General features: G+C 52.8%; 190 protein-coding genes, 1 tRNA gene, 2 pseudogenes and 1 riboswitch (2 of these 194 only partly in view). Of the genes and pseudogenes, 43 read left to right on the top strand and 150 right to left on the bottom strand.

Going from position 1 to position 230686, the window contains the following annotated elements; genetic code table 11:
* The 15 genes from NYE24_RS29250 to NYE24_RS29180 all read right to left on the bottom strand — a co-directional run.
* Nucleotides 1–375 carry the start of an MFS transporter gene (locus NYE24_RS29250; RefSeq protein WP_256706995.1) on the bottom strand. 870 nt of this gene lie to the left of the window's left edge, so the window shows 375 of its 1245 coding nt (coding positions 1–375); the start codon lies at nucleotides 373–375; the stop codon falls past the left edge of the window.
* A gap of 201 nt (nucleotides 376–576) precedes the next feature.
* Nucleotides 577–2289 carry a phosphoenolpyruvate--protein phosphotransferase gene (ptsP, locus tag NYE24_RS29245; RefSeq protein ID WP_036696685.1) on the bottom strand — a complete coding sequence of 571 codons (1713 nt, stop codon included), beginning with the start codon at nucleotides 2287–2289 and terminating at the stop codon, nucleotides 577–579.
* The gene (locus NYE24_RS29240) at nucleotides 2282–2557 is read right to left on the bottom strand and encodes an HPr family phosphocarrier protein (RefSeq protein ID WP_036696683.1); all 276 of its coding nucleotides are present in this window, start codon (nucleotides 2555–2557) and stop codon (nucleotides 2282–2284) included. The genes ptsP and NYE24_RS29240 overlap by 8 nt, the downstream gene beginning before the upstream one ends.
* A gap of 101 nt (nucleotides 2558–2658) precedes the next feature.
* The gene (gene ptsG, locus NYE24_RS29235; RefSeq protein WP_036696680.1) at nucleotides 2659–4716 is read right to left on the bottom strand and encodes a glucose-specific PTS transporter subunit IIBC; all 2058 of its coding nucleotides are present in this window, start codon (nucleotides 4714–4716) and stop codon (nucleotides 2659–2661) included.
* Nucleotides 4717–4988: 272 nt separating this feature from the next.
* A complete protein-coding gene (locus tag NYE24_RS29230) occupies nucleotides 4989–5864 on the bottom strand; it encodes a PRD domain-containing protein (protein WP_036696835.1) in 876 nt (291 codons plus the stop codon).
* 144 nt (nucleotides 5865–6008) lie between these two features.
* The gene (locus NYE24_RS29225; protein ID WP_342477269.1) at nucleotides 6009–7628 is read right to left on the bottom strand and encodes a hypothetical protein; all 1620 of its coding nucleotides are present in this window, start codon (nucleotides 7626–7628) and stop codon (nucleotides 6009–6011) included.
* On the bottom strand, nucleotides 7621–8328 hold the full coding sequence (locus NYE24_RS29220; RefSeq protein WP_342477268.1) for an ABC transporter ATP-binding protein: 708 nt from the start codon (nucleotides 8326–8328) through the stop codon (nucleotides 7621–7623). The genes NYE24_RS29225 and NYE24_RS29220 overlap by 8 nt, the downstream gene beginning before the upstream one ends.
* Nucleotides 8329–8438: 110 nt before the next feature.
* Nucleotides 8439–10019, bottom strand: coding sequence for a flotillin family protein (locus tag NYE24_RS29215; protein WP_342477267.1), 1581 nt, complete (start codon nucleotides 10017–10019; stop codon nucleotides 8439–8441).
* Complete coding sequence (locus tag NYE24_RS29210; RefSeq protein ID WP_076158759.1) at nucleotides 10019–10552, bottom strand: protease; 534 nt, start codon at nucleotides 10550–10552, stop codon at nucleotides 10019–10021. Before NYE24_RS29210 ends, NYE24_RS29215 begins: the two co-directional genes overlap by 1 nt.
* Before the next feature lie 178 nt (nucleotides 10553–10730).
* The gene (locus tag NYE24_RS29205; protein ID WP_341029625.1) at nucleotides 10731–11894 is read right to left on the bottom strand and encodes an iron-containing alcohol dehydrogenase; all 1164 of its coding nucleotides are present in this window, start codon (nucleotides 11892–11894) and stop codon (nucleotides 10731–10733) included.
* A gap of 207 nt (nucleotides 11895–12101) precedes the next feature.
* Complete coding sequence (locus NYE24_RS29200) at nucleotides 12102–12962, bottom strand: IS3 family transposase (protein ID WP_342479201.1); 861 nt, start codon at nucleotides 12960–12962, stop codon at nucleotides 12102–12104.
* 11 nt (nucleotides 12963–12973) lie between these two features.
* Complete coding sequence (locus NYE24_RS29195) at nucleotides 12974–13291, bottom strand: transposase (protein ID WP_342477004.1); 318 nt, start codon at nucleotides 13289–13291, stop codon at nucleotides 12974–12976.
* 323 nt (nucleotides 13292–13614) lie between these two features.
* Nucleotides 13615–15198: a UDP-glucose--hexose-1-phosphate uridylyltransferase gene (locus NYE24_RS29190; RefSeq protein WP_036696665.1), complete on the bottom strand. Its 1584-nt coding sequence runs from the start codon at nucleotides 15196–15198 to the stop codon at nucleotides 13615–13617.
* Between the two features lie 81 nt (nucleotides 15199–15279).
* Entirely contained in the window at nucleotides 15280–16266 is a 987-nt protein-coding gene (galE, locus tag NYE24_RS29185) for a UDP-glucose 4-epimerase GalE (protein WP_036696662.1), read from the bottom strand.
* A gap of 1 nt (nucleotide 16267) precedes the next feature.
* A complete protein-coding gene (locus NYE24_RS29180) occupies nucleotides 16268–17446 on the bottom strand; it encodes a galactokinase (protein WP_036696660.1) in 1179 nt (392 codons plus the stop codon).
* A gap of 235 nt (nucleotides 17447–17681) precedes the next feature.
* Here NYE24_RS29180 and NYE24_RS29175 point away from each other — a divergent pair, with 235 nt between their 5' ends.
* The gene (locus NYE24_RS29175) at nucleotides 17682–18539 is read left to right on the top strand and encodes an AraC family transcriptional regulator (RefSeq protein ID WP_036696657.1); all 858 of its coding nucleotides are present in this window, start codon (nucleotides 17682–17684) and stop codon (nucleotides 18537–18539) included.
* 103 nt (nucleotides 18540–18642) lie between these two features.
* Here NYE24_RS29175 and mgrA read toward each other — a convergent pair whose 3' ends face one another.
* The 4 genes from mgrA to NYE24_RS29155 form a co-directional block, all read right to left on the bottom strand.
* Complete coding sequence (mgrA, locus tag NYE24_RS29170) at nucleotides 18643–19647, bottom strand: L-glyceraldehyde 3-phosphate reductase (protein ID WP_342477266.1); 1005 nt, start codon at nucleotides 19645–19647, stop codon at nucleotides 18643–18645.
* 62 nt (nucleotides 19648–19709) lie between these two features.
* Nucleotides 19710–20450 carry an NAD-dependent protein deacylase gene (locus NYE24_RS29165; RefSeq protein ID WP_036696652.1) on the bottom strand — a complete coding sequence of 247 codons (741 nt, stop codon included), beginning with the start codon at nucleotides 20448–20450 and terminating at the stop codon, nucleotides 19710–19712.
* A 39-nt stretch (nucleotides 20451–20489) separates the two neighbouring features.
* Nucleotides 20490–21260: an HAD-IA family hydrolase gene (locus NYE24_RS29160; protein WP_036696649.1), complete on the bottom strand. Its 771-nt coding sequence runs from the start codon at nucleotides 21258–21260 to the stop codon at nucleotides 20490–20492.
* 48 nt (nucleotides 21261–21308) lie between these two features.
* On the bottom strand, nucleotides 21309–22058 hold the full coding sequence (locus NYE24_RS29155) for an alpha/beta hydrolase (protein WP_342477265.1): 750 nt from the start codon (nucleotides 22056–22058) through the stop codon (nucleotides 21309–21311).
* Between the two features lie 210 nt (nucleotides 22059–22268).
* Between NYE24_RS29155 and NYE24_RS29150 the strand changes: the two genes are divergently transcribed.
* Entirely contained in the window at nucleotides 22269–23309 is a 1041-nt protein-coding gene (locus tag NYE24_RS29150; RefSeq protein WP_342477264.1) for a fucose 4-O-acetylase, read from the top strand.
* Nucleotides 23310–23569: 260 nt separating this feature from the next.
* Nucleotides 23570–25255 (top strand): dihydroxy-acid dehydratase, encoded by a 1686-nt coding sequence (gene ilvD, locus NYE24_RS29145; protein ID WP_036696641.1) that lies wholly within the window; start codon nucleotides 23570–23572, stop codon nucleotides 25253–25255.
* A 351-nt stretch (nucleotides 25256–25606) separates the two neighbouring features.
* On the opposite strand, the gene NYE24_RS29140 is transcribed toward ilvD, so the two are convergent.
* A complete protein-coding gene (locus NYE24_RS29140; protein WP_342477263.1) occupies nucleotides 25607–26977 on the bottom strand; it encodes a polysaccharide deacetylase family protein in 1371 nt (456 codons plus the stop codon).
* Between the two features lie 223 nt (nucleotides 26978–27200).
* Between NYE24_RS29140 and NYE24_RS29135 the strand changes: the two genes are divergently transcribed.
* A complete protein-coding gene (locus tag NYE24_RS29135; protein WP_076158738.1) occupies nucleotides 27201–28448 on the top strand; it encodes an AI-2E family transporter in 1248 nt (415 codons plus the stop codon).
* Here the strand turns inward: NYE24_RS29135 and NYE24_RS29130 are convergent.
* The 8 genes from NYE24_RS29130 to NYE24_RS29095 form a co-directional block, all read right to left on the bottom strand.
* Nucleotides 28397–30214 carry a penicillin-binding transpeptidase domain-containing protein gene (locus tag NYE24_RS29130; RefSeq protein WP_036696636.1) on the bottom strand — a complete coding sequence of 606 codons (1818 nt, stop codon included), beginning with the start codon at nucleotides 30212–30214 and terminating at the stop codon, nucleotides 28397–28399. The two genes, NYE24_RS29135 and NYE24_RS29130, sit on opposite strands and share 52 nt — an antisense overlap.
* A 324-nt stretch (nucleotides 30215–30538) precedes the next feature.
* A complete protein-coding gene (locus tag NYE24_RS29125; protein ID WP_084648975.1) occupies nucleotides 30539–32608 on the bottom strand; it encodes a methyl-accepting chemotaxis protein in 2070 nt (689 codons plus the stop codon).
* Between the two features lie 45 nt (nucleotides 32609–32653).
* Nucleotides 32654–33613, bottom strand: a complete 960-nt coding sequence (locus tag NYE24_RS29120) for an alpha/beta fold hydrolase (protein ID WP_036696635.1) — start codon at nucleotides 33611–33613, stop codon at nucleotides 32654–32656.
* 27 nt (nucleotides 33614–33640) lie between these two features.
* Nucleotides 33641–34666, bottom strand: coding sequence for a glycoside hydrolase family 130 protein (locus tag NYE24_RS29115; RefSeq protein ID WP_036696632.1), 1026 nt, complete (start codon nucleotides 34664–34666; stop codon nucleotides 33641–33643).
* 67 nt (nucleotides 34667–34733) lie between these two features.
* The gene (locus NYE24_RS29110) at nucleotides 34734–35567 is read right to left on the bottom strand and encodes a carbohydrate ABC transporter permease (protein ID WP_036696629.1); all 834 of its coding nucleotides are present in this window, start codon (nucleotides 35565–35567) and stop codon (nucleotides 34734–34736) included.
* A gap of 4 nt (nucleotides 35568–35571) precedes the next feature.
* Entirely contained in the window at nucleotides 35572–36453 is an 882-nt protein-coding gene (locus NYE24_RS29105) for a sugar ABC transporter permease (RefSeq protein ID WP_036696627.1), read from the bottom strand.
* Nucleotides 36454–36560: 107 nt separating this feature from the next.
* Nucleotides 36561–37937 carry an extracellular solute-binding protein gene (locus NYE24_RS29100; RefSeq protein ID WP_342479323.1) on the bottom strand — a complete coding sequence of 459 codons (1377 nt, stop codon included), beginning with the start codon at nucleotides 37935–37937 and terminating at the stop codon, nucleotides 36561–36563.
* A gap of 341 nt (nucleotides 37938–38278) precedes the next feature.
* A complete protein-coding gene (locus tag NYE24_RS29095) occupies nucleotides 38279–39043 on the bottom strand; it encodes a response regulator (protein WP_341029609.1) in 765 nt (254 codons plus the stop codon).
* A 257-nt stretch (nucleotides 39044–39300) separates the two neighbouring features.
* On the opposite strand from NYE24_RS29095, the gene NYE24_RS29090 reads away from it, so the two are divergent.
* The gene (locus NYE24_RS29090; RefSeq protein WP_341029607.1) at nucleotides 39301–40533 is read left to right on the top strand and encodes an AGE family epimerase/isomerase; all 1233 of its coding nucleotides are present in this window, start codon (nucleotides 39301–39303) and stop codon (nucleotides 40531–40533) included.
* Nucleotides 40530–41705 carry a glycosidase gene (locus tag NYE24_RS29085; RefSeq protein WP_341029605.1) on the top strand — a complete coding sequence of 392 codons (1176 nt, stop codon included), beginning with the start codon at nucleotides 40530–40532 and terminating at the stop codon, nucleotides 41703–41705. Before NYE24_RS29090 ends, NYE24_RS29085 begins: the two co-directional genes overlap by 4 nt.
* A gap of 137 nt (nucleotides 41706–41842) precedes the next feature.
* On the opposite strand, the gene NYE24_RS29080 is transcribed toward NYE24_RS29085, so the two are convergent.
* Genes NYE24_RS29080 through NYE24_RS29070 form a run of 3 tightly spaced genes read right to left on the bottom strand, consistent with a single transcriptional unit; the run spans nucleotide 41843 to nucleotide 46155 of the window.
* Nucleotides 41843–42904, bottom strand: coding sequence for a LacI family DNA-binding transcriptional regulator (locus tag NYE24_RS29080; RefSeq protein ID WP_341029603.1), 1062 nt, complete (start codon nucleotides 42902–42904; stop codon nucleotides 41843–41845).
* A gap of 48 nt (nucleotides 42905–42952) precedes the next feature.
* On the bottom strand, nucleotides 42953–44245 hold the full coding sequence (locus tag NYE24_RS29075) for an ABC transporter substrate-binding protein (protein WP_235218474.1): 1293 nt from the start codon (nucleotides 44243–44245) through the stop codon (nucleotides 42953–42955).
* A gap of 11 nt (nucleotides 44246–44256) precedes the next feature.
* Nucleotides 44257–46155: a sensor histidine kinase gene (locus NYE24_RS29070; RefSeq protein WP_076161430.1), complete on the bottom strand. Its 1899-nt coding sequence runs from the start codon at nucleotides 46153–46155 to the stop codon at nucleotides 44257–44259.
* 255 nt (nucleotides 46156–46410) lie between these two features.
* On the opposite strand from NYE24_RS29070, the gene NYE24_RS29065 reads away from it, so the two are divergent.
* Nucleotides 46411–46755: a hypothetical protein gene (locus tag NYE24_RS29065; protein ID WP_342477262.1), complete on the top strand. Its 345-nt coding sequence runs from the start codon at nucleotides 46411–46413 to the stop codon at nucleotides 46753–46755.
* Between the two features lie 577 nt (nucleotides 46756–47332).
* Here NYE24_RS29065 and NYE24_RS29060 read toward each other — a convergent pair.
* The 10 genes from NYE24_RS29060 to NYE24_RS29015 form a co-directional block, all read right to left on the bottom strand.
* Nucleotides 47333–49531, bottom strand: coding sequence for a methyl-accepting chemotaxis protein (locus NYE24_RS29060; RefSeq protein ID WP_235218469.1), 2199 nt, complete (start codon nucleotides 49529–49531; stop codon nucleotides 47333–47335).
* 261 nt (nucleotides 49532–49792) lie between these two features.
* A complete protein-coding gene (locus NYE24_RS29055; RefSeq protein ID WP_036696612.1) occupies nucleotides 49793–51115 on the bottom strand; it encodes a U32 family peptidase in 1323 nt (440 codons plus the stop codon).
* Between the two features lie 122 nt (nucleotides 51116–51237).
* Nucleotides 51238–52170, bottom strand: a complete 933-nt coding sequence (locus NYE24_RS29050; protein ID WP_342477261.1) for a peptidase U32 family protein — start codon at nucleotides 52168–52170, stop codon at nucleotides 51238–51240.
* Between the two features lie 47 nt (nucleotides 52171–52217).
* Entirely contained in the window at nucleotides 52218–53264 is a 1047-nt protein-coding gene (mltG, locus tag NYE24_RS29045) for an endolytic transglycosylase MltG (RefSeq protein WP_342477260.1), read from the bottom strand.
* Nucleotides 53265–53446: 182 nt separating this feature from the next.
* Nucleotides 53447–53752, bottom strand: a complete 306-nt coding sequence (locus tag NYE24_RS29040) for a DUF1292 domain-containing protein (protein ID WP_036696608.1) — start codon at nucleotides 53750–53752, stop codon at nucleotides 53447–53449.
* Nucleotides 53745–54053: a DUF1292 domain-containing protein gene (locus NYE24_RS29035; protein ID WP_036696606.1), complete on the bottom strand. Its 309-nt coding sequence runs from the start codon at nucleotides 54051–54053 to the stop codon at nucleotides 53745–53747. Before NYE24_RS29035 ends, NYE24_RS29040 begins: the two co-directional genes overlap by 8 nt.
* 13 nt (nucleotides 54054–54066) lie before the next feature.
* Nucleotides 54067–54483, bottom strand: a complete 417-nt coding sequence (gene ruvX / locus NYE24_RS29030; RefSeq protein WP_179090526.1) for a Holliday junction resolvase RuvX — start codon at nucleotides 54481–54483, stop codon at nucleotides 54067–54069.
* The gene (locus NYE24_RS29025; protein WP_036696603.1) at nucleotides 54483–54758 is read right to left on the bottom strand and encodes an IreB family regulatory phosphoprotein; all 276 of its coding nucleotides are present in this window, start codon (nucleotides 54756–54758) and stop codon (nucleotides 54483–54485) included. The genes ruvX and NYE24_RS29025 overlap by 1 nt, the downstream gene beginning before the upstream one ends.
* A gap of 337 nt (nucleotides 54759–55095) precedes the next feature.
* On the bottom strand, nucleotides 55096–57729 hold the full coding sequence (gene alaS / locus NYE24_RS29020; protein WP_342479322.1) for an alanine--tRNA ligase: 2634 nt from the start codon (nucleotides 57727–57729) through the stop codon (nucleotides 55096–55098).
* A 91-nt stretch (nucleotides 57730–57820) separates the two neighbouring features.
* Nucleotides 57821–58024, bottom strand: coding sequence for a hypothetical protein (locus NYE24_RS29015; protein ID WP_342477259.1), 204 nt, complete (start codon nucleotides 58022–58024; stop codon nucleotides 57821–57823).
* A gap of 160 nt (nucleotides 58025–58184) precedes the next feature.
* Between NYE24_RS29015 and NYE24_RS29010 the strand changes: the two genes are divergently transcribed.
* Nucleotides 58185–58261: transfer RNA gene (locus NYE24_RS29010), tRNA-Pro, on the top strand.
* 101 nt (nucleotides 58262–58362) lie between these two features.
* On the opposite strand, the gene NYE24_RS29005 is transcribed toward NYE24_RS29010, so the two are convergent.
* The 13 genes from NYE24_RS29005 to NYE24_RS28945 form a co-directional block, all read right to left on the bottom strand.
* On the bottom strand, nucleotides 58363–59862 hold the full coding sequence (locus NYE24_RS29005) for a PLP-dependent aminotransferase family protein (RefSeq protein WP_051493699.1): 1500 nt from the start codon (nucleotides 59860–59862) through the stop codon (nucleotides 58363–58365).
* Between the two features lie 96 nt (nucleotides 59863–59958).
* Nucleotides 59959–61173 carry a tryptophan synthase subunit beta gene (gene trpB / locus NYE24_RS29000; protein WP_036696595.1) on the bottom strand — a complete coding sequence of 405 codons (1215 nt, stop codon included), beginning with the start codon at nucleotides 61171–61173 and terminating at the stop codon, nucleotides 59959–59961.
* An 11-nt stretch (nucleotides 61174–61184) separates the two neighbouring features.
* Complete coding sequence (locus NYE24_RS28995; protein ID WP_341029591.1) at nucleotides 61185–62603, bottom strand: UbiD family decarboxylase; 1419 nt, start codon at nucleotides 62601–62603, stop codon at nucleotides 61185–61187.
* Nucleotides 62600–62905, bottom strand: a complete 306-nt coding sequence (locus tag NYE24_RS28990; RefSeq protein ID WP_051493698.1) for a chorismate mutase — start codon at nucleotides 62903–62905, stop codon at nucleotides 62600–62602. Before NYE24_RS28990 ends, NYE24_RS28995 begins: the two co-directional genes overlap by 4 nt.
* 12 nt (nucleotides 62906–62917) lie before the next feature.
* Entirely contained in the window at nucleotides 62918–63517 is a 600-nt protein-coding gene (locus tag NYE24_RS28985; RefSeq protein WP_342477258.1) for an aminodeoxychorismate/anthranilate synthase component II, read from the bottom strand.
* Nucleotides 63498–64970: an anthranilate synthase component I family protein gene (locus NYE24_RS28980; RefSeq protein ID WP_342479321.1), complete on the bottom strand. Its 1473-nt coding sequence runs from the start codon at nucleotides 64968–64970 to the stop codon at nucleotides 63498–63500. Before NYE24_RS28980 ends, NYE24_RS28985 begins: the two co-directional genes overlap by 20 nt.
* Nucleotides 64971–65021: 51 nt before the next feature.
* Entirely contained in the window at nucleotides 65022–65363 is a 342-nt protein-coding gene (locus tag NYE24_RS28975; RefSeq protein WP_036696816.1) for a cupin domain-containing protein, read from the bottom strand.
* A 58-nt stretch (nucleotides 65364–65421) separates the two neighbouring features.
* The gene (locus NYE24_RS28970; protein WP_036696586.1) at nucleotides 65422–66105 is read right to left on the bottom strand and encodes a flavodoxin family protein; all 684 of its coding nucleotides are present in this window, start codon (nucleotides 66103–66105) and stop codon (nucleotides 65422–65424) included.
* Nucleotides 66106–66134: 29 nt separating this feature from the next.
* Complete coding sequence (locus NYE24_RS28965) at nucleotides 66135–66434, bottom strand: AzlD domain-containing protein (RefSeq protein ID WP_051493694.1); 300 nt, start codon at nucleotides 66432–66434, stop codon at nucleotides 66135–66137.
* Nucleotides 66431–67132, bottom strand: coding sequence for an AzlC family ABC transporter permease (locus NYE24_RS28960; RefSeq protein ID WP_036696584.1), 702 nt, complete (start codon nucleotides 67130–67132; stop codon nucleotides 66431–66433). Before NYE24_RS28960 ends, NYE24_RS28965 begins: the two co-directional genes overlap by 4 nt.
* Complete coding sequence (locus NYE24_RS28955) at nucleotides 67113–67934, bottom strand: phenylalanine--tRNA ligase beta subunit-related protein (protein ID WP_051493691.1); 822 nt, start codon at nucleotides 67932–67934, stop codon at nucleotides 67113–67115. The genes NYE24_RS28960 and NYE24_RS28955 overlap by 20 nt, the downstream gene beginning before the upstream one ends.
* A gap of 264 nt (nucleotides 67935–68198) precedes the next feature.
* Complete coding sequence (locus tag NYE24_RS28950) at nucleotides 68199–68753, bottom strand: STM3941 family protein (RefSeq protein WP_342477257.1); 555 nt, start codon at nucleotides 68751–68753, stop codon at nucleotides 68199–68201.
* A 157-nt stretch (nucleotides 68754–68910) separates the two neighbouring features.
* A complete protein-coding gene (locus tag NYE24_RS28945; protein WP_342477256.1) occupies nucleotides 68911–70338 on the bottom strand; it encodes an MDR family MFS transporter in 1428 nt (475 codons plus the stop codon).
* A 107-nt stretch (nucleotides 70339–70445) separates the two neighbouring features.
* Between NYE24_RS28945 and NYE24_RS28940 the strand changes: the two genes are divergently transcribed.
* Nucleotides 70446–71039 (top strand): TetR/AcrR family transcriptional regulator, encoded by a 594-nt coding sequence (locus tag NYE24_RS28940; protein WP_036696578.1) that lies wholly within the window; start codon nucleotides 70446–70448, stop codon nucleotides 71037–71039.
* Nucleotides 71040–71312: 273 nt separating this feature from the next.
* Here NYE24_RS28940 and NYE24_RS28935 read toward each other — a convergent pair whose 3' ends face one another.
* On the bottom strand, nucleotides 71313–75332 hold the full coding sequence (locus NYE24_RS28935; protein ID WP_342477255.1) for an endo-1,4-beta-xylanase: 4020 nt from the start codon (nucleotides 75330–75332) through the stop codon (nucleotides 71313–71315).
* 212 nt (nucleotides 75333–75544) lie between these two features.
* Nucleotides 75545–76930 carry an MATE family efflux transporter gene (locus NYE24_RS28930; protein WP_036696574.1) on the bottom strand — a complete coding sequence of 462 codons (1386 nt, stop codon included), beginning with the start codon at nucleotides 76928–76930 and terminating at the stop codon, nucleotides 75545–75547.
* A 202-nt stretch (nucleotides 76931–77132) separates the two neighbouring features.
* Between NYE24_RS28930 and NYE24_RS28925 the strand changes: the two genes are divergently transcribed.
* Nucleotides 77133–77312 carry a hypothetical protein gene (locus NYE24_RS28925; protein WP_036696572.1) on the top strand — a complete coding sequence of 60 codons (180 nt, stop codon included), beginning with the start codon at nucleotides 77133–77135 and terminating at the stop codon, nucleotides 77310–77312.
* A 426-nt stretch (nucleotides 77313–77738) separates the two neighbouring features.
* On the opposite strand, the gene NYE24_RS28920 is transcribed toward NYE24_RS28925, so the two are convergent.
* The 9 genes from NYE24_RS28920 to NYE24_RS28880 all read right to left on the bottom strand — a co-directional run bounded on the left by NYE24_RS28920 (nucleotide 77739) and on the right by NYE24_RS28880 (nucleotide 92247).
* On the bottom strand, nucleotides 77739–80252 hold the full coding sequence (locus NYE24_RS28920) for a glycoside hydrolase family 88 protein (RefSeq protein WP_342477254.1): 2514 nt from the start codon (nucleotides 80250–80252) through the stop codon (nucleotides 77739–77741).
* A complete protein-coding gene (locus tag NYE24_RS28915) occupies nucleotides 80252–81517 on the bottom strand; it encodes a hypothetical protein (protein ID WP_342479320.1) in 1266 nt (421 codons plus the stop codon). The genes NYE24_RS28920 and NYE24_RS28915 overlap by 1 nt, the downstream gene beginning before the upstream one ends.
* 43 nt (nucleotides 81518–81560) lie before the next feature.
* Nucleotides 81561–82361, bottom strand: coding sequence for a polysaccharide deacetylase family protein (locus NYE24_RS28910; protein ID WP_342477253.1), 801 nt, complete (start codon nucleotides 82359–82361; stop codon nucleotides 81561–81563).
* Nucleotides 82362–82460: 99 nt separating this feature from the next.
* Nucleotides 82461–83156, bottom strand: coding sequence for a DUF1961 family protein (locus tag NYE24_RS28905; RefSeq protein ID WP_342477252.1), 696 nt, complete (start codon nucleotides 83154–83156; stop codon nucleotides 82461–82463).
* Entirely contained in the window at nucleotides 83153–86173 is a 3021-nt protein-coding gene (locus NYE24_RS28900; protein ID WP_342477251.1) for a hypothetical protein, read from the bottom strand. Before NYE24_RS28900 ends, NYE24_RS28905 begins: the two co-directional genes overlap by 4 nt.
* Nucleotides 86174–86291: 118 nt before the next feature.
* Nucleotides 86292–88658, bottom strand: coding sequence for an AraC family transcriptional regulator (locus tag NYE24_RS28895; RefSeq protein WP_342479319.1), 2367 nt, complete (start codon nucleotides 88656–88658; stop codon nucleotides 86292–86294).
* Nucleotides 88659–88748: 90 nt separating this feature from the next.
* Nucleotides 88749–90350, bottom strand: a complete 1602-nt coding sequence (locus NYE24_RS28890; protein WP_143804419.1) for an extracellular solute-binding protein — start codon at nucleotides 90348–90350, stop codon at nucleotides 88749–88751.
* A gap of 42 nt (nucleotides 90351–90392) precedes the next feature.
* Nucleotides 90393–91277, bottom strand: coding sequence for a carbohydrate ABC transporter permease (locus NYE24_RS28885; protein WP_036696562.1), 885 nt, complete (start codon nucleotides 91275–91277; stop codon nucleotides 90393–90395).
* A gap of 16 nt (nucleotides 91278–91293) precedes the next feature.
* Nucleotides 91294–92247 carry a sugar ABC transporter permease gene (locus NYE24_RS28880; protein ID WP_218639664.1) on the bottom strand — a complete coding sequence of 318 codons (954 nt, stop codon included), beginning with the start codon at nucleotides 92245–92247 and terminating at the stop codon, nucleotides 91294–91296.
* A 487-nt stretch (nucleotides 92248–92734) separates the two neighbouring features.
* On the opposite strand from NYE24_RS28880, the gene NYE24_RS28875 reads away from it, so the two are divergent.
* Nucleotides 92735–94723 carry a beta-galactosidase gene (locus NYE24_RS28875; protein WP_342479318.1) on the top strand — a complete coding sequence of 663 codons (1989 nt, stop codon included), beginning with the start codon at nucleotides 92735–92737 and terminating at the stop codon, nucleotides 94721–94723.
* A gap of 106 nt (nucleotides 94724–94829) precedes the next feature.
* On the opposite strand, the gene NYE24_RS28870 is transcribed toward NYE24_RS28875, so the two are convergent.
* Together NYE24_RS28870 and NYE24_RS28865 are read right to left on the bottom strand one after the other, a co-directional pair.
* A complete protein-coding gene (locus NYE24_RS28870) occupies nucleotides 94830–95990 on the bottom strand; it encodes a methyl-accepting chemotaxis protein (RefSeq protein WP_051493683.1) in 1161 nt (386 codons plus the stop codon).
* Between the two features lie 17 nt (nucleotides 95991–96007).
* Nucleotides 96008–97039 (bottom strand): FIST N-terminal domain-containing protein, encoded by a 1032-nt coding sequence (locus NYE24_RS28865; protein ID WP_036696555.1) that lies wholly within the window; start codon nucleotides 97037–97039, stop codon nucleotides 96008–96010.
* A gap of 221 nt (nucleotides 97040–97260) precedes the next feature.
* Between NYE24_RS28865 and NYE24_RS28860 the strand changes: the two genes are divergently transcribed.
* Together NYE24_RS28860 and NYE24_RS28855 are read left to right on the top strand one after the other, a co-directional pair.
* Nucleotides 97261–97446, top strand: coding sequence for a hypothetical protein (locus NYE24_RS28860; RefSeq protein ID WP_036696552.1), 186 nt, complete (start codon nucleotides 97261–97263; stop codon nucleotides 97444–97446).
* A 42-nt stretch (nucleotides 97447–97488) separates the two neighbouring features.
* On the top strand, nucleotides 97489–97977 hold the full coding sequence (locus tag NYE24_RS28855; RefSeq protein WP_076161454.1) for a YfbM family protein: 489 nt from the start codon (nucleotides 97489–97491) through the stop codon (nucleotides 97975–97977).
* 1374 nt (nucleotides 97978–99351) lie between these two features.
* Here the strand turns inward: NYE24_RS28855 and tyrS are convergent.
* A complete protein-coding gene (gene tyrS, locus NYE24_RS28850; protein ID WP_036696801.1) occupies nucleotides 99352–100611 on the bottom strand; it encodes a tyrosine--tRNA ligase in 1260 nt (419 codons plus the stop codon).
* Nucleotides 100612–101202: 591 nt separating this feature from the next.
* Here tyrS and NYE24_RS28845 point away from each other — a divergent pair.
* Nucleotides 101203–101784, top strand: a complete 582-nt coding sequence (locus NYE24_RS28845; protein ID WP_036696546.1) for a TIGR00730 family Rossman fold protein — start codon at nucleotides 101203–101205, stop codon at nucleotides 101782–101784.
* 104 nt (nucleotides 101785–101888) lie between these two features.
* Entirely contained in the window at nucleotides 101889–103394 is a 1506-nt protein-coding gene (locus NYE24_RS28840; RefSeq protein WP_342477250.1) for an amidase, read from the top strand.
* 391 nt (nucleotides 103395–103785) lie between these two features.
* On the opposite strand, the gene NYE24_RS28835 is transcribed toward NYE24_RS28840, so the two are convergent.
* Complete coding sequence (locus NYE24_RS28835) at nucleotides 103786–104220, bottom strand: MarR family transcriptional regulator (RefSeq protein WP_342477249.1); 435 nt, start codon at nucleotides 104218–104220, stop codon at nucleotides 103786–103788.
* 119 nt (nucleotides 104221–104339) lie between these two features.
* On the opposite strand from NYE24_RS28835, the gene NYE24_RS28830 reads away from it, so the two are divergent.
* From NYE24_RS28830 to NYE24_RS28820, 3 genes are all read left to right on the top strand, one after another.
* Nucleotides 104340–104795 carry a CBS domain-containing protein gene (locus tag NYE24_RS28830; protein ID WP_036696539.1) on the top strand — a complete coding sequence of 152 codons (456 nt, stop codon included), beginning with the start codon at nucleotides 104340–104342 and terminating at the stop codon, nucleotides 104793–104795.
* Nucleotides 104796–104973: 178 nt separating this feature from the next.
* On the top strand, nucleotides 104974–106179 hold the full coding sequence (locus NYE24_RS28825) for an ROK family protein (protein WP_051493682.1): 1206 nt from the start codon (nucleotides 104974–104976) through the stop codon (nucleotides 106177–106179).
* A 46-nt stretch (nucleotides 106180–106225) separates the two neighbouring features.
* The gene (locus NYE24_RS28820) at nucleotides 106226–107200 is read left to right on the top strand and encodes an aldo/keto reductase family protein (protein WP_076162441.1); all 975 of its coding nucleotides are present in this window, start codon (nucleotides 106226–106228) and stop codon (nucleotides 107198–107200) included.
* A gap of 311 nt (nucleotides 107201–107511) precedes the next feature.
* Here NYE24_RS28820 and NYE24_RS28815 read toward each other — a convergent pair whose 3' ends face one another.
* Nucleotides 107512–108912 carry a helix-turn-helix transcriptional regulator gene (locus NYE24_RS28815; RefSeq protein ID WP_342477248.1) on the bottom strand — a complete coding sequence of 467 codons (1401 nt, stop codon included), beginning with the start codon at nucleotides 108910–108912 and terminating at the stop codon, nucleotides 107512–107514.
* Nucleotides 108913–109190: 278 nt separating this feature from the next.
* Here NYE24_RS28815 and NYE24_RS28810 point away from each other — a divergent pair, with 278 nt between their 5' ends.
* From NYE24_RS28810 to NYE24_RS28790, 5 genes are all read left to right on the top strand, one after another.
* Complete coding sequence (locus NYE24_RS28810; RefSeq protein WP_036697974.1) at nucleotides 109191–109718, top strand: hypothetical protein; 528 nt, start codon at nucleotides 109191–109193, stop codon at nucleotides 109716–109718.
* A 224-nt stretch (nucleotides 109719–109942) separates the two neighbouring features.
* Complete coding sequence (locus NYE24_RS28805; RefSeq protein ID WP_051493846.1) at nucleotides 109943–112540, top strand: beta-L-arabinofuranosidase domain-containing protein; 2598 nt, start codon at nucleotides 109943–109945, stop codon at nucleotides 112538–112540.
* Nucleotides 112541–112668: 128 nt separating this feature from the next.
* Complete coding sequence (locus tag NYE24_RS28800) at nucleotides 112669–113523, top strand: AraC family transcriptional regulator (protein WP_036697973.1); 855 nt, start codon at nucleotides 112669–112671, stop codon at nucleotides 113521–113523.
* 157 nt (nucleotides 113524–113680) lie between these two features.
* On the top strand, nucleotides 113681–114277 hold the full coding sequence (locus NYE24_RS28795; protein WP_342477247.1) for a sigma-70 family RNA polymerase sigma factor: 597 nt from the start codon (nucleotides 113681–113683) through the stop codon (nucleotides 114275–114277).
* A complete protein-coding gene (locus NYE24_RS28790; protein WP_036697968.1) occupies nucleotides 114216–115520 on the top strand; it encodes a DUF4179 domain-containing protein in 1305 nt (434 codons plus the stop codon). Before NYE24_RS28795 ends, NYE24_RS28790 begins: the two co-directional genes overlap by 62 nt.
* A gap of 423 nt (nucleotides 115521–115943) precedes the next feature.
* On the opposite strand, the gene NYE24_RS28785 is transcribed toward NYE24_RS28790, so the two are convergent.
* The 4 genes from NYE24_RS28785 to NYE24_RS28770 form a co-directional block, all read right to left on the bottom strand.
* Nucleotides 115944–116906 (bottom strand): family 43 glycosylhydrolase, encoded by a 963-nt coding sequence (locus NYE24_RS28785; RefSeq protein WP_342477246.1) that lies wholly within the window; start codon nucleotides 116904–116906, stop codon nucleotides 115944–115946.
* 28 nt (nucleotides 116907–116934) lie between these two features.
* Nucleotides 116935–117777 (bottom strand): carbohydrate ABC transporter permease, encoded by an 843-nt coding sequence (locus tag NYE24_RS28780; RefSeq protein WP_036697963.1) that lies wholly within the window; start codon nucleotides 117775–117777, stop codon nucleotides 116935–116937.
* An 18-nt stretch (nucleotides 117778–117795) separates the two neighbouring features.
* A complete protein-coding gene (locus NYE24_RS28775) occupies nucleotides 117796–118686 on the bottom strand; it encodes a sugar ABC transporter permease (protein WP_036697960.1) in 891 nt (296 codons plus the stop codon).
* Between the two features lie 190 nt (nucleotides 118687–118876).
* The gene (locus tag NYE24_RS28770; protein WP_341029562.1) at nucleotides 118877–120274 is read right to left on the bottom strand and encodes a sugar ABC transporter substrate-binding protein; all 1398 of its coding nucleotides are present in this window, start codon (nucleotides 120272–120274) and stop codon (nucleotides 118877–118879) included.
* A 461-nt stretch (nucleotides 120275–120735) separates the two neighbouring features.
* Here NYE24_RS28770 and NYE24_RS28765 point away from each other — a divergent pair, with 461 nt between their 5' ends.
* Nucleotides 120736–121695, top strand: a complete 960-nt coding sequence (locus NYE24_RS28765; protein ID WP_036697955.1) for a winged helix-turn-helix transcriptional regulator — start codon at nucleotides 120736–120738, stop codon at nucleotides 121693–121695.
* Nucleotides 121696–121771: 76 nt separating this feature from the next.
* The gene (locus NYE24_RS28760) at nucleotides 121772–121930 is read left to right on the top strand and encodes a hypothetical protein (RefSeq protein ID WP_036697952.1); all 159 of its coding nucleotides are present in this window, start codon (nucleotides 121772–121774) and stop codon (nucleotides 121928–121930) included.
* A gap of 480 nt (nucleotides 121931–122410) precedes the next feature.
* Here the strand turns inward: NYE24_RS28760 and NYE24_RS28755 are convergent, their stop codons facing one another.
* The 16 genes from NYE24_RS28755 to NYE24_RS28680 form a co-directional block, all read right to left on the bottom strand.
* Nucleotides 122411–123181 (bottom strand): class I SAM-dependent methyltransferase, encoded by a 771-nt coding sequence (locus NYE24_RS28755; RefSeq protein WP_076155555.1) that lies wholly within the window; start codon nucleotides 123179–123181, stop codon nucleotides 122411–122413.
* Between the two features lie 22 nt (nucleotides 123182–123203).
* A complete protein-coding gene (locus NYE24_RS28750; RefSeq protein ID WP_036697947.1) occupies nucleotides 123204–124127 on the bottom strand; it encodes a S1-like domain-containing RNA-binding protein in 924 nt (307 codons plus the stop codon).
* Entirely contained in the window at nucleotides 124124–124471 is a 348-nt protein-coding gene (gene rsfS, locus NYE24_RS28745; protein ID WP_036697944.1) for a ribosome silencing factor, read from the bottom strand. Before rsfS ends, NYE24_RS28750 begins: the two co-directional genes overlap by 4 nt.
* Nucleotides 124468–125046 carry a bis(5'-nucleosyl)-tetraphosphatase (symmetrical) YqeK gene (yqeK, locus tag NYE24_RS28740; protein WP_342479317.1) on the bottom strand — a complete coding sequence of 193 codons (579 nt, stop codon included), beginning with the start codon at nucleotides 125044–125046 and terminating at the stop codon, nucleotides 124468–124470. The genes rsfS and yqeK overlap by 4 nt, the downstream gene beginning before the upstream one ends.
* Nucleotides 125030–125620, bottom strand: a complete 591-nt coding sequence (locus NYE24_RS28735; RefSeq protein WP_036697937.1) for a nicotinate-nucleotide adenylyltransferase — start codon at nucleotides 125618–125620, stop codon at nucleotides 125030–125032. Before NYE24_RS28735 ends, yqeK begins: the two co-directional genes overlap by 17 nt.
* A 12-nt stretch (nucleotides 125621–125632) precedes the next feature.
* A complete protein-coding gene (gene yhbY / locus NYE24_RS28730) occupies nucleotides 125633–125926 on the bottom strand; it encodes a ribosome assembly RNA-binding protein YhbY (RefSeq protein ID WP_036697934.1) in 294 nt (97 codons plus the stop codon).
* Nucleotides 125927–125977: 51 nt separating this feature from the next.
* On the bottom strand, nucleotides 125978–126856 hold the full coding sequence (aroE, locus tag NYE24_RS28725) for a shikimate dehydrogenase (RefSeq protein WP_342477245.1): 879 nt from the start codon (nucleotides 126854–126856) through the stop codon (nucleotides 125978–125980).
* 20 nt (nucleotides 126857–126876) lie between these two features.
* Nucleotides 126877–128007 (bottom strand): ribosome biogenesis GTPase YqeH, encoded by a 1131-nt coding sequence (gene yqeH, locus NYE24_RS28720; RefSeq protein ID WP_342477244.1) that lies wholly within the window; start codon nucleotides 128005–128007, stop codon nucleotides 126877–126879.
* On the bottom strand, nucleotides 128007–128531 hold the full coding sequence (locus NYE24_RS28715; RefSeq protein WP_036697929.1) for a YqeG family HAD IIIA-type phosphatase: 525 nt from the start codon (nucleotides 128529–128531) through the stop codon (nucleotides 128007–128009). The genes yqeH and NYE24_RS28715 overlap by 1 nt, the downstream gene beginning before the upstream one ends.
* A gap of 95 nt (nucleotides 128532–128626) precedes the next feature.
* The gene (locus NYE24_RS28710; protein WP_341029555.1) at nucleotides 128627–130870 is read right to left on the bottom strand and encodes a transglutaminase domain-containing protein; all 2244 of its coding nucleotides are present in this window, start codon (nucleotides 130868–130870) and stop codon (nucleotides 128627–128629) included.
* Nucleotides 130867–132117: a DUF58 domain-containing protein gene (locus tag NYE24_RS28705; RefSeq protein WP_341029553.1), complete on the bottom strand. Its 1251-nt coding sequence runs from the start codon at nucleotides 132115–132117 to the stop codon at nucleotides 130867–130869. Before NYE24_RS28705 ends, NYE24_RS28710 begins: the two co-directional genes overlap by 4 nt.
* A gap of 1 nt (nucleotide 132118) precedes the next feature.
* Nucleotides 132119–133075: a MoxR family ATPase gene (locus NYE24_RS28700; RefSeq protein ID WP_036697922.1), complete on the bottom strand. Its 957-nt coding sequence runs from the start codon at nucleotides 133073–133075 to the stop codon at nucleotides 132119–132121.
* Between the two features lie 221 nt (nucleotides 133076–133296).
* The gene (spoVAE, locus tag NYE24_RS28695) at nucleotides 133297–133647 is read right to left on the bottom strand and encodes a stage V sporulation protein AE (protein ID WP_036697920.1); all 351 of its coding nucleotides are present in this window, start codon (nucleotides 133645–133647) and stop codon (nucleotides 133297–133299) included.
* The gene (gene spoVAD, locus NYE24_RS28690) at nucleotides 133644–134678 is read right to left on the bottom strand and encodes a stage V sporulation protein AD (RefSeq protein ID WP_036697917.1); all 1035 of its coding nucleotides are present in this window, start codon (nucleotides 134676–134678) and stop codon (nucleotides 133644–133646) included. Before spoVAD ends, spoVAE begins: the two co-directional genes overlap by 4 nt.
* 3 nt (nucleotides 134679–134681) lie before the next feature.
* Nucleotides 134682–135179 (bottom strand): stage V sporulation protein AC, encoded by a 498-nt coding sequence (spoVAC, locus tag NYE24_RS28685; RefSeq protein WP_036697915.1) that lies wholly within the window; start codon nucleotides 135177–135179, stop codon nucleotides 134682–134684.
* A gap of 134 nt (nucleotides 135180–135313) precedes the next feature.
* On the bottom strand, nucleotides 135314–135490 hold the full coding sequence (locus NYE24_RS28680) for a hypothetical protein (protein ID WP_156949687.1): 177 nt from the start codon (nucleotides 135488–135490) through the stop codon (nucleotides 135314–135316).
* Between the two features lie 148 nt (nucleotides 135491–135638).
* Here NYE24_RS28680 and NYE24_RS28675 point away from each other — a divergent pair, with 148 nt between their 5' ends.
* Complete coding sequence (locus NYE24_RS28675) at nucleotides 135639–136712, top strand: M42 family metallopeptidase (protein WP_342477243.1); 1074 nt, start codon at nucleotides 135639–135641, stop codon at nucleotides 136710–136712.
* 148 nt (nucleotides 136713–136860) lie between these two features.
* On the opposite strand, the gene NYE24_RS28670 is transcribed toward NYE24_RS28675, so the two are convergent.
* The 14 genes from NYE24_RS28670 to NYE24_RS28605 all read right to left on the bottom strand — a co-directional run bounded on the left by NYE24_RS28670 (nucleotide 136861) and on the right by NYE24_RS28605 (nucleotide 154483).
* On the bottom strand, nucleotides 136861–138006 hold the full coding sequence (locus NYE24_RS28670) for a mannitol-1-phosphate 5-dehydrogenase (RefSeq protein ID WP_036697908.1): 1146 nt from the start codon (nucleotides 138004–138006) through the stop codon (nucleotides 136861–136863).
* Nucleotides 138006–138440: a PTS sugar transporter subunit IIA gene (locus NYE24_RS28665; RefSeq protein WP_036697905.1), complete on the bottom strand. Its 435-nt coding sequence runs from the start codon at nucleotides 138438–138440 to the stop codon at nucleotides 138006–138008. Before NYE24_RS28665 ends, NYE24_RS28670 begins: the two co-directional genes overlap by 1 nt.
* Nucleotides 138441–138456: 16 nt before the next feature.
* The gene (locus NYE24_RS28660) at nucleotides 138457–140523 is read right to left on the bottom strand and encodes a BglG family transcription antiterminator (RefSeq protein ID WP_036697902.1); all 2067 of its coding nucleotides are present in this window, start codon (nucleotides 140521–140523) and stop codon (nucleotides 138457–138459) included.
* 207 nt (nucleotides 140524–140730) lie between these two features.
* Nucleotides 140731–142170: a PTS mannitol transporter subunit IICBA gene (locus tag NYE24_RS28655; protein ID WP_036697899.1), complete on the bottom strand. Its 1440-nt coding sequence runs from the start codon at nucleotides 142168–142170 to the stop codon at nucleotides 140731–140733.
* A 414-nt stretch (nucleotides 142171–142584) separates the two neighbouring features.
* The gene (locus tag NYE24_RS28650; RefSeq protein ID WP_342477242.1) at nucleotides 142585–143448 is read right to left on the bottom strand and encodes an aldo/keto reductase; all 864 of its coding nucleotides are present in this window, start codon (nucleotides 143446–143448) and stop codon (nucleotides 142585–142587) included.
* A gap of 108 nt (nucleotides 143449–143556) precedes the next feature.
* The gene (locus tag NYE24_RS28645; RefSeq protein WP_036697894.1) at nucleotides 143557–143871 is read right to left on the bottom strand and encodes a multidrug efflux SMR transporter; all 315 of its coding nucleotides are present in this window, start codon (nucleotides 143869–143871) and stop codon (nucleotides 143557–143559) included.
* 1 nt (nucleotide 143872) lies between these two features.
* Nucleotides 143873–144232: a multidrug efflux SMR transporter gene (locus NYE24_RS28640; protein WP_342477241.1), complete on the bottom strand. Its 360-nt coding sequence runs from the start codon at nucleotides 144230–144232 to the stop codon at nucleotides 143873–143875.
* 59 nt (nucleotides 144233–144291) lie between these two features.
* A riboswitch (guanidine-I (ykkC/yxkD leader) is annotated at nucleotides 144292–144403 on the bottom strand.
* A gap of 82 nt (nucleotides 144404–144485) precedes the next feature.
* On the bottom strand, nucleotides 144486–145313 hold the full coding sequence (locus NYE24_RS28635; protein ID WP_036697892.1) for a carbohydrate ABC transporter permease: 828 nt from the start codon (nucleotides 145311–145313) through the stop codon (nucleotides 144486–144488).
* Entirely contained in the window at nucleotides 145310–146194 is an 885-nt protein-coding gene (locus NYE24_RS28630; protein WP_342477240.1) for a sugar ABC transporter permease, read from the bottom strand. Before NYE24_RS28630 ends, NYE24_RS28635 begins: the two co-directional genes overlap by 4 nt.
* A gap of 87 nt (nucleotides 146195–146281) precedes the next feature.
* On the bottom strand, nucleotides 146282–147589 hold the full coding sequence (locus NYE24_RS28625; protein WP_342477239.1) for an extracellular solute-binding protein: 1308 nt from the start codon (nucleotides 147587–147589) through the stop codon (nucleotides 146282–146284).
* Nucleotides 147590–147667: 78 nt separating this feature from the next.
* Nucleotides 147668–148753 (bottom strand): response regulator, encoded by a 1086-nt coding sequence (locus NYE24_RS28620; RefSeq protein WP_342477238.1) that lies wholly within the window; start codon nucleotides 148751–148753, stop codon nucleotides 147668–147670.
* Nucleotides 148728–150524 (bottom strand): histidine kinase, encoded by a 1797-nt coding sequence (locus tag NYE24_RS28615; protein ID WP_342477237.1) that lies wholly within the window; start codon nucleotides 150522–150524, stop codon nucleotides 148728–148730. Before NYE24_RS28615 ends, NYE24_RS28620 begins: the two co-directional genes overlap by 26 nt.
* A gap of 128 nt (nucleotides 150525–150652) precedes the next feature.
* Complete coding sequence (locus NYE24_RS28610; RefSeq protein WP_342477236.1) at nucleotides 150653–151999, bottom strand: glycoside hydrolase family 30 beta sandwich domain-containing protein; 1347 nt, start codon at nucleotides 151997–151999, stop codon at nucleotides 150653–150655.
* A 204-nt stretch (nucleotides 152000–152203) separates the two neighbouring features.
* A complete protein-coding gene (locus NYE24_RS28605) occupies nucleotides 152204–154483 on the bottom strand; it encodes a glycoside hydrolase family 3 C-terminal domain-containing protein (RefSeq protein WP_342477235.1) in 2280 nt (759 codons plus the stop codon).
* Between the two features lie 117 nt (nucleotides 154484–154600).
* Here NYE24_RS28605 and NYE24_RS28600 point away from each other — a divergent pair, with 117 nt between their 5' ends.
* Together NYE24_RS28600 and NYE24_RS28595 are read left to right on the top strand one after the other, a co-directional pair.
* On the top strand, nucleotides 154601–155914 hold the full coding sequence (locus NYE24_RS28600) for a helix-turn-helix domain-containing protein (RefSeq protein WP_342477234.1): 1314 nt from the start codon (nucleotides 154601–154603) through the stop codon (nucleotides 155912–155914).
* A 115-nt stretch (nucleotides 155915–156029) separates the two neighbouring features.
* The gene (locus tag NYE24_RS28595; RefSeq protein ID WP_342477233.1) at nucleotides 156030–156374 is read left to right on the top strand and encodes a hypothetical protein; all 345 of its coding nucleotides are present in this window, start codon (nucleotides 156030–156032) and stop codon (nucleotides 156372–156374) included.
* Between the two features lie 658 nt (nucleotides 156375–157032).
* On the opposite strand, the gene NYE24_RS28590 is transcribed toward NYE24_RS28595, so the two are convergent.
* From NYE24_RS28590 to iolG, 14 genes are all read right to left on the bottom strand, one after another.
* Nucleotides 157033–158772 carry a hypothetical protein gene (locus tag NYE24_RS28590; RefSeq protein ID WP_342477232.1) on the bottom strand — a complete coding sequence of 580 codons (1740 nt, stop codon included), beginning with the start codon at nucleotides 158770–158772 and terminating at the stop codon, nucleotides 157033–157035.
* A gap of 62 nt (nucleotides 158773–158834) precedes the next feature.
* Nucleotides 158835–159737, bottom strand: a complete 903-nt coding sequence (locus NYE24_RS28585) for a TIM barrel protein (protein ID WP_342477231.1) — start codon at nucleotides 159735–159737, stop codon at nucleotides 158835–158837.
* 79 nt (nucleotides 159738–159816) lie between these two features.
* Nucleotides 159817–160689, bottom strand: a complete 873-nt coding sequence (locus tag NYE24_RS28580) for a carbohydrate ABC transporter permease (protein ID WP_036697866.1) — start codon at nucleotides 160687–160689, stop codon at nucleotides 159817–159819.
* Between the two features lie 25 nt (nucleotides 160690–160714).
* Nucleotides 160715–161554 carry an ABC transporter permease subunit gene (locus tag NYE24_RS28575; RefSeq protein ID WP_235218502.1) on the bottom strand — a complete coding sequence of 280 codons (840 nt, stop codon included), beginning with the start codon at nucleotides 161552–161554 and terminating at the stop codon, nucleotides 160715–160717.
* Between the two features lie 138 nt (nucleotides 161555–161692).
* Nucleotides 161693–163306 (bottom strand): extracellular solute-binding protein, encoded by a 1614-nt coding sequence (locus tag NYE24_RS28570; protein WP_076155445.1) that lies wholly within the window; start codon nucleotides 163304–163306, stop codon nucleotides 161693–161695.
* 409 nt (nucleotides 163307–163715) lie between these two features.
* Nucleotides 163716–165983: a helix-turn-helix domain-containing protein gene (locus NYE24_RS28565; protein WP_076155442.1), complete on the bottom strand. Its 2268-nt coding sequence runs from the start codon at nucleotides 165981–165983 to the stop codon at nucleotides 163716–163718.
* 642 nt (nucleotides 165984–166625) lie between these two features.
* Nucleotides 166626–167522, bottom strand: a complete 897-nt coding sequence (iolE, locus tag NYE24_RS28560) for a myo-inosose-2 dehydratase (RefSeq protein WP_036697856.1) — start codon at nucleotides 167520–167522, stop codon at nucleotides 166626–166628.
* 94 nt (nucleotides 167523–167616) lie between these two features.
* The gene (gene iolD / locus NYE24_RS28555; RefSeq protein WP_341029529.1) at nucleotides 167617–169563 is read right to left on the bottom strand and encodes a 3D-(3,5/4)-trihydroxycyclohexane-1,2-dione acylhydrolase (decyclizing); all 1947 of its coding nucleotides are present in this window, start codon (nucleotides 169561–169563) and stop codon (nucleotides 167617–167619) included.
* A 23-nt stretch (nucleotides 169564–169586) separates the two neighbouring features.
* On the bottom strand, nucleotides 169587–171047 hold the full coding sequence (locus tag NYE24_RS28550) for a CoA-acylating methylmalonate-semialdehyde dehydrogenase (protein ID WP_342477230.1): 1461 nt from the start codon (nucleotides 171045–171047) through the stop codon (nucleotides 169587–169589).
* A gap of 47 nt (nucleotides 171048–171094) precedes the next feature.
* The gene (iolC, locus tag NYE24_RS28545) at nucleotides 171095–172105 is read right to left on the bottom strand and encodes a 5-dehydro-2-deoxygluconokinase (RefSeq protein ID WP_076155440.1); all 1011 of its coding nucleotides are present in this window, start codon (nucleotides 172103–172105) and stop codon (nucleotides 171095–171097) included.
* A gap of 765 nt (nucleotides 172106–172870) precedes the next feature.
* Complete coding sequence (locus NYE24_RS28540; protein ID WP_342476948.1) at nucleotides 172871–174103, bottom strand: IS110 family transposase; 1233 nt, start codon at nucleotides 174101–174103, stop codon at nucleotides 172871–172873.
* A gap of 382 nt (nucleotides 174104–174485) precedes the next feature.
* Nucleotides 174486–175496: a LacI family DNA-binding transcriptional regulator gene (locus tag NYE24_RS28535; protein ID WP_342477229.1), complete on the bottom strand. Its 1011-nt coding sequence runs from the start codon at nucleotides 175494–175496 to the stop codon at nucleotides 174486–174488.
* 284 nt (nucleotides 175497–175780) lie between these two features.
* Nucleotides 175781–176620 carry a 5-deoxy-glucuronate isomerase gene (iolB, locus tag NYE24_RS28530; protein ID WP_341029521.1) on the bottom strand — a complete coding sequence of 280 codons (840 nt, stop codon included), beginning with the start codon at nucleotides 176618–176620 and terminating at the stop codon, nucleotides 175781–175783.
* A gap of 39 nt (nucleotides 176621–176659) precedes the next feature.
* Nucleotides 176660–177709: an inositol 2-dehydrogenase gene (gene iolG / locus NYE24_RS28525; protein WP_342477228.1), complete on the bottom strand. Its 1050-nt coding sequence runs from the start codon at nucleotides 177707–177709 to the stop codon at nucleotides 176660–176662.
* Between the two features lie 207 nt (nucleotides 177710–177916).
* Here iolG and NYE24_RS28520 point away from each other — a divergent pair, with 207 nt between their 5' ends.
* The 6 genes and pseudogenes from NYE24_RS28520 to NYE24_RS28495 all read left to right on the top strand — a co-directional run bounded on the left by NYE24_RS28520 (nucleotide 177917) and on the right by NYE24_RS28495 (nucleotide 182483).
* Complete coding sequence (locus NYE24_RS28520; RefSeq protein WP_342477227.1) at nucleotides 177917–178903, top strand: alpha/beta hydrolase; 987 nt, start codon at nucleotides 177917–177919, stop codon at nucleotides 178901–178903.
* A gap of 119 nt (nucleotides 178904–179022) precedes the next feature.
* The gene (locus NYE24_RS28515) at nucleotides 179023–179952 is read left to right on the top strand and encodes an alpha/beta fold hydrolase (protein ID WP_342477226.1); all 930 of its coding nucleotides are present in this window, start codon (nucleotides 179023–179025) and stop codon (nucleotides 179950–179952) included.
* Nucleotides 179953–179998: 46 nt separating this feature from the next.
* A pseudogene (locus tag NYE24_RS28510) lies at nucleotides 179999–180499 on the top strand (GrpB family protein); the annotation flags it as partial.
* Nucleotides 180500–180532: 33 nt separating this feature from the next.
* Nucleotides 180533–180988 carry a DinB family protein gene (locus NYE24_RS28505; RefSeq protein WP_342479316.1) on the top strand — a complete coding sequence of 152 codons (456 nt, stop codon included), beginning with the start codon at nucleotides 180533–180535 and terminating at the stop codon, nucleotides 180986–180988.
* Nucleotides 180989–181026: 38 nt separating this feature from the next.
* A complete protein-coding gene (locus NYE24_RS28500; protein ID WP_342477225.1) occupies nucleotides 181027–181479 on the top strand; it encodes a GNAT family N-acetyltransferase in 453 nt (150 codons plus the stop codon).
* 74 nt (nucleotides 181480–181553) lie between these two features.
* A complete protein-coding gene (locus NYE24_RS28495; RefSeq protein WP_342477224.1) occupies nucleotides 181554–182483 on the top strand; it encodes a phosphotransferase in 930 nt (309 codons plus the stop codon).
* Nucleotides 182484–182601: 118 nt separating this feature from the next.
* Here the strand turns inward: NYE24_RS28495 and NYE24_RS28490 are convergent, their stop codons facing one another.
* Nucleotides 182602–183741, bottom strand: a complete 1140-nt coding sequence (locus NYE24_RS28490; RefSeq protein ID WP_076155424.1) for a glycoside hydrolase family 88 protein — start codon at nucleotides 183739–183741, stop codon at nucleotides 182602–182604.
* Between the two features lie 17 nt (nucleotides 183742–183758).
* Nucleotides 183759–186908 carry an alpha-mannosidase gene (locus tag NYE24_RS28485; RefSeq protein ID WP_342477223.1) on the bottom strand — a complete coding sequence of 1050 codons (3150 nt, stop codon included), beginning with the start codon at nucleotides 186906–186908 and terminating at the stop codon, nucleotides 183759–183761.
* 183 nt (nucleotides 186909–187091) lie between these two features.
* Between NYE24_RS28485 and NYE24_RS28480 the strand changes: the two genes are divergently transcribed.
* The 3 genes from NYE24_RS28480 (at nucleotide 187092) to NYE24_RS28470 (ending at nucleotide 188879) form a co-directional block, all read left to right on the top strand.
* Nucleotides 187092–188003, top strand: a complete 912-nt coding sequence (locus NYE24_RS28480; protein ID WP_036697826.1) for an AraC family transcriptional regulator — start codon at nucleotides 187092–187094, stop codon at nucleotides 188001–188003.
* 274 nt (nucleotides 188004–188277) lie between these two features.
* The gene (locus tag NYE24_RS28475) at nucleotides 188278–188649 is read left to right on the top strand and encodes an AAA family ATPase (RefSeq protein ID WP_327196391.1); all 372 of its coding nucleotides are present in this window, start codon (nucleotides 188278–188280) and stop codon (nucleotides 188647–188649) included.
* Nucleotides 188650–188663: 14 nt separating this feature from the next.
* Complete coding sequence (locus tag NYE24_RS28470; RefSeq protein WP_235218500.1) at nucleotides 188664–188879, top strand: ATP-binding protein; 216 nt, start codon at nucleotides 188664–188666, stop codon at nucleotides 188877–188879.
* A gap of 570 nt (nucleotides 188880–189449) precedes the next feature.
* Here NYE24_RS28470 and NYE24_RS28465 read toward each other — a convergent pair.
* From NYE24_RS28465 to NYE24_RS28425, 9 genes are all read right to left on the bottom strand, one after another.
* Nucleotides 189450–190826 (bottom strand): lanthionine synthetase C family protein, encoded by a 1377-nt coding sequence (locus NYE24_RS28465; RefSeq protein ID WP_342477222.1) that lies wholly within the window; start codon nucleotides 190824–190826, stop codon nucleotides 189450–189452.
* Nucleotides 190823–192682, bottom strand: a complete 1860-nt coding sequence (locus NYE24_RS28460; protein WP_036697819.1) for an ABC transporter ATP-binding protein — start codon at nucleotides 192680–192682, stop codon at nucleotides 190823–190825. Before NYE24_RS28460 ends, NYE24_RS28465 begins: the two co-directional genes overlap by 4 nt.
* Nucleotides 192672–195851, bottom strand: coding sequence for a lantibiotic dehydratase (locus NYE24_RS28455; protein WP_342477221.1), 3180 nt, complete (start codon nucleotides 195849–195851; stop codon nucleotides 192672–192674). Before NYE24_RS28455 ends, NYE24_RS28460 begins: the two co-directional genes overlap by 11 nt.
* Nucleotides 195852–195896: 45 nt before the next feature.
* Nucleotides 195897–196667, bottom strand: coding sequence for a hypothetical protein (locus tag NYE24_RS28450; protein ID WP_036697814.1), 771 nt, complete (start codon nucleotides 196665–196667; stop codon nucleotides 195897–195899).
* A 10-nt stretch (nucleotides 196668–196677) separates the two neighbouring features.
* Nucleotides 196678–197475: an ABC transporter permease gene (locus tag NYE24_RS28445; RefSeq protein WP_342477220.1), complete on the bottom strand. Its 798-nt coding sequence runs from the start codon at nucleotides 197473–197475 to the stop codon at nucleotides 196678–196680.
* Nucleotides 197472–198194, bottom strand: coding sequence for an ATP-binding cassette domain-containing protein (locus NYE24_RS28440; RefSeq protein WP_342477219.1), 723 nt, complete (start codon nucleotides 198192–198194; stop codon nucleotides 197472–197474). The genes NYE24_RS28445 and NYE24_RS28440 overlap by 4 nt, the downstream gene beginning before the upstream one ends.
* 95 nt (nucleotides 198195–198289) lie before the next feature.
* On the bottom strand, nucleotides 198290–198466 hold the full coding sequence (locus NYE24_RS28435) for a gallidermin/nisin family lantibiotic (RefSeq protein WP_341029497.1): 177 nt from the start codon (nucleotides 198464–198466) through the stop codon (nucleotides 198290–198292).
* Between the two features lie 70 nt (nucleotides 198467–198536).
* Nucleotides 198537–198713: a gallidermin/nisin family lantibiotic gene (locus tag NYE24_RS28430; RefSeq protein ID WP_342477218.1), complete on the bottom strand. Its 177-nt coding sequence runs from the start codon at nucleotides 198711–198713 to the stop codon at nucleotides 198537–198539.
* Nucleotides 198714–199301: 588 nt separating this feature from the next.
* On the bottom strand, nucleotides 199302–202124 hold the full coding sequence (locus tag NYE24_RS28425; protein ID WP_342477217.1) for a glycoside hydrolase family 3 C-terminal domain-containing protein: 2823 nt from the start codon (nucleotides 202122–202124) through the stop codon (nucleotides 199302–199304).
* A gap of 275 nt (nucleotides 202125–202399) precedes the next feature.
* On the opposite strand from NYE24_RS28425, the gene NYE24_RS28420 reads away from it, so the two are divergent.
* Entirely contained in the window at nucleotides 202400–203611 is a 1212-nt protein-coding gene (locus NYE24_RS28420) for a sugar efflux transporter (RefSeq protein WP_342477216.1), read from the top strand.
* Nucleotides 203612–203674: 63 nt separating this feature from the next.
* Here the strand turns inward: NYE24_RS28420 and NYE24_RS28415 are convergent, their stop codons facing one another.
* From NYE24_RS28415 to NYE24_RS28405, 3 genes are all read right to left on the bottom strand, one after another.
* Nucleotides 203675–204373, bottom strand: a complete 699-nt coding sequence (locus NYE24_RS28415; RefSeq protein ID WP_036690947.1) for an SDR family oxidoreductase — start codon at nucleotides 204371–204373, stop codon at nucleotides 203675–203677.
* A 177-nt stretch (nucleotides 204374–204550) separates the two neighbouring features.
* Nucleotides 204551–205378 (bottom strand): metallophosphoesterase, encoded by an 828-nt coding sequence (locus tag NYE24_RS28410; protein ID WP_342477215.1) that lies wholly within the window; start codon nucleotides 205376–205378, stop codon nucleotides 204551–204553.
* A 123-nt stretch (nucleotides 205379–205501) separates the two neighbouring features.
* Nucleotides 205502–206083 carry a TetR-like C-terminal domain-containing protein gene (locus tag NYE24_RS28405; protein ID WP_076155404.1) on the bottom strand — a complete coding sequence of 194 codons (582 nt, stop codon included), beginning with the start codon at nucleotides 206081–206083 and terminating at the stop codon, nucleotides 205502–205504.
* Nucleotides 206084–206381: 298 nt separating this feature from the next.
* Here NYE24_RS28405 and NYE24_RS28400 point away from each other — a divergent pair, with 298 nt between their 5' ends.
* A complete protein-coding gene (locus NYE24_RS28400) occupies nucleotides 206382–207812 on the top strand; it encodes a DHA2 family efflux MFS transporter permease subunit (protein WP_051493181.1) in 1431 nt (476 codons plus the stop codon).
* A gap of 160 nt (nucleotides 207813–207972) precedes the next feature.
* Nucleotides 207973–208263 (top strand): hypothetical protein, encoded by a 291-nt coding sequence (locus NYE24_RS28395; RefSeq protein ID WP_342477214.1) that lies wholly within the window; start codon nucleotides 207973–207975, stop codon nucleotides 208261–208263.
* Between the two features lie 44 nt (nucleotides 208264–208307).
* Here NYE24_RS28395 and NYE24_RS28390 read toward each other — a convergent pair whose 3' ends face one another.
* The 4 genes from NYE24_RS28390 to NYE24_RS28375 form a co-directional block, all read right to left on the bottom strand.
* A complete protein-coding gene (locus NYE24_RS28390; RefSeq protein WP_036690956.1) occupies nucleotides 208308–208649 on the bottom strand; it encodes a hypothetical protein in 342 nt (113 codons plus the stop codon).
* Nucleotides 208646–209800 (bottom strand): ABC transporter permease, encoded by a 1155-nt coding sequence (locus NYE24_RS28385; RefSeq protein ID WP_342477213.1) that lies wholly within the window; start codon nucleotides 209798–209800, stop codon nucleotides 208646–208648. Before NYE24_RS28385 ends, NYE24_RS28390 begins: the two co-directional genes overlap by 4 nt.
* Nucleotides 209797–210723: an ABC transporter ATP-binding protein gene (locus tag NYE24_RS28380; RefSeq protein WP_342477212.1), complete on the bottom strand. Its 927-nt coding sequence runs from the start codon at nucleotides 210721–210723 to the stop codon at nucleotides 209797–209799. The genes NYE24_RS28385 and NYE24_RS28380 overlap by 4 nt, the downstream gene beginning before the upstream one ends.
* A gap of 206 nt (nucleotides 210724–210929) precedes the next feature.
* The gene (locus tag NYE24_RS28375) at nucleotides 210930–213308 is read right to left on the bottom strand and encodes an ABC transporter ATP-binding protein/permease (protein ID WP_076155399.1); all 2379 of its coding nucleotides are present in this window, start codon (nucleotides 213306–213308) and stop codon (nucleotides 210930–210932) included.
* Between the two features lie 215 nt (nucleotides 213309–213523).
* Between NYE24_RS28375 and NYE24_RS28370 the strand changes: the two genes are divergently transcribed.
* Entirely contained in the window at nucleotides 213524–214198 is a 675-nt protein-coding gene (locus tag NYE24_RS28370) for a response regulator transcription factor (protein WP_076155397.1), read from the top strand.
* On the top strand, nucleotides 214195–215241 hold the full coding sequence (locus tag NYE24_RS28365) for a HAMP domain-containing sensor histidine kinase (protein WP_342477211.1): 1047 nt from the start codon (nucleotides 214195–214197) through the stop codon (nucleotides 215239–215241). Before NYE24_RS28370 ends, NYE24_RS28365 begins: the two co-directional genes overlap by 4 nt.
* A 195-nt stretch (nucleotides 215242–215436) precedes the next feature.
* Here NYE24_RS28365 and NYE24_RS28360 read toward each other — a convergent pair whose 3' ends face one another.
* From NYE24_RS28360 to mobB, 14 genes and pseudogenes are all read right to left on the bottom strand, one after another.
* Nucleotides 215437–216117, bottom strand: coding sequence for an RAP domain-containing protein (locus tag NYE24_RS28360; protein ID WP_342477210.1), 681 nt, complete (start codon nucleotides 216115–216117; stop codon nucleotides 215437–215439).
* Between the two features lie 467 nt (nucleotides 216118–216584).
* Nucleotides 216585–217667, bottom strand: a complete 1083-nt coding sequence (locus NYE24_RS28355) for a Gfo/Idh/MocA family oxidoreductase (protein ID WP_076155390.1) — start codon at nucleotides 217665–217667, stop codon at nucleotides 216585–216587.
* Between the two features lie 113 nt (nucleotides 217668–217780).
* Nucleotides 217781–219385 carry a response regulator transcription factor gene (locus tag NYE24_RS28350; protein ID WP_076155387.1) on the bottom strand — a complete coding sequence of 535 codons (1605 nt, stop codon included), beginning with the start codon at nucleotides 219383–219385 and terminating at the stop codon, nucleotides 217781–217783.
* Nucleotides 219386–219427: 42 nt separating this feature from the next.
* Nucleotides 219428–221191, bottom strand: coding sequence for a sensor histidine kinase (locus tag NYE24_RS28345; protein WP_076155385.1), 1764 nt, complete (start codon nucleotides 221189–221191; stop codon nucleotides 219428–219430).
* Between the two features lie 101 nt (nucleotides 221192–221292).
* Complete coding sequence (locus NYE24_RS28340) at nucleotides 221293–222138, bottom strand: carbohydrate ABC transporter permease (RefSeq protein ID WP_036690968.1); 846 nt, start codon at nucleotides 222136–222138, stop codon at nucleotides 221293–221295.
* Nucleotides 222135–223097 (bottom strand): sugar ABC transporter permease, encoded by a 963-nt coding sequence (locus tag NYE24_RS28335; RefSeq protein ID WP_036690971.1) that lies wholly within the window; start codon nucleotides 223095–223097, stop codon nucleotides 222135–222137. The genes NYE24_RS28340 and NYE24_RS28335 overlap by 4 nt, the downstream gene beginning before the upstream one ends.
* Before the next feature lie 280 nt (nucleotides 223098–223377).
* The gene (locus NYE24_RS28330) at nucleotides 223378–224727 is read right to left on the bottom strand and encodes an extracellular solute-binding protein (protein ID WP_036690974.1); all 1350 of its coding nucleotides are present in this window, start codon (nucleotides 224725–224727) and stop codon (nucleotides 223378–223380) included.
* Nucleotides 224728–224928: 201 nt separating this feature from the next.
* A complete protein-coding gene (locus tag NYE24_RS28325; RefSeq protein ID WP_342477209.1) occupies nucleotides 224929–226113 on the bottom strand; it encodes a DUF4367 domain-containing protein in 1185 nt (394 codons plus the stop codon).
* On the bottom strand, nucleotides 226095–226652 hold the full coding sequence (locus NYE24_RS28320) for an RNA polymerase sigma factor (protein ID WP_235218333.1): 558 nt from the start codon (nucleotides 226650–226652) through the stop codon (nucleotides 226095–226097). Before NYE24_RS28320 ends, NYE24_RS28325 begins: the two co-directional genes overlap by 19 nt.
* A 169-nt stretch (nucleotides 226653–226821) precedes the next feature.
* Entirely contained in the window at nucleotides 226822–227313 is a 492-nt protein-coding gene (locus NYE24_RS28315) for a pyridoxamine 5'-phosphate oxidase family protein (protein WP_036690979.1), read from the bottom strand.
* 107 nt (nucleotides 227314–227420) lie between these two features.
* Nucleotides 227421–228128: a DNA alkylation repair protein gene (locus NYE24_RS28310; protein WP_036690981.1), complete on the bottom strand. Its 708-nt coding sequence runs from the start codon at nucleotides 228126–228128 to the stop codon at nucleotides 227421–227423.
* A gap of 19 nt (nucleotides 228129–228147) precedes the next feature.
* Nucleotides 228148–228633, bottom strand: coding sequence for a molybdenum cofactor biosynthesis protein MoaE (locus tag NYE24_RS28305; RefSeq protein ID WP_036691149.1), 486 nt, complete (start codon nucleotides 228631–228633; stop codon nucleotides 228148–228150).
* A 168-nt stretch (nucleotides 228634–228801) separates the two neighbouring features.
* Nucleotides 228802–229245: pseudogene (locus tag NYE24_RS28300) on the bottom strand (molybdenum cofactor guanylyltransferase); the annotation flags it as partial.
* A 24-nt stretch (nucleotides 229246–229269) separates the two neighbouring features.
* On the bottom strand, nucleotides 229270–229842 hold the full coding sequence (gene mobB, locus NYE24_RS28295) for a molybdopterin-guanine dinucleotide biosynthesis protein B (RefSeq protein ID WP_342477208.1): 573 nt from the start codon (nucleotides 229840–229842) through the stop codon (nucleotides 229270–229272).
* 191 nt (nucleotides 229843–230033) lie between these two features.
* Between mobB and NYE24_RS28290 the strand changes: the two genes are divergently transcribed.
* A protein-coding gene (locus NYE24_RS28290; RefSeq protein WP_036690983.1) for a YwiC-like family protein crosses the window boundary here: on the top strand, nucleotides 230034–230686 show its 5' portion. The gene runs 61 nt beyond the window's last position; the window shows 653 of its 714 coding nt (coding positions 1–653); the start codon lies at nucleotides 230034–230036; its stop codon lies beyond the right edge, outside the window.

Genomic DNA, 230686 nt, shown 5'->3' with positions numbered 1-230686 from the left:
ATCCGCTCCGCTCAGGAAGGTCCAGCCGATCCCGTACAGCATCTGGGAGATCAGCAGCCAGCCGAAGGCAGGCAACAGGGAAGCCGGTTGCATGATCCAGACAATGCTTCCTTCAAGGACAAAAGCACTCCCCACAACGAACATAGCAATTATGACTGACAGCCTGCGGCTGTAGGTATCGGCGACCACCCCTGTTATTCCCTCGAACACAAGCACCGTTATCTCCAGCACCGTTCCAATCAGCACAAGCTGAAGCGGATTCAGCTTAAGGTCGACTACATAATAAATACTGTAGGTTGTAAATATCGTACTGGCCGCAAGCGACAACATAAACACATGGAACAAATAAATCTGTGAAGCACTGAATCTCTGCACAATGGTTCCACCCTCCGAAAGTAATGGACTCATTATATAAAATAACGCCCGAACGGGCGGTTCCAGATTTGCTGAAATTCAAATCACTTCACAAAAAAAAGCCCCCTGTAAAGGAGGCCGGAAAGTAGTTGGAGTTATAACCAATGCTCCTCTGACGGGGAGCAGCTAACTGCGGAATGCAGTTAACCAGAGTAGAACGAATTAATTCACGCGGGATTGCACCAGTGCGGCTACTTCCTCGGCCGTGCCGAGTTGCAGGGCCTGGGCAGCCATTTCCTTCATGTCGGCCGCAGACAGCTTGGAGATCTGACTGCGTGCTGGCAGAATAGAGGTAGCGCTCATGCTGAATTCATCGAGGCCAAGACCAAGCAGCAGAGGAATAGCCGTGGCATCCCCCGCCATTTCTCCACACATACCGGTCCATTTGCCTTCGGCGTGTGCAGCATCGATGACGATTTTGACCAGTCGCAGAATTGCCGGGTTGTATGGCTGATACAGGTAGGATACCTGTTCATTCATACGGTCCGCAGCCATTGTATATTGGATAAGGTCGTTGGTTCCGATACTGAAGAAATCCACTTCCTTGGCGAACTGATCCGCCAGTACAGCCGTTGAAGGAATCTCTACCATGATGCCCAGCTGGATGCTGCCCGATACTTCTTTGCCTTCTTCACGCAGCTTAGCCTTCTCATCCAGCAACAGATCACGGGCTGCACGGAATTCACCAAGGGTTGCAATCATCGGGAACATAATGCGCAGGTCGCCGTGGACGCTTGCTCTGAGCAAGGCACGCAGCTGGGTGCGGAAGATATCCTGACGGTCCAGACAGAGACGAATCGCACGATAGCCGAGGAACGGGTTCATTTCCTTCGGGAGCTCCAGATAAGGCAGCTCCTTATCTCCGCCGATATCCAGCGTACGTACTACTACCGGCTTGCCTTGCATATTCTCAAGCACGGTCTTGTAGGCGTTATACTGGATTTCTTCGGAAGGCAGTTTATCGCGGCCCATATAGAGGAACTCGGTGCGGTACAGACCTACACCTTCGCCGCCGTTCTCAATAACGCCAGTCACATCATTCGGAGTCCCGATGTTGGCTGCCAGCTCTACATGCTTGCCGTCGGCAGATACCGTTGGCTCGTCGCGGAGCTTTTTCCATTCAGCAATCTGAATATCGTAAGCTTCCTGCTTCGCAGTATACTCGGCAACCTCAGCTTCCGAAGGGTTGATCAGCACATCGCCGCTCAGACCATCCACGATGACCAGGTCGCCTGCTTTGACCAGGGACATCACGTTCTTCGTGCCTACAACCGCCGGAATTTCCAAGGAACGGGCCATAATGGCCGAATGAGAAGTCCGTCCGCCGATATTGGTGGTGAAGCCTTTGACGAAATTGCGGTTAAGCTGTGCTGTATCTGATGGGGTCAGATCCAGTGCAATAACGATAACCTCTTCACTGATCTCAGCCGGGCTCACATAGTGAATACCAAGCAGATGGTTCAGTACACGCTTGGTTACGTCACGCATATCTGCTGCACGTTCCTGCAGGTAAGCGCTCTTCATGTTCTGGAACATTTCCACGAATTGAGTAGCTACTTCATTCAGTGCGTAGTCCGCATTTACCGATTCCTCACGGATTTTGTCCATTACAGGGGTAATGAGCTCAGGGTCATCAAGGATCAGCAGATGCGATTCAAAAATCTCTGCCTTCTTCTCGCCAAGCTCAGCCAAGGTGCGCTCTTTGATGGTCTGAAGTTCGCCTCTGGATTTATCCAGGGCATCATTCAGCTTCGCAAGCTCAGCGTCCACATCAGTGACCGCTGTTTTGGTAATGGTATAGTCCGGGTGTTCCAGGATAAAGGCACGGGCTACTGCAATACCTGCGGAAGCCGCGATTCCTGAAATCTTATTCATGAACTTCTCCCAGCCCTTCTTTAACCATAACCTCCTGCAGCGCGTTCAGTGCTTCTGCTTCTTCACTGCCCTCAGTAATAAGGGTCAGGGTATCTCCTGCTTCAAGGCCCAGGGACAGAACGCCCAGGATGGATTTAAGGGTAACTTTTTTGCCTTTAGCTTCTGCAAAAGCTTCAGTGCCTTTAAATTTTGTAGCTGTATTTACCAGCGCTGTTGCCGGGCGTGCGTGAATTCCGTCTTCGTCAATAATTCTGAAAGTTGTTTGCATAATAGTATCCAACTCGCTTTCTGTTCATTTTGGGGTGGTGAATTATAGTGAAGGCTTGCGCTCCCCTTCATTATAATGGAAGCGCTTCGCCATTGCACATTTTACTGAATGGTGATGATATCCTTGTCGCCGATGCTGACTCTGCCCGGCTTCTTCAAGGTCACGGAGGAGCCTTCCGGCAGGTTGGAGAAGATGACCGGAGAGATGACAGAAGGTGCATTCGCCTTCACATACTCCAGATCTACTTCCATAATCGGCTGTCCGGCAGCTACCAGATCGCCTTCCTCCACCAGAACCGTGAAGCCCTGGCCCTTAAGCTTAACGGTGTTGACCCCGATATGCACAAGGACTTCCTTGCCGCCGTCCGACATGATGCCAATGGCATGCTTACTAGGGAACACGTTGAATACCTTGCCGTATACCGGCGAAGCAATCTTGCCGTCTTCGGACAGGAAGGCGAAGCCGTCACCGGTCATTTTCTGCGAGAAGACCGCATCGGGAACCTCTGTAATATCCATCAGCTGGCCGTTTACCGGAGATACGATATCCTCAGGTATAATAGCATCACCCTGCTCGCCCGCCTGTTGTTCAAGCTCCGGCTTCGGAGCAGCAGGGGCTGCAGCCGGTGTTCTGCCGTTCATGACATCCTGAATCTGTGACTTGATCGTGTCCGAACGTGTGCCGAAGATCGCTTGTACGTTGTTACCCACTTCAAGAACACCAGAAGCACCAAGCTTCTTCAGACGGTTCTTGTCTACGCCCGCTTTGTCCTTCACTTCGACCCGCAGACGCGTGATACAAGCATCCAGATGGGTGATGTTCTCTTTGCCGCCTAGGGCGGACAAAATGTTGCGCGGAAGATCGTCGCCTGTCTTGGACACACTCTCCAAGCTAACCTCATCCTCATCCTCGGAGGCATCCTCACGGCCAGGCGTCTTCAGGTTGAACTTACGGATAACGAAGCGGAATCCGAAGTAATAAATCACGGCCAATACCAGACCTACCGGGATAACCAGCCACCAGGCGGTACGGTTCGGAATGACGCCGAACAGCACATAGTCGATGAACCCGCCGGAGAAGGTCATGCCGATTTTGACATTCAAGAGGTGCATGGTCATGAAGGAGAGTCCTGCGAATACAGCATGGACTGCGAACAGCAGCGGAGCCACGAACAGGAAGGAGAATTCCAGCGGCTCGGTGATCCCCGTCAGGAACGAGGTCAGCGCTGCGGAAACCATCAAGCTTCCGACAACCCGTCTGTTCTCAGGCTTCGACTCATGGTAGATCGCAAGAGCCGCTGCCGGAAGACCGAACATCATGAACGGATATTTACCGGTAGTAAATGTACCCGCTGTGAACTCCACACCGTCACGAAGCTGCTGCATGAAGATGCGCTGGTCACCGCGGACCAGATCGCCCGCCTTGTCAATATAGCTTCCGAATTCATACCAGAACGGTGAATAGAAGATATGGTGCAAGCCGAACGGAATCAGAGAACGCTCGATGACCCCGAAGATAAAGGCAGACAGCGTCAGGTTGGTATTAATCATACTCTGTGACACATAGTTCAGACCGTGCTGGATCGGCGGCCACACAATCGTAAGCGCAAGACCGAGCATCAGGGAGGTCACTGCCGTCATAATCGGTACGAAACGTTTACCCGCGAAGAAGCCCAGGTACGACGGCAATTCTATACGGAAGAACCTTTTGTACATGGATGCAGCCAGGATCCCGACCAGGATACCACCGAATACCCCAGTCTGCAATGTGGGAATCCCCAGCACACTGGAATACGAGAAATCCTTCCAAGTCAGCACGTAAGCATTGACGCCAACTACCGTACCCATGGTTACATTCATCACCAGGAAGCCGATAATCGCTGCAAGCCCGGCTACGCCCTCTCCTCCGGCCAGCCCGATGGCTACGCCGACTGCAAAGAGCAGAGATAGGTTATCAAATACGATTTGCCCGGAGTTCATCAGTACTGTGGCTATCGCCTGAACAATATGATTCTCCAGTGCAGGCACATATTGCAGGAAGTCCGGGTTAACCAGCATATTCCCGATTCCAAGCAGCAGGCCCGCCGCAGGCAGAATGGCAACTGGCAGCATAAGCGCCTTACCGACTCTCTGCAGAACGCCAAATAATTTTTTAAACATTCGGGTCACTTCCTAATCGTTAATTTCTGTCAACAGAAGCCAAAAAAGGCATGAGCAATACAGTACGCAGTTTGCCCGGCTAACGCTAACGTTAGAGTACCCCGAGATGGGGCTGGACAACCATAATACTGTAAATCACTCATGCCTGATCGTATCAGTTACACGTTTGTATTCTGTTGTATTTCATAACAGGGATCATTGTAGCACCATTGATTTGAAGTTGCAACCCCTAAAATCGGCCATATAGCATGAAACATATATATTCTTATATCTTAAAGCTTCTCCGGCGGTTCCAGCTCCGTCTCATCTTCTTTCTTCTGGGCAATACGCTGCAGATGAATCGTCAGATAGCTGACCTCGGCCGGATATACCGGGATACGCACACGCTGCTCAATTACCTTCGTGAGCTTCCAGGCAAGCATGTACATCTCGGGGTACTCCCGCTTCATTAGTCCATCCAGGGATGAGGTCTCGCGCACAGTCTCTCCCCGGCGCAGACGTTCCAGAACGAACCGCAAATGGGTCACCAGCCTTGAATAGTCCAGCGAATCCCGCGGAATACGGTATTCCAGATTATCCTCCACCAGCCCCACCAGATCCCCAATTAGCTGGGAATGCTGCTTCACCTCGGAGATATGGCGATTGCTAAGCGCACTGACAATATGCAGAGCTACGAAGCCGATCTCATCCGGCGGCAGCGTCACCTTCATCGCCTCATTGATCCGCTCCACCGCATATTCCGCCAGACTGTATTCCTCCGGATAAATCTCCCGGGTCTCGTACAGAAACGGATTATGAATAGCCATATGCTGCTCGCTTCTGCGGATCGCGAAGGATATATGGTCGGTAAGGGCAATATGGATATGCTCATTCAGCGTCTGTCGGCTGCTCTGCATAATGTGCAGCACAATCTCCTGAACCACCTCAATCAGCTTCTCGTCTACCTGCGGCACCAGCTGCTTGTATTGCTCCTGCTCCTCCTGGCTGCGCAGGATGAACATCTTCTCTACAGAGGACAGATTGATCCGGTCCCGCGTTTTACGGTTGAAGCCGATCCCCTTGCCGATCACCACAACCTCGGCATACTGGGGATGCTCGGCAATGATCACGTTATTATTAAGCACCTTGCCCACGGTAATGCTGCTCACTGACGACACCTCTTTTAATTCCGAATCCTGATCCATTCCAGCAGCACGATACATGGTTCAACGTGTGATTCGTTACTTAAGCTCCTATCATAACATCAAGAATCTCAAATTAGAAGTGTGTTGCAAGCGGACTCAAGGCTCATTTCATTTCACCCGAAACGTCCGGCCTGAGAACCTGTACACCATAATCAGGGCAGCCAGCATATACACCACAGCAGAGAGTACTACAATCATAGCAAACATTCCAAGCTCACTCTTGAACTGCATCGCGATGAATCCTACCCCCAGCACCACACTGTTCACAATCGTGAAGAACGGATTCTTCACATTGAGCTCTGTGCTATAGGGCTGGAAGATATAGTACATGAACAAATGATGCACCGAGAAGAACAGTGACAGCGCCACAATCGTCACGCAAAAGAGTACAGCATCCCCCGCGCCCCAGCTCTCTGCTGACAGCAGCAGCAGCAAGTTCACCGCCAGGCAGATCGCAGCAGCCGGGATCAGATTAAGCATGCTGATACGCAGCAGCCTGATGCGGAAGTTGCTTAGAATCGCCGATTGTTCACGGTAGAATCCGTAGCGCAGCAGGCTGAGATCACAGTTATAGAACATCGCCTTGCAGAGGCGTTCGCCAATGGACGTATAGTTCATAATGATCAGGAAGGTCGGCAATGCGGTAATCAGATAATGAGTCAGTTTGGTAAAAGCGGTCTGGGACAACAGCATCGTCAGCAAAGCAGCTACAAAGAGCGAGCCAATGATAACCAGCCTGCGCTCTATCGGACTGGTGATCAGCCGGCGGTGACGCGAGAAAAAGATGGCATTCAGGTAAGCATACCCGCTTTTCCCCTCGAATTGGCCATGATTCAGTTGTTCCGCCGAGTAGTGCTGATCTTGGGTGGCCACATCCTTAACCCTTGCCTCTTTCATCATCCGGCCCATGTCGAGCAGCGGATCATCGATTTTGGTGACGGCATCGACGGCATTCGTATAGTCCTTATAACGGGCGATATAGACCGCGCTTAAGGTTCCCAGCACCAATACGCTTAGCACCACAGGCAAATTGAACAGCATTCCGCTCTCTACTACCGCAAATCCGGGGAGCAGCGGAAGATAGGCCAGCAGATATCCAGCGCCGATGGCGGTCCAGATCCAGCTTGTTTTTTTGACAATAACAATGCCGTAGCGGTCAAACACCCACAGATGCAGCGCCTCGCAAGCCGTACGCCAGAACGTCAGCAGCTGCGTAAGAACCGCCCCATGCCACAGCGGAGCACCGAGAAGACTCCCGAAGACCAGCATCGCCGGAATAAAAGTAACCAGAAAGCTGATCCCGCGTAAGGTCAGTGTGGTCCGCATATACCGCTCTGCCGGCAGCCTCATCAGCTTCACGAATATGTATTTATCCCGCTTCGGCTCCAGAATAACTGCGCTGGAAACTCCGGACGTGAAGAAGCTAATACACAGCAGCATCTGCAAATAAAGCTGGTATTGTACCGAAAGGGTTAAGGATATATCTTGTCCTATCAGCTTCACCGGAAGAAAGATCATTATGCCCAGATAAGTGAACTTCGTCACAAAGGCCATAAGGACCTTCAAGATATGCACGATAACAGATAAGGTCTGCTTCAGCTTGGTCTCCGAATAGACCGTGGCCGGGATCAGCTTGCCCAGCACTGGGAGCTTACGGATATAGAACATCAGCCGGTTGGCGCCGGACATCCCCCGTACTTCCAGAATCGCCTTCAGCGTCCTAATCATGATCCTCATCCTTCAACAGGGCAATAATCTGCTCTTCAAATTCCGGACTGTGCAGGGTCTCCGCCGGAATCTCGCGCAGCGTGCCATTATTCAGAATAACCAGCTCATCGCAGAGATCGGCTGCCAGCTGCAGAATATGAGTGGAGAAAATAATGATATGATCCCGCTTCATCTCCCGCAGCAGCTTCTTGATCTCCAGCGCCACTACCACATCGAAAGAGGTTAACGGCTCATCGAGCAGGATCAGCGGCGGGCGGGAAATGATAAAGCACAGCATCTGAATTTTGTTCTTCATCCCGTGGGAATAGCCTTTGATCAGACGGTGTCTGTCCGCCTCCTCGAAACGGATGATATCGAAATACTCCTCGATGGTCCGGTCCGCTTGTATCTTCCCCTTATTGATGTCCATGTAGAATTTCACAAACTCATAACCGGTCAGGAAGTCAGGCAGAATCGGCAAGGAGAATACGTAGCCGATCTCTTCCTCAAGCAGCGGAAGACTCACCTCATTTCTCCGCAGAAAAGCCCCGCCGCTATCCATTTGGATCTCCCCGCTAAGGCAGTTGAACAACGAGGTTTTTCCCGCGCCGTTGCGTCCGAGCAAGCCGTATATCTTGCCCTGCTCAAAGGTAAAATCAATCCCCTTCAGCACCTCCCTGCCGTCAAAGCTCTTGCGTATATTATCCAGTATAAGCTCCATACCTGCCTCCGTTTCAGCGCGAATGATAGGGAAATCTCTGTTGCGCGGCTCATATTAAAAAAGGTACGGCCGGCGGTTATTGCTGCCTGCCATACCTTGGTGATTTGCTCTTATCCTTCAGGATGTTCCGAAGGTTGTACCGGAGTGACCGGTGCAGCCGGTGCTGGTCTGGTGGCGACAGAGGTTATGGGTGCTGCTGTGTGTTTGACAACCTCATTCTTATCAGACTTGCCCTTGGTCAGCCCTTTGATCAGCGCCTCGACATCAATTCCGGACACGCTCTTCAGCATCTCAGGGGCTGAGGACATCAGTTGGGTCACATAATTACTGACACGTGCAGCTCCTTCACCGTTGCCGGTATCCACCACAGTCAGCTTGTCGATAGACGCCAGCGGCTCGGCAATCTTCCCGGCCAGCTCAGGCAGCATTTTGACGATAATATCGAGAACCGCCGCTTCCCCGAATTTCTGGAAGGCTTCTGCCAGCTTCTCCTTGGCTTCCGCTTCGGCCAGACCGCGCAGACGGATAACCTCGGACTCTGCTTTACCTTTGGCCAGCTCTGCATCCGCAATTGCCTGACCTTCCAGACGCTTCTGCTCGGAGGTTGCCTTAGCCTGAGTCTCAATACTGTACTGCACGGCATCGGCTTCACGCATGCGCTTGGCCTTGTCGGCTTCCGCCGCCTGCTCTACCGCATAACGGTCTGCTTCCGCTTTCTTCTTTACTTCAGCGTCATACTGCTTCTCGCGTACCTGGATTTCCTTGGCCTGGATATCGATTTCGCGTTCCTTGCGGACCAGCTCAACCTTCATCTGCTCTTCCACCACGGTCTGCTTGGCACGCGCCTCCTGAATGTGGTACGCCTGGTCGGCTTCCGCCTTGGCGGTATCCTGGTCACGCTTGAACGCGGCTACCTTGAGCTGATTCTCCTTCGAAGCTTCGGCAATATTGGTATCACGCAGCAGCTCCGCCTTCTGCCCCTGCTCCTCGGCATTGGCCTTCTGAATCCGCGCGTCACGGACAGCTTCCGCTTCGGCAATCTCCGCATCACGCTTCACTGCGGCAATCCGCGGTTTACCCAGCGCTTCCAGGTATCCGTGCTTATCACGTACATCCTTGATGGTAAAAGAGACAATCTGGAGCCCCATCTTCTTGAGGTCACGGGCGGCAACACCCTGAACCTCCTGGGCGAAACGGTCGCGGTTACGGTAGACCTCTTCTACGGTCATCGTACCGAGGATCGCCCGCAGATGTCCTTCCAGCACTTCCTGCGCTTCACTCTTCAGGGATTCAATCGGCTTGCCCATGAACTGCTCGGCTGCCGTTGCCACATCTTCCGTGGAGCTGCCTACCTTGATGATGGCGACCCCGTCGGCAATGACCGGCACGCCTTGCTCCGTATAGACCTCCGGGGTCGTCACATCGAGCTTGTGGGAGAGCAGAGACATGAACTCCGCCTTCTGGAAGACGGGCAAAATGAATGCACCGCCGCCGCGGACGATTTTGATTTTGCGGCCGGAGCCGTCATCTGATATATGATTGTTGCCCAGGAAGGAACCGGTGACAATCATGCCTTCATCCGGGCCAACCGTCTTGTAACGCGCCCAGAAGGCGAGTCCGAGAACAAGCAGTACAGCGATTACTATCGCAGGTATAAATAGGGATTCAGGAATATTTTCTAGATTCATCATCAATCCACTCCTTTTCTCTCTTCGAATTCAGACACAAGTGCTACACCTTCACGTACCTCAACTACTACAACCTTGATCCCGGCCGGCAGTGCATGCTGCTCGAAGCTGGCCGCCGTATGCAGGCTGTTGCCTGCACCGAACTTCACCATAATCTCACCGTAGCCCACGCCGGGGACCGGGACGGTAACCTCACCGATTCTCCCCGGCAGTTCACTCATGGAGAAGCCGTTCGACATTTCGCTGTTCCTCATTGGCTTCACCACCACCAAATGCATCAATACGCCCATGAATGCCGCAACCAGCAGGGACAAGGCAAGAATCACGCCATCTTCCAGTCCGCTGTAGCGGTTAAGCAGCATACCTGCTCCACCGAATACAGTTATCCCTCCTGCCAATAGGGTAGGATTCAGGAAATCAAAGGATACGATGTCAAAAATCCCGTCCAGAGCACTCCCAATCAGGTCGCCTACCACTACACTGACTACAGCAAAAAGAATGCCCAGCGCCAAACAGCCCAAATACAGCGTTTGCATGTTAGTCTCCTCCCGTCATTACTTCCGGACTGTCATACTAGGTTAAACGCAACTGCCATGCCCTTGGTTTCACAAAGTTGGGTATTGCTCTCATTAATGTATGCCGGGAGCGGGAAAATTAACAGACAAAAGAAGCCGCCCCCGTAGATGGGGAGCGGCTTTACTATCGATGGCTAGCTTACAAAGCCAGCTTATAAATTTCAACAACGTCCTGACGCTCCAGCTTGCGGAAGTTGCCGAACGGGCCGAAGCGGACCGCCTTGTCAGCCATACTGCCGATTTCGCTGTCGTCGATATCATAATCGCCGAGCGTCTTCGGAGCACCAATGGAATCCCAGAAGCTGCGGAGCGCTTCAATGCCTTCGAGGCCGGTCTGCTCATCGGTCTTGCCGGCAGGGTCAATACCGAACACGTTCACAGCCAGCTGGCGGAAGCGGGCAGGATTCGTGCTGAGGTTATATCTCATCCACTGCGGGAAGAGAATCGCCAGGCCGCCGCCGTGGGGAATATCATACACAGCGGATACGGCATGCTCAATGTTGTGCGTAGCCCAGTCACCGGCAAAGCCCATACTGACCATTCCGTTCAGCGCCATCGTCCCGCAATACATAATGGTCTCGCGCAGCTCGTAGTTGTTCAGATCCTCAATCAGCTTAGGAGCCGTCTCAATCACGGTGCGAAGCAGACTCTCCAGGAAGCCGTCCTGTAAAGGCGTATTGCTGTCAGTATGGAAATAATGCTCCAGCGTATGGGACATGATGTCCACCATACCGTACACTGTCTGGTCGCGCGGCAGAGAGAAGGTGTTCTCCGGGTCAAGGATCGAGAAGGCCGGATAGGCATGAATGCTGCCCCAGCCCATTTTCTCCTTGGTCACTTCATTGGTGATCACCGAGCCGTTGTTCATTTCCGAGCCGGTCGCTGCCATTGTCAGTACGGTTCCCAGCGGAAGTGCACCTTGAGGAGCGGCCTTGCGTTCTACAAAGTCCCACATATCCCCTTCATATTTTGCCCCGACAGCCACTGCCTTGGCACAATCCAGCACGCTGCCGCCGCCGACAGCAAGAATCAGGTCAATGTGATGCTCATGGCACAACGCTACACCTTTATGTACCGTCGAGAGACGCGGATTCGGCTCCACTCCGGCAAGCTCGGTAACTACGGCACCAACCGCAGCCAGCTCAGCAATGACGTTGTCGTACAGGCCGCTGCGCTTAATACTCCCGCCGCCGTACATCAGCAGTACATTCTTACCGTATTTCGGCACCTCGGTACGGAGTGACTGCAATGTTCCCTGTCCGAAAATAAGCTTGGTAGGGTTATAAAATTCAAACTTGCGCATATGGGTAAACCTCCATGAGTATGTGAATGTGAAGCACTTGTCTATTATAATCCTCCTGCTTGGCGCATTCAAATCGAGCCGGACCGAGACAGCAAACCTTACTCCTCTACCCGTAAGTTGGACTGAGATTCCGTTATGTTGGCAAATTTGATCAAATGACAGGATATACGGACTGAGTGCTCTTCTGTCAATAAAGTGGACGCCCAATTAAACGACTGTCTGGTAGTAAAGTTGCTCAAAACGCACTGGCGACATGTATCCCAGAGTACTGTTGGAACGCTTACGGTTGTAAAACAACTCCAAATACCAGTATAGCTTTTGGTATGCCTCTTCCATGGTTTTAAACTTTGGATGACTGTAAATCAACTCGCGCTTCAGAATGCTGTGGAACGCTTCTATACAAGCATTATCGTAGCAGTTGCCCCTGCGGCTCATACTCGCTTTCATACGATAGGTTTGGAGCTGTTTCCGGTAATCCTTGGAGGCATACTGAGATCCTCGGTCGGAGTGGTGTATCAGGTCCTTCCCAGGCTTTTTCGCCTTGTAGGCCTGCTTGAGGGCGTCTAGAACCAGATCTGTGGTCATCCGGTCACTGAGCTTCCACCCCACAATCTGTTTCGTATACAGGTCCAGAATACTCGCCAAATAGAGTTTGCCTTGGCGACATGGAATGTACGTAATATCGGCCACCCATTTTTCATTTGGCCTTGTGGCCGAAAAGTCTTGCTTCAGTTCATTGGGCGCGATCGGCAGATTGTGATTCGAATCCGTGGTCGTGACCCGATATTTACGGGCCATACACGAACGTATCCCTTGCTCGCGCATGAACAGGCCGACGGTACGCTCGGAGACCTTCCAGCCCTCCTTTTGGAGTTCCCGATGAATCCTTGGGCTGCCGTAGGTGCCCCCTGAATCCTGGTGATACCACCGAATACGCTGAATCAGCTTCTCTTTTCGCTCGAGGCGTACCGGCTGCTCTGCCGCACGCCATTTGTAGTACCCGCTTCGGGATACCTTTAGGACCTTGCACATCTTCTCCAATCGAAAATCCGAGCGGTGATCTTCGATAAACTGGAACCTTAGTTCTTTTCTTTGCTGAAGATGTGCAGCGCCTTTTTTAGAATGGCCAGTTCTTCTTTCAGGTCCTCGATTTCACGTTCTTTGCGGTGATTCTCCGCTTCGGCATCCTTAAGCGTCTGTTCAATCTGACGCATTTTCTCCGGATGGTGAATGGCCTCCTGCTCGAATTGGCGGTACTGAGAGATCCATTGGTGAATTGTACTCTTGGGGATATTCAGCTCCTCACAGATATCCCCTATACTCTTGGTCTGCTCCTGCACATATTTCACCGTCTGCTTCTTAAATTCTTCATTGTATCGTTGCCGTCGTTCCCCCACATTGGACACCTTCCTTCGTTAAGCCTATTATCCAGTGTCTCTTAACGTGGCGTCCACTTTTTATTCTAATTGCAGAGATTCCGTTAAGCGTCCTGATATCCGTCATTTTGCGCTCAAATGAACAAGATTAGCGCTTCTCACTCCGCTTCATCATTATTTATTAGTTTCTGAGGGATACAACGTCTTCTCAGTCCGTTTCACCCGCAGGCTTCAGTAATTAACCCACAATAGAGAGGAATATCCTCATTTCCCAATGATAAAAAATGCCCCCGCCAGATCCGGCAGGGACAGTACATTTTGCAAACATTAAGTTAAGTAAGGTCTCAGTTAAAACCGCTGCTGTTCAAGAACCGGCGGAAGGCCGCCTGCCCTTCCGGCGTGCGTTTGTAGACTCCGGCATGTTCCAGAATGTGAGTGAACTTCGTACCCACTTCATTCTGAATGGTCTTTACCGCTTCTTCGCGGTTCAGGGAGGTGCCGAAGCGGCTTACCAGTTCGGTAATCCAGGAAGTGTGCAGCGCCAGCGGATGCTCCTGGCCCTTGCTCTGGACATCTCCGAGAAGCGCGGTATCGCCTGCCAATATGCCAGCGATGGCGTCAAGCTCTTCCTTGAGCCGTCCCGGCAGAATCGCCAGACCCATCACCTCAATGAGGCCGATGTTCTCCTTCTTGATATGGTGCATCTCCCGGTGCGGGTGGAAGATCCCTTCGGGATATTCTTCGCTGGTCCGGTTGTTGCGCAGCACCAGATCCATCTCGTAGCCGCCGTCCTCTGCCCGGCGCACGATAGGGGTGACGGTATTATGCGGCACGCGCTCTCCATCCTCTTCACTGAATGCCAGCACTTCGGCGGAGGGATCGCTGTACGTCTTCCAGGATTCGTAGATATGGTTGCCTGCCTCCAGCAGCACCGCCGGATCTTCGGCATGCATCCGCAGCACGGACATCGGCCACTTCACAGTGCTTAAGCTGACACCGGGATATGAGGCATGTGTGAAGGTATCCTCTTTGGGTGCCTTCTGGATCGGGAACGTATGCCGTCCGCCCTGGAAGTGGTCATGCGTCAGAATGGAGCCGCCGACAATCGGCAGATCGGCATTCGAGCCAATGAAATAATGCGGGAAGGCTTCCACGAAGCTAAGCAGACGCTTCAGCGTATCCTTCGTCAGCTTCATCGGCACATGATCATGGTGGAACACGATGCAATGCTCGTTATAGTAGACATAAGGCGAGTACTGGAAGAACCACTTCTCGCTGTTCATCGTGAGCGGGATCACGCGCAGGTTCTGACGCGGCGGGTGATTGACCCGTCCGGCATAGCCGACGTTCTCGCGGCAGAGCTGGCACTTCGGATAGACCGGAGGAGGAAGCAGCCGGGCCATGGCGATTTCCTTCGGGCTTTTCTCCGGCTTGGAGAGGTTGATCGTCATCTCAATATCCCCGTACGGCGACTCCTGAAGCCAATACACATTCTTCGCTACACGGTCCATACGGATATAGTTAGAATCAATGCTCAGCTTATAAAAGCGGTCCGTTGCCGCCTGCACGCCCTGCTCCGCCCGGATCGCGGCGAACTCCGCATTCACCTCAGACGGGCGGGCCATGAGCAGGCCCATAATCTTGGCATCCAGCAGGTCGCGGTACGTATCCGTATTCTCCGGGATCAGCCCAAGACTGAACCCGTAATCAATCAGCTGGTCCAGCGGGGCCTGCGGGCTGTCCAGCGGACCTTCAGTGAACTCACCGGGATACGGCTCGCTGAAGCCGAACTGGTCCAGTAGTTCATTACGGCTGTAATCCACATCTGCGGGCTGGATAAGTCCCGTATGTCCGGCAAACAGAACCAGCTGTTCAATCGCATACAGCGCCTTCTCAGCGGCAGCAGCCGTACTATTATCGTTCTGCATTTCATTTCTCCTTCTATGGTGCCTTATGCGGCGCTTTACATTCTGTCTATTTCACCTTCGGGCAATAATTAGCCCTGCTGCTTACTCCCCGTACCCTTGCGGATTGGCGGAGTGCCAGCTCCAAGCGCTCTGAATAATGCCTTCCAGATCGGCATGCTGCGGGTCCCAGCCCAGAACCTTCCGGGCTTTGTCAGAGGAAGCGACGAGCACTGCCGGATCTCCGGCGCGGCGGTCCTGAACCACAACCGGAATATCCAGGCCGGTAACCTTCTTCGCAGTCTCAATGACCTGCTTCACAGAGAAGCCCAGGCCGTTGCCAAGGTTGAAGATATTGCTCGCACTGCCGCTGCGCAGATAAGTTACTGCACGGACATGCGCATCCGCCAGATCGCTGACATGGATGTAGTCGCGTACGCAGGTTCCGTCCTCTGTCGGATAGTCTTCCCCGAACACAGCGATATTCTCGCGCTGCTTCAGCGCAGCCTGGAGCACCAGCGGAATCAGGTGGCTCTCCGGACGGTGGTCTTCGCCGATCTTGCCGCTGGCGTGTGCGCCTGCAGCATTGAAGTAGCGCAGCGCTACGTATTTGATGCCGAGCACTTTGTCGAACCAGGCCATCATGCGTTCCATGGTCAGCTTGGTCTCGCCGTAGACATTCGCAGGCTCGGTACGGTCGGTCTCTTCGATAGGCACCTTTTCCGGTTCGCCGTAGGTGGCGGCAGTGGAGGAGAAGACGATTTTATCCACACCGGCATGCTGCATGGCTTCGAGAAGACACTGCGTTCCATAGACATTGTTATCGTAGTATTTAACCGGGTCCTTCATGCTCTCGCCCACCAGGGAGCTGGCTGCGAAGTGAATTACCGCTTCGATCTCATTCTCGGAGAACAGCTTCGCCAGCAGCGCCTTGTCGCGCAGGTCACCCTCGTACAGCTTGCCGCCCAGCAGCGCCTCCCGGTGCCCTGTCAGCAGATTGTCAATCACCACAACCTCTTCCCCGCGGTCCAGCAGCTCTGCTACTGTGTGTGAACCGATGTATCCTGCGCCGCCCGTTACCAGAATCGCCATCTTATTTCACTCCTTTCAATTCTTCCACGCCGTTGCCGATGCCGCATACATAGAATTCGCCGGTCAGGCCGGTTCTGTTCTTGTAGGCTTCCCCAACTTCCGTTATGAACCGCTGCACATCATCCTCATGTACCAGTGATACCGTACATCCCCCGAATCCTGCGCCGGTCATCCGTGAGCCCAGTGTGCCCGGAATGCGCTGTGCTTCTTCCACCATCACATCCAGCTCCTCGCAGCTGACTTCATAGAGGTCGCGGAGAGAGACATGGGAGTCATTCATGTACAGGCCGAACTGCTTCAGATCATTGTTCTTCAGCACCTCCACCGAGTCAAGCACACGCTGATTCTCCTCTACCACATGGCGGGCCCGGCGCTTAACAGTTTCATCCGTAATTTTGTCCTGCAAAAGCTCGAACTGCTCTGGCTTCACCTCGGCCAGATAGGACAGGGATGGAACCTCCTGCTTCAGAATAGCGAGCGCCTCTTCACATTGGCTGCGGCGCTCATTATACTTCGAGTCCACCAGGCCGCGCTTCTTGTTCGTGTTGCCGATGACCAGCTTATAGCTGCCCGTCACGAAAGGTACGAGGCTGTATTCCAGCGTATCGCACATCAGCAGGATGGCCTGGTCGCGCTTGCCGTTGGCCACAGCGAACTGGTCCATGATCCCGGAGTTCACGCCGACATACTGGTTCTCCGCGCGCTGGGACAGCAGAGCGATCTCCACCGTATCTGTGTCACCGCCAAGCAGCGTCAGGAAGGCGAAGCCGGTCACTACCTCAATCGAAGCGGAAGAGGACAAGCCCGAGCCGTTAGGAATCTCACCATGGAACAAAAGATCGTAGCCCCCGGATACCGGGTGACCCTTCTTAGCCAGCTCCACCATTACGCCGACCGGATAGTCCACCCATTCGCCGGTCTTGGCTGCACCGATGTCACTGAAATCGATGGAAGCTTCATAAGGGAAATTCGTGGATGCGAATTGAACCTTGCCGTCTGTACGCGGGCGCACGATCAGGGTGGTTCCGAAGTCCAGGGCTGCCGGGAAAACATAACCTCCGTTGTAATCCAGATGCTCTCCGATCAGATTCACGCGGCCCGGTGCGTAGAATACCCGCGCGGCTTCCCCGCTCTCCCCGTACTTCTTGATAAATGTACTGTTAAGTTCCTGTATGCTCATTATTGACACTCCATCCTTTCGCTGCTTGTGCTGGGACTTTGGATTATAGCTTGCGTCCTTCATGCTTACATTATAATAAAATCAGACTTGCCCTGATAATGCAATCATGTGTGCAATATATGGACAAATGTGACTTTCGTCTCTGAAGAGACTATACTCGGTAAGAAGAAAAGTGAACGGGCGCTCCCTATGCACTTAGCTATGGAAGCGTTCTGCTCAGGAAAGGCGGCTTGCAGTGCAACATACCTATTCAGTAGGATCAAATCCTGTATATTACGATAAGCAGCTGCTGCATGTACTTTTTGCGGGAGAGAGCCAGACCCTCCCGCTGCATCAGGCGGGTCCCAAGATCTACGATTACTATCTGCTCCATTATATTGAATCAGGCTCCGGGGTCTTCCGGACTGAGCAGCACACATACGAGCTGGGGGCCGGGGACTGCTTCCTGATCCACCCGGGCCAGCTGGTCAGCTATATTTCAGATCAGCTGGAGCCCTGGCGTTACCGCTGGGCCGCCTTCACCGGCGCTGATGCCGGGCAGCTTGCGCAGCAGGCGGGCTTCGCTCCGCTCGCCCCGGTGCTGTCTACCGCAGGCGGCAGTGTAATTCCCGGAGCGCTTGCCGGGATGATGTCCGCCTTCTATGCCAATAAGGAGAGCGCCGCCCTGACCTCTCTGGGTTACCTGTACCTCATCGCAGGAGAAGCGGCGGAGCTGCTGGTCTCCTCCTCCCGGCTGCCGGGTGCGGAATCACAGATCAAGCGGACAGTGAAGCAGATGATTCATTACATGGCTTCTCAGTATGCCCATCCGGTCTCAATTGAACAGATGTGCGGCAGTCTGGGCTATAACCGCGCTTATCTCTCCCGCATCTTCAAGCAGGAGACGGGGCTCTCTCCGGTCACTTACCTGCTGAAGCTGCGGGTGGAGAAGTCGCGCCAGCTGCTGCGTGAACGCCCCGAGCTGTCCGTAGAGCAGGTAGCGGCATCGGTCGGACTGACCGATGCCCTGTATTTCTCCCGGCAGTTCAAGCGCTTTTACCGCCAGTCCCCTACCGCTTACCGCCAGGCTACAGTGAACCCTGGAGAGAAATAGCCATATCGCCTAGAGCAACAGCCCGTCTCCTGAACAGGAAGCGGGCTGCTTGCGTTGTAATCTGCGGAAGCTGGACCTTAAGGCAACTCTTAGGCTGAGCGCCTTAGGCTTCACCCTCTGTCTTAAGGATCGTCTCGATCCGGTCCAGCTCCTCCTGCGTGAAGTCACTATGGGACAGCGCGGCGATATTCTCTTCGATCTGGCTGACCCGGCTGGCACCGATCAGCGCCGAGGTGATCCGGCCGCCGCGCAGCGTCCAGAGCAGGGCGAACTGGGCCAGACTCTGCCCGCGCGCTACCGCCATCTGATTCAGCGCGTGGATTCTGCGCAGCACCTCCGGCGTAATCCGGCTCTCATTCAGCGCAGCCGAAGGTCCGGCTGCCCGGGAATCTCCAGGGATGCCGTTCAGATATTTATTCGTCAGCAGACCCTGCGCCAGCGGAGTAAAGGCAATACTGCCCACCCCATGCTCCTCCAGCACATCCTGAAGCCCGCCTTCAATCCAGCGGTCCAGCATGGAATACCTTGGCTGATGAATCAGCAGCGGGGTGCCCAGCTCCTTCAGAATCGCAATAGCCTGCCGGGTCTGCTCCTCTGTGTAGTTGGACAAGCCGATGTACAGTGCCTTGCCTAAGCGTACGGCATGATCCAGCGCTCCCATCGTTTCTTCCATGGGCGTGTCCGGGTCCGGGCGGTGGGAGTAGAAGATATCCACATAGTCCAGCCCCAGCCGCTTCAGGCTCTGGTCCAGACTGGACAGGATATATTTACGTGACCCCCAGTCGCCGTAAGGGCCGGGCCACATCGTGTATCCTGCCTTAGTCGAGATCACCAGCTCGTCACGGTACGGCGCGAGATCCCGGGCCAGCACCTTGCCGAACAGCTCTTCCGCCGATCCGGCCGGAGGCCCGTAGTTATTCGCCAGGTCAAAGTGGGTAATCCCGAGATCAAAAGCGCGGGTAATCATCTCACGGCCGTTCTCATAAGCATCAATGCCGCCAAAATTATGCCATAGGCCGAGTGAGATGGCCGGAAGCTTGAGGCCGGACCTGCCGGTGCGGTTGTAACGCATCCCTTCATACCGTTCATCACTAGCCACATATACCATGTTATATCCCTGCCTCTCGTTTCTCTTTTGTGAATACCCTTCTTTTAAAAAAAGACTGGGCGTTAGCCCAGCAGTCCCTGCACTCTACCCAGCACCTCTCCGATCCGCTCTGTAATAATCAGATCTGCATGATCGTCATACGGGGTAGGCTCGCCGTTAAGCAGTACAGTATTCTGCCCCCTGAAGTAAGTGACCAGGCTTGCAGCAGGCTGAACGGTAAGCGAGGTACCGCCGATAATCAGCAGATCCGCCGCTGCAATGGCATCCACGGCTTCAACCAGCACTTCATGATCAAGCGCTTCCTCATAGAGCACCACATCCGGCTTGATGATGCCCCCGCAGTCCTCACAGCGCGGCACAGAGCCTTCCTGCCCCAGCCATTCCTCCAGACCGTAGTAGCGCTGGCAGCCCATGCAGTGATTGCGGTGGATAGAGCCGTGCAGCTCCAGAACCCGGCGGCTGCCCGCAATCTGATGAAGGCCGTCGATATTTTGCGTAATGACCGCCTTCAGCCTGCCGCTCTCCTCCAGCTCCGCAAGCAGACGGTGAGCCCCGTTCGGCTTCGCTCCGGGATGAATCATCTTGCTGCGGTAGAAATCAAAAAAAATGTCCGGCGAGGACATAAAAAAGCTGCGGCTGAGCATCACCTCAGGCGGATAGGGAGAGTTGTGCTGTGTCTGGTACAGGCCGGCTGCCGAACGGAAGTCCGGGATGCCGCTCTCCGTCGATGTTCCGGCACCGCCGAAAAAGACGATATTATTGCTTTTTTGAATCCAGGAAGCCAGTAGCTGTAATTGTTCCATGATCTACACCTGTCCTCTCTGTACCTATTCGTCATGCATTCAGATCGTTATGCGGAGCGCCGGATAGCCGGATACCACAATGTCCGCATCCAGCAGATGGTCTGCCCCTCCGTCCGGTGAGATTCCGACCGCAAGCCGCAGGCCCGCCCCCCGGCCCAGCTGCATATCCGCATTGCTGTCACCGATAATAACCGCCTCTTCGGGCAGCAGCCCGAGCTCCCGGCAGGCCTTCTCGGCCATTTCCGGTGCAGGCTTGCCGTATTTCACCTGGTCTCGGGTAACCAACACCCCGAAGTATTCTGAAATACCAAGCCATTCCAGATGCTCGCGGGTGGTGGACAGATTGTCTGAGGTCACAACGCCAAGCTTCAGGGAAGCAGCGGCACACTGCTCCAGGAATGGCAATAATTCCGGCATAGGTACAGCCGTACGGCGGCGGCGAAGCTCATTCATGGCCTCCTTGGAGATGGCATTCACGCGCGTCACCGCTTCATTCCAGGGTACACCCGCTGTATAGAGCTGCCAGGCCAGAATCCCGGTGGATTCCTCAGCCGTTGCCATGGACAGCGGACCGGCGGGATCATAACCGGTAATTCGTCCAGAAGCATCATGCGTCGTCCCCAGCACCGAAGCCAGATTGGCTCCCGTTACGGGCCTGCTGCCAATCAGAGTCAGCTGGCTGCCCAATCCCTCAAGCACCAGCTCAGCCCAGCTGCCCCAGGTAGCCAGGAGATCAAGCAGCGTGCCGTCCTTATCGAACAGGATGCCGCTTACGGGAACGGAGAGTTCATTGATGTGCAATACAGGCATTCCAGCGCTCCTTCCGCATACGTTATATTACTTCAGGTATTCGTTAGTTCATTTGCTCTGGCGCAGATTCCCCAGCCAGTCCAGCATCGCCCGGACGGTCCGGGTCTGCTGTTCTTCTTCGGTAATCGTAGCGGTTCCGTCACCCTTTTGCGCGCCATAGCTGCCGAATTGGGCATGGTTACCGCCTTCAACCGACACATATACGGTATTGCCCGGCAAATAGGAACGTCCTTTGTTATAGCTCTTCTGGTCGACGACTTCATCCTTCGTACCAAGCACAGACAAGACGGACAACGTAGTGTCCTTCAGACTGCCTTTCTCATCGGGATACGAGGCCAGAAAAAAAACGCCTTCCAGTTGGCCGGCATGATCCGCAGCGAAGCGTGAAGCCATTACGCCGCCAAGCGAATGTCCGCCCAGGACGAAGGACTGCTTCGGATGCACGCGGATAATATCTTCGGCGGCATCCCCTTTGATTACAGCCAGATTAAGCGGCATTCTGGCAATGTAGAACGGGTGACCGGCTGCGGCAACTTTACGGGCCAGCGGCGCATATGCTTCCGCCTTGACCAGTGCTCCCGGATAAAAGATCACGGCGGTGCCGAGCACCACTGAGGGGTCGAACGAGATCCAATTGTCATTCTGTTCAACAGTGACTCCCCCGGCAGAGATCAGGGCGGTTTCAGCCCGTGCCTCCGGCTTATACGGGGTCAGATACCTCCATATAAACACTCCCGCCACCAGTAGAACCAACACCACTCCAATAAGCACACGGCGTCTGATTATATTCTTTTTCATTAGTGTTCACTCCCGATTCCTGCATACTGAAAATTATACGGGAATCGGTGAATTCAAACAACCTTCAAGACTTCGCCACATCTGGCCCCAGACATTTCCAATGATAGGCTTGCTATTGTGATGTATTTCACAATTTATTGTCCGGAAATCATGTATTTTAAAATTAAAGTATCAACCCCCTGCAAACCTAATTTCATTGGAGGTTACGTCATGACCCGGGAAAGCCCGTTTGACACGCGCGGAGAGACTTTCTTTCTTAACCTGCGCTTCATGCTCATTGTAACTGTCTTTGTGGCCAATGCGATCGAACCCCTGATTCAAGAAATGAGCGGACTTCACACGCTTTACCAGTGGATCTTCAGTTTTCACATGCCGCTGTTTGTACTGGTGACCGGATACTTTGCCCGTTCAAGCTTACATGGAGCGCCTGGACGCAAGGTACTCCTGCAAATTGCCCTGCAATATGTTATTTTTCAGAGCCTCTACTCCCTACTTGACGCCTCCCTGTTTCATGTCAATAATATACAGCATTCGTTCTTCGCTCCTTATCTGCTGCTCTGGTTCCTGGCCAGCCACATCTGCTGGCGCCTGCTGATGCTGGGCATGAGCCGCTGGACCCGCAGCGCCCAACTGGCCTTCGCTGTTACCGCAGGGGTGGCCGTAGGTTATCTGCAACTGGACGGGATCTGGTTCAGTATCAGCCGTACCTTTGTCTATCTGCCCTTTTTTGTGATCGGGTATCATTTCTCCTTCGGGGCTTTCGTGAAGCTGTATCAGCGGTATGTCAAAAGCATTGCCGCCGCCGCTTCGCTCCTGCTGCTCCTTGCTATCGGCCTGCTTGGCGGCGATCTCCCTATGGGCTGGCTATACGGCAGTATGACCTATATGCAGCTTGGCGCCCATGAATGGTATGCAGGTCTGTTCCGGCTGGCGGTTTATGGCCTGCAATTCATCGCCTCCCTGGCATTTTTGGGCCTGGTGCCTTACGGGTTAAGCCGCATGACCGGTCTGGGACGCCGCACTCTCTATGTTTTTCTGCTACATGGCTTTGTGGTCCGCACGGCGGTGATTTCCGGCCTGTATGCCTATATCGGCAACCCCGCCGGAGCAGCTCTGCTGCTCGCCGGTGCAGTAGGATGTACGGTTCTGCTCGCCCAGCCTGCGGTCAGACGTCTGTTGAACCCGCTCGTGGAGCCGTCCGTAGACTGGATGATCTCCCTGCAACGTGCCGCCATCCGGCGCTCTCTATAAGAATGAAGCTGCTACGCTATATCAATTTGCCGAAGTCTATCCTATACGAAATAGGCTTCTTTCTGTATATTAGCCCAGACTTTACATGCGTGACCCGCCGACAAACTTCACATTGTCCGGTAGAAAAAAGAGCTTTTTTGTGATAGACTCTCTATTAACGTTCGTAACCAATCACCGCAGGCTACGTATATTTCGGGATTGCAATGCGTTAATGCGGCACTATATTCGCTTCACCAATACCGTTAGGGGGAAAAGTCATCATGGCAAACAAGAAAATGCGATCAGATATGATCAAAAAAGGCTTCGACCGCGCTCCTCACCGCAGCCTTCTGCGGGCAGCAGGCGTTAAAGAAGAGGATTTCGGCAAACCGTTCATCGCGGTCTGCAATTCCTATATCGATATTGTTCCGGGTCACGTGCATCTGCAGGAATTCGGCAAAATCGTGAAGGAAGCCATCCGTGAAGCCGGCGGGGTTCCGTTTGAATTCAATACAATCGGCGTAGATGACGGTATTGCCATGGGTCATATCGGTATGCGTTATTCGCTGCCAAGCCGCGAGATCATTGCCGACTCTCTGGAAACGGTAGTATCCGCGCACTGGTTCGACGGTATGGTGTGCATTCCCAACTGTGATAAAATCACCCCGGGCATGATGATGGGCGCGCTGCGCGTCAATATCCCGACGATCTTCGTCAGCGGCGGGCCGATGAAGGCCGGCGTAGACAGCAAAGGCAAGAAGCTCTCCCTCACTTCCGTATTTGAAGGCGTTGGCGCCCATCAGGTCGGCAAGATCAATGACGCTGAGCTGCTTGAACTGGAACAATTCGGCTGTCCTACCTGCGGATCATGCTCCGGTATGTTCACTGCCAACTCCATGAACTGTCTGGCCGAAGCTATGGGCCTTGCGCTTCCGGGCAACGGCACGATCCTGGCCGTAGCCGAAGAACGCAGAGACTTCGTCCGCAAATCAGCAACCCAGCTCATGGAGCTGATCAAGCTGGACCTGAAGCCGCGTGATATCGTAACCCAGGAATCGCTGGACAATGCCTTCGCACTCGATATGGCTATGGGCGGTTCGACCAATACAGTGCTGCATACCCTGGCACTGGCTCAGGAAGCCGAAATCGATTATCCGCTGGAACGCATCAACGAAGTAGCCAACCGGGTTCCTTACCTGGCCAAGCTGGCTCCGGCCTCCGATATCTTCATCGAAGATGTGGACCGGGCGGGCGGCGTAAGCGCCGTGCTGAACGAATTACTGAAGAAGCCGGGTGCAATCTTCGGTGATTGCATGACGGTTACCGGCAAGACATTGGCCGAGAATGTAACCGGTCATGAGATCCAGGATACCTCTGTTATTCATACCATCGACAACCCCTATTCCCAGGTAGGCGGACTGGCTGTACTCTATGGTAACCTGGCGCCGGAAGGCTCCATCATCAAAGTCGGTGCCGTGGATGCTTCTGTTGGCGGCTATCATAAAGGACCTGCCATCTGCTTCGACTCCCAGGAGCAGGCACTGGAAGGCATCGCGAACGGCAAGGTCAAAGAAGGCCATGTAGTCGTTATCCGTTATGAAGGTCCGAAGGGCGGACCGGGCATGCCGGAAATGCTGGCTCCGACTTCGCAGATCGTCGGCATGGGTCTTGGCGCCAAGGTCGGCCTGATCACGGACGGACGCTTCTCAGGTGCCTCCCGCGGAATCAGCATCGGCCATATCTCGCCGGAAGCGGCTGAGGGCGGCCCGATCGCTTTTGTAGAGGATGGCGACATCATCGAGCTGGACCTCAATAACCGCAAGATCGAGCTGCTGGTTGACGAGGAAGTGCTGGCGGTCCGCCGCCAGGGCTGGAAAGAATTCGAGCCGAAGGTGAAGACTGGTTATCTGGCCCGTTACTCCAAGCTGGTTACCAATGCAAGCAAAGGCGGCGTGCTGAAGATCTAATCGTTAGAGCCGCAGTTTCAGCCCGGGGCCTAAGCGGGAGAGATAAGTAATGAGGATAACAGCAGTTCCAATCGCGAATGCGGCCGGGACTGCTGTTTTTTGTTGCAGGAATTACAACCTTGGGCGCAAGTGGACCAGGTATCTGGAGGAATTGTTGTATGAACTACATCAATGATCACGCTAAGAAGTGAATTGGTAGAGGAATACTGTCTTTTGTGCAACAATTGCGCGTTGTTGCCCCTTTGAGGAGTAAATGTTGCATAATGTGCAGGAACTAAAAAACCGCCAGCCCATATAGGCCAGCGGAGATCTGTAATCAATATAAGTGCTGTATACTGCTTATGCTCGTCTTCAATGAACTGCCGTTGCTCCAGGCAGCTCAGCTTCAAGCGTCAGCTCCTCTTCGTGTACCCGCTCCACCGGCTTCTGCGGCCGCCGCTGGTTCATCTGGTTCAGCAGCTGCGACACCGGCATCAGCATCATCTTGGGCACCAGCACCTCACTGCGCACCTTGAGCCTTGCTCCGCCCGAGGGGTGGATGACGCTCAGCAGAACACTGAGATAGAATTTGGTTGAGCGGGCGAACAGGCCGCTGGGCAGGTCTACCACCATGAAGCCGAATTTCTCCGGCCCGCGGTTGATCATGCTCACGCCGTAGAGCGCCTTGGCCTCGGCCAGCTCGAGTTCACCGGCAATATGCCCTGCAAGCAGCGGCAGATCCTTCTCCATCCGGCGGATCATGCGGATCGCCAGCTGTGCCGGAGAACGGGAATGAACCCCCAGCTCGAACAGCTGTCTGTTGTCGATATGCAGCTCAATGACCTTGTCGCCTTTACTCAAGGTCTCGCCGTTGTCCATCAGCACCGTATTGCCCTGATACTTGCGCAGACGGTAATGCAGGAACGGATCTGCCGGCGTGATCGTCTTGAGCTGGAACATTAGCTGGAACAACTTCTCCCACGCCAGCCACAATCCGACAAGCAGCCGCTTGCCGAAGGACAAATGCGTGATCGGAGAGCGCTGCACCGCCTTGATCATCTCGTCAATCCGGACGCTGCTCAGTCCGCGCCGCTCGGCTTCGGCGAGCATCCGCTCCAGCGCAATCAGCATATGCTCCGGTGCATTCGGATCGGCGCCCATCGTCGTCCCGCAGTCATGCAGCAGCAGCACCTCACCCGGACCGAGCTTCGCAATGAGCTTCTCGGTCAGCTTTTCCGCTCCAAGCTTCTCCTTCCAGTCGCCGAACATCGCCGACCACAATACAATCTGCACCTGACGGCGCTTGGAGAAGTCGAACAGGTTCACGATCCCCCAAGGAGGACGGTAATAGGTGCTGCGCTCGCCGGTAATGGAGAAGATGATCTCGTCTGTCTGGTCAATCTGCTTCCTCACCGTGGCGGGACGCATGAGCCAGTTCGTCTTGTGCACATAATTATGAATTCCGATCAAATGCCCTTCGTCATGCATTCGCTTGATGATCTCGGGATGCTGCTCCGCGTGGGAGCCAACGACAAAGAATGTCGCCTTCGCATCGTAGCGTTTAAGCAGATCCAGCAGCAGAGGTGTGTAATGCGGGTCAGGCCCGTCATCAAAGGTTAGACCATAATCCGTACGCCCAATCCCTTTGCGGAAGACACGATATCCAAATAAACGGCTGATCATTCCGGGAATAAAAGCATAAAAAGTAGAGATATAAAATAGCCAGAGCAGCAAAGTCTGCATGTACAATCACCGCTTTTCCAGAGTTGACTTTGGCTCGCCCTACGTCTGATAGGAGATAGATGTGATACGGCCAAGTAGAGTAAGTAGAAGCGACAGCTTTAAAAAACATCACCTCCTAGTTTAACACAGCTGTCAAAGAAATAGACGTTTTTTATTAAAATCGTGTACAATGAGTTGAAGTGCCGGTTACAAATTTTTCTTCACAAAGGGGTCGTTTAAATCTATGCTGCCGCTGTACAAAAAATATTGGCGCACCTTTTTCGACATTGGACTGCTTGTTCTAACTGTATATTTAGTGATGCTCGGCTTCAGCAAATTGTACCAGCTGGCTGCGCCGGTGTTCCTGTCGTTTTTTGTGTTTCTGCTGATTGAACCGCTGGCCCGCTTCCTGAACCGCAAGGGTATGGCTAAGCCCTTCGCCTCCGCGATCTCTGTAGTCCTCTTCCTGGTCATCCTGCTGGGCGTACTATTCGGTGCCGGACTGCTGATTACGACCCAGGCGATTCACCTCCAGAATAATCTGCCCAAATATACATACGTGGTCCAGCAGCATTTCACAGAGACTACGACCTATCTTCAGCACAAAATCGATTCGCTTCCATCCGATGTGACGGATAAGCTGAACGGTTATTTCACAGATGCCACCAATATTCTCTCGAAGTGGATGGTCGCCTTCTTCAAATATATGGTCGGAGTGCTTGGCTCTTTCTCTTCCTTTATGGCTAATTTCGGGATTGCGATTATTCTCGCCTTTTTCCTCAGTATGGAGATCAAGGACTGGCGCAGAATTGCTCACGAGAAGCTGCCGAAGACGTTCAAGACAGCCTACGCCTTCCTGCAAGGGAATGTGTTCAAGGCGATCGGTTCTTATATCAAAGCACAGATGATCCTGATCAGCATCACCTTCGTCATCATTCTGGCTGGTCTGCTGATTCTCCAGACGGGCAATGTGCTCACCATAGCGCTGGTCTGCGCCGTGGTCGATCTGCTGCCGCTGCTCGGGGTACCTGCGGTGCTGATCCCTTGGATCATCTACCTGTTCATTGTCGGCAATACGTCACTGGCCATCGGGCTCATCGTTCTGCTCGCGGTGGTAATGGTAGTAAGACAGCTGCTGGAGCCCAAAATCACAGGGAATTCAATCGGTGTCTCCTCCGCCTTCCTGATGCTCTCGTTCGTGATTCTGTCCTCCTCCCTGTTCGGCATAGCAGGACTCATTCTGTCGCCGATTCTGCTGATTCTGCTCAAGGAGCTGCTCCAGCAGGGATATCTCCAGCAGTGGATCTATCTGCCGCAGGAGGAGTTCGTCGTCTCGCCCTTCGCGGCCTCGGGGACACCTACGGCAGGCGCTCCCGTAAGCAGCGGAGACGGTCCGGCCGGGAATGCCGGGTCTAATGCAGAGCCTGCCGGTCCAGGCCCTCAGGCGCCGGTTGATCTGCCTTCCAGACCCGACAACAGGTCGAACACCTGACCGAATAGACGGGTGGCAGCCTGCGGACTGTCTGGAGCCACATTCTCTATCGCCACAGACACCGCATATTTCGGCTGGTCCACCGGACCATAGCCGATGAACCATTGGTTATTGCGCGGTGTGCCATGTACCAGCGTCTGAGCCGTGCCTGATTTGCCGGCGAGCGGCCAAGCGGAAGGCTTCAGCATGCGGCCTGTGCCCTCTGTGACTACGCTGCGCATCATGCCCAGCAGCACTCGGGCAGTGGCCGGAGAGATCCGGCCCTCCGGCGCAGGCGCCAGATGTCCCGGAAGCTCCTTAAGCGTCTGTCCATTAGCAAATGCAACCCGCTCCAGAATTCGCGGCGCTCTCACCTCGCCGCCATGCAGCAGTGTGACGACCAGATTCGCCGCCTGCAGCGGAGTGATCCGTACATCGCGCTGGCCGATCGCCGTCTGGACTCTCGCCCCGCCGTCATCCGGCAGGAGCGTGGTGAAGATGGTTCCAGGCTGCTCCCCGGCCAGCGGCCGGAGCAATGGCAGACCGAGCGTATTCTCCGCCTGCCACCCGATGCTCCGGCCCAGTCCCAGGGCAAGCGCAGTAGCTTGGAGCTTCACACCGCTCAACCGCTCGGCCAGCGTAGCAAATACAGTATTACAGGACACGGCGAACCCTTGCTTAAGCGAGAGGGCGCCGTGTCCTTTGCCGTGCGGACAGGACAATCCGTATTTCGCATACGCTCCTGCACAGAAGAAGGGCTCCTCCGGTGTGGTCAGCCCGGCTTCAAGCGCCGCAGCGGCCGTAACTATTTTGAAGATGGAGCCTGGGGCTGCCGCTTGAAGAGCACGGTTGTTCCATTCTCCGCCGTGCGGTGAGACCTGCTGCGGATTGTAGAACGGCAAGGAGACCATCGCTGCGATATCACCGCTCCGGCTGTCCATGACCACAATCGCCCCTTCCTTCACCCCTGCTTCCGCCGCCAGCTTCTCAATACTCTCCTGAAGCTTCAGATCAATTGTGGTATATAAAGACAGCGGATAATAGGGGTTGCCCGGCGCTTTGACTGTGATCGGGCTGCCCGGAACCCGTTTGCCGCGTGCATCAACCTGGGCAACGGCCTCCGTGTGCCCCACCCCCTGAAGCAGCGGCTCCAGCGTCTTCTCCAGCCCGTCTGTACCGGTTCTTGGAATTCTCAGTCCTGTGGGGGATTGGGTGATAGCTTCCCCCGAAGCTTCAGACAGATAACCGAGCCACTGGCGGCCGGAGGCAGCCCCGTTATATCTGCGGGCAAAAGGCAGCGCCTTGACGCCTTCGATCGCAAGCGCCTCTACTTCTCTAGCCTGAGGCAGAGTCAGGGCCAGCGGACCGGTGCCTTGGCCGGAAGGCCAGAGCAGCGGCTCCTTCAGCCCTAGCCGTCTTGCTTGCAGCTGACTGTAGCTGACGCCGAGAATCTCCGCCAGCCGGTGAAGCTGCTGGTCATCGTTATATTCACCGGCACCATGATGCCGGTGAAGCTCCTCCTCCGGCGGGAACAGCGCAGCCGTCCAGACCGTCTCTCCGGCCAGCGCTTCCCCGTTCTTCGCATACAGCCGCCCTCTTCCGCTATCCAGCACGGTTTCCCGCTCACTTTGCAGCTCTGCCATCTGAGCTACTGTGTAGCGGGTGCCGCTTACTACGCTGTCCTTCAACAGCAGCTGTACCCAGGCCAGCCTGATCATCAGGCCCGCCAGCAGCATGCACAGGATCAGGCAACCCCAAAATATACGTTTATGAATCAGCTTGTGCAATTGCTATTCCTCCATCAAGTGGGCTGCAGAACCATGGCTAATATTATACCCACCTCATGAAGCAAAATAACCCTAGCGGGTGAACGATGCTGATGCCTCATACCACGTACTGGCAGCGCTTCACGTTTCTTCGTCTGCTTTCATCCTGGCGGGCGTCAGCGTTAACCAGGGGGAGCGTGGATATCACACGCCCCGCACCTGTCCAATGTGATCGATTTTTCGATTACATTGGGTCCGCGCACTCCCGACCCGCCCAATATGTTCGTTTTTTCGCATACAAAAAAACCGCCCTCCATGTAGAAAGGCGGTTTAAATAAGTTAGGCTCACACGTTGAACTTGGATAATCGCTCCCGCAGTCTGGAGGAAGCATTCTCCAGCTTACTGGAGAGGGTAACCAGATACTCGCTTACATTCTCCTGTTCACCGGTCAGGGAGGCTACCTCTTCAGAGGCGGCCGAGGATTCTTCGGCGAAGGAGCTGACATTGCCTATAGTCTCTGACAAGACTTGCTGCGAGTGGTTCAGGCCATCAATCGAAGAAGTTACCGAATCCAGCCTGGTGATCAGCTGATGCATCTGCCCCTGTACACTAATGAAGATCTCACTGGTGTTCTGAACATAGTCCATCTGCTCCCCGAACAGCGGCGCAACCCCGGATAAGGCGTCTACCGTCTCATGCATATCCCGCATGATCCGGTCCGTAATCTCGCCCACAACGGCAATGGAACGCTTGGACTGCTCCGCCAGCTGGCGGATTTCATCGGCGACCACCGTGAAGCCCTTGCCCGCTTCGCCTGCCCGCGCCGCTTCAATAGTAGCGTTCAGCGACAGAATATTGGTCTGCTGGGTGATGCTCTGCATGACCTCCAGCACCTGAATGACCGATGAGGCGGTATCCTTAAGTTCATTCACCTTAAGAACCAGCTTGCCTGTCCTGTCGCCAGTCTCTTGTGTTCTGCCCAGCAGCTCCTGCAGCTTGATTACCCCTTCTGCACTGGCTTGCTCCACGCTGTGCGCGGTTCCGCCAATCTCATGTGCCACTGCAATGACGGCTTCCATCTGCTCCGAGATCTGAGCAGTCATCTCATTCCCCCGGTCCGCTTCCAGCGAGAGACTGCCTGCACCTCCGGCAATCTCTTCCGTGGCTGCGGCAATATCCTTCGCTGCCACCGCTGTGTCCCGGGAGGCGTTGCCAAGGGCTTCCGCTGCTTCCGTAACTTCACGCGCGGTCTCATTGGTGTGGACGACCAGCTCTGTAATCTGCTCCATCATCAGGTTGAAGGAGCCGGACAGCTGGCCTATCTCATCACGGGTGACGACATCAGTGCGTACGCGCAGATCCCCGTCTGCCCCCTTGACCATCAGATCCCGCAGCCGTGACAGCGGACGCGAGACCATCCGTACCATCCAGAGTCCAATCAGCACGGCAACAGCGGCAGCGGCTGCCACTGCTATGTAGGTCGTGTTAAGAATACGTTCCGCATCCTTGGTCAGATTGCCGGAAGGCACCACACCAAGCAGTCTCCAGCCGGAGGTATGCAGCGTGCCGTAGACGGCAAGTATGGATTTGCCCTTCTCATCCTTGGTCGGCAGAGAGCCGGAGGTATCACTTAAGCCCTTGAACAGAGTGCCGCCCAGGCGCAGATAGGTGTCCGTCTCCTCTTGCTGGGAAGAGGCGATCAGCTCATCTGTGGCCGTCAGCAGCTGGATATAGGAACCCGGACCCAGATCAACCATTTTCAGCTGGCTGTCAAGCTCTGTAGTCTTAATATCGCAGACTGCCAGATAACCGGAGTGACCCGCTTCCGCCGCTACAGACTTAGCGAAACGCACCACTCCTGCGGCCTCTCCCTGCTTCAACGCTTCGGTAATCCACTGGCTCTGCGGCTTCTCCTGCAACTGCTTGTACCATGCTGCATCACGGATCGCCGCCAGGAAATCATTATCCACTTCACCAGCTCCGGCCGCGGGCAAGACTTCATTCAGCGGAACCAGATACACTGCCTGCACCCCGGGTACAGCCGTGAGCCATTGATTGAGCTCCCCGTTAATCGTCTTGGACAGCTCTGTGCGCTTCGCTGAATCTGAGGCAGCAAGACCTTCCAAGGCAATTGCCTGTTGAATATCATCATTGTAGAACAGCTGACCCAGATTATCTTCATAGCGCAGCAGGATCACATCCAGCTTCTCTGCCGCCTGCTCCACGGTCTGCTGATTAGCGGACAATGCATTGTTCTCAATCGTATGTCTGGCCACAGAGTAAGAAATATACCCCAGAGACAGCACAATTCCCATCGTCGCGATGAAAAACACCAGAAAGAGCCGCATCCCCAGCGACTTGGAGGGATGCAGCCGAGTAAGAATAGATGTACTGCGAACTGTTGACTTGCTCAAAAAATCACCGCCAGATTCTATGTATTCTTGAACGGAAGGAACCCGTTACAAGGTCATGAACATCTGAAGCGTCCGATCAGAAAGATAGGGAAGATATTCATGACCATACTCATGATATACTAACAGATCTTTTACGGCTGTGATTTTGTTGTATGCGGCGAATTGTGTAGATGGCGGACAGACCGTATCGATAAGACCGGTTACCCATAATACCCTGCCCTGTATACGTCCGGCTAAATTCTGGATGTCAATATAACCGAGCCGGTTAAAAATCTCTTCCTCCCGCAGATGATGCGGATCAAAGAAGCGGAAGTAATAGTTAATCTCCTCATAAGCAGAGGTTGTAATATCCAGCGCCCAGGCTCCTTTGTAATCAGAGAGGAACGGATAGACCGGAATGGCCAGCCTGATCCTTGGCTCCAGGGCAGCGCAGGCAACCGTGAGTGCACCGCCTTGGGAACAGCCGAACGCACCCACCCGCTCGGGGTCCACCTCCGGCATAGTCATCAGAATCCGCGCCGTCTGGACCGTATCCAGAAACACGTTGCGGTAATACAGCTTGTCGGGGTCCGGATCATCGATGCCCCGAATGATATGGCCGCGGACAGTCGTTCCCCGGACGGTCAGATTATCCTCGGACAAGCCGCCCTGCCCCCGGCAATCCATGGCCAGCACGCTGATTCCGTGAGCAGCGTAAGCCACCTTCTCCATCCAGTCCCCGCTGTCGCAGGAATAGCCGTGGAACATTACAACTCCGGCACCTTGGCCTGCTCCTGCCTTCTTCGGTCTTGCATATTTACAGTGCACTCTGGCACCGCCCACTCCGGTAAAATGCAAATGAAAACACTCAGCAAGCTCACTGGTAAATTCAGCAGGTACAAGTTCATAAGCCAGTGTCTGGTCATCCAGCTCTTGAAGTGCACGCTCCCAATAAGCATCAAAGTCACCGGGCTTCGGGCTGCTGCCCTGATAATCCAGCAATTGCGGTAGTGCTCTTTGGTTCATCTGAGCGTCTCCTCTCCGGTTGTCACCCTATATTCTGCCGGGACCGGCATCATCGCCAACCTCTTCATGAGTCTCAATGACGTAGTTAACGATATCCTGGACAGTGGTGTAGGCAACACCAACATAGGTGTCCGCAGCCCCGTAATAGATGGCAATCCGGCCGGTATCCGCATCGCTCAGCGCTGCACAAGGGAAGAGTACATTGTTGACGAAGCCTCTTTCTTCATACCATTCCTCCGGTGTCAGCACGAAGTTCCGGGAGCGGTATTTCACTCTCGAAGGCTCATCCGCATCCAGAATCACAGCGCCCATGCTGTAGACAAGGCCGTTACAGGTCCCTGTAACCCCATGGTAGAACATCAACCAGCCTTCCGAGGTCTCAATGGGCGCAGGACCGCCGCCGATCTTGGTGCTCTGCCACCAGCCTTGTCCGCCCTTGGTCATGACATGGCGGTGCTTGCCCCAGTACACGAAGTCAGGGCTCTCGCTGAGGAAGACATCACCGAACGGAGTATGTCCGCTGTCGCTTGGACGGGAGAGCATAACGAAATTGCCGCCTATTTTCTTCGGGAACAGCACGCCGTTGCGGTTGAACGGCAGGAACGGATTCTCCAGACTGACGAAGCTCTTGAAATCGTGTGTCTTGGCAACGCCGATCGCCGCACCGTAGAAATCCGTGCACCAGATGATGTAATAGGTATCCTCCACCTTCACCAGACGGGGATCATACGCGTAACGCGGCATGTACGGTTGGCCAGCTTCGTCTATGAATTGGATCGGCTGCTCATCAATGACCCAATCCAGGCCGTCCGTGCTGCGGCCCATCCGCAGATGGGGGCGGGTTGTGTGATCTTCCACGCGGAAGACTCCAAGGAAGCTGCCCTCGTAAGCGATTACCGCGCTGTTGAAGATACGGGCGACGCCTTTGGCCGGATTGCGCTTGATCACCGGGTTGTCGCTATGTCTCCAGACCGGATTGTCATTCCCGGCAGGTCTGTCCTGCCAAGGCATATTTGGCAGACTCTGGCTGCCAGTCAGCTTTACTTCTCTCATAATACAATCCCTCCAATAATAGTTGCAGCAGCCGCTGCGATAGTGTGTTGCTCCCCGGCTTGCCGCTTTATTTGACAGACCCTTGGGCGAAGCCGTTATAGATGTATTTCTGCAGTGCTACGAACGCGATCAGCGTCGGAATGATGGCGATCATAATTGCGGCGCAGATGACTTCCCACTGGGAGCCGTAAGGCCCTTTGAATTTGAACAGTGCGGTGGACACGACCTGCAGGCTGCTTTTGGGCATATACAGGAACGGGGTGTAGAAATCATTGTAGATATTAACGCCCTTCACGATGATCACCGTCACAATGGCCGGACTCAGAAGTGGAAGAATGATTCTCCAGTAGATCGTCCAGTAGGAGGCGCCATCCAGCATTGCCGATTCATCCAGCGATTCAGAGATCGAGTCCAGGAACTGCATGAAGATATAGACAGCGATAATATCCGTCCCCAGATACATCAGAATCGGCGCCCAGCGGGTATTGAACAAGTCCAGGGCATTGATGATCTGAAAAGTTGCCACTTGCGTCGTTACTCCGGGAATCAGCGTAGCCAGCAGAAAAGCCCCCATCAGCGCCTTGCTGCCTCTGAATTTAAAGCGGGCCAGAATGTAAGCCATCATCGAACCGGTAAGCGTAGCGCCCGCAATGGAAATAAGGACGATAATAAGCGTGTTCATGAAGCCGAGCAGCATGTTCCCATCTACGAAGGCTTTAGTATAGTTGGCGAAATTCAGCCAGTTCTCCGGCAGAGTTAGGGGACCGGTTGAGGCGTACTCCGCATTGGTTTTCAGGGAAGCGAAGAAGACCACCACAATCGGTATCAATGCCATCAGCGCGCCCAGCACCAGGGAGATATATTTCAACACAGCGGCCAGGTTGTATTTGAAGGTATGCATCGCTCTATTTCTCCTCCTTGATCAGAATGCGCTGCAGGATGGTGACCAGCACCACAATACCAAGCAGGATCACAGCCATTGCCGAAGCCAGCCCCAGCTTGCTGTATTTGAAGGCCACATCGACGGTCTGGATGACAAAAGTGCCGCTGCCGTTGGAGCCGCCGGTCATGACGTACGGAATCTCAAAAACACCGATCGCCCCGCTGACTGCGAGGATCAGATTGAGCTGGAGGATACGCTTGATGCTTGGAATGATAATATGCCGGAACTGATGCCAGCGGTTAGCCCCATCTATCTCAGAGGCTTCATAGATATCGCTGCCAATCGAGGAGATTGCGCCAAGGAAGATAATAAAGTTCATCCCCATGTAACGCCATACCGAGGCAAAAGCAAGCGAGATATTAATCAGCTGCGGATTCAGAAGCCATTTCTGCTGCAGCGCCCCGAGGCCGAGCAGATCAAGAATCGTATTAAGGGTGCCTTCCGGCTTGAAGAAGAACAGAAAGATGAACCCGATGGCCACACCGTTCAGCAAGGTCGGAAAGAACAGAATCCCCTTGAACCAGTTCTTCATCCGGACATTGAAGCTCAGAATCGTGGCAAAATAAAGGGCCAGGCCCATCTGGACAAAGGTGGCAAAAAAGTAGTACAAGCTGACCTTGAACACGGCGAAGTACTCCGGCTTGGTGAAGATCGTCTTGTAGTTGTCGAAGCCGATGTACTCCATATTTTTGCTTAGCCCGTTCCAGCTGGTGAAGCTGTACTGAAACATTTTAAAGACAGGTAAATAGGAGAACGTCAACAGCAGAACTACGGGTACTAGCGAAAATAAAAAGATGATTAGAATCCGTTGATTTTTATAGCTCATGTTAGACAATTTGGGCACTCTCCACACCTCCTGAAAACTTACTGCTCTTCATTCCGCTTCTATCCCTGCAAAAGTGAAGGGGATTATGCCGTTACCGGCATCTCCCCTTTCTTTTGATCTTTAATCTACTTGGCAGTCACAATTTTGGCTCTGGCTGTTTTCCATTTATCATTTAGTTCTTTCATAATGTCATCATAGGATTGCTTCCGGTTGCCAATTGCCGCTTCAATGATTACCTTCTTGAAGTCAGGCTGCCACAGACCGATCTCAGCCTCTTTATCAATGGCATCCACCCAGCCCTCTTCACCGGCTTTGGCTGGAGCAAGTGTGTCGAAGGTGATGTCTGTACCTGCAAATTGTTTGAGGATTTCAGGCAGCTCGGCTCCCTTTACCGGGCTCATGCCTCCGCCTTCAGTAGTCGGATAACCGGATTCATTAATGAACCAGTCCACCCATGCTCTGGCCGCTTCTTTATTTTTGCTGTGAATGCTAACCCCCAGATTATAGTCGTCAGACAGCGGAACCAGGATCTTGCCGGCATTGGTCGGGAATGGCATGAAGCCTACATCATCCGGGTTCGCTGCCAGTCCTTTGATCTGACCGATGGCCCAGGAGCCAAGCATCATCGTACCGATTTTGCCGTTCGCCAGATCTGCCTTGGAGGATTCCCAGTCGGTTGTAGTCGGGTCTTCTTCAATCAGACCGTTTTTGGCTGCATCGTACATCACTTTGTAGAGCTCATAGTGCGGCTGGCCTGGAACGAAGTTATCGTCGGAGGCCACCTGACCGATGTTGACATATTCCCGGTCTCCGGCAACGGTTGCCAGATCCGCTTCCCACTGGGTCAGCGTCCAGCCCGCAGCATAGTTCGTGTAGAGAGGAACGGCATCCGTCTTCTCCTTAATGCTCTTCAGTGCGGCGGAGAACTGGTCCAAGGTTCTTGGAACCTCGGTCACTCCGGCATCCTTGAAGACCTGCTTGTTATAGATCACGCCGGAGAAATTAACCGTAATCGGAATGCCGTAGGAAATCCCGTCTACCGTCCGCTCTTCGAGGCCTGTATATTGCTGCTCCAGGTCAGACTTTTTACCCAGCGGCTCGAAGAAATCCGGCAGGTCTTTGATCGCTACGCTGGTAGGCAGGAGCAGAACATCTCCGTAATCACTGGTGCTCATGCGGATTTTAATCTGATCCTCGTAGTTCGACAAGGCTTCAAAATTCACTTTGACATCCGGATATTTCTCATTGAACTTGGCGGCGTAGTCTTTGAACACGGTATCCACAATATCCGTCCGCTGTGTAATAACCGTAATATCACCCTTTATATCCTTGGCGGCATCTCCCTCTGGAGCGGCTGTTGCCTCCGCTGCGGTGCCTGTGTTCCCGCCTGCTTTGGTTGCTGCCGCATTAGTGGCATTATTGTTGTCAGATGCACAGCCGGAGAACAATCCGGCCATCAGTGTCAGCGCTGCCAACCCGGTAACTGCTTTGGTTTTTTTCATCATATTTCTGACCCCTCTCTTCATTTAGAACAGATAAGTAAAATAACAAAACAATAACAACAAATTTGATTTCCCTACTAAACAGAACCTAAATTGTCCTGAATTCATCTTGAATCCTTTGTTGTTATCGCTTTCATTGCAATTATAGACCTTACTTTCCCTTTAAACGATGGTTTCAATTGCTTTTTCTGGTCTTATATTTGTTATTTTTGTTATTTAAAATATAGTGACAGCAAAAACAAAACATCTGCACAACCGCGAAAAAACACTACCCTGACACTTCCTGAAGAAGTGAAATGGTAGTGCCAACGGGCTCTTTTCCTGTAAAGTGCGACGCAAGATTATGATCTGTAACGGCTTTTATACTCCTTAGGCGTCATGCCGCACATTTTCTTGAACAGCTTATTGAAGTACACCGGATCGCTGTAGCCGACTTTGTCAGCAATCTCATAATTCTTCAGGTCCGGATGATGGAGAAGCATCTTTTTGGCCTCCGCAATGCGGATGCCGATCAAGTAGTCGGTAATGGTCTGCCCTGTCTTATGCTTGAACAGCCTGCTGATATAACTCGCATTCATTCCCACGGCCTCAGCCAGCCGCTCAAGCTCGAAATTAAGACCGTAATCCTGCTCAAGAATGCTCTTCATCTGCTCTACTACATAATGCTCCCCGCCTTCGGAAGGCTGATTCGGCACTTCATCGGAGGGAGCAGCTGCAGGCGTCTGCCGGGTCGCTTCTACACTTTTGAGCAGATCATATAATTGTGCCTTATCAATGGGCTTCAGCAGATAATCAAGTACACCGAAGCGCATGGCCTTACGGGCGTAGTCGAATTCACTGAAGCCGCTCAGCACTGCTATAGGCAGCTGCTTAAGATGTCCTCTCGCCTCTTCAATCAGCTGGAATCCATCCATTCTCGGCATCTTGATATCTGTAATAAGAAGATCAATCTCCTCCAGGCTTAGCTCCTGCAGATGGTTCCAGGCCTCAAGCCCGTTGCCGTACGAGCCGATTACCCTGACCTCCACATCCATTCTGGAAGCGATCTTCTCCAGCCCGCGGCGGATCACTTCCTCATCATCTGCAATCATGATCCGGATTACCACCCTATCGCCCCCGTCGTTTCATCTCTGATGATAGCGCTATCAATATAATTATAGTCCCTGCATAACCATTAGAAAATGTGCCCCTATCCACTTTTATAGTCTTCAATTGACTTGATCCAATTCCCGCTTGAATTCCCGGCCGAAAAGGGTTATAACATGGTTATATATCGTTATTATTATATACTAATATAACAATAACAATTATAAAAAATAACTCCAACACCAGCAAGCACTAATAAGGAGTGAACAGAACAAATATGAACAATGCAACCGAAGTATGGCGCACCCGGCTGGAAGCAGAGCTGAAAGACAATATTCTGGGCTTCTGGATGAAGCATGCCCTGGATGATACTCATGGCGGCTTTATCGGTGAAATGGACAATCAGCTGCAGGTGTTGCCCGGTGCGGACAAAAGCCTTGTACTGAATGCACGGATTCTCTGGACATTTGCAAGTGCTTACAGCGTGTACAGAACCGCAGATTATCTGGCTATGGCCGACCGTGCCTATGATTACCTCATTCAGCATTTCACAGATTCTGAATTCGGCGGCTTCTTCTGGTTGGTAGATGAACACGGATCTGCTTCCCAGCCCAAGAAACAAATCTATGGACTCGCTTTTGTCATCTACGCCTTGGCTGAGTACTATCATGCCACCGGCCGGGACGACGTCCTGCGCCAAGCCACCCAATTGTTCCATTTGATTGAGAAGTACGGTTATGACCCTCTTCACAAAGGGTATATTGAAGCTTTATCGCGGGAGTGGGAGATGACCGATTCCCTAAGTCTGAGTGCGAAGGATATGAATGAGAAAAAATCCATGAATACACATCTGCATGTACTGGAAGGGTACACCGGCTTGTACCGGGTATGGAAGTCAGAGACACTCAGAAGCAAGCTCGCTGAGCTGATCGAAATCATGCTGGAGCATATCCTGGATTCGAATGGAAAGCACTTCCATTTGTTCATGGATGAAGAATGGCAGGTGAAGTCAGAGCATATCTCCTTCGGCCATGACATAGAGGGGAGCTGGCTGCTCTATGAAGCTGCAGAAGTACTCGGAGACGAAGCCCTGCTTGAACGCGTGCGCAAGGTATCCCTGTCGATGGCCGAAGCTGCACTAACTGAGGGAGTAGCGCCGGACGGCGGAATCTGGAATGAGGCAGATCTAAGAGGCTTCATTGACAAATCCCACGAGTCCAGAGACTGGTGGCCGCAGGCTGAGGCCATGGTCGGATTCTACAATGCATATCAGTTAACCGGAGAACTGCGGTTCCTGGAAGCCGCTGAGAACTCATGGAGCTTCACAGAGAAATATATTATTGACCATAAGCTGGGCGAATGGCACTGGGGTGTGGATGCATCACTCCAGCCACTGGCCCATGCACCGAAGGTCAGTGCCTGGAAATGCCCCTATCATAACAGCCGGGCCTGCTTCGAGCTGATTAGACGGCTTGGCGAACCATCACATGTAGAGGAGACTATTCAATGAGCACAATCTTTGAACAACGCAAGCAGACGTTAACGGAACGCTATGAGGCACTCATCACTCGCCCCAATGAAAAGCAGCCATACGGCAACGGTATTTATGACCGCTACAAGTATCCCCTGCTCACTGCGGAGCACGCCCCCCTGATCTGGCGTTACGACTTCAATGAGGAGAGCAACCCGTATTTCGCAGAGAGAATCGGAGTTAACGGCGTATTCAATCCAGGCGCCATTGAACTGAACGGCAAATTCTACATCGTTGCCCGGGTGGAAGGCAATGACCGCAAATCCTTCTTCGCCGTTGCCGAGAGCAGCAGCGGTGTGGACGGCTTCCGCTTCTGGGATCACCCCGTAGTGCTTCCTGAGACCGCAGACCCGGATATCAACGTCTATGATATGCGCCTGGTGCAACATGAGGATGGCTGGATCTACGGCCTGTTCTGCACCGAACGTAAGGACCCGGACGCTGCCCCTGGCGATTTGTCCAGCGCGGTTGCGCAGTGCGGCATTGCCCGTACCAAGGATCTCAAGACCTGGGAGCGCCTCGCCGATCTTAAGACCGGCTCCGCCCAACAGCGCAACGTGGTCCTGCATCCAGAATTCGTTGACGGCAAATATGCCTTCTACACACGCCCGCAGGACGGGTTCATCGACGCCGGTTCCGGCGGCGGTATCGGCTGGGGCTTATCGGAGCAGATTGAGAACGCTGTTATCACCCGTGAGACGATTATAGACCAGCGCTACTACCATACCATCAAAGAAGTGAAGAACGGTCAAGGGCCGGCCCCGATCAAAACACCGCTCGGCTGGCTGCACATCGCTCATGGCGTCCGCAATACGGCTGCCGGCCTGCGCTATGTGCTGTATGCCTTCTTGTCTGACCTTGAAGAGCCTAACCGTGTGACTCATGCCCCAGGGGGACATTTCATTGCGCCAGACGGCGAAGAGCGCGTCGGTGATGTATCCAATGTTGTCTTCTGCAATGGTGTAATCGCCCGTGACAACGGAGAGGTATTCATCTACTACGCTTCCTCCGATACCCGTATCCATGTAGCCGTCACCACTGTAGACCAACTGCTCGATTATGTCATGAATACTCCTGAAGATCCTCTTCGTTCCTATGCTTGCGTACAGCAGCGTATCGCTTTGATTGACCGGAATTTACAATTGAAATAACGCAAACAAGCTAAAACGGTACCGTCCTTTGAGGACGGTACCGTTTTAGCGAAAAATAGAAGGATAAGTTATCGTGTGCAACATATAAATTCTTATATTTAAGCTAAAGCTCCACATTGTGGGGTTATTTTGCTGCTTCAAGCCCGGGGTTTGCCTACAGAGTCCCGGTGGACGATATCTGCGGAGATCAGAATTTTCTCCAGCGGTGCTGCGGGATTCTGGATGCGGTTCAGCAGCTTCTCTACAGCTGCACGGCCCATAGCTTCCTTAGGCACATGAACGGTTGTAAGCGGAGTAACCCCCCGCAGGGAATCCTCGATATTGTCAAAGCCAGTGACGGATATATCAGCGGGAATACTAAGCCCGGCTTCCCGCAGCACTTCACTGACGTCAAGGGCTGTAAAGTCGTTCGCACACACAATTGCCGTAGGCAGGGTATCCGATTCTTTCCGGGTGGCAATCCAGCGTCTGAATTCGTCGCGGAGCATTTGGTCATCCATTCCCTCCAGCAGCAGTTCGTCACCTATGGCCGGGACCTTCAGATGATTCTCCTCCAAGGCGCTGCGGAACCCGATCCAGCGGTCACGGAAGCTGCGGGAGTAACGGATATTGCCGATAAAGTGAAATAGAGTATGTCCGGTGCCTATCAGATGATTGACGAGCCGGGTCATGGAATCGATGTTATTCGCAAATACAGTATCACATGGAATCAAAGCATCCTCATGATCGATCATGACCAGCGGAAGCCCGATCCGGTGCACTTCGAGCAGCAGTGAGGTGGAAATCTGCCCTACTCCGATCAGACCGAGCAGACCGTCAGGATTGAGGACATTAACGAAATTATCAGCCCGGTGCTCTGAAATGATTACCATGCCCAGCCCCTCCTGATCCAGCGCCAGCGCAATGCCATCGACGATTTTGCCCCAGTATAGTGAATCTTGGGTCTGAGAGCGGATATTGGGCATCAACACCAGCACGGACTGCTTATTTCGGTCTTGCTCTCCTGTCAGCGAACGGCGCTTGGGACTTTGCACATAGGCGTTTTTTTGAGTGAAATATCCCAGCTGAGAGGCGGCTTGAATGACCCGCTCCCGGGTGGTCTCATTGACCCCGTCCTTGCCGGAGAGCGATTTGGATACGACGAACTTGGAGACCCCAAGATGATCGGCTATTTTTTGCATCGTTACTTTTTTGGCCACAACACTACCTCCAGAATTTGATCTTGCTTGCTGCGCAGCCCCCGGTGGTTACGGAGCAGACTGCTGACTCATACGCGCTTCCTTCCATTTCGCATTCAACTGGTCAAAGGACTTCTGCAAGTCCGGTGCCGCGAGCACATCCTGAATATAATCGCCCGACCAGAAGCTCAGCTTCGTCCGGTTCGCCAGATCGATGAACGCATCCGTCTGCACCGTAGCCTCAACCAGCTTCGGATGATAGGAGAGGAACTCGCTGTATTGCTGTAAGGCAGGCTCGTCCGTACCCTTCGGCGGAAGAAACCCCCAGTCTCTCGCATACGACGTTTCTGTAATGAAATACTCTAGCCAAGCCATCGCAAGCTCTTTATTGCGGCTGTACTTGCTGACCCCCATGAACCAGTCGGGATTGAGCGCAGCATAGTGGACCGGGTGATTATCATAGGGAAAAGGAAAGAAGCCGATGTCCTCAGGTGAAGCGCCTGCATCCATAATCTGCCGGATGGTCCAGTTCCCCTGGAGATACATGCCTGCTTCGCCTTTAGCCAGTCTGGCTTTGGAGATCTCCCAGCTGTTGGAGAATAGCTGTTCCTCGACATAGCCCTTGGCCATCATCGTCCTGGCAATTCCCAGAGCCTGCCCCCATTCGTTACCGATCTGCCAGGGACTGTCCTCATGGACCATATCATTCAAATAATCAGGGTTACCCGTCATATAATTAACCAGATTATCACCCCACTCCCGCAGCGGCCAGACTGCCCCGTAATTCATATACAGCGGGATGATGCCCGCCTGCTTCAGCTTGGCACAGGCCGCGTAGAACTCATCCAGCGTCTGCGGCACCTGCTCAATTCCCGCCTGCTCAAAAGCCTTCTTGTTGTAGACGATTCCGCTCGTAGTTGTACCTGTAGACAGACCGTATCGCTTGCCGCCAAAGGTAGCAAAAGTTGTGAATCGCTCCTGCGCCGCCAGCTCACCGCTCAAAGGCTCGAAGAAAAGCTCCAGCTCCTTCGCAGGCAAATTGACCGGCAGCAACAGAACATCCCCTGTATCCTTGGTGGACAAGCGAACCAGGATATCCGTCGCATAGCTGGACAACCCCTCGAATTCCACATGCGCCTCAGGGTACCGCTTCCTGAATTCATCCGCGTAGTCCTTGAAGGTCCCATTCTCAATCAGGTCAATCCGGTTCGTCAGCATCACGATGGTTCCGGACAGTCCGGAAGGCGCTTCCTCTCCGGCAGAAGCTGCCGGGACCGATGCCGGCCCTCTACTACTCCGGCTGTTACAGCCGCTTGCCAGCAGGAGCAGCAGCACAACATACACCGGAAAGCATACAATCATCCGTCTCAAGCTCATTCCTCCTTAAAAGGATCTTCCCTTCCATTCCCGGCGGCACGCCCCGGCAGCGGTAATGACAAGATTACATCCGTACCCGCGCCCGGCTTGCTGAACACCTCAATCCCATAGGCCGGACCATAATGAAGCTGAAGGCGTTGGTGCACATTTGCCATGCCAATCCCTCCATTAATGCTCTTCTTCGGAGGAGCTGCAAGCCGAAGTCTCTCCCTCAGCTTATCCAGCGTAACCTGATCCATTCCGCAGCCGTCATCACGGATATGGAACAGCAGCCTCTGCTCTGTATACTCACACTTGATGCTCAGATGCATCCGGGACTTGGTATCATCCAGCCCGTGATACGCAGCATTCTCAATAATCGGCTGAAAAACCAGCTTAATCATGGAATAGTTGTCAAGCGCCTCGGGAACGTCAATCTTCAGCTCAAATCTGCCGGGATACCGGCTGCCCAGCAGCTCCACATAGTTGCGCACATACAGCAGCTCCTGCTTCATCGTTGCCCAGCCGGTCAAGTCACTGGTACTGTAGCGGAGCAGCTTCCCCAGGATAGAGATCATGTCAGCGGCTTCCACATCATCATTAATCTCTGCCGTCATCCGGATGGTTTCAAGCGTATTGTAGATAAAATGCGGGTTGATCTGGCTCTGAAGCGCCTGCAGCTCCGCCTCCTTCTTCTGTTCTTCAATCTGGTAAATATCCTGGATCAATTGACGAATGCGGGCCAGCATACGGTTGAATTGATGCCCCAGGAGACCAATCTCGTCACGGCGTTTAATGCGGAAGGTCACATCAAGATCGCCGCCCTGCACTTTTTTCATAAGCTGGATCATTTGGGTCAGCGGCTTGGTCAGGGCAAATGACAGAATGATCGAGATGATCAGGGCCAGCACAATGATGATTAGAGTAGCGCCTATAGTCGCATTACGGGTCAGCTTCACTCCACGGGTCAATTCGTCCACCGGTATGGAAATAATCACCTTCCAGTTCGTCTTGGTTGAACTCGAATAGATATTAAGCCGGTCCTTGCCGGATACGGTGTCATAAAAGCTCCCGGAGCTCCCTTCCGCAGCACGGAATAAGGAGGACCGGGAAATATCCACAGTGAGCAGCTTCTGCTCACTGTCATAGATGACTTTGCCCGACTGATCCACAAGGATGGACTTCCCCCGGGTCACCTTGTCCAGCTCCGCCACCTGATTCTCCAGATTACTGAAGTTAGCCTCCACTGCGATCAAGCCGGCTGGTTTCCATAGCCCGTCCAGAATGGGACGCACCACCGTAAAGGCATAACGGGTACTCTGCAAATTGCTTGTATACGCCTGTGTTCCCAGCAGGGTCGCTTCTCCGCCGGAGCCCTTTACCTGCTCACTCCAGAACCTGTAGCTTTGCTGCAGATCTAGCCGAATGCCCCCATCCTTGGCAGAATAATAACCATTCCCGTAGGCATCAAAAATATAGACCGAATTGGTTCCCCGCTTAATATTGTTAATAAATGAAATATTCTCTTCGATGCCCCGCTGAATGGACAACAGGAGATCCAAATCGCCGGGGGCCACCTGAGCCGTGTCCTGCTTGCCTTCCATCATCTGCTTTTGCTCATAATAACGGTTCGAACGGATCAGATTCTGCTTAATCTCATTGACGTAGGCGGGCATTGAAGAGATCCGTTTCATATCTTCTATGTAATCATCGATGGAATCCATCATTTGATCAATCAGCTTCTCGGAATAGGCGATTGTGTTCGCCTGGATGGATTCCGAATAGCTCCTGAAGCTGATCACACTGATGAATGACAGCGGGAGCGTAATAATGACCAGAAATACCAGGAACAGCTTGCGCTCCATGGACATATCCTCAATATAAGACCACCAGTTGGTATTGCGTGCTGTTCTCATGCGGCCTTCTCCCTGGTTCAAATTACATAACTAATCCAGCAAACAACAATAACAAAACCCTAACAAAAATATTATACGCATTCGCTTAAGGATGTACAAGGAAGGATGTACTGTCAAAAGAAAATAAGTTTCTATAAGCCAACGGGCAGGAAAATTTGGTGGCTCTATTGAATAAAAGGTAATTATTAATTAGCCGTATTCGCTAAGGGTTAGGCTTCTCAGGAAAGTAGGAAGGTTATGAAACTTAAAGGGACTTTGACTGAACAAGCATATAGAGAAGAATTAATAGCCTCGAAATTTCATTTGTTCAATGATATGTCCAGGCGCAGGTTTTTGAACATTATTAGAAAAACATTCCCGGCAATGAAAACAGCATACGTTTTATCTTGGATCCCCGACCAGGGTGAGGATATAATTAGCTTCCTTGTGGATACTCATTCAGTTATTAAGATTGAACTGGATCGTTATGATAACACAGTTACTCCGTTAGTCGATGTGTATCCAATTGAACATTGGATGAAGGGACTTAGTAAAACGTTTCAGATCAAAATCTTAGTAGCTTTGGATCTGGCTAAAAATGATATGTATCAAGGCAATTGAAGTAAAACATCAAAGTATTAACAGAGGTACTAATATTTTTATAATCCGTGCTACAGCGCTTAAGACGCATAGTAAACCGCTGAGACAGACCAACTAATAGAACTCTAAGGGTGAAAGATACTGGTGCCTTCTCTCACTGGCAGCTTGTAAGGAGCAGTATTGTTGCATTATTTGCAGGATTCCTTAAAAAATAGTACTGGCTAAGCTCCAATTGTTGCATTATTTGCACAAATTCCGGCGTTTAGAGCAAGTTAGCACAGGATTTGTTGCAATTCGTGCAGGATTTCAGCATAGACCACTTGTGCCGGGCAGCATTGTTGCACTTTTTGCAGGATTTACTTATAAATGTTACTGGTTCTGAAGCGTGGGGCCCGTCTCTCTGCGCAGCACTCCTAAACATCAACCACATAGAAACGGTATTGCCGCCCTTTTAAAGGACAGTACCGTTTCAGCGAGAAATAGAAGGATAATTTATCGTGTGCAACAAATAAATTCTATATTTTTAAAAAAGGGCGTCACGCAGCCAAATATCGGCTTGCGTGACGCCCTTGCTTTAGACCTGGAACGGTTCTGATGTTTATTTGATTGTAAACAGCGACAGCTTGCTCTCCAGTTGAGTAGAAGCCCCTTGCAGCTTGTTCGACAAGGCTACGAGATGGTCACTGACATTCTGCTGCTCACTGCTGAGCGATGCAACCTCTTCCGAGGTTGCCGAAGATTGCTGCGCTACCGCACTTACATTCCCCATAGCATCAGACAGTACACCTTGCGAATGGTTCAAACTGTCGATGGCCCCTGTTACAGACTCCAGACTCATAATGAAGTCTTCCATCTGACCCTTCACGGACACGAAGATCTCACTGGTACTCTTCACGGACACCATCTGCTCCTTGAACAGCGGAGCCACTTCAGACAGGACAGCAACCGTCTCATCCATTTCAGCTACGATCTTGTCTGTAATTCCGGCGACCAGAGCGATGGACTGCTTGGATTGGTCTGCAAGCTGCCGGACCTCCCCTGCGACTACCATGAAGCCACGGCCGGCTTCGCCTGCTCTCGCTGCTTCAATCGTTGCATTCAGAGATAGAATGTTCGTCTGCTGGGTAATATTCTTCATCACATCCAGCACCTTGATTACGGAATATACCGTTTCCTTGAGATTATTGACTCTTTCCACCAGAGCGGAGGTCATCTCACCTGTACGTCCGGTCTGATCCAACAGCTCTTCCAGCTGTACAGCACCCTGTCCGCTGGCTTCCCCAACTCCACGGGCTGCCTGATCCATCTCGGAGTTGGCTGCAATAACACTCTGCATCTGCGTAGCAATCAGGTCTGTCAGCTCATTACCGCGTTCGGCTTCCTGGGCCAGACTTCCGGCACCGCCGGCAATCTCTTCCGTGGCCGCAGCGATCTCCTTGGCAGAGATAGCCGTCTTGCGCGAAGCATCCCCCAGCTCACCCGCAGTCTCAAGGACTTCGCGGGCTGTATCTGTAGTCTGGGCTACCAGCTCAGTAATCTTACCCATCATCATATTGAAGGAGGCCGACAGCTGGCCGATCTCATCCTTCGAGACATACTGGGTACGGACACTCAGGTTACCTTCGGCTCCCTCCAGCATCAGGTCCTTGAGGCGTGCCAGCGGCTTGGCGATCAACTGGACCATCCAGAAGCCGACAATCATAGCAAGCACGGCTGCCGCTCCCGCAGCAAGGAAGGTGGTAAACAGAATCGGCGTGGCAGCTTGAACCAGTTGTCCGGTAGGAACTACACCGGCAAGCTTCCAGTCTGCCTTCTGCATCGGATTGTACACAGCAAGGATATTCTTGCCGTTCTCATCCTTCGCTTCCGTGCTGTCATTGTTCACCTTGCTGTCCTTGATGAAATTCAGTACGGTGGCTTTGCCGTCCTCTTCAGGCTGCGAGGATGCCACTACGATACCATCCGGGGCAATCAGTTGAATCCGCGAGCCATCCCCAAGTTGTACACTCTTGAAGGCTTCTTCCAGGAGAGTGCTCTTAAGCTCCAGCATGACTACATAAGAGGCATTGGAGCCCAGATTCTTAAGCGTTCTGACCATAGCCAGATTCTTGCCGCCGCTGCCTTCAACGGCAGTAGGGAACCAGTAGTTCTGGGCGGATTTGGCTTCTGAAGTATAATAAGGCTCATAAGAGCTTGAATTCTTGACCACGGTCTTGTACCATTCCTGTGCTCTCACATCATCGCCTGCGAGACCGGTGCTTCCGCTGGAGACAATCCCCATCTGAGGGTCCTCCGGAATGAGAGAAATTGCAACGATATTGGAATCTGTTGTAGTCTGGCTGGACAGCTTCTTACTGATCGCATCGGTAGCCACGAACTTATCGTAGCTGCTCTTCGCTGAAGACAGCTCTGTCAGATTCGCTTGCATCTGTGTATCAAAATATAACTGAAGCGCGAGACTCTCATACTGCTTCAAGGTAATGTCCAGCTTCTCCGAGGTCTGAATAATTGTCTGCCGGTTGGCTTCGGACACATTCTCTTTAATTGTATTCTTGGCTTTGTTGTAAGACAGAAGTCCTAAGAACAGGACCACTACCACAATAGAAGATAAGAAGATCAGGAACAGCTTAACCCCAACGGATTTATTCGGGTTCACCCTCTTCATCTGGCTTAGCGAGCTGTTCAATACTTTTTTGTAATTTCTTTTCTCTGCCGTGTTGCTTGTAGTCTGTGAAGCCTCTGTCTTCTGGGCCTTAGCCTTTTGTGTGCTTTTTGGCTTTTTACTGTTTTTTGCCACTTTTATCCTACTCTCCTTCGGTTTATCTGCCTTATTGTCCGGATTGGGAGCCCCCATAACCATCACCTACCTATCCCTTAGATTGGAAGATATATGTAAGCGTTACCTGCCCTATATATCGGCACAAAGACTCATATTTCTTAGCATTTTTTTTGCAAGTTGATACATTATACAGATATTTTTGTCGAATTGCATAAGTATATTGATACACAAAAAAGAAATGCCCTTGTGTAAACGGACATCCCTTAGTTTGTAAAGCCATTATTTTCGCTTGCGCATCATATCGAAATAAGCAACAGGCTGATCTACCTTCATCCGCACACGCTGAAGCGGGTGACGGGCCACATCCAGCGGATTGCCGGCCTCATCCCACAGCTCTCCGACGGTCTGCTTGAAGAAGGTGTCATCCGGGCCGAAGAACTCAACTTCCTGTCCCGGCTTGAAGTTATTGCGCTGCTGAACGAGCGCCATTCCGCTCTCTGCATCATACTCCAGCACCAGTCCCGCGAAATCATACGGAGCTGCCTTCTCTTCGGGTTCATAGATGTGGTCCTCATGGTCCGGTGTGTCATAGAAAAAGCCTGTGTTCAGCGGACGGTTAGCCGCCTTCTGCAGCTCCTCCAGCCATTCGGGCTTCAGCACATACCCTTCCGGGTCGGCCATGTAAGCATCTATGGCTTTGCGGTAGGCATTCACTACGGTCGCCACATAGTGAATCGATTTCATCCGGCCCTCAATCTTGAAGCTATCGATCCCGGCTTCAATCAGGTCGGGAATACTCTCCAGCATGCATAGGTCCTTCGATCCCATAGTGAACGGGTTGTCCTCGGGCTGATGCAGCGGCAGCTGGGTGATTCCAGGCTGCAAGGCCTGAGGCGCCTCAGCTTGTTCCTCTTCGGATACCCAAGCCCCTTCGGGACGGGCATCTTCGAACAGATCATACTTCCAGCGGCAGGATTGGCAGCAGCCGCCGCGGTTGGAGTCACGGTCGGTGAAGTGATTCGATAACACACAACGTCCGGAGTATGAGGAGCACATCGCTCCATGGATGAAGCTCTCGATCTCAATATCCACATGCTGCTTGATCTCGGCGATCTCCTCCAGGCTAGTCTCCCGGCCCAATACTACGCGCGGCAGACCTTCCTCCTTCCAATAAGACACTGCCTGCCAGTTGAGCGTGGACTGCTGGGTGCTTAAGTGCACTTCAAGACCAGGCACGAGACGCAGGGCAGTATCGACAATCACCGGATCGGCTACGATAATTGCTGCAATTCCGGCCTCATATAAATTACGCAGGTATTCTTCAATCCCCGCGACATCTTCATTGTGAGCATAGATATTGGTGGCTACGAATACTTTGGCACCATATTTCTTGGCAAATTCAACACCCTCGCGCATTTCCTCGAAGGTGAAATTATCTGCGCCTGAGCGCAGACCGTATTTCTGTCCTCCGATATAGACTGCATCCGCGCCATAATGCACGGCGAATTTCAATTTCTCCAGATTTCCTGCCGGAGCCAGGAGCTCCGGTCTATCCAGACGGTAACGCTTGCCCTTGAACTGGGGCTTAGTCATGGTTCCCATTCCTGTTCTCCTTTCTGTGTCTCATCTTCTGCAAGATTTAAAAGCATACATCAGGTGGTACACGCTGCTGAACCCAATGATGATGGGATAAACCTTACAAGAGCTGAGACAATACCTTTTATTTAATATACCTGCTCTTTATAGAAGAAGCCGAACGACAGTTCACGCTCAGGGTCCTGCAAAGCCCGGACCTCCTCCAGCCAAGACTCCTCGAATGCATATACAGCGGGATCAGCGGCGTAGACGTCCATGGCATGACGGTAAGCCTTAACGACAGCCACATTATAAGCCACCGGCTTCAGCAACCCCTCGATCTTCAGGCTGTGTACACCAGCTTTTAACAAGAAATGGAGATCCTCCAGAATGCAAATATCATCCGAGCTCATAATATGCGTGCCGTTCTCGTCCTCATAGATCGGGAACTTCTCATTCGGACGCTCCGCTTCGATCAGGAACAGCCCGCGCTCTTTACCCAGGCTTCCGCCATCGCTTGGACGGCCCTGGTGGGACATATAGCTCGCAACAAGCTTTCGCTTGGAATGATAGATATTCGTCATGCCGTGTACCTGGACCTGGGCTTCCACTTCAAGGTTAGGGACCATCTCGGTCATCTCATCCATATTCAGTTCACGTGCCAGAACGACACGCGTGGCTCCCTTGCGGCCCCAGTAATTGGCTGTAGCATAGTTGGTCGAGGTCATTTCCGCATTCCAGTGCAGCTTCATTCCGGGCGCTTCGGCTTTGACGGCCGCCAGTACGGCGGGATCACCGAACTCTACCCCATCCACACCCAGCCCACCGATGGCCTTCACATAAGCCGGAAGCTCCTCCAGCATAGTATTGGGGATCAGTCCATTGATGCTTACATATACCTTACCGCCCCGGGCATGTGCCAGCTTAACTACTGCGTCCGTGTCTTCAAGTGTAAAATGTCCGGCGAGACGCATACCAAAGCGGTCATCGCCGACCAGCAGGGCACTCGCTCCTGCATCCAGCAGCGCTGCCGCTTCTTCCAGAGAAGCCGCTGTTACCAGCAGCTCCGGTGTGTTATTCATCGTGTTACCTCCTGTGCATTGCTCATCCTTACTATTGTAGCGGGTTCTTACGGATTTTGTTTGCTTTTTTGAATATTGGCTAAATGTTCCTTGTAGGTTCTGGCAAATAAATGTCCCTGTGAACCGTCCTTCTTCGTCACATAGAAGAAATAATCCGAGATCTCCGGCGTCATGGCTGCTTCGATCGACGCCAGCCCGGGGCTGCTGATCGGTCCAGGCGGCAAGCCCGCCTGCTTATACGTATTATAAGGACTGTCTACCTTCAGATCCTTCTCATACAACCGCTCTTTCTGCTTGTCCAGCAAGTACTGGACGGTAGCGTCGATCTCCAGCTTCTGCCCCTTATCCAACCGGTTATAGATAATACCGGCCACCAGCGGACGTTCCTTGTCTACTACCACCTCACGCTCCACCAGTGAAGCTACGGTCAGCAGCTCATGCAGCGAGAGCCCGCGGTTCGCCAGCTTCGCCTTCCACTCAGGAATCGTATCCAGCTTCTTCACCAGCTGGTCCAGCATCGCCCCGATGACTTCCTGCGGGGTGCTGTCCTTAGCCAGTTCATAGGTCTCCGGGAAAAGGTACCCCTCCAGCCGGTGGCGCAGCAGCGGATTGTCCGGAATCTCCAGCTTGCTTACGGCTTCCATTCCCTTACCTGAATCAATCAGCTTCAGGAAGATCTCCGGCTTCTGATTCCATGAAGCGGCCAGCTTCTCTGCCACCTGAACCGCAGTATACCCTTCAGGAATTGTAAAAGTAACGGTAGCTTCCTTCACAATATCTCCGGCATTCAACCGGCTGATCAGCGTATCGTAGGAGTCGCCGGGGCTTACCTGGTAAGTGCCCGCCTTGAAGCTGGAGCCTTCCTGGACCCATTTCAGATATCCTTTGAAGAACAGGCTGTGCTTGATAATGCCCTCTTGCTCAAGCAGGTCAGCTATTTGCGAGCTTCCCATACCCTTCTCAATCGTAACCGTTACGGCCGGCCCTGCGGGCTTGACCGGCTGCATTCCATTCCAGATGTACCATGCTCCTCCTCCTGCAGCAGCTGCCAGGACCAGAATTAAGATAAGCACAGTGCGGATCACGGCTTTCAAATGTTACGCCTCACCTTCCGACTATAAAGTATAAAATTGTATTGTCCAAAATTCAACCTATTTTTATAGCATAAGCTTTTTCCATCCAAACTGAAAGGTCATTTCGCTGACCATAAGCAAAAAGAGCGCGGAAAAAATCCGCACTCTTCCGTATCTGCTCTACATGAAGTTGCTACAGTCGCTTATTCGCTATCCGCAGGGAAAGTAAGCTCATCATACAGCTCGGAAATATTCTCCCACTCTTCATCGTCCATAATGCTCTCCAGCTCCGGAAGTCCGTCCGGAGAAACTACGATGCGCAGAATTTCCTGCTCCGCAGCTCTTCCCGATCCCCCCAGAACGGCATAAGCATGATCACCCACAGCAAATTCTGCAATAATATCGTAAACGGAAGACTTGCCCTGCTCATCCTCCAGTTCTACTGTTTCTCCATATACTTCTTTGAGCTTAGAAGTCCATACCGCTTGATCAGCGGAAAACTCAGTCATTCTCTGCTCCTCCATCCAGCTCGTCAACCAAAGTATTGAAGGTCTCCTCTACGATGGCCCATTCCTCATCATTCTCAATCATGAAGAGCTGCAGATCGTCGCCGTCTTCCTCGTAACGGAACGCGTAGACCTCATCTGTCTCCTCATCCTCGGAATCAAGCGGAACCACCATCATATACTTGGCATCCGATCCGTCCACTTCAAACTTCATGATGACCTCGAATTCCTCTTCATTACCTTCCTCGTCGGGAATATAGATAATTTCCGGTTCCTCTTCTTGGCCGATCTGTTCGTTTGTCATATCCGCACACCCCTCACCTTTTACTGTTAGCATCCAAATAATTTTGCAAAATCAGCGCTGCGGCCATTTTGTCCACCAGCCCCTTGCGTTTCTTACGGCTGACATCCCCATCAATCAGCACCCGCTCAGCAGATACCGTCGTCAGACGCTCATCCCAAAGGTGTACGGGTAAATCGAGTTGCTCCCGCAGCTTATCTGCGAATTCAATGCAAATTTCACCACGGGGTCCTACGGAGCCGTTCATGTTCTTCGGCAGTCCGACAACAATCTCGCCGATTTCGTACTCCTTGACCAGTTCACGGATACGCTCGAATTCATTGCCGTTTCCGCGCCGCTCAATAGTCTCCAGAGATTGTGCTGTCCATCCGAAAATATCGCTTGTGGCGACACCTATTCTGCGGTCGCCGTAATCCAGTCCCAGCTTCTTCATCATTTGGGCTGGTCCACCCGATGATTGGCCAGATAGAAACGGACCAGTTCTTCGATCAGCTCATCACGCTCTTTCCTCCGGACCAAACTTCTCGCATTGTTGTGGCGTGGAATGTAAGCCGGATCTCCTGAAAGAAGATATCCTACGATCTGATTGATCGGATGATATTCTTTCTCCACCAGCGCGTCGTACACGGCGAGCAGTATTTCCTGGGGAGAGGCTTCCTTTTCGTCGCCCTTCACATTGAATTTGACCGTTTTGTCCATGGAGTCCATGTGGTGACACCTTCCTTCTGCAAAATCACCCTGATTCGGGCGGCTTCGCAAAGTTGCTGCTGTACAGCTCACTTGCTGCCCTCATCATAACATATTCATGCCCCAACGAGGAAATCCTGCCATGGTTAAAGCGCTTTTTTTGGCATTTTGTCTACAAAAATAGATGTTTTTTTGGGTTTTAAGCTATTGCAAGCCCTGGGTCAATAATGAATAACCCCAAAAAATATACATTGTGTGAATAAAGCAGCGGCACCGAGGAAATGCCCTCAGCACCGCTGCTTCCCAACCCTTGATAGAAATCCACAGTTTCTTACAGACAGGAATTACTGTATACCGCTTAAGCCTGTGCGGCTACCAGTTCCTCGGCCTTCTTCAGGGCTTCGCCCAGCTTGGAAGCGTCCTTGCCTCCGGCCTGCGCCATATCCGGACGTCCACCGCCGCCGCCGCCGCAGACTGCAGCGATCTCCTTCACCAGCTTGCCGGCATGGAAGCCCTTCTTCACCAGCTCCTGAGGTACGGCTACCACGAAGTTCACCTTGTCATCCATTGCAGCACCAAGTACCAGTATGGCCTCCGGGAGCTTGGACTTCAGTTCGTCCGCTGTCGAGCGCAAAGCATCGATATTGCCGGCTTGCACAGAGACCGCAAGAAGCTGCGTTCCTCCGCCTACTGTGATTACACTGCTGGTCAGCTCTGCTGCGAAGGTTGCGCTCAGCTTGGACTGGAGCGATTCATTCTCACGGCCCAGCTCGCGTACCTGGGCATGCAGGGCTTCAATCCGCTTCGGCACATCGGTCAGCGAAGATTTCAGCAAGGCTGCCGACTGCTTCAGCAGGTCCAGCTGACTCTCCGTGAACTGATAGGCGTAACGGCCAGTCACAGCTTCAATCCGGCGCACCCCGGAACCGATGCCGCTCTCGCTAAGCAGCTTGAAGATTCCGATCTGTGCTGTATTAGACACATGGCATCCGCCGCACAGCTCCAGGCTGTAGTCGCCAACTTGAACGACACGGACAACATTGCCGTATTTCTCTCCGAAGAGGGCCATCGCTCCCATAGCTTTGGCTTCATCTATCGGCTTATTCTCAATGACTACTGGAAGGCTGCGCCAGATCTGCGCGTTCACGCGCTGCTCAATATCGCTGAGCTCCTCTGGAGTAATGGCTCCAAAATGCGAGAAGTCGAACCGCAGGCGTGAGCCTTCTACTAAAGAGCCAGCCTGATTCACATGGCTGCCCAGCACTTCCTTCAGCGCCTTGTGCAGCAAGTGGGTGGCCGTGTGGTTCTTCACGATATCCTCGCGCTCCGCCTGGTTCACTTCGGCACGGACGGTATCGCCGACCTTCAGATCGCCTGCTTCCACCGTAACCAGATGAACATGCTGGCCATGCGGTGCTTTGAAGAGGCCGTTCACCTTCGCGGTCACCGATCCGCCGGTCAGAACGCCGGTATCGCTGACTTGGCCGCCGCTCTCTGCATAGAATGGTGTTGTCTCCAGGATCACCTGGCACTCGGCGCCTTCGCTTACTGTATCCTGAAGTACACCGTCTACCACAATCGCCAGGACCTTGGACTCTGTTACCGTGTCATTATATCCAACAAATTCACTTTTAACCGTAAGCTCGGCGAGCGCACCGCCTTGAATCTTCATGCTGGCGCTGTCCTGACGGGCTGCTCTGGCCCGGTCACGCTGCTCCTGCATCGCGGCATCGAAGCCGGCGCGGTCTACGGCAAGCCCCTGCTCGGACGCGAAATCCTCGGTCAGGTCAAACGGGAAGCCATACGTGTCATAGAGCTTGAATGCATCGGCACCGGCAATGGTGCTCAGGCCGTCTGCTTTGGCTTTGGCGCTGATCTCCCCGAGGATCGCCAGACCATCGGACAACGTCTCGTGGAAGCGCTCCTCTTCCAGACGGATGATTTTGGCGATATATTCACGGTTCTCGACCACGGAAGGATAATATACTCCCATAATCTCTCCAACGGTCTCAGTCAGCTCATGAAGAAAAGGACGGTCCATTCCCAGCGTCTTGCCGTAACGTACGGCGCGGCGGAGCAGACGGCGGATAATATAGCCGCGTCCTTCATTGGAAGGAAGTACTCCGTCACCCACCGCAAAGGTAACGGTACGCACATGGTCGGCAATGACTTTTAGCGCGATATCCTGTTCAACATTATCTTTGTAGGTTACCCCGGCAAGCCCGGCAGTCTTCTGGATAATCGGCTGGAACAGATCGGTATCGAAGTTGGAATCCACATCCTGAAGAATGGAAGCGAAGCGCTCCAGGCCTGCGCCGGTATCAATATTCTTGTTGGGAAGCGGCGTATAGCTGCCGTCCTTATTATGGTTGAACTGTGAGAATACGAGGTTCCAGACCTCCAGCCAGCGCTCATTCTCACCGCCCGGATACATCTCCGGATCACTCATATCACTGCCGTACGCTTCACCGCGGTCATAAAAAATCTCCGAGCACGGGCCGCACGGGCCTTCGCCGATATCCCAGAAGTTCTCGTCGCCCAGCTTGATGATGCGTTCTGCGGGCAGGCCGACCTTCTCATTCCACAGCTTGAACGCTTCTTCGTCCTCAGCATACACAGTCACGGAGATCCGGTCGCCGTCGAAGCCGATCCACTCCTTGCCGGTCAGGAATTCCCAAGCCCAGGTAATGGCCTCTTCCTTGAAATAATCACCGATGGAGAAGTTACCCAGCATCTCAAAGAACGTATGGTGGCGGCGCGTCTTGCCCACGTTCTCAATATCATTGGTGCGGATACATTTCTGCGAATTCGTCAGGCGGGGATTCTCCGGAATCTCCCGGCCGTCGAAGTAGGCCTTCAGTGGCGCCATACCTGCGTTAATCCACAGCAGCGAAGGGTCATTGTGCGGCACGAGCGAGGCGCTCGGCTCAATACGGTGGTTCTTGCTCTCAAAAAACTGCAGCCATTTGGAACGGACTTCACTTGCTTTCATCATGTACAGCTCCCGTCTCTTCATTAAATTAACAACAAAAAACGCCCCTGAATGAAATTCAGGGACGATGATTATCGCGGTACCACCCTGGTTATCGCCTTAATCCGTGAACCACGGACAACTGCAGACGATCGCCTTGTGCGGCTGTTAACGGGTGCCCCCGGCGGGATTGTCCCCGCACTCCGAAATTAGCTTTCAGCCGGCCTGTCTCCCAGGTTCTCACACCCGATGCGGCAATCCGCAAAGGAACCTGTTCTCTGGTGAAGCCATGCTCCGGCGTACTTGTTTTCATCAACGCTTTGTCCGATTTGCTTTTTAACATTTCAAGTATAGCCAGCGGGTGGATATCTGTCAATCACAGGCCGTAATTTGCTGTAACAGGAGCTGATAATCGCTATGAAAAAGGTTATTTACAGCGCTTACACACAGGCGTATAATTTAATTATTCTTAGCGTCGAGACGTAGCTCAGCTTGGTAGAGCGCTTGCTTCGGGAGTAAGAGGCCGCAGGTTCGAATCCTGTCGTCTCGACCATTTCTAACATATCTAATTAAGATTCGCGGCTTTGGGGCCGTGATTTTTTGGCATTCTGTCTTCCATATATTATCCTGTTTGGACTCTTGGATCATTCCTCTCTAGCGGCTCTTCTCCTTGCCTAAGACCTTTCGGCATTCTTTCTCGGCAAGTGCCATCTGCTTAATTCCCGTTCTGATCTGATTCTCCGATAAATTCGAATACCCCAGAATAAATGTTGGCTTCTGAGGGATCTGGTTAAGAAAATAATCAGATGCAGGATATATTTTCACTCCATGTCCCAGAGCCTTCGCGGCAATCATCTGCTCATCAACCACTGTATCCAGCTCAATGAGCAGATGTAATCCAGCCTCATCTCCAAAAACCTTGACCCGGCTGCCAAACTCATGCTGAAGCGCCTTTACCAGACAGGAGCGGCGGGTAGCATATAATTTCCCCATTCGGCTTACATGCTTGGCATATTGTCCTGACTGGATGAAATCCGTCAGTGCTTCCTGTTCCAGCGTAGGGGTCATGCGATCAGTAATCCACTTGATCGCCAGAAAGGGCTTTATTAAGGAAGGCGGAAGAATGGCATAGCCAATGCGCAGTGCAGGAAACAGAATTTTGCTGAAGCTTCCCACGTATACGACCCGCCCAGAGTTATCCAGCCCTGCAAGTGCAGATACCTTTTGCCCTACATACCGGTATTCACTGTCATAATCGTCTTCAATAATGAGTGCTCCTGACCCTCTTGCCCACTCCAAAAGCTGAATTCTCCGGTTAAATGACATTGTCACACCCACCGGAAACTGATGCGAAGGGGTTACATAGATCAACTTGGGAGTTTTTGACTGTCTTTTACTGTGATGCGCCAGACATTCATCCATCTCCTGAACACATATTCCTTCCTGGTCAACCCGTACGGGAATCACTTCACCCCCAGAGTAGCTGAATATTTCCCTGAGCACGTTATGAGTTGGGTCTTCAACCAGCACCTGATCTCCTTTACTCAGGCAAAGCCTGGCGAGAATATCCAGAGCTTGTGTAGCCCCAGTCGTAATCACAATTTGCTCCGGAAGTGCCGGAATGGAGCGGGTAGAACGAACTAACCGGGCAATCTCCTCCCGGAGTGCCAGGGTACCTTCTGCTGGTCCGTATGTAAGCATGTCAGGTGTGGCTCTCCGGCAGACCTCAGTCAGTGCACGCTGCCATCGGTCCATGGGAAACATATCCCAAGCTGGCACACCATGTCGGAAATCATAAGGAACCGCTGACGATGAGGGAAGAGCCGATATGAATTTCGGTGCTTTGGTTGACACAGCACAATAATTACCCGTCATCCTGCCGGGGTCAGTATCTGCTCCCGCTGCATTGTCGGCAACAAACGTTCCCGCTCCTCTCCTCATCTCCAGATAACCTTCCGCCTGTAGTTGCTCATAGGCTTGAAGAATGACACTGCGGGAAACCAGAATCTGTTCGGACAGCAATCGAGTGGCAGGAAGCTGGTCCCCGCTTCGCAAGCATCCGCTGTTAATTGCCTGCAAGATTTGCTCAAACACCTGTCTGGATAAAGATGTATCCGATGTCTTATCTAGTGTAATTAACAATTCATACGCCAAGTAAAGCCCCCTCCATCCCCTATGAGATCTTTCTCTATAAATGGATTTAAGCCTCCGGGTTTTGAGACACCGAAGGCTTGCAGTATATAGATTGTCTTATACTTCTTGTAGTGCAGGGCGCTCCTTGAGCATTTCATAGACTTGAGCAACATCCTTGTCCCCGCGGCCAGAAAGACTAACCACAATAATTTCATCCTTGCTCATGGCTCCTGCAACCTTCATCGCATAGGCGACAGCGTGAGAGCTTTCCAGGGCCGGGATAATTCCCTCCGTCTTGGAAAGGGTCAAGAAGGCATTCAGCGCTTCTTCATCGGTAATCGAGACATATTCCGCCCGCTTAATCTGCTTATAATAGCTATGTTCCGGACCCACACCGGGGTAATCCAACCCGGCTGCAATGGAATGGCAGTTCTCGGCATCGTTCATCACGTAGCATCTGAACCCGTGAATAATATCCGGCTTGCCTGTACTAAGCGGTGCTGCATGGATCCCGGTCTCGATCCCTTTTCCTGCAGGCTCTATGCCCACTATCGTGACACCCGGGTCATCCACGAAGGGATGAAACAATCCAATCGCATTGGATCCCCCGCCTACACATGCAGTGATCAGATCAGGAAGGCGCCCTTCCTTCTGCAGAATCTGCTGCTTGGCCTCTCTTCCAATAATCGCTTGAAAATGACGGACCATCAGCGGAAACGGATGCGGTCCAACAACAGATCCGATGAGATAGTAGGTATCTTCATAGTTCTGTGCGAAATCATTCAGCGCTTCATCCACAGCTTCCTTCAGTGTTCTGTTACCGGACTTCGCAGCCACAACCTCAGCTCCCAGCATCTGCATACGGAATACATTGAGAGCCTGTCGTTCAATATCCACCTCCCCCATATAAATGGTGCAAGGGATATTGAACAAGGCACATACGGTAGCAGTGGCTACACCATGCTGTCCTGCGCCAGTCTCGGCAATAATTCTTTTGGCCTTCATCCGGTGGGCAAGCAGGATCTGGCCGATAGTATTATTGATCTTATGTGCTCCGGTATGATTTAAATCTTCACGTTTGAGGTAAATTTTGGCCCCGCCCAGTTTATCCGTCAGCCGCTGCGCATAATATAACAGACTCGGCCGGCCCACATATTCATTCAGATAGTGCAGGAACTCCCGCTCGAACTCTTCGTCGTCCTTATAACGCTGAAAAGCTTCGTCCAATTTATTAAGCGCCGCCCTTAGCTCATCCGGAACGTAGCTTCCGCCAAACTTCTCCTGATCTCCTTCACCAAATACACCGTCCGCAGTTACCTTAATAATGCTCATTGAGTAACCTCCTATATATTTTTGGGTGTGCCAAAAGAAGTTCTTATAAACCCGTCTCTCATTCTATAGGGTACTGTGCAATCAAACACGACTTTTGTGGTCATGCCAGGCTTCGTAATCTGTGGGGACATGCCCGGCATTTGCGATGGGTCCAGATGGAAGCCTTCAAGTCCCGGGAAGGTAATAATGTCCACATCCGCCTGAAAACGGGTCGTCATGGCCCACCACACTTCCTCTTCACTGAACAGGTTAACATCCTCATCTACCAAAACCACCTGTTTGATCATTCGAAAAGAACGAAGAATCATCGTTCCGGCGCGCCTGACGGCGAGATCGTCCTCATCATCTATTTTATGAAATTGAGCAAATAACAGCAGTTGCCCTCCCCCGGCAGAGCTGCAATAGGCATTGGTAATGCGGGAAGTTACTTGATTGCGTACATATTGGAGCACTCCAGCTTCCATCCCCACCGCTAAAAGATTAGATTGCTCGTATCCCGGACCAATCACGGTTTGAAATATAGGATTAGCTGAGGAAGTGATCCCCATAATCTTAATGACAGGCAAATGGGGATGTGCCTTGCCGTCATATCCCAGAAACTCCGGCATAGAATGGCCCCCAGGCTCTCCTTCAGGAGCATACTCATAGGTAATTTCACCTTCCAGTACATACTCCGCTTCGGACAAGCAGTCTGCGGCAACAGATAAACAGGAGGAAATCTTGACTGGCTGTCTCCGTAATCCGCCTGCAATAGCCAGCTCATTGAACCCCTCGGGCGCTACAGCACCCGTGCAGCAGGAAGCAATATATATAGCAGGATCCAGACCGATATTGATGGAGATCGGAAGCGGCACACCCATTTCTTGTGCCGCCAGGTAGAAGCTCTCCAAGTGGCGGCCTGGAACCATCCAGATTGTCAGTTCGTTGTTGCTTTTCACCCATAGCCGATGAATGGAAATATTGCTGTCACCAGTGACAGGATGCTTAGCGACTACTAACCCGAGTGTAATATAGGGTCCCGCATCCTTCATGCTCATGGTGGGGATTGGCAACCGGGTGAGGTTAACATCCTGATGGATCACTTCCTGACAGGGCGGCTTCTCATATTTTACAGGCTCAATTGGATGCTGTGCGGCATCCAGCAGGAAGTCCGCTATATATTGTTCTTGGGCCCCGAGAAGCATTGCACAACGTTTCCGGGTTCCAAAGATCCCCGCCAGCACCGTTTTGTTCACTGGCATCACATGTTCGAATAACATCGGTACTCCCGGGCCGGTTGGTGAAGAGACAGGAACCCCGCCTCCCTGGGCTGCATATAGAGCGGCTAACTCATATTTAGCGTCCACAGGCACCGTATACCGCTGGACGCCTTCAACATGTTCCTCCAAGTATACAAGAGCCGACTTCAGATCATGAATCGCGGCTCTCACACCGCTGGCTCATCTGACTGCTCGCGGCTGTGCAGATATTCAAGCTGCATATCCGTCAGAACCGTAATTAATGTCTTGTAAGTAGCCGTTGCGATCTGTGGTTCAAGACCTGCAGCCTCTGCCAGCCCAGCTACCTTATCTAGTACCTGCTTAACCCGGTCACAGGAACGGACGGACTCCTCATCTTTTTTCAAGACCATAATTTTCTTAACGACCCGGGTTCTTTCAGCGAGCAAAGCCACTATCTGCCGGTCGATGATATCAATCTCTTGACGATGAAGCGCAAGGTTCTCATTCAACATTACTGATCCTCCCTAGATAATTTGAGTTTCATATAAGTATGATACATAGGTCGAAATGAAATTATGAAATATTTGAAATCCGCTTTCAGTGCATACACTTTCAGGATGAAATTGAATAGATTCAATTGGCAATTCCCTATGCCGTACCCCCATAATATATCCATCATCCGCAGATTCTGCAATGATTTCCAGACAATCCGGCAGCTCCTCCCGGCTCACGATCAGGGAATGATAACGCGTAGCCCGAAATGGATTATGGAGTTCTGCAAAACAGCCTTTACCATCGTGAATAATCTCACTGGTTTTGCCATGCATCAGATGTTTCGCCCCTATAACTTTGCCGCCGAATGCAAGTCCAATCGCCTGGTGACCCAGACATACGCCAAGGATCGGAAGACACGCTCCATATTGCCGGATCAGCTCGATATACCGCGCATCAGCCGGATGGCCCGGACCTGGACCCAGGACTACAAAATCCGGAGCCAACTGCTCCACAAGACCCGAACTTAACTGATCGTTACGCACCACTTCAAGCTCTACTCCGGCTTTCATCAGATATTGGCAAATAATAAATACAAAGCTATCATATGCGTCAACGACCAATGCTCTCATTCAGTACCTCCCTGCCTGTGACAGCCCAGAATAATGCACCCATTTTATGAAAAGTTTCACTCCACTCCTTCTCCGGCACGGAATCAGCCACCACTCCCGCAGAGGCGCGAATGAAATACGAATCAGGCTTATGGTGAACCGCTGTACGAATGCACAGGGCCATATTTACATACCCGTTGAAATCAATGAATCCCATTGCCCCCGCATAGGCCCCACGGCGCGTGGTTTCAAGCTCTTCAATGATCTCCATTGCCCGAATCTTAGGCGCTCCAGTCATTGTGCCTGCCGGAAAAGTAGCGGCAATAATATCATACATGTCGTTTGTGGCTTTCTTCGCTCCCCTTACACTTGACACCAGATGGTTCAAATGTGAATATTTCTCGATCGCCATTAATTCCTCTACCTCCAGAGTCCCTGTTTCACAGACCCGGCCAATATCATTACGGCATAAATCTACCAGCATAATGTGCTCTGCTACTTCCTTTTCATCCCGCTTCAGAGCTTCTATAAGTCTCACATTCTCCTCTGGAGTGGGGCCCTTGGGGCAAGTACCTGCAATAGGCCTCATTATGATGTTCCCACCCTGGATTTTAATATATAGCTCTGGACTGGCCCCGATCAGCGTCATCCCTCCAAAAGTGGCCAAATACATATATGGCGATGGATTACGCACTCTTAGTCTCCGATACACGTCAACAGGAGTCATAGGGCTGTCAATATTGATTTGATTCCCTAGCTGGACTTGATAGATATCTCCAGCCGAAATATAGGAGAGAGCTTTCCTCACATTATTCTGATATACCTGACTGTCTATCGTATATTCCACAGATAATGGCTCTACAGCATCAGTTAACACCCGGTTCATCTGCAAATCACCCTTATGAAGCATAAGGCAAATCTCCGCCTTGGACAGGTCATCCCATCCTTCAGCAGCTTGGTTGAGAATCAGCCGTACGGTCTTGTCAACCAAATTATATTCTATTAGTCCTTGATACAGGGACAAGGCAAGATCCGGGACCGTTCCGTCATTCGGAATCTGTCTCGGCAGACTTTCAACAGACCATGCGGTATCATAGCCCAAATATCCAAAAAAACCGAAATAGAAGGCTTCGCCCCGATCCGGGACGGAAACGGTGAACTGGGACTGAACGAACCGCAGGAAATCCCACAAGTCCTTCCGATTTCGCAAATGCAAACCCCCATCCCGAGAGACAAGCAGCCCTGCCTTCAGCCCCCCCTGGCTTACCCGCTCCATCATGGACTCTAGTCCTGTCAGTTGTATTTCTGTTGAGAATGCTGTAATCGTAAAGAGCGGTTTGAACCCTATAAAAGTACTCTGGGCACTCTTGGAAGACCCCGATAAGGTTTCCAGAAAGTAGGTATTTTGCTCCCCCAGGTGTTCCCGCAAGGATAAATAGGTCTCAAAGGAATCGTGAAACGGAATATCATGCACTTCAGTGTTTACTTGAATAGGATGCAAGATTCTTCACACTCCCAGTCTGTTTTAGTCCACTTCATCAATAACAAACACCAGAGTCGGGCTACCTTCCATCCCTTGTGACCGATGCGGATCTCCATCAGGAATTACGAAACCCATCCCGGGCCTGCAGGATACCTTTCTGCTCTCGTAATGTATTGTGAATTCTCCCTGCAGCACATAACCCACATGCCCCTTCAGGCACCAATGCTCTTCATTAAAACCCGGAGGAAGCTCCAGCAACCGAAGCCGCTTATTGCCGATATAGCTGATTTTCACACGCCCGTTAGCACCAGGCTTTTCCCAGCTTGTCCATTCCATATTAGGAAAATCAATCCCTCCGAGAGCTTCCAGTTCCTTATTCGTCACAGCCATCAACCTCCACTTTTTATTATTTATTATATGAAAACCAATGATGGGCAATCTCTTACACTAGCGGTGCTTGGAGACGACGCAGCTCATTCTTGCATATTCTCCGCTCATTCTCTTCCTCACATTGCAAAAAGGAATGATTCGTAATCTGCGAATAATGCTTCATAGCTGAGATCATATCAATCATCCGGTTGATCATTCTTCGTACAGAATCCAGCCCTTCCAAATCACTGAATGCCTCGCTTGCTTGTCCGGCATGCAGAAGAGCGGGAAAACCGCTCCCTACCAGGATCATACGATTCAGCAGAATATTGTTCACAATCTGAGAATGAACATGCTGGTGATTATAGCGCCGGCCTGTAATGATCGCTCCTCCGACCTTATTCGTAAGGGGGCGCTCAAATCGGAGATAGCATACCCCTGAGCGTTCAATAAACATTTGCATCAGATGCCCCATGCCGAAACCATGAACAGGAACCGCATAAATAATCCCTTCGGCCTTCTGCATCATCTGCACAATGTACTGCATGTCATCCGTCAGTTCGCAGGCCTTCTCCCGGTAGTTGCAATCCCCGCAGGTCCCGGAAGGCGAGAGGTTAAATTCTCTTAAATTAAGTACTGAGAGATTTGCTCCTCTGTGGATAGCTATTTCTTTGCTATACTTCAGGATCTGGTCTGTATTCCCACCAATGCGGGTTGATCCGCATATCGCTAGCAGTTCTACCGGCATAATATCCATAGGCGCATATTCCTCCCATTATGAATGGATTATAGAAGTTCAACAAAAACAGCAACAGCGACAGAAGCAATGATGACACCAAACAATGGCACCTTTTTAGCCAATACGAGAACAATAGCAACCACACCCGCTGCAATCCCTACCATCGGCGCCTCTTGATCCACCTGAAATATACCGGGAATAATTAACGCGCTGAGTACAGCCAGAGGAAGATTCTCCAAAAACCAGTTCTTTCGCTCCTCCATCTCCGCCTTCCGCACAAGCAGCAGCGGCGCAATGCGGAATAAGAAGGTCAGCATACCCATTCCGAGGATCACAATTATTGTCACATGACTTCACTCCTGACCTCATTTTCTTTGGAAGGGAATATTCCGCCGACACATGCTCCGATGATCATCGCAGCCACTACAGTAGCTGTTCCTAATAAGGGCTGTAGCAACCAGGAGGAAACAGCGGCTGAAATGCAGATCGCCAGGTTTCTTTTGTTGAGCCGGATCTGGGGTATTACTAATGCAATAAGCAAAGCGTACAGGGAAGTATTCAGCGCCGGCAAAATATTAGCGGGAATATAATCTGCCAGCATAATCCCGGCATACGTTGCGATTAGTGTGACGGTGTAGGGCGGGATCTCCAGCCCCAGCAAATAAGGAAGGGAATGACTCCCTGCTTCTCTGCGGTTTTTGTCGGACATCATACTGACCGCATACACCTCTTCTGTCAGCCCGAATCCAACAAATCCTTTGTAGAACGGGCGTGTATTCCGGTTCATTCTGGAAGAGAATGACAGGCTAATAAAAAAGTATCTTAAATTGATAACGAACGTGAGCAGCAAAATAATAGGGGCAGCGGTTCCCACTGCGAGCAGCTTAGCTGCGATAAACTGGCTTGCTCCGGCGTAGACCACAGCGGATAGAAGAAAGACCTCCAGGTCACTTAAGGAAAGGGCTTTACCCACCAGGCCGAAGGTGATGCACGCCGGGATATATCCGATAACAATGGGAATGGAGTCAATAATACCTTTCTTCACTTGCCTCATGGGCTCTGTCACGATCCGCGAAAACCTCCCCGTTATGTAATAGAAAGGTATGCACAGGTGAATCCTTATGAATGAACGCCCATTCAGATCTCCCAACTCCGGTAAATGGCTGCAGCAATTCATTTAAAAGAAACGTAGTGGCCTCTACAAGTACTTTAGCTTCTTTATGGACCGCTTCAATCGTAAACAGCATTTGTGAGGATTCAGCGGTTGTCTTAACATGATCGCTCTGTCTCCAGTTCCAGCGCCGGGAGTGTGCTCTCCCGGCATCATCTGCATAAATAATCTCACCGGCTGAAGGAAGCTCACACCCATCCACTTTCCCAATCGGCAAGAACTGTTCATTCCCAGTAGCTCTTCTGATAACAAATTCTTGTATATCAGAGATATCGCACGAAGCTATAGGTGTACGGCATTTCAAAGAGATAGCATTGCATAAGTTCACGAGTGTATGAATTCGGGCTAATGCCCCCTGTTCAACTACACGTCTTATGAGCGATTCTGCAGCGCAAGGATACCTTGCGGGCTTGACACCAAATTGACTATAGACTTTCCGCCAGGCTGCAATGGTCGGAATTTCACTTATTGATTCTTTTTGCAATCCTGAGTTCATGATTTCCTGTTCCATATGAGCAAGCAGCGCGTTCACTTCAGAATCCCTGTCTAAGTTTGCAATATGAGAAGTCGCGATCAACCCAACATGTAAATCAGGGGCTATCTCAAAAACGTCTTGCGAAAATTCCACTTTAAATGCTCTACTGCCCTCTACTTTCCCGGTATGGACTTGATTCATCTTAATCCTCCTTCGGAGCATTTCACTTCACTGCATTGCAGCGCTACATGGAATATTATACCTTATATACATTTTATTTATAAACTACCAATTCCCGACCAATCAACCATACCAATTTGCTTTTGAACTGAAACGTCCGGATGGACGATATCATCCTCAAATAAATCGAATATGTGCTCTTCTGTCTCTAAAATAAAAAAGCACTACCGTGAAGTAGTACCGTCAATGTCCTATTCTCTTTTATGTTTAAATAGCAAATTCAGACTACCTCAGCCCCGCCCACAGCCGTCTTCGCAGCTCCATCTCCTCATAGATACGCTCCAGCGGCAGTTGCATGGACTGGCCCGTTATATTCACTGGTGTGCCGGCGAGACGGAGGTTGATGGCCATCAGCCAGCGCTTTAGTCCGCGTTGCCGGGACAGGTAGGCTTGGGGGTCAACGAGGAAGATGCAGATGTTCAGTTGTCCATAGTAACGGATCAAGCGGATGTCCGAAATGTCCTCCCACATCAAGCGTCCTCCCGGAATCGCTGAAGACTGGTCATCAATGCCCTGGGCATCCACCACCATCAGCGGGGAGCGGCGCAGCAGCATGATTAGATAGACGATGGCCGCCAGGCCAAACAGCACGGTGCAGGCAATTCCCAGCGTCCGCAGAAGGATGGCAAGATCCGTCGTAACCTCCCCGGATATTTTTAGCAGCCAGAACCCCAATATCACAAAAAGCAAGGATCCCGCTAACAGGAAAAGGATCTTGATCCAGAACGGCTTCACCACGAGCGGCTGGTAACCTCCATCGTTATACGGCTGGTAGTCCATTTAGTCGTCCTCCTTCAGGGCCTGCCAATTGAACCGAAGCAGAGATGTATCCCCTATATCTTTGGATTATAACTATAAATGGTACCCGATCACTCTACCCTCCGCAACCATTTTACCCAAGAAAATGAAACATTATTACACATGCGCACCAGCCGTGTTATTTCCGTATTCTAGGCAGGAACGCCGCCGGAATTAACGCCAGAGTCGAGAAGGCAATCGTCCACATGAACGTATGATCGAAAGCAACGGCCAATGCGGCCGGGTCAGGAGTCAGGACGGAATTCAGCTCATTTTGCAAAATAATTGCGATAACCGATACGCCGAAGGCGCCGCCAATCTGCTGCATAATACGGGTAGTGCTGCTCGCGTGCGGGATTTGCTTCGAGGACAGACCGATATAGGCAGAAGCCATAACCGGCAGAAAAACGGCCCCTAATCCGGCCCCCCTCACAATAAGAACTGCACTCAAAAAATAGTAACTCGTGTCTGCTCCAAGCTGTGTCAGCGGCCAAGTGCCGAGGATGGTAAGGACCGTTCCGGCAAGCACCACAGGTCTCGATCCGATCTGATCCGTCAATTTGCCGGCCAGTGATCTGGTCAGCAGCATCCCGATGCCTTGGGGAACGAGCAGCAGGCCGGAGATCAGCACCGTTTCACCGCGGACTTGCTGGAGATACAGCGGCAGGAGCAGCATTGCACCATAGGTGGTCAAGCCGGATAGAAACAGCAGTGTAGAGGACACGGTTAAGGAACGTACCCGGAACAGCCTGACATCGATCAATGCTTCGTTTCCTTTGCGGAGGGCATACACCACAAATACTGCTAAAAGCGCCACACCTGCTATGACTGGGGCAAGAACCGCAGCATGACCGAAGCCGTGGTGGGAGCTGACTTCTCCAAGACCGTACAGGATAAGCACGATAGCCGGAGACAGCATCAGCAATCCAGACATATCCAGCCGTAGCGTCCGGGCATTGTGCTCTTCCTTAGGGAGCCCTTTCCAAGCAACAATTATGGCAGCCACGCACAGCGGAATATTGACAAAGAAGATCCATCTCCAGTTCAAGTGATTAACGATTATTCCACCCACCACCGGTCCCAGAATGGGCCCAAGCAGCGCTGGCAGAGCTATGGTCGCCATTTTTCTGCCCATATTGTCTCCTCCATAGGCACGTACAGCCAAGGTCTGCATAATGGGCATCAGCAAGCCCCCGCCGATCCCCTGAAGGGTTCGGAACAGTATCAGGCTCTCCACGTTCCACGCCATGCTGCACAGCACGGAGCCGAGCAAAAACATGCCCAGTGAAAACAGCCACATCCTCCTTCCCCCAAACCGCTCCACAGCCCAGCCGCTTATCGGAATGACCATCGCAAGCGATAGCAAATATCCGGTCATCACCCACTGAATCGTGGACACCGAAGTGTTAAATTCCCGGACCAGCGTATCAATCGCCACATTGGTTATCGTCGTATCGAATATCGGTGCCAGGATACCAAGCATAAGAATCCACATCAAGTTCTTCGCTCCAGCCTGCTGTTCAGACGGTTCAAGTGCTGGTTTAGCTTGCTCTTGCAAGTTGATCATCTCCCTTTAATCACTAAATAAGATACTTTAAGTTTCTTATTTGAGCCTATGATATACTATCCACATAGGAAACGCAACGAAATTCTCCAATGGAGGTTGAGATAGATATGTCCACTTCTCAAGAACAGGATAAATCGAAGAACAGACGCAGAGGCAAGGAGCTGGAAGCTGCCATTCTGCAAGCTGTACGGGAAGAGTTAACAGAGCAGGGGTATTCCAATCTTACGATGGAAAGTGTGGCCGAGCGGGCGGGAACAAGCAAGGCCGTACTCTACCGCCGGTGGGCTAACCGCGCTGAGCTTGTGCTTGCTGCCATCCGGGAACGTGTGCCCCTGCCGCTGGAGGAAGTCCCCGATCACGGGAATTTGAGGGATGATGTATGCGGGGTGCTGCGGGCTATGAACCAGAATAATATTCAAGCCATATTGAACGCTTTCTACGGGCTTGTAGCGGAAATGGGCGATATGCCGCTTGCCTCGTATATTTTCCCGCATGGGCGTCAAAACAGGACCATGTCGATTTTGCTAGAGCGGGCTGTTGAGCGGGGAGAAGTGTCTGCCGAAGCCGTGACCCCCCGAATGCTCACTCTGCCGTCCGATCTGGCCCGCCATGAGCTGATGCTGTACAACGCCCCCATGTCGGAGGAGACGATCGCCAATATTGTGGACGAGGTATACCTTCCGCTGGTGTTGAAGCGGTAAATACTTGTTATGAACCTTCATGCCATTTCTCCAGCATCTCCTGCGCCTTGTGCTTATCTGTCAAAAGCATCTTGCCACTGTCGTGCTGGCAGCCGGTGCAGCCGGGACTGATTGCTGATCTGGATGAGGGGCATTACTTTACCGTTTAGGCTATTCGCCCTTAATTATTTGATGTGGGGCTAATGTTGCAAGTATTGCAACTCGGCATACCCAAACAGCCAGCCACCGGAAATCCCCGGCGACTGGCTGTTTCTCTTTCTTATAGAAGTAACTTTACAGCTTCCAGATCCGGTACAGAATCACCGCAGCTTCCGCACGGGAGAGGGTGTCCCCCGGGGCAAGCTTGCCCGTCTTACCGTTCACTACACCGTATTTCAGCAAGGCGGATACGCTGTCCTTGGCATAGGCGGAGATTTGACCGGCATCGGTGTATGATGCAATTGATCCGTTGCCTTCAGCCGTGATTCCGGCCGCCTTCAGGGCACGCGCTGCAATTACCATCATCTCCTGACGGGTGATGACGCCCGCTGGCTTGAAGGTATCGCCTGCATAGCCTGTGACGATACCGAGCTGCTTCGCCGCCGCAAGCTCCTTGCTGTATGCCGCGTTGTTCTGGACATCGCTGAAGCCTGTAACTGCTTCAGCAGCAGCCTTAAGCTCCAGCACCTTCACCAGCGAGGCTGTGAAGTCTGCTCTGTTCATAGGAGCCGCAGGCATGAAGCTGATGCCGCCCGGAATGATATCGCGCGCAGCCATGGCAGAAGCTGCCTGCTTCGCCCATGACAGGCTGCCGAGATCTGTAAAGGACGGCGGAGCGAAAGCTGCGGCAAATGTGCCGAACTCCGGAGTACGGAACACCAGCGCTTCCTTCGCTGCCTCGTAACGGCTGTTCACCACAGCAGACAACGTACCGTTACCGGTGAGCGAACGGACCAGCAGGGAATCAAGTCCACTCTGCTCTTCCGCTGACGCTTTGTAAGGAATAGAGACGGTCATCGCGCTGCTGCCAGGCAAGGCTACCTTCTGCCCGTCTGCAAGCAGACTCAGCTCCACCACCGGACGGCTGCCGGTCTGCTGGAGAGCAGCGGCATTCAGACCTTCGGCTGTGGATTGCTTGACCCGGATGCTAACATATTCAGTGGTTGCTGTAACCCCTGCGAGCTGCTCACTTGGAATGGACAGCGTAGCGAGGCCGTTCTGGAGGACAAGCAGGTACTTCTCCTGTGTCTTCAGGCCTTGAAGCGGCAACTGGGCTTCATAGGAAGCCACGCCGGTCAGGTTCGCCAGATCGATGATGATCTGCTTCCGTCCGTCCGCTGCCGGGGCCGCCTGCTTCAGGGCTTGCTGCCACAGCTCAGCCGTAACTACAGCCTTCGCCTCTGTACCTACGGTCTTCACCACAGGTCTGAGCGTCACCACACCATCCTTGCTGTCCATCTGTGCAGTCTTAGGTGCAGGCGTACTGCTGTAGCTGGTGCCGCCGGATACTGGTGCCGGTGTAGCTGTTGGTTCCGGCGTTGCTTCCGGTTTTGGCGTTGGCGTTACCGTTGGTGTTGGCGTTGGAGTCGGCTTCGTCGGCGGTTCAGCGCCGTCTTTGGCCTTAAGCTTCAGCACGCCGAAGACGGAGGTGTCCTGATAGCCGTTGCCGGTGGTATCATTCCAGGCGGCCACACTTTGCCGGACGCCGCTCTTGGCATCGTTGATCTGAGTGTCGAAGCCGACCTTGGTGCCGCCGGCTGGCGTGATTTTTTTGAACGGAATCTTCATTTCAAGCGTATAGTTAGTTCCGGTTACCTTGGTTGCCGACTCGAAGCCTGCACCAATGGCTGCCGGACTGAAGGAGGCTTCATTGTCGTAATTGACCCGGTATTGTCCGTCATCGCTCTCATAGAAGGTCGTGCGGCCGAAATTCTCATCCAGGAAAATCTCGACAGAGTCCTGCTCCCATGGATTCACATTGCTCTTGTCCAATTGAGCGTCATTCACTTGGACCAGCACATACAGATTCTGGTCATCCCACAGGGTACGCGTGGTTCCGCTTGCGCCCTGCCAGGCCATCTGATAACGGTTCACAGCCATCTCGGGCGCAGAAGCCCAGATGCCATCCGCTGTTCCGTCAATGACCGGCGTGCCGTAGACCGCCTCTGACACGTTGGCTTCCGCTGTATCCGGCTCATGCTCAGCCATGAATTTGGCCGGATCAATGACTGCGTAGTAGGCCGGCTTCGCCTGCAAATCCCTGTCGAACAGAAGCGGGCTTGACTCCGCTCTCCAGCTTGTGCGGTCATCCATGCCCCAGAAGGTTACCCGCGCGATATGGTCAGCATGGGCCTTGTAAATATCCATTAATTTGGCATACAGATAGCCCTGGGCAATCTGTTCCTTCTCCGTCTGCTTATTCCCGCTGCCAGCCTGAATATCCAGCTCGGTAATACTGACCTCTACGCCAAGGGAGATGAACTTCTCCAGCGACAGCTTGACGTTATCTGGATTGGTATTGATATTGTAGTGCGCCTGCATTCCCACACCATCAATCAACAGCTTGCCTGGATGGGTCAGCGCGTACTTCTCATTCAGTTCCTTAACCATACTGTAGATGGCCTGGGCCTTGTTCTGGTTATCATCATTGTAATCGTTATAATACAGCTTGATATCCCATTCCGGATGCTGGTCCAGCACTTCTCTGGCCGCCAGGAACGCCTGCTCCAGATAGTCCGGGCCGATAGCATCATACCACGGAGCCTTACGCAGCGCCGCTTGCCAGTTATTCGGATTGGACGGGTTATCATTCATAGCTTCGTTGACTACATCCCAGGAGAACACCCGGTCTCCGAAATGCTCCATAACTCTCTTAATGTGCTCTCTCAGGTTAGCGAGGGCTTCGTCACGCCCCAGTGGAACGCTTTTGCCCGCTCCATCCGTTGACGTATTCATCCATGCAGGAGACTGCTGATGCCAGACCAGCACATGCCCGTGCATCTTCATGCCTTCGGCAAGTACCTTGTTCACCATCGCATCCGCCGCTGTAAAAGTGAAATTGCCCTTGGTCGGCTGCAGCGCATCCGGCTTCATGGCATTACCTGCGGTAGCAACGTTGTGATGCATTTTCAGCAGGTCCAGCCGCACACCTTCCAGATCCTCGGCGGATAACGCGTTGCCGATCAGGAAGTCTTTTTGATAGGCTGTTTTTAGCGGAATCAGATCTCTCTGAATATCCACCGGAGCGGTACCGGTATGCTCGAAATTAATATCATCGATATAAAAGGAAGCGGTTGCATTATTGGAACTCTCAATGTACAGGGTCAGATGTTCGCCGCCCACACTGTTATAGCGGTAGCTGCCCTCATATTTCACCCAGCCGTCAGCCGTACTGATCGTCTTGGGAGACAGCGCCACATAACTCGCTCCTGTATCGTTCCCCACCTGTGTGGACAGCTGGAGCTGTGCGCTCGCCGGTTCGATCAGCTTCACCCAGGCAGACAGGGTATATTCGCTGCCCTTGTCCACATACTTCTCCACACGCAGGGAAGGCCCGTGCCAGGTGTTGCTTCTGCCCTCGACCTTCAGGGAATACGAACCGCCCTCTGTATGATTCGCTTCATTCGTTACAGTTACCGTCTCGGTTCCGGCTCTGCCGGTGAAGCCGCCCAATTGCTGATCTTCAAAAGTAACCTTGCTGAACGGCAAAGCCGGTTCACGCACAGGCTCTTCCCCGCCGCCCGGAGCGGACTCTGCCGTTATCAGAAGATCGCCAAGGTAGAAGGGTACTGTGGCTCCCTTTTCGTTGGAGTTGATGCGCAAGGAATGGTCTCTCTTAGTAGAGTCCGTGGCACTCGTGTCCACAGTAAATGTCTTCGTCAGTGTGACCGATTGCCCTGCCACATAGGGTATTGCTGCATAATTCCCGTAGCTGTTCACTGTCTGCAGCGCTGCTTCTGCTCCCTCTGGGAGGGTCACCTTCGCGTCAACGTAGACAACAGCCGTTACGGTGTACGTTTTCCCATGCTGGAGACCGAGATCGGTAAATTTGAAATCAACTCCATCCCAGTTGTCCTTCCGGTTGTTTACGTATAATGCTGCACCATCGGCATTCCCTGCAAAAGGAACCTCCTTAACCGCACTCAGGATTGCTCCCCCTGAGTGGCTCGTCTTACCTGCCCCATTCGCGAAGGTCTCATGATATACCGTGGTCTGTGCCTCGGCTGCCTGAGCAGCCGGAAGATAACCGCCTGCCGGAAGAAGCAGAAGGGCTGCCAGCAGCACCAGAGAGACTTGCTTGATTATTCTCTTCATGCATTGCACTCCTCTGTATGAATTTGGGTTTCAATGAGTTAAGCGCTTACAGCTAATGTGGAAGCCTCCCCCTTCACCACCCAAATCGTAGCATACGGACCCAAGTGCGTCTTACCTGAAACTAAAGGTTGTACCGTGCTTTTTATAGATGATTCCGGCTTACTGCACAGCAAAGAAGACCCCTGAATTAGGAGTCTTCTTACCAGCAGGATCTAGATCAGCTTGTGCGCATACCACTTCTTGCCCCGGAAGCGCCACAGGAATACTGCTCCTCGGACCGCCCACTCGCAGTTCATCGCCAGCCATACCCCCAGCACCCCGTACCCCAGTACAATTCCGAGAATATAGCCGAACACCACCCGGAACAGCCACATGGTCAGCATTGAAGCAATTGAGGTGAAGCGGGAATCTCCCGCTGCCCGCAGGGCAGACGGCAGAATGAAGCTGAACGCCCAGAGCGGAATCTGGGCAATCGCATTGACCAGCAGCACCACGAACAGATCATCGATAATCTCCGCAGGCGGGGAGAAAATAGACACCAGCGGGTGGAACAGCGGCATCAGGATCAAGGCCACCAAGGCGTAAGAGGCGGAACCGATCCACAGGAAGGACTTGATGAACTTCCGGGCATCCGCCACATCCCCCCGTCCGATACACTGGCCGACCACGGTCACAATCGTCAGCGACAGCGCACTGGCCGGAATCTGAAAGACCATCGCCAGCGATCCGGCAATCGCATTAGTGGCGATGGCATACGTGCCCAGACTGACAATGAAGATTTGCGTCAACAGCTTACCGCCGTTGAAGAACATCTGCTCTGCGGCGAACGGTACGCCGATGAACATGATTTTGCGCAGCATCGTAAGCGGTACATGGAACAGGTCGCGGAACCGCACACGCAGCACCGAATCGAACTTGAACAGATAGATCAAGGCACAGGCCATCCCCACATAACGCGCAATATTGACCGCAAATGTCATGCCCAGCACACCCATGTCCAGCAGGTTAATAAAGACGACGTTGAGGATAACGTACAGCACGTTCATAATCAGCGACAGCATCAGCGAAGCCCGCGTCCGGCCTACGCCCCGCAGCGCACCGCATACGGCCTGAACCACGGCAATCCCCAGATAAGAGATGCTGCTGCCGATCATATAGACCCGGGCATTGTCCAGCACATCGGCGGAAGCCGTCCCGAACAGCAGATTCAGAATAGGCGTATGGAAGGACATCAGCAGCAGACCAATACCCACCGCAAGCAGCGAGACCGAGGTTACCGAGCCGGCTGTAGCCTGGGAGACCATGCGGTCATTCCCGCTTCCTTTATACTGCGCAACCACCACCGTCCCCCCGGTCGCAATCGCCACAAACACATTGATCAGAAAAATATTCAGGGAATCCACCATATTCACCGCACTGACCGCCGCCATCCCTGACGAGCTGATCATCGCAGTGTTGACCAGATTCAGTCCGATAATGAAAGCCTGGTCAATGAGAATAGGCAGAAACAAGGCGATAATTTGCCGGTAATCCATGCTGTCTCCGGACAGATATTTTTCCAGCCATTTCTTGGCCGGTTGAGGAGCTTGAAGCTGCATACATTGATCACATTCTTTTCTGTAGAATAATTGCAGGCACACAATACATTCCTTCCAGTTTACTACAGATTCCGCTTCAAGTCTGTGTTAAGTGTGGATTTCGTTCAGATTACCGGATAACATTCCCTGCTCCCTAAGTAAAATCCTGGGTCCGGCCGAAATATAGAATGAGAGTATTTACTTTCGGAAGGAGGAGCCTATTATGAATAACGAGATCGTCAAAAGTCTGATCCAGCAGGTGACGGAAGATGTGTTATCCGAAAACCAAGCTGCCTTGGAGCAGAGTGGAAACAGCCAGGCCAGCATTCAATTAGCTGTGCAGCTATCTGCCATCACCACCCTTAAGATCCTTGAAAAGCTGGAGCTGATCGATAAGGATTAACCGCTCAGCTCGCCTGTGCTACATACCCATAAGGCACTCCGCGCAAAAAACCGCAGGAAGCAAATTTCGCCTGCGGGTTTTTTGGCGTGCCTATGGGAGATTCAGGGGTATTTGTGCGCTTCGTATACGCTCTAGGCCTGCTTTTGACAAATTCAGGTGCACTAATGCTCTTCATTTACGCTCCAGGCCTGCTTTTGGCAAATTCAGGGGCACTTGTGCTCCTCATTTACGCTCCAGGCCTGCTTTTGACGAATTCAAGTGCACTTGTGCTCCTCATTCTGACGGCTTAGAGGGATTTATCCCTTTTATTTTGGCTCATCATCCACTTTTATCCGCATCAATGGGATTTATCCCTCTCATTTTCGCTCACCGCCCACTTTCAGCTGAATCAATGGGATTTATCCCTTTAAATTTGGCCTGCTCCCCTTATATGCGCTGCGCTTCCAGCCCCCGTGTGAGCTCAAGCACTTCAATACCGGCCAGCAGCACTATTCCGATTCCGTGAGTATCGTTAAGCTGCCAGGTGAGTTGTTCTTTGTAATATAGTTTGTTGAAGGAATAGCCCGATCCCCGGCAGACGCCATAGACATTCCCCTGATGGTCGATGCAGTACTCGGCCAGTGCCGTCCAGCCGCGTAACGCTGCACCGGTATATGGATACGGCTCTGTCAGCCAACCTCTGCGCACGCCGCGCGCAAAAGCATACACGAACATCGAGGAACAGGATGCCTCCGCATAAGATTCGGGATCGGTCAGAACCTGATGCCATAATCCTGCGGCGTCCTGCAGCCGTAAATATCCTTCGCACAGCAGCCGGTAATACTCCAGCAGTTCTTCCCGCTGCGGATGTTGCTCCGGCAGTACCTCCAGCAGCTCAGTCAGCGAGAACAGCACCCAGCCATTGCCTCTTCCCCAGGCTACCCCGTTCGGCTTGCTGAATTTGTAGTCATACACATGATGCATAATGCCAAGCTCCGGCTGTAATAGCCGATTACGGTAATGGAGAAATTGTGACACTGCATCATCCAGATAAGCGGTATCTCCCGTCAGCTTATAATACCTGCTCAGGAATGGAGTACTCATATACAGGTCATCACACCACATCGTTCCCTGCATGAAGTCGGTGGTGCCCCGTGTCCGGTAGAGTGCCCCCTCCTCATCGCGGGACTGCGTCTCATGAATGTACCGGGCGATATACGCCGCTGTCTCGGTCGCTCCATGCAGCGGCTGTTCGGCATGGGCGGCGAGCATCGTAGCACCGAAGGAGCCGCAGTCATCCAGTGAGTCCATGAGCGCCAGCTGCTGGTTAATACCCGGAGCACCATAGCGGCTGCGGTCCCAGAGCGAATAAGCATGAAGCCGGGTACACTGCTCAATATGTCCTCTAGTATAAGCGGAATAATGAGGATCAGCCAGAGCCTGACCGGTACGCAGCAGACCATATAGAGTTACCCCGAGCGGATAATTCCAGCGGCCGTACAGCGCACTCTCCAGATAGGGCCTGACTGCACCGCCAGGACGGTCCACCCGCCAAAAGCATTCCTCCGCCCCTTCACCGAAGGGAGCATCCATAGAGACCGCTTCCATAGGCTGCGGTGCCGCCGATTGTAGAAACGGGCCCAGGTACAACCATGGCCCGGTCTGCCCTTCCACCGGATAAGGACTCACCAGCTTCAGTGTGCCGGTGGAGCTTTTAAGGACACAAGAACTGCCTCCCGTGTCCCCCGCCCGGACACGGGGAACTGCTTCTGCTGCTTCCAGGCGGAAGCCCCACCCGGGGCCGCCGCACACGGCCTCGACCAGCAGGTCATGGCTGCCGAAGCTCAGCGGCAGCATGCACTCAAGGCCGGCACTCTCTTCGGACTGGATGGCGGCAAGCCTGCCATCTACGTAGACCTTGAGTGCTGCTACATCCCGGCTGCGGAGGGACAGCCGGACGTTCATTCCGCCCGGCGCGCTCACCGCAAGCCTGCTCCAGGCCAGCGCCTTCGCGCCGGGCTCCGCGCCGAGCACGCGCGCGAGATTCCCGCGCTGTGCCTCGTCATCCGGCCATCCGGCCGCCGGATACCAGGCACAGCGGGCCGCCAGCGCAGCTTCGGCGGCCTCCGCGGCTTCTCCGCAGCAGACGCGCTGCGAAGGCTCTGCGCGGTGCGCCGCAGCCTCTCCCTCTGGAGCGCCGCAGCCCTCCGGCTGCAGGGCCCATCTGCTCTGCTGCGGCGCGCTGTAGATCCAGCCCTCGCAGCCGCTGCGCTCCGCAGTCGGGGCCAGACAATGCAGCGGTGCGCCCTTCACGCTCCCGGTGCCGAAGATCCCGCCGCAGCCGGTGCCGACTGCGGTACACTCCAGCAGGAAGTGATTCCAGCCTGCCGTCAGCCCAGTACGAAAGAACGCCTTACGGTCCGGGAACACATCATCGTTCAGATTGGAAGCAAAAACGGCAACGCCGTTGACATAGACTGTCACCGGACCGAAGCAGCTGAGGGCGAGCGGGATTTCGCTGTCTGTATCGCTCCACAGCTTCCCCCAGGCATAGACAAATTCCCCGTCCCGCAGCTCAGGCAGCCGCTCCTTCAGGTTCATCTCGTACCGGCAATCCGCCAGCCGCGGGAAGCTGTGCTCCAGATGCACCCGGTAGACCGGAGGCTGCGGCGGATTCGCACCAATATAGCGGTTCGCTATAACCGCCAGCATGGATTCTGTATGATCTCCAGCGGTACGGACGATGGAATGACGCGGATCAAAGTAGGCGGGGACGTTGGCCTGCGCAACCTCACCTCTGCTGCCCGGCGGGCCACTTTTCACGGTACTCTTCACGGAATCCGCTCTCAATGTACTATCCTGCACGGCATCACTATTCACCGACTCCGCTCTCAATGCAGCACCCTTCACGGCATGCCCTTCCTCGGCACTCAACACCGCCTTCTCGTCCCCGCCCCCCATCACAACGCCACCTCACCGCCGGGGTACAGGGTGGAGCTGTACAGGCGTTTGGACTGGGGCAGCGGCTGGCCGGGGTGCGCCGCTTGCAGCGGTAGGGCTTCACCGGCATAGACAGCAGCCAACTCATCCGTATAAATAATGACCTGCTCCGTTCCGCTGCCCAGCAGATCCCCGTGCACGGCATAACCCTGCTCGGCGAACTCGGCTACGATATTCATATAGCCGTCATAGAGTGCGGGAAGCACAGCTTCGCCCCGGCGGTATGCCAGAATATAGTCGGGTGCATCCGGCCAGAATCGGCTGACGGCTTCGACAATGGTAAGCCAGCCGTCAGTGGTACGTTCTTCCTTCCACAGCTCCCGGCCGGACTGGTCCAACAGGAACATAGCATCCTTGCCCCGCAGACCCTTGCCGTCATCCTCCCGGACTAGACGGTCAAGGCCCGCAATCTGCAGGCCGGGCAGGTCCGGGCGGAACCGCCCGAGCGCCAGATGCTGCGACTCGACAGAGCCTTCGTACCGCCACAGCTCGCGCCCGTCACGGTCGTACATCACCGTCACACTGCCGCCGATGACCAGCTCCGGCACCCCGTCTCCGTTCACATCGCCGACCCACAGGCAGTCCGCGTGATCGTCCAGATCCTTGCAGCTCCATAGCAGCTTGCCCTCCGCGCTCAGCAGATCATATCCGGCCATTACCTCATCGCGCCCGTCACCGTCCAGATCGTACACCCAGGGATAATGCCCCAAATTGCCCTGGTGGGTCCAGAGCAGCCGGAAGTCCCGGTCCAGCACCCACAGCTGATGGTAGCGGTCTTTGAGAATGATGTCGGAAGGATAATCGCCGCCTGACAGGTTGGCAATAATGATGCAGTCATGAGCCTCCTTTGCCGGCAGCGGATGAACCGCTTTGACTTTGCCCGTCGCCCCCTCCAGAATATGCAGCTGGTCCTTCATCACACACAGTACCTCCAGAGCCCCGTCACCATCGATATCAGCAATCTGCGCCGGATAATCGGAGCCTTGGCTGCCTGCGTCCGGGTCCGGCTTTCCCGTCTGCCACAGCAGGCGGCCATCCAGATTGTACGCCGTCAGGCACTGCACCTGATGGGGAATATAACGCACATCCTGGCGGTTATCCGGCTGCACCAGCAGCAATTCAGCCCGGCCGTCCCCGTCCAGATCGCCGAGCAGCATTTTACATCTTGGACCGGCGGCGGAGATATCCAATCCGGCCAGCCGGTGCAGCTTTTGACTATGATCCATATGATTCACAATACATCCTCCTTCACTCTATCCCTGTTCTATATCAACCCAGATCCACAGTCTGTCCTCCTGGCACCTCGACTACTGCACCGCCTACCTCCAGCCAGACCGCAGCCGCTCCCGGATTACAGACAAAATTCCTTGCCGCCGAGAACAGCAGCCCCCGGCAGGCCTTCATATATTGCACCAGCTCCAGATTCGTCGCATACCAGATGTCGCCGCGTCCGCCCGCCATGGCGCAGAAGCGCTCCATCAGGTCCCAGTTGTGGTCATTGTCGAACTCATAGCTATGTCCCCACACATACATCAGGTACAGATACTGCCGCTTATGCAGTTCCACAAAAGTCTCCCCGTGCGCCAGCAGCTCCCGGTTATGATGGCAGGTCGCCTGCCACTCCAGCCAGTCCTCCGGCAGGGCGAAGCCCCCGGTGGTCTGTACCGTCCGGGCATATTCAATGCCCAGATGCGGCAGCAGCGCCTTGATCTCCTGCGTATAGGAGCCGTTCGGGTAAGACATACCTCGCACAGGCTGGCGGACCAGCCCTTCCAGCACCCTGCGGTCCTCTATAATCTCCTCCACGACCTGCTCCTGCGGGCAGCGCGCCAGCGTCGGATGACTCCGCGTATGCACACTGACCTCATGTCCATGGTAGAGAGCCGCAACCTCATCAGCCCTGATACGGTCCCCTTCGCCAAGCAGCCCGGAATTCAAATGGAAGCTGCCCTTGATTCCATGCTGGTTGAACAGCCCGACCAGCCGTTCATCCGCCCGCCGTCCGTCATCATAGCTCATGGTCAGCGCCTTATGACGGCCTTGCGGGTAGCAGTAATAGACTCCCGGCATTGCAGTAAAACCTCCTTCGTAATCGTCCATCCCTATATAGATTGAACTTGTATATTTTTTGCTATGGGATAGCCGTGACTCCAGCCACCTCTCCCAGCTTCAGGGAGCATAGACGACCAGATCGCTATATTCCGCTATCAGCGGGGCCATCTGCCGAAAGCCAAGTCTGCCGCCGCCGAGCAGCGGACCGAAGGACGAGCCGTCGTCCACCCATTGCAGCACCGGCAATTCATTGATGGCAAACGTCACAGCAGCCCCCCGCTTCACCACCAGCATCCGGTAGTCCGCAGTCATATCGGCGGTATCCGGCAGCGGGTCAGCGCCTTGGGCGACAAGGTGGAAGCCATAGCTTTTGCGCAGATTACAGGTGTGAAAAGCCCGCTCCTCCTCCCACATCCGGCGAAAATACGAGATATGATAGGCATCCATCTCCCCATGGTGGTACTGGTCATATTCGCCCGTGCGGACCGGCAGGGACGGGTCGAAAAGATCCTTGCCTCCTGCACCGGCAGCCGCGAAGAACAGAATGGCCAGCCCCGGCTCGCGCAGCGGGCGGAACCTCCAGGAGATGGCAAGCTCCGCTGGAAGAACCTCAGAACACCAGAAAACCACATTCGCCTTCTGTCCTTCCTCAGCCCCGCGGGTACTCTCCAGCCTTAACCGTCTCTGCGGAAAAGTAACTGCGCCCTCGCCTTCCATCCGGAAGCCCTCTACCTGCGCGGGCCCCTCAAGCGTATTGCGGTAGATCTCCCGCCAGCCCTCAGGAACATCTGCTCCACCCTGTAGCGTAGTCATTGAACCACCTCACCTTTCTCGGCACCGGCATTATGGTCAATTCCGGCACCGGCCCTCGCGCTAATCCTAGCTTCTGCACCAGCCTCAACATCAGTTCCAGCACCAGCTCCAGTTTCCGTACTCCCCACAGCTTCCGCATCAGCTACATCACCCGCTCCACCATCGCGTGCAGGCAAGGCTTCGGCAATCAGCTCCAGCGCAATAATCGTGTTCAGTGACCACTGTGAGGCTTCGTTCGTATTCATCCAGTCCACTTCATCCAGCGCTTCCATAGAAGCCACCCGCTTCTGCTCCGCTTGCAGATTGACGGTGCCGAAGGGATTCTCAAGCAGAATACTCCAGCAGCGTTCCGCCGTCGCCCGGTCATCCTTAACCCATGCGCCGTAGGCGGCAATAGCCACACTCAGCACCGGATGCTCGAAACGCAGCTTGCCTGTAATTGCCCCCCCGGATCTAAGCCGTTGCTCTTCCTCCGGCAAATTATAGAAGACACCGAACTCCGCCAGCATGTCCTCCCACTCCGGGTCCTCCAGCATCATGGCCAGCTCGAACCACACCTGCGGCCCGCCCATGCAGATCGCCAGATGCCGTCCCCAGTTGTCATCGCCCATAGGACTGAGAATTCCCGTTGTGGGATCATATCCGTAGGTTGGCCCGGAGATCAGCCGCAGATTGGCTGCTTTGATGCAGTCGATGCCGGTTAGGATTTTGTCGCGGTAGGCCGTATCCTCATAACGTTCCCAGCGGGTCATCCAATTAGAGCTGAACGCGGCCCAGTCCGGCCCCACCCGCACATGCGTCTTGAATTCATCCTTCGCAAAATAAGCCCGCATCGGGTCCAGATTCACCGTGGAATAATCCGCATCCTTCACACTGTCCATGATGTCGCCGGTCCGCTCATCTCCGGTCAGATAATAGTAGTAGCGGTGCAGGCCCGCCATAGCAATCCGAGCTTCCTTGCAGCCGCAGCCCCAATGCACGACATTGTGCCGGGAGCCAAGACCCGCATATTCCCCGAAATGATACACATCCACCTCGCTGGTATGCCTGGTCATCGCTTCTGCCATCCGGTAAATATCCGCGCGTCCGGTCCGCAGAAAGCTCACCCACAGCCACATATTCGGTACCAGTTCGGCATTCTGCCAGGCACAGCCGCCCAGATCATAATTCCAGACATGGCGGACCGGATCATAGCTGTGCATGAAATCGCCATAATCCCACAGGCCATACCACTTCCGCTGCTCCATCTCCTTCTGGTAAAAGCTGATGATTCCGTCTAGCCGTTCCTCCAGATACGCCTTGGCCGGCGTGCTCCGGTCCGGCAGGCTCCAGAGTCCAAACGCCCGGCTGCGGTGGTAATACCCGGGCTCACAGACCAGCAGCGGCGGTTCATCCGCCTGCTGCTGCATCTGCCGAATCTGACCGGAATCCGGCGTCCGCGCGGTACACCACAAGGTCAGCTCGTTCGTATTGGCGATGCCGTAAGGGGTTGCCCGCAGCTCCTCCGCGCCTTCATAAGAGGACTCGACATGCGTCTTCGTATCATAGTGGCGCAAGTCCATCGCCTGTGCCTCCGGCGTCCAGAACCAGACCGTTAACGCCGCTTCCGCGCCGGAGGTGCCGCTGATCTCCAGCCCGGAGGGGTGCTTCTGCCAGAAATCCTTCACTCCGGCAGCCAAGCCTCCGCCGTCAGAGCCGACATAGCCCAGTCCGCCTGCCCGCCGGCCTTCCGCCCCTTTAATCCAGGTGCAGTCCGGCCCTGTCCGCTTATGCACGGCATAATGCTCAGACGAATCCTGCACCAGCCGGAAGTCATCCCATACCGCCGAATCCTTGAGCAGTCCCGTGAAGTACGCATCCTCTACGGGATCAAAGTGCTGGCTCTGCCCCTCAAGCTGCCCGGCGAACATACCGGCATATTTGCCCCGGGTTCTGCGGGTCTGTAGCGTCTTGGGGGATTCGCTGAAGATTCCCCCGCTGCCCGCCAGCCGGACATGTCGGTTATACAGCGGACCGCTGAGCGGCACCTTGAACAGCAGGCCCAGCCCCTTGATGAAGTCCTGCTGCGGGTTGCCGTCATAATGGAAGGTATGCACCAGCCGGATCGACGCAAGCCCGGCATAGAAATAGAGCCGCAAAGTATAAGGAAGCCATTCCCTGGCTCCCCTTGTACTTCTGTGCCGTCCGTCCAGCCGGATCACGGCACGCACCGGTCCCCGCTCCTCCAGGCTGGCCTTCAGCGTCTCTCCGGTGAACCGTTCCTGCCGCAGCGTCAGCTCCCCGCTGAGGATGTCCCGCTGTTCGCGGAGACAGAGCAGCTCGCTTCCGCTGCACACCAACTGCTCTGCCGGGCAGGGTTGATTCGCCGCGCCTATAGCTGCACCGGCTGAATCTGCACCTGTATCCGTAGCTACACTCACATCCGCACTCGCACTCGCACCCGCACCTGCACTCACATCCGCACTGGCATTCACATCACCTGCACGCTCACCAGCCACCGTGCCCACACTCACGCCCGCACTCGTACCCGCACCTGATCCCGTCACCGCCTCCGCAGCTCTGTAATATCCATGATCACCGTCCGGTCCCCCGGATTCCGCCGTTCCCCGGCGGATAATCCGCGAGATCACGCCCGGGCCATGCTTGACCACGGTGCAACGAATGCTGCCGGTATCGACAATATAAGCCTCCTCTGTCTCTGCCACGGACAGCTGAAAGGCTGCGGACACAGCGCTCTGCCCGGCAGAGCGTTGCAGCGTATATCCTGCCGTACTCCCTTCTGGGCATACAGCAGAATGCAGGGACCATTTGATGCTGCCGTCCGGCCAATACGCAGCCGGACGGCTCTGCAGCGGCAGGCGGGAGCCGTTATCCGCCCCGCCAAGATATAGCGCGGCCAGTTCTCCGCGCTTCAGATCTCCCTTGGACCAGGGGACACCCCAGGTCACCCCCGCAGCCGCAGCAGGCGGCTTCAGCCATCGTAACTGGACTGGCAGGGCCGAGGATAAAGAGGTCATCTTCTGTCATCTCCTTGATGGGACATCACCTGGACGAATGAGCCGTTGCCGGAGCAGGAGGCCTGCGGACGCGGGATCACGGAAAGTGAGCCGCTGTCATTCTGGAGCCGGTCCCCGCTTACCGGGTCCCATTCTCCTTCTCCCCCTCCTGCCGGATCAGTTCACGGTAACGTGTCGGAGTGATATCCTCCTGTTTTTTGAAAATCCGGTTGAAATAGCTCTGCTGATAGCCAACCTGCAAGGCGACATCGTTCATCTTCAGATCGGTGTCACGCAGCAGTTCCTTCGCCTTGGTGAGCCGCAGTTCCGTTACATAATCAATGAAATTCTGCCCGGTGACCCGCTTGAACGACTTACTGAGCAGAAAAGGACTGGTCCCTGTATAATCCGCACAGCTGTCCAGTGAGATATTGTCCATATAATGCTGCTGAATATACAGCATCGCCTGATCAATGGTCCGCCTTATCCCGGCGTCGGAGCGCTCGCACAGCTCCTTCAGGAAGGGAGCGATAACCTGTGTGCGGAACCAGGAGAGAATCAGCCCCGGCTCATGGATCTGCGAGAGGCTGGCATACAGATTCCTACCGCCGAATAGCTGGCTCTGGGCCATCCCGGCCTCCAGCACCGCATGAAGGATCGCGCCGAGCAGATGCAGCATCCCCTGCTGTACGTCGATCACCTTCGCGCCGCCTGCGGAGAGCGTCTCCAGGAATTCCTCCAGCAGCCGGTCCGCTTCCTCCGCTTCGCCGGTCCGCAGCGCCTGAATCAGCCCGCGCTCCAGCGCGAAGGAATACTGCGGCATAGGTGTGCCCTGCCCCTCCCGCTCCAGCTGCTCTAGACTGATAATCTGGTTCCCGCCCCCGTACCTGCTGTGACTGGCCGCCTGCTTCGCCGCCTCGAACGACCGCGGAACCGCGGAGATGCTCCCGATCCTTGCACTGTACGCCACCGTGGCTTGAAGCTTAAGCATCCGGCTCAGGGTAGCCGCCAGCTCTTCACCGAAGGCCCCCACGCGGGCCGGGTCCGGGCCGCTTCCCGGTTCCATCAGCAGCATACCGGAGGTAAGGTCATGCAGATTGACCGTCTCTGCCCGGCCGAAATGCTCCTTAGCAAGCTCCCCGATGATATTTACAGCCGCGAACGACACCAGACTCTCGTCACCGCTGCGGAATTTGGCTTCCAGGCTGGAGATGCCGGTCAGCTGGATATACAGCACCACGAAGGTACAGTTCTCCACTTCCCACTTGTACTGCTTCATCCGGCTCTGCAAGTCCTGTTCGGAATAGGCATACAGATACCCCTGGAACAGCTGGTGGAGGAAGCTCTGCTGCACATGCGGAAGCTGCTCCGAGAGCGTGTACTCGAGGGCGTGCTGCTGTCCGTGCAGGTTCTGCCAGTGCCGCTCGATCAGCGTCAGCTCATCCACCCGGTCCCCGGAGGCCGCATGCTCGGGAAGCAGGGTCTGAAGCAGACGGCGGACCGGCGAATAGATTCTGCGGGAGGCAATCCAGGACAGGACTGCCGCCAGCAGCAAGGCGCACAAGCTGACCAGAATAATCATCCGGGACAGCCAGACCACCGGAGAGGTAACGCTGGAAATCGGCGAAGCCGATACATACCGCCATTCACTGGCAATCCGCGAGAAATCACCATAGGTCACCGCATAAGTAACCCCGTTCCAGTCATACAGAAAGGACCCGCTATCCTGGCTGCCTCTGGCTGCAATAGCAGCCCGCAGCGCCGTAACGAGCGGCGTTGGGGTATCCATCCCGGCCCCCGAGATGAACAGCCCGCCGGATTTCTGCTCCATGAACACCTCCCCCGTGCTGTACGGGGTCATGGTCCGCAGCATCGCCGATACCTTCTCTGTATCCATCCGCAGCAATAGCGCCCCGAAGGGCTCCCGGCTGCCGCCGGGGATGTGGTGCACCAGCGTCAGCTCCTTCTGCTCCGGCTTCTCCGGTTCAAAAGCCCACTCCGTCCAGTACGTGCTCCGCTCCTGCTTCAGCAGCTTCGAGTATAGTACTTCCTCCTCCGCAGCCAGCGTCCCGTACTCCGTGCCGAAGCGCACCGGCTGTTTACCGGCCAGATACAGCTCAACCTGCCGCACCATAGAATTCGAGCCCTGCATGACTACCAGTGTCTTCGTAATATCCCAGGCCCGTTCATGATTGCGGATGAAATCCATGTTGCTCAGCCCATAGTCGAACTTCGGATCGAATGCCCAGTGGGCCAGCATCAGCTCCAGATTAGACAATTGATCATTGATGTTGTCCGCCCGCTGCTCAATCTGCCGGTTATGCATCCGGAGCAGCTCCTTCTCCAGATTTCCCCCGGCCATAAAATAGACCAGCAGCCCGATGATCAGCCCGGGAATGGACGAGACGATCAGCACAATAATGAGATTATTGCGGTAATAACGGCCCTTGCGTCCTGTCCGGCCTCGCGTATACCTGTTCCGTGCTCCTGCCCCTTCATTCTCCATTGCATTCACCAGCCGAATCCTTAGTTTAGAGTTGCAGCTATGCAGCCGCAGCGGGCTCAGACCGGCCGGAGACTGGAGCAGGACCGGGTTTTACTTGCCCGCTGAGGCGTACAATTCGTTCATTTCCTTCACAAGCTCATCTCCGCCGGTCTTCCGCCATACCTCAAAAGCGGACTTCAACCCGGCCTCATCCATCTGACCGACAATGAATTTGATGCGCGCATCGTTGATTACGTTATCCAGCTGTGAGCCTTTTTGCGTATAGACTGCCGAGATCAGCGCTTCCGCCGGATTGGTCACAATTGTCGCTTCATTCGTCTTCTGTACCTCGGTCTGCTTCAGCCGCAGCGGGGTCTGCTTCACTTGCTTCGCCTTGTCCTCAGGGATGAACGGCAGCATCTGGTTCAGGCCTTCCACTTCCGATTCCAGCAGAACGGTATCGCTGGAGCGTTCGATGTATCCATCCACCAGCTTGTAATGCACGCCTTCAATTCCATAGTTCAACATCGTCTGCAAATCCTCATCATTCAGCCGGTCCAGGAAGGCCAGCACCTGCTTCAGCTCCTCCTCGGTTTTGACCGAAGACTTCGGAATCGCCAGCATGCCGGAGAAGCCGGAGGTCGGGAGAGTATGCAGCGCGCCGTCCGCTCCGCTCACACCGCCGATAACATCCATATAATGACGTTCCGGCTCATCTTTGCCTTCCTTTTGGAGGGCGGCATGAATCTTGTCATCCAGCCGTGCCGCGTTATCGACCACATCGACGATGACACCAGCCTTGTTGTTGACGACAGGATCATTCCATTTGGAGCTGTCCATCACCGCGAAGTCGGCGTTGATCAGCTGCTCATCGTACAGCTTTTTCATAAATTTAAGCGCTTCCAAATAACCGGGATATTCATGCTCAGGCACGAGCTTCCCTTCCTGAACGCCCCACTTGTTCGGAGATCCGAACCACAGCTTCATCGTATCGAAGCCGCTGGCCCACTGGCCGGTCCACTTGACCAGCACCATGCCGTACGTATCCGCCTGGCCGTTGCCGTCCGGGTCCTGCTCCTTGAACGCTTGCAGCATCGAATAGAAATCATCCACCGTCTTCGGGTTCTCAAGCCCCAGCTTCTCCATCCAGTCCTTGCGGAACACCACGCCGTTACGTCCCAGCGCCCGCCCTCTGTAGATCCCGTAATTCTTGCCGTCGATGGCCGAGTTATTCAGAATGACCTCCTTCGCCCCGCTGAGATTCTGATAATCCTTGAGATACGGACCCACCTCCCAGAAAGCGCCGGATCTGGCCGCATTGACGAAGCTGGACGCTTTCACGTCGCCTACATACATAATATCAGGCAGCTTGCCGGAAGCCAGCGTAATGTTGAATTTGTCGGCATACGATGCATTCGGCACCCATTCGAAATGGATTTTGGTGTTCGTCAGCTCCTCCAGCTTGGCGGCGACCGGACTGCCGTCCTTCGGATAATTGGTTTTGAAAATCGGCAGCATCAGCGTCAGCTCAAGCGGCTTCTCTCCCTTGGCTGTACCGTCCGTCTTCCCGCTGTCAGCGGCAGGGTCCTTCTGTCCCGCTCCCGCATTCTCCCCGTTTCCGCCGCAGCCGGACAATACACTTAGCAGCATAATCATAGCCAGCAACATGAACAACCCTTTTTTCGCAGACCGTGAACCTTCACTCCGCTTCATCTTCTTCATCACTTGGCCTCCCTTTATATGTTGACTAACCGCTTACCCTTTGACTGAACCCAGCATCACCCCTTTGGCAAAATGCTTCTGCAGAAACGGATACACGCACATAATCGGCAGGGTGCCGACCACGATGACGGCCATTTTGATCGACTGCTCCGGCGGCTGTACGAAATTCGGGTCCATGGAGCTGAGATCCCCCGCTGCCGACTGGGATAACATAACGATCTGGCGCAGCATCACCTGCAGCGGCCACTTGGACGGATCGTTGATGTAGAGCAGCGCCGAGAAGAAGTTATTCCAGTGTCCGACCGCATAAAAGAGGGTGAACGTCGCCAGCACAGGCTTCGACAGCGGCAGCACAATCCTCCACAGCAGCCCCAGCTCCGTGCAGCCGTCGATGCGCGCCGCCTCCTCCATCTCAGCGGGAAGCTCCTGGAAGAAGTTCTTCACGATAATCAGGTTGAAGGCGCTGATCGCCCCCGGAAGAATTAAGGCATTCAGCGTATCGAGCAGATGCAGCTCCCGGATTACCAGATAGGTGGGAATCATCCCGCCTCCGAACAGCATCGTGAATATCACCAGATTGAGGATCAGATTGCGGCCCATCAGGTACCGCTTCGCCATCGGATACGCCATGGTAACCGTGAAGAACAGATTGACTGCCGTCCCGATCACTGTCACGTACAGCGACACCCCGATGCTACGGACAATGGTATCCGTGGAGAAAATAAACCGGTAAGCGTCCAGCGAAATGGTCGTCGGAACCAGAAAGACCGCGCGCTTCGTAATTTCCGCCTCGGTGGCGAAGGAACCGGCGACGACAAACAGGAACGGCAGAATGGCCGCGATCCCGATGATGCCCAGCACCAGGTAATTAAACACGTCAAAGGTAATCTCTCCGGCGCTGCGGTAACGTTTAGCCACACTCTTGGCCTCCTTTTCAATATAATCCAGATTCGCCTGACTTCTTGGCGAGCCAGTTGGTGCCGAGCACCAGCACGACCCCGATTACCGATTTGAACAAGCCGACTGCGGTGCTGTAGCTGAATGCCCCCTGGGTAATTCCCAGCGCATACACATAGGTATCGAAGACCTCGGCCACCTCGCGGTTCAGCGCATTCATCATCAGATAGATTTGCTCGAAGCCGTTATCCAGAATCGTACCCATCCGCAAAATCAGCAGAATGACAATCGTACTGCGGATCGCGGGCAGCGTAATATGCCAGGTCTGGCGCCAGCGGCTGGCTCCGTCCACCACGGCGGCTTCATATTGCTCCACATCGACACCGGCCAGCGCAGCGAGGAAAATAATCGTCCCCCAGCCGCATTCCTTCCAGATGGTCTGCAGAATAATCATCGGGCGGAACCAGTCTGGATTGGCGAGGAAATCAATTTTGTGCCCGGTAACTGTGTAGAGGAATTCATTGACCGCACCGCCCTGGGTCGTAAGGAACACGTAAGAGATACTCGCGACGATGACCATGGAGATGAAGTGGGGCACATAGATCAGCGTCTGAACCGTCCTTTTGTAGAAGGACAGCCGGATCTCATTCAGCAGCAGGGCCAGGATAATCGGTGCCGGGAAAAAGAACACCAGATTATACAGCGACAGCACCAGCGTATTGCGCAGCAGCATGAAGAAATCAGGATTCTGAAAAAACGTGCGGAAATGCTCCAATCCGACCCAGCTGCTTTTCCAGAAGCCCAGAAAAGGCTGATAATCCTTAAAGGCGAGCAGCACTCCCCACATCGGTACATATTTGAACACCAGGAAATATAGGAGTCCGGGGCTGAGCAGTATGTAGAGCCATTTGTCCCGCTTCAGACGTCTGAAGCGCTGCTCGCGCCTGCTGCGGCGGAAGCTTGTACCCGCGCTGATCTCTGCTGCCCCCATTGCCGCTCCTTGCTTCATTTACCTTCACCTCCGTATGGATAAGCAGCCTGGCTAGTTCGCTTCACTACATTGCCGTGGCTGCGCTTTCTATTATGGTTGGCGGGTGTTTTTCTGGCAATCGGACTTTTTGGACAGCGCTTTGTACGCCTTCTGCACCGCTTCCGCAATAAAGTCCAAAACCGGCAAAAGTTTACTATTGATTGTGGGGGGAGGACACTATATAAATTAAACCTTGTAAATACTCAGTATGGGATAGCCGTGACTCCAGAGAAGTTTTGGGCTTCCGGCCGCTGTTGTCTGCAGATTTCTTGATATATACCGTTTTTAACGGTTGAAATCCGCATACAAAGGCGGTCGCTATCGCTCCTACAGCTCCAAAATTCCCCTCCGCCACTTTCCCTGTCTGTAATTTTCAAATTCAATTGATATAGATCGAAAGAAGTAAAAATACATCGCCCGTGTGGGCTTTTTCCAGGAGGTTAAAATGATGAAGCAAAAGCTATATTACGGTGCAGCATGGTACCCTGAGCTGTGGGGGGAGGCTGAGCGGCAGCAGGATCTTCGGCTCATGCAGGAGACCGGGTTTAATCTGGTACGCATGGGCGAGTTCATCTGGTCGCTGCTGGAGCCGGAGGAGAGCTCCATCGATGTACGGCCGTTCGCTGAGCATATCCTTCAGCTGCATGATCACGGCATCGATACGGTCATGTGTACGCCGACCGCGACCCCGCCAATTTGGCTGACTCACGGGCACCCGGAGCGCCTGCACATCCGGGCAGACGGGGCGGTAATGAGCCACGGGTCCAGACAGCATGTCTGCACGAATAACCCTTATTTCCGGCAGCGGGCGGCGGTAATTACGGAAGAGCTGGCCCGGGTGCTGGGGCAGCTCCCGGGCCTTGCCGCCTGGCAGCTCGACAACGAGCTGAAGGCGCATGTGGCGGAATGCATGTGCGGGTCCTGCTGCTCCCTGTGGCATGAGTGGCTGGAGCATCGTTACGGCAGCATCGGAGAGCTGAATAATGCGTGGGGAACCGGCGTGTGGAGCCAGACGTACCAGCGGTTTGATCAGGTGCCGCAGCCGGTGGCTACGCCTTTCCTGCATAATTCATCGCTCGTCACCCAATACCGGCTGTTCCAGATGGAGAAGGTTGCGGAGTTCGCGGGGGAACAGGCGGCGATCATCCGCCGTCATTCGGCAGCTCCGATTACGCACAACAGCAATGTCCCTTTTCATCTGGACAATGAGCAGCTGTTCCGGGAGCTTGACTTCGCTTCATTCGATACCTATGCCTCCCAGGCCAACAGACACGCCTATCTGCTGAACTGTGATCTCTGGCGCGGGTTCAAGCCCGGGCGGGATTTCTGGCTGATGGAGACCGGCCCGGCCTATGCCGCTTCGCTGACAAGCTACGGCGAGCCGCACCCGGACGGCTATCTCACCGCTGAAGCCGTGGCTGCCTACGCGCTAGGGGCAGGCGCCTTCTGCTACTGGCTGTGGCGGCAGCAGCGCACCGGCAGCGAGCAGACGCACAGCTCGATTATCAGCGCCTGGGGCCAGCCTGCGCTCGGATATGACAATGTGCGCAAGGCTTCCGCTGCCAGGCTGCGGATCGAGCCGCACATGCTGAATACCCGGCCGGTGCAGGCCGAGGTGGCGATTACTTATTCGGACCGGGCCAAGGCGTTCCTGGCCACAGAGCCGCACCGGCAGCTGAACTACCGCTCCCTGCTCGGGGATTTCTACCGCCGGGTTCTCGATCTCGGCATTCATCGTGACCTGCTGCCGGAAAGCGGCGATTTAAGCGGCTATAGGCTGCTGTTCACGCCTTACATCCATTATCTGTCGCCGGAATATATGCAGAAGGCGCTCGCCTTCGCTGAAGCCGGCGGCATCTGGATCGTCGGCCCGCTTAGCGGAGGCCGCACAGGAGAGCATACCCTGCATACAGATGCTGCGCTGGGAGAACTGGAGCGCTACGCCGGAGTGAACACCACCTTCGTCTACCCGATGGAGGGGACGGGCAGCATCGGGGAGGCCTTCGGCCACTCCGCGCCGCTGTCGCTATGGAGCGCGGTGTTCGAGCCGCTGCCGGGCGGTGCCTCCACGGTCGGCGTCATTACGTCGGGCCGGACGCCAGGCCTGGCCTACCTGACCGAGCAGCCCTATGGCCGGGGAGCCATCGTGATGCTCGGCTCGCTGCCCTCGGGCGGCGAGGGCGACAAGCAGCTATGTGCGCTGATTGAGCATTATGCCGCCCGCGCCGGGGTCACCCGGCGCAGCGATGTCACGCCAGGCACTATTCTCTGCCCTAGACGCGGCGCTGCCGGAGAGCTGTGGACGCTCGTCAACATGGACGGGCTTGGCGGCAGCATCACTCTGCCGCACAGCGGGCAGGATGTGTTGACCGGCACTCCCGTACCTGCCGGTCCACTGTCCATTGGCGCTTATGAATACAGGCTGATCTCGCTGTAGTAGTGGAAGATCCTCCTGCCGATGGCAGAGGGCGGTTGCCCAGCACAACACAAAAACACCCGGCACCATCTCCCGCCGCCGGGTGTTTTCCTTTTACCATATCTGATTATACGATAGCCTTCTCTGCTTCTTCCGCCTGCTGGAGCAGCCCGATCTGATGCAGATGATTCAGCAGCTGCTGGTAATGGTCGGCCTTCTTCTGAACGGTAAGAACCAGCTTACGGAACTGGTCTGAGTCCTGACCCGATTTCTCCAGAATGCGCAGCAGGTCGCTGTTGATCTGCTCCACATCCTCCATGCTGCTCTCCTGGGACTCCTGGATTGCCTCCAGATGCTCGAAGACCTGCTCCTCTGCTTCTACAATCTCATTCATGTATAACGTGGACTCACCGATCTTCGCCGTGGTCTCGTTCATCGCGAGCGTTCCATCCCCGGACTTGCTGTGAATCTGCTCCATGACGCGGGTCATTCCTGAGAGTGAACCCATAATCTCCTTCACATGGCTGCGGGTGCTGTCAGCAAGCTTGCGGATCTCTGTGGAGACAACGGCGAAGCCGCGTCCATGTTCACCGGCCCGCGCCGCCTCAATCGCCGCATTCAGCGAGAGCAGATTCGTCTGCTCGGCAATATCCGTGATAATCTTGGCCAGCTGCTCAATGCTGTGGAAATGCTCCCGCAGATCCTCATTCAAAGCAACGAACTCCGTAAATACCTCCGAAGCCTTCAGCATTTCCGCAGAGATCTGGATATTGGCTTCCTTAGCAAATTCGATTTTGTTGGAGGAGTAGGACAAGCTGCCGTACATTTCATTAATCAGATCTTCAGTCTGTCCGTTGTTGGTCTTCAAATGCTCCAGAAGCTGCTGAGTCCCGGCAATTTGGCCGATCATCTCCCCGCCGCCTGCCCGCAAGGCCTCGAAGTCCTCCACCAGTTGGGCCTCTTCCTTCAGAATAGCTCCAGTCTCAAGGCGGATCTGCTCCGCCAGGGCATAGGCATGTCCCCCAAAAGACACCGTGCCTGAAGCGTGTGCAGAGGGTTCTTCGCTATCTTTACCGCTGTAAGATACAGGTGCGTTAGCGCCCGCTTCCTCTACTGCGACTTTTCCCTCTACTATAACCGTTTCTGTTGATGCGGCCGTACCCTTAGCCTCAATCACACGCTCTGCCAGGGCTTTCTCCGCTAACCCGCTTGTATTACTGTGACTTTGAACGCCTCCAACAGAGGGGGTTCTCCCCCAAGCTGTGCGCAGTTTGCTTAACCACTCCATCCGATTTCAACTCTCCCTTATTCAACCAGCAGCAGAATCATGGTCTGATTGGCATGCTTAGTATAATATTGCTCTCCATAGCTGATGAAGCCTGTAGTGTTGCCGCAGAACCCAAGCATCGTCTCGTCAAAAGCTCCCCAAAGACCGTCCCGTGTAAACAGCTGGTCCCGCAGCGTACAGTTAATATTGAGGACAAACGAAGGCTTGAACGGACTGCTGCCCAGCGTCTCCTCCAGCACTGCCAGCGGATCGGCAGAACTCAGCAGCTCCACATATGTACTAGACATAATCTGGCTGTAAAATGTGACAGAGCCGTCCGGATGAACCGCCTTCGGGGAGGCTATGATCAGATCATCCTCGTATCTTTTGCCCAGCGGGCTGCTCAGAAAATGCTCTGCCAGCTCCTTCTCCGGCACGCCCAGGACACGCGCATATTCCCCGGCTGCAGGCCGCCCGTTGAAGGAATAGACCCGTCTGCCGAACACATCGGCTTCTGTCACCAGCAGCGTCTTCCCGGACGGGACATATATATTCTCTTTGACGAGGGCAGTGCTGGCAGGCATATTGAAATAAATCCCCAGGTTCCGCACCCGGCGGGTTCCTATATAGAGGTAAGTCTCGCCGCGCTCATCATCAGCCGCACTGCCGCCAATCACCTTGAATTGCGGGTCCATGAAATACAGCGAGGAGAGCAGCATCTCTTCCATCCCGCCTGTGCCGTCACAGAGCAGCATCAGAAATGCGTTCGGATTGCCCCGGACCTTGCGGTAAGCAATCTCCAGCGTACTTGCGCTAAGCACGGGAGGGTGCAGAATGCCCACAATCTCTGCTATACCGGCTTCATATTCAAAACCGGTAATTACGCCGCTGCGGTAGCCCTGCGGAGTATATTCCCCCTTGGTTGAGCACAATACTGCCCGCGAAGGCGCATGACGGGATAATTCCCGGACAGCCGCAGCCGCAGCGAACAGCACCAGGCCACGGTTCACATCCAGCTCCTCCAGATGGTGCCTGGCCTCGTCCAAGGTGTCAAAAGATACAGCAATCATTATGTATACCAAACCTTCCTTTGCGGAGATTTCTCCCGCATACTGTTACTGAAAAATTAAGTTATAATTTTCAATACTCCCTATGGTAAAACCAGAACCGGGTTCATTGTCTGTGAACAATGTCGCAGCCTGTGCCGGGTTTCCGTGAAACAAGGTTGAGCCCTTCCTGCAAACCCTGTATCATGAATATATCACAGATCAGAGAAAAGAGGCTTCGGCATATGACCTATTCCCAACGCTCCACCCACCCTGCCGCCGCATCCGACTACACATATCTGGAGTATCAGATCGGCATAGCCGCCGATGAACTGGCAGTTGCTGTGAAGGCGCAGGACGAGCCCCGGGCAGAAGCTATCCGGCTTAAGATTGCTGAACTCGAAGACAAGCTTGCGCTGCTTGAGGATTAAGCACAACTACTCTATCCCTAATATGGAAGGACGGCTGATACAATGGCGATACGCGGGTATTACTTTGCAATGGAAGATGAACTGGTGCAGCAGATTGCAGCAGGGAACACCCTGCTGGGGAGCCTGAACATAGACAAATACCCCGGGCTGGATATCGACCGCGCCTGGGAGGCGATTCACTACCTGCTCTGCGGAGATATATCGGATGGACCTGCGCCGCTCGGATATGTGGTTCCGCTGCATTCAGACCAGGGTATTGAGTTCGGGGTATACGGGGCATTCTGCCTGCGTGCCGGACAAGTGGCCGAAGCGCTTGACGCCATCTCCGGCTTGGATGAAGCGCAGCTGCGCCAGCAGTATGATTTCCGGACCATGGCCGAGGAGGAGGTCTACCCGCTGGACCCGGATACGGTGTCTGACGATGATGCGGATGCGTTCTTTGCCTACCTGCTCCAGTTCTTCACCGAGATCCAGCGGTTCTACAGCCAGACTGTGGCCGCTGGTAAAGGCATTATTTTCTATTTGTTTTGAAGCCTGGCTCTCCCGTCAGATGTCGCGCTGGACTGGGTGGGTGTCCGGCGGGGAAGGGGCGTACGCTGAATTTCAGGGGCACTTATGCTCCTGATTGGCTCGTTTCGGCCGTTCGCGCCGAATTCAGGTGCACTTGTGCTCCTCATTGGCTCGTTTCGGCCGATTGCGCTGAATTCAGGTGCACTTGTGCTCCTCATTGGCTTGTTTCGGCCGTTTGCACCGAATTCAGGTGCACTAATGCTCCTGATTAGCTCATTTCGGCCGATTGCGCTGAATTCAGGTGCACTTGTGCTCCTGATTAGCTCATTTCGGCCGATTGCGCTGAATTCAGGTGCACTTGTGCTCCTCATTGGCTCGTTTCGGCCGTTTGCGCTGAATTCAGGTGCATTTGTGCTCCTGATTAGCTCATTTCGGCCGATTGCGCTGAATTCAGGTGCACTAATGCTCCTCATTGGCTCGTTTCGGCCGTTCGCGCCGAATTCAGGTGCACTTGTGCTCCTGATTAGCTCATTTCGGCCGATTGCGCTGAATTCAGGTGCACTAATGCTCCTCATTGGCTCGTTTCGGCCGTTTGCGCCAAATTCAGGTGCACTAATGCTCCTCATTAGCTCATTTCGGCCGATTGCGCTGAATTCAGGTGCACTTGTGCTCCTGATTGGCTCGTTTCGGCCGTTTGCGCCAAATTCAGGTGCACTAATGCTCCTCATTGGCTCGTTTCGGCCGTTTGCGCCAAATTCAGGTGCACTAATGCTCCTCATTAGCCTGCCTCTTCCCATCCGGCAGCCCCTCTGAGGGATTTATACACTTAATTTGCTCACTCAGCCTATTTCCAGCATTATCTGAGGGATTTATACACTTAATTTGCTCACTCAGCCTACTTCCGGCGATATCAAAAGGATTTATCCCTGTGATTTCACGAGGCAGCCACGCTTCCGGCCTATGGCGGTCAGGGATCAGATGGGAAACCAGCCTACACCCCGCGACCACCAAAAAAGGCTATCCCCGTCACTGCTGACAGCGGGATAGCCCAATCACTCAGTTACTTCACACCATTCTCATTCAAGCTCATCTATCTCAACCTCACTCATCTGTCTCACTCTAGCTCATCTAGCCCAGCACAACTCATCTGCCTCACTCTAGCTCATCTAGCCCAACACAACTCATCTGCCTCACTCTAACTCATCTAGCCCAACCCATCTCATCTACTCACTCTAGCTCATCTAGCCCAACCTCACTCAGCCATCTCACACTAACCACATCAACCTCGTTCCAGTTCACCATTAACCTCGTTCCAGCCTAACACCGCTCCAGATCCAGCTCAACATCCAGCTCACTCTATTCGCCTTCCGCAATCCATCACCCGGCAGCTTCCGCTTAGACCAGCTTCACCAGGCTGTAGTTCTTCTTGCCCTTACGGACAATGATGAACTTGCCGCCGATGGCATCCTCAGCCGTAATCTCCGTCTCCAGCTCGTTCACGCGTTCCCCGTTGATCGAGATTGCGCCTTTGGTAATATCCTCACGCGCCTGGCGTTTGGATGGCTCCACTCCCAGCTCAACCAGCCAGTCTACAATGTTCTTGGTTTCTTTGCCTGCTGTGAAGGTCGGCATTTCCTTGAAGCCTTCCTCGATTTCGTCCGCAGTCAGCGAGCGGATATCGCCGCTAAACAGCGCCGCACTGATGCGCTTGGCCTGCTCCAGCAGCTCCTCGCTGTGCACGAAGCGGGTCATTTCCTCGGCCAGCGCTTTTTGCGCTTCGCGTTTATGCGGCTCGGTAGCTACCTTCTCCTCCAGCGCTTCGATCTCCTCTTTGCTCAGGAAGGTGAAGTACTTCAGGTATTTGACCACATCGCGGTCATCGGTATTCGCCCAGAACTGGTAGAACTCGTAAGGCGTGGTCTGCTTCGGATCGAGCCAGATAGCGCCGCCGGCGGATTTGCCGAATTTCGTACCGTCAGCCTTCAGCATGAGCGGGATGGTCAGGCCGAAGGCTTTGGCTTCGTTGCCCTCTTTTTTACGGATCAGATCGAGGCCGCTCGTAATATTGCCCCATTGGTCAGACCCGCCGATCTGGAGCTGCACATCCTCGTGCTGGAACAGGTGCAGGTAATCCATGGATTGCAGAATCTGGTAAGAGAACTCGGTGAACGAGATTCCGCTGTCCAGCCGGCTGGACACTACGTCCTTCGCCAGCATCGTGTTGATGCTGAAGTTTTTGCCGATATCACGCAGGAATTCGATGACATTCATATCCTTGGTCCAGTCGTAGTTATTCACCATCCGCACCTGGTTGTCGCCATCGGTAATGAACAGCTTCTTCATCTGCGCCGTCAGGGCATCCACATTCTCCTGCACCTGCTCCAGCGTCTGCAACGAGCGCTCGCTCTGGCGTCCGCTCGGATCGCCGATCGTTCCCGTCGCTCCCCCGATCAGAATCACCGGACGGTGACCGGCCAGCTGGAAGCGCCGCAGCATCATGAATGGAATCAGATGGCCGATATGCATACTGTTGCCCGTAGGGTCTACGCCGCAATACAGCGATACCGCCTTACTCTCTGTCAATTCACGCAGTCCGTCCGCATCTGTCTGCTGGTTAATGGCATCGCGCCACAATAGCTCGTCAATAATGTTCAACATGTACAGCCCCTTTTGTGTAAGTGATTGTTCTATATCCCTTGGTATCCGTCAAAAAAAGAGCAGCTATACCGCATCAAGCCACAGAAGCCAAAAGCCTGCCGCGCAGGCACTAAGCCAGTATCCCCAGCACACAGACAACAAAAAATCGCCCCTTGTCTATTCAGACACAGGGACGATTAGTATTAACCGTGTTACCACCCAAATTGCACAGACCCCATATTACACACAAGTCCGTACCACTCTCAGGCGAGTTATCGTTCGCTTAGCTCCGCTTGGCATTACCCAAGATACTCCCGAGGCGTAATTCGCAGTCCGCTTGTGTGTACCGGGTTCCATCGACCCCCGGCTCTCTGGGAACAGGGACAAGGCTGCTACTGGCTCGTTCAACGTATACCAACTATAAGATTACAGAAAGTATAGCCGCTCCGCAAAAAGTTGTCAATGCAGAGCACCACCGCAATGAACCAGCCTGCTCCGGCACCGAGAAAAATGTTACATGCACCTGAATCCGTGATACATTAGGTAGAGGAAACAACCGTTCTTCACAGCACATTCCATTACCTTAAGACAAAGGAGAGTCAGCATCTTATGAAGAGTATCGCAGTATTCTGCGGTTCCAGTGAAGGGGCTTCGCCCGTATACAAGGAATCCGCTATTCTACTCGGCAAGGAGCTTGCCGCACGCAACATTACGCTGATCTATGGCGGAGCTACTGTAGGCTTGATGGGTGCTATTGCAGATAGCGTGATGCAGGCGGGAGGCCGCGTGATCGGGGTGCTGCCGCATTTTCTGAAGCAAAGGGAAATCGAGCACACCCGTCTGACGGAGCTGATTATGGTAGACTCTATGCACGAACGGAAGCTTAAAATGTCTGAGCTGGCGGACGGATTCATTGCTATGCCGGGCGGCCCGGGCACGATGGAGGAGTATTTCGAGATCTTCACCTGGGCGCAGCTCGGCCTGCATCAGAAGCCCTGCGGACTGCTTAATGTGAACCACTATTATGATCCGCTGATTGCCCTGTTCAGCAACATGGCCCGGGAACAATTCATGCAGGAGAAACATCATTCCATCATGCTGAACGCTACCACGCCGGAGGGCATTTTGCAGCAGTTCGCGGAGTATACCCCGCCTCCAGTGAAGCAATATCTTACAGATGAGCGCACTTGAAAAGTCTCTGCCCTCCTTATAACGCAATATACTATGCGCAAGACTGCAGCTATAGCCTGACCGCTAAGTAGCCTGCCTGTTCCTGCCAGAAAGAGGTTATACCTATGTCGTTGTCTGCTTATTCAGGTTATGATGCGCTGGGGCTTGCCGCCCTAGTGAAAGCACGGGAGGTCTCAGCGTGTGAGCTTGTGGAAGACGCCTACGCCCGGATGGATGAGGTGAATCCGCTGCTGAATGCGGTGGTACGCACCCGCCGGGAGGCCGCGCTGAAGGAAGCTGCGGAAATGCCTGTCGACGGCGATGATCTCACCCGCCCGTTCGCCGGCGTCCCCTTCCTGCTGAAGGATATCTCCCAGGCGATTGGCGGCGAACCGCTGACCTCGGGCGCTCTGCTGATGAAGGACAATGTCGCGAAGCGGGACTCTAACTATGTGGCCCGTATCCGGCGCGGCGGCTTCATTCCGCTGGGCCATACGAATACGCCGGAATTCGGGCTCAAAAATATCACCGAGCCCCTGCTCCACGGCCCGGCCCGCAATCCCTGGAACCCCGCCTGTTCACCCGGCGGCTCCAGCGGCGGTGCGGCGGCAGCAGTTGCCGCCGGGATCGTTCCGGCCGCCGGAGCCAGTGACGGCGGCGGCTCCATCCGCATACCGGCCTCGTTCACCGGCCTGTTCGGGCTGAAGCCGACGCGCGGGCGCACGCCGGTCGGCCCGGGGATCGGCCGCCAGTGGCAGGGCGCGTCGATTGATTTTGCGCTGACGCGCTCTGTGCGGGACAGCGCCGCGATGCTGGATCTGCTGCAGGTGGTGCAGCCGGAAGCGGCTTTTCAGACGCCGCTGTATCCGGGCGTCTACCTGGACGATCTGCTGAAGCCTGCACAGCGGAAGCTGCGGATCGCCTTCACCACCGCTTCGCCGGTGGGAACACCGGTATCCGCTGAGGCAGTAGAGGCCGTGCGGAAGACGGTCAAGTGGCTGGAGTCCGAGGGCTATGAGGTGGATGAGAAGCTGAGCCCGGTCAACGGAGTCCGGCTGATGGACAATTACTATACGATGAACGCCGGAGAAGTATCCGCCATGTTCCTGTCGCTTGAGAGCGCCATGGGCCGTGCAATTAAGGCAGAGGAAGTGGATATTGTCACCTGGGTGCTGGCCGAAGCCGGGAAGCAGGTCTCGGCGGCAGAATTCGTACACAGTCTGCACGAATGGGATGTAGCCGCTGCGCAGATGGCGGCGCTGATGGACCGCTTCGATCTGTATATTACCCCGGCCAATGCGGACTCCGCGCCGAAGGTTGGAGAGCTGACCCAGACTGCGGCGGAGACAGAGAAGCTGATGCAGGTCAGCGGGCTGCCGAAGGACGCGCAGCGGCGGATGATCTATGAGATGTTCGAGCCGAGCCTGACCTACACGCCCTTCACCCAGCTCGCCAATCTGACCGGCCAGCCTGCCATGAGCGTACCGGTGCACCTTACGGCAGAAGGGATGCCAATCGGCGTCCAGGTCATGGCCTCCAAGGGACGCGAGGATCTGCTATTGCAGCTCGCCGCTTGCCTGGAGCAATCCCCGCTGTGGGTGGGGATGAGAGGGAACCCGGGGTTTGCTTGAAGCCTGTTCTTGTTGCCTGAATAGAATGAGACACAAAGGGCCGTCCGCAGCGTGAAGTAACGCTGCGGACGGCCCTTACCCTGTTATGCATCATGCCCGGCATTTGCTTGGATTTATGGCGGGATACAGAAGGAGTGATTGTATTCTATACAACAGAAGCAGAACAAAAGCCTCCTAAAACACATTCTGCTGTATTTGCTGCAACAGAATGGAGCAGATCTGGCCGATCCAGGCTGTTTCTGCGAAATCTAATGTAGGAAGTACAACAGTGGGCCGAAACAGCCCCCTTTTTGCATCATCTGCATGTACAAAATACAATAGATTTCTTCCTTCCCAGGCTGAACACCCTTCCCGGCTCTCGCTGGCCCGGTTATTTAAACTCCGCGCCTCATCAGCCCTCCTCCAGAAAAGCCGCATTGAACTTCTGCAGCAGCTCCCCGAACAGATGTCCCTCCTCCTCCGACCAGCCCTTTAGCAGTTGTTCGATCATCTCCTGCCGGACCCGCCGGTTCTCCTCCAGACTCGCTTTGCCCGTCTCCGTAATCTGGAGCGAATAGGCCCGCCCGTCCACAGGGTCCGGTACCCGGGTGATGTGCCCCTTGCTCTCCAGTGAGGCAGCCTGCCGGCTGACCGTAGAAATATCCAGCTGAAACTCATCGGAGATTGCCTTGATCCCGGCAGTTCCCTCACGAGATTCAATGTGATGCAGCAGCAGGTAGGCCGCACGATCCAAATTGCCGATTTTTTTGAACGTGGTAATCGAAGTGAGACGGCGGAACAGAACCGCCATTTCCAGCTCTATTGTCTCAATTGAATGTTTGTCCATGCCGGTTGCCCCTCTTCTCTTTTATTCATTGACTTTACTCTTTTCACTTGTATAATACAAGTATATACTTTCATGATACAACTTATTTCTGCAGAAGCTAATTTTCAGGGGGAACCGGTATGAAAGCCCATGAATTCATGGTCCGTCAGGTGTACAAGGTTAAGCAGGAAGACACCGTACGGACTTTTATTGAGAAATGTATTGCCCACCGGATCAGCGGCATGCCCGTAGTCAATGACCGGAACGAGATTGTCGCCTACCTCAGCGACGGGGATATCATGCGCTATATCGGCAGGCATGAGGATCTGATCGTGGATTCTTTTTTCCAGATTAATGTGTTCGTCGGGGATAATGATCTGTTCGAGGAACGGGCGCAGAAGCTGCTGGGTCTGAACGTAATGGCTATCGCCAAGAAGAAGGTCATCACCGTGCATGCCGAAGAAGATATTGAAGCCATCGCTACCATCCTCGGCAAAAAGCAGATCAAAAAGGTTCCCGTTGAACGGAACCATGTGCTGGTCGGCATCATCAGCCGCGGCGATGTGATCCGCCATTCCTTCAAGGCGCTGCTCTAGCTCAAGGCCCTGTCTCCCAGAGCAGCGCCCGCTTATGCCCGCATGCCTGCTGCAGCAATCCGGCCTATGCCTCCCCTGTTAGACTCCTCTTGCATTCTCTCCTTGTGATAGTTGCGGCCCCCTGATTTTTGTGTCATTGTAAAAACAGGTCTAGTACATTATAAGGAGAGAATCGTCCGTGCTGCTCATTCACGAAATCATCGCCAATCCCAAAGCCAGGGAAATCTACCTCACCGTAAGAACACACGGTACCGTCTCCAAGCAGACCCTGCTGGAAGAAAGCGGACTGACGATAAGCACCTTAACGCGTATACTGGACGAATTGCTGTCCCGGGAGCTTCTGGTTGAAGTCGGCTTCGGCGAATCCACCGGAGGACGCCGCCCTACCCTCTATGAGACGAATCCGTCTTACGCTTATCTGCTGGGACTGGAGATCTCCCGTACCCATGCCAAGCTTGTGCTGACGGACTTTCATCTACGGCTGCTGGGCGAATATACCTGGAGCATGGATGCGGGGCTTACCCCCGAGCTGCTGATGGAGTCGCTCCACAGACAAGCCTTGCAGATGCTTGACGCAGCCTCCATTCAGCTCAGCCGGGTCGCCGGACTTGGCATTGGCGCAGTCGGTCCGCTGGACCGCACGGCTGGAGTCATCCTGAATCCGGCCCGTTTTCCTGCAGAGGGTTGGTCACAAGTACATATCAAGGAGCAGCTGGCGCAGCGCCTGGGGGTGCCTGTCTATCTGGATAATGGAGCCAATACGGCTCTGCTTGGCGAATACTGGGCCAGCAGCAACCGGATACAGCAGCATCTTCTCTATCTCCATGCCGGAATCGGCCTGCGCTCCGCCATTATGAACGATGGACGGCTGCTCTACGGCATCATCGATACCGAGGGAGCGGTCGGACAGATGATCATTGAAGGCTCAGGGCGGCCGCCGCAGATTCCTGGAGGCAATGCCGGGGCGTGGGAGAGCTATGTCTCGGTCCACACCCTGGAAGAACAAGCCCGTGAGGCATGGCGGCAGGGCAGCAGCGACAGGCTCCGCAGCTTGGCCGGGCATGCCGGGGAACTGGAATTCGCCCACTTGATCGAAGCGCTGAAGGAGCGCGACCCTGTTGTGGTGGGGTTGTTCAACGAAATGGCGGTGTACTGCGGCATCGGGCTGGCGAACCTGATCAATATTTTGCATCCCGAGGAGGTTATTCTCGGCGGGCCGCTGTTCCTCGCAGCAGATGATTTCTATCAGACGGCCACACAGATCGCCCTTGAGCGAACCTATTACCGGGAGCAGTATAACGTCCGCTTCACCCGAAGCAGACTGGGTGAGCGTTCGGTCGCCACCGGCGCATGTGCTGTGGTCCTTCACCAGTTGACGAATTAAAACACTGCAAGGAAACCCATTACCTTGAAGGAGGAATTGAGAGAATATGAAATATAGAAGACTGGGTAATACCGGACTGAAAGTCAGCGAGATCGGACTGGGCAGCTGGCTTACGTATGGAACAGCGGCAGAGCAGCAGGCGGCGGATGCTTGTGTCGCCAGCGCTTTTGAATGCGGTATCAATTTTTTCGATACGGCCAATGCCTATAACCGGGGCGAAGGCGAGAAGGCCATCGGTGCCGCACTCCGGCCTTATAAGCGCTCCGATTACGTCCTCAGCACCAAGGTATATTTCCCGATGGGCGACGGGGTGAATGACCGCGGGCTCTCGCGCAAGCATATTATGGAGCAATGCGAAGCCAGCCTGCGGCGTCTGGGCACCGATTATATCGATGTGTATTTCTGCCACCGCTTCGATCAGGACACTCCTGTGGAGGAGACGCTCCGCGCCCTTGATGATCTTACCGCCCAAGGCAAAATCCTCTACTCCGCCGTCAGCGAATGGAGCGCGGCCCAGATCTCGCAGGCGGCTGGCATCAGCCACAGACTGAACCTGCGGCCGCTCGCCGCCAATCAGCCGATCTATAACATGTTCGAGCGGTACATCGAAGCGGAGGTGCTTGAAGTATCTGCCCATGAAGGCCTGGGACAGGTGGTCTTCTCCCCGCTGGCCCAGGGCATTCTGACCGGCAAATACAAGGCCGGTCAACTCCCGCCGGCCGGTACGCGCGGCGCGGATGATTCCGTGAACGGCGTCATCCGCAGCTACCTGCGGGATGATGTACTGGAGGTTGTCGGCAGGCTGGATACGCTTGCCGCTGAGCTGGACCTCAAGCTCTCCCAGCTCGCGCTCGCCTGGGTGCTGCGCCAGCCCGGCGTAAGCTCAGCGCTGATCGGTGCCAGCAGACCGGAGCAGGTGCTTGAGAATGCGCAGGCGGTGGATGCGGTGCTTCAGCCGGATACGCTGAAGGCGATCGATGACATTCTTAGTGACGTAGCCGGTTTCGCCCCGGCGAGATAGGGACGGGGCGTGGGCTGAGTAAGGTCGGGGTGAGGTATGACCAGGGCGTGGTGAGCCTAGGGCGGCGTTGGGACGGGGCGTGGTAGAGTGGAGATGGGTTTGTGGCCAGCGCAATGTAGTCGGTTTTTCGATTACATTTGCTCCGCACAGCACAATCCGGCGCAATGTGATCGGTTTTTCGATTACATTTGGCCCGCACACCACCATCCGGCGCAATGTGATCGGTTTTTCGATTACATTTGCATCGGTCCATACAAGGAAGCCCCCTCCATCCCGGAAGGGGCTTCCTTTGTATACTATCAATGAGCCTCCTACAACCGGTCCTGTGTCTTAACCGTCTGCTCTGCGTGAGCAACTTGTACCTTACTAATCAGTTGCTTATACCGCTCTTGGTCATCTGCAGAAGCGTGCAGCCGGAATTGCTCGAATAATCTTACACAGCGGATCACACAGGCTATGCTGCCAAGTGCGGTGGAAGCCTCCAGACTCCCGAAGATATAACGGATCCCCTGCTCTATCCTCTCTGCCTTGAGAGAGTACACCGCCAGCTCATAGAGCAGTACCGGATATTGATCCGGCGTCTCTCTGCCCGAAGTTCCTTCGGCTTGGCCGAAGGCCGCCCCTTCCGGCGTAAGCAGCTGCTGGAAGCGGCCGATATGCTCATCTACCTCCCAGCCATACCGGTTAGCCGCTTGAACTGCCTTAAGCAGCCCGTCCCACAGTTGCAGCCCGGGGGTGCCGATAGATTCTACAACCTGGGGAAGAGCCTCAAGCTCACCGCGCATCATACGGTATAGACATGCATAGACTGTACTAAGCCTGCTGAATTGGTCTCTGATCTGCCGAACCTCTTCCGATTCCTCGACAATCCAGTTCATTTCAGAGTAGAGGCCTACATATTCCAGCGCCCGCTCATATTCACCGGTTTCCTCGCATACCTTGGATTGCAGCCAATAAGCGTACAGTATATAGAAGCAAAGAGGTTTGGGCGCTTGCCTCAGCTCCTTCTTCTTTCTGGTTTTGTAAAATCTGATTTCGTACTGGATAGATGTCTTATGACGTAGCTCCTGTGCCAATAGTCTGGCCTTCTCCCAGTGCTGTAGAGCAATATAGATATCCGCCAGCTGCCGAAGCGCTTCCAACTGGTCTATTTCCTCCAGGCGCTCTACGAAATATTCAAACCGGGTCGCCGCACGGAAATCAGCCTCCGGGCTCTGGCCGATCCGGATCGTGAACAGCCGGTACTGGCACAAGGCCAGCCGCTCCGAATGCTGATATTTCTCACTGTCGGCTACCCCTGCATACAGCAGAGCCGCTGCCTGAAGCTTGCCTTGCCTGTAGAATTCCTCCGCCGTATCGAATAAGAGCGGGGCATATGTAATATTGTCCATGATGATATGAACCACCTGCCGGATATACTCCAGCTTGTCCAGCTCCGCACAGCGGTGCAGGAAGGGTCCCAGCCGCCGCCAGTCGGGTGTGGAATGTACGACACATTCATCTATATATAACTCATAAAATGCTCCTTCAGGAAGCCCCATTCCGGCGGTAATCCGGTCCAGCTGCTGCATGGCAATAGGACGGTTACCATTAATTATGCTGCTGAGCGTACCCGAATTGACACCGGAGATTCCTGCGAACTGATTGATTGTCTGGCCTTCTTTTCTAAGAAAAGCAGCCAGTTCTGTTTGAATTGTAGTGTGCTGTTGCAAACCAATACCGCCCCTCAAGAACCAGATATTCTAGTAAAAATCCAGATATTCCTATATCATAAATCCCTTAATTAGGCAGGTCAATCTGGTTTGAACGGTTCAAAAGTGGTTGACAAAGACGGAATATTTGTTATATATACCCAGTTAAAAAATCTTTTGCAACATTTCTGCTGAACTAACGTTTATTAGGGTATAAACAAGTTTGGGAATATTCCGGCAGGGTAAATAAAGAGTGTAGACTCATGCCGTGTAAGATTACGCCAAGGGGGAAATTCATAATGTTAAAAAACAAAAACGTCTACCTGCTTCCTGTTCTGGTCCTGTTGTTCCTTTCCCTCGTAACTACGGCAAGCACAACCATAAAAACCGCTGATGCCAAGAGCGAAGGGTCAACCCAGCATCTGACGGTGTATATACATTCCTTAGAGACCCTTAACGGTCAGACGACCCTTACCGGAGATGAGATCGAATGGTATGAAGGCGCAGCAGCCGATGCGGTCTTCGCCCAGCGGGAGCCGGAATCCGCAGCCGAAATCGGAGGTGCCCCGGACGGTTACTATATCGTGAACGACAGCGACACGCTGACTACTTATACGGTAGCCCCGGATGCCAAGGTCACCATGCAGATCTATGACCGCACAGGGAAGCTCGAAGACCTGGATACGAACTGGAACGAGTCGCTCACTTTGCAGAAGTTCATTCATGAATTCGCCAAGACGGATGTATTCGATCTAAGCGGTTCTCCTTATCACATCACGATCAAGGATGGCCAGATTGTATCAATCGTGCAGCAGTACACTCCATAAGGAGTTGCTGTCTTAATCCCTTACCTACAACAAACCTCAAGCCATAGCCTGTTGCCCAGCAGCGGTTGTGGCTTTTTTGCGTCTAATCTCTCTCTCCCAATCTAACCTTTTCACACATATTCAATCCTATCACTATTTACCCCCAAGCCCTTTATCTATAAGCTTAAACATAGGATATTCATCCTGCAGTAACCCTACAGAATCCATAGGAGTGAGGATACAAAATGACAATTACACCCCATCAGCCTCTGGAGGCCCCGATTCAGGGTAAGCCCTTGTACGAAGAATACCGTATGGACCAGGTCCGTGTGTCCGATCCGTATATTGCAAACGCCTTTGCCAAAGAGGTCGATTATCTGACCAGCTATGATCCAGACCGCCTGCTGGCGGGCTTCCGCGAGAACCGGGAACTGCCGAAGCGTGCCGACAAATATCCCGGCTGGGAGAACACAGAGATCCGCGGACACACGCTGGGCCATTATCTGTCGGCGCTGTCCCAGGCCTATGCCTGTACGCGGGATGACGGCCTGCTGCTCAGGCTGAACTATCTTCTGGGAGAGCTGGCCCTATGCCAGCATGAGAGCGGTTACCTGTCCGCGTTCGAGGAACGCCTTTTTGATAATGTGGAGAACAAGCAGCCGGCGTGGGTCCCCTGGTACACCATGCACAAAATCATCGCCGGACTCACCGCGTCCTACTCTGCCACCGGCAGCAAAACAGCCTATGCCCTGGCGGATAAGCTCGGTGATTGGGTATACCGCCGTACAGCCTCCTGGTCTGAAGAAGTCCATCAGCGTGTATTATCGGTGGAATACGGCGGGATGAATGACTGCCTCTACGACCTGTACAGAATCACCGGAAAAGCAGGCCATTTAAGCGCCGCGCATAGCTTCGACGAGCTGACGCTGTTCACTCCAGTCCATGAGGGCAAGGATATTCTCAAGGGCAAGCATGCCAATACTACGATTCCGAAATTCCTCGGTGCGCTGAACCGTTACCGGACGCTCGGGGAGAGTGAAGTTTTTTATCTGGAAGCGGCGGTGCAGTTCTGGGAGATGGTTGTCCAGCATCACAGCTACATCACCGGAGGGAACAGCGAATGGGAGCACTTCGGTGATCCGGATATGCTGGACCGGGAACGCTCCAACTTCACAGCGGAGACCTGCAACACCTACAATATGCTCAAGCTTACCCGCGAGCTGTTCAAAATCACGGGAGAACCCCGTTACGCCGACTTCTACGAGAACACCTATCTGAATGCCATTGTGTCGTCACAGCACCCGCATACCGGGATGACGATGTATTTCCAGCCCATGGCGACCGGGTATTTCAAGGTCTACAGCTCGCCGTTCGAGCATTTCTGGTGCTGCACGGGCACCGGCATGGAGAGCTTCACCAAGCTGAATGACAGCCTGTATTTCCATGATGCGGCCAGCATTGTGGTTAATCAGTACTTCAGCTCTACTCTGAACTCTGCCGCGCACGGCCTGATGCTGATCCAGTCCGCCAACTTGCCTTATAGCGATACTGTAGAGTTCAAGATCTCAGTGATGCAGCCTCAGGATCAGTCCACCACGCTAAAGCTTCGTCTGCCGGATTGGCTGGCCGGAGAACCCGGGCTTCTATTGAACGGGCAGCCTGTGAACTTAGAGATCAGCGGAGGTTACCTCTTGACGGACAGAGTATGGGAGGATGGCGACACACTTCAGCTCAAGCTGCCAATGAAACTGGCGCACTTCAGCCTGCCGGATGCCCGACAGGTGGTCGCGTTCAAGTATGGACCGGTGGTGCTGAGCGCTGCTCTGGGCCAGAGTGATTTGTCTGTGTCCGCTACTGGGGTTGCTGTAAGTGTCCCAACCCGCAACATGCTGGTGAAAGACTTCATCACGACGGTGAACGAGAGCCCGCAGGAGTGGCTGGCGCAGCTTGCGGATCGCGCAGTCCGGCTGGAGCAGGATGAACTGGCCTTTGCGCTGCGGGGAACGGATGAGGATCAGCGGCTGGTCTTCACTCCGCATTATAAGCAGCATAGTGAGCGTTACGGCATCTACTGGCGGCTGGTCGAGGCCGATTCGGCTGAGCTGCAGAAGCATATTTTACAAGGCAAAATCCGGCAGCGTGTACAGGACGCTACACTGGACAGCCTCCCAGTCGGCAATGACCAGTATGAGCTGGAGCATGGCATTGCGGGAGAGAACACCTCCGTAGCCACCTGGGACGGATATAACATCCGCAAAGCGGAGAACGGCGGCTGGTTCAGCTACCGGATGAAGGTGGCGCCGCGTACGGACAACTACCTGTCGGTCATTTATTTCTCAGGAAATAATGGTAAGAAAATAGCGATTTATGTAGACGGGGAGCTGATTGCGAGCGAGGTGCTGCATACGGATGAAGCCCGCAGCTTCTACGAGCGGAGTTATTTGATTCCTGCTGAAGCGGTTGGCGGCAAGACCGAGGTGGAAGTCAAGTTCGTGGTTCCTGAGAAGGAAAATGGCATCTTCGACCTGCTGCGCATGATGACCGGTTATGATCACAATGCCGGACTGCGCCAGCTTGCCTTCAGTGAAGGAACGCTGTCCACCTCCTTCAGCGGCGGCATAACCACGTATAGCCTGAGCGTTCCGCAAGCAGCGGGCCAGGTACAACTGAACGTAACCCCACATCATCACAATGCCCTGGTCTATGCAGACGGAATTCTGATCGAGGATTCACTCTCCCGCGAGATCAAGCTGCCGCACAGCCGCACTGAGGTGAATCTCACGGTTAAGGCGGAGGATCATGTTACGGTGCAGGAATATAAGCTTCAGATTGTGAAAGAATAGCTTCTAGCAGTATAGCCAATACTGTACCACCCCGGGGTTATCTCGGATGCAGCTTCTGCTGTATTCAAGATAGCCCTTATTTGATATGGTAATAGGATAAGACTATTTCCGCACCGGGGGATGATGACATGACTGCGTTCACACTGCTGGTAGATAAGCCTGTACATCTGGAGATGACCGGCAAATTCGTGGCCCCCTCAGCGGAGTGGATACACTTAAGCCGGATTTTGCAGGATTATGAGCTGATTGTGATGACCGAAGGCGTACTCTACCTGGCGGGTGACAACCAGCAGTTCGTCGTCTCCAAAGGCGAGTTCCTGCTCCTGCCTCCGCTTACCAGACAATACGGGTACAAGTCTTCGGACTGTAGCTTTTATTGGCTGCATTTTCATGCTACTGACGGTAGTCAGACTGCGGGCCCCGCTCCGTTGAATAGCGATAAGGAAGAATATGTGATTCACCTGCCCCAATACGGAACCCTAAGGAATGTGGAGAAAATCATCGTCATGATGAAGCAGCTTCAGGATTCGGTGCGGAGCTACAATCAGACGGTGCTGGGTAACTATATGTCTACCGTTATTCTGTGTGAGCTGTACAGCCAGACCCTTCCAACCGATGCCGATCCGTTCAAAAGAACCAAGCAGGAGCAGCTCTACCACGATATTGTAGATTACATCAAATGGAGCCGCAGCGAGCATATTAAGGTATCCCAGATCGCTGCCTATTTCGGCTATAACGAGAAGTATCTCTCCCATCTGTTCACTGTCATCTCCGGGATCTCCCTGAAGCAATATATTCTGCAGCAGAAGATGGAGCTGGCGAAATTCCTGCTGACCGACACCAACCAGAACGTCAGCGAAGTCTCATTACAGCTGGGCTATAAGGATTGTCATAACTTCATGAAATCGTTCAAAAAAATAGTCGGCCTCACCCCCACCGAGTTCCGCAACGCTTATGCCAAGCGCCTGCTGTTCTACGAATGAGCGTGAGAGCATCCGTCAGCTCCTGCCTCTTCTTCGCTCCCTCCACAGCCCTTCCAGAGACTAACGATTTCTCTGGAATAGGCTGTGGATATTTTTTTGAGAGCATAATGAACTTTCCGGGCTGCTACGCACTCTTATCTGTGAAAGGGGTGAGCACATGAATATAAGCCGTCTTGTCAGAGCCGCACAGCGCGGCAACAAAGAAGCATTATTAGAACTGATCCTAGCCGAACAGGACGCTTATTATCGTCTTGCCTATAGCTACATGAGGAATGAGCATGACGCGATGGATGTAATGGAGGATATGATCGTCACGCTCTATGAGAAGCTTGCGCAACTGAAGAAGCGCGAGGCCTTCTACAGCTGGAGCAAAACCATCCTGGTCAACCGCTGCAAAACGGTCCTCCGCAACCAGAACCGGTTCGTTCCTCTGGAGGAGGACGAGTCGCCGGAGCCTTCCCTTGAGGCATGGACTGCAGATAACCCGTACCGCGATACCGAGTCTGACATGGATCTGTCCGTCCTGCTCGCGCATCTGAATCCCCGGCAGCGGGAAGCGATTGAGCTGCGTTATGTCCACGATCTGCCGTATCAGACCATTGCCGATATTACGGAAGCGCCGGTCGGTACGATCAAGTCCAGAATCTCGCAGGGAATACAGAAACTAAAAGCTATGATTGGAGGTGACCGTTATGAGAACTATCGAGGAGAGATTACAGGAGCATCAGCAGACCATGACGCCGTCAGAACTTGAAGGCAGATTGCGGAAGGCGCTGGAGCAGGCTCCGGTTAGACAGAAATCACGGGCCGGACAAGCGCGGACCTGGGTGGCTACAGCAGCCGCCGCCCTGCTGCTGACGGTGGGCGTCTATCAGTATCCGGCGTTGGCTTATTATGGCGGGAAGCTGTTTAACCAGACTGAGCTGTATACGCTTGGATTCTCTGGAGTCGCTGAACATGGCTACGGACAGACCGTTAACAAAAGTATGACACTGGAGAATGGGATTGTACTCACGGTTAACGGAGTAATTGCGGATGATAATGCTCTGCTGATGTATTACAGCATTACCCCGCCGCCGGGAGAGGTGTTCGATGAGGAGCCGTCGTCGCTGTATGCATTAGGCCATATTACAGGGTTTTTGACAAACTCTTCACCGACAAGTGGCGGCGGTTACAACAAGGACAAAACCCGGTATGAGGGAATTAACAAATTTGAGCCGGTCAGTCCGTTCGCCAAAAATCTGACCCTTAATGTATACAGCTATCAGGGTGAAGCCAAGCCTGCGCAAGCCAAGCTCTCCTTTAATTTTGACGCCAGTAAAGCCATGAAAAGCATCCTGGTCGCCGATATTCATCAAGCCGTTCAGGTGGATCAGGGAACCGTCTACTATGACACGATTACCGCTTCCCCTACGTCAACCATCGTAAAGGGACAATACAAGATGGATAACGGAGAAAATCCAAGATTCTCTGCTGCAACCAAGCTGTATGTGAATGGGACAGAAGTGGATTTGTTGTCCATGCGGTCGGGTGTCAATGAGAAAACGGGAGTAGCGGAGTTTCAGATTGAATACGATGTGCTGCCGACAGACAAGCCGCAGAGTGTTGAACTTGTATTGGATAACTTCAGCGGATACCAGAAGGTGGAGCAGCCGATCCCGCTGGCCTCACCCTCAGACCACTCCGTTACGGTCGGCCAGGAGAAGCTCTGGATTCGCAGTGTCACCAGGACTGCTGACGGCTATGATATCGTGATTGCCGGGAGACAATTCACATCTCTGGATAAGGATACCTTGGCTGTTCAAGCCGGAGGGGCCACCGTTCCCGTCACTTCCATATCCGATTCCCGCAAGTGGGATCTGAAGAACGGCAATATCCTGTGGGAACGCACGTATTCCTTCCAGACAACAGAGAAGCCGGAATTCCTGCAGATGGACGGCTTCCACTATATTAAGTACTATAGACAAACTATTCCGGTCCCTGTAGGGGAAAAATAGGGGCGTATGCACAGAGCACTAGTGAGCAGCCAGCGCCTGCCGGCGCGGAAATCCTGCACAAATTGCAACAATGAGGTTCAATAGAAGCGGCCTATGCGAAAATCCTGCACCAAATGCAACAATGTTGCCCAAACTAGCACCTTATCATCCGGATTCCTGCAAAAGTTGCAACAATGCGGCTCCATAGAAACTGCCAGCGCGGAAATCCTGCACAAACTGCAACAGCAGAGTACTGTTACAGCGCACCTCTGTCTCCTTATCCTGATGCCGCCACTCAGCACAAAGAGTCCCGCTCCCCTCCATAGGGTTGCGGGACTCTTTGCATTTCACTCTATGCAGCGGGTAGCCCACCTTCGGATCAGCCTTCAACAGAAGTTCGCAGTTCAGCGTGCTATCCCACTCTATTCCCGACTGAAATCTGCCCTACTTACCGCCATCCCTCACCGGCACGCCGAAGTCCGGTGTGCCGTCCGCGTTCCAGCGCAGGCGCTGGGCGCGGGTGTGGCGGTTCGGGTCGTAGAGCGGGTCGCCGGTGATCTCCTTATAGTTACGGGCATGGTAGATCAGCACATCCTCGCCGTGCTCATCCACGGTGAAGCTGTTATGGCCCGGACCGTACTGCCCGTTCTCCTCACTGGTCTGGAACACGGGCTCAGGATGCTTGGTCCAGGATGCAGCGTCCAGCAGATCGCTGTCCTCATCTGCAGTAAGCATTCCCATGCAATAGTTATGATCGGTAGCGCTGGCCGAGAAGCTCATGAAGATCCGGCCGCCCCGCTTCAGCACGGCAGCCCCTTCGTTGACCTTGAAGCCGATGACCTCCCAAGGATACTCCGGTGAAGAGATCATCGTCTGCGGACCCTTAAGCGTCCAGCCGTTCTCCATGGCTGAGATATACAGATTGGAGTTCCCGTCAATCTCAGGGTCCTTTTGCGCCCATACATAGTAATGCACGCCTCTATGCTCGAACGTTGTAGCGTCCAGAGCGAAGGATTCCCAGGCGGTTCTCACCTGTCCCTTCTCGGTCCACTCCCCTTCCAGCGGATTCGCTGAAGTATTCTCCAGGGCGTACATCCGGTGGTCGAACAGCCCTTCCTTCGTCTCCGTGGTCCGGGCCGCCGCGAAGTAAATATACCATTTGCCGTCCATGTAATGGATTTCGGGTGCCCAGATATTGGCGCTGAGCGGACCGTTCTCATATTTACGCCAGGCTACTACCGGCTGTGCTTCCCGAAGCCCCTCAATCGTTAACGCTCTGCGTACTTCAATCCGGTCATATTCGGGCACGGAAGCAGTGAAATAGTAATAGCCGTCGGTATGCTTGTATACCCAGGGATCTGCACGCTGTTCGACAAGCGGGTTAGTGTACTCTCTATTTGTATTCATTATGGTTTCTCCTTTGGTCTTGTCTCTGTCAGCCCTTCACTCCGGAGATGGCAACAGATTCAATAATTTGCTTTTGGAAAACAAGGAAGATAATCAGCATCGGCAGCAGGGCAATAATCGAAGCCGCCATAATCAGCGGATAGTCCGTCTGGATCGCATAGGTCGCATTGAAGTTGGCGATGACCAGCTGGAGGGTTTGCTTCTCCGGTGAATTCAGATAGATAATCGGAGACAGGTAGTCGTTCCAGATGCCCATGAACCACAGAATCAGCTGTGCAGCCACCGCCGGCTTGATCAGCGGGAAGGTGATGGAGCTGTACAGGCGGAAGTACGAGCTTCCGTCGATTTTGGCCGCTTCGATAATCGCATTCGGCACACTGCTCAGATACTGCCGCAAGAAGAAGATCATGACGATATTACCGAATAAGCCCGGCACAATCAGCGGCAGCAGCGTATCAATCCAGCCCAGCTTCGAGAACATGAAGAATTGCGGAATCATGACTGCCGGATACGGAATCATCAGGGATGAGAGCATCAGCAGGAATATTTTATTTTTACCCGGAAACCGCAATTTAGCAAAAGAAAACGCCGCAAGACTGGAGGTGAACGTACCTACGATCGTTACCGTGACGGCGATGATCAAGCTGTTCTTGATCCCGCTCAGCAGCGGCCCCGCCTCCCAGATCTCACTGTATTTATCGAAATGGAACGGCCGCGGAATCCACACCGGAGGCAGAGCGAACACATCCTGCTTATCCTTGAATGAGGTGGACAGCATCCAGAGCAGCGGGCCGATCATGAACACCGCGCCGATTAAAAGTAGAACAAAGATAATGCTATGGGTAACTCTTCTTCTGCTCGTCATATTTATGGTCTCCTCCCTCTTCGGTTAATCGACATCGAACGATTGCTTCTCGTTCATTCGGAATTGGATAAGAGTCACAACAAATATGAACACGCCGAGGAATACCGCCATAGCAGAGGCATAACCCATCTGGAAGTTGCCGAAGGCTTTTTGCCAAATGTAGAACACCACGGAGGCCGAAGCATATTCGGGCCCGCCTGTAGGAGTCATAATGTTCATCTCGGTAAAAATTTGCGATCCTCCAATAATGTTGGTCACGATGATGAAAAAGGTTACCGGGCGCACCATTGGCCAGGTGATATGCCAGAAGGACTTGAAGCCGCTGGCTCCGTCCAGTTCCGCCGCTTCATAATAAGATCTGGAGACACTCTGCAGCGCCGCCAGATAGAGCAGCATCGTATAACCGAGGCCCTTCCATACCGCCATAATGATCAACGCAGGCTTCACCGTATATTTATTCGCCATCCAGTTCGGCCCGCTGATTCCGAAGAGATCGAGGAACTGGTTGACGAGTCCATAATCACCGTTATAGGCCCAGTTCCACATGATCGATACTGCGGCCAGAGAAGAAATAACCGGAACATAATAGATGACCCGGAACGCTGTAGTCCCGGGAACTCCCCGGTTAAGCCCAAGTGCCAGCAGCAGCGCCAGCGTAATGCCGATCGGAATGCCAAGCATCATGAACAAGGTATTGAATAAGGCCTTATGGAACAGCTCATCCGACCACAGATCCGTGAAGTTACTCAGTCCGATGAAGTTCATCTGGCCGAGCCCATCCCAATCCGTAAATGAGCCATAGATCGAATAGATCATCGGGTATAGCGTAAAGATCAGCAGTCCCAGCAGCGGAGGCAGGATAAACAGAAATCCGTAGATTTTCTCCTTGCGGTAGAGACCCAACTTAGCATTCATTAGAATCACCTCAAATTCGGATAGTCTATAACTTTCCCCACAAAGTGATGCATCAGCTCCGATGAGTATTCAGATACTTTGCGGGTCCCCAAAATATATACAAGTTCAGCTCAGAATAAAGTGATGCCGGTCTGATGTTACAGGAGACCGAGCATCACTTTGTATGCTAGATAAGAACGGTGTGTACCGCTTATTTCTTAGATTTCGCCTCTTGCTCAACCGCTTTATCCAGCAGCTTCTGCATCTTCGGCTGTTCCGCCTTCACATATTCCTCCGGGGTAACCTTACCGTCAAGCACTGGCTGGATGTCCGTGTAGAACAGGTTATACCATTCAGCATTGTACGTGTAGTGACCAGGCAGCACCCGTCCATATTCATTCACGACCTGGAGGAATTCTTCCTTGTTCGCCGGTTTGGTCGTAGTATCAGCGGCCCATTCCTTGGCCATATCCATCAGGTTCGGGATTTGCACCTTAGCCTTCACCAGCGCTTCCATCCCCTCCTTGGAGGCTGTCAGATAGTTGATCAGATCCACGGCTTCATCGGGATGCTTGGTTTTGGCGGAAGCACCGATACCTAGTGAGCCGGTCCATGTTGCAGATTTGCCTGTGGAGCCGGCAGGATAAGGAATCAGGTCATAATCAAAAGGCAGCTTCTCGTAAGTGCTCATATCCCACGGACCTACAGGGAAGAAGGCCATTTCACCTTTCATCCAGCGCTGGTAGGTATCCAGCGTCTGAGCTTGTTCCGTTGATGGCGTAATGCCGTATTTAAGCTGCATGTCAGTGAAAAATTGCAAGGCTTCGATAAACTTCGGATCATCAATGGTAACCTTGGTCTTGGTAGCATCCAGCCAGTCCGCTCCGTTGCTCCAGACGAAGGAAGGTAAGGCCCACTGCACGTTGAAGCCTGCGCCGAATTGATCCAGCTTGCCGTCCCCGTCCTTATCAGTCGTCAGCTGCTGAGCGACTTTGATGAATTCATCCCAGGTGTATGGTTTGTCTTTGTCCGGCAGCGGGATACCCGCAGCTTCGAACATGGTCTTATTATAGCCGAGTGCAAAAGGGCCTACGTCCTTAGGCATCCCGTACAGATTACCTTGTCCAGCCATGGTACCGTCGTAACGGTACAGATCCACGCCATATTTCCAGATGTTATTCAAATCAATGTTAGGGTTCTTCTCCACATAGCTGGTCAGATCCAGCAGCACGCCGCTGTTCACATAAGCCTTCAGGTCACCGGATTCAAAATAGAATACGTCCGGCACGCTGTTCCCGGTAATAGAGGCTTTCAGCTTAGTCGCATATTGATCTGCCGCAGTCACAACGATCTTAACCTTGACGTTCGGATGATCGGCTTCATATTTTTTCACAACACCTTCATAAGCCTTCTGCTCATCGGTTCCCCCGCGGAACATGAACGTAAGATTCTTGGTTTCCTTGGAATCCTTGCTGCCGGCATTCGCCGTAGCTTTGCTTCCGCTATTGCCCCCGGACGATGCATTGTTCTTTCCGCCGCAGCCTGTAAGTACAACCGATACCATCAGAACTAACGACAGCAGTGTGAACCAGCCCTTTTTCTTTAACACTGTAACCCCTCCTAGGATTTGCTGAGCAACTCGATTGATACAATCTATATAGAAGAACTAGGGAACCTCACCGGCTCTGTTAGTTCAAGCTACCGCATGTTGTGCTATGTTTCACATTTTAATTAAATAATTGATAAACAATTGAATGTATTCGCTTACAGGTATAAAATAGCATATATAAAGTGGAGTGTAAATATAAAAGTGTAAATCTTTTTATATATATTCAAATTAAACGTTGTTTATTGCCTTTTTTCTGAAATATATCACTTAATAATGACTTAACAGTACATTAAGTATTCATATTTATTTAAAACAAATAGCTATTAACTTTTAGTTTTAGCTTAAATTTAATCGTTTACTACAAATAAAGGCAGAATACTTTCCTTTTAGGGCTGATTAGTTTATAATTTTATAAAATAGTTTCGATTCTCATGACCTCAGTGGAAGAAGGTACCCTAAATATGATTTATATTAAAGATCTGATGAGCGGGATTGATATCTTCAAGGCGCTCAGCTCGGAAATCCGCATCCAGATTCTTGAGCTGCTGGCGACCAATCAGGCCCTGAATCTCAACGAAATTGCCAAGAAGCTGAATCTCAGCAACGGGGCGATTACGATGCATATCAAGAAGCTGGAGGAGAGCGGCTTAATCGAGATCAACACCGCAGTAGGCAAGCACGGAATTCAGAAGGTCTGCTACTTGAATAAGGATAAGTTAATGGTGGATCTGCGCAGCAAGGATGTGGATAATCTGTACGAGGTGGAGATTCAGGTGGGTCATTACAGTAATTATCAGGCTGTTCCGACCTGCGGTCTGGCTACCAAGGACAGCATCATCGGGGATTTCGACGAGCCGCGTTACTTCGCTGATCCCCAGCGGATCGATTCCGAGATCATCTGGATGGCCGAAGGCTTCCTGGAGTACCGCATTCCTAACTATCTCAAAGCCAACCAGACCTTCCGGGAAATCCAGTTCTCCATGGAGATTGGCTCCGAGGCTCCCGGCTTCAGTGACAATTACCCTTCAGATCTGTACTTCTATGTGAACGGCATCGAGATCGGCTTCTGGACCAGCCCCGGAGACTTCGGCGACACGCGCGGCACCTTCAACCCGGACTGGTGGCCCCCCCACCTCAACCAGTATGGCATGCTGAAGCTGATCCGCATCAATCAGGAAGGCAGCTTCATTGACGGCTGCCGCATCTCAGACATCACCTTGGATGACATCAAGCTGGATTACAAGAGCGAGCTGACTTTCCGTATTGCCGTCACCGACAAGCCGGTCAACAAGCGCGGCTTGACCATCTACGGCAAGCATTTCGGCAATTACAGCCAGGATCTGCTGGCGCGTGTGCTCTACAATGTACATGAGGTCGAAGACCCTTCCGGCCGGGCGACCACAGCGGGAGTAGCAGATTAATCCCTGAAGTATAATTGTCCCGGCCTTAACCCACACTAACGAATGTCTTTCAAACTACCGTGAGGGAGTGTTTCGAATGCGTGAAGGGTTAATACCAGCCGTACTGGGGACCGTAGTTACTGCTTCGAGTGCAGCTTTTCTGGGGAGCAGATATAAGATCGCGGCAACCGGCATTCTTGGATTTGGTCTGGCACACATTGTACTCGGCACCATCGATTTGTTCGAACACCGGTAAGCATAATTGGAAGATGGCCGGGCCGTATCTGAAGGATACGGCCCGGTTTGCTGTGTCATGCAAGCAGGAACGGCTGATGCGCCCCTTTGTACAGATGGCATTTGTACTTCTGTCTCACTCGCCCCGCAGCAACACAACCCACATGCCCCAATAGCGCCGATTGTATGCTGTTTTTAACATACATTTGGTCCTTATCAAGATCAAAGAAGGCCCTTACCCAATTCAGGTAAGGACCTCCCATATAACCTCAACCATATATGAAGCTCTAAAGAATTTAACAAGAAGCAAAAAGTAACGGAGGGGAAATTTGGAACTGTAGGAGCGGTAGCGTCCGCCTTTGTCTCCGGATGTTATCCGCTAATAGCGGTACAATTCAGAACATCTGGAGACAACAGCGGCCGTAAGTCCAAAAGTTCTCCGCAGTGACGATTATGCTTCAGGTTCTCATCTGTGCTGAACAAGTTCAACTCTCTAGCAGCTTCACTTCACAGCCACATAGAACAGCCGCTCCGCCGAATCATCCGCCGCCACCCACTCGAAGTCCGCATACACCGACACCTCGCTGAATCCGGCGGCAAGCAGCTCCTGCTTCATCCACTCCGGGTCATAGGCACGCTGGGTATGGGTCTCTTCGAAGCGGCGGTACGTGTCCGAGCGGCTCTCCTCGCGGGCAAAGATGGACAGGTGATGCTCAATCTCCCTACGGGGCACATCCAGCTCGCAGGTCCAGATATAGGAGATGTCCGGTTCATCCAGCACGAAGGGCTGCTCTTCCTCATAGCGGATCAGCGTGTTCGGATGATGTACATCGAACAAGAAGGTCCCGCCTGGCTTCAGTCCGTCATACGTACTGGAGAACACAGACCGGATGTCCTGCTCTTCCAGCACATAGTTCAGGCAGTCACAGAAGGAGATGACGGCGTCCACCGGCTCCGGCAGCTCCCATTCCTTCATGTTCTGCTGAACCCACTGCACACTGCCCTCCCGCAAAAAGCGCCGTCCCTGCGGCTGCTGCTCCAGCTTCCGCTGGGCAACGGACAGCATGTCCGAAGAAAGGTCAATCCCCGTCATGTGGTAACCAGCAGCAGCCAGCGGAATCGTCAGGCTGCCGGTACCGCAGCCGAGCTCGGCTACCGTGCGCGGCTTGCCGTATTTGCCCCATGCCGTCTCGGCAAAGGCCAGCCAATCTGGATACGGCATATCCGCCATAAGCGCATCGTATACATAAGCAAATTTGCCATAGGAAGACACTGCGAACACCGCTTTCTCTATACTATTGGTTGTCAGATTCGCTGTCCGGTTCGGCCTGCGCCTCTTCGCGGGCAGCCAGATAGGTCCAGTTCTCCTTCTGGACAACCAATCCTTCCTTCATCAGCTTGCCAAGCGCACGCTTGAACGCTGATTTGCTAATCCCGAAGCGCTGCTTGATAATATCGGGAGGCGTAGCATCCGAATACGGCATTCCGCCGCCCGGACGGGAAGCCAGGAAATCAAGCAGAGCTGCTGAATCCACATCACGGCCCACTTCCTTGCGGTGACCCATGCTGAGGTTGACGCGGCCATCCTCACGGATATGCGCCACGCGCGCTTCAATCACTTCGCCCAGACGCAGCAAGCGTGCGCGTTCAGAGGAGTGAACCATACCGATGATGCCGAAGCCGAGCACACCAGCATCTACAAGCACGAAGGTGCCCATCTGCAGCGGCTTGTACACCCGGGCGGTGACACTCTGCCCCTGCCAGGACTCCGGTGCAGGCAAGGCCAGCGGCGCGAGCTCCTGCTCTCCGGCCAGCTTGGCACGGAGACGTCCCTGCTTGTCATGCTCCATAATTGCGAAGACCTTGTCGCCAATCTGCGGACGCAGCTCCACCAGCTCGGGAAGCTCGCTGAGCGGCAGCAGCAGCTGCCGTCCAAGCCCCATCTCCAGGAAGCAGCCCAGCCGTGGATGGATATCCGCCACTTCCAGCAGCGCCATCTCGCCAAGCGTCAGATACGGTTTCTTCATCGTAGCCGCAGGACGGTCCTCGGTATCGAAGAAGAGGAATACCTCCACCTTGTCGCCGATCTTCGGCTTACTGCCCACAAGCTCGGTGTAATGAAGCATGATATCCTGGTCGCCCGCGCTCAGGAAGTACCCGTAAGGGGATACCTCCCGCATCACTTCAAGCGTAACCGTAGTTCCTGCAATCAGACTCATACTGTCTCCACGACCTTGGCATCCGACCACAGACGCTCAATATTGTAATATTCACGTTCATCGCGGTGGAAGACATGGACAATCACGTCGCCAAGGTCCATCAGTACCCAGCGTGCTGCATCCATCCCCTCAATGCCTTTGATCATTCCGCCAGCTTCATGAACTACCTTGCGCACCTCAGTGGCAATCGCCTGAACCTGGGTATCGGAATTACCGTGGCAGATGATGAAATAATCGCTGATCGGCGACACACTGCGCAGATCAAGAGCCACCACGTTCATTGCTTTTTTATCCTGAACGGCGTGTAACGCCAGCTCAAACAGCTTGTTTGCTTGTACACTCATAGTTTATCCTCCAATGTTCTAACTAAATCGTTGCGCGCCAGCACCGTAAGCGGAAATACGACCCGGCGCTTCTCCAGCAGCACGCGTATAGTGGAATCCAGTCCGGCAATCAGCCCTTGCTCCAGACTGACCTTCGCCAGCTTGCGGATCTCCTCCACACCTGGGAAGTCCCGACCCGGCTCAATATAATCAGCCAGACAGACGATCCGCTCCAGCAGGCTCATGTTCTCCCGTCCCGAGGTATGGTAACGGATCGCGTCCAGCACCTCAGTATCCTGAATGCCATAATCATGCTCGGCGGTATAAGCACCCACTTCAGCATGCCATAGCTGCTTGTCATATTTCAAAAGCTCGGCGGATAATCCATTCTGTTCAATGATCTCCCGCATCCGCTCTACCGGCCAATACTTGGACACATCATGCAGGATGGCTGCGGTCTCGGCCCGCTGCGGGTCAGCGCCATAATGCTGCGCCAGCTTCACAGCGGACTCCATCACACCGAGTGTATGCTTCCAGCGTTTGTCCGGCATCTGGCCGGATACCGCCTCAATCAGCGCTTCACGGCTGTACTCCATACAATCCACTCCTTTGAACATATTCATACACAGCATCCGGAACCATATAGCGGATCGACTTTCCTTCGGCGGCCCGGGCTCTGAGCATGGTGGAGGAGAGATCGACCAGCGGCATATCCGCCAGCAGGACTCTACCCGCAATGAACTCCGGCAGCAGTCCCAGATCCAGCGGAGTGCCCGGACGTCCGACACCGATGAAGGTCAACCGCTTCACCAGCTCTTCGATCCCCTGCCATTTGGGCAGATACTGAACCATATCCGCGCCCACGATGAAAAAGAACTCATGCTGCGGATATTCCTCCTGAAGACTAATCACCGTCTCCAGCGTATAGGATACTCCGCCCCGTACGATTTCCCAATCGAGAATGCCGAAGGAAGGATGATTCTTCACCGCTCCCTCCACCATAGCCAGCCGCTCTTCACCGGTTGCCCCGGCCTCATGCTTATGAGGCGGGATATGCGAAGGCATGAACCAGACCTCCTGCAGACCGTAGCTCTCGCGCGCTGTCTCAGCGGCCATCATATGGCCGATATGCAGAGGATCGAAGGTCCCTCCCATTATGCCTACTCTCAAGAGGTCAACCTCCTATCTTGGAAGCTCAATCGTTTTGTTGTCGCGTGATTCCTTGTACAGAACGATAGTCTTGCCGATAACCTGAACAAGCTCCGAACCGGACTGCTCGGCAAGCGCGGCACCAATTTCCTTGGGATCATCAGCGTTGTTATTCAGTACACTGATCTTCATCAGCTCGCGTTTCTCAATAGCTTCTTCAATGTGACGGATCAGATGATCGTTTACGCCGCCTTTGCCAACCTGAAATACAGCATCCAGATGATGAGCCAAAGAGCGAAGATAACGTTTTTGTTTGCCTGTTAACATAAATGTGAAAACTCCTTAATTAACATATATTATTACCCTGTTCAGTGAAAATCATTTGCCCGGCACCTGGCCGAGGCAATCCGCAATGGTCTGACGCATAATCGCTGCGGGAGCTTCAAGTCCCGTCCAGTACTCCAAGGCGTAAGCGCCCTGGTAGACGAACATACCTAGCCCGCCGTGAACGCTGCAGCCGCGCTTCAGGCTCTCTGTAAGCAGCCGGGTATGCAACGGATTATAGATCAGATCGCTGACGATCATCCCTTCATGCAGCCCGGATGGATCGATCGGCATGTCTTTCATATGCGGATACATCCCTACGGATGTAGTATTAATTACAATATCCATGCTGCCAAGCACGCCGGGAACGGCATCCATCCCTGCTCCGGTTAAGCTGCCCCGGCTGCTGAAGCTATCTGCCAGCTGACGGGCCCGTTCCTCATTACGGTTCACAATCAGGACCGAAGCCGGCTGCTCCTTCAGCAGCGCCGAGACAATCCCTCTGGCCGCACCGCCGGCTCCAATTACCAGAATACGGGTGCCGGTGAGATCCGGCACAGCCTCTGTCATAAGCGAGCGGACATATCCGATTCCATCCGTATTGAAGCCGGTCAGTATACCATTGTCATTGACGATGGTATTGACTGCGCCGACATCCACCGCACTTGAATCCAGCCGGTCCAGATACTGCATCACGGCAACCTTATGCGGAATCGTTACATTCACGCCACGGAAGCCAAGGGTTCGTATCGCCTGCACCGCATCGCCCAGCTTGTCCGGCGTGATGTGCAGCGGCACATAAGCTCCAGAGAGACCGAGCGCCTGGAGCGCTGCCCCGTGCATCAGCGGGGATTTGGACTGGGCAATCGGGTCACCCATCACGCCCAGCAGGAGTTCCCCGTGACTCTGCGTGTTCCTGCCTGTCTCAGTCATGTCGCCTTCCTCCTGTACAATTAGATCAGCGACGGACGGGTAAGCACCTTGACGCCGCGCGGCACATGGACAGCTACTACCGCTCCGGCTGTACCGTTCACCTTGATCCAGCCCAGACCGGAGATGAACAGGTCGGTCTCACTATTCCTGGCGATACGGAATTCATGGCGCTGCCACTGCGGCAGCTTGTCCATGTCGGCAGTTCCCGGCGGAGACAACAACTCGCCCCGGTGGTCTTGGTACAGGGAATCTGCACGCTCCAGCTTCGTGCGGTGAATCTTCAGGGTGCCGCTGATGAAGCAGGTGAAGGACTGGCGTTCCCCCTGAATGAAGTCGAAGCGTCCCAGTCCGCCGAAGAACAGAGACTGGCCTTCATTCAGCTGGTAGACCGCAGGCTTGAGCGGATTCTCGGGCATCACTGCGCCCAGATCCTTGCGCTCGACCAGCTCACTGTAGCGCCAAGGGTATACGATCCCAGGCGTATCAATGATGGAATGACCGTCATCCAGCGGGATTTTGACCATATCGAGGGTGGTGCCCGGATAACGGGAGGTCGTCAGCTCCTCTTCCAGGTCACTGTAATCGGAGATCAGCCGGTTAATCAAGGTGGACTTGCCTACATTGGTAGCCCCGACGACATATACATCACGCTGGCCGCGCATCTCGGTAACGGCCTCCAGCAGACGGTCGAAGCCCTGATTGCGCTTCGCGCTGACCAGGACGATCTCCGCCGTGCGCAGCCCCTCTTCCTTGCAGCGCTGCTGCATCCAGTTACGCAGCCGGTTCCAGTTGGTCACCTTCGGCAGCAGATCGATCTTGTTCACCGCCAGGATGACCTGATTATTGCCGACAAACCGCTGCAGCCCGGAAATCAGACTGCCCTCGAAATCGAACAGATCCACAATATGGATCACCAGTGCATTCTTCTCCCCTACTCCGCTTAACAGCTTCAGGAATTCATCCTGATTCACCGATACGGATGAGGCTTCATTGTAATTCTTGATCCGGAAGCAGCGCTGACAAATTACCGGCTCCCGCCCGAAGGCGACCTCCGGGATATAGCCGGGAAGCTCCTTGTCCACGCTCTGGAGCTTAATGCCGCAGCCGCTGCATTTCTCTGGCCGCGTCTTTTCATCGTTCATTGCATTCATTAAGATTTATCCTCCTCTTGCCACAATCCTTGCTTCCGCAGACGGGTCAAGGCAATCTGCTCCACTCTGCGGTTAATTCTTGTACCTATGCCTTCATCCTTGACGGAGATGGGCAACACGAGTACCGTGAACAGACCCAGCCGGTTACCGCCGTATACATCGGTAAGCATCTGGTCGCCGACCACAATCGTCTGCTCCGGTCCCAGCTCCATCAGCTTCATGGCCCGCAGGAACGGGGAATTGCTGGGCTTCTTGGCCTGATGTACAAATTCAATATTCAGCGGGGTAGCAAAACGCGACACCCGGTCCATATTGTTGTTGGATACAATCACAAGCTTGAAGCCCAGCTCCTTCACCTTAGCGAACCAGAGCAGCAGCTCAGGAGTAGCCAGCGGCGCCTTGGCGCCGACCAGCGTATTATCCAGATCCGTAATAATTCCCCGGTAGCCTTGGCGGTATAGCTCCTCCAGAGCGATATCAAACACCGTGTTTACCCGGAGCTTGGGGACTAATCTTTCAAACAATACCTTCACCTCATTTTCATACAGGAAACTTGTTACCCGGCGCTATAGGACTGCAAAAAAACCAGGGTCCGGCAGCATTTCATCACCATGGGGCATTACTTGCCGGACTTCATGCTTTTTCGCAGCCGCAAAGCTTCAGTATACACGCTGTGCCAGTCTTTGTCTTCAATAACCTGAGGGCTGTAATTCGCCCGCTCGAACATCTTCAGCAGTGCAGCAAGACTACCCGCAGCTTGCGGGCGTTCCACGCTCCACCGTGCCACGGATTCGCGCAGGGTCTCATGCTCTTTCTTCAGCATACCCTTCCTGCGCATATACCTTACCCAGCGCTCCGTTTCTGCAACAACTTTTTGCGCCGGAGTCGGCTGACCACCTAGACGCATACGGGTAATCAGGAAGCGCAGGCTCAGCCGGCGCTGCCAGATCAGGAATACGATCCAGAGCAGGAGTACAGCGGCTGCTCCAGCCACAGCCCAGGTGCCGGGATGGAACCCGGCAGACTTGTCCGTCTGTCCCGATGCCGCCGGTTCAAGCTCTTCCGGCTCCTCTTCCTGAACTTCGGGCTGATCCGGATTATCCTGCTCACTCTGCGTCAGCACCGGAACATCGAAGCCGGGCGTTGCCTCAACAGGCACCCATCCGTAATCGCCGAAATAAATTTCGGCCCAGGAGTGGGCATCCGCATTGGTAATCGTGTAGTTATTGTTCACATAACCGGCAGCGCTCTGTTGGATCATTACGCTATCCGGAATCTCGGCCTGCTCCCCGGGAGCATACCCCTTCACCCAGCGGGCTGGTATATCCAGTGACCTCGCCATGGTGACAAGCGCCGTGGAATAGTAATCACAGTATCCTTCCTTGATCTCAAACAGGAAGCTCTCGACCATATCCTTACTTCTGGCCCGTGAGGTATCCGGCTGATTCGTGTAAGGGAAGGAAGCTTGCAGATATTGCTGCAGCAGAATCGTCTTCTCGTAAGGCGTCTGCGCTCTCGCCGTAATCTCCTTGGCCAGCGCGCTCACCCGCTCAGGATAGTTATCCGGGAGCTGAAGATACTGCGGATCGATATTCTTATTACTGTAGAGCTGCTCGAAGGTCTGCATGCTCAGTTCCTTAAGGGGAACCACCGGCACCTCCGAGGTTACCACATAGGTCTGCGGGTAAGCCCTCGTCTTGCCTCCGGGATTCCACAGCAGTTCACTGTCTTCACTCCGCCAGGCCAAGCCGCTGCTCTGTTCCTGCCCGTCCACCGAGTCTACCCCCGAGATCGAATAGCCGCCGAACAGAACCGGATAACTGTTCCCTCCGAGCAGCTTGACGGTCTGCTTGAGCGTACGGGTCTCTGTCTTGGAAGCGGCAGCGCGCTCCAGCGGCTCGCCCACCTGGACTTCGTTATGTTTTCCCCGGCCGGAGGTATCATCATCTGTCCAGCCTTTGCCCGAATACACGCTGCGGATCTCGCCGCGCATATAGGTGCGCAGATCGGAGGTCACTTGCATGACCGGCGAATAATCGAAATTGAAGCCCCCGCCCAGATTGTCATCGTTCAGGCTGTAGCCCGAAGTCGTCCCGTTCGCCGCTGACCCGCCGCTTCCGCTGTCCCCGCCCCCGGAGGAGGGTCTGGACGAGACCGAGTTACCGTTCCACTTTTGCCAGGCGGTATACGGGTCGGTCAAGGTTGGACGCACGCCAGGCATGTTCACCCCGGCAAGGATGACCAGTGAGAAAATAATCGCTATATTCAAGGCAACCTTCATCGGGTACCTCAGCATATAGGTCCAGCCGCGCGGATAATGCAGCTGGAAATTCCTAAGATGCCGCGTGACCAGCCAGCCCATACCGGCAAAGACCGTCCAGGCTACCTCCTGCCACATTACCGCTGTCGTGAATGAATCCAGCGCGGCGAAGGCTGTGATATTCGCCGCGATGAACATCAGAATCCGTGCCTTGCTGTTCACCCACCAGGCGGACACAAGCAGCAGCGCCCAAGCCCCCAGCGCAAACCAGATGTACGGATTCATCGATACCGTTATCCCCGGCAGCCGGTCAAGAAATGCCGGCAGCAGAGGATCAGGAATGTAAATGCCGTAACTGATAATCACGTTGTATACGATAAATACCACTGCCGCGCCTTCCAGCAGAATGCGGTACACATTTTTGAACGGAAAAATAATTTCAATAGCTGTAACGGCCAGCAGGGTTAGCGCCACAGAAACGGTGGTCTCCTGCAGCCAGAAGGGCACCGTATAGGACACCCACTGCATAGCGATAATGCTTAGCCATAGCAGCGTCAGCCCATGATGCCAAGAGGAACGTATCGCCTGGAACCAGTGCTTCATCGGACAGAATCACCTCCAAGTACCGCAGGAAGCTCCTGAAGTGTGTTGATGCTATGTCCGGTAACGCCATGCGAGTGCAGAATATTCTGCCACTCACCGGCCCGGTATTTCCCGGAAGGATGAAGAATATGAATATGGGAAGGCGTCATCCCCCGGTTCTCCGCCCAGTGCAGCGTATCCAGCACCACTCTGCCGCTCTGCGGACTGATCAGTACGAAATACGACCCCTTGGGGAACAGCCGCTGGACACTCTCCAGCCTGTTAATCAGCGGCCCCTTACCTTCCGCGTTGATGTCTATCAAATACTGAATCATTTTTTGCCGCTCGGCATTGCCTTCCGCCGGACTGAACACCTTCGTATGCTTATCCAGACAGCACATTCCAATGCCGATCCGCTCCCGGATGCCGAAGCCGAGGAGAGAAGCCGTGACCGAGACCGCCAGCTCGAATTGTGCGGAGTTGTAATAGCCGCTGGAGGTACCGTCCAGCACCAGAATGGTTCTGGGAACGGATTCATGCTCGAATTCCTTGGACTTCCACTCACCGGTCTTCGCCGTTGCATTCCAGTGAATGCGCGTCAGCCGGTCGCCGTAGACATAATCACGCACACCGTTGATCTGCGTGGTCTCACGCCGTGACTGAAGCAGCGATACCTGCGGCCCCGACAGGCGCGCCTTGCGCTCGTATAGCTGCCAGCGCGGCACTACGACAGCCCGGGGCATCACCCGGAACTGGCCTTCTGCCTTGAAGGTTCCCTTGTGCTCCATCAGACCGAAGATGTCCTCGCTGAGAATATCCGTATTCTCAAAAGAATAACGGCCCCGCTCCAGCAGCGGCGTCTGGAACAGCAGCTCGCCCCGTCCGCCCATGTTCGGAATCAGGCTCTCCTCGAATACCCAGGACTCTCCGTTATGGCGCTTCAGAATTTCCCTTACGATCACGTAGGGCAAAGGCAGAAATCCCGGAATGGTCACTTCCAGCTTCACCTTTAGAAAGCCCCCGGCATATAGCAGGTCCGGCTTATCCTGTTCGGAATAGAAGCTGCGTGTGCCTCTGGTCCGCCGGACTCCTTCAAGGCCGCCAATGAACAGATACAGAATGAGAACAGAGACCATAATGAACAGCATGAAGGAGGTTTTGCCGCCCTGAAACAGCACGTATAAGAGTGTGATGACCCAAATGGCCAGAACGCCCGTGAACTTCCTCAGCTGAACCGCAGCGGCAGCCCGCGTAAGTAAGGCCCTCATCTTATTGCCTCATGGTTACAGGCACGTTAATGCTCTGAAGCAGCTTCTGGAGCAGGGAGTCCATGCTGACGTTATCCAGGCGTGATTCCGGCCGCAGCAGGATACGGTGTCCCAGCGCATACGGGGTCAGGGTCTTCACATCATCAGGCAGCACATAATCCCGTTCCTGGAGAAAAGCGTAGGCCTTGCAGGCCATCATGAACGATAACGATGCCCGGGGGCTGGCGCCCAGCAGCACCAGCGGATGCACCCGCGTCTGTCGGACCACATCCAGCAGGTAGTTCAGCACCGGCTCGCTGATGAACACATCGCGGATTTCCTCCTGAATGGCGGCGATCGTCTCCATGCTGGTTACGGGAGCCAGCCTGTCCACCGGCTGGCCCTGCTGATGGGTACGCAGCAGGTTCTTCTCGGTGTCTGCATCCGGGTAGCCCAGGCTGATCCGCAGCATGAAGCGGTCCAGCTGAGCTTCGGGAAGGGTATAGGTTCCCTCAAAATCTATCGGATTCTGGGTCGCGCAGAGCATAAACGGATGCGGAAGGGGATAGGTCTCTCCATCGACCGTAACATTGCGTTCCTCCATTACCTCAAGCAGTGCGGACTGGGTCTTGGTGGTCGCCCGGTTGATCTCATCGGCCAGCAGAATATTGGTCATCACCGGGCCCGGGCGGAAGTGAAACATCTCATCGCGCGGATGATAGACGGATACACCGGTAATATCACTCGGAAGAATATCCGGGTTACACTGAATACGCCGGTATTCGCCGGACATCGACCGGGAGAGCGCGCGGATCAGCTGGGTTTTGCCAGTCCCGGGAACATCCTCAATCAGGACATGTCCGCCTGCTAACAGGGCAGTCAGCAGCAGTTCTATTTCAAAGCTTTTACCAAGAATACAGGATTCCAAATTAGTGCGGACAGCGTTCATTATTTGCGTAGATTCTTGACGTACGGGCATGTATATTAAACCCTCCTATATCAGAATAAGCAGTAATATATACATTTTACATGATAGGAGTACCGAAAGTACATGTTAGGCCAAGTGAATTTGTAGAGTCGCATGCTAGATTTGTCCAAAAGAAACCCGCATCAGGCGGCGCAACCCCCCTTCATATAAAAAGGGACCGCTCTAGGCGATCCCGGAATTGACATATCTATTGACGATCTATCCACCGTCAGTTACCCCTTCGGCCGGACCACCAGCGCCGCCAGGAAAGAGAAGACAATCGCCGAGGAAATCCCGGCGCTGGTCACATCGAAAATCCCGGTGACGACGCCGACCCAGCCATCGCGCTCCAGTTCAGTCAGCGCCCCGTGGACCAACGAATTCCCGAAGCTGGTAATGGGCACACTGGCTCCTGCTCCAGCGAATTTCACGAGCGGATCGTAGATGCCAAAAGCGTCGGCAGCCGCACCAAGTACCACCAGCGTACTCATAGTATGGGCCGGGGTCAGCTTCAGCACATCGAACATCAGCTGGCCGATCACGCATATCGCACCCCCGACCAGAAAAGCCCATAAATATATCATGCTCCTTCACCTCCACTCTCCAGAGCTACCGCATGGGCTACGCACGGAATACTCTCCCCTTGTTGATAAGACAGCGGCGACAAAAGCGCTCCAGTCGCTACGATCAGTACCCGCTTCAATTCTCCCTTCTTCAGCCGGCCCATAATATGCCCGTAGGTGACTGTGGCAGAGCAGCCGCAGCCGCTTCCTCCGGCTATGACATATTTCTGCTTGTCCAGATCATAGATCATCAAGCCGCAGTCATTGAAGACCGTCTCCTCCATCGGGATGCCTTCCTTGGCCAGCAAATCCTTGGCAATCGGCAATCCGATGGAAGCCAGATCGCCTGTAACAATCAGATCATAATGACCGGGCGACAGCCCCGTGTCCCGGAAATGTGCCGTAATCGTATCGGCGGCTGCCGGGGCCATAGCGGTTCCCATATTGAACGGATCTTTCAGCCCCAGGTCCATGATGCGCCCAAGCGTTGCATACACCACATGGGGCCCTTGAACCGTCCCATCGTTCACGCCTACCACTGCACAGCCAGAGCCTGTTACAGTGTACTGGGCGGTGGGCGGCTTCTGCGAGCCGTACTCTGTCGGGTAGCGGAACTGCTTCTCCACCGTACAGTTGTGGCTGGATGTGCCGGCCAGCACGTACTTGCCGCCGCCGGAATCCACGATCATGGAGGCGATGGCCAGGCTCTCCATCGAGGTGGAGCAGGCACCGAACACCCCGAGGTAAGGCACGCCAAGCTTGCGTGCGGCGAAGGAGCTGCTGATGATCTGATTCATCAGATCCCCGCCGACGAAGAACTCCAGCTTCTCCTGCTCCAGATTCGCATTCATCAGGGCAAGCTTGGCAGCTTTTTCAAATAAAGCGCGTTCTGCCTTCTCCCATGTTTTCTCGCCCATTTCCAGTGAATCGTAGACAAAGTCGAAGCTTGAGGCCAGCGGCCCTTCCCCCTCTTCGGGTCCCACCACTGCGGAGGTCCCAAGGATCACCGGACGGTTCGTAAATTCCCAAGTCTGTTTGCCGAGTTGCTTCATCGTTTAATGTGCACCTCCCCAGCCCATAACGGCATACACTACACCCACGATAAAAGCAGCAACGACGCCGAACACAATAACCGACCCGGCCAGCTTGAACATGTTCCCGCCCACACCCAGCACCAGCCCTTCAGCCCGGTGCTCCAGCGCGGCGGAGCACATGCTGTTGGCGAATCCTGTGACCGGCACTGCTGTGCCGGCACCGCACCATTGGGCGAGCTTGTCATACACCCCGAAGCTGGTCAATATGACGGAGAGCAGAATCAGAATGGCTACTGTCGGGCTTGCCGCCTCCCGGGAGGTCATATCGAATATCGCCATGAACGCTTCCTGGATGCCTTGCCCAAGCACACAGATGAGACCTCCAGAGAGGAAGGCACGCATACAGTTTTTGAATATGGGACGGGATGGTACATGAGGCTTGGCCAATTCCTGATAAGACTTCGGGGTCAGACCGTCAAGGTTCAGCTTGACGCCTGACTTTTTTGTTTTTGCCGGCAATGCAGACACCCCCTGAACTGATAGATACGAAAGGGAACGGTCAGCGGGTAAGCTGCAGTCCCGTCCCTTCGTGTTATGCGGAATTGAGTTTTTCTTATTGTTCACTTCAGGCGGCCCCGTTATGTCCCTCCTGCTCAGGAAAAATAAAACAGCACAACAATCAGCAGCAAAAACAGCACCAGGATCAGTACCGCCTCATTCTCCCGCCCGTACCGGCGGCGGCACCGCCTGGGCAAGCTCTGCCGGCGGACCGGCACTTTGCGGAATCCGCTCCGGCTGCCTGCCTGGGCTACACTCCCCGAGAGCCACATTCTCCTCGCTTCCTTTCTCCGGCTCCTGCCTGCAGAGCCCTTACCGTATAGTATTCGCACAGGGAGTCTCTGTGTTCATTTGCTCTTCCGGCATGGACAAGCGGCGTAAGAATGTTCATACTAGATGACATAAAGGAGCGATATATGTATGAATACAGACACCCTTGAATTGTTCAAAACCTTAACAGAATTCCCCTCAGCCTCCGGCTTCGAGCGCGAACTGCGCGCTTATGTCAAGGAGGCTATGACGCCTTATACGGATGAATTCGTACAGGACCGCCTTGGCAGCCTGTTCGGCGTAATGCGCGGTGAAGCTAACGGTCCCAAGATTATGGTCGCCGGCCATTTCGATGAGGTAGGCTTCATGGTTACCGGCATTACAGACAACGGGATGATCCGCTTCACACCGCTGGGAGGATGGCTGGCTTCGGCCGTGGCCTCACAGCGCCTGCAGATTATTACGCCGAAGGTTACGCTGAACGGCGTGGTCGGCAGTACACCCATCCACCTGCTGAGCGCGGATGAACGCGGCAAGGCCGGAGAGATCAGTAAGATGTATATCGATATCGGCGCAGACAGCCGTGAGGAGGCGCAGAGCTTCGGTGTAGCTCCCGGACAGCAGGTCGTACCGGTTTGCCCGTTCACTCCGCTCGCCAATCCGAAGAAGATTATGGCCAAGGCCTGGGACAACCGCTACGGTGTCGGACTGGCTATTGAATTAATGAAGGAACTGCATGGACAAGCCTTGCCGAATACGCTCTACTGCGGGGCTACCGTTCAGGAAGAGGTCGGGCTGCGTGGTGCCCGGACGGCCGCCAATCTGCTGGCCCCGGATATTTTCTTCGGGCTGGACGCCAGCGCCGCTGCCGATATGACCGGCGACCGCCAGGCCTTCGGCCATCTGGGCCAGGGCGCGCTGCTGCGTATTTTTGACCCGACGATGATTACCCACCGGGGACTGATTGAATACGTGCAGGATACGGCTGATACTCATAAGATCAAATACCAGTATTTCGTCTCCCAGGGAGGAACGGATGCGGGTCAGGTGCATCTCAGCGGAATTGGTATTCCTTCAGCAGTGATCGGCATCTGCTCCCGTTACATCCACACGGCAACCTCGATCATCCACAGTGATGATTATGCGGCAGCCAAAGAGCTGCTGATTAAGCTGGTGCAAGGACTGGACCGCACGACACTGCAGACGATTCTGGAGAACAGCTAGACAACCTCCCCACAAAGTGGGGCTTTTGCTCCGAAGCCTATTCAGGCACTTTGCGGGGACCCCAGAACATATAAAGTCTTTTCTTTCTAACACAAATAGCCGCAAGGATAAGCTTATAGGCTTTCCTTGCGGCTGTATTTTTATGTTATTAGCTCAGCTTCGAGTATTGCTCCATCGCAGACTGATGAACCTTGTGATCCGCAGCAAGCCCCGTGTACTTCGTCAGTGCGGCTTCTGCTCCAAGCTCCGCGATTGCAGCTTGCAGCTCTACCGCTTCGGGGTCATCCCCCGCCTTGAACAGCAGCGCACCTGCCATGGAACGCGTCAGCGCCGTGTAGCTCAGCCCTCTGTCATACGCCTGTGTTGCAGGGGATACCAGACGGTCACTCGGTGACAGCTTGCGCAGCGGCGAACGCCCTACACGGGATACCTCATCGGTCAGCGCCGGATTGCGGAAGCGCTCCAGAATTTTATCGATATACTTACTGTGTTCCGCTGCATCGAAGCCATGCTTCTGGACCAGCACCGCGCCGGTCTCCTCCAGCACCTCACGAACCTTCGCCGTTAAAGCCTCATCCGCCATAGCCTGCTGAATGGTCTCGTAGCCCTGCAGGAAACCAAGGTACGCCGCAGAGCAGTGGCCCGTGTTCACAGTGAAGAGCTTGCGTTCAATATACGGCTCCAGATTCTCTACATAATGCACCCCTTCAACCGGCGTATAGCCCGGGATCATCTGCGAGGCGTCCACCACCCATTCATAGAACGGCTCAACGACCACCTTGAGAATATCCTCGTGCTGCTGGAGCGGAACGATCCGGTCCACTGCCGCGTTAGGAAAAGCAACTGAAGATTCAGCCTTCGCACGGGTCTCTTCATCCAGCTTCGCGTACACCAGTTCCTTGAGCTGCGCACTGCCGCCAATTGCATTCTCGCAGGCGATCACATGCAGCGGTGCGGAGGAGACAGTTACTCTCCGGCGGATGCCGTCCGCCACCGTTCCTGCGATATGCTTCAGAATCGATACGCCGACCGCCGTAGTAACCAGATCCGCTTCAGCAATGGCGGCCGCCACTTCATCTGCATGCGTTACACTGCTAAGAGCCGTAACATTCTTCACGATGACCGTTTCCTGACCGTCGCTCGCCAGCGTGACCGGATACTCCCCGCGTTCCTTGAGCTGGGCAACAAAGGCCTCATTCACATCCACAAAAGTGACTTCATACCCCGCCTGCGACAGCAGCAGCCCGATGAAGCCCCTGCCGATATTGCCCGCGCCGAAATGGACCGCCTTCATTACTCCAGTCCTCCTTCGAAGATTGCAATGACATCAGCAGCTGTAGGAGCGTTCATGACGCGTTCAATGGCATCATCCTCGGTGAAAATCATCGCCACGTTCGTCAGAACCTCCATATGTCCGTCGCCTGCGGCTGCAATGCCGATGACAACAAACGCCGGCTCATCGCCGCCGAAATCCACCCCGTCCGGGAAGCGGATGATAGATAACCCAGTGGACTTAATATAAGGCCGCGCTTCCTTAGTACCGTGCGGAATAGCCAATCCGCCGCCCATATACGTGGACACTACTTCCTCGCGCTCCAGCATCTTGGGAACATATTCCTCCGTTACATGCCCTGCATCGACCAGCAGCTTACCCGCCATCTTGATGGCTTCGTATTTATCGTTGGCAGCACCGTGCATAATCACTTTATTTTCTGACAGGATACTCATATGGTTTCTCCCTCTTTCAACATTTATTTTGGAAAAAATGCAGCAGCTCCGAGGATAAATACCCCCGGATCTCTGACTCTGAACGCTCTTCCAGCAATTGAACCAGCTCGGAGTTCAGCAGCAGTGCACTGATCTCGCTGAGCACCTCCAGGCTCTCCTTAGAGAGTCTGCGCGGAGCCAGCATAAGCAGAATGACTCTGACCTCTGTATCCCCCTCCAGAATTACGGGTTGATCGAGCCGGTACAGGGTCAGCGATGACAGGTGAATATGGCTGCTTCTGGTATGGAACAGCGCCAGTGCGGTATCAGGGATCACCTGGCTGGTCATCCGCTCCCGTTCGAGCAGACGCTCCAGCACAATACCGGCATCCCCGACCACGCCGTTTCCATTCAGCGTCTCCAGCATCTCCACTATCGTCGCTGACAGATCCATCCCCTTATTATCAATCGGATGGAACCGGAACCGCTCCAGCAAGCTGACGATCTCATCCAGGATGCCCTTGTAGCTCCTGAGCCGTTCAAGCGAGGCTTCCTCCCGGACCACGTGGTCCGGTTCACTGGGCATCCCCTTCTCCCGTTCCCGCAGCGTCGTATTCTGAATGTAATTCAGCAGCTTTTCGATCTCCTCCGCTGTGAGCAGGGGGCTAATCTTGATGTAACGCTCCTTATCAATCGGCAGATCAATGGTAGATATAATCAGATCGTAATCTTCATCCGGCAGGCGCGCCGCTTCATACCAGGAGATGTTGCCGAGAATCTCAATCTGCGGCATTTCCTTGGTCAGCCGGGTGGCTAGCAGCCGAGAGGAGCTGAGGCCGCTGGCACAGACCAGAATGGCTCTTACGTTGCGCCTTAGCTGGTTCAGCCGCTCTGCGGAAGCTCCGAAATGCATGACCAGAAATCCAATCTCTTCATCCGGGATCTGGGGCTCCAGCTGCATATCCTCTACGGCTGCGCGGATGATGTTGAACAGATATTCGTAATCCCTGCGGATCGGGCCGAGCAGCGGGTTACGGATACGTGTGCCCTCCCGAATCCGCTTCAATGCCGGATCAATATGCTCCAGCAGACCTTCGCGCAGGGAACGGTCGCTCTGAAAGGGCAGCCCCGTCCGCTTGACCACGCTCTCGGTCAGCTTGTAAACAATCTCCATTAATTCAATATCGCCGTAAGCATAGCCCGAAGAGGAGAAGGAATCCTGAACCCGGTCGAACAACCCGGCAATATATAGAATCTCTACCCGGGGAATCTTCAGCTCAAGCACCTCTGCGAGCTGCTGCACAAATCGCTCGGCTCCGGCAATGTTCCGGTGGTCGGACACCCTGGAATAGCCTGCTTCCGCCCCGCTGTCGATGCTCCGGCTAAGCTCAATCCGCCGGGTAGTGACGGCAAGGGCCAGGAGCATTTCCATATAGACAATTTCGGGCAGCTCCGCCGTCCATTTCCATTCCATATCCCACAGCGTATTCTCTACTTCCATGAGCTTAGCCTGACCTACTGTAGTCAGCAGCACGCGAAAAGCCGGATTGCTCTCAGCCAGAGAACCATGGCCGACCAGATCAGACAAATCCAGATGCTCTGCAGCTAAACGGCCGATCGCCCGGCGCTTGTCGAGCTCGCTGCCGGTGATTTCTACGCCATAGCCTCTTCTCCGGACCAGCTCCAGCCCAAACTTACGGACCCACTGCTCCAGTTCATCCAGATCATAGCTGATAGAAGCAACTGTAACCTTAAGGGAATGCGCAAGTGTGAACAGCTTCACCGGCTCCTCCGCCTCCAGCAGAACGCAGAGCTCGAATACCTTGCGGTCTTCGCCGGAATAATCCGCCGGCTTCTCTTCCCGCAGGAACAGGCGCAGCTCCGCAAGACCGGCCTCCGGGCCGCTCAACCCAATACCTTTGCCTGATTTTTTGATCAGATGAAGACCAAAGTTTTCAATTGCGGACTCTATATCCTCCATCTCCCGGTGTACGGTTCTTACGCTTACCCCGGTAGCCTCGGCAATTTTCACAGCGGTAATCTCTCCGCTTACTTCGAGCAGAAGCCACAGGATCTGGCGCTGTCTGGCGGTAATTTTCGTCATTTCCGCTAACCCTCCGCCTTGCATTAAGTGGAAACGGCTTTGCCGCCCTTTTGAAGGACGGTACCGTTTCAGCGAAAAATAGAAGGATCATTTATAAAGCGATGCCTATAAATTCTTATATTTCAAGCACAAACGGATATGCCGTCCTATAAGGGACGGCATCCGTTTCAGCGAGAAGTATATACTTAGATTTTACACTTGTGCCTCTTACTTCAAACGTTCTACAAGCTCATCATATTTCGGGCTCTTCAGGAAGTTATCAATCGAGATATGCTCTGCCCTTGGATTGCTGGCAATCGCCCGGTCGGTAAGCGTCTTCTGGGTGACCACGATGTCTGCGTCCGCCGGAATTTCACTGACCGCAGAGTTCGTAACGGTGATGTTCACCCCTGCATTTTGCAGCTTCTTTCTTAGGACCGAGGCGCCCATTGCACTGGAGCCCATCCCTGCATCACAAGCGAAGACGATTTTGTTCACATTGGCTTTGGTGCGGACATTGGAAGCCACCGTTGCAGTTGCAGCAGTCTGCGCTGCCGTACCTGCAGACTTCATGTCTCTCATTCTGGCTTCTGCCGCTTCCAAATCCATCTCTTCTTGATCATTATTCTTGGAAGATCTCAGAAGCACCGCTGCAATCAGGAACGATACGATAGTAGCAACGACTACCCCAGCAATCATTGGAAGATATCCGCCCTTAGGCGTCATTGCGAAGTAAGCAAAGATACTGCCTGGCGAAGGAGAAGCTACCAGACCGGCGCCCAGCATCTGGAAGGTGAATGTACCGGACATTCCGCCGCCGATGACCGCCAGAATCAGACGCGGATTCATCAGGATGTAAGGGAAGTAGATCTCATGAATCCCGCCCAGGAAGTGAATGATAATGGCGCCCGGTGCGGAAGATTTGGCAGAGCCTTTGCCCGCCAGCCAGTATGCCAGCAGGATCCCCAGACCAGGACCCGGATTTGATTCGAGCATGAACAGGATGGATTTGCCGATTCTCTGGGATTCTTCAAGCGCAATCGGTCCCAGTACCCCGTGGTTGATCGCATTGTTCAGGAACAATACCTTGGCCGGCTCAATGATGATGTTGATGAGCGGCAGCAGATTGTGGTTAACCAGGAACTCCACGCCATTTGAGAGGATGTTGGTCAAACCTTGAACCAGCGGCCCAACGCCTTTTAAGGCTCCCAGCGTCAACGCGCCGCCGATGATCCCCAGCGAGAAGTTATTGACCAGCATTTCGAACCCGGCTCTGATTTTGCCGTCCACTGCCTTGTCGAACTGCTTCAGCACCCAGGCAGCCAGCGGACCGACAATCATCGCACCCAGGAACATTGGGATCGTTGAGCCTACGATAACCCCCATGGTTACCAGTGCGCCGATGACAGCACCGCGTTTGCCGTGAACCATCTGTCCGCCGGTGTAACCGATCAAGAGAGGAAGCAGGTAGTTAATGATTGGGCCTACCAGAGCTGCAAGGCTCTCATTGGGATACCAGCCCGTTGGAATAAATAATGCTGTAATCAATCCCCAAGCGATAAAAGCGCCGATATTCGGCATTACCATACCGCTGAGCATACGTCCGAATTGTTGAACCTTCACCCTTGCACCGCCGGATGAAGCTTGTTTCGTTGCCGTTGTGGCCATTTAAGATGCCCCCTTATTGTGATGAACGGGAACCTTCCGCACTGCATTCTGAAAGGTGTTTTCCCTTTGAACACATCGTAAATCAAAGCGCTTTCTTTGTCACCAAATTGAAAACACGGTTTCGGCATGAACGTTGTTGACAACATTTAAGAGCTCCTGCCAAGGGGCTTAAGTCCGGTATCCGCCTTGCTCCAATCGGCCTACAAGCTTCCTCATAGGATGCACAAATTCACGTATAATATCATGTCTTGAATTGTATTCGGTTTATCGCATAGTATCCAAGACAGCAAAGTAACCCCACAAAGTGGGGCTTTAGCGTAGGTGATGATTCAGGTACTTTGCGGGGACCCCAAAACAAAAAGCCGCCCCCCTAAGCGGAGACGGCTATGCCATGCAGCAGCAGTTAAGCTATGATCAAATCATGTCCAACGGAACCTTCCACGACGGCTGGGGAAAAGCATCGTCGAGCTGCCACAGCTCGTCGTCTGTAAGCACAAGCCCCGCAGCAGCCGCATTCTCATTCACGTGCTCACGGGTGGCAGCCTTGGGAATAGCGATGACATCCCCGTCACGGAGGGTCCAGGCCAGCAGAACCTGCAGCGGAGTGACCTCATGATTCCGGGCAATCCGCTGCACGGCTTCGTTCTCGGTCAGCCCTTTTCTCAGGCTGCCTGCCTGCGCCAGCGGAGAATAGGCCATAACAGGAATCTTATGTCCTCTCAGCCAAGGCAGCAATTCATGCTCAATCCCTCTTGAGCCCAGATGATAGAGCACTTGATTCACTGCGCAGTGATTGCCGCCGGGGATGTGCAGCAGCTCCTGCATATCTGCCGTATCCAGATTGGATACGCCCCAGCGGGCGATTTTGCCGGTTGCAACCAGCGCCTCCATCCCCTCCACGGTCTCTTCCAGAGGAATATTGCCGCGCCAATGCAGCAGGTACAGGTCCAGATGGTCCGTGCCGAGCCGCTTCAGGCTGGCTTCACAGCTGCTGATCAGCTTAGTGCCGCCTGCATTATGCGGGTACACCTTAGAGACCAGGAATACGCTGTCGCGGATGCCCCGCAGCGCTTCACCTACCAGCTCCTCGGAGCGGCCGTCCCCGTACATCTCAGCCGTGTCAATCAGATTCATGCCCAGCTCCACGCCCTGACGAAGCGCAGCAATCTCTTCTGCCCGGTTCGCCGGCTGGTCGCCAATCCTCCACGTCCCCTGCCCCAGTCTGGGCAGCACAGCTCCGTCATTCAGGCGGATACTCTCAGATACAGGTTTGCTCATATGTGATAAGTCTCCTTATAAGAATAATGTTCTTCCTTACTATACTTACCATAATAGCGCCTGCGAAACATCCGGGTAAGCGTGAAGCTCTGTAAAGTTTCAGCAGCCTCAGCCGATTAGCTTCAGGCCCGTTACGGCACCCAGAATCAGCACAATGCAAAGAATTCGCCGCAGATCACGTGCTTCGCCGAAGAACAACATCCCCATGATCGCCGCTCCGGACGCTCCAATCCCTGTCCAGATCGCATAAGCAATTCCCATGGGCAGACTCTCCATCGCCAGAGACAACAGCAGAAAGCTTGCCCCGAAGCCTAGAATCAAAAGACAGAAGGACTGCCAGTTGCGGTTTTTGTACAGCTTGCCAATCATGGCGACCCCGAACATTTCACATATTCCGGCGGTAATCAGCATCACCCATGCCATCTCAATTCATCTCCTTTGCCTGTTCAGGTTCAGCCTGAGCCGGGGTAACCAGCTTCAAGCCGACGACGCCCGCCAGCAGCAGGCCGATCAGCAGCAGCTTCAGCGGCCGCAGCGGTTCACCGAACAGGACTCCACCTGCCAGAACGGTACCCGCTGTTCCAAGTCCGACAAATACAGCATAGACCGTCCCTACCGGCAGCCTGCCGCTAGCCCAAATAAGGGCGTAGAAGCTGATCAGGATAGCCGCTACCGTAACCGCCCATTCCCATGGAGCGGAGGCATGCTTCAGCCCGATGACCCATATCACTTCAAAGCAGGCAGCGCCTGCAATCATGATCCAGCTCTTAGTGTTCTTCTTCATTTCTCCGTCCTCCTGTTTCATAAAATAAGCCCGGAAGGTTATCGTCATTGACTGACGATACCTCCCGGGCTTTTGTCCCTCCGTGTATACACGGATTGGCTTCATCCGTGTGTTCTCCCTCGGACCAGACCAGCGGTGTCTACCTGCTGCGGAACCCTAGAGAACTATTAACTAAATTATTAACTTACATCCTATGTTAGCAAATCACTCTGCCAAAAGCAACTCTCAAGCCGCCGGCGGTCCCGGCTGATGATTAGCCCTTAATGGCCCCCTCGGCAATTCCATGCATAATAAACTTCTGAAAGAACCCATAAATCACAATGACAGGGAGCGCGGTTAATACGAGTGCTGCCAGGATTAGCGGCCATTCTTTGTTATATTCCCCGAACAAGGTGTTGGTCGACAGAATCAGTGTATATTTGGTAGTATCCGTCAGCATAAGCAGAGGCAACAGGAAATCATTCCAGATCCACAGGAAGTCGAGAATCGCAATAGTCACCGTGATCGGAACCAGCAGCGGAAATATAATCCGCCAGAACGTCTGGAACTCTCCGCACCCGTCAATGCGCGCAGCCTCCTCCAGTTCACGGGGAATGGATTTGACAAACCCGTGATACAGGAACACGGCCATATTTACGCCAAGCCCGATATAGATGACCGCCAGCCCGTAAGTGCTGCCGCTGACATGCAGTGCTTTGGCCATGCGGGTCAGCGGAATCATGATCGAGTGAAACGGGACGAGCATGGAAGCGATGAACAGAGAGAAGATAGCGGCGCTCAGTCTGCCGGAGGTCCGGGACAGCTTATAGCCGGCCAAGGCTGCACAGCAGATAATGCCTGCAATTCCGAGCACCGATACAATTACTGAATTAAGCGTGCTGTTCAACAGATGGATTTTGGCAAAAGCCTGGCTGTAATTCTCGAAATGCAGCTTGGTCGGCAGGGCCACGAACGAGCTAAACATCTCTCCCTGGGTCTTCACAGAATTAATAACTGCCAGATAAATCGGGAAAAAGGAGATCAGCGCACCTGCGCAGAGGAACAAGGTGATACAGAAGGAGCTGCCTTTCCTCAGCCTCATGCCTCCACCTCTTTTCTTTTCATAACACTGATTTGAATGAAGGTGAACAGCAGAATGATGATGAACAGAATCACTGATTTGGCACTCGCGTACCCATACCTGAAGTTGTTAGAGAAGGCTTCCTCATAAATATTCATTGTAATGACTTGGGTACTGCGTCCGGGACCGCCGCCGGTGAGTCCATAGACCACCTCGAACACTTTGAATGCCCCATTCAGCGTCAGGAACAGGCAGATGGTCACGGCATGGGTAATCATAGGCAGCGTGACTTTGCGGAAGGTCTGGAAGGGGCTTGCCCCGTCGATCACGGCAGCTTCCTTCAGACTCTGCGGCACACCCTGCAACGCGGCCAGATATATAATCATCATATAGCCGACACCATTCCACAGCGATACGATAATGATCGAATAAAAAGAGACTTTCGGATTGCCGATCCATAGCTGGTCCAGAAACGTCAAAGCGGTCTTCTCCGCCAGCTGCGGCAGCACTTGCGAGAATACGAAGGTCCACATGAACGCGCTGATGATGGTGCTGATCATATTCGGCATGAAGAAGATCGTCCGGAATAAGCCTTTGCTGCGCGTCTTCGTCTCAATACATACTGCCAGCACAAGCGCGAGCACATTCTGCAAAACAATCATGAACAACACATATTTCAGTGTGAACAGCAGCGCATTTATAAAGTCGGGGTCCTCCCGCAGCACCTCAATGAAATTACCGAGTCCGATAAACGAATAATTGGCGTTCAGACCGTTCCAGTCGGTTAAGCTGTAATACATGCCTCCGATGGTAGGAATCAGCAGAAATATTGAATAAATGATCAATGCGGGTGCGACGAAAGCAAGCAGTGAAGCTATATTTTTATAGCTCTTGACCGGCACAGAATCCGCTCCTCTCCCATAAATATAACTGACCAGGGTGGAGGAAGACAGGCTCACCTGCCTTCCGTTCCAGTGCTTGGCTGCAGCTTATTTATTCACCTTGTTGAAGGATTTCCAGGCCTTGTCAAGTGCCTTCAGGACATCATCCTGCGACACTTGACCGGCATAATAGGCCTGCAGCCCCTTGCCCACTTCATCCTTCACGGATTGCGGGATAGCCGGGTCCTGTACGGATTTGCCTGCTTTGACGTAAGTAGTAGCTTCTGTAATCCAAGGATAGCTCTCATAGGTGTGAACCGTGGCAACCGGATTGAATTTCAGCGCTTGGAACAGGCCGTTCGAAGCCTGATCATCCAGCACATAGTTCAGGAAATCAAGTGCTACCTCCTTGTTTTTGCTGGTTGGCGATAAAGCCAGCGAGGTGGAGGCGCTCAAGTTAATCAGAGTTGCAGCCGGATCATCACTGACGGGAAGCGGAGCAACGCCGAAGTCCAGATCCGGGTTCGATTTGAGAATCGTCTCGGCATACCACGGCCCCATAAGCCACATGGCTCCCTTGCCTGCCGCAAAGGCTGCCGCACCGTCATCGCCGCCTACCTCAGTAGCTTTGTCTGTACCATTCGCATTAATCAGATCAAAGATATCGAAGATGGCCGACTTCATCTCTGTGAATGACCCTTCATCCTTGTTCATCTTGTCTACAAAATCAGGATCTTGAGTCTTCACCATTCCACCTACGGCCAGCGGAAGCACCAACTGCGGAATCCAGGATTCTTTGTAGGAGAGGACAAACGGCGTAATCTGCTTATCCTTCAGCTTACCGATCACGGTCTTCATCTCAGTCAGTGTGGCTGGCGGAGTCAGTCCCTGCTCGCTGAAGATCTTCTTGTTGTACAAGTAGCCCCAGGAGAGCGTCTCAAGCGGAAGCGCCACAATCTTGCCGTCGGCAGTCGTCACTGAAGGCTTAACGCTGTCCAGCAGCTTGGCGGCAAAAGGCTGGCTGGATAAGTCCTCCAAATATCCGGCTTTATAATAGGATGGGATTTCATTGACAGCATGAAGGGCAAAGATATCCGGTGCATCATTAGAAGCAAGCCGTGTCTTCAGGATCTGGGAGGCATTGTCGGCTGTCGGCATTTCCAGCTGTACGGTAACATCGATATTCTTGTCCGCCTTCTCTTTCTTCACGAATTCTGCAATATAGTTGTCGTAATGCTCCTTGAAGCGCGGCTGTGCGATGAACATCTTCAGCGTGACACTCTTGGCATTCCCATTACCGCTCCCTGATTCTTCTCCAGCCGTATTGACCGCACTTCCATTGTTGTTGCTGCCGCAGCCTGCAAGAAGTGCAGCCGCCAGCAACGTAACCAGCATTCCTTTGCCCATTGTCCCCATACTGTAAGACCTCCCAATGTCTATGTTTGTTAACGCTTTCATTGTATCCTGATTATGAAATCGTTGAATTGGACGGCGTTACCCTTCAGCATTGGACATTTTTAAACCTTCGGACTGCTTTCTCATTTCACCGGGAGCTATACCGAAATGCTTCTTGAACACCCTGTAAAAGTAGCCGACATCCTCGTATCCCGCAAGCTCTGCCACCGTCTTGATCGGAATATTCCCGCCTTCCAGCCACTGCTTCGCTTTGTCCATCCGCAGCTGAAGAATAAAATCCGTAACATTGATGCCGTATTCAAGCTTGAACACCTTGCTTAAATATTCTTTGCTGACAAAAAACACTCTGGAGAGCCCCTCCAGGGTTACTGCCTCTGCATAATGCCCGCAGATGTACTGCCGGACATCCTCAAGGTTGAGCTTGTTCTTGAACCGGCGCTGCCCGATCAGCTGTTCCAGACTTCCCCCGTACAGCTCCCTTAGCCAGCACTCCAGACTCTCAGGTGTAGCCAGTACCGCATTCGGAATCTCCGTCTTCAGCTGTGCATCCTCCAGTCCGTTTCCGCGCAGCAGTTCCTTCAGCAGAAGCAGCATTTCACTGGCGGCCTGCCGCAGCATCCCCGGGCTCTGAATACCGCCCAGCTTCAGCTCCTCTGTAACATTGCCCAGTACTGAATTAACACTGTCTACATTAAGTTCATTGAAGTGAACCTTCATCAGCTGCTTATGGTTGGAGAGAGACCAGGTGATATCAATATCCAGCGTATACCGCTCCTGTTCTGCACGGATCTCCATCAGTTCCATGCGGCATTTATCCAGCACAGCGTTCAGTTCCCTGGGATCGACAGGCTTCAGTAAGTAATCTACTGCACCGTTCCGCAGTGCACTCTGGGCATATTTGAAATCATCGTAGCCGCTGATCACGATGATCTTAATATCCGGGTACTCTCTATGCAGCGCATTCATCAGCATGACCCCGTCTGTGCCGGGCATACGCATATCCGTGATTACAATATCCGGCTCAAGAGTCCCGGCAAGGCGGAGGGCTTCATTCCCCCCTTCTGCTTCGCCGACGATCTCCATTCCATAGGACTGCCACTCCCCGAAAGTCTTGATCAGTTCACGGTTCCAGCCCTCATCATCCACCACCAGCACCTTGATCATGCTTCATCTCATTCCTCTCCTGCGGGATAGTTAAAGTTACAATAGTGCCCTGCCCATGCCGGCTGGATAACTCAAGTCCGTATCTGCTGCCGAAATGCATCCGTGTCCTCGCAGCCACATTGCCAAGCCCGATCCGCTCCCCCGAGGTCCGGGAGCTGTCTCGACCCTCCAGACTTCTCCGCAGTCCGGCCAGCCGGTCTGCTTCGATCCCGATCCCATTGTCAATGATGTGGATCACCGTATCACCCTCCCGGCAGGTCACCTCCACCTTCAGCTCCCAGGCTCCTTCCTTCGGCTCAAGGCCATGGAAGAAAGCATTCTCTACAATCGGCTGCAGGCTCAGCTTGGGAATCAGACTGGTTAGGGCAGCCTCGTCGACCTCAAGACTGTAGCTGAGGCGGGCAGCAAACCGTTGCTGCTGGATCAGCATATAATCGCTAAGGTGCTTAAGCTCAGCCCGTAGCGGCGCCAGATCATCCGGCTCGCGGATAATATAACGGAACATATCACTGAGGGATCTAAGCACTCCATAGCTATCTGAGGGACTGTTCATAAACAGCATGCTGCCGATCATCTGCAGTGTATTTTGCAGGAAATGCGGGTTGATCTGCGCCTGCAGCGCCTTCAGCTCGGCACTCTTTTTCTCCAAGGTAATCATGTATTCGTTCTTAATATGCTCACGGATACGGTGGGCCATCTGATCCAGCTTCATCTCAAGCAGGCCGATTTCATCCACCCGGTAACTGGGCCGCGGCCCCCGCTCCTTCATCATGCCGAAGCCCTGGACCGAACGGGCCAGACGTACGATCGGCGTAGCCAGACGCCAGGCCAGCAGAACAGCTAGTAGAACGGCTACCGCCACCGAAATAGCGCCCACAATCAGACCAAACTTCATGGTGTTCATAGCACTTTCGTTGATGAAGCTGGTGGGGAGGACGGTGATCAGCTTCAGGCCTACCGGATCAATAGTGCTGTAGAATACATACTCATGGTCTGCGCGAAAATAGCCTTGGGCCTCTCCGGTCCCGGCGACCCTGCTTAAGATGACTGGCGAAGGTGCTATGCCTGAGGGCTGGTACAATATCTGCCCGTCAGCACTCGCTATTATAACTGTGTCTTCGGCTCCCCTTCTAAGCAAATTCAGTGTCTGGTCCAGCATTCCCCAGCGGATCTGGAGTGCAACCGCCCCCAGCTTCTCCTGATTCTCGAACCGGTTGATGCTGCGGATCAGTTCGAATCTGCCCGGGTCCTTACGGTCGGTTGTAACCGTGAAGTCCCGGTTCTGGTCGAACAGCAGCTTATAGGCCGGCGGAACTGCTTGCAGTGATGCAATATCACTTGAGGAGGCATGAATCGTGAATAGCTTGTTATAGTCCTTCAGATACAACTCGACTCCAATCACATGGTTACCGGCAGAATAGAACAGATTGGTCAATGTATCTATAATGTTCCGCTGGGAGGTGAACTGGCTGGAGAGATTCTGTTCTTCGGCATTCGCGAGATAATCGCTGAGATGCGGACTGATCAGCACGGTGTAGATCAGATTGTTCAATTGGGCGAACTGGCTGCCGAGATGGATGCCCGTCCATTTCATGTTGGAGAGCGTGGTGCTGATTACCTCTTCCTCCATCGAACGGCGGTTATTCTCTGCGGCTAGCGCTGTAATTGCAATAATCGGTGCTACGGCCAGCACAATCATCGTCAGCATCAGTTTATTGCGGATACTCCGCCGGAAGGGTTCAATGAGCCTTCTCATCCATCGGGCATACATGCTTCACATCAACCCCCCGTTCTTACTTGCCGTATTGTATCCCGAACTGTAGCAAAAAACTAACGCCCGGTATTAAGGGGGCGCTAGTTCATTTACTTACAGCCTGAAGCGGAGTCTTCCGAATCCGCCTATTTCTCTAAAACAATGGTATGGAAAGATTCCGCCTCAAGCACAAAGGAGTGCAGCGCGGCACCGTATTCGAGATGCAGCGTCCGGGACTCCTTATACAGGTTGGCAATCACCAGGGTCAAGGCGCCCGCCGGTGTGCGGAATGCGGTGGCATGTCCGCTCCACGGACCTATTAGTCCGGCACGGACCGAGCCCGGCATGGCGAAGCGGGAGAAATGCTTCATGACATAATACTCGGGGTTAGCCACTGGCAGCCGCGTGGCGGGATCTACCGTCAGCATAGAATTTTGCTCCCAGCCCCAGGTACTGCGGCCATGCGGTGCAAGAACCATGTTCCAGTAAATATAAGCGTTCACGCCATTGGAGAAATAATGCTGGTACAGATTATAGACATACTTGGCATAGAACCATGTATTCTGCCCGTCTCCGCATTCATTCTCTGTCTGCATATATCTAAGCTCAGGGTAGCTCTGCACTGTCCGCTGGATGGCATATTTGCCTGCCCACTGATAGCCGACACCCTTCACATATTTGTAGGCCTCGGGATCACTGAGAACCACGCCTGCGTAGGCGTCATAATCAGAGGTCTTTTGCTTGATTAACTCTTCCCAGGGGTCCGGCGCATTGATCGTGCCGAGCCAGATCTCTGTATCCAGCCCATGGGCCTCGAACGCAGGGCCCAGATAATCACGGATGAATTCTCTAAGCTGCTCTCCGGTCCAGACACAGGAAGGGAATTTCTGGTCAGCCACCACCTCATTCTGTACATGGACCTGGTGAATGGTGATCCCTTCTTCCCGGTAGGCCTGCACGAACTTCACGAAGTACAAGGCATAAGCAGCAAGAATCTCCGGTTCCCACCGCAGCGTACCGTAATTATAAGCCTTCGGGAACTTCATCCAGGTTGGCGGGCTCCACGGGGAGGCGAACAGCTTCAATTCAGGATTGAGTGCCAGCGCCTCTTTGATATATGGAATCAGGTACTTCCGGTCACGTTCAATGGAGAAATGCTCCATCGCATAATCGCCGTCTGTCTCATTATGGCTGTACCATTCCAGGGCATAGTCACTGGCCCCAATTGGCAAACGGCAGATGCTCAGCCGCTGTTCCCCTTGCGGATGAAACAGTGCGTGCATGAGCTTCGCCCGCTCCTCCTCCGGTAAAACAGACATGGCCTCATAACCCAGCTCGTTGAAGCATCCTCCGAAGCCTTCAAGCGTTTGATAGCTGTCCGGTGTAATTGTCAGATTAGGTATCGTTCCGGCAGGTGCTTGTTCCGGCGCTTTCCGTGCCACCCATTGCGCCTGCTCGGAGCTGGTGTACCATTTCAATGCAGATATTGACATCCTTCTAATCACCTCTTTTTATGATTACGCTTACATTGTAACGGATTGGCTTCACTGCAGTATTGGACAATTCTAGGGTCTGGTATTGGAGAATATTAATCTGGCTTGCCCCTTCCTAAGCTTAAGGCAGCGGACTGCATATCCCGCTGCCTCTTAGTCTTCCTGCAAGGAGGGCAAGCTCTATGCCTTCCCGCGGGATAGGTTCTACGCCTGTCCCGCCAGCCTGTTCAGCTCCTGCAGATCCGCTTCCAGATCCGCCTCGCTATACTTGCCCTGGCCGAAGCCGATCATGGCGCGCAGCGGCATATATTTCATCATGGCCAGCAGCATCTCCGGATTGTCGCCAAGCACATCCTCCAGCCCGAACACGCTGCTGAAGCTCTTCGCCTTCTCCTCCGTCAGCGGATTGGCGAGCAAATCGCCGACTGTAGTGTTGCGGTGGAAGCGGCCGGACAGCTTCACTGTGGACTCTACCTCAAGCTCCGCGCTCAGGCGGATATCGCGTGACGAAGATCCGACAGAGATCTTGAACATCCCGCTCTCTACATGCCAGTCAGCCAGCTTCACATTGTAGTAGGCAAAGGAACGCTTATCCAAAGTAAAGGTTACGATGCGTTCTTCCCCGGGCTGCAGCTCAATCTTGGCGAAGCCCTTCAGCTCCTGCAGCGGACGGATCACACTGCTCTCCACATCGCTGACATAGAGCTGCACGACTTCCTTGCCCGCTCTGCTGCCGGTGTTCTTGACCGTGACCGATACCTGAACGGTATCTGTGTCCTGAATGCGGGTCTGCTCCAGCAGCAGACGGCTGTATTCGAACTGCGTGTAGCTAAGGCCGAAGCCGAAGGGGAACAGCGGCTCTATTTCTTTTTTATCATAATAACGGTAGCCTACGAACAAGCCTTCCTTATACTCCACCGTATCGCCTTCACCGGGGAAGTTCAGGAATGACGGATTGTCGCTCAGCTTCATAGGGAAGGTCTCCGCCAGCTTGCCGCTCGGGCTCACTTCGCCGAAGAGCAGGTCCGCTACCGCACCGCCAAAAGCTTGACCGCCCAAATAGCCTTCAAGCACCGCCTTCGCCCTATGCAGCCAAGGCATCTCGACCGGTGCGCCGTTGCTCAGCACTACAATAATCTCGCTCTGAACCTCGGCCACCGCTTCAATCAGCGCCTTATGGCTCGCAGGCAGCAGCAGATGGCTACGGTCATAGCCCTCCGATTCGTAGCGGTCAGGCAGGCCAAGGAACAGCACAGCTGCATCCGCCTTGGCTGCTGTATCGCAGGCTTCGCGCAGCAGATCAGCATTGATGTCATCGCTCTCCAGCTCATAACCCTGTGCATACAGGAAGCTAGCTGCATCCCCGGCAACGGCCTGCAATTCGGCGAAGGCATCATCCATCCGGGATGGATTCACATGCGAGCTGCCCCCGCCCTGATAACGCGGCTGCTTGGCGAATTCGCCGATCACGGCAATCCGGCCGTTCTTAGCGAGAGGCAGAATTCCGCCTTCGTTCTTCAGCAGCACCATACTCTCCCGGGCCACTTCGCGTGCAAGCTGATGATGCTTCTCCGGGTCGAAGACCGCTTGCGGGTTGCGGTTTTCGACACTTTTGAAGATAAAGGCCAGCATTCGTTCTACCGCGAGATCCAGTGTCTCCATAGCCAATTCGCCGCTTTTCACAGCCGCTACAATCTTAGCGTCCCCAATTCCAGCGCTTGACGGCATTTCCAGCTCCAGCCCTGCCGCCAGCGCCTTCACCCGCTCATTGACCGCTCCCCAGTCCGACACAACGAAGCCTTCGAAGCCCCAGTCCTCACGCAGCACCTTGGTCAGCAGCTCATAGCTCTCGGAAGCATACTCTCCGTTCACCTGATTATACGAGCACATCACACTCCACGGCTGGCTCTGCTTCACAGTGCCTTCGAAGCTGGCAAGATAAATCTCACGCAGCGTCCGCTCGTCAATAACAGCATCTATAGACATACGGCGGTGCTCCTGATTATTGGCAGCATAATGCTTCAGAGAAGTGCCGACGCCCTGGCTCTGCACCCCCTTCACATGATTCGCAGCCATCTCTGAGGCCAGGAACGGGTCCTCCGAGAAATATTCAAAGTTCCGGCCATTCAGCGGAGAGCGCTTGATATTATTGCCCGGTCCGAGCAGAACAGCAACATTCTCCACCTGGCATTCCGTTCCCAGCGCCTCACCTACCCGGAAGATCAGGTCGCGGTCCCACGAGGAGGCCAGTCCGGCCGCTGACGGAAAACAGGTTGCCGGCACACTGTTATTCAATCCCAGATGATCTGCGTCACCCTGCTGCTTGCGGAGCCCGTGGGGACCGTCCGTTACCATCACTGATGGAATGCCCAGCCGTTCAATGCTTTTGGTATTCCAAAAATCCAGCCCGGAGCAGAGTCCGGCCTTCTCTTCCAGTGTCATTTGCGAAATGAGCTTTTGCAGCTCTGTTACGTCCTTTGCCATTATATAGCCTCCTATGAATACGGTTTCTTGACTTCATTCTATACGACTGTTCCGGCCAATTATGGTACTCTCTTTCGATCTTTGGTATTCTAAGTATACAATTAAAGGGGGCGGCCCATGGCGAAGCTAAACGGGAATGACGAAGATATACAGTACATCTGCAAGCTGATCTACGAAGCTTACCGGGTCCCGGTCTTGCGGCTGGATGAAACGGCTGCGCCCCGTCTAGCCCTGGCACCGGCTGCACTTAACCGCCCTTCCGTCCAGGGAACGGGTGGCCTGCCGGTTGAGGTGGTGGAGCTTGTCCGGGGACGCAGCGGGGCGGCAGGACGGAATGCTGAAGAGGATGGGACGCTTAGCGCGGAGGCAGACGGAACGGCTGCTGCGGCCGCCCCCGCGTTACCGCATCTGCACACAACCGGCTTCCTGGAGAGTTTCATTATTCTCCTGCTTCCCGGTACAGGCGGTGCCATCGTCATCGGCCCGGCGCTGAACGCACCTGTTACCGGTGATAACGCAGCCAGCCTGCTGCGCGACCACAACATCCCGCCTGGACAGCAGGCAAGCTGGCTGGAGTATTACGGCAGCTTGCCTGTGATCAGCCTGACGCGCTGGTATCACGAGGCGCTGCTGCTCTACACGCTTGTCACCGGGCAGGCGATGTCCGTAACGGAGCTGCTGCTGGCGGCGGGTACGCTGGCGGAACCGCTGCATCCGGCGGACGACAGCCCGGATCTGGACTTGTCCTACCGCCGCGAGCATACATGGCTGCACCATGACCCGATGCAGGAACGCGAAATGTTCCGCCATATTACGAACGGGGACAAGGCGGGGCTGCTGCGGACCCATGCTTCTTTTGCCGAAGAGAGCTACGGAAGGTTGTCCCGTAAAAGCCAGCTGCGCAGCAAAAAAAATCTCGCCGTCTCCTCCATCACGCTGGCGACCCGTGCGGCGATTGAAGGCGGACTGTTCTGGGAGGCTGCTTATACCCTCAGTGATTTCCATATCCAGCATATTGAGGAGCTTCGCGATATTCCGGCGGTAGACAGCGCCATGCTGGCCGCTCTATGCGACTTCGCCGATCAGGTAGAGGGCAGCCGCAGCGCAAGACATTCCCGCATCTCCGACCGGTGCCGGAATTATATATACAATCATCTGTATGAGGAGCTTCCGCTCGGCAGACTGGCTGAATACGCCGGAATGAGCGCCAGTTACTTGTCCCAGCTGTTCAAAAAAGAAACCGGCACCGCCATCAGCGACTACATCCAGCAACAGCGGGTCGAAGAAGCCAAGCGGCTGATCCAGCTGCCCGGTATCACGCTATCGGATATCGCTACCCGTCTGCATTTTAACGACCAGAGCTATTTTACCAAGGTATTCAAGAAGTATACCGGCCTCACCCCGAGACAATTCAAACAGCATTCCAGGTAGTTTCCAGAATTATGGTATGATTCAGCTATGGGGCAATCCTACATTTGGTTAAAGGAGAGGTTCTGCATGATGGGAAGCTTATTATTCGCAGGAGCAGTTATCTTCGTTGCGGTCATTGCTATTAATCGCAGTAATCGTAATGCGCGGTACAACAATTACGGCAATAGAACCCGTTCTCACTCTGGAGATCATTATTTCATCACAGGTACCGGGGCCGATGCGGGCAGCTACAACGAAAACAGCCCCCACAAAATCCATCCAGGCACGGACGGGCACAGCGGCGCCAGCCATCATCATGGTCATCACCAAGGGAATCATTCACATGATCATAACCATAACCATGGAGGCAGTCACTGGGATAACGGCAGCCACGGAGGCTGGGACAGCGGCGGTCACGGTGGACATGGAGGCGGCGATTCTGGCGGCGGAGATTCTGGCGGTGGCGGAGACTAATAGTTAAAATTGTGGAGCCTCCCGGACTCCCAGAAAGCAGCAGTTTGGGAGGCTCCTGTGCTGAGTATGATTACGGTGAACGCTTGCTACGATTAGATTATATGCTCGCTACTACAGTAGTTGGATTTTCTCCACTTGCTCATATAAGAATATCCCCTGCCACAACAACAGTTGGAAAAATTACACTTAAATAAACATATGCCACCCAAAGATGCCGAAACCAACATAATTAAATTACGTTTTTCCACTTATTTCCCTATAACCATCATAAATAGCTAAATTAAGATACACTTTTTCACTTATTTCCTCTCGAAATGGAAGTCATGTGCGCTTCCAATACTCATTACCGCTAAACACCCACTTTCAGCTAAACCAAAGGGATTTATCCCTCTCATTTCCGGCTTTCGCCAACTTTCAACTAAATCAAAGGGATTTATCCCTTTCATTCCCGTCTATCGCCCACTTTCCACCTCTCCCCCACCAGCACGCCGGACCACTGGGCGGGGTAGGGGCTAACACTCTTGGCCCCCCTATCCCTACATAGCAAAGACACCAGCCTCCGAAGAGTCTGGTGTCTTGCGTACACACTGGTGTCTTTTATCATCATCTGATGTCCAAGCGAATATGCCAGCGCCCACACGATACTACTTCAACCGCAACCTTCTCTACTTCGCAGGAGAGAGAGTAATCGTGAAGGTTTTATCGAACGGGGTCACGAGGTTCACTTGCACGGTTTTGTAGCTCTTAGGCAGGCCGGGTTCCGGGGCTGTTCTGCCGAGATGCGCCATTTCGCCGCCCGTCAGATCGATCCAGTCTCCGCCATAGGCGTACCGGAGCTGTCCTCCGCTCCATTGGAAGTTGTCCTCGTCCAGCGTCTGCAGCTCACCTGAAGTGAAGTTGCCTTCCCAGCCAAATTTGAAGGACAATTGCGCCAGGACCTGGGCAGGCTCCGCGCAGTGCAGCCGGATCGTCCAGCCCGTCTCTGTACGGTGTACCTCTGTCTCCACAGACAACGTCTGTTCATGGGTCAGCGGACGGCTCTGATGCGGCAAAAGATACCACGGACTGACAGCCGTACCCGCTTCCAGCGGGAGAAGTGCTCCCTCCACCGGACCGTAGTAGCCCTTCTTCTGCACGCCCTTCAGCAGATAGCCCTCAGGCAGCCGGGTCATCTCCTGCATCGGCACGAATCCGGGATTGAAGCTGGTATGCAGCTGAACGGCCAGAAGTCTTACAGCACCGTGGCGCATCGCGAAGAACGATGGCGTCTCTGTGATCAGCGTCACGCTGGTCGCCCCGTCTCTAAGCCGTGCTACAGGCGCCCCGAAGTCGGTATGCAGCCGGCTGTGGTAGATCTTCCCCTGGTGACCCGCCGACTCCATTCTTTGCAGATAGCCGTCCCGCAGGAAATCATCGTTCAGGATTTGCTCATACTGCACAGGCAGCTCGGCTGTAACCTCCGGCGGCTGCTGCAGCTCCGGCTCCAACAGCATCCGTACCAGGGCGTTCACCGAGCAGACGCCCGGATTAGACAAGGAGCGTCCAGCCCATTCTGCCATACCGGCCAGCACGGCATCCTTGTCCGAACGGGCAAGAATCGCATACGGCAGATAATAAGGAGACAGATCGTGGAGCACCCCCAGATCCTGCCGCCCGGAATAATCGGTCACGACTTCGCCGGACGGGTGAACAAGGTAGACCATCATGTGCAGGTTCCGGCGCACCGGTTCCAGCAGCTCCGGCTTATTCAGCAGCCGGGCGGCATGAATCAGCATAATATCACTTACGGCGCTGTAGATGCCGTTGCTCCGCTCGGTCCATTCCCCGTCCGGTGTTATATCCATTCCTTCCGCCAGCCATTCATCCGCCCGCTGCCGGGCCTCTTCTCTGCCGAACAGCTCATAGAGAAACCCAAGTGCCGCGCACATTACCCAGCGGTGATTCGGAGTATGGACCCCGCCCGTAAGCATAACGGGGAGGGACTGCTCCAGGAACAGGAGCATGTTGTCCAGCACCGGCTGAAGCGGCGGCCACTCCTGCTTTGCCAGCAGCTGATATAACTGCGCGTAGCCGACCACAACGAAGGCCGTATCCGGCGGCGAATGATAATTCGTCCAGCCCGGGGAGATCGAACCGTCCTGATGCTGGAAGCGCAGTACGAACTCCGTTGCCAGCTTCAGCCGCTCCAGCAGCTCCTCATCCCGGTAATACCGGGAATCCGGGTTCACCAGCGCCGCACCCCAATAACACATGTCCGTCGGGGTGCCGGTGGTGTGATTCACCCAGGCAATCCCCGTATGGGGATCAAGGGTGCCTCCATAATACAGGTTGCTCTGATCCAGCACCTGCCGGGGAATTCCCTCTTCTACTGCTCTGTCATTACTTTCCACCAGTTGCTTATACATTGCGCTTCCTCCTTGCGGATATCTCGGAACTCCCGAAGCTCTCGCCAAATCAGCCTTCTGCCCTATCCCCTGCGCGCCAGCTTGGCTGTAAGCAGACGGTGACTCTCATGAATCTCTTCCGGACGGCAGGCAGCCTTCAGCTCATACACCTTGACCTGTGCCCGCTCAATCATCGGCAGATAGGCATCGTAGAAATCCGGATCTCCGCTGTTCACATAAGGGCACCAGTGGTCGGCAAGGCCGATTGTCTCATGAATATGGACACCGACAATATCATTCATCAGCCCTTCCATTTCCCCTATACTGTCATACAGGCCCAGACGGTCCATCAGAATAGCGTGGCCCGTGTCGTACCAGATGCCGACAGGCGCTCCTTTTAACGCATTGATTATCGTCTTGGCTTCTGCAAGCGTTGGAATCTGCTGCGGCTTGGAGCGGGTCTCGATGCCGAAGCGGATATTCAGCCCCTTGGAAACCGCGCGGTTACACACCTCGTCCAGACTCTCAATAATGGTCTGCACATAGCCTGCACTGTACGCTTCACGCCGCTCCATCAACTCCGCCCACTTGCTGCGGTAAGCTGCCGAATCCCTGCCCTGCCCCTCGTAGATCTGCTCCAGCTCCCCGGAGATATCATACGGGAACGGTACCTCGCCCGGATGCACTACCACGGCTTCGCCGCCGTAACGCTGAGCGTATTCTGCCGAGCGGACCAGCAGGTCTATTGCCCGCTTCCGTTTCTCCTTGTCCTCGAAGCCCAACAGGACCGAATCCGTGCCATAGTCAGGGTCCGGGACATGGGGGAACGTATTATGAACGCTCGATATGCCGATCTCCCCGCGTTCAATCATCGGCTCGATGGTAACCAGCATTTCCTCCGTCACATTATAATTCAGCTCTACCCTGCGGAATCCCAGCTCCCGGATCTCATTAAGCAATCCATCACCTGTAGTATGACGTCTCATGTTCCAGCAGGTTGAGAATGAAAACTCTCCCTTATCCATCTTCTCTGTCTCTCCTCTCGCTGTACCGCAGTGTCGTTAGTTAGCCCTTCACAGCTCCTAGCATAACACCACTGACGAAATATTTCTGCAGCCAAGGATAGACGACCAGAATCGGTACCGTTGCGAAGACGACAGTGGCGGCCTTGAGGCTCTCTGCCGGCAGCTTAGTGCGGGCCGCCCCCTCCAGGTTCGTCAGCTCAGTGATCATATTGTTCTGAACCATCTGGAAGAGCTTCAGCTGAAGCGGATACAAATCGGGATTATTGATGTACATCAGGGAATCCTGGAATCCGTTCCAGCGTCCCACCGCATAGAAGAGCGCGAGTGTAGCCATAACCGGCATGGATAACGGCAGGACGATTTTCAGCAGGGTGCGGATATGTGAGCTGCCGTCAATCTCGGCCGATTCTTCCAGACTCGGCGGAATGCTGCGGAAGAAGGAGATCAGGATAATCAAGTTGAACGGGCTGACCAGACCGGGCAGAATCAGCGACCATACAGAATCGATCATATGCAGATCACGGATCAGCAGGTATTCAGGAATAATACCGCCGCTGAAGAACATGGTGATGATAATGAGGTACATGAACATAGTACGGCCCTTCAGCTTGCTTTTGGTCAGCGGGTAAGCAGCTGCAACGGTGAACAGCATACATAATACCGTAGTCGCAATCGTCAGGATAATGGTGAAGATCAGCGAGCGGATCATCGCATTGTCGGTGAAGACCTGCACATACGCCTTCCAGTTGATCTCAATCGGGAAAATCGTAACTTCCCCGGAAGTGATAGCCCGCGTGGAGCTGAGGGACACTGCAATAACGTGTACAAACGGAGCCAGGCAGAACAGCACGAACAGTGCAATAAAGGTAACGTTAACGATATCGAATATCCGGTTAGAGGTACGTTCACTCATCGTACTCCGCCTCCTTTCTGTATAATCATAGAATGCCGTCGCCGGTCACTTTTTTCGATATATAATTGGAACCAAGGATGAACACCAGTCCAACCACCGCCTGGAACAATCCAACTACAGTCGCCAGCGTATACTGGCCTGATTCCAGACCAATCCGGTATACGAAGGTACTAAGCACATCGGAGTATTCGCGCACTGCCGTATTCCCGATGATGTAAGGACGATCGAAGCCGATGCTGACCATTTTACCCAGGTTGAGAATCAGCAGGGTAATAATGGTTGGTTTGATACTGGGCAGCGTAATGTAGAAGATCTTCTTCATCCGGGTAGCCCCATCCACTTCAGCAGCCTCGAACAGCTCGCGGTTGACACCGGTAAGCGCCGCCAGATACAGGATGGTCCCCCAGCCGGCACTTTGCCAGACACCCGTGAACAGGTAAGTAATCAGCCATGGATTTTTTTCGGTCAAAAAAGGAATAGGGTTCAGCCCCATACTCTCCAGTACACCGTTCACCATACCGGATTGGTTGCCGAACAATTGATAGACGATCCCCCCGATAATCACCCAGGAAATGAAATGGGGAATGTAGAGGAGGGTCTGTGATATTTTTTTGAACCATACTGACTTCACTTCATAGAGCATAATGGCCAGAAAGATCGGGGCCGGGAAAGACACTACCAAATCCAGAAAATTCAACAAAAACGTATTGCGCAAACTGCTGTAAAACTCTTTCATGCCAAAGACCTCGCGGAACGCATCGAAGCCGATCCACTCACTGCCGTTGATGCCTTGGAACAGGTTGAAATCCTTAAAGGCAATCTGCACCCCGTACATCGGGCCGTAGCGGAAAATCAGGAAATACATAATGGGCAGTGAAAGCAGCGCGTATAGTTGCCAGTACCTTCTGATGTAAGACGCTTTGCTCAAGTTCCTCTCCTCCTATGGAGAAAAAACCGGGCAGAGCAGCATGCAAGCTCCCCCCGGTTTTCACTTTTTTTTAGTTTATTTGGCTGAAATCTCTGTAAGCGCCTGCTCCAGCTCCGCTTTCAGCTTGTCTCCGCCCAGAGACATGTAGTCCTTCATTTCCTGTTCGAAAATAGTATCGAATTGATCCGGCTTCGCCATCGCGGTCTTCACGATAATCACGTTAAGCTTGTCGCTGAGCGTAGTACCGTATTTTGATTCTGTTTCAATCGGCTTGCCGAAGACAATAGGACCCACAGTATCTGTGTTTGCAATATCAATAGATTGCTTCAGCGCCTCCTGGTTATTAGCAGGGAAGCCCATAATCCAGGCTTTCTCATTGGTGGCCTGATCGCCGAGGTTCTTACCGTTGGAGATAATCGCGGTGTCCCCGGAAGTGAACAGACGGTCTTGGAATTCCTGAGAAACATCAGCCTTAACTACCGGAATACCATCCACCATATCGTAGTTCTCGCCTTCAACGCCGTTGTAGATGTCAATCAGATTGTTGCCGGTTGCCATCCAGTCAAGGTATTTCACTGCTTCCACCGCACGCTTGCTGCTCTTAGGAATCATGATGTACATACCGTTCGAGGCATAGCGGGATTTGATATACTTATTGTCCACCTTGGCATTAGTGAGGACATCCACCGGCTGCAGCTTGCTGCCCGGTACATTCTTGTAGAGATTCTCCAGCGTACCGTCGGCATAGAACAGACTGTCCACATCCTCGGAGAAGAAGCCGACGTTGCCGTTCTGAATGTCCTTGGACACTTGGGCTTTGTCTTCATCCAGACTGAAGTCCTTGCTGACCAGTCCTTCATTGTAGAGCTTGTTGAGGAACTGTGCCGCATCCTTGAAGCCCTCATGCAGCGGCAGCTCGTAGCGCTGGCTGTAAGTAAGGTCGCCGCTGATCGGCTTGATGAAGGAGTAGATCAGCGTCTCCAGCTGAGCGGAGCCGAGAGACATGCCCATCGGAATGGTTTTGCTGCCAAGACCGGCCGGGTCCTTTTCTTTAAACGCTTTCAAAGTTGTGTAGAGCTCATCGGTGTTCTTCGGTACCGGCAGCCCCAGCTTATCCAGCCAGTCCTGGCGGATGTATGAAGTGTAGCGGCCTGTAATCGCCCGTTTACCCGGAATCGCAAACTGCTTACCGTCGAGCTGGCCGAAGGCCATTGTCTCATCACCAATGAATTTCTTCAGCGTCTGGCCGTGCTCGTCGAGTAGGGAACCCACATCGGTCAGCCCGCCCTGCTGGGCGTAACGGTAGAAGACACTGGAATCATAAGTGAAGACAATATCCGGCACATCCGTATTGCTGGCCATCAGTACGTTCAGCTTGGTCACTTCCTCTGAACGCTGCACCGGAACGAATTCTACATTGATATTATTTGGATCACCGAAATTTTTCTGAATCATTTGAGACATGAAGTTATTGGTAATGGTGTATTGCTTCGGCGTTTTACCGCGGTCGAAGATCTCTACCTTCAAGGTTACGCGTTCGGCGCTCTTCCCTGGTGCGTCTGTACCTCCGGCTGAGGAATTCGATTTACCGTCTGAGGAACAGCCTGCAAGCAGAGTAGCTCCCATTACTGCGGTCAAGCCGATGCCGATTGCCTTCTTCAGAACTCTTTGATTTACGTTCACTGTCATTGTTCCATCTCCCTCGCCTTAGCAGGCTATAATGGTGACTGCATGATACCCCCGAGCTTCACTGTGCCCGTACTATTAGTAATGTCCCGTTCAAGCCTGTATTCCCCTCAGTGTTCAAGGCTGCTTGTCGTTCCGGGATGACCACAGTATTCCATAACTTTCGGCGGTCTGACAATAAACCTGTTTCGGATGCGATAAAGTGCCTGAATTCGGACATCCGGTTTATCAGACCAACCATTTTCGTACAATAAACCGCTTTCATATCAGCAAAAACACAGGCCGCATCGCTATTCGCCCCCTCTTTTCAGAGGTTGGCAGAAAAGAGATGCGGCCTGGAGCTTACACGGTTGTAGCAGATGAATCCTATGCTTCACCGGCTAACGGAATTCCTTCCTTAGTGAAGCTTCCTCTAGTCCTGCGGCTCCAATCTGGAGGCTGCTTCGCGGCGTCTGGAAGAACGGTAATCGCCCGGCGTGATGCCGGCAATCCGCTTGAAGACTCTGCCAAACGAAATGGCATTCCCATACCCTACTTGAAGCGCGATATCCTGCAAGGAACAATCCGTATCCACCAGCAGCTGCTCGGCTTCCTTCATCCGCAGCTCGGTGAGGAAATCCACGAACTTCATTTTGAATTCAGTCTTGAACAGATAGCTGGCGTATTTGCCGGAGACCTGGAACCGGTCACTCAGATGCTTCAATGAAAGATCAGGATTGGTGAAATTCTCTTCGATATAATCCTTCATCTCATTGACCATGGCCCGGTAGCTCTTCGTTTCGCTGGCAGAGACATAGGTACGGAATAAATCGGTGACATATTCGAATAGAATGGCCTTCACTTCATGCAGCGCCTCGGCCTCTTCCAGCTGCTTCAGCCGGACTTCTGCATTCTCCGCCGACAGCTCGTCCTGCAGTTGCTCAGACATCACCGCCACTTCCCGGCTCAGCATCTGCAGCATAGCCTGGATCAGGGAACGGATATCCTCGTCCTTCAGGAAATCCTGTTCAAACGCCTCGAAAATCCGCTCCAGCTGCTCCCGCCACTGGCCGCTCGACATGCGGAAGTACTTCACGAATTCAGCGATCATCTGCAGGTATTTATACGTCTCAAGCAGCGGCTGGCGTGCTGCGCCGCTGCCTGCCAAGACGATATCCTCATGAATCAGCAGCTTGTGCTGCATCACATATTCGGCTGCCGCATAAGACTCCCGGATCATCCCCGGCCCGGCAGCGGCGGAGCCGATGCCGAAGCTAAGCGAGATCCGCAGATTCTGCTCAACCCACGAGCGGCAATCCTCGGCGAAGACCCGGATCTTGGCCTCCATCTCCTGATCGCTGCCGGTCACCAGGAACAGTATCGCTGCGCGTTCGGTTCCCACCCATTCTGCCCATCCCTGCAGCTCCGCATTCCGTGCCAATTCCTGGAATACATTCATCAGGGCAAACTTGAGCGTATTCTGATCCCCCCGGGTATACCGGTCCTCGAATACCTGCTCGTAGCGGTTAATCTCCCCAAGCACAACGATAAAGCGCGAGGAAGCATTCGCACCGGTAAGCGGAGACAGCTCCTCCAGCCGCCGGGTCACCTGCTCCAGCCGCTCGCTGTGCAGCAGATCGGTGAACAGCTTGCTGCGCTGCAGCAGCAGGTTCTCCCTGGTTTTGGTATCATAATCGGTCATATGGTTGATTAGATTCTCCAGCACACCGTCAATTAGCATCATCTCGTCCGGCCTGTCGGTTGACTGATCCATCGTGCGGATCTGATGACCCTCAATCCGGTTCATAATCACCTGGATCGGCTTATAATTTCGCCGGGTTACATAGATCAGATACAATACCGCACAGACCACGGTCCCCACCGCAATCGCTACCCAGAGATATGAGATCACAGAAACCCAGCTGAACAGATTACCCGTCTTGATTCCGCTCTCGAACATCCAGCCGTTTCTCTCCAGCTTAATTGTGTTCAGCAGCTTACCGTCAGCCGCACCTTCCGTATCGGAATGAGCCTGGTACACGGTGTTGCCATTGCCGTCCAGAATGGTCATGAACGAGAGCTGCTGGTTAACCATGCTGTCGATGAGCTGCTCCAAGGCACTCATTTTGATATTAATGACAAGCATCCCCCCGGAGCCGAAAGGAAGCGGCATTGCTTTATTGGTAGTCAGCACACGAATTTCTGTACGCTGGGACTGATCCGAATGATAATCCCTGACCGGTTGCCAGCCTTCCGGTACTGCCGGAGTCGAAGTCATGGCCCTGATCCAGTCCTCGTCGGCGAATCCCTCTAGCTCCTTCAGCCCCGTATCGGTTAGAACGCTTCCACTCACACGGTCATACAAATACACCGACTGGATATACGAGGATTCCTGTATCAGATTGCGCAGACTCTGGGCAACCGCATAGACAGTCCCCCTGTCAGGCTCCCCCTGATTATTGAAATAGAGCTTGTAGGCATCACTCCGCTCTACCGCATCCAGCACAGACAGCTCGGCTTCCTTGATCGTCCGGTCCACACTATCTCTGAGATAGCTGGCCGAGATGAGGTCTGCCTTCTTCGTCTCCGTCCGGGAGATATCATTAATAAACACAAAGGAGGCGAAGATCAGAATCGTCACCGTCAGCAGAAATATAGGGAAATAAGACAGCAGCAACCGGCGATACCAGGAACGGAACATTCGACAATCTCCTCCACAACAATCAGGATACCCGGCCACATCCGGCCGCTTCATACACACATCGTCCAAGGCTGCTCTGCGGCGGCTCTCCGACATCAGATCTATCTCAACTGCGGCAACTTGCCAAACGGACCGCCGTTCGAATTCCTGCCATTATAGCACATGCGCTTCCCCTCCAGCTAACCAGATAAAGTCATTCTACCCGCAGCCCCGTTCCCCGCCATTCTCCTGTGCTGGTACAGGCTGTAACTGCCTTCACAAACTTCCAGTAACTTACCTATTAATTACTTCAGCCGCTGCCCCGGCCACCACCCTGTAAACCGCTCCGGCTCAACAGGTGGATAATTATATCTTAATTATTCGATTTCTTATGAATATACCCAAGCAAGTGGAAAAACAGCATTTAATAGTATCGAGAGTGGCACTTTAGATGAAATGTGATTGGATTAAGTGCTGTTTTTCCAACTGCTGTTGTACAAAGGATTCATTTGTCCGGTAGCAGGTGGAGTAATTCCAACTAACTCCGCCCGTAGCTTCCACCTGATCTATGGATTTCATAAAAAAAACGGAGCGCGCACAGCCGCAGCTGTGCACCCCCGCATATTCCTGCCTTGCAGACATACAGGCTTCTACCCGGATTTCCTACAAACCGCTATGTTCCCGGATATACCGCCGCGCCTTGATCGCATATTCCAGCGGATCGGCCAGCGCCGGGTCCTGCTCCGCTTCGACAACGAACCATCCCGTATAGGGGGAGGCAGCCAGTTCGGCAAAAATCTCTCCGAACGCGATGCAGCCATCGCCCGGAACGGTGAAGGCTCCCGCTTTTACCGCCTGCAGGAAGCTAAGGTTCTCCGTCTTCACGCGCTGGACTACCTCCGGCCGGATGTCCTTCAGATGCACATGCTTAATTCGCGGCAGATGCTCACGCAGCACCTCCAGCGGATTCTCTCCGGAGAAGGCCAAATGCCCCGTATCGTATAGCAGCGACACTTCATTAGGATCTGTAAGCTCCATCAGCCGGGCAATCTCCGCTGCAGTCTGCACCCCGGTGCCCATGTGATGGTGATAGACCAGCGACATGCCCTTCTCGGCCGCCAGCCGCCCCAGTCCGCTAAGACCTGCGGCAAGCGCAGCCCAATCCGCCTCGGTAAATACCGGCTTGTCAGCGAACAGCGGCGTATCCATCTGTCCCTGAATGCTCCGGCCCTGCTCGGATACGACAATGACCTTGGCGCCCATCTCATGCAGGAAATCCCGGTGCGCACGGAAGGCTTCTGCTGTCTCCTCATACGGACGCACCGTCAGGAAGGCGCTGAACCAGGCACTGGCAATACTCAGACCGCGCAGTTCCAGTGCCCTATGCAAAAGCTCCGGGGAACGCGGATACTTGTTGCCCACCTCGCTGCCCTCATATCCGGCAAGCGCCATCTCGCTGATGCATTGCTCGAACGTATTGCCGCCCCCCAGCTCAGGCATATCATCATTCGTCCAGGCAATCGGAGCGATTGCCAGCCGGACGGCATTGTCTCTGAACATGCTCATGTTCTACCCCTTCCACACTCCCAAGTATGGCAGAATCCTTGATTCACTGTGCGCCGTCTGCCCTGCTTCACGCACATTCAGCGCCCGCTTAGTAGCTCCGGGCTGTCTCAAGTCCGCTGCGCTTCCGGTCATAAGCCTCCTGTACCGCTTCCTTGCCGGACACTTCCGCAACCCCGACATTCCACCAGGCGCCATAGCCGTGGGTCATCGTCTTCGGCAGCACTTTGATGTCGATCAGCGTGGAGCGTTCCGACTGGCGGGCCGCCGCCAGGGCCGTGCGAAGCTCCTCAACTGTAGACGCGCGGAAGGTCTGCACTCCATAACCTGCCGCACTCGCCGCATAGTCGATCCGCATCAGCTCACCGCTGAGCTGGCCGTCCGGTTCGCGGTAGCGGAATTCTGTAGCCATACTCTCCATTCCCTGCTCCATCTGCAAGTTATTAATGCAGCCGAACCCTGCATTATCCAGCAGAAGGACGTTGATCTTCCGGTTCTCCTGTAAGCTGGTTACCAGTTCAGAATGTAGCATCTGGTAGCTGCCGTCCCCGACCAGCGCATAGACTTCACGCCCCGGCTCAGCCAGCTTGATGCCCAGCGCCCCGGCAATCTCATAACCCATACACGAGAAGCCGTATTCCATATGATAGGTATCCGGCACCTCCGAGTTCCACATCCGCTGCATATCTCCCGGCAGACTGCCCGCCGCTCCAATGACAATCGCATCCTGCGGAATAACTTCATTAATGATCCCCAGCACCTGCGTCTGGGTCAGCGAAGTGCCTAGCACCTCTGCATATTCCGGGAGCTTCTCATCGAGATGTCCAGCTACTTCCGGGGTGAACGCACCAGTGTTGTCAGTGTTCGCAATATACTCCACGCCAGCTAATCGTTCTCTCTCCGCAGCCCACGACTTCTTCGCCTGGGCGATCTCATCCGTATACGCAGAGCGGTATCCCCGCTCCTCCAGCGCTGCGGCTAAGGCGTTCAAGCCTTCGGCAGCATCGCAGACCACTGCCAGCGCGTCCAGCTTAGCCGCATGATAGGGCGAAGCGTTCAGCGTCAGAAACTCCACCTCAGGATGACTGAACAGACTCTTCGAGGCGGTGGTGAAGTCCGTAAACCGAGTACCGACGCCGATCACCAGATCGGCCTCCGGGGCCAGCGCATTCGCGCAGCCGTTGCCGGTGACGCCGATGCCGCCGAGATTATACTCGAAGCTGCTGGCTACGGCGCTTTTGCCAGCCTGGGTCTCTCCGAACGGAATGGCGAATTTCTCGGCAAAAGCGCGCAGCGCCGCTCCGGCATCCCCATACCGGACACCCCCGCCGCAGACCAGCAGCGGCCGCTGCTTGCTGGCGATCAGCTCAGCCGCAGCCGCGATCTCCTGCGGGTGAGGCAGCCGGGCGATGACCCGGTGAATCCGCTTGCGGAAGAAATCAGCCGGGTACTCCCAAGCCTCGCCCTGCACATCCTGCGGCAGCGCAATGGTCACCGCCCCGGTATCTCCCGGATCAGTCAGCACCCGCATCGCGCTGAGCATTGCCGACATCAGCTGCTCTGGCCGGGTCACCCGGTCCCAGTATTTGCTGACCGCCTTGAAGGCGTCATTGACCGTGATCGACAAGTTATACGTATGCTCCATCTGCTGGAGCACCGGATCAGGCTGGCGGGTAGCGAAGGTATCTCCCGGCAGCAGCAGCACAGGAATCTGATTCGCCGTTGCTGTTGCAGCAGCCGTCAGCATATTTGCAGCCCCCGGCCCTACTGAAGCGGTGCAGGCCATAATCTTCCGTCTGCGGCTCTGCTTGGCGAATGCGGTTGCCGCGTGAACCATCCCTTGCTCATTGCGTCCCTGGTAGACGGTCAATTCACCCGGCGCTTCCTGCAGGGCCTGCCCCAATCCAAGTACATTGCCATGCCCGAACACGGTGAATACACCGTGCACGAAGCGTTCCGGCCCTCCGCCGTAATCCACATATTGCTGATTCAGAAATTTAACCAGCGCCTGCGCTGTTGTTAATCGGATACGTTCCACTTCATGTCCTCCCTTCGCCTTGTCTACTGCCAGCGGGCAGTGACGACTTTTTTGCGCGTATAGAATTCTACCCCGTCGCTTCCGTTTGCATGAAGATCGCCGTAGAACGAATCCTTCCAGCCCGAGAACGGGAAGAAGGCCATTGGTGCAGGCACTCCAACATTGACTCCCAGCATGCCGGACTCGATATGTTCGCGGAAGTAACGGACTTTACCGCCATCATTCGTAAAGATACAAGCGCCGTTCGCAAACCGCGAGCGATTCGCAATCTCCACCGCCTGGGCCACATCCTTCACCCGGATCACCGACAGCACCGGTGCAAAAATCTCCTCCTGCCAGATCTTCATCTCCTCCGTCACCCCGTCGAACAGCGTAGGTCCGATGAAATAACCTTCTCCCTGCACCGCCGCATCCTCACGGCCATCCCTGAGCAGCTTCGCGCCTTCGGCGATGCCCTGTTCAATGTAGTTAACTGTCCGCTCCTTATGGCCTTGACGGATCACCGGCCCGAGGAACGTATCCTCCTCCAGACCATTCCCGATGGTCATGCTGTTGCACTCCCGCAGCAGGATCGAGATCAGCTCATCGGCGACTTCCTCCTGTACCGTTACCACCGAGCAAGCCATGCAGCGTTCCCCGGCAGAGCCGAAGGCCGCGTTCACTATCTGGGAGGCCGAGGCTTCCAGGTTCGCATCCGCCAGCACGATGGAGTGGTTCTTTGCTCCGGCCAGCGCCTGAACGCGCTTGAGATGGTCCGTTCCTTTTTTGTATACATATTCCGCCACCGGCTGCGATCCGACAAAAGAAATCGCCTTCACATCCGGGTGCTCCAGCAGCCCGTTCACCACCTCATGCGCGCCGTTCACCACATTCAGCACACCCTCCGGAAGTCCCGCTTCCTCCAGCAGTTCCGCAAGGCGGGCTGCCAGGAGCGGTGTCCGCTCCGAGGGCTTCAGCACAAAGGTATTGCCGCAGGCAATCGCCAGCGGGAACATCCAGCAAGGCACCATCATCGGGAAATTGAACGGGGTAATCCCGCCGACCACCCCGATTGGATAACGGTACATCCCTGACTCAATGCCAGTCGCAATATCCGGCAGCTGCCGGCCCATCATCAGTGTCGGAGCCCCTGCCGCGAATTCTACACATTCAATGCCGCGCTGGACCTCGCCGTAAGCCTCTTTGAAGCTTTTTCCGTTCTCCAGGGTGATGATCTTCGCCAGCGCTTCCCAATTCTCGACCAGCAGCTGCTGATATTTAAACAGAATCCGTGCTCTGCGCGGCACCGGTGTTGCGGACCAGCCTGCAAAAGCTGCCTTAGCCGCCGCCACCGCCCGGTCCACATCCGCTCTGCCGGATAGAGGCGTTCTGCCCAGCAGCTCACCTGTGGCCGGATTCACTACCGGTTCCGTCTGCTCCGTATCGGCTGTTACCCATTGCCCGCCGATATAATTTTTCAATACTTGTGCCGTTTGCTCTGTCATTTACGTCCACTCCTTCTGTTCTATATAAAGTCTGCTGACTACCCTTCTTATTGCGCTCCTGCTGTAACCTCCTCGTTAGTTCGCAGGAATTCCTCCAGCTCCGCCAAGGTTGGCATAGCATCGGAGCAGCTGTGGCGGGAGATGACAATGGATGCCGAAGCACTGCCGCGCCGCATCGCCTCGCTGACACTGTGCCCGCTCATCAGACTGTGGATGAAGGCTGACGCATACGAATCGCCTGCGCCGAATGTCTTGAGGACCTTAGCCGGGAAAATCCCGCTCCGGTGGCTCCGCCCATCCGCTGTATAGCCGATCGAACCGCTGCCGCCGTGCTTGATGACCACCAGCTCTGCCTGATGCGAGAACCAGCGGGCTGCCGTGGCCTGATCATCAGCGCCTGCCAGATTATACAGATTCTCCATCATGTCGAATTCTTCGCGTGTGCCGATGATGCAGTGGCTTTTCTCGGCTGCGAGGTTATAGTAGACCGCCGTTTCAGCGGCTGATGTCCAGGTATAAGGGCGGTAATCGAGATCGAAGAACACGGTCACATTATGCTTGCGGGCGAATTCCAGCGCCAGGAACACCGCTTCGCGGGAAGGACTCTGCGCCAGCGCCGTACCGGAGATGAGCAGCGCTTTGGAGCTGGCGATGTACTCTTCTGAAATCTCCTCCGTGTTCAGCAGCAGATCAGCCACATGGTCGCGGTACATCAGAATGCTGCATTCCTGCGGGCTCTTAATTTCTGTAAAAGCCAGCCCCGTCACCGCACCCGTCCGGTCCACGCAGACCTGGCTGTCATCGATGCCATCCTTTTGCAGATAGCTGCGGATGAATCGGCCCATCTGGTCGTCGGCCAGCTTGCCGATGAAGCCGGTTCGCATGCCGAGCCGCGCTGCACCGATGATAATATTGGCCGGAGAGCCGCCGACATATTTGGTGAAGGTCATCGTCTCTTCCATCGGCCGCCCGGTCTCATTGGCGTTCAAATCTATACACAACCGGCCAACAGCAACTACATCCAGCCGCCGGTCAGGGTCGAACTGTAAACCGTTCATAGTGATGCCTCCTTGATCAAGCTAGGGAAAAGGTAGTCCGTTCGGTAATACGAATGGCTGTAAATCGTTGTGAATTGGACAGTGAAGCTGTAATTCGTACAGTGAAGCTATAAATCGCACAGTGAAGCTGTAATTCGTACAGTGAAGCTATACATCGCATTAGTAAGGTTAGTTTAATATGCTGCTGTAAGAATCATTTGGTGTATAACTTGGCGTGTAGGTTGAGTATTTCAACGTTTGATTGTTGCCTTTGGAACAGAATGTTTCATTTCATCTCTGGGGAGAGGGTAAGCGCTTAACCTAATTTTCTACTTTAGTATAGTTTAGAAGCGTGCTTTTGGCAATCCTCAATTTGAAAGCGATATCAATAATCGGGTGCAGGCATTGAATTGGAATATTCCCCTCGGAAAAACAGGTGGAAAAACGCAGCTTATTTCCGTGTTTTTTGACGATTAGGAGCAAGCAAGTGGAAAAACAGCAACTACTGTGATTGATTTTGCCGCCGAGGTGGATATCGGGATTATTTAAGTGCCAGTTTTCCAACTACTATCCCTCCGGGGGGCAATCGTTCCTCAGTAGTTGTAGTAAATCCACTTGTTCTCCGCCTTAGCACACGCTGCTCCCTAACGGAGAAAGTCGGCTGGCAGATTGTGTTCGGTTTAATACGAAAATAAAAATATCGGAAAATGCGCCGCAGACTGGGTTTTTGACAAAAAAAGACCCACCGCCCCAAAAAAACGTTTCGTTTTTTTGAAAAAGGGAAGACTATGGGATAGGATTCAATTGAACACTATATCCTAACTGCTGGATATATTTCACGTACCTATCTAACGTGTTTTTCTTGGACGTCTCATCGCCTAGTGAGACGTCTATTTCTTGGTATGACCTCTTCTCCCGCATCAGGGCATGGAGGATTCGAATCAGCAAATGCGCGGTGGCGACGTTTGCTTTTTTATCGCCTCGTCTCTTACGAATTCGTCGAAAGAATTGTCCGATCCGATTCGAGGAGCGAGAGTTTGCCCAAGCCGCCTGACACAAGGCCCCTTTCAGATGCTTGTTCCCTTGCATCGTTTTTGACTTTCTTCGCTTTCCAGCGCTTTCGTTGTTCCCTGGACACACCCCCGCCCATGAAGCAAACTGCGCATCACTCGGGAACATTTCCGCGACATGCGGCCCCACTTCGGCAAAGATGGTCACGGCAGACGTCCGCTCAATTCCTGGAATGGAGTCAATTTGTTCAATCTTCTCCAGGTACGGTTCTGCCTTTGCCTCGATTCGAGCTTCCAGTTCCGTGATCCTTTTCTCCAAATAGACCAAGTGGTCCCAGTGGTCTCGAATCATCTCGCGATGATGACGGCGCAGCTTGCCATTGAGCGCGTCTAGCAACTGCGGAACTTTCCTTTTTAAACGGGTTTTGACCAGGTTCTTAACGGTCCCTTCGTCGATGACCTCGCCGTCCATGATCTTCTGGAGCAGGCCCCGCCCTGAAACCCCATATAGATCGGACATAAAGGTGGTTAGCTTGATGTTGGCATCCTGCAGGATTTTGTGAATGCGGTTTTTCTCCGCCGTCACCGCCTGCACCATCTTACTCCGGTAACGGGTCAAGTCTCGCAAATCCCGAATGTCCTGTTCGGGCACCATACTGCCTTCAATGAGCCCGCAACGGTGCAATTGCGCTAACCAGCGCGCATCTTGCATGTCACTTTTTCGACCCGGCGTATTCTTTACCCGCTGGGCGTTGGCCAAGACCAGATCACAACTGCCCTCTAAGATGTTCCATACCGGTTTCCATAACACGCCCGTGCTCTCCATCACCACCTCCCGGCAGCCGTGTTCACTCAGCCAATCTTGCAGGCCTAGCAATTCTTTGGTTGTCGTCCCAAAGGTTTTCAGGTGACATTGTGGTTTCTGTTCGATCGGTCCTTTCAACACGCAGGCCACAACGGTTTCCTGGTGCACGTCCAGACCGGCGCAACACATACGTACAGCATCCATTCCAACCATCCTCCATCGTCAGTTTACAAATCATGCGCTCGAGTGAGTGTAATTTAATACACGTACTTTTGGGGCTACAATAGGCGATGCTCGAAAAGCGCAATAGAACGGTTTTTCGCACGGGGTGTATCCCAGTAACCGTTTCCGCCCTTTGATTTGTATATGTAGTGTTGACGACTACAGCCTCATTTAGAATGGTTGCGACGGATGCCACCCGCTTATTTTCATTCCTGGGGGTGACAAGGCCTCTGTCTTGTCATGCCTGTTTTTCGCATACATTTCGTATACGTCCCCACGCACACTCGCTCTTCCCCCACTACAGCACGCAAAAAAGACCCGCTCCCAGCCGCAGCCGGAACAGGTCTTGAATAAATAGGTGTGGTTAGTGCGGAACCGGCCCAGTAGAATGGCGGATGACCAGCTCGGGCATCAGCATGATTTTGCGCTTGGGGCTGGTGGGGTTGCTGATCGCTTCATTCAGCAGAAGCATCGCCTGCTCGGTCATCTCGCGCAGAGGCTGGGCGATACTGGTCAGCGTGGGATGGCAGATTTCCGCCAGTATCGTATTGTCGAAGCCCACTACGGACAAGTCGCGGGGAATCGACAGGCCGGCGCTGCGCGCCTCCTTGAGCACCCCGATTGCCAGCAGGTCATTGCAGGCAAAGATGGCGGTCGGGCGTATGTCCTGTGCCTGATTCAGCATCTCTGCCGCTGCCGTGCGTCCGTTCTCCAGCGTAGCCGAGGTGTGGATCATATTCGCCGGATTGTCAAAAGAAATCCCCGCCGCCTTCAGCGCATCCAGGAATCCCTCCACCCGCAGCCTGCTCCCCGGCAGATTGTCAGAGATCACTCCCAGCCTGCGGTGACCGAGAGAAAGCAAATATTCTGTGGCTTGATAGCCGCCTTTGTAATCATCGACGGTGACACTGTTCCCCTCCAGCATACGGATATCGGCTGAGAACAGCACGAGCGGCACATGATCGGCCACCATTCCGCGGATCAGCTCAGGGTTCCCCGTATGAGAGGCAATAATCAGGCCATCGACCCGTTTGCGCAGCAGCAGCGAGATATACCGGGCCGCCTTCTCATCGCTGCGGTCCGTACTGCAGACGATTAAGTCGCTGCCCTGCTCCTGGGCGTAATCCTCGATACCGCGGGCTGTCTCCGCAAAGAAAGGATTGGCAATATCGGGGATCATCAGCCCGATGGTCCCCGTCCGGCGGCTGGTCAGGGCAGAAGCTACCAGACTGGGCTGGTAGTTCAGCTCCTCCATGACCCGTCCTACCTTTTCCCGCGTCTTGTCGCTGATCCGGCCGCTCTTATTCAATACCTTGGACACCGTAGCGATAGAGACGCCTGCTTCCCGTGCCACATCATAGATTGTAGGTTTCATCGTTATTAAGCCCGCCTTTGCGTTCATGCCTTCTTATCCTTCGATTATAAGGAAGTCCACCTATGCTGTCTATCTATCGGGTACGTGTTTCTTCTGCAAACAAGCTATCAAAATAACCCCACAAAGTGAAGCTTTAGCTTCGATGATGACTCAGGTACTTTGCGGGGGCCCCAAAACTTATAAGTTCTTATCTATCTGAAAAAGGCTCCCGCTGCGCGGAAGCCCCATAATCATCCATTCGCTTGTTGCCAAGCTAGATAACCTTCTACCCTATTAGGCTCTATTCACTCTGTCGTTGACGCTGCCGCAGACCCGCTCTGTCCCGGCTTGAACAGCCACTCATGGTCGGGATCATTGTGGAACACCCACGTGCGGACAGGTCCGGCCATGACGTTAAGATAATACGAGTCATATCCCGGCGGCGCAGAGACAGGGTGATACCCCTCCGGCACCAGCACGATGCTTTTATCAGGAACAGCAATAGTCTCGTCGAGGCTGCGGTCATCATTGTAGACCCGCTGCACCACGAAGCCCTTAGCGGGATTGACCCGGTGATAGTACGTCTCCTCCAGGTAGGATTCCGCCGGCAGGTTATCCTGGTCATGCTTGTGCGGCGGATAGCTGGACCAATTGCCGCCGCCCGTGCGCACCTCGACCACCAGCAGGCTCTCAGCTACGCTGTGTTCCGGCAGGATATTTACGACTTTGCGGGTCATGCTGCCATAGCCGCGGTCCTCGATTGCCGCATCCGACGGGGTAATCAGCCGTGCCGGATATTTACCGCTTCCCGGAGCAAGGCAGACCCCAAGCTCCAGCTCTGTCAATGCGCTAACCTCATAATGCGCTCCCGCCGGAACATATACAGCATAAGGAGCCTTATCTTCAAAGACCGACATCCGTCCGCCGATATCGGCGAACCGCTCGCCATCCACCACTACATCTGCTTTGCCTGCCAGCAGTACCAGACAGATCTCGCTCCCTCCGCTATCTCGCTCCAGAGTAGCTCCGGCCTGCATTTGGTACACCTCGAACCCGACATATTTCCATCCGGCGCTCTCCGGGCTGACCGCAGCGATACAGCCATCCTTATCCGGCGCTCCGGCCTTAATCAGTAGATCAGACATCTTCGTTCATCCTCCTCTGTCTTCAGAATCTGTATCCGCTTACAAGGCTTGCAGTTCAGAAAATCCTGCTTCCGCAGCAGTTACAGACAGCTTGACGGGAAGTCCGCTCAGATACGATTCTCTAGCTGCTTCAGCAATGAGCTGTGCGGCTTCGCCGTCACGGCCGCTGCAGATCACCGGCTCCTGTAGCCTTACCGAACGGGCAAACGCAACAATCTCCTCCATAAATGCCTGGTTATAGCGCTCCAGGAAGAAATGCTCCGGCTGATCGCGGGTAACCGAAGTCGCGGTGGATACCTCCACTGTTGTCGGGCGGCAATTGTCGGCGGTCGCTGAACCCAGCGTCCCGAAGACCTCTACCCGCTGATCATAGCCGTATACGGCCTTTCGGCTGTTGTCGATCACACAGATCGCCCCGTTCACGAACGTCAGTGTAATGACGGCGGTGTCCACATCCCCGCAACGGCCGAACATCGGATCAATCAGATTCGCCCCCCGGGTGTAGACCTCGGCCACTTCACTGCCTACCAGATAACGGGCCATATCGAAATCATGAATGGTCATATCCATGAACATCCCGCCCGATGACCGTACATAAGCCTCACCGGGAGGCTGCGGGTCACGCGAGGTGATCTTTACAATATGCGGATTCCCCAGTTCTCCGGACTCCACCAGACGCTTCAGCTTGCGGAAGCTGGGGTCCATCCGGCGGTTAAAGCCGACTTGCAGCAGCACACCAGCGTCCTCTGCCACCTGCAAGGCCCGCTGGGTCTCTTCCGAGGAGAGGCTAATTGGCTTCTCACAGAAAATATGTTTGCCCGCGCGCGCAGCCCGCTCAATCCAGGACGCATGCGAATCGGTCGGTGTGCAGATGAACACCGCTTCTATCTCAGGATCATTCAATATATCTTCACCCGCAGCAAAAACAGAGCCAAGCCCCCTGCTCTCTGCCCAGGCCAGCAATTCCTCACTCATCATAGCTTCAGCTATGGACTTCAGCTTGAACGACGGCATCGCACGCAGATTGTCTGCGTGCAGGCGTCCAATTCTTCCCGCACCGATAATGCCAACTACAATTGGTTTAACCATGTTCGCTTATCCTCCTCAGAGGGTAAGCGCTTAACCTTCCCGAGAACAGTATACTTCATGCCAGGGAAAGCTTCAAGCAAATCTTTTCTCAACAAGATCAGATAAGCGTAGGCCGAAATAAAATAGGAAATGGATACCGTGAGATTTCTCTTTATCAATTAAATGAATCCTATATTATGCAAGTTAGAACAGGAAAAGAGGTGTCTCATGAGCAAAATTAATTTTACCGAAAGCCTTCTTCGCGTCATTATTTCTCTGATCGGACTTCCATTCACATGGATTCAAGCCGCTCTGTCCAAATATTCTCTACATAAATATAAGGCTCCAGGAGAAATGATCTCAGTGGGAGCACACCATCTCCATGCAATTGTTACCGGTAATGACACAAGTAAACTTCCGACGATTCTATTAGAAGCAGGAATGGGCGGTTGTGCTCTGGATTGGTCATTAGTGCAACCCGAATGTTCCAAGCACACCAAAGTCCTCTCCTATGACCGGGCCGGATTCGGTTGGAGTACTAAGCCCATTAAAGAGCCGACTTGTGAAGGCTATGTTTGTGATCTGCGCAAATTATTGACGCAGCTTGAATTAGAACCCCCGTACATCCTTGTAGGGCACTCCTATGGCGGAATGATCATGCGGCTGTTTGCTGCTAAGTATCCTGAAGAGGTCTCCGGGATTATTCTTGTGGACTCCACGCATGAGCAAAGATTCATAGAATCCACTTTTAATCAAATTAGATATGAAGAACGGCTGCGGCACCTGAGACGACTAAGAATGGGTTATCTTTTATCCCCTATCGGGTTGCCCCGTCTATTAAAACAACCGATTGGTGCCAAACGGCTGCCTCCACCAGTTCAACATACAGTGAATACACTCGGCTATCGAAATAATGCGTATAAAGCGGCCTATCTGGAATCTCTCTGCACTATAGAAAGTGCCCTCCAATTAATAGAGTCAGAGCCTTTAGTTCCGGAATTACCAGTCATCGTATTATCCGCCGGAAGGCAAAATGAAGATTGGCAACAATCACAGAAGAAGCTCCTCCAGTTAACCGCAAATACCCGGCAGATCGTGATTGAGGATAGCTGGCATTCCATTCAACTGTATAAGCCGCAAGCTGTCGTAGATTCTGTGCTGAGTCTATTAAGAGATAATCACCGCAACCAAACAGACAAGCAGGCGTCTATTTAGTAGGAATATATATCCATTAAGAAAGGTGAGCTATAATGATTGGGAGATTCATAAAGGTTCTGGAAGGAAGCCCCAGACTCGTTATTAGCATTTTTCATCCGGCAATCGGGGGAAATCCGGTGAAGGGTATAGACCTGTACGCACCTTGCCAGGCAGAGGCAGCTAAGCTTTTGACAGAGATGGGCGTTGATCTGGACAACCTGAATATTGCCAGTGTAACAACAGGCGGGGCATTAGCTCCAAAAACAGAAGGGTATCCCGTCATCCTCTTCTCCCCTGGATTCGGTGTTGAACGTGATATGTATCTCGGAGTGATTTCCAAGTTAGTCGCCAAAAACTACGTGGTAGTTACAATTAGCGCTCCGCGTGAGTCCGTGTTCACCGTATTTCCAGACGGCAGCTATCTCAAGCAGGCACCTGAAATGGCGGAGCTGGCAAGCAGTGACTACCCCAGCTGGTCCCGTCTGCTCCACAACCGGATTCAATTTATACACGCAGTTATGGACGTCCTTGAGATGCTTAACCGCTCCGATGATGCTGAGCTCGCCGGGCTGTTCGACCTAGCTAAGGTTGCTGTCATGGGACATTCGCTCGGAGGTGCCGCCGCCCTGGAGGCCGCCAAGCAGGATCACCGGATCAAGGCTGCTGTCCTGCTCGATCCCAGTTTTCACCTCTTACGCCGGGAAGACGTACAGTCTTCTGTTCCAGTTCTGCTGCTGCGGCAAGAAGCTTCGGCGTACCGGGAGATGGCAGCATCTATGAATGAGACTATTGCATCCGATTATATCGATGGGCAGCGCTATGCCTTCAACTCTCTGAACAATGCCCATTTCTATCGGGTAAAAGGGGCTCAGCACATGTCTTTTTCGGATATTCCGCTTCATTACGGTGATCAACACGCAGTTCCCATTCATGCCGTTACCGCAGAAGCTGCAACCGCATTCATGGAGGCGGTATTTGATAAGAGGAATCTGCCTCCGAATGCAGCATCTCAGCTGAGCGAAGCCGTCATTTCCATCAATTCAGAGGGTGAACCTGCAGAAACTTAGCATGAATGGATACCCAAACATCCATTAACCTGGGAGGGCACTTTGTATGAAGATCAGACTTAGCGGCTATAATCCAGACTGGATCAGACTTTATCAGCAGGAGGCTGAGTTTTTAACTACTATTTTCACAGATGAAATTGTACGTTTCGAGCACTTTGGAAGCACCTCAGTACCAGGCCTGAAGGCCAAACCCGTGATTGATATGATGTGTATTGTAAAAGACATAGGCAAAATCGATTCGTACAACGATAAGATGACACTGCTCGGATATGATGCAGGTGGAGAATGGGGGATTCCCGGCAGGAGGCTTTTCCGCAAAGGCGGTGAGGCACGGAGTCATCACCTTCATTGTTATCAGGCAGACAATCCTCAGATTGAACGGCATCTTATATTTAGAGATTATTTGCGTGCGAATCCGGAAGAAGCGGCAAGATACAGTCAGTTCAAGCAAGAATTAGCGGATCGCTTCGAGGATACCAGTCAGTATAGTCCAGCCAAAAAAGCATTTGTGAGCTCGATGGAACAACAGGCGCTGTCTTGGTTCGCAAGCAATGAAGTGAATTCAAAAGGAGGAAATCAAATGAAGACAATTATGCGCATGATGGACCATCTGTACTGGGCGGACGGACGGATCATGGACGCGCTCGAAGCGAGTCATACGAAGGACGCGGAGCTTCTGAAGCTGGTGCGGCATGTGGCGGTGGCAGAGCAAGTCTGGCTGTCACGCTTGCAGGGCAAGAGCAGCATACAATATTGGCTATGGGAGGAAGCGGAAGACCTGACGGCGGTCCGGCGGCTGTTCGAAGCGAATGCAGAGCAATACCGCAGCTATGTGCAAGAGCTGGAAGAATCCGCGCTGGACAGGATGGTTGACTATACAACTCAGAGCGGAATTCCGTTCCTGACCTCCGTCCGGGACATCCTGCTGCAGGTGCTTTTACATGGGCAATATCACCGGGGGCAGATCAACCGGGCCCTCCGGATGGAAGGCGCAGAGCCTGCCCCTGTGGATTACATCACATTCGTGAGGCTCTAACCCTACAACTGCTAATGAACAAGGAGCGAAGATAAGAAATGGAGATCAGAGCATTACATACGGGTGAACAAGCACCTACCGAATTGCTTGTATTGGCCGACCCTGCACCGAAGCTGGTTGAGGATTATGTAGCAAGAGGGCAATGCTTCGTTGCCGAGGCGGATCACCGTGTGGTCGGTGTCTATGTGTTACTGCCTACCCGGCCGGAGACCGCCGAGCTGGTCAATATTGCAGTGGATGAGGCGTTCCAGGGTCAGGGCATCGGGAAGCAGCTGGTGAATCACGCCATTCAGGAAGCCAGACGACTCGGCTTCAAAACTTTGGAGATCGGTACAGGCAACTCCAGTCTCGGCCAGCTTGCCCTGTATCAGAAATGCGGCTTCCGGATCACCGGGATCGACAAGGACTTTTTCATCAGACATTATAGTGAAGAAATCTATGAGAACGGGATGCAGGTGATGGATATGATCCGCCTGTCTCAAGATCTGTAACTAGTTACTGGTTGCCGGCAGCTTCACAAACGTTAACGCAGTTGCAGAAATTATCGCGGGAGGTAACGCATCTTATGCAAGCACAAATATTGCAATTTCTCAATAACACCTATCCTGTTCAACTCTCCAGTATGGAGGCCGTTACCAATGAAATGTACCGTTGCCACTCGGAAAAGGGGATCTTCTTCGCCCGAATTACGAATTATAAGACCTATGAAGAACAATTAGCTGAAGTGAACTGGACTACTTATCTGTTCAACCGGGGCGTACGGGTGCCAGAGGTTGTACCTAATGAACAGGATTTACTTATCAGCACCCTGCTGCTGGATGAAGAAGCGAAGTTCGTGGTCTTGTTCCGGGCGGCAGCCGGAATCCACCTGCCCCGGGCCAAATGGGACAAAACCATACTCAGAACCCTCGGACAGCAAATAGGAAGAATGCATCAGGTGAGCAAAGAATACCAGCAGTCTGAAGCTGCCCAGCCGATTCCACATTGGTATGATAACGATGAATATGATTTTCTCAAGTACATTCCTGCCGAAGAGCGGGCCATACGGGATATTGCGAAGGATGTGCTCAAGCAGATCCGAATGCTGCCCAAAGATGAGGCGAACTACGGCTTAATCCACGGTGACCTGTGGCTGAACAATATCCTGGTGGACAGTGACTCTGCGCTGACGATGATTGATTTTCAGGATTGCGAGCGGCATTATTATGCCTACGATTTAGCTGTGCCAATCTATTCTGCGCTGGAGTACTCATTCGCGGGCGGACAGAACCTCATAGACTATAAGCGTGCGATAACTAAGGCAATCACGGACGGATATAAGGAAGAGCATCCCCTCTCCGTTGAGATGTCCAGAAAACTGCCGCTGTTTATGAGACTGAAAGAGCTGTTTGAGTACAACCTGATGCATATGTATTGGAACTTCGAGGAGCTTAGCGAGGAGCAGGTGCGGATTCTGAATTTGTACAGAAGCAAGATTGAGTTCATGCATACGTGAGGTGAGTGAAGTGTATGACTACATTAGCATCCATTCACGGTTTGCTATGCAAAAACAAGCGGCAGCCGAGGACGATTCGTCCTTGGCTGCCGCTTGTTTAATTCACAGACCTTCCGCCTCAGCAGTAATGCAGCGCTTCGCCCAACGCAACCAGCGCCATCGCCTGGCCATAGGCCATAGGGGCAATGATGATCCCTTTGTAGTCCTCCTTGGCTGCGCCGATCGGAGTACCGCCGGACACCCCGAGCACAGTGCCTTCACCGTCGATTCTGTCCAGAATGGCACGGATTGCCCGCAGAGCAGGTTCGCTATAGGCCTCCGGGAGCAGCCCCCGGCGCACACTGTTCAGAATACCGGCAGCAATCGCAGCCGAACCGGAGGTTTCGGTATAACTGCCAGAGTCATCCAGCAGGGTATGCCATAGTCCGTCCCCGCTCTGACATGCGAGCAAGGCTTCGGCCTGGGCCTGTAATGTCTGCTGGAGATAGCTGAAGACTCCGTCTGCCAGATAGGGCCGCATCAGCTCCAGATATTCCGGCAGGCCGAGGGCGAACCAGCCGTTGCCGCGGCACCAGAAGGCTTCACTGAAGTTATGGCGCTCTTCAAAATGCCAGCCATGGAAGAAGAAGCCGGTTTTTTTGTCATACAGATATTTAATGTGCAGCAGCAACTGATGCAGTGAGGTCTCGCGCCACTGCGGGTTGTCGTATTTCACACCCATTTTGGCAGTGAACAGAATCGCCATGAACAACGTATCAATCCAGATCTCATTCTCATGGAGTGAGACCTCATGCTTCTGAGTCCCCGTAGTCACATGCTGATAGCCTTGCTCCAGCGTCCGGGGCAGGCCGTGCATTAGCCATTCTATCCATTCGAGACTGAGCTCTCCGGCCTCCTCCAGCTCCATCAGCGACAGGAGCGGCGCAGTCGTATTAATATTCCGGCTGGGTAGTCCCTTTGTAAGCTGCCGGGCCATCCACGGCTTGGTGTATTCCGCGTAACGGCCATCCCCGAAATGCCGGTCAAGCTTTTGCAGGCCGTACAGCCCCACTCCCTGCGGCCAATCCCACTCTTCCATCCCGAAGTCCCTGGCAAAATACCCCCGGCGCTCCGCATCCTCCCCCAGGTTCTGCAATTCAGCTTCATTATCCGGCCGGCCCAGCTTCAGCAGCTTATTCGTGACCAGCTCCAGCTTCTGCATAACCTCTTCCTTGCTCACACAGCTAACCGGCACCGCTTGCTTCTCTCCTGCTCCCATCCTGGCTTGCTCCCCTCTCAGCTCTGCGCCCCGCGCAGCTTGATTCTGAACGTTCTGATCTCATACGGCTTCACCTGGAAGCTCAGCTCCTCTTCTTCCTGCCAATCTCCCAGCGGCTCCTCCATCAGGTTGCACTCCTGCCAGGAGGCTATAGAGTAAGCGCTATCTACAGTAATCTGTGTCCGCGAACCGGCGTACTCATGCAGCCGTAGCACCACATCTTTACCATCCTCCGAGCGCTTGACCGCATCCACCGTCACATGGGTGCCGTCGATATAGAGCAGCGGATCCCCATCCAGCTCACCTGCCACACTGCGCAACGGATGATTCAGCTCCCACGCCTCCTGGACCACCCCGCCTTCAACGAAATCACCGGTATGCGGATAGAGTGCATACGTAAAGGCATGATGCCCCTGATCCTGCTGCGGATCGGGATGAACCGCCGACTTCAGCAGCGTCAGCCGGAGCACGCTGTCCTTGATGTCATAGCCGTATTTGCAGTCGTTGAGCAGCGCTATCCCATAGCCCTTCTCGCTGACATCCGCCCACTGATGGCCCACCGTTTCGAAGCGGGCGTAATCCCAGCTCGTATTCCAGTGTGTAGGACGCTTCACGTTACCGAACTGAATGTCATAAGTAGCCTCCAGCGCATGAATATCCACAGGGAAGGCCACCTTCAGCAGCTGGTTATGCCCGTGCCAGTCCATCTCTGTACGGAAGTCAATCCGCGCGGTATCCCGGTAGAAGATGATGTCCTGCGTTACCGCTGTGCGGTGATAGGTCCAGGTCATATGCAGCACCGCCCGCAGCGGGCCGTTCTCGGTCAGTTCACATCCGGTCAGCTGAGTGATCTCAGTCATCTTTTCCTGGTAGAAAATATCGATATCCCACGCTTCAAAATCCAGCGGCTTATCCTCGAACACCTGTAGTACATTCCCGCGCTGTCCTGGCGCCAGCAGCTCACGGCCGCTCTTCCGGTCGATCATTGAAGTGAAGTGGCCCTGCTCATTCCATACCACTTCCACTAGCGGTGTGCTCAGCCTGTTGCCGGATACAGCTGCAAGTGGCTGAATCTGCGCCTCTCCGGAGGCCTCGACTGCTTGTCCGTGTACTACCTTCAGCACCGCCGTGCCCAGTGCAGGCACAGACGGAACGTAGACCAGCATTTCCCCGTCTGCCGTCCGCTGCTGCCATAGCCGGTTCCCGTCAGCGTCATGAACCTGTACGGAATCAGCGGCATCTATAGGAAGCAGCGCATAACGAGGACGGTTCCAGTTCGTGCTGTTCAGCAGAGTGAATGCTTGCAGCTCCGGCTTATTGCCGCTATTAGCATCAGCCACACCGTTAATCAGAGCCAGTGAGCGCGCCTCGCCTTCTGCATATTCAGCATCACTGTCCTCGTAGACCTCAGCGATCGACGAACCGGGGATGATGTCATGGAACTGGTTGCGCAGCAGAATCTCCCAGATCCCGGTCATTTCAGCCGCAGGATAAGCGGTTTCAAGATTCCCCTGTCTTACCCCCATCAGCGTGTGCAGCCACTCGGCATCGCGCAGCAGCAGCTCCAGGCGGCGGTTATATTTCTTATTGCGGGCTTGTGAGGTATACGTGCCCCGGTGGCATTCGAAATACAGCTCACCGTTCCAGGTGTGTACGAACGCCTCCGTCTTCCCGATCCGTTCATGCAGTCCGGTGAAATACTCTCCGGCACTGCCCATTTCAATCTTCGGAATACCCGGAAGCTTGTCGAAGCGCCGGCGAAGCTCCAGCATCTCCCGCGTCGGCCCGCCGCCTCCGTCACCCCAGCCATACGCAAACATCAGGTGATCGTTGATCTCCTTATCCTGATAGGAATTCCAGATTCCGCGCAGCAGTCCTGCCGTCATCCGTCCGTTATAGGTGTATTCAGCTCCATCCTTCTCAGAGGTCGTGATGAAATGCGTCAGCACCTCCGAGCCGTCCATCCCCCGCCACCAGAAGGTGTCATGCGGCATCCGGTTGAACTGGTTCCAGCTGATTTTGGTCGTCATGAACGTGTCGATACCTGATTTGCGCAGAATCTGAGGCAACGCCCAGCTGTATCCGAAGACATCCGGCAGCCACAGGTACTTGCTCTCTACGCCGAATTGTTCACGGAGGTAGCGTTTGCCCAGCATAATCTGGCGGACCAGCGACTCACCGGACGGGATATTGCAATCCGACTCCAGCCACATCGCCCCTTCCGCTTCCCAGCGGCCTTCCTTCACCTTCTCGGTGATCCGCCCGAACAGCTCCGGATAATCCTGCTCTAGATATGCGTACAACTGAGGCTGCGTCTGCAGGAACTGGTACTCCGGGAACTCCTCCATCAGCCGCAGGACGGTGGAGAAGGAACGGGCTGTTTTTTCACGGGTATGCTTCAAGCGCCACAGCCAGGCAACATCAATATGGGTATGGCCCACAGCCGTAAGCGTTACGTCAAAAGTCTGCGGCATCGCCTCTATCGCCTGATTCAGACTGGCACCTGCCTGATACAGCGAAGCGGTATGCTCTGGTGAACCCGGCTCCGACCAGTCGATCAGACGGAAGGCTTCGTTCAGCGCTCTAAGCAGCCACTGCTTCTCCGGCTGGTCTCTGCCAAGGTAACGGAAGGTGTCAAGCGCCGCCTTCGACATATAGAACAGATCATCAATGCCCTCGTCCAGATAGCCGATGAATGCTTCGCTGAGCCGGTGCTCCTGAATTCTGGGCACTCCGCCGCCCTCAAGTCCCGACCACAGCCGGAAGGCCAGCTCTAGCGTCTGTCCGCCCCATTCATCCCCGAAGATTACCTCCCGATGGTTGTTATCTACGCCCTGATAAGGCGATCCGTTCACGAACAGCAGCGATTCGAAGCCGGAGTTATTGAAATCCCCTGTTTTGCCAAAATCAAATCGGCCGGCAATTTTGAACCCTGCCTGACTAGGCGGCAGTACAACCTCCGTGCGCAGCCAGATGTAACGGTCCCGCCCGCGCCAATGCTCCTGAAGTCTGATGATGCCATCAAAGGATACCGACTCCGGGTATACTCCGTTAGCCCCTTCCTCATCCTCAGCGAATGCGAACTCTGTAAGCTCCTGGACCTTAAGATATCTATACTTTTCCACTTCAGCCTGGCGTTTGATCAGCTTTTCTTCTGTGAATAACATTCCTATCACTCCCTGTATCCGCTTTCATATGGTCACTATAACAAACCTTCCACTCCAAAAACTACCCTACTCTTGCTGTATTCCGCTCTATTCATTGCATATTTTGCTTTTTTGGGCCTATAATATACAGGTGGAAACGGCTCAGGCTTCTTTAGTAAAACGCCAACGGTGAGGAGAGAGGCTATGCTCGACAGCGACCTGTTATACGAACAAGGATATAGTATACGTATCAATACTCCGGCTGATCCGCTCTTTTACTATTTTGACTACGATCAGCGCTCTCACGACATCAATATGGAGTTTCAGCACGATCATGACTTTTATGAGATTCATATTCTGCTGGATTCCAGCGCTACTCATATTATTGAAGGTAATATACATGCTCTGCAGCAATATGACATTGTTCTGCTTGCTCCGTACCGGCTGCATATGACCCAGTATCCCGCAGGTCCGCCGCATAAGCGGCTGATCATCAACTTCAACCTGCCCAGGAATATACCCGGACTTGAGATCGCTTACAATACAATGCTGCAGCCGTTCGCCGAGGAGGTTCCGATCTACCGGTTCACCGGAGGCCCGCGCAGCGCCGTGTTCGAGCCGCTCAATGCTATTTTCAACTGTTCCCGCAGCGCTTCACCGCTGAATCCTGTGCTGATTCACAGTCTGTTCCAGCAGTTCCTGTGCAGTCTGTCCCAGCAGAATGACAAGAATGCTTACGTGCTGGAGGAGATCGGCAATGCCATGATGCAAAAAATCTATTCAATCACCGCCCACATTCACAGCCATTACGGCAGTGAGCTGTCCTTGGATTTAATCTCCAAGGAGTTCTATATCAGCCCTTATTATTTATCGCACCAGTTCAGAACCGTCACCGGCTTCACCTTGACCGAATACATTCAGATGACCCGCGTCCGCAAAGCCCAGCAGCTCCTGCTCCACACCCGGCACAAGATCTCTGACATCGCCGGACAATGCGGCTTCAACAGCTTCTCCCAGTTCAACCGCATCTTCAATAAGCAGAGCGGCATGTCCCCTTCCGCGTTCCGCAAGGCGCAGGGGGCGTCTGGCGGGGCTTCGACTTTGAGTTCGTATTAATGGCTCGACGTGATGGGCTGTACGGTTGAAATCATTTATGACCCGGCAGACACCACCGAGCTGACAATTGAATACGAATGCCGAGCCCCGTGGCGGGTGAGTGAGATGGAAATCGGTCAGCTGGCGGGAACAAGGCCGGCGCTACCGGAACACCTGGGTGCTTCTTTGACAGACACCTCGAGACTGCTGGAGGCCGAAGAAACCCGACACCAGCGCCGGAAGGAACGGGAAGCACCGGCGGTGACGTACCGCCAGGTACAGAGGGAGGACTAAGATGTTTGAGTCCTTCAATGAGTTGCACCACGCACCGTTTTCCAGAGATCCTTGCCGTCACCGTGCTCTATGCGTCTGCGTCGCAGGGAGAAACGCTCGGGCGTCTGGCCTATATGTCGCGGAGCGTCAGTGTTTTGCCGTACTTACGGGTGACTGTGGGAACGGGAAAACGACCACGATCCGGCGGCTGAGCGAGGAACTGGATGAGGCTCGCTTTAAGCTGATCTACCTGTCGAATTCCAAACTAATCCCACGTCATTCTTACAAAGGGCTTCTGGAACAGCTTGGGTGTGAGTCGAAATTCTACCGGGGCGACGCCAAACGGCAACTGCACCGGGAGATTGAGCTGATGCGGAGGATTCACCGACTGTAGCCCGTGGGGGGGGGGTGGATGAAGCCCATTTATTGGACCGGGAGATGCTGGAGGAGCTGCACTTCCTGTTGAACATGAAAATGGATTCAAAGAGCCCCATGGCCTTGATTCTAGTTGCACAAAGTGAATTCTGGGACCGTCAGGGGCTGCAAGCGTACGCGGCGATCCGCCAGGGAATCGATATGCAGTGTTATCTTCCGCATATGGACCGAGCGGAACTGGGGGCCTAGATGAAGAGACATCTGAATGCAGCAGGTGCCGAACATGAGCTATTCACGGAAGCGCGATGGATGAAATCTACCGTGTTTCCAGTGGAGCCGCCCGGCTGGTGAACAAACTATGTACTCATGCCTTGATTTACGGAGCACAGAACAAGCACCGAATTGTTGACGACCATAAGGTCAAGCGTGTGATTCAGGGAGAATTGTTATGATTCTCCCTATTTTTCTCCCTTGCTGCGGACAGATTGACCGTCAATAGCAGAACAACTCATGCCGTCAACCTCTGGACATTAGGGGCTAGCAGTAACATTCCTGCTTCTTTTTCAATATTGTGAAAGTATTAATCACCTATTTTATAGGACGATAAAAATACCCGGATGATCTTTACGCCTTAATAAACTTTATTAGAATTTTAGAATATTAATAAACTGTAGAAAGAAGCTTCTGAACCGCCCAAAAGGACTTTCAGAAGCTTCTGTACTATCCATATCGGCAGCTGGACACTGTCGAACTCATTGAACAGCACTAATCGAGAAAGCTTAGCAGTGTTCAAATCTCAAAAATGTGGAAGACTGGAAATTAACAGTACATCAATACACTATCCCATTCAGGGCTCTCATCTGAAATCAATGATGCCAATACTAATGCAACTCCTGCATTTCCATTTAAAAAACCTGAATCATTAATTTTTTCGAGTTTGTCGTTTATTATATTTATTTCATAAAATCCAAATATAGATTCGGGTTCAAACATGTTTAATATACTGATTATAAGTTTATCTCTTATAGATTCGAGTCTCTTATCCTTTGTTTCTGAATATAAGCGCTGAACTGACTGTAACAAACCTGCTATACCATGACATAATGTAGCTGATGCTAATCCCCCTAAATTTGTAATCCGTTTATCTATTTCAAGAAATGAATTCAAAGCCAATTCTGTCCATTTTTCGTCATTTGTTGCAGTACCAGCAAGCCAGAGTGCACGAGCAATACCAGGTACACCATAGCACCACGAATCTCTATTGAATTTCTGGTTCTCCATAGTTAATTTACCGCTTTGTGCCTCTTCAAAAGAAACTCTACCCGGCCAATAAGTCCCCACATCATTTTGAATTGTCCAGATAGATAGCCATTCTGATAACCTGCAGATATCTTTTAATACACTATCACTCCTCAACCCTTGCAATACTGATATACTCATTAAGCTCAAAGGTCCTGAAATCCCATGGGATAATCCTAAGTTAAAATTACCATTTGGGTACTGTAATGTTTCATGTTTTTGAAACTGATTGGAAGCTGTAATATGCCATCTTGGTATTGCTAGATCTGCTATATCCTTTTCTCCACAAAAAAAATGGAGCAACTCCTCGATATCACTCCATATCTCCCTCATTTTTGGACGGTCTAAAAACATCAGCACTACCCGCGCTATGCCTGCTAACCCCGATATAGTATCATAATCACCCATTTGAATATCGCCTGAATTCCAACGTTCTTTAAGTGATCCAACACTTTCTGCAAACATGTCCTCATATAGACTAGCAAGTGTGTCCAACATCTGGGTATAACGTGTTCCGTTACGAGATAAAGCGCGAACTCCTACTAAAATACCAGCCAATCCATTATAAAGAGATAGATCATTAATGCCATTTTCTTGCATGTGTTTATTAAGAAGCACTAAGTATTCATGGCCTATAACATCCCAGTCCTCAGTTGGAAATAGCTGATCTAATTGGCCAAGAAGCAGACAAATTCCAGTAAGTCCACTTCCCAGACTAACTCCTGTCTTATACTCTACCTCAGTAACATTGCTGTTTTCTAATGTAGTAATCAAAGAAATCAATTTCTCTGGGTCTTTATATTTAATGATTATTTTACGCAGTACAATTAATATTTGTTCTCTTAGTTCTCCTTCAACAGGAATCCAGTTATGATCCCTTTTTTCTACAAATGTCATTTTTGAACACCTTCCTCTTTATCAGAAAAGGAACTGACTTGAATCCGGTACATCTCTGCATACATACCATTCCCCATCATCAATTCTAAATGAGATCCTTGCTCAATAATCTGGCCTTCCTCCATTACGATAATTTTTTGAGCTAAACGAGCAGACGTTATACGATGAGTTATGAAAATCCCAATTTTATCTTTCATAAGCTCCATAAATATTTCGAGCAACTCTTTTTCAGCAATAGGATCTAAAAACGAACTAGGTTCATCCAAAATATATATATCCGCATTTCGCATGAATGCTCTAGCAATGGCTATTCGCTGCCATTGCCCGCCAGATAATTGATATCCTTCTTCAAACCACTTCCCAAGCTGTGTATCTATTCCTTTTGGTAATTGCTTGATTAAAGTTTCAATTAAAACTTTTTGAGCAGCCGTCATTACTTTAATTTCATCATCCATTTCTTTCAGAGATCCAAACCCTATATTATGACGTGCTGACATTTCATATTGCATAAAATCCTGAAAAACCACCCCTATTCTTTCTTGAATTTGTTGCAAATCATACTCTTTTATATCGACACCGTTTATACTTATCCTCCCCCGATAATCTCCATATAATTGCATTAGCAGTTTTACTAATGAGGATTTACCCGATCCGTTTTTTCCAACAATAGCAATCGTTTCGCCTTTATTTAGTTTTAAATTGAAATTTTGTATTACATCATGAGACTTACCTGCATAGCGAAAATATATATTTTCCATAGAAATTGTATTTATTTCTTTTTCCAAATTTAGTCTTTGAGAAGAACTGTTTTTTTGTACATAGATGGGATCCGTAGTTGGTAACTCTAGAAATATCAGCATTTGCTCCATGTATAGATTGTTTTGTGAGAACCGTATTAAACCTTGTATAATCGAAGTCATTTGACTTTGTGTTAATGTTATAGCTTGTATGTATCCATACAGACTTCCCACTTGAATTCTATTCATGAAAGCTTCAAACAAGGCAATCCAAATTAGAACACATAAACTAATCAGTTCTAGAACATCATATAAAAAAACTATACCCACACGCTTAAACAGCATTTTTCGATCCGTTTGAAAAAACGATTTCAAAAAATTACGATATCTATCTAGTAAATAGGGAGCAAGCTGAAAAATCTTTACTTCTTTTACTGCTCTATCGTTCGTAAGTAAATACGTCAAATACCATGATCTTCTGATTAATGGTACCCGATCCATATGAATTTGAAATTGTTCACGATTAATTTTGAGAATTGAATAAATGGAGATTGTTGATGATATAACGATTATAATAATAATCCACCATTTCCACATTATAAGTATTATTGCTGAAGATATAAGAGTAATAATACTGGTAATAATACTGGTGATTTGATTGTACAATTCGTACGGCCTGTATGATGCTTCTTGAGTTGCCCTTTTTAATTGATCATTAATTTCAGAATTCTCATAATCTTCTAATCCTAGCTTAACTGACTTTTCGCATATTAATATGTTCATAGTATTAGAAAGTTGAGACTGGAGATTACCTTCGACATAAGTATTCAATCCGCTTATTAATACTTTAATAAAATACACAATGCTAAACATTAAAAAGCTATGTAATAACCATCCTTCCCCTCTATTCGAAACTGTAGAAATACCATTAAGTAGATTTTGAGTAACTAACAAAACAGCTACAGGTAAAAAACCTTGGACTATATTTATAATAATACTTGGCACCATATAATGTTTATTCAATTTAAAAATCAGCTTAAAAAGTCTTAATCCATTTAATATTGTTTTAATTAATGATTTTAATTCTCCCTGTTGATTATTTTTTTTTTCAGATTTCATATTTCTTCCTCCGATATTGCAACAAACTATTTATGGAGTGACGAGCCAAAATCATAACTTTCCGTTCTTTGGATCGGTCTGTTCCTAATAAGCGATTTAAATGCATGTGAACAACACTAAATATAATATCTTCTTTATCGTTCATTAATTGTTTGTCTTGTTCTTTTTCTAAAACTTTAGTGAAGTAATATTTAGTAATACCTTCTCTTTTGATAAAGGTTTGATAAAGAATTTGTTTTTCAGCATTGTCTCCCACTTTACTTACTTCAGAACTTTTTAATAAGGATGTTATTAAAGAACGATTCCCCCTAAACTCATCCAAATATTCTTTAAAATCATAATTCCGATTAAGAAGATCATGTATTTCATCTAAACTTAACCCAAACTGATTCAAGATTTCAATCACACTTATAACAGCAATAATTTCTATATCCGTCTGAATTTTCCGAACATTAATCATTTCTATTAGATCAGTAACAATTTCACTATCAGCAGAAAAAAGTTGTTCTACGGTATTCATTAATTCTATTCCACCATATCTCTCTACTTCAGGTTCGTAAGTATCTATGGTTACATTTGTAATTAACTTTTTGTTCAACAATTCACTTGTCCATGAATAGAAAAAGGTTAGAAAACTAGATAATGCAACTTGCTCCTGCAATTCAAACCGTGCACGAATATGTACATTAGGATCTAGAAAACGTATGAAATAAGCTTGGCTGATTAAGTTTTTACTTCTGCATTCTTTAATAAAATCATTCCAATATGATCCAATAAACTCATTTTGTCGGCTATTTAAGCCATACAACTTTACATATGTCCATCTACCACCAGGTAAATATACTCGATCTTTATTATCTATTTTCCATGTATTTATTTTTCTAAGTGCATCATCTCTTTCTTTTTTTGCATTATCAGCCTCTTTATTAGATTTAACGCGCACCAGAGGAAAAACAAATTCTGCAGCCAAGAAACCATCATCCCGCTTTATTAAAGGTTCAGCAAACCCACCAATATGCTCTGTTAAAATAACACGACCATTCTTTATCAATTCATTGTGTATCATTTCAATATGCAGCGGGTGATCTAGATCTACTAAAATACGATTATCTGTTTCTGTAATAAAAACATATCGTGGAACTTTCCATTCTTCTCTAAAATCACTAAAAAACCGTTTCATTTCGTCTTCTGAATTTTTTTTAATTTTCCAATGAATATTCCACGTCGCAGGACAAAGTACGGTTTTACTATATTTTAGTCTAGGCGTATATGGAGACTTAAACATAAAATCTAAGTTTAATCCCTGCCACATTTTATAGCCATCCATGCCAGCTTCAATTAAAAATCTATAAATATTAGGAGTTAACTGATGATTATACATATGTCCAGCTGTAGGGATAACTTCCTTATTGTTACTCTTGGATTTAATATAAAAATGATTATTCCTAACACCAACAACCAAATCAGATACAGCGATTTGCTTATTTTTTGGCACAGTATGATTAGTTCCAATTGCAATTTCATAATCTCGAAAATTATCGGTTAGTAAAATATTAGACGATCTTCCATAAGAGGGAATGAACGAAACTTCCGCATGTAACTTCTCAGGATTCAATTCCCGCTCCAGCTTATCTATAAACATAAATTTATTTGCAGCAAAAGAAGGCTCAAATAAATCAATGAATCTACCAAATGTCTTCCCGGCCCCATATGAACCTGGGTTAGGTCCTAAAGTCATCGTATAATTCCCCTGATCCAGCTCATATTGATTTCTTGCATTAATCAAGAAATATAATTCAATTGATGGTATAAAATCACTTTCATTAAGTGGTTCATCTTCTAGTAGTTGCTGAATCATATTCTCTGTAAGAATAAGCTCACTTTGTCCTTTATTGAGACAAGAAATGAACCATTGGTATAATAACTGTGCCTTTTGGTTAAATTTCGAGCTTTTTTTCACACTTCTAGAACTAGGAGGGTAACTATATGTTGCAGGAGCACCTAAACCACTCTCTGGGTCTAACAATTCAAGGAGCGGTATTTCTCGATAAGGCCCATATTTCTCCAAGAACTCTTCACGGTATTCCTCCATATGTTGCAGCTCAATAGGAAATGATCGTGCAAGGAACTCAGCCACCTTTTCTACTTCCGCCCTAACATTCTGGTTAAGTGTAATTGCTCTATCCTCTAATGATAAATCAATTTGTAGTGTATTCTGTGTTTTCATAAGATTTTTCATTTCACCCTGTAATATCAGTAATTGTTCTTCTCCTTCACCAATAGATAGTTTATTGTACTCTTCTATATCCGTATAAATTTCATATAGTTTTGACTTTAAAGCATCTATTCCTGTTACTGGTGCTATTTTAGTTATAATATACTCCATAGGTGTAGTTATTGTTGAAGGAGGACGTAACTCCGTGAACAGAAACTCCTGGACAAATAATTCCCATACATACGATGATATAGTATCAATACTAGCGTCACTAAATTGCTCTTTCACTCTGGTTAGGAGATTTGAATACAGAATGGGTTCCTCGGTCTCATTCATAATAAAATCAAACACAGCCGTTGATCGAACAGAAACACTATCGTTTTCACCCTTCAGTACATTTCCATAACGGATTTTGTAAGGGATACTTGCCCTGTCTCCCTGCTGAAGTATTAACTGATTTCGCCGTACATGCAACTGAGCAATTACACCTGACTGTCCCTCCACGAATTCAATTATTTTTAGTAACCACTCCATATCCGGTCTTGCCCTTTTGCGATACGTATTGAGACCCTTCATTCTTACTTCTGACTGTTCATTAAACATTCCATATGTAACACCCGAAAACAAACCGAATGGTGTTGGACGAGACATCATTCTTAGTAAAAAGCGCATAAATCCATTGAGAACTTGTTTTTTCTTGCGAGGGTTATCATCACTATATAAATAGGGTAAAGATTCCAGCATACTAGGACTAGACACTGCAATTGCTTCCCTAATTAATTTATTTTTGGAAAATGTAATAAGAAGATCAGTAGAAATTTTCCTCAAATCTTGTTCATTAGTGAAATTCTCAGGAAATAACTCAGTATACTCATTAATAGATAAAACAGGAGTTCTAACCATAAAAAAATCTAACGATTTATAAAGAGTTCCTCTAATGTTAGTATCCGTCATATTCTCTTTCCTCTCAATCACTTGAATTAAATGATTTCTTAAACATTAAACCATTGTTCTCTGCCACTTAAAAAAGCTAATCAGCGTACAAAATACAATAATCCCTAACGTGGAAATCCAAAATTGTGTGTAGACCTCTCCTCTGAGAGCAAGTAATATTTTCTGAAACGGATCAAATAATATAACTAGAGAATTGGAAATTTTAGAATATAAAAGAAACGAAAGCACAAAAATTGTTATATAAGCAAAAAGTGGTCTCGTAACAAATAAACAAATTGCACTACAAAACATTAATTTAGCTATGCTCACTAGTGCAAACAAGGCATAGAAATTAAAGTTAAACATAATTGCCTTAGTTACGCTAACTGGTTCATTAGATCCATATAAAGTTACTACATTAGATTTGGGAAAAAAAATCCACGAAGTTGCCATAGCAAAAATGTATGTAAACCCGATTAATATTATAGTTGTTGCAGCCAATGCCAAAAGCTTGCTTAGTAAGATTTGAACCCGAGAAAACGGGCGCAGCATATATAATCGATAAGCTCCAGAATGAATATCACCACTTAAGTGATTTACATAAATTACAGGTAACACAACTACTGTAAGCACAAGAGATATTCCATCCATCATATACCAAGGCATATTAAGATTATTGAACTCGATCCTTCCACCACCAAATCTAAGGTTTCCCGATCCGTTTAACATAGCTCCCCAAGTATTAGCAGCTAATAAAAGTATGAAAATCAAATATAAAATAAGCATCGACTTACTTTTCCATACTCGTTCCATTTCGCTGATCCAGATCCCAAACATATATACCCCCCTAGTACAAATAGTCATCTACTACAAATCGACGGTATGCTGTCCATACGAAAATAACCATATACGATATTAAGATTAAAGCCATCGGCAAAATAGAATGTAAGTTTCTCTCATTTAGTAATGAGTAGAGGCCTGTATGTTGCATATAGGGAATTAAAACATAGGCTACCAATTCATGCATGAATGATCCACTCACAAAAAGGTTCGCGAAATGTAAATATATTCCATCAAATAACAATGACATAAGAACATAACCTACAGTTATGCCTAACATGAATGTTGTATTTTTACTTATAAGTGATATATATGAAAAAAAGCATGAAATCGCCATCAAAGTTAGATATGCTAAAAAATAATACCGGACGATAAATCCTAAATCAACTATTAAAGAAATTTGTTTTTCTCCGTCATGAGGAAATTGAAATAGGCCTATAACGCTTAAAGAAATGCCCATAACCACTAATAAAGCTATTATAATAATATTAATAACCAAAAGTTTACTAAAAAAAATTTTAGCCCGTGAATACTGACGCAAAAACATTAATCTTAACTGACCTCCACGATATTCCTCTGTATAAACAGCAGCAACAATAGCAGCAACCGCTATATTACAAGGCAAAAATAAGTTTTCCCTTAAGCCTGCGATCACAAATACACTAGTGGATACTATGTCAGTTGGATAAAAACTTTGAATATATCCTTTTGTTAAATAAGCAAGTAGAGGTACACAAACGAATAAACACCATATCAACTTATTTTTTGACAGTCGTTCCAGTTCACAAAATATTAGTTTACTCATTGCACTAACTCCATAAAAGCATCTTCAAGTCTTTGTCCATCCTTGACAATATTTTCCGTTAACCCCTTCCAAATAATTGTTCCTTCACGAATAACAATAAGTTCATCGCACAATTGTTGTAATTCGTCAAGCAAATGGCTCGAAATAAAAAAGGCTAAATTTTCAGTCTCCCGCAATTTAAATATAATATCTCTCAGTTCTCTCATTCCTATGGGATCAAGTCCATTTGAAGGCTCATCAAGTAACAACAGTTTCGGCCCACCTAGCATGGATTGAGCAATTCCAAGTCTTTGCTTCATCCCTAAAGAGTATGTTCGTACTTTATCCTCTCCTCTTTTTTCTAGACCGACTGTTGTTAGCAACTTTTCGATTTGTTCTTCTCTTTGAGATGATTTTATAGTTGGATGTAAACGGGATAAATTACGCAATACCTGCCTCCCCGTCATATATTCAAAAAATATTGGCGACTCTATAATACCGCCCACTCTAGAAATTGCCTGTTGACGTTGCGTCTGAACATTGTATGAATCAATGCGTACCTCTCCGCTTGTCGGTTTAATCAATCCGGTCATGATACGCATCAGTGTCGTTTTCCCTGCTCCATTAGGTCCTATAAATCCATATATTTTCCCTTCTTCTAATTGAAAAGATGTTTCGTCAATAATCACTCGCTTTCCAATAGTCTTGGTAATCTGGTTTACTTCCAATATATTAGCCACCGCCGTACCTCACTTTCCAATTTAAACATAGAAGAAGGGATCATATTGATCCCTCTCCTTACATTACTTTTTAGTATTATTGTAAAGTTTTAAATTCAACAAAGAGTGCCAATATTAGAGAAACACTTTCCGCCAGTTGGAACACAGTTTGCTGCAGTTTGTCCCGTACCACAGCCACTAGTACACCATACTATACTTGTAACATTTGGCTGTACAGAAGAAACTGTAGTCTTATTAACTTGCACATCCAGATCAAATAAGTTGTTTTTCATATCAACCATCCTTTCTCTAATATAAGCTCTTCACAAAATATGTAACAATAATATTGCTTTGTTAATTCAATTAACAAAGAGTACCAATATTAGAGAAACACTTTCCACCAGTTGGAACACAATTTGCTGCAGTTTGTCCCGTACCACAGCCACTAGTACACCATACTATACTTGTAACATTTGGCTGTACAGAAGAAACTGTAGTCTTATTAACTTGCACATCCAGATCAAATAAGTTTTTTTTCATATTAACCCCTCCTCTCTTTTTCAGGAATAAAATATAACCAAATGTAATAATATACATTCATTACCTTGGCATAAACCATAATAACACACCATATATTGTATATCAAATAAATTACATATAAGTAAAAAAACAATATCATTGATTACTATATATAATATAGTTTCAAGGGAAAAAATGTATAATCTATGAATTTTTCGTTCTATATTTTCCATACTATCCTTTGATATTCAAAATTATTATAAAAAAATAGTAATCTAAAAAAAGACTTCTAACGGGCGTTTCCTCTCCCCCTTCTCTTTCGAGGCTTTATAACAACGCCGCAAGATTCACTTGACATTACAGGCTGGTATTTTATTCGTCGCTCTCTGACAAGCACTTTGTCGACTCGCTTTTAGTACCACTTTTGCTATACACACAAGAATCCTAGCTACGTGGGGTCTTAGTCCCTTGATCGACTGGAACTTCACCGGCTAGATGATGCGTGCTTAACTAGGCACGCTAAATTCATAAAAAAGCTTCCGGAACGCCCAAAGGGCCATCCAGAAGCTTTTTTCACATCTATACAAGGGTCCCGCTACGCAAGAACACCTACACTGTAAACTGAATGCGGCTGAGCAGAATCTCACCCTGCAAGACAAGATACACATCTGTAGTTCCAGCATCCACATCTGCTATAGTGGACTGGCTGTGCCACTGTTGAATGCCGCCTGACGGAATGGCAAGTGTAGCCGCCAGCTTGCCGGACGGGCTGCCGATCCGGACTTCAACCACGCCTCCTTGGACAGAGGATACCAGCATTTCGACACCTGCTGCACCCTCTGCAAACCGGACATTATGGAACGCGATCCACGCCCCGCCCTTCACCGGATGTACCGCAGCGCCGCCAGCCTTACATTCATCGAGGAAGACGCTATCGTAATCATCGTAATTCTCAGCCTTAACCGGCGCATACAGATCACGCGGCGGAACAGCCTCGCCATGCACCCTGATGGTGGCTGCCAGCCGGATATCTCCTGAGGAGCGGCCTACCATTAGCTGGTATTCCCCATCCTCCACACAGTACTGTTCGCGGCTGACGTCCCAGAAGGAGAGTTCAGCGGCGGGTAAGGTGAAGGTGACCGTCTGCTTGTGTCCGGCAGCCAGCCGGATTTTGACGAACCTCTTCAGCTGCTTAAGCGGCCGCTTGATCCGGGTGGACAAGCACTGGACATACAACTGGACGACCTCGTCACCGTCAACGCTGCCGCTGTTCTCAAGCTCTACGGTCAGACTGATATTACCGTCCTGCTGTATTTCCTCCGCTGCCAGCGACAGGTTGTTATAGTTCACCTGTGCATAGCTCAGCCCATGACCGAATGGATAGAGCGGCTCACCGTCGAAGTACATGTAGGTTCTTTTGCCTTTGATAATATCGTAGTCCATGAATTCAGGCAGTTGGCTGACGCTGCGGTACCAGGTCATATTCAGTTTGCCGGACGGGCTGTAATCGCCGAACAGGACATCTGCAACGGCATGGCCCAGCTCCTGCCCGCTATGCGAAGTGTACAGCACGGCTGGAATATGCTCGTCGATCCAGGTGGAGGAAATCGGATAGCTGCCGACGATCACCACAACGGTGTTCGGGTTGGCGGCATAGACGGCCTTGACCAGATTCTCCTGTTCTGCAGGCAGTACAATATCCGGCCGGTCAATCTCCTCCTTGCCGTTCAAGAGCGGATGGTTACCGACGAATACGACGGCAACCTCAGCGGCCCGCGCCGCTTCAACGGCTGCTTCTACGCCATCCACTACCAGTTGCTTATGGAATATCGGTGCTTCGGAAGAGGGCTCCTCTTCCGAGACGCGGAGGGTTCCGTCTTCGGCACTGATTGCAACCGGCTGATCATTCCAGGTACGCAAACTGACAGCGCCTTCGCCTTCCTGAACCAGGTTCAGCGATTCCTTCACATACCAGCCATAGATTTCATCCGCAGAAGCAGTCAGTGTACCAGCATCTGTCAAGGTAACATATTGTCCCCGGCTGGCAGATTCAAGGGTATGAGCGGTCCAGCCCCATGCCGTATGGCGGAACATCTCCCCGCGTTCCGGCAGATCATGCAGCACCGCGAGCCGTCCGTCCTCTCCAGTAAACCCCACGGCTTGTCCGCTGGCAGCGGAGGTCAGTATGATCCGGTCATCCCCGCTCTCGAAGGTGACCTGCTTGCCTGACAACTTCTTCGTGATTCCCTGCAAAGGGGTCACCGCATAGGGCAGCGTGCCGGAATACCAGTCTCTGAACGCTTCGTCCCCCAGCGGGCCGATTACAGCCACCTTGGACAACGAGGCTGCATTCAGCGGAAGGGCAGCGTTGTCATTCTTCAGCAGCACGATGGATTCCTTTGCGGCTTCGAGCGACAGCTCGCCATGCGCTTTGCTGAGAATAGCCGAGTCGTCGATCTTCGTATACGGATTGCCTTCCTCCGGGTCGAACTCACCGAGCCGGAAGCGGACGCGGAAGGTGTTCGCCAGCGCGCGGTCCAGGTCCGCCTCGGTCAGCAGCCCTTCACGGAGCGCCTCGTGAATAACCTTAATGGTCTCCTCCGTCTCTTCGGTCACACTGTCAATGCCATTCTTAATAGATTCCGCCATGGACTGGGCGAAGGAATCATAATACTTATGGTCCTTCACAATACCGAACAGGTCTCCGGCATCGCTGACAATGAAGCCGTCCATCTCCCATTCGCCCTTCACAATCTCCATTACCGCCGGATGGAGGATAACCGGCACACCGTTCACGGAGTTGTAGGCGGTCATCATGGATTGTGCACCGCCTTCCTTGAAGGCAGGCTTGAAGGCTTCCAGGTAATATTCGCGCATATTGCGCGGGTCAATGCTGGACGAAGCCACGCCCCGGTCAATCTCATTATTGTTCCCGAGGAAATGCTTCAGGGTCGCTACCGCTTTCAGATACACCGGATGATCGCCCTGAATTCCCTGGACAAGCGCTGTACTCAGCCGGCCTGTCAGCTCGGGGTCTTCCCCGTAGGCCTCCTCTGTTCTCCCCCAGCGCGGGTCCCGTTCCATATCCACAGTCGGTGCCCACAGAGTCAAGCCGTTAATAGTAGGGTTCTTGCGGTAAAAGGCCCTGGCCTCATCCCCGATTGCCGAACCGATTCTCTGCAGCAGCGCCGGGTTCCAGGTACAGGCAAGCCCGCTGGGCTGCGGGTACGAGGTGGCTTTGCCCAGCCAGGAGATCCCGTGCGCACCCTCCGTACCATGCTTGTAACCGCCTACACCCAGCCGTTCAATGGCTGCCTGATATTGCGGCATCTGACTAACCTTCTCCGCAAGCGTCAGCCGGGAGAGCAGATCCTGAACACGTTCATCTAATGGCAATTCAATTTGTCTAAACGGATATGCAGCAGCGTCCATATGTAATCTCTCCTTCATTTTTTCATGATAACGGTTTCATCTCCAGCCAAGCCCGGCGTCCTCTTGCCTCCGCACAGCCCGGCTGTCCTATCCTCCTCCATCTTAGATGATTCTCCCTGACAGTAACACCTGAACAATTGGCCCAAAAATCCGTTCATTATTAGGGATTACGTAATGTATAGATGCTAATCAGACACATCCTATGCTATTGACGTTATACTATAATTAAATCAAAGAGAAGACTAAACGATGCTGAAAGGAAGTCCACACACTCTATGCTCAAAAGAACCTATGCTCTGCTCCTCATTCCAACCTATCCTATATTCCTGCTCTGCATGCTGTTCCAGGGAATGGCCATCTCTATCAGTGCTCCATTCCTGGCGGTCTACTTCACAGAAAAACTCGGCGTTACTGCCGGAACCTTCGGAATATTTACAGCGGTAACCCTCCTTAGCGGGGTAGCCTTAAGCATGTTCATCGCCAAACGCTCCGACGCCGGGCTGAACCGCCGCAGGCTGATGGTGGTCTGTATGATGTTCAATGCTGTTGCTTTTTCCGGATACATATTCATTCATGACTTCTACCCGCTGCTGGCTTATATGACAATATTTACCGCAGCCGGCGCCCCGGCGATGCCGCAATTATTCGCCAGCGCCAGAGAAGCTGTGAGCGCCAGCAGCTCTCCTGATCATGCCTTGGCTAACTCGGCCCTGCGCTCAATGTTCTCCCTTGGCTTTATCAGCGGTCCGCTGGCTGGAGCCGCGCTCCTGAGCCGCTTCGGATTTCAGGGGATTTTCTCAACGACCACATTGATCTTCCTGATCAATGCCCTTCTGGTGTTCAGCTTCGTACGGCCTTCAGCCGCTAAGCAGCAGCCCGAGCGGCGTGTCCAGCAGCCCGCCGGGCTGCAACGGAATGCCAGGGTACTGGTTCCTTTTCTTATCCTGACCCTGCTCTATACCGGACACTGGGCCAATAATCTGAATATCTCCTTGTTCATTGTTAATACGCTGGGAGGCACTACACAGAATGTAGCTTCGGTGGCTAGTATCTGCGCGTTAATGGAGATTCCGTTCATGCTGGTGCTGGGGCTGCTGTCAGCCAAATACGACAGCAAAGTGCTGCTGGGCTGGGGAATGGCAATGGGGGGGATCTATTATGCGCTGGTGATGGGAGTAGGTGAGCTGTGGCAGCTCATCGCCGGACAGGTGCTGCTGGCTTTTTTTGTCGCTGTGATCTCTGCGATTGGAATCAGCTATATTCAGGATCTGCTGCCGGACCTTCCCGGCTATGCCTCCACGCTGTACACCAATGCTACAACCATCGGCAGACTGGCCGGAAGCCTGGCGGGAGGAGCCGCAGCCCAGTGGTTAGGATACCGCCATTCCTACCTGCTCTGCGTAGTTCTGGTAGTCTGCTCACTGGGACTGCTGCTCTGGCCCCGCCGCTCTCCGGACGAGAAAATTACAGCTCCGCTCGCCTCTTAACATGTGAGATGCTGGCAATCCATATATTTAAACCTGATGCTGCACTAGCTAGCCCGAGTATCCCTATATCTCCATATCCTTACCCGTATAATCCACGAATCTGAAATGACCGGACGGCTCGGCTCTCTGCCCGATCAGGTCCAGAATGCCCTCGGCACTGGTGCGCGGGTGAAGCGGTGCCTTAGCTCCGCCCATATCGGTAGGCATCCAGCCGGGATGGACGCTGAGTACGTGGATGCCGCGATCCTTCAGTGTGACATGGAGCTTCTGCGTGAACATATTGAGCGCGGTCTTGGAGATCGTATACGGATAGCTGCCCGGGTAAGCATTGGTGATACTGCCTGCCTCTGATGAGATATTGATGATTGAAGCATCCGGCCCGGTCAGCAGCGGCAGGAGGTGCTTAACCACCCGCATCGGTCCGTACAGATTGATATCCATGGCATTCTGCATCTCTTCTATATCCAGCGCTTCAAGTGCGGTGTCCGTGGCATTCAGCACTGCGGCATTATTGATGATGACGCCAAGTGTCCGGGCCTGCTCTGTCAGGCTGGCGGCAAGCGCAGCTATTCCAGCCTCGTCTGTCACATCAAGTGTCGCTAGAGTCAGCTTGTCCCCGTATACTGCCGCCAGATCAGCTAATGCTGCCTGCCCGCGCGTCAGATCCCGCACTCCCGCAATAACAGCATGCCCACGCTCCAGCGCAGCCGCCGTTAGTTCAAGGCCCAGTCCGCGTCCCGCCCCTGTAATCAGAATATTCATTGTACCGTTCCTCCTGTAGTAATTCTATTTGTATTAATGACCTTTATTGTTCGGTATTGTTACACCATACCTAACCCATGAAAGGGCTGTCAAGTTCACCGCCAGGACGCCCGCCCAAAAATAAAGAGAATGTCTCCACGACACTCTCCCTCCGCTATGCCTCATTCACTTAGCCCCTTAATGGGCGATAAAAGCCTCGACTTTGTAGCCTGACCCGCTGCTGGTTAATGTGGCGTTATAGTACCCCATGTTCCCGCCGGGCTTGCATTTGTAGTCCCCGGAGCAGCCGGTGACGAAGAATTTGGTTCTGGTGTACCCCGGATAGATGTTGTTCAGCTTCCGGTAGAATTTGTGACCATGATGCGTGAAGATCGCCAGCACCTTCTCTCTGGCTTTTGCCGGAATGGCCGTGAAGAACTTGGAGGTCTCGGCCGCGCTGAGCACATGGCTGGAATCCACCGTAATGCCCTGCACCCGGAGCGGCCAGTGGAAATCAATAATATAGAAGTACCTGTCATCCAGATTCCGCAGCAGATTGAGGCTTGCCGGTGTGAACTGGCCCAGTGCGCAATCCAGCCACACATATCTCACCTTGCCCTGCGTTCCCGGGAAATTCATCTGTCCGGCCACCGCCCCTAAATACTGCGTGAACAAGGACCGGGTACTGGCTTCCCAATTCCCTATAGAGGCCTTGTAAGGGATGCTTCCCAGCGTGGCAGTCACTGTATCCTTGAAGTCCTTATAGTAGGCGTTAGCGTTATTCCCGTGATCCGCTCCCGCCTGGGTATTATCTCCCCCGAAGATGATAAACCGTTTGTTCCCGCTGCTCACCGCCTTAGGCAAAAGACTCTTAAAGATGCTCAAGCTGTTACCGTATCCCACATGACTGTCACCAAACACCGCAAATTCAACCGTCTGTGCCTTGATTCTGCGCTTCACTCCGGATACAGCCTGCCGCTTGGCGCGAAGCACCCGCTTTCGTGCCGGTCCTGCCTGTCTCCTCATCTCGTACCACCCCATCCCATCAAAAATAGCTTCAGAATATATAGTAGTCCCTACTATTTATATGCGGGAGGAATTGGCTGCTCTTGGACCTATGAATCCATCAAGAAGGAATGCTTCGGGCAATTAATTCGCCCGCAGTGAAGTAATCTGCTTCGCCAGATACTGCGGTGTATACGGCATGCCCTCCCGAAGCCAGGCGATGATGGTACCAATGAGGGCCGCCGAGCCGTACCACACAGCGATATCCTTCTGTACCGTTACTTCCGAAGCATCATGTGCGGTAACCCTGCTCTCCACCCGTGCAGAAATAATGTCTGCCATCAGTTTAAAAAGCCGATCCGTAAATATCGTACTCTTCCGCGACGTAAGTACGATTTTGTAGAATTTGGCGTTCGCTGCAATATGCACAAGCAGGTGCTCCAGCATCGGCCACTTCTGTTCTTGTGCGGCTTCCGTAAAGTCCGTATCGTCTCTCACCACTTCCAGAACTTCCTCCGCCATATCATCCGCCATTTTCTCCAGCATATCCGGGATATCCCGGTAATGCAGATAGAAGGTCACACGGTTAATTTGGGCCCGCTGCGCCAGGCGGTTGACGGTGATTTTCTCAATGCTCATCTCTTCCATCAGCTCAATCAGAGCCTCCTTCAGGAATTGGCGTGTACGAAGGACACGCGGATCTGTCCGCTCGGCAGGATTTGTCATTTCTGTTCTCTCCAATCTGTCCTGCCCAAGAGCAGGCTACAATTTCAGTCAAAAGTGTTGTTTTTCAACCACATACACTACACATATCCTCTAAGTGTAAACTAATTTACATTTTCCCGAAAATCGTTGCTTGATTACATGAAATTTTCATCTATAATCTACTTTATACATTGTAAACTATACGACATATTGTAAATTTAGTCCATGAGTTGGCGGTTTGAAAGGATGAAGACTAGTGAGTATCAAGACAGCAATCAAAGAAGCCCCGTCCATTCCCAAGGGACCTATTCTGTTCGTAATGATTCTGGGTGCCTTTCTGGCTACACTGAATCAGACCATCATGAGTGTTGCTACACCGGAGCTTATGCATGACTTCAATATTACGGCGGCCACGGCCCAGTGGCTGACTACCGGCTATATGCTGGTTAACGGTGTGTTGATTCCAATTACGGCCTATCTGATGCAGCGCTTCACTACCCGGGAGTTGTTCCAGGCCTCGATGTTTATTTTCTTTGCGGGTACCCTTGTATCAGCACTCGCAGGAAGCTTCCCGGTACTGCTTACCGGACGGATGATTCAGGCTGCCGGTGCCGGCATTATTATGCCGCTGCTCACCCAGGTTATTTTGACCCTCTTCCCGCGTGAAAAAAGAGGAGCCGCCATGGGGATGGTAGGGCTCGCCATTATCTTCGCCCCGGCCATCGGCCCTACGCTGGCCGGATATATTATGGAACGTTATTCTTGGGAGATGATGTTCTATGGCATGCTGCCGCTCACGGTTATGGTCATCGTATGCGGTTTTATTTATCTGAGAAATGTAGCTGAGCGTTCTTTTCCCAAAATCGACATCACCAGTGTGATCCTATCCACCATTGGATTCGGTACCCTATTGTACGGCTTCAGCCGGGCAGCCAGTGCAGGCTGGTCCAGCGCAGAGGTGTTATTGTCGCTGGCCGCAGGCGCTATATCACTTGGATTATTCATATGGAAGCAACTCACTTCCAGGAGTCCGCTGCTTGATCTGCGGGCCTTCCAGTATAATATGTTCTCCTTGACTACCGTCATCAGTGTGGCAGTTACGATTGTGATGTATGCGGATATGATGCTCCTGCCGCTCTATCTGCAGAATGCCCGCGGCTTCACCGCTATGGAATCCGGCCTGCTGCTGCTGCCCGGCGCAGTGATTATGGGCGCGCTGATGCCCGTCACCGGTAAGCTGTTCGACCGCTTCGGAGCGAAATGGCTCGCCATTATCGGCCTGACGATCACTATTCTGACCACACTCAGCTTCGTGAATCTTACAGACTCGACAAGCTACGGTTATCTGATGCTGATGTCCACCGGCCGCCGGATCGGCATGGCCCTGCTGCTGATGCCTATTCAGACCCTCGGGCTAAATCAACTGCCCACCAGGCTGAATTCACATGGCACAGCGATCTCCAATACCGTAAGGCAAGTCGCCGGTGCAGTAGGTACTTCTCTGCTGGTCACCGTGATGACCAGCCGCACCGCCACTCACTTCCAGAATATCGCAGCCAGCAGCGGAACTGCCGGCGAGACTCAGCAGCATATGCTAATGGAGTCTTCCATCCAGGGCATCAACGATTCCTATCTGGTTATTGTGGGCGTCGGAATTATCGGGCTCTTACTCTCCTTCTTCATTAAGCAGGTGGGTCAGGCTAAGGAACCGGGCACGCAGCAGAAGATCGTTGTCGCCGAGGAAATCTAGGGAGAACATCTGCTGTTTTTTATTTCATAGACTGCATTTAGAAGAAGACCCGACGGAGCGCACTCCATGGGTCTTCTTCCACATCTCGCATATACGTTGCGCTTATAGTACAATGATATCCTGAATGCTTATCATTTTAAGAAAAGTAAGAGGTGCCCGAATGGCTATCAGCTTCACGAAATCAATGCTTAACCGCCTGACTCAGGAAATCACAGAGATGGAAGCCGGAATGACAGAGCTGCAGAAGAAGACCCGCAAGACCAAGCTCAAGATCAACCAGCTGGAAAAAGACTGCAAGCTAAGCTCATCCCCAAGCTCCCTCAGCAGTAAAATGAGCCGCATCACCAAGCTGCAGGCTGAACTCAAAAAAATCTCCCAGCAGCAGTTAGAGCTGTCCAAGGAGATTAACAAAAGGAAAACGCTACGCGCTCAGCTGCCTTCTACGGAGTAATCCCAGACTGCTGCTCCGGCTGCTCCCAATGCAAGCGGCGGCTGTTATTTTGAGGGACTTAGCCGGGCACGCATCCAAATTAGCAGGTAAATGACGCATAAGAAAATCCAAAATTCGTTGGCGAATATACTCTGCTTCAACACCAGGGATAGTAGAATATGGTATATGCAAGTGAATACCAGCAATGACACTAATCCCACCGTCATCGTTCTGCCGGATACCTGCTGCGGAAGACTGATTTTGGAAAGAAAATAAGCAGCGGCTACCGCTACAGTGATCGATAATACGATTCTCAGATTCTGATTCTCTAGCACATCGTGCAAGGTAATAATTAACGCCAGCATAAGAAAACCCGCAATGACCTGCAACTTGCCTCTGGTCTTCATTTGATCCCTCCTGAGTACATGATTTTACGATTGAATAAATATATCCCTAATAAGAAATACCCTGCCGATAGCGTCGCCAGCACAAGAACCTCAGGGAGAACCTCGCTAAGTCCGGCATTGTTTATCAGAATCTTGTTCATCGCGCTTACGGCATCCAGTGTCGGCACGAAGGTCAGCAGCTCGATCTCTTTGCCCATCACCGTGAATAGCTTAACCGGCGGAACCTTGAAAAATATCCCGGCCAGGAACATCATCGGGGTTACGACAACATTGCCGAGGATAAAGGCCTCCAGTGACGTCCTGCAGAACGCGGCGATGATTAGGCCAATTCCTATAGCTGAGAAAGTGGCAATCAGGCTGACCGCATAAGCCAGCATATAGGAGCCGGAGGACGAGAAGCCCATCAACAGGCTGGAAGCAAATACTAGAGGCAGCATGATTGCCGCCAGTACCATCTGCGAGAGCGTGATGCCTGCACAGAACTCGAACGCGCTGGCTTTTGACAAAACAATCCGCTGAATCGTCCGGTTCTCCAGCTCTCTGGTCACCACCATTGCACTTAGAATCAACAGAAAAAACACTGAAAATACCATCAGCCCCGGTGCCATATTGGCAAATTCCGATTGGGCCTTCGAATGGCCAGTCTCCTCATATACAAGCTGTACCGGATTGCCTGCCATACCGTTATTCCAGACAAAATTATGAATGTAATTCTCCACATAGCTGCTGATGATGCTGTATGTCAGATTTGCCGGATTGCCTAGCAGCTTCATCTGTACCGGTGAGGACTCGCCGGACTGTTCATGGCGGAGCAGCGAGTTACTGAAGCCGGGTGGAATATACAAATGGGCATCGTAAGCACCTGTTCTTACTTGCTCCCTTACGTTCCCCGTATGATAATCCGCTGGCATAGCCGCAAACATCTTATTTCCATTCGGATATTCACTGCCTGCAATCTGCTGCACCAGTCTGTCCCCAAGCTTCCCATGATCTTCATTGGTTATTCCCAGCGAATACGTATAGAACCCCTGCCCGAAGGCCAGGCCAAAGATAACAATGAACACAATCGGAGACAGAACGGTCAGCAGAACAGCCTTATAGTCACGGAATTGCTCTACCAGGCTTTTTTTGAATACTGCCCACAGCCTCATTCCCGCAAGCTCCTTCCAGTCAGCTTAATGAATACATCCTCAAGTGTACTCTGCCTCAAGCTGAACGTAATCGGATTTCCGTATAGAGCGGTCAGCCGGTTAAGAATATGCGGGACCGATTCTGTTAGACGTTCTCCAGTGATCCGAAGGCTTGCATCCTTGAACTGCACGCTATACTCCAGGGCGTTCAGCTCCGAGGTCTTCTGCACCGGCTCCTGGTAATAGACCTCCAGTGTCTCCTCAGGGGCGATCCTCTGCTGAAGCGCAGCAGGTGTATCACAAACCAGCATTGTGCCATGATCCATCACTGCCACTCTTGATGACAGACGCTGTGCCTCATCCATATTATGCGTGGTAAGCAGCACTGCACTGGTACGGGACAACGAATGAATGAACTCCCTGACCCGTATCCTGCTCTGCGGATCAAGCCCGGCTTCAGGCTCATCCAGAATAATCAGATCCGGATCGTGGATGACGGACAGCAGAAGATGCAGACGTCTTTGCATGCCGCCGGACAGATTCTTCGCCAGCACCTTGCGTTGATCAGAGAGCCCGATACTCTCCAGCAGCATAGCTGTACGCCGCTTGGTTTCTTGCCTGTCCATTCCATTCAATCTCCCTGCAAAATGAAGCTGCTCCTCACAGGTCAGCATCGGCCACAGCTGTAGCTCCTGACTGCAGATTCCCACCCGGTTGTTCAACGAACGGTTACGCCGGGAGGGCGTGCCGCCAATGCAGATGTCGCCATTGTCCGGCTCAAGTGTTCCGGCAATCAAACGAATGGCCGTTGTTTTACCGGCACCGTTCGGACCGAGCAGACTAAAAATCTCCCCCCGCCTGACGGTGAAGGATAAGCCATCCACCGCTTTGAGGCGGCCAAAGCTTTTATCCACTTCCTTCAATTCCAGTAGTATTCCGTTCATGACCCTCACCTCTAGACACTTATAATACGGCACTTACACACTGAAGGATTCTATTTCCTGTTATTTTATCCCACAATCTCCCTGCCGTCTGTGATCTATGGCAATTTATCTTACAGAAATAGAATCAACAAAGAACCAAAGGAACGGATTCCCTTGGTTCTTCGTCATTTCATCATTTCAGTCTGGCTGATCCGGACTACGGCTGGTTATTCACTGCGCAGGGCAGTCACCGGGTCCTTCTTCGCCGCCATCTTGGCCGGAATAGCTCCACCAAGCATAGTCAGCAGAACGCTGATGACACCAAGAATGAGCGCGTGGAGCGGATTCAGCTGGGCGACATTTTTGAGCTCTGTCAGGTTGTAGAGGACAGCATTGACCGGGATGGTCAGCAGATAAGTGATGCCGATGCCCAGAATCCCCGAGCAAGCCCCGATAATGAAGGTCTCGGCATTGAACACCCGCGTGATATCCTTCTTACGGGCACCCAGTGCACGCAATACGCCGATCTCCTTCGTACGTTCCATCACGGAAATATACGTAATGATCGCAATCATGATCAGGGATACCACCAGGGAAATCGCCGCAAAAGCAATCAGCACCATCGTAATCCCGTCCATAATTCCACCGGAAATATTCGTCACAATCGCTGCAAGGTCAGTGTACTGCACTTGATCCTCCTCCGCTTTGCCTTCATTCCATTTATCGAGATAAGCATTTACGGATTCCTTCGCACTGAAATCAATCGGATACAGCGAGACTGCACTTGGAATATCCGTGGCCCCCAGCGCTGCAAGGGCATTCTCCTTCGTGGGCGCTGCCATACCAGCAGCGGCTGTCTGACCCGCATTCATCATAACAGACCCGCCCATCGGGCCGGTTGAACCCGAGCCTGTGAGGCCATCCGACAGCCCCTGCCCCGTTAATACATTGATATCTGCCTTCTCTTGGGCCAGGACAATCTCGGATTCTTTCGCATCGGCAATGAAGGAGGCCGCCAGTTCATCCGAATAGACCAGACCGGGCGACAGTGTTGAGATTCTCGACCCTTCCTGCGCACGCAGCACACCTACAATGTTAAGGGTAACCGCCTTGGGACTGTTATAGAGATCCTTCAGATCCCCTCCGGCTGCATTGACCACAAACTGTTCGCCATTCTTTTTATAATAGTCATTGTTATTGATCAATTTCAGCTGTGTTCCGACCAAATCGCTCAGATTGATGCTCTTGGCTTCATAATCCAGCCCGAGCGCATCCACTGCCGCATTAGTCAGACGGTTGTATTGATCGACGATGAGCACCAGATCCGTCTTCTCTGTAGGGAACTTTCCCTCTAGCAGATCATAGTACTGCTCCAGGTAGCTTCCCGAGTCACTGCCCTGTTTGCTCGGGTAGGGAGCTACAGTAATCTTGCTTTTATCCAGCGCTGCCGCCTTGTCCCCGTCCTTCACCAGCCAATTCATATTCACACTGCGGGTATAGGAGACGCCGTCCAGCAGCTTCGGATCAATCCCCTCCAGATACTGCATATACTCCTTGGTCAGCACATTCACATGCATGGCTGAGTTCACAGTCGGGTCGTACGGGAAAAGCTTTTTCTCTGTCGGGTATGAGGTAAGCTCCGTGTTCTCCTTGCCTGGAGGGCCCGCATTCTGCAGATTGACCGCCGTCTGGTTGATGGAGATCGGGAAGTTGGATAAGGCCCCGGTCTCATAGGAGCTGATCTGTTTGTCGAAGCCATTGGACAGGGACAGAATCAGGGCAATACCGATAATCCCGATACTGGAGGCAAAAGCGGTCAACCCCGTGCGCCATTTCTTGGTGGCAATGTTTTTGCCGGATAATTTCAGGGCTGTGAAAAAGCTCATGCTTGTCTGCTTCAGCTTGTACGCACTTGAGGTCTTCTGCGTAGCCAGCGGATTGCTGTCCGAGATCGCATGACCGTCTGAGAAGCGGATCACGCGGTCTGCATAATTCTCCGCCAGCTCCGGGTTATGGGTAACCATGATGACGAGCTTATCCTCGGCAATGGTCTTGATCAGCTCCATGATCTGCTCACTCGTCTCCGAATCCAAGGCGCCGGTAGGCTCATCGGCCAGGATAATATCGGGATTGTTCGCGAGCGCCCGGGCGATGGCTACACGCTGCATCTGTCCGCCCGAGAGCTGGTTCGGCTTTTTGTGCACATGATCCTTAAGGCCGACCTTCTCCAGTACCTCCAGCGCCTTACGGTGCTTCTCGGCTGAGGATACCCCGCTGAGTGTCATCCCCATCTCCACGTTGTCCGTGATGCTTAAGTGCGAGATCAGATTATAGCTCTGAAAAATAAAGCCGACACTGTTATTGCGGTACGCATCCCACTCGCTGTCCTTGAAGCGCTCGGTAGATTGGCCGTTAATGATCAGCTCTCCGCTGTCATACTGATCCAGTCCGCCAACGATGTTGAGCAGCGTGGTCTTGCCCGAGCCGCTCTGGCCCAGAATCGCAACGAACTCACTTTCTCTGAAATTAAGATTTACTTTATCCAGTGCGACTTGAGTGAATTCCCCGGTCTTGTAGCTCTTGGTGATGTTTTTTAATTGCAGCATTGTCCAGTCTCCCTTTCCATTCCTATACTCTTATTCTCTGTATGTGCTACGTGCTTCCTGTCCTGCTGTTCCCCAGTATAATCGTCCAATATAAACTAAACCTAAACTCCCGGTTGAGATTAAGTTGATCTTGGTGAGGTATACTGGAAGAATCCGCAAAACATCTATACAAGCTATACGTTAAATTACATAGAACCGTTCCAGGAGGAGAATCTATGTTTACTATTCTTGTAGTGGAGGACGACGCCAAGCTGCGGCAGCTCTTCTGCACTGTACTGACCAGACAAGGCTACCGCGCGGTTCCGGCTATGAATGGCGAGGATGCGCTGGAGATGCTGGATAAGGAATATATCGATCTGATGATCTGCGATATTATGATGCCCGTGATGGACGGCTTCGAGCTGACACGGATGCTCCGGGACAACAATAGCCAGCTTCCGGTCCTGATGGTGACGGCGCGGGAGACTTTTGCCGATAAGCAGCAGGGCTTCCTCGTTGGCATCGATGATTATATGGTCAAGCCGGTCAATGTGAATGAGATGATCCTGCGTGTCGGGGCGCTGCTGCGCCGGGCCAAAATCATCAGTGAACGCAAAATCGAATGGGCAGAAACGGTGCTGGACTATGATACGTTAACCGTGATTCAAGGGCCTGAGAGTATCGTGCTGCCGCAGAAGGAATTCTATCTCCTCTATAAAATGATCTCGTATCCAAATAAAATATTCACCAAGCAGCAGCTCATGGATGAAATATGGGGGATGGACTCCGAGTCGGATGAGCATACGGTGGTGGTCCACATTAACCGGCTGCGGGAGCGCTTCAGGGACAACCCGGATTTTGAGATTGTTACGGTCAGAGGGCTGGGCTATAAGGCGGTGAAGCGGGGATGATCCGGGGGAGAAACCGAGGGCTATGGTGGTATTTCGTCTCGATGGTGTTCGTAATCATTCTGTTCTTTGTGTTTATTCTGTCTGTGCTGGCGTACCTGTATTTCCGGGTAGGGAATAATACGATTGGGCACCGCAATATGTTCCCGCCTGTGCTCATGATGATGCTGTTCAGCGTGGTCATCGGGACTACGATCAGTATTATGGTCGGCAAAAAGATCCTGGCCCCGATCACGGACTTCAGCCGCGCCGCCAAAGAGATTGCCAGAGGCAACTTCGACATCTATCTGAATGAGTCGCACCGTGTGGATGAGATCAGTGAAGTAGCGCATCACTTCAACCTTATGGTACAGGAGCTGCGCAGCATCGAGACCCTGCGCAATGACTTCGTCGTGAATGTGTCTCACGAATTCAAGACGCCTATTGCGGCGATTGAAGGGTACGCCATGCTGCTGCAGGAGGAGAATCTGAGCAAGGCGGAGCATGATGAATACACCGGAATGATTATCGAGAGCTCACGGCAGCTGTCCAATCTGTCCGGTAACATCCTCAAGATATCCAAGCTGGAGAACCAGGAGATGCTCTCAGAGCTGGCCGAATATCCGCTGGATGAGCAGCTCCGCCAGGCACTGCTGCTGCTGGAATCCCTCTGGTCAGCCAAGCAGCTGAACCTGGATATTGAGCTGGATGAGCAGCGGTATTATGGCAATGAAGAGCTGATGATGCAGGTGTGGCTTAATGTGCTCGGCAATGCGATCAAGTTCACGCCGGAGGGCGGAACGATCTCGGTCGCGCTGCACTCGGACGGGACCTGGATCTCGGTGGTTATCGCGGACACCGGCATCGGCATGACCCCGAAGGTGCGCAAGCACATCTTCGAGAAGTTCTACCAGGGCGACCCCGCCCGCTCCGACGGAGGCAACGGCCTCGGCCTGCCGCTGGCCGCGCGCATCATCAGCCTGAGCAAAGGCACCATTGAGGTGCGCAGCGAGCCGGGCCAGGGCTCAGCGTTCACGATCAAGCTGCCGGGGGGCGGGGCGCATTAGGCCCGTGTGTTCGGGGCCGCTTGTGGGGGGAACGAGAGGGAGGTGCACTTCTGCTCCTCTTTCCCGCCTCCCACCTGCCTTTGACTAATTCAGGTGCACTTCTGCTCCTCATTTCCGCTCACTGCCCGCTTTCGGCTAATTCAGGTGCACTTCTGCTCCTCATTTCCGCCTACTGCCCGCTTTCGGTCGAATTGCCTACCATATCTCGGAATCCATCATACTTTGAACAAGCTCATAGCGGCAGATCCGGTTACTCCCGGGTGTCAACACTGGTTTGAATTTACCTTTGTCACATAGAGTAGTTAAATGCTTTGTCGCCGTCCTCCGATTGATCCCAAGCCCCTTCACCACATCCACCGGCCGTATCATCCCATTCATCCGGCTCGCCATGTGCAGTATGTCGCGCTCTATCCTTGTATACTGGCGGCCGCCCTCAGCCCTCTGTTTCAACAAACATGGGGTTAACAAAGCTTTCAGCAAGGAGATGGTCTGCTCCGGTGCGGACTCCAGATCATCGTACGGGATGGCGATGACGCGGTATCCGGCAATCTGCAGATACGTCTCCCGGTTCAGCTCCTGGCGGTAGCGGGTGCGGTCCGTATTCTGAACATGCGGTCCATATCCCTTGATCTCAATAGCGAACTTAACCTGTCCCGGCTTCCACACAAAATCAACAAAATACGGCCTGCCCCGCCAGTCTGCTACCTCATACTCGGGATGCAGATCATCCAGGTTACCGAAAATCGGCCACCATACCCGCTCTACAAACATTTGCTCCCCATGCCGGTGCCCACGGTCCAAACGATCCAGATGTTCCCCTGCCCTGCGTTTCTTATGATACTCCAGCCATCTCTGATGCTCTTCAGCAAATCCCATCCCGCTCTTCCTCCTCTGCAAAATCAGCCGTCTTCCCGCAATCTGTACTTGAACATCGATATTTGCCCGTTTGCTTCCTGGCACGCCAAAACATAAAGTTACTGACTTATCCACGCACAAAAAATCCCGCACCACTCAATCAGGGTGCGGGATGTGCTTCATCCGTTTGTAAAATTATAGTACTGCCTTGCAGCTACCGTCAATGAGAACTTCCACTCCTGGAGTAATAGTTCAGATTGCAACGCAAAGCAAAATGTGAGCCATGTAACCCAAGCCGTAACGCGCACCAGCCAGCAGCGCACCAGCCAGCAGCACATCCGACTACCGCACGTCACCCTATTTCCCCTCCGTCCAAAACATCCGACTATCGCACATCACCCTACTTTCCCTCCATCCACACATCCGACTACCGCGTGTAACCCCCTACTTTCCCTCCGTCCACACATCCGACTACCGCGTGTAACCCCCTACTTTCCCTCCGCCCAGCACATCCGCTCTGTTCTTATGGCTTCGCCGGACTCAATGGCCTTCTCGATCATCTGGCCGAGGTATACATCCTGCGAGGCTTCCTCCAGTCCGTAGAAGCTGGGGCCGCCAGCGGCATAGAGGGCCATCTTGTCCAGACAGGACGCAATGGCGAGCTCGTCATCGTACAGCCGGGCTGGGGCGAACGGATTGGTATAGAGCCATTGCTCTCCGCAAATAATCCCCTGAAGGTAATAGCCTTCGGCATTCTCCAGTTCCCCACGGTTTATGCGCTTCAGCTCCATTTGCAGAGGCACCAGGTTCTCCTGCTGGATCAGCACCCGGTTGTCGAAGATCTCTCCCCGTTCTCCGCGCACGTTAAGATGATTCGAACGCGTCCAGGAACGGTGCTGGTCTTTGGTGAAATCATAAATGCCTAAGCAGTCTCCGAAATCCAGCCAAGCCAGATCCCTGTGCAGCGGAATCAGCTTGTCTTCAGCCGGGGGGCCGCTGCGGGTTGGGCCGCTAACCCAGCTGGAGTCGAACCGCATCCCCCGGATGACTGCCTCCTCGAACCCGATGCCGAGCATCCTGCGGATCAGGGCTGCCCCGTGATACAAATGAGATACGGAGACTGTCGTCTCCGTGATTCTGCCCAGCCTGCCTGAGCGGATCAGCGATAGCCGCGCCTCTTGAACCGGATGATACGGGTACTGCTCTGCGACTTGTATCGAGGCCCCGTGTACGGTCAGCTCCTTATGCAACTGCTCCAGCTCTTCTAGACTGGAGGCAGGCGGTGTCTCTGTCAATGCTGGAAGGCCGGTCTCTGCCAGCCTGTACAAATAGTTCATTGCCGCCCCGCCGCCGACAGAGACCACTGCGAAATCCGGGTCCTCACTCCGCAGCAGCTCGTCAAGCGAGCGGTACGTCTGAACGCCCCACTCTGTTTCTATCGCCAGTCCCTGGGCCCGGTCTCTGACCACAAGGCCGCCAATCCGGAACAAATCCGGCAAGACCCGGGCAATTCGTAGATAATACTGTGCGCGGAATCCGGCTCCGCCGATAATACTGAAACTAACGGGCATAACGCTGTCCTCCCTGATGGCACATTGATGTTGATGCAGCTTTAGCCGCAAGTCCCTGCTCCGTCATCGCGGCTTCTACCATCATACTTGTCTCTGGTGGATTATATGTGTCATCATTTGATCAGCTCGGTGGGATTCATGCCGGTAATCTTTTTGAATAGCGTGCTGAAATAAGGAATGTTCTTGTAGCCTACCCGCTCCGCCACTTCATAGACCAGCATATTACGCTCCATTAATAGTTCCCTGGCCTTCTCGATCCGTACCCGGGTCAGGTAGTTATTGAAGGTCTCCCCGGTGATGTTCTTGAAGATGATCGACAAATGATTCCGGGAGATGAACACCTTATCCGACAGATCAGCCAGCGTAAGCTCCTCTGCGTAATGCTCATGAATGTAGTTGGTCATGAAATCCACGACCTGCCGGTGCTTACTGCTGCCCTTCCATTGACGGCTGGCACAGATCGCTGTGATTTTGGCGGACAACCAGCTTGCCAGCTGGTCGGGTACGGCCAGGTTACCAATCTCCTGGGCAATCTGGTCATTGGTGAACAGATCATCGAGTACGAAGCCCGACTCATACAGGGAGTAGGTGATAATGCCCCATAGCTCGCTGCCGAGCATCTGCACATAGTTGGCGGAGACCCCTTGCTGCGCCTGCAGCTCGGTAATATAACCGTATACAAGCTGCTGTGCCTCTGCCTCTTGTGAAGCCTTCATCGCAGCAGCCAGCTTGTAGGAGAATTTCACCGGGAAAAGGACTCCCCGGTCCTGCCCGCTGCTGTGGCTCTCCCGGTAGCAGTATACCTCATATGCCGGGCTAATCCGTAACGCCCCGTGATCCATGGCACGGAAGGCCTCCTCTGTCGATTCGGGGATCTTCGTCCACGTATCCTTCAGACCACCTATACCGATACGAACCATCAATCGGAGATAGGAGTGAATGCTATCGACCAGCCGGGTCGCCAGCTCTTCCAGCTGCTGTGTACATTGTGCTTCAGGGTGAATAATCAGCAAGGCCCGATAGCTGTTCAGCTCAGTGTATTCCATATTGGCGTAATGCTTGCGCGTGACCTCACAGGCAATGTTACTGACCGCGAAGCGCAGCAGGTTCCAGTCCGAGACCGAGAAGGAGCTGGCCCGGTCATCGCGGATCAGCTCGATCCCGATGCTTGCATGCCTGCCGTCGAGCCAGTAATGATACGAAGGCGGAAGATGGGAATTGTTCCGGTACGAAGGCTCCAGGGTACCGACCGCTGCGGACCGGACCCATTCCTTCTCGACAAAAGGCTCGTACAGCATCATTTTCAGCTCCAGCTCACCTTGTCTGATCACCGTCTCCTGCTCTCGGAGCAGCTCTGCAATCACCTTGTGAAGGATCGTTCTAAGCGTAGGCAGACTGATCGGCTTGGAGACGTAGTCACTGACCTGAAGCCTGAGGGCTTGTCTGGCATGCTCGAAGTCTGAATATCCGCTTAGTATTATAATTTTGCCCTTGAAGCCCTCGTTCCTTAATTGCTCCATCATCGTAAGGCCGCTCATCACCGGCATATAGATATCCGTGATTACAATGTCGGGGCTGGTTGCGCGGATCATCGCCAGGCCGTCTTCCCCGTTAAGCGCCTCACCGGCCCATTCCGCACCCAGCTCCTCCCATGGAATCGCCCGCTTCATCCCCTGAAGTACCTGCCTTTCATCGTCAACAATAGCGATCTTCCACATCATGTCTGCCTCCTTAAGCTTCTCTGGCCTGCAGCAGCCGTATCAGCCTTCCTTCGCGGCGAGAGAAGCAGTCAGTATCTGTGCCGGAGCCTCTGTGAGCAGCGGCAGAACAATCTCTACCCGTGTCCCTCCCTCTTCACGTTCCTTCAGCGTAACCCCATAGTCATTTCCGAAATATCCGGCAATCCGCTCCCGCACATTCCGTATGCCATAACCGCCGGTATGCCGCCCTGGCGGACGCGCCTCCGGCTGCTTCAGGCCTGCCCCGTTATCATCAATTCTAATCTGCAGCGTCTCCTGTACCTTAGTTAAGGAGATCAAGACATGTCCGCTGCGCTGCTTATTGAAGCCGTGCACAATTGAATTCTCCACGAACGGCTGCAGGGTCAGCTTTGGAAGATAGGACTCCTGAATCCCCTGTTCAACATCAATGGTGTACTCCAGGCCATCACCCCAGCGGAGTTGCTGGATTTCGAGATAACACTGGATGTGCTGCAATTCCTCCGATACCATGATGAAGCTTGCCCCGTTGGATAAGCCGATCCTGAACATCTGTCCCATCAGCTCCAGAATCCGGCTCAGCTCATCCTGTCCGGCCTCAATGGCCATCCAGTTGAGCTGGTCCAGCATATTGTAGAGAAAATGGGGATTGATATTGGCCTGCAAGGCCTCAATCTCCGCTTTGCGCTGCTGCTCATACCGCCGCTCCAGCGACAGGTACAGCTCCTCGATACGCTCGGTCTGCTTGCGGTAGCCGGAGAATAAATAACCGAATTCATTCTCATAGTCGCTGGGCAGCTCTTCCTTGTGCCCGCCAACTGAATACATTTTCATAGCGCTTACAAGCTGCTTAATCGGCTTGGAGAATTGCCTGCTCAGATAATGCGTCAGGAGCAGGACCAGCAGAATCGCTCCAATCCCGATTAGCCCGATCCATTCCGCCAGTTCCAGACTGCTCGCCGTAATCTGCTTCCAGGAGGTGAACTCAATCAGCGTCCAGATGGAATTATCCATTCTGGAGTAGACCAGCAGCGTATTTCCGGTATCCTTATCGCCGGGAATGTGAACATAGCCGGATTTGTTGCTCTTGAGGTCGATCCATTGAGACCACTCGCTCTGCTCCAGCGTCTCTCCGATGCTCAGAATCTGCTTGCCGGCGCTGTCCGCCATGATCCGGTTCGACCCGGAGGAGTTGCCGGTCAGTAGCGCACGGATCTCCTTGGCCTTGATATGAACGACCAGCACACCCAGGTAGTCGTTCTCGTTCATGATTTTCCGGGCGAAGCTTAGTACCGGAATGTCTCCCTGCACACTGGGAATGGAATATTCCCCCGACCAGGCGAAATCGCTTTTCACCAGATTCTTGGACCAGGACTGCTTATCCAGATCGAGAATATTGCGGAACTGAATATAGCTCTGCCCGCTGCTCGGCATCGGCTGATCCATGTAGAGGTCAATCCCCTGGATTAACGGAATGGCATAGGTCAGATTGCCGAGTGCACTCTCAACGCTTATACGCTTTCGGTACCGCTCGAAATCATCCTGCCTGTTCGATAGAAAGGTCGTCAGCTCGTTGTCCCGTGAGGTGGATAGTGAGATCTGCTCGATCATATCCAGCCGGGTGGTAATTTCATTATTCAATTCATCCAGCAGCCGCTGCTGATAGTGGGAGGTGGTCTGCACAAGGGCTTTGGAGGAATTGCTGTAGCTGGTCCAAGCTGTAACCGCTATCACCAGAATAATTATAATAGCAAAACTGTGAAAAAAAAGACGGTCGATCCTGTACTTTTTAAAAGGATTGGTCAAATGGTCCCCTTCCTTCTCCTCCGGCTCACACGAAATAAACGGTAAAGCGTCGAATAAGGCTCAGGCGCTTTACCGTTATCGGACGGATGTTTTTTTACATCTTATCCCTTTATGCCTGTTGTCGCAATCCCGTCTACGAAATACTTTTGCAGGAAGGTGAACACAAGCGTTGCCGGAACAATAGAGACAAGTGACATGGCCAGAAGCTGGCCCCACTCGGCTGCAGACTGGGAGTCATTGATCATGCGCAGCGCCAGACCCACCGTGTACTTGTCTACCGTGTTGATGTACAGGAGATGTCCCAGGAAGTCATCCCAGTTCCACAGGAAGCAGAAGATCGTCACCGTAACAACCGCCGGGAAGGCCAGCGGCATGACCACTCTCCAGAAAATCCCGAACCAGGAGCAGCCGTCGATTTTGGCCGATTCATCCAGCTCCTTGGGCACGCCGCGGATGAACTGGATCAGCAGGAAGACGAAGAAGCTCCCGCCGGCCCCGCCCGCCAGCAGATGGGGAACGACAAACGGCAAATACGTGTTGACCCAGCCCAGCTGATGGAACAAGGCGTACTGGGGAATAATCAGCACCTGGCCCGGCATCATCAACGTCAGCATCAGAATTGAGAACCAGAATTTCTTCAGCGGAAAATCTAGTCTTGCAAATCCGAAAGCAACCAGCGTGCAGGATAACAGCGTTGCGATCAGCACCATAATCTCAAGGCCGAAGGTGTTAAGATAGAAATCAGTGAATGTATGTCCGGGAACCGATTTCCAGCCTTTGGTGAAGTTCTCCCACTGCGGGACGGACGGGAAGATTCCCGGTGAACTCAGCTCGGTGCTATCCTTCAGTGAGGCCCCGATCCACCAGACAATCGGATAGACCATGAGGAAGCTGAAGAGAATCATGAACACATGCCGGAGTGCAGGCTTCCAATTCAAAGTTGTCATTTGCGTTTTTTCCCTCCAGTGTCTGTCTCATAGAATACCCAATATTTCGAAGTGTAGGAGATCAGCAGCGTTGCAGCGACGATGGCGACCAGCATAATCCAGGCCAGTGCAGAAGCGTAGCCCAGCTCGTACCGGCTGAAGGCCCGTTCATACAAATACATAGCGTACACGTATGTAGCGTTCATCGGTCCGCCATTCGTAATCACGAAGGCCGAGGTGAACATCTGGAAGGCATTGATTACGGCCATGATCAGGTTGAAGTAGAGAATCGGCGACAGCATAGGCAGTGTAATGCGGAAGAATTGAATGAACTTGTTCGCCCCGTCTACCGAGGAAGCTTCATACAAGTCATTGGGAATCTGCTTCAGTCCTGCCAGGAAGATAACCATGGTGGAGCCGAATTGCCAGACCGTCAGCAGAATCAGTGTGCTAAGCGCAGTGTCCGGGTTGGTGATCCAGCTTTTTCCTTCGATGCCGAAGACAGCGATCAGCTTGTTGAAAATCCCGTCAACCCCGAAGATGTTACGCCAGAGCAGCGATACCCCGATACTGCCTCCGATTAGAGAAGGGAAGTAGATCGCTGTGCGGTAAGCACTGATCCCTCTGACTGCCTTGCTAAGCACCATGGCTACTAGCAGGGCTGCAATCAGCTTAAGAGGCACGGAAGCCAGCACATACATGACCGTGACTTTGGCGGATTGAATGAATTTGGGGTCTGCGGTGAAAATCCGTTCGTAATTGCGGGTCCCGATCCATTTCATTGGCTGCATCAAGGTGTAGTCAGTAAACGAATAGTACAGTGATAAGAACAACGGATACGCCGTCAGTACCAGGAACCCGAGCAGCCAGGGCGAAATAAACAAATAGCCTGCAAGCGGAGCGTTCCACCGGCTTTTGAAATAGGAGCTTTTTTTCGGCGCTGGCGAGGCTTGGGCTAAAGTGGTTGTGGAGCGGTTCATCTGTGGTCACCTCTTGTGGTCAATTTGTATAGCTTAAGTATAGTATTGGGCCACACTTCGGCTAAAGGAGGGCAATGCTCGAATTCTTTCAAAATATAACGATTAATTCGAAAACACGAGTATAACCGCGTTCCAAGTGGAAACGGCAATGCCGTCCTTTTAAGGACGGTACCGTTTCAGCGAGAAAGATAAGGATAATTATAGCGTGAAGCATATAAATTCTTATCTTTTAAAAAGATAAAGCCCGGAACATTGCTGTCCCGGGCTTTCAGTTCATACCTTATTTCTCGTAAGATAACGAGGCTTCCTTCAGCTGCTTGAACGCCTCTTCCGGTGTGGATTTACCGAAGCTGAGCTGGTCACGAACCAGTACCCAGTCTTTATCCACGAAGTTCGTCCAGCCGCCGGCTCCGGCCGACCAGGTCTGGCCATCCGGCTCCGTAGCACGGAGCAGTGCCAAGCCTACCTTATCCAGATCGCTCATATTAGCTTCCAGCATAGTGGCGTTATCCTTGTTGGCCGGGAGGCCGCGGAAGGTTTGGGTAATCTTGGCAGACTCAGTATCATTCACGAACCAGTTAATGAATTTCTTGGCTTCTTCAGCATGCTTGGAGTTCTTGGAGACCGCCATGTACATCGACGGCTTCAGCCAGCCTCCGGCCTCTTCGGCACGCGGCATGGTTACAAGTGCGTAGGCTCCTGGCTTAATGCTGTCCCAGGTTCCCAGATTGTTGGAGAAGCTGTAACGGAACAGCACCTTGCCTGCTGCGAGCAGATCCATTTGCGGATCATTTTCCTTATCGGAGGCATTCACATCCGCTGGAGGAACAAGCCCTTCCTTGCGGAGCTCTTCGAACTTGCGGGTCCATTCCAGATAGGTGGCTTCATCCACGTTGAAGTGACCGTCATCCGTGATGACCTGCCCTTTGCCTCTGGCATACTGATACGCGGAGTACATGAAATAGTTACCTGCATAGTCGAGGGTGAAATACTGTCCCTTCGGCAGCTTGGACTTGGTTTCCTTCGCTAAGGCGAAGAACTCATCCCAGGTCCAGCCGTTAGCCGGGTTCGCAATGCCCAGCTTATCCATAGCCGCTTTATCATATACCATACCGAAGGCTACCGAGCCGAGTGGAACAGCATACTGCTTACCGTCCAATTGGCCGCCTGCCAGCAGCTTCGTATCGAATTTGCTCACATCTACCTCGGGAGCCAGGTCAGCCAATTGCTGGCGGGCCATCCAGTCCGGCATCCAGCCCGGGTCAAGCTGAACCACATCGGGTGCATTGTTGGCCGCAGCCTGCGTGGATAATTTGTCCAGATAACCGTCCATACCGGAATACTCCGGCTCGAAGGTTACGTTCGGATTATTCTTCGTGTACAAGTCCAGGGCCGCCAAAGTGGCTTCGTGACGCGGCTGGGAGCCCCACCACATAATCCGCAGCTTGACCGGCTCATTGGTGCTTGGTGCATCAGTTGCAGCAGCCGTCGCAGCAGCATTGGTGCTGGCAGGTGCTTCTGTAGCCCCTCCTGCATTGTTTACTTTATTCCCTCCGCCGCCGCAGGCAGCCAGTGTACCTAATATCGCTGTCATCGCCAGGACCGAAAGAGAACGCTTCCATTTCAACATCTTTAACCCTCCTGTATACATCTGTATTCTCTTGCTACATTGCTATATTAACAAGACGGGTTGGAAGTTCATAGGAGGACAATGCACGAATTCTTATAAAATCTTACGAATATGCTGTCCTGCAGCTAGGCAAAAAACGTTCAAAGGCTGCTCCGCTATCCTAAGATAGCTGGGCAGCCCTGAGTCTCAACTCTGCATTACTTATTTCATCATGCTGGCGGCAATACCGATAAGCTCATCCTTCGTTAGCTCCGTATTCTCCTGGCCGGCGATCACACGATAGTTGACCTTTGCATCGGGGTCAGACCAAACCAGACTGTATTTATACCCCAAGTCGAGCTCCTTGTTGTCCGTATCGTCCGAAAAAATGGCCTGTCTGCCTTTAATCTCTATATTCTCCATCTTTGTATATTTACTCCATGAGAGCGGATCTGCCGGGTTTTGGTTGTCATCCACACGCGAGACACCGATTCTCACCTGAACCTCCCCCTTCTTGTATACCAGTGAGGAATACGAGTAGTCAATGTTCTCCGCCTTCTCCACTCTCCAGGCCAACTGGAAGTTGTCTCCCAGGTCTCTCTCGTTTTCGCCTTTAAGCTCCTGCACATCCGGCACTTTTAAGAAAGAAGGGTTGATGATGGCCTCGTCCAGGGTATACCCTTCCGGCAGATACGCCGGCTGCTCCAGGACCGGAGCGTTGTGCTCCTCTACACTGGTCTTATAGGCGGTATAGTCCTTGAACGTGAGGGGCGGACGATACATATTCATACTCCCCTCTCCCTCCTCTCCTTCACGTGTAATTAGATAGGTGGCATACTCTCCAGGAAGCAAAATCTCCTTCATGAGCTCTGCCCCTTTTGAATACTTCTGGTTATAGAGAATACTCAGCTTCTTGTTGGCTTCATCGTCTGCACCCGGCTCTGCGTTGGGAATATAAGGCTTCAGGGGTTCTTTCGCCTTCTCAATCATCGTTCCGCCGGAAGCCGTCGCCGGAATCGGCTGATAAGGCAGCACCTTATACTGGGCTCCGGCCCCTTGCCGGACTTCACCCGGACTCTGGGCTTCAGCTCCTTGCTGGAGTTTGCCGGAGAACTGGGTATAGCCGCCGCCCAGCAAGACCAGTGCCAGGACCGCCGCCGCCCAGCCCTTCACCGGAATCCGTTTCTGTCTCCGCCCGGTTCTGGTTTCCATTCTGCGCATTACTTTAGGTGCCTCTCCGCTTGGCGGAAGGGTCTGAAGCAGGTTCTCATCTTCTTCAGCAGTCAATGCCCCCTCAAGCCCGAGCGCCTTCATTACTGGTTCATGAACATCAACGGTGTTCCAATGTGCTGAACGGTCTCCATCCTTGAGAAACTGCTCCTCCGGAGTTAATTCACGCTTGCCCATAATTGTTTCTCCTTTCGCTCAATCGCTTTTTTAAGTTTTTCTCTGGTCCGTTCATATCTTTTGCGTACGGTAGCCGTACTCACACCCAGAATTTCACTGATTTCCGCAAACGATTTATCTTCATAAATCCGCAGGATCAATAAATTCCGGTCCTCCACATCCAGCTTCCCCAGAGCCGCCGAGACCGGCTCGCTGAACAGGCGGTTCTCAACCATTTGCTCGGCGCTCTTTTCCGTAACCTCCTGCCCGATCAGCTTCCGCAACTGCTGCCGGGATTTCTGCCTCCGCAGCTGATTCAGGCAATGATGATAAGCAATCTTGTAGAGCCATGAGGTGAAATCTGCCTGAGGCTTGTACTGCCCGATATTCTGGTAGGCCTTGATCAGGATATCCTGTACTGCGTCTTCTGCCTCTTCCTTGTTATTCAACAAGCGGTAACAATAGAGGTAAATCCGTTGCTGGTACAGCCTGATCACATCTGAGTACAAGCCTCCTTCTCCGCCCTGAATCCTTCTAATCTTCTCTTCGATAGGGTCCACGTTAATCTCCTTTCTGCAAATCATATAGATATAACACATGAGCCGTATGTAATGTGACAATTATCTTTTATCGGCGCCACAACAAAAAAAGAGACCCCCAGATGAATTCTGTTGATCTCTCCGTTGCAGAACCTATGAACCTATAGCTTCCTAATACCGTCTGTCTGCTCTATTCCAGCTCGACCGTCTGATTCAGATTCAGCCCGTCCGTGTCCTGGCCGGTCATCCGCTTGAACATGTATACAGCCTTCTCGGCCATATTGCCGCTCTTCCAGTATTCGGCAGCTTCGGCATGGACTTTTATCAGAATGACATTCGGATCATCATAGCTTGTCTTCAGGAACGTATCGTACCCTGCACTCCAGAGCTCTTTCTTCTTGTTCACATCGGTTACAATCTCAGCCGTCCCACGAATGGATACATAGGATTTATCGGCATACACGACATTCACGCGCGGGTCATACAGAATCTCCCCGAACTTGCTGGTATCCTTCTTGGTCAGGAACCATAAATCCCCGTCAAATTCGACCTCCTGGGTCTTCATGGGCCGGGAGACCAGCCCTTCCTCCGAAATCGTGGTGAGCATAGCCATATCGATACCCTTGATCAGCTTCCGGACCGTCTCAACGGCTTCCTCGTGACTATGGTGTGTAGTTGACATCTTTACCGCCTCTTTTCTTCCAGGATAGGGAATAGGTTATCCAAATGCATAGCATTTATTAACCAGAAGCAGCGAAACATTACCGGATGCCGGTGAAATCCGCGAGATCAGCAGCGTACATGCTTGCGCTTGAACCCGGTCCGTCCTTTGCCGACAGCCTTCATAATATTATCGTATGCGCTGATACGCTTGCTCTTCGGCTTGTCCTTGTCCACCTCGACCGGACCCACCCGCTCCGCCGTCTCGCGTGCCAGATCATGAAGCGGCGAATACGATACGGCCACCGTATACATAAAGTTGTTCATCGAATACCGGGTGCGCTCAGGGGACTGATGAATGCTCTGCTCTGCCTGCTCCAGCATACTGGCCAGCTTACTCTCCGAGAACTCCTGATCCGGGCGGCTTCCCAGCAGCCAGCAGTAACAGCTCCAGCCTGCCGACATTCGAAGGTCCTCTCCGCTCCTGATCCACTCATCGGCCACCTGCTGGGCAATATCCGCTTCAGCCAAGGTTACAGCCACCACGAAATCGGACAGCATATAGAAATAAGCCCCGTCTATCCAGCGGTTGTAATCCGCCTCTGTCATCCCGTTCGGATCAGCAATGATCCCGGCAAAATACATCGCATCATAATTACCTGTGGCATACAGCTCCTCAGCCAGCGTCTGATTGATTCCGGTTTGCCTGAAAATCGGCTTCATGGCACCGGTAGCCACACCAAAGAGCGGTTCCCGTGCACCGTTTGCGGTATACATCTTCTTGGTCCGTTCCTTGCCAAGCGCTTCAAGCTCCTGCATTACCTGTTCTGCATTCATTGAACGTTCCTCCTTATAGCTACCTCTCATCTTCCGCCGGAATATCCGGCAGCAGCGGACGGCCCTCAGGGTAGGCATTCTGATTCAACTGGTCGCCAATCCACGCTTTGCCGTCCTCGCCGGTTTCTTTTTTCCAGATGGGGACGATTTGCTTGATCCGCTCAATCACATATTCATTCGCTTCATAGGCAGCCTTACGGTGGGGCGATGAGACTGCGATGACTACAGCAATATCGGTAATCTCCAGCCTGCCGATCCGGTGGGTGACCGCAACCTTCGTATCCGGCCAGCGCTCCAGCACTTCCTGCCCGATGCGCTTCAGCTGCGTTACAGCCATAGACGGATACGCTTCATATTCAAGATACAAGGTTTTCTTTCCCTGCGTGAACTCACGCACTGTACCGATGAATAAGGTAATCGCCCCGGCCTCTCTACGCAGAACTTTATCGGATACCTCAGCAGGTATTATCGCGGACTCTGTAATTTCAAATAACGAATCGCCCATTTCCTCACTTCCCTTCGATAGATGCAGCAGCTGCTCATATTGCTCGGGTGTATCTATATCTGCCGCGAAATCTTCCTCTAGCCCCGCACCGGCCAGCTCATCCCGTTCCACGCCTAACCAGTGCAGTGATTCTAACAAACCGCCCAGCCGGTACTCCCGGTTCGCAAGTCTTGCTGTAATGTCCGGCAGGAGCCGGTGCGGCCGGTATACGCCATGCAACATCTGATGCTTGCCGTCAATGACTGGCAGAACCGCATCATAACCGCCGGCCTCAAGCCGGGTAAGCATCCATGCGGCAGCTGGAGCTGATATATCGGGGCTGTCACAGCTTACCACCCAGGCATAGTCCGTCTCTACATTTGCAAAAGCAGCATGAAACCCGCTAAGCGGCCCATGCCCGGCATAAACATCCGGTATATATAGAATATCCGATGGAAGACGTTCCAGATACGGGGTAGGATCGTTCGTGACCACAATCACGCTGGAGCACAGGGACTGCAGCTCCCTCACCTGCCGGACAATGAACGCTTCCCCGTGATAGGTCAGGAGGGCTTTATTGCGGCCCTGCATGCGGGAATTCTGTCCGCCCGCCAGTATAATTCCTGTCAGCACCAAGGGCACCTCCTGTAGTAGAATCTAGGACTGAAGCAGTGACAGCGCCAGTGCGATAACCGCCTGATCCGCAAGCGCCTGATCCCGCAAAGGCAATACCGGCGGACTATCCGGGCTAATCCGGGAACCAGACGCTGCACTCTGTAGTTCCACAGCCTCTTCCCAGCTTAACCACAGGCGTATGTTTGTTGCTTCCTTGTGCAGCGTTATCTGGTCTGCTGTGCGGCGAATTAGGGCGATCTTGGGATAATCCGCAGATTTGAACCCCTCAGCAATCACCAGATCTACTCTGCCGCGCATCGACTCGGCGATTTCCCGCAGTGAAGCCGCAGATCTGCGCATGACCCTTGTCGCCTCCGGCGAGGTCAATACCGTCTCCACTGCACCGTGCAGGAGATGCTTGCTGCTATCCGTTCCCGGATCATCCAGCTGGAAGAGATGGGCATCATGCTTGGCAGAGCCAACCCGTAGTCCTTGCGCAGACAAGGCCTCAATTAACCGGCAGGCGAGGGTTGTTTTGCCGCTGTTCTTGTATCCGACGATTTGCAGTACAGGAACTAGGCGCTGTACCGCCGCATGCTGAGATTCCTTAGTCACAGTGTCTGCTCCTCTGCTTGAAGATCTATTTTCGATTATACACTATTCCGGCCGCTGCCCATTCCCCGCCTAATCTCTTGACCGCGCTACTGTGCTTGAAATCACCAGCATTCTCCGCCGGGTACAAGTATAGTTAAAGAGTCTAGTAGCTTACGTGTCATGATATATCCGTGAAGGAGGTCTATTGCTGCATGAAAAAATACATCCCCAACCAGCACGGCGCCTGGGCGATGCTCGTTCTCCCTTTTCTGCTGGGCGTCGCCGCTTCCAAGGGGCAGTTCATACATATTCCGCTGTTTATCTGCTGGCTGCTGATCTATCTGTTCAGCTTTCCGCTCTTGCAGGGGGTGAAGACCCGGAAGTTCGCACGTTATTTCCAGCCGCTCAGGTTATACGGACTTCTGCTGCTTCCGTTCGCCCTCTATCTGGTGATTGTCCAGCCTGTGCTGCTGGGGTTCGCGCTGCTGCTCTTGCCGTTATTCGCCGTTAACCTCTATTATGCCCGGACCAGGAATGAACGCGCCTTGCTTAATGACATCTCCGCTATTGTGGCGTTCTGCCTGGTGATTTATCCGGTCTTCTATGTGGGGCTTGGGGAGAACTGGAGAGCCGTGAATGAGCTGTTCGTGCTGGCGGTGCTGTACTTCATTGGAACTGCCTTCTATGTCAAAACCGTCATCCGTGAGCGGAACAATATCCGTTTCTATTATGGCTCCGTCGCCTATCATCTGCTGTTCGCGGCAGCCGGTCTGTATCTGTTCCCTTCACTGCTGGTCCCGCTGCTGGTTCTGCTGTTGCGGGCAGCCATTCTGCCGAGGACAGGAATTACCGCCAAACGTACGGG

This window comes from Paenibacillus sp. FSL H7-0350 (assembly GCF_038593195.1).
Classification (GTDB): domain Bacteria; phylum Bacillota; class Bacilli; order Paenibacillales; family Paenibacillaceae; genus Paenibacillus_AQ.
The sequence above is the reverse complement of the archived record's forward strand: the minus strand, read 5'-3'. Positions and strand labels throughout refer to the sequence as shown.

Bases quoted from the DNA above. Each gene is read 5' to 3' on its own strand.
- ptsP (WP_036696685.1), bottom strand. From the start codon at position 2,289: ATGAATAAGATTTCAGGAATCGCGGCTTCCGCAGGTATTGCAGTAGCC.
- NYE24_RS29240 (WP_036696683.1), bottom strand. From the start codon at position 2,557: ATGCAAACAACTTTCAGAATTATTGACGAAGACGGAATTCACGCACGC.
- ptsG (WP_036696680.1), bottom strand. From the start codon at position 4,716: ATGTTTAAAAAATTATTTGGCGTTCTGCAGAGAGTCGGTAAGGCGCTT.
- NYE24_RS29225 (WP_342477269.1), bottom strand. From the start codon at position 7,628: ATGATTAGGACGCTGAAGGCGATTCTGGAAGTACGGGGGATGTCCGGC.
- NYE24_RS29220 (WP_342477268.1), bottom strand. From the start codon at position 8,328: ATGGAGCTTATACTGGATAATATACGCAAGAGCTTTGACGGCAGGGAG.
- NYE24_RS29215 (WP_342477267.1), bottom strand. From the start codon at position 10,019: ATGATGAATCTAGAAAATATTCCTGAATCCCTATTTATACCTGCGATA.
- NYE24_RS29210 (WP_076158759.1), bottom strand. From the start codon at position 10,552: ATGCAAACGCTGTATTTGGGCTGTTTGGCGCTGGGCATTCTTTTTGCT.
- NYE24_RS29205 (WP_341029625.1), bottom strand. From the start codon at position 11,894: ATGCGCAAGTTTGAATTTTATAACCCTACCAAGCTTATTTTCGGACAG.
- NYE24_RS29190 (WP_036696665.1), bottom strand. From the start codon at position 15,198: ATGCAGAACGATAATAGTACGGCTGCTGCCGCTGAGAAGGCGCTGTAT.
- galE (WP_036696662.1), bottom strand. From the start codon at position 16,266: ATGGCGATTCTGGTAACGGGCGGCGCAGGATACATCGGTTCACACACA.
- NYE24_RS29180 (WP_036696660.1), bottom strand. From the start codon at position 17,446: ATGAGCATACAGGAACTTAACAGTACATTTATCAAGAAGTACGGGGAG.
- mgrA (WP_342477266.1), bottom strand. From the start codon at position 19,647: ATGGTATATGTGGCTAGTGATGAACGGTATGAAGGGATGCGTTACAAC.
- NYE24_RS29165 (WP_036696652.1), bottom strand. From the start codon at position 20,450: ATGGAACAATTACAGCTACTGGCTTCCTGGATTCAAAAAAGCAATAAT.
- NYE24_RS29160 (WP_036696649.1), bottom strand. From the start codon at position 21,260: ATGCCTGTATTGCACATCAATGAACTCTCCGTTCCCGTAAGCGGCATC.
- NYE24_RS29155 (WP_342477265.1), bottom strand. From the start codon at position 22,058: ATGAAAAAGAATATAATCAGACGCCGTGTGCTTATTGGAGTGGTGTTG.
- NYE24_RS29150 (WP_342477264.1), top strand. From the start codon at position 22,269: ATGACCCGGGAAAGCCCGTTTGACACGCGCGGAGAGACTTTCTTTCTT.
- ilvD (WP_036696641.1), top strand. From the start codon at position 23,570: ATGGCAAACAAGAAAATGCGATCAGATATGATCAAAAAAGGCTTCGAC.
- NYE24_RS29140 (WP_342477263.1), bottom strand. From the start codon at position 26,977: ATGCAGACTTTGCTGCTCTGGCTATTTTATATCTCTACTTTTTATGCT.
- NYE24_RS29135 (WP_076158738.1), top strand. From the start codon at position 27,201: ATGCTGCCGCTGTACAAAAAATATTGGCGCACCTTTTTCGACATTGGA.
- NYE24_RS29120 (WP_036696635.1), bottom strand. From the start codon at position 33,613: ATGAACCAAAGAGCACTACCGCAATTGCTGGATTATCAGGGCAGCAGC.
- NYE24_RS29115 (WP_036696632.1), bottom strand. From the start codon at position 34,666: ATGAGAGAAGTAAAGCTGACTGGCAGCCAGAGTCTGCCAAATATGCCT.
- NYE24_RS29110 (WP_036696629.1), bottom strand. From the start codon at position 35,567: ATGCATACCTTCAAATACAACCTGGCCGCTGTGTTGAAATATATCTCC.
- NYE24_RS29100 (WP_342479323.1), bottom strand. From the start codon at position 37,937: ATGAAAAAAACCAAAGCAGTTACCGGGTTGGCAGCGCTGACACTGATG.
- NYE24_RS29090 (WP_341029607.1), top strand. From the start codon at position 39,301: ATGAACAATGCAACCGAAGTATGGCGCACCCGGCTGGAAGCAGAGCTG.
- NYE24_RS29085 (WP_341029605.1), top strand. From the start codon at position 40,530: ATGAGCACAATCTTTGAACAACGCAAGCAGACGTTAACGGAACGCTAT.
- NYE24_RS29075 (WP_235218474.1), bottom strand. From the start codon at position 44,245: ATGATTGTATGCTTTCCGGTGTATGTTGTGCTGCTGCTCCTGCTGGCA.
- NYE24_RS29070 (WP_076161430.1), bottom strand. From the start codon at position 46,155: ATGAGAACAGCACGCAATACCAACTGGTGGTCTTATATTGAGGATATG.
- NYE24_RS29055 (WP_036696612.1), bottom strand. From the start codon at position 51,115: ATGGGAACCATGACTAAGCCCCAGTTCAAGGGCAAGCGTTACCGTCTG.
- NYE24_RS29050 (WP_342477261.1), bottom strand. From the start codon at position 52,170: ATGAATAACACACCGGAGCTGCTGGTAACAGCGGCTTCTCTGGAAGAA.
- NYE24_RS29040 (WP_036696608.1), bottom strand. From the start codon at position 53,752: ATGACTGAGTTTTCCGCTGATCAAGCGGTATGGACTTCTAAGCTCAAA.
- NYE24_RS29035 (WP_036696606.1), bottom strand. From the start codon at position 54,053: ATGACAAACGAACAGATCGGCCAAGAAGAGGAACCGGAAATTATCTAT.
- ruvX (WP_179090526.1), bottom strand. From the start codon at position 54,483: ATGAAGAAGCTGGGACTGGATTACGGCGACCGCAGAATAGGTGTCGCC.
- NYE24_RS29025 (WP_036696603.1), bottom strand. From the start codon at position 54,758: ATGGACTCCATGGACAAAACGGTCAAATTCAATGTGAAGGGCGACGAA.
- alaS (WP_342479322.1), bottom strand. From the start codon at position 57,729: ATGAAAGCAAGTGAAGTCCGTTCCAAATGGCTGCAGTTTTTTGAGAGC.
- trpB (WP_036696595.1), bottom strand. From the start codon at position 61,173: ATGAGCATTATTAAGGTAACTGCGGACGGTGTATTTGGTGAAGGAGAT.
- NYE24_RS28990 (WP_051493698.1), bottom strand. From the start codon at position 62,905: ATGTTGAATGAGAACCTTGCGCTTCATCGTCAAGAGATTGATATCATC.
- NYE24_RS28985 (WP_342477258.1), bottom strand. From the start codon at position 63,517: ATGAGAGCATTGGTCGTTGACGCATATGATAGCTTTGTATTTATTATT.
- NYE24_RS28970 (WP_036696586.1), bottom strand. From the start codon at position 66,105: ATGGATATTATGCCGGTAGAACTGCTAGCGATATGCGGATCAACCCGC.
- NYE24_RS28955 (WP_051493691.1), bottom strand. From the start codon at position 67,934: ATGAATCAAGTCCATACCGGGAAAGTAGAGGGCAGTAGAGCATTTAAA.
- NYE24_RS28950 (WP_342477257.1), bottom strand. From the start codon at position 68,753: ATGGACTACCAGCCGTATAACGATGGAGGTTACCAGCCGCTCGTGGTG.
- NYE24_RS28945 (WP_342477256.1), bottom strand. From the start codon at position 70,338: ATGATCAACTTGCAAGAGCAAGCTAAACCAGCACTTGAACCGTCTGAA.
- NYE24_RS28940 (WP_036696578.1), top strand. From the start codon at position 70,446: ATGTCCACTTCTCAAGAACAGGATAAATCGAAGAACAGACGCAGAGGC.
- NYE24_RS28935 (WP_342477255.1), bottom strand. From the start codon at position 75,332: ATGAAGAGAATAATCAAGCAAGTCTCTCTGGTGCTGCTGGCAGCCCTT.
- NYE24_RS28930 (WP_036696574.1), bottom strand. From the start codon at position 76,930: ATGCAGCTTCAAGCTCCTCAACCGGCCAAGAAATGGCTGGAAAAATAT.
- NYE24_RS28925 (WP_036696572.1), top strand. From the start codon at position 77,133: ATGAATAACGAGATCGTCAAAAGTCTGATCCAGCAGGTGACGGAAGAT.
- NYE24_RS28920 (WP_342477254.1), bottom strand. From the start codon at position 80,252: ATGGGGGGCGGGGACGAGAAGGCGGTGTTGAGTGCCGAGGAAGGGCAT.
- NYE24_RS28915 (WP_342479320.1), bottom strand. From the start codon at position 81,517: ATGGATCATAGTCAAAAGCTGCACCGGCTGGCCGGATTGGATATCTCC.
- NYE24_RS28910 (WP_342477253.1), bottom strand. From the start codon at position 82,361: ATGCCGGGAGTCTATTACTGCTACCCGCAAGGCCGTCATAAGGCGCTG.
- NYE24_RS28905 (WP_342477252.1), bottom strand. From the start codon at position 83,156: ATGACTACGCTACAGGGTGGAGCAGATGTTCCTGAGGGCTGGCGGGAG.
- NYE24_RS28900 (WP_342477251.1), bottom strand. From the start codon at position 86,173: ATGACCTCTTTATCCTCGGCCCTGCCAGTCCAGTTACGATGGCTGAAG.
- NYE24_RS28895 (WP_342479319.1), bottom strand. From the start codon at position 88,658: ATGGAGAATGAAGGGGCAGGAGCACGGAACAGGTATACGCGAGGCCGG.
- NYE24_RS28890 (WP_143804419.1), bottom strand. From the start codon at position 90,350: ATGAAGCGGAGTGAAGGTTCACGGTCTGCGAAAAAAGGGTTGTTCATG.
- NYE24_RS28880 (WP_218639664.1), bottom strand. From the start codon at position 92,247: ATGGGGGCAGCAGAGATCAGCGCGGGTACAAGCTTCCGCCGCAGCAGG.
- NYE24_RS28875 (WP_342479318.1), top strand. From the start codon at position 92,735: ATGAAGCAAAAGCTATATTACGGTGCAGCATGGTACCCTGAGCTGTGG.
- NYE24_RS28870 (WP_051493683.1), bottom strand. From the start codon at position 95,990: ATGGAGTGGTTAAGCAAACTGCGCACAGCTTGGGGGAGAACCCCCTCT.
- NYE24_RS28865 (WP_036696555.1), bottom strand. From the start codon at position 97,039: ATGATTGCTGTATCTTTTGACACCTTGGACGAGGCCAGGCACCATCTG.
- NYE24_RS28860 (WP_036696552.1), top strand. From the start codon at position 97,261: ATGACCTATTCCCAACGCTCCACCCACCCTGCCGCCGCATCCGACTAC.
- NYE24_RS28855 (WP_076161454.1), top strand. From the start codon at position 97,489: ATGGCGATACGCGGGTATTACTTTGCAATGGAAGATGAACTGGTGCAG.
- NYE24_RS28845 (WP_036696546.1), top strand. From the start codon at position 101,203: ATGAAGAGTATCGCAGTATTCTGCGGTTCCAGTGAAGGGGCTTCGCCC.
- NYE24_RS28840 (WP_342477250.1), top strand. From the start codon at position 101,889: ATGTCGTTGTCTGCTTATTCAGGTTATGATGCGCTGGGGCTTGCCGCC.
- NYE24_RS28835 (WP_342477249.1), bottom strand. From the start codon at position 104,220: ATGGACAAACATTCAATTGAGACAATAGAGCTGGAAATGGCGGTTCTG.
- NYE24_RS28830 (WP_036696539.1), top strand. From the start codon at position 104,340: ATGAAAGCCCATGAATTCATGGTCCGTCAGGTGTACAAGGTTAAGCAG.
- NYE24_RS28820 (WP_076162441.1), top strand. From the start codon at position 106,226: ATGAAATATAGAAGACTGGGTAATACCGGACTGAAAGTCAGCGAGATC.
- NYE24_RS28810 (WP_036697974.1), top strand. From the start codon at position 109,191: ATGTTAAAAAACAAAAACGTCTACCTGCTTCCTGTTCTGGTCCTGTTG.
- NYE24_RS28805 (WP_051493846.1), top strand. From the start codon at position 109,943: ATGACAATTACACCCCATCAGCCTCTGGAGGCCCCGATTCAGGGTAAG.
- NYE24_RS28800 (WP_036697973.1), top strand. From the start codon at position 112,669: ATGACTGCGTTCACACTGCTGGTAGATAAGCCTGTACATCTGGAGATG.
- NYE24_RS28795 (WP_342477247.1), top strand. From the start codon at position 113,681: ATGAATATAAGCCGTCTTGTCAGAGCCGCACAGCGCGGCAACAAAGAA.
- NYE24_RS28790 (WP_036697968.1), top strand. From the start codon at position 114,216: ATGAGAACTATCGAGGAGAGATTACAGGAGCATCAGCAGACCATGACG.
- NYE24_RS28785 (WP_342477246.1), bottom strand. From the start codon at position 116,906: ATGAATACAAATAGAGAGTACACTAACCCGCTTGTCGAACAGCGTGCA.
- NYE24_RS28775 (WP_036697960.1), bottom strand. From the start codon at position 118,686: ATGAATGCTAAGTTGGGTCTCTACCGCAAGGAGAAAATCTACGGATTT.
- NYE24_RS28765 (WP_036697955.1), top strand. From the start codon at position 120,736: ATGATTTATATTAAAGATCTGATGAGCGGGATTGATATCTTCAAGGCG.
- NYE24_RS28760 (WP_036697952.1), top strand. From the start codon at position 121,772: ATGCGTGAAGGGTTAATACCAGCCGTACTGGGGACCGTAGTTACTGCT.
- NYE24_RS28750 (WP_036697947.1), bottom strand. From the start codon at position 124,127: ATGAGTCTGATTGCAGGAACTACGGTTACGCTTGAAGTGATGCGGGAG.
- rsfS (WP_036697944.1), bottom strand. From the start codon at position 124,471: ATGAGTGTACAAGCAAACAAGCTGTTTGAGCTGGCGTTACACGCCGTT.
- yqeK (WP_342479317.1), bottom strand. From the start codon at position 125,046: ATGGAGTACAGCCGTGAAGCGCTGATTGAGGCGGTATCCGGCCAGATG.
- yhbY (WP_036697934.1), bottom strand. From the start codon at position 125,926: ATGTTAACAGGCAAACAAAAACGTTATCTTCGCTCTTTGGCTCATCAT.
- aroE (WP_342477245.1), bottom strand. From the start codon at position 126,856: ATGACTGAGACAGGCAGGAACACGCAGAGTCACGGGGAACTCCTGCTG.
- yqeH (WP_342477244.1), bottom strand. From the start codon at position 128,007: ATGAATGCAATGAACGATGAAAAGACGCGGCCAGAGAAATGCAGCGGC.
- NYE24_RS28710 (WP_341029555.1), bottom strand. From the start codon at position 130,870: ATGAAGCACTGGTTCCAGGCGATACGTTCCTCTTGGCATCATGGGCTG.
- NYE24_RS28705 (WP_341029553.1), bottom strand. From the start codon at position 132,117: ATGAGGGCCTTACTTACGCGGGCTGCCGCTGCGGTTCAGCTGAGGAAG.
- NYE24_RS28700 (WP_036697922.1), bottom strand. From the start codon at position 133,075: ATGCCCGTACGTCAAGAATCTACGCAAATAATGAACGCTGTCCGCACT.
- spoVAE (WP_036697920.1), bottom strand. From the start codon at position 133,647: ATGATATATTTATGGGCTTTTCTGGTCGGGGGTGCGATATGCGTGATC.
- spoVAD (WP_036697917.1), bottom strand. From the start codon at position 134,678: ATGAAGCAACTCGGCAAACAGACTTGGGAATTTACGAACCGTCCGGTG.
- NYE24_RS28680 (WP_156949687.1), bottom strand. From the start codon at position 135,490: ATGTGGCTCTCGGGGAGTGTAGCCCAGGCAGGCAGCCGGAGCGGATTC.
- NYE24_RS28675 (WP_342477243.1), top strand. From the start codon at position 135,639: ATGAATACAGACACCCTTGAATTGTTCAAAACCTTAACAGAATTCCCC.
- NYE24_RS28670 (WP_036697908.1), bottom strand. From the start codon at position 138,006: ATGAAGGCGGTCCATTTCGGCGCGGGCAATATCGGCAGGGGCTTCATC.
- NYE24_RS28665 (WP_036697905.1), bottom strand. From the start codon at position 138,440: ATGAGTATCCTGTCAGAAAATAAAGTGATTATGCACGGTGCTGCCAAC.
- NYE24_RS28660 (WP_036697902.1), bottom strand. From the start codon at position 140,523: ATGACGAAAATTACCGCCAGACAGCGCCAGATCCTGTGGCTTCTGCTC.
- NYE24_RS28655 (WP_036697899.1), bottom strand. From the start codon at position 142,170: ATGGCCACAACGGCAACGAAACAAGCTTCATCCGGCGGTGCAAGGGTG.
- NYE24_RS28650 (WP_342477242.1), bottom strand. From the start codon at position 143,448: ATGAGCAAACCTGTATCTGAGAGTATCCGCCTGAATGACGGAGCTGTG.
- NYE24_RS28645 (WP_036697894.1), bottom strand. From the start codon at position 143,871: ATGGCATGGGTGATGCTGATTACCGCCGGAATATGTGAAATGTTCGGG.
- NYE24_RS28640 (WP_342477241.1), bottom strand. From the start codon at position 144,232: ATGAAGAAGAACACTAAGAGCTGGATCATGATTGCAGGCGCTGCCTGC.
- NYE24_RS28635 (WP_036697892.1), bottom strand. From the start codon at position 145,313: ATGAGGCTGAGGAAAGGCAGCTCCTTCTGTATCACCTTGTTCCTCTGC.
- NYE24_RS28625 (WP_342477239.1), bottom strand. From the start codon at position 147,589: ATGGGGACAATGGGCAAAGGAATGCTGGTTACGTTGCTGGCGGCTGCA.
- NYE24_RS28620 (WP_342477238.1), bottom strand. From the start codon at position 148,753: ATGATCAAGGTGCTGGTGGTGGATGATGAGGGCTGGAACCGTGAACTG.
- NYE24_RS28615 (WP_342477237.1), bottom strand. From the start codon at position 150,524: ATGTATGCCCGATGGATGAGAAGGCTCATTGAACCCTTCCGGCGGAGT.
- NYE24_RS28610 (WP_342477236.1), bottom strand. From the start codon at position 151,999: ATGTCAATATCTGCATTGAAATGGTACACCAGCTCCGAGCAGGCGCAA.
- NYE24_RS28605 (WP_342477235.1), bottom strand. From the start codon at position 154,483: ATGGCAAAGGACGTAACAGAGCTGCAAAAGCTCATTTCGCAAATGACA.
- NYE24_RS28600 (WP_342477234.1), top strand. From the start codon at position 154,601: ATGGCGAAGCTAAACGGGAATGACGAAGATATACAGTACATCTGCAAG.
- NYE24_RS28590 (WP_342477232.1), bottom strand. From the start codon at position 158,772: ATGTATAAGCAACTGGTGGAAAGTAATGACAGAGCAGTAGAAGAGGGA.
- NYE24_RS28585 (WP_342477231.1), bottom strand. From the start codon at position 159,737: ATGAGACGTCATACTACAGGTGATGGATTGCTTAATGAGATCCGGGAG.
- NYE24_RS28580 (WP_036697866.1), bottom strand. From the start codon at position 160,689: ATGAGTGAACGTACCTCTAACCGGATATTCGATATCGTTAACGTTACC.
- NYE24_RS28575 (WP_235218502.1), bottom strand. From the start codon at position 161,554: ATGTATTTCCTGATTTTCCGCTACGGCCCGATGTACGGGGTGCAGATT.
- NYE24_RS28570 (WP_076155445.1), bottom strand. From the start codon at position 163,306: ATGACAGTGAACGTAAATCAAAGAGTTCTGAAGAAGGCAATCGGCATC.
- NYE24_RS28565 (WP_076155442.1), bottom strand. From the start codon at position 165,983: ATGTTCCGTTCCTGGTATCGCCGGTTGCTGCTGTCTTATTTCCCTATA.
- iolE (WP_036697856.1), bottom strand. From the start codon at position 167,522: ATGTTCAGAGACAATGCCGTCCGGCTGGCAATCGCTCCGATTGCCTGG.
- NYE24_RS28550 (WP_342477230.1), bottom strand. From the start codon at position 171,047: ATGACAGAGCAAACGGCACAAGTATTGAAAAATTATATCGGCGGGCAA.
- iolC (WP_076155440.1), bottom strand. From the start codon at position 172,105: ATGAACGGTTTACAGTTCGACCCTGACCGGCGGCTGGATGTAGTTGCT.
- NYE24_RS28540 (WP_342476948.1), bottom strand. From the start codon at position 174,103: ATGGATGCTGTACGTATGTGTTGCGCCGGTCTGGACGTGCACCAGGAA.
- NYE24_RS28535 (WP_342477229.1), bottom strand. From the start codon at position 175,496: ATGAAACCTACAATCTATGATGTGGCACGGGAAGCAGGCGTCTCTATC.
- iolB (WP_341029521.1), bottom strand. From the start codon at position 176,620: ATGTCTGATCTACTGATTAAGGCCGGAGCGCCGGATAAGGATGGCTGT.
- iolG (WP_342477228.1), bottom strand. From the start codon at position 177,709: ATGGTTAAACCAATTGTAGTTGGCATTATCGGTGCGGGAAGAATTGGA.
- NYE24_RS28520 (WP_342477227.1), top strand. From the start codon at position 177,917: ATGAGCAAAATTAATTTTACCGAAAGCCTTCTTCGCGTCATTATTTCT.
- NYE24_RS28505 (WP_342479316.1), top strand. From the start codon at position 180,533: ATGAAGACAATTATGCGCATGATGGACCATCTGTACTGGGCGGACGGA.
- NYE24_RS28500 (WP_342477225.1), top strand. From the start codon at position 181,027: ATGGAGATCAGAGCATTACATACGGGTGAACAAGCACCTACCGAATTG.
- NYE24_RS28495 (WP_342477224.1), top strand. From the start codon at position 181,554: ATGCAAGCACAAATATTGCAATTTCTCAATAACACCTATCCTGTTCAA.
- NYE24_RS28490 (WP_076155424.1), bottom strand. From the start codon at position 183,741: ATGGGAGCAGGAGAGAAGCAAGCGGTGCCGGTTAGCTGTGTGAGCAAG.
- NYE24_RS28485 (WP_342477223.1), bottom strand. From the start codon at position 186,908: ATGTTATTCACAGAAGAAAAGCTGATCAAACGCCAGGCTGAAGTGGAA.
- NYE24_RS28480 (WP_036697826.1), top strand. From the start codon at position 187,092: ATGCTCGACAGCGACCTGTTATACGAACAAGGATATAGTATACGTATC.
- NYE24_RS28475 (WP_327196391.1), top strand. From the start codon at position 188,278: ATGTTTGAGTCCTTCAATGAGTTGCACCACGCACCGTTTTCCAGAGAT.
- NYE24_RS28465 (WP_342477222.1), bottom strand. From the start codon at position 190,826: ATGACATTTGTAGAAAAAAGGGATCATAACTGGATTCCTGTTGAAGGA.
- NYE24_RS28460 (WP_036697819.1), bottom strand. From the start codon at position 192,682: ATGAAATCTGAAAAAAAAAATAATCAACAGGGAGAATTAAAATCATTA.
- NYE24_RS28455 (WP_342477221.1), bottom strand. From the start codon at position 195,851: ATGACGGATACTAACATTAGAGGAACTCTTTATAAATCGTTAGATTTT.
- NYE24_RS28450 (WP_036697814.1), bottom strand. From the start codon at position 196,667: ATGTTTGGGATCTGGATCAGCGAAATGGAACGAGTATGGAAAAGTAAG.
- NYE24_RS28445 (WP_342477220.1), bottom strand. From the start codon at position 197,475: ATGAGTAAACTAATATTTTGTGAACTGGAACGACTGTCAAAAAATAAG.
- NYE24_RS28435 (WP_341029497.1), bottom strand. From the start codon at position 198,466: ATGAAAAACAACTTATTTGATCTGGATGTGCAAGTTAATAAGACTACA.
- NYE24_RS28430 (WP_342477218.1), bottom strand. From the start codon at position 198,713: ATGAAAAAAAACTTATTTGATCTGGATGTGCAAGTTAATAAGACTACA.
- NYE24_RS28425 (WP_342477217.1), bottom strand. From the start codon at position 202,124: ATGGACGCTGCTGCATATCCGTTTAGACAAATTGAATTGCCATTAGAT.
- NYE24_RS28420 (WP_342477216.1), top strand. From the start codon at position 202,400: ATGCTCAAAAGAACCTATGCTCTGCTCCTCATTCCAACCTATCCTATA.
- NYE24_RS28415 (WP_036690947.1), bottom strand. From the start codon at position 204,373: ATGAATATTCTGATTACAGGGGCGGGACGCGGACTGGGCCTTGAACTA.
- NYE24_RS28410 (WP_342477215.1), bottom strand. From the start codon at position 205,378: ATGAGGAGACAGGCAGGACCGGCACGAAAGCGGGTGCTTCGCGCCAAG.
- NYE24_RS28405 (WP_076155404.1), bottom strand. From the start codon at position 206,083: ATGACAAATCCTGCCGAGCGGACAGATCCGCGTGTCCTTCGTACACGC.
- NYE24_RS28400 (WP_051493181.1), top strand. From the start codon at position 206,382: ATGATTCTGGGTGCCTTTCTGGCTACACTGAATCAGACCATCATGAGT.
- NYE24_RS28395 (WP_342477214.1), top strand. From the start codon at position 207,973: ATGGCTATCAGCTTCACGAAATCAATGCTTAACCGCCTGACTCAGGAA.
- NYE24_RS28390 (WP_036690956.1), bottom strand. From the start codon at position 208,649: ATGAAGACCAGAGGCAAGTTGCAGGTCATTGCGGGTTTTCTTATGCTG.
- NYE24_RS28385 (WP_342477213.1), bottom strand. From the start codon at position 209,800: ATGAGGCTGTGGGCAGTATTCAAAAAAAGCCTGGTAGAGCAATTCCGT.
- NYE24_RS28380 (WP_342477212.1), bottom strand. From the start codon at position 210,723: ATGAACGGAATACTACTGGAATTGAAGGAAGTGGATAAAAGCTTTGGC.
- NYE24_RS28375 (WP_076155399.1), bottom strand. From the start codon at position 213,308: ATGCTGCAATTAAAAAACATCACCAAGAGCTACAAGACCGGGGAATTC.
- NYE24_RS28370 (WP_076155397.1), top strand. From the start codon at position 213,524: ATGTTTACTATTCTTGTAGTGGAGGACGACGCCAAGCTGCGGCAGCTC.
- NYE24_RS28365 (WP_342477211.1), top strand. From the start codon at position 214,195: ATGATCCGGGGGAGAAACCGAGGGCTATGGTGGTATTTCGTCTCGATG.
- NYE24_RS28360 (WP_342477210.1), bottom strand. From the start codon at position 216,117: ATGGGATTTGCTGAAGAGCATCAGAGATGGCTGGAGTATCATAAGAAA.
- NYE24_RS28355 (WP_076155390.1), bottom strand. From the start codon at position 217,667: ATGCCCGTTAGTTTCAGTATTATCGGCGGAGCCGGATTCCGCGCACAG.
- NYE24_RS28350 (WP_076155387.1), bottom strand. From the start codon at position 219,385: ATGTGGAAGATCGCTATTGTTGACGATGAAAGGCAGGTACTTCAGGGG.
- NYE24_RS28340 (WP_036690968.1), bottom strand. From the start codon at position 222,138: ATGACAACTTTGAATTGGAAGCCTGCACTCCGGCATGTGTTCATGATT.
- NYE24_RS28335 (WP_036690971.1), bottom strand. From the start codon at position 223,097: ATGAACCGCTCCACAACCACTTTAGCCCAAGCCTCGCCAGCGCCGAAA.
- NYE24_RS28330 (WP_036690974.1), bottom strand. From the start codon at position 224,727: ATGTTGAAATGGAAGCGTTCTCTTTCGGTCCTGGCGATGACAGCGATA.
- NYE24_RS28325 (WP_342477209.1), bottom strand. From the start codon at position 226,113: ATGGGCAAGCGTGAATTAACTCCGGAGGAGCAGTTTCTCAAGGATGGA.
- NYE24_RS28315 (WP_036690979.1), bottom strand. From the start codon at position 227,313: ATGTCAACTACACACCATAGTCACGAGGAAGCCGTTGAGACGGTCCGG.
- NYE24_RS28310 (WP_036690981.1), bottom strand. From the start codon at position 228,128: ATGAATGCAGAACAGGTAATGCAGGAGCTTGAAGCGCTTGGCAAGGAA.
- NYE24_RS28305 (WP_036691149.1), bottom strand. From the start codon at position 228,633: ATGGGCGATTCGTTATTTGAAATTACAGAGTCCGCGATAATACCTGCT.